This is a genomic window from Paracoccus sp. J56 (genome assembly GCF_019633685.1).
GTDB lineage: Bacteria > Pseudomonadota > Alphaproteobacteria > Rhodobacterales > Rhodobacteraceae > Paracoccus > Paracoccus kondratievae.
In genome coordinates this window covers 1-171,584 of record NZ_JAFL01000007.1, presented here as the reverse complement: position 1 = coordinate 171,584, position 171,584 = coordinate 1, and the positions used below count along the sequence as shown (strand labels likewise).

169 protein-coding genes, 1 tRNA gene and 1 pseudogene are annotated in these 171,584 nt (G+C 64.1%); 91 read left to right on the top strand and 80 right to left on the bottom strand.

Annotated elements, in window-relative coordinates:
• Positions 1-209, bottom strand: a 209-nt coding sequence (locus M511_RS07375; protein ID WP_139824551.1) for a helix-turn-helix domain-containing protein, incomplete at its 3' end; no start/stop codon positions are given.
• A gap of 92 nt (positions 210-301) precedes the next feature.
• Here M511_RS07375 and M511_RS07370 point away from each other — a divergent pair.
• Entirely contained in the window at positions 302-640 is a 339-nt protein-coding gene (locus tag M511_RS07370; protein WP_085501805.1) for a hypothetical protein, read from the top strand.
• A gap of 212 nt (positions 641-852) precedes the next feature.
• Here the strand turns inward: M511_RS07370 and M511_RS07365 are convergent.
• From M511_RS07365 to M511_RS07355, 3 genes and pseudogenes are all read right to left on the bottom strand, one after another.
• A pseudogene (locus M511_RS07365) lies at positions 853-1,035 on the bottom strand (integrase core domain-containing protein); the annotation flags it as partial.
• A complete protein-coding gene (locus M511_RS07360) occupies positions 980-1,546 on the bottom strand; it encodes a hypothetical protein (RefSeq protein WP_139824550.1) in 567 nt (188 codons plus the stop codon). The pseudogene M511_RS07365 and the gene M511_RS07360, both read right to left, overlap by 56 nt.
• Positions 1,547-2,304: 758 nt before the next feature.
• Positions 2,305-2,394: transfer RNA gene (locus M511_RS07355), tRNA-Ser, on the bottom strand.
• A 246-nt stretch (positions 2,395-2,640) separates the two neighbouring features.
• Between M511_RS07355 and M511_RS07350 the strand changes: the two genes are divergently transcribed.
• From M511_RS07350 to kynU, 7 genes are all read left to right on the top strand, one after another.
• Positions 2,641-4,215: a DUF294 nucleotidyltransferase-like domain-containing protein gene (locus M511_RS07350; RefSeq protein WP_254901047.1), complete on the top strand. Its 1,575-nt coding sequence runs from the start codon at positions 2,641-2,643 to the stop codon at positions 4,213-4,215.
• Positions 4,212-4,457 (top strand): hypothetical protein, encoded by a 246-nt coding sequence (locus tag M511_RS07345; protein WP_010393469.1) that lies wholly within the window; start codon positions 4,212-4,214, stop codon positions 4,455-4,457. The genes M511_RS07350 and M511_RS07345 overlap by 4 nt, the downstream gene beginning before the upstream one ends.
• Positions 4,454-7,150 carry an ATP-binding protein gene (locus M511_RS07340; protein WP_085501802.1) on the top strand — a complete coding sequence of 899 codons (2,697 nt, stop codon included), beginning with the start codon at positions 4,454-4,456 and terminating at the stop codon, positions 7,148-7,150. Before M511_RS07345 ends, M511_RS07340 begins: the two co-directional genes overlap by 4 nt.
• Complete coding sequence (locus M511_RS07335) at positions 7,150-7,515, top strand: response regulator transcription factor (protein WP_010393471.1); 366 nt, start codon at positions 7,150-7,152, stop codon at positions 7,513-7,515. The genes M511_RS07340 and M511_RS07335 overlap by 1 nt, the downstream gene beginning before the upstream one ends.
• On the top strand, positions 7,512-9,632 hold the full coding sequence (locus tag M511_RS07330) for a 3'-5' exonuclease (RefSeq protein ID WP_085501801.1): 2,121 nt from the start codon (positions 7,512-7,514) through the stop codon (positions 9,630-9,632). The genes M511_RS07335 and M511_RS07330 overlap by 4 nt, the downstream gene beginning before the upstream one ends.
• Positions 9,633-9,729: 97 nt before the next feature.
• Positions 9,730-10,059, top strand: coding sequence for a LacI family DNA-binding transcriptional regulator (locus M511_RS07325; RefSeq protein ID WP_085501800.1), 330 nt, complete (start codon positions 9,730-9,732; stop codon positions 10,057-10,059).
• A gap of 16 nt (positions 10,060-10,075) precedes the next feature.
• Entirely contained in the window at positions 10,076-11,320 is a 1,245-nt protein-coding gene (kynU, locus tag M511_RS07320; RefSeq protein ID WP_085501799.1) for a kynureninase, read from the top strand.
• Positions 11,321-11,324: 4 nt separating this feature from the next.
• On the opposite strand, the gene M511_RS07315 is transcribed toward kynU, so the two are convergent.
• The gene (locus tag M511_RS07315; protein ID WP_010393477.1) at positions 11,325-12,098 is read right to left on the bottom strand and encodes a DeoR/GlpR family DNA-binding transcription regulator; all 774 of its coding nucleotides are present in this window, start codon (positions 12,096-12,098) and stop codon (positions 11,325-11,327) included.
• A 256-nt stretch (positions 12,099-12,354) separates the two neighbouring features.
• On the opposite strand from M511_RS07315, the gene M511_RS07310 reads away from it, so the two are divergent.
• From M511_RS07310 to purU, 3 genes are all read left to right on the top strand, one after another.
• Positions 12,355-13,488, top strand: coding sequence for an iron-containing alcohol dehydrogenase (locus tag M511_RS07310; RefSeq protein WP_029371500.1), 1,134 nt, complete (start codon positions 12,355-12,357; stop codon positions 13,486-13,488).
• A gap of 277 nt (positions 13,489-13,765) precedes the next feature.
• The gene (gene folD, locus M511_RS07305) at positions 13,766-14,656 is read left to right on the top strand and encodes a bifunctional methylenetetrahydrofolate dehydrogenase/methenyltetrahydrofolate cyclohydrolase FolD (RefSeq protein ID WP_085501798.1); all 891 of its coding nucleotides are present in this window, start codon (positions 13,766-13,768) and stop codon (positions 14,654-14,656) included.
• 94 nt (positions 14,657-14,750) lie between these two features.
• Positions 14,751-15,635: a formyltetrahydrofolate deformylase gene (gene purU, locus M511_RS07300; RefSeq protein ID WP_085501797.1), complete on the top strand. Its 885-nt coding sequence runs from the start codon at positions 14,751-14,753 to the stop codon at positions 15,633-15,635.
• A 108-nt stretch (positions 15,636-15,743) separates the two neighbouring features.
• Here the strand turns inward: purU and M511_RS07295 are convergent, their stop codons facing one another.
• The 3 genes from M511_RS07295 to M511_RS07285 form a co-directional block, all read right to left on the bottom strand.
• Positions 15,744-17,411, bottom strand: coding sequence for a SulP family inorganic anion transporter (locus M511_RS07295; protein ID WP_085501796.1), 1,668 nt, complete (start codon positions 17,409-17,411; stop codon positions 15,744-15,746).
• Between the two features lie 67 nt (positions 17,412-17,478).
• The gene (locus M511_RS07290; RefSeq protein ID WP_010393487.1) at positions 17,479-17,736 is read right to left on the bottom strand and encodes a helix-turn-helix domain-containing protein; all 258 of its coding nucleotides are present in this window, start codon (positions 17,734-17,736) and stop codon (positions 17,479-17,481) included.
• A 131-nt stretch (positions 17,737-17,867) separates the two neighbouring features.
• Positions 17,868-19,901, bottom strand: a complete 2,034-nt coding sequence (locus tag M511_RS07285; protein WP_085501795.1) for a TonB-dependent receptor — start codon at positions 19,899-19,901, stop codon at positions 17,868-17,870.
• A gap of 248 nt (positions 19,902-20,149) precedes the next feature.
• On the opposite strand from M511_RS07285, the gene M511_RS07280 reads away from it, so the two are divergent.
• The 8 genes from M511_RS07280 to M511_RS07245 all read left to right on the top strand — a co-directional run bounded on the left by M511_RS07280 (position 20,150) and on the right by M511_RS07245 (position 25,133).
• A complete protein-coding gene (locus M511_RS07280; RefSeq protein WP_085501794.1) occupies positions 20,150-20,764 on the top strand; it encodes a ribonuclease D in 615 nt (204 codons plus the stop codon).
• Positions 20,765-20,774: 10 nt separating this feature from the next.
• Positions 20,775-21,722 (top strand): KpsF/GutQ family sugar-phosphate isomerase, encoded by a 948-nt coding sequence (locus M511_RS07275; protein ID WP_010393501.1) that lies wholly within the window; start codon positions 20,775-20,777, stop codon positions 21,720-21,722.
• On the top strand, positions 21,723-22,304 hold the full coding sequence (locus tag M511_RS07270) for a hypothetical protein (protein ID WP_029371503.1): 582 nt from the start codon (positions 21,723-21,725) through the stop codon (positions 22,302-22,304).
• Positions 22,305-22,356: 52 nt separating this feature from the next.
• Positions 22,357-22,842, top strand: a complete 486-nt coding sequence (gene lptA / locus M511_RS07265) for a lipopolysaccharide transport periplasmic protein LptA (RefSeq protein ID WP_010393505.1) — start codon at positions 22,357-22,359, stop codon at positions 22,840-22,842.
• A gap of 4 nt (positions 22,843-22,846) precedes the next feature.
• On the top strand, positions 22,847-23,581 hold the full coding sequence (gene lptB, locus M511_RS07260; protein WP_010393506.1) for an LPS export ABC transporter ATP-binding protein: 735 nt from the start codon (positions 22,847-22,849) through the stop codon (positions 23,579-23,581).
• 162 nt (positions 23,582-23,743) lie between these two features.
• Positions 23,744-24,319 carry a ribosome hibernation-promoting factor, HPF/YfiA family gene (hpf, locus tag M511_RS07255; RefSeq protein ID WP_010393507.1) on the top strand — a complete coding sequence of 192 codons (576 nt, stop codon included), beginning with the start codon at positions 23,744-23,746 and terminating at the stop codon, positions 24,317-24,319.
• A gap of 82 nt (positions 24,320-24,401) precedes the next feature.
• Entirely contained in the window at positions 24,402-24,866 is a 465-nt protein-coding gene (locus M511_RS07250; protein WP_010393508.1) for a PTS sugar transporter subunit IIA, read from the top strand.
• 75 nt (positions 24,867-24,941) lie between these two features.
• Positions 24,942-25,133: a hypothetical protein gene (locus M511_RS07245; RefSeq protein ID WP_085501793.1), complete on the top strand. Its 192-nt coding sequence runs from the start codon at positions 24,942-24,944 to the stop codon at positions 25,131-25,133.
• 70 nt (positions 25,134-25,203) lie between these two features.
• Here M511_RS07245 and M511_RS07240 read toward each other — a convergent pair whose 3' ends face one another.
• Positions 25,204-26,073: a branched-chain amino acid aminotransferase gene (locus M511_RS07240; protein ID WP_010393514.1), complete on the bottom strand. Its 870-nt coding sequence runs from the start codon at positions 26,071-26,073 to the stop codon at positions 25,204-25,206.
• A 152-nt stretch (positions 26,074-26,225) separates the two neighbouring features.
• Between M511_RS07240 and M511_RS07235 the strand changes: the two genes are divergently transcribed.
• Entirely contained in the window at positions 26,226-26,738 is a 513-nt protein-coding gene (locus M511_RS07235; RefSeq protein WP_010393516.1) for a MarR family winged helix-turn-helix transcriptional regulator, read from the top strand.
• Between the two features lies 1 nt (position 26,739).
• Complete coding sequence (locus tag M511_RS07230) at positions 26,740-27,459, top strand: response regulator (RefSeq protein WP_010393518.1); 720 nt, start codon at positions 26,740-26,742, stop codon at positions 27,457-27,459.
• Positions 27,460-27,511: 52 nt separating this feature from the next.
• Here M511_RS07230 and secA read toward each other — a convergent pair whose 3' ends face one another.
• On the bottom strand, positions 27,512-30,217 hold the full coding sequence (secA, locus tag M511_RS07225; RefSeq protein ID WP_085501792.1) for a preprotein translocase subunit SecA: 2,706 nt from the start codon (positions 30,215-30,217) through the stop codon (positions 27,512-27,514).
• Positions 30,218-30,424: 207 nt separating this feature from the next.
• Here secA and M511_RS07220 point away from each other — a divergent pair, with 207 nt between their 5' ends.
• From M511_RS07220 to M511_RS19420, 4 genes are all read left to right on the top strand, one after another.
• Entirely contained in the window at positions 30,425-31,264 is an 840-nt protein-coding gene (locus tag M511_RS07220; RefSeq protein WP_010393522.1) for a peptidylprolyl isomerase, read from the top strand.
• 3 nt (positions 31,265-31,267) lie between these two features.
• A complete protein-coding gene (gene argJ, locus M511_RS07215; RefSeq protein ID WP_010393525.1) occupies positions 31,268-32,677 on the top strand; it encodes a bifunctional glutamate N-acetyltransferase/amino-acid acetyltransferase ArgJ in 1,410 nt (469 codons plus the stop codon).
• Positions 32,674-33,072, top strand: a complete 399-nt coding sequence (gene mutT / locus M511_RS07210; protein WP_010393526.1) for an 8-oxo-dGTP diphosphatase MutT — start codon at positions 32,674-32,676, stop codon at positions 33,070-33,072. The genes argJ and mutT overlap by 4 nt, the downstream gene beginning before the upstream one ends.
• A 119-nt stretch (positions 33,073-33,191) precedes the next feature.
• The gene (locus M511_RS19420) at positions 33,192-33,320 is read left to right on the top strand and encodes a hypothetical protein (protein ID WP_010393528.1); all 129 of its coding nucleotides are present in this window, start codon (positions 33,192-33,194) and stop codon (positions 33,318-33,320) included.
• A 137-nt stretch (positions 33,321-33,457) separates the two neighbouring features.
• Here M511_RS19420 and infB read toward each other — a convergent pair whose 3' ends face one another.
• The 5 genes from infB to pip form a co-directional block, all read right to left on the bottom strand.
• Positions 33,458-35,998 (bottom strand): translation initiation factor IF-2, encoded by a 2,541-nt coding sequence (infB, locus tag M511_RS07205; RefSeq protein ID WP_010393530.1) that lies wholly within the window; start codon positions 35,996-35,998, stop codon positions 33,458-33,460.
• 7 nt (positions 35,999-36,005) lie between these two features.
• Complete coding sequence (locus M511_RS07200; protein WP_010393531.1) at positions 36,006-36,623, bottom strand: RNA-binding protein; 618 nt, start codon at positions 36,621-36,623, stop codon at positions 36,006-36,008.
• Positions 36,624-36,638: 15 nt separating this feature from the next.
• On the bottom strand, positions 36,639-38,312 hold the full coding sequence (gene nusA / locus M511_RS07195) for a transcription termination factor NusA (protein WP_010393534.1): 1,674 nt from the start codon (positions 38,310-38,312) through the stop codon (positions 36,639-36,641).
• Positions 38,313-38,315: 3 nt separating this feature from the next.
• A complete protein-coding gene (rimP, locus tag M511_RS07190) occupies positions 38,316-38,924 on the bottom strand; it encodes a ribosome maturation factor RimP (RefSeq protein WP_010393537.1) in 609 nt (202 codons plus the stop codon).
• Positions 38,925-39,084: 160 nt separating this feature from the next.
• Positions 39,085-40,071 (bottom strand): prolyl aminopeptidase, encoded by a 987-nt coding sequence (gene pip, locus M511_RS07185; RefSeq protein ID WP_029371505.1) that lies wholly within the window; start codon positions 40,069-40,071, stop codon positions 39,085-39,087.
• A 51-nt stretch (positions 40,072-40,122) separates the two neighbouring features.
• Here pip and ubiG point away from each other — a divergent pair, with 51 nt between their 5' ends.
• Complete coding sequence (ubiG, locus tag M511_RS07180; protein ID WP_010393540.1) at positions 40,123-40,884, top strand: bifunctional 2-polyprenyl-6-hydroxyphenol methylase/3-demethylubiquinol 3-O-methyltransferase UbiG; 762 nt, start codon at positions 40,123-40,125, stop codon at positions 40,882-40,884.
• Positions 40,885-40,898: 14 nt separating this feature from the next.
• Here ubiG and M511_RS07175 read toward each other — a convergent pair whose 3' ends face one another.
• From M511_RS07175 to M511_RS07160, 4 genes are read right to left on the bottom strand one after another with little or no spacing between them, the layout of a single operon-like run.
• Positions 40,899-41,408: a MarR family winged helix-turn-helix transcriptional regulator gene (locus M511_RS07175; RefSeq protein WP_010393541.1), complete on the bottom strand. Its 510-nt coding sequence runs from the start codon at positions 41,406-41,408 to the stop codon at positions 40,899-40,901.
• The gene (locus M511_RS07170) at positions 41,405-42,256 is read right to left on the bottom strand and encodes a carbon-nitrogen hydrolase family protein (RefSeq protein WP_010393542.1); all 852 of its coding nucleotides are present in this window, start codon (positions 42,254-42,256) and stop codon (positions 41,405-41,407) included. The genes M511_RS07175 and M511_RS07170 overlap by 4 nt, the downstream gene beginning before the upstream one ends.
• Positions 42,253-42,516 carry a glutaredoxin 3 gene (grxC, locus tag M511_RS07165; protein ID WP_085501791.1) on the bottom strand — a complete coding sequence of 88 codons (264 nt, stop codon included), beginning with the start codon at positions 42,514-42,516 and terminating at the stop codon, positions 42,253-42,255. The genes M511_RS07170 and grxC overlap by 4 nt, the downstream gene beginning before the upstream one ends.
• A 35-nt stretch (positions 42,517-42,551) precedes the next feature.
• Complete coding sequence (locus M511_RS07160; RefSeq protein WP_085501811.1) at positions 42,552-43,283, bottom strand: double zinc ribbon domain-containing protein; 732 nt, start codon at positions 43,281-43,283, stop codon at positions 42,552-42,554.
• A gap of 31 nt (positions 43,284-43,314) precedes the next feature.
• Here M511_RS07160 and M511_RS07155 point away from each other — a divergent pair, with 31 nt between their 5' ends.
• Together M511_RS07155 and hemH are read left to right on the top strand one after the other, a co-directional pair.
• Positions 43,315-44,154, top strand: a complete 840-nt coding sequence (locus M511_RS07155) for a methyltransferase domain-containing protein (RefSeq protein WP_085501790.1) — start codon at positions 43,315-43,317, stop codon at positions 44,152-44,154.
• Positions 44,151-45,182, top strand: coding sequence for a ferrochelatase (gene hemH / locus M511_RS07150; RefSeq protein ID WP_085501789.1), 1,032 nt, complete (start codon positions 44,151-44,153; stop codon positions 45,180-45,182). Before M511_RS07155 ends, hemH begins: the two co-directional genes overlap by 4 nt.
• A gap of 102 nt (positions 45,183-45,284) precedes the next feature.
• Here the strand turns inward: hemH and M511_RS07145 are convergent, their stop codons facing one another.
• Positions 45,285-45,938: a L,D-transpeptidase gene (locus tag M511_RS07145; protein ID WP_010393551.1), complete on the bottom strand. Its 654-nt coding sequence runs from the start codon at positions 45,936-45,938 to the stop codon at positions 45,285-45,287.
• A 229-nt stretch (positions 45,939-46,167) separates the two neighbouring features.
• Here M511_RS07145 and M511_RS07140 point away from each other — a divergent pair, with 229 nt between their 5' ends.
• Complete coding sequence (locus tag M511_RS07140; RefSeq protein WP_085501788.1) at positions 46,168-46,734, top strand: divisome-associated lipoprotein DalA; 567 nt, start codon at positions 46,168-46,170, stop codon at positions 46,732-46,734.
• Between the two features lie 344 nt (positions 46,735-47,078).
• On the opposite strand, the gene M511_RS07135 is transcribed toward M511_RS07140, so the two are convergent.
• The 6 genes from M511_RS07135 to hslO all read right to left on the bottom strand — a co-directional run bounded on the left by M511_RS07135 (position 47,079) and on the right by hslO (position 53,517).
• A complete protein-coding gene (locus M511_RS07135) occupies positions 47,079-47,594 on the bottom strand; it encodes a L,D-transpeptidase family protein (protein WP_010393556.1) in 516 nt (171 codons plus the stop codon).
• A gap of 65 nt (positions 47,595-47,659) precedes the next feature.
• Positions 47,660-48,880 (bottom strand): class I SAM-dependent RNA methyltransferase, encoded by a 1,221-nt coding sequence (locus M511_RS07130; protein WP_085501787.1) that lies wholly within the window; start codon positions 48,878-48,880, stop codon positions 47,660-47,662.
• A complete protein-coding gene (locus M511_RS07125) occupies positions 48,877-50,733 on the bottom strand; it encodes an ABC transporter ATP-binding protein (RefSeq protein ID WP_010393562.1) in 1,857 nt (618 codons plus the stop codon). Before M511_RS07125 ends, M511_RS07130 begins: the two co-directional genes overlap by 4 nt.
• Entirely contained in the window at positions 50,733-51,899 is a 1,167-nt protein-coding gene (locus tag M511_RS07120; protein ID WP_085501786.1) for a CCA tRNA nucleotidyltransferase, read from the bottom strand. The genes M511_RS07125 and M511_RS07120 overlap by 1 nt, the downstream gene beginning before the upstream one ends.
• On the bottom strand, positions 51,896-52,486 hold the full coding sequence (locus M511_RS07115; protein ID WP_085501785.1) for a CoA pyrophosphatase: 591 nt from the start codon (positions 52,484-52,486) through the stop codon (positions 51,896-51,898). Before M511_RS07115 ends, M511_RS07120 begins: the two co-directional genes overlap by 4 nt.
• A complete protein-coding gene (hslO, locus tag M511_RS07110) occupies positions 52,486-53,517 on the bottom strand; it encodes an Hsp33 family molecular chaperone HslO (protein WP_085501784.1) in 1,032 nt (343 codons plus the stop codon). Before hslO ends, M511_RS07115 begins: the two co-directional genes overlap by 1 nt.
• A 186-nt stretch (positions 53,518-53,703) precedes the next feature.
• Between hslO and rpe the strand changes: the two genes are divergently transcribed.
• Genes rpe through M511_RS07095 form a run of 3 tightly spaced genes read left to right on the top strand, consistent with a single transcriptional unit; the run spans position 53,704 to position 56,053 of the window.
• Positions 53,704-54,396: a ribulose-phosphate 3-epimerase gene (rpe, locus tag M511_RS07105; RefSeq protein ID WP_010393570.1), complete on the top strand. Its 693-nt coding sequence runs from the start codon at positions 53,704-53,706 to the stop codon at positions 54,394-54,396.
• The gene (locus M511_RS07100; protein WP_085501783.1) at positions 54,393-55,592 is read left to right on the top strand and encodes a 3-deoxy-D-manno-octulosonic acid transferase; all 1,200 of its coding nucleotides are present in this window, start codon (positions 54,393-54,395) and stop codon (positions 55,590-55,592) included. The genes rpe and M511_RS07100 overlap by 4 nt, the downstream gene beginning before the upstream one ends.
• A gap of 41 nt (positions 55,593-55,633) precedes the next feature.
• Positions 55,634-56,053, top strand: a complete 420-nt coding sequence (locus M511_RS07095) for a DUF1178 family protein (protein ID WP_010393573.1) — start codon at positions 55,634-55,636, stop codon at positions 56,051-56,053.
• Between the two features lie 10 nt (positions 56,054-56,063).
• Here the strand turns inward: M511_RS07095 and M511_RS07090 are convergent, their stop codons facing one another.
• From M511_RS07090 to M511_RS07075, 4 genes are all read right to left on the bottom strand, one after another.
• On the bottom strand, positions 56,064-56,840 hold the full coding sequence (locus M511_RS07090) for an ABC transporter ATP-binding protein (RefSeq protein ID WP_085501782.1): 777 nt from the start codon (positions 56,838-56,840) through the stop codon (positions 56,064-56,066).
• On the bottom strand, positions 56,840-57,874 hold the full coding sequence (locus M511_RS07085) for a FecCD family ABC transporter permease (protein ID WP_085501781.1): 1,035 nt from the start codon (positions 57,872-57,874) through the stop codon (positions 56,840-56,842). The genes M511_RS07090 and M511_RS07085 overlap by 1 nt, the downstream gene beginning before the upstream one ends.
• Positions 57,871-58,968: an ABC transporter substrate-binding protein gene (locus M511_RS07080; protein ID WP_040601707.1), complete on the bottom strand. Its 1,098-nt coding sequence runs from the start codon at positions 58,966-58,968 to the stop codon at positions 57,871-57,873. Before M511_RS07080 ends, M511_RS07085 begins: the two co-directional genes overlap by 4 nt.
• Positions 58,969-59,038: 70 nt before the next feature.
• Positions 59,039-60,445, bottom strand: a complete 1,407-nt coding sequence (locus tag M511_RS07075; RefSeq protein WP_085501780.1) for a Vgb family protein — start codon at positions 60,443-60,445, stop codon at positions 59,039-59,041.
• Positions 60,446-60,585: 140 nt separating this feature from the next.
• Between M511_RS07075 and M511_RS07070 the strand changes: the two genes are divergently transcribed.
• On the top strand, positions 60,586-61,419 hold the full coding sequence (locus tag M511_RS07070) for an alpha/beta hydrolase (protein ID WP_085501779.1): 834 nt from the start codon (positions 60,586-60,588) through the stop codon (positions 61,417-61,419).
• A 262-nt stretch (positions 61,420-61,681) separates the two neighbouring features.
• On the opposite strand, the gene M511_RS07065 is transcribed toward M511_RS07070, so the two are convergent.
• On the bottom strand, positions 61,682-65,542 hold the full coding sequence (locus tag M511_RS07065; RefSeq protein WP_085501778.1) for a non-ribosomal peptide synthetase: 3,861 nt from the start codon (positions 65,540-65,542) through the stop codon (positions 61,682-61,684).
• 223 nt (positions 65,543-65,765) lie between these two features.
• Here M511_RS07065 and M511_RS07060 point away from each other — a divergent pair, with 223 nt between their 5' ends.
• A complete protein-coding gene (locus M511_RS07060) occupies positions 65,766-66,284 on the top strand; it encodes a cytochrome b (RefSeq protein WP_085501810.1) in 519 nt (172 codons plus the stop codon).
• Positions 66,285-66,375: 91 nt separating this feature from the next.
• Positions 66,376-66,708 carry a DUF2794 domain-containing protein gene (locus M511_RS07055; RefSeq protein WP_029371513.1) on the top strand — a complete coding sequence of 111 codons (333 nt, stop codon included), beginning with the start codon at positions 66,376-66,378 and terminating at the stop codon, positions 66,706-66,708.
• 12 nt (positions 66,709-66,720) lie between these two features.
• Here the strand turns inward: M511_RS07055 and M511_RS07050 are convergent, their stop codons facing one another.
• The 5 genes from M511_RS07050 to cobA form a co-directional block, all read right to left on the bottom strand.
• Positions 66,721-67,530 (bottom strand): crotonase/enoyl-CoA hydratase family protein, encoded by an 810-nt coding sequence (locus M511_RS07050; RefSeq protein WP_085501777.1) that lies wholly within the window; start codon positions 67,528-67,530, stop codon positions 66,721-66,723.
• Between the two features lie 3 nt (positions 67,531-67,533).
• Positions 67,534-68,463, bottom strand: a complete 930-nt coding sequence (locus tag M511_RS07045; protein ID WP_085501776.1) for an AEC family transporter — start codon at positions 68,461-68,463, stop codon at positions 67,534-67,536.
• Entirely contained in the window at positions 68,463-68,711 is a 249-nt protein-coding gene (locus M511_RS07040) for a sulfurtransferase TusA family protein (protein WP_010393600.1), read from the bottom strand. The genes M511_RS07045 and M511_RS07040 overlap by 1 nt, the downstream gene beginning before the upstream one ends.
• Positions 68,708-69,223 carry a DUF2478 domain-containing protein gene (locus tag M511_RS07035; protein ID WP_010393602.1) on the bottom strand — a complete coding sequence of 172 codons (516 nt, stop codon included), beginning with the start codon at positions 69,221-69,223 and terminating at the stop codon, positions 68,708-68,710. Before M511_RS07035 ends, M511_RS07040 begins: the two co-directional genes overlap by 4 nt.
• A 75-nt stretch (positions 69,224-69,298) precedes the next feature.
• Complete coding sequence (gene cobA, locus M511_RS07030; RefSeq protein ID WP_010393604.1) at positions 69,299-70,030, bottom strand: uroporphyrinogen-III C-methyltransferase; 732 nt, start codon at positions 70,028-70,030, stop codon at positions 69,299-69,301.
• A gap of 107 nt (positions 70,031-70,137) precedes the next feature.
• Between cobA and M511_RS07025 the strand changes: the two genes are divergently transcribed.
• The 3 genes from M511_RS07025 to plsY are packed head-to-tail and all read left to right on the top strand — an operon-like array spanning position 70,138 to position 72,946.
• On the top strand, positions 70,138-71,097 hold the full coding sequence (locus tag M511_RS07025; protein ID WP_029371515.1) for an aspartate carbamoyltransferase catalytic subunit: 960 nt from the start codon (positions 70,138-70,140) through the stop codon (positions 71,095-71,097).
• A complete protein-coding gene (gene pyrC / locus M511_RS07020; RefSeq protein WP_010393609.1) occupies positions 71,094-72,365 on the top strand; it encodes a dihydroorotase in 1,272 nt (423 codons plus the stop codon). The genes M511_RS07025 and pyrC overlap by 4 nt, the downstream gene beginning before the upstream one ends.
• On the top strand, positions 72,362-72,946 hold the full coding sequence (gene plsY, locus M511_RS07015; RefSeq protein WP_010393610.1) for a glycerol-3-phosphate 1-O-acyltransferase PlsY: 585 nt from the start codon (positions 72,362-72,364) through the stop codon (positions 72,944-72,946). The genes pyrC and plsY overlap by 4 nt, the downstream gene beginning before the upstream one ends.
• 82 nt (positions 72,947-73,028) lie before the next feature.
• Here the strand turns inward: plsY and M511_RS07010 are convergent, their stop codons facing one another.
• The gene (locus M511_RS07010; protein WP_010393613.1) at positions 73,029-74,012 is read right to left on the bottom strand and encodes a P1 family peptidase; all 984 of its coding nucleotides are present in this window, start codon (positions 74,010-74,012) and stop codon (positions 73,029-73,031) included.
• Positions 74,013-74,151: 139 nt separating this feature from the next.
• On the opposite strand from M511_RS07010, the gene msrA reads away from it, so the two are divergent.
• On the top strand, positions 74,152-74,736 hold the full coding sequence (msrA, locus tag M511_RS07005; protein WP_050804157.1) for a peptide-methionine (S)-S-oxide reductase MsrA: 585 nt from the start codon (positions 74,152-74,154) through the stop codon (positions 74,734-74,736).
• Positions 74,737-75,606, top strand: coding sequence for a 50S ribosomal protein L11 methyltransferase (locus tag M511_RS07000; RefSeq protein WP_085501775.1), 870 nt, complete (start codon positions 74,737-74,739; stop codon positions 75,604-75,606). It begins immediately after the preceding gene.
• 149 nt (positions 75,607-75,755) lie between these two features.
• Here the strand turns inward: M511_RS07000 and M511_RS06995 are convergent, their stop codons facing one another.
• On the bottom strand, positions 75,756-75,950 hold the full coding sequence (locus tag M511_RS06995) for a DUF1127 domain-containing protein (RefSeq protein ID WP_010393621.1): 195 nt from the start codon (positions 75,948-75,950) through the stop codon (positions 75,756-75,758).
• Between the two features lie 238 nt (positions 75,951-76,188).
• On the bottom strand, positions 76,189-76,908 hold the full coding sequence (locus M511_RS06990; protein WP_085501774.1) for a 16S rRNA (uracil(1498)-N(3))-methyltransferase: 720 nt from the start codon (positions 76,906-76,908) through the stop codon (positions 76,189-76,191).
• Positions 76,909-76,924: 16 nt separating this feature from the next.
• Here M511_RS06990 and ubiA point away from each other — a divergent pair, with 16 nt between their 5' ends.
• The 3 genes from ubiA to M511_RS06975 all read left to right on the top strand — a co-directional run bounded on the left by ubiA (position 76,925) and on the right by M511_RS06975 (position 80,596).
• Positions 76,925-77,881, top strand: a complete 957-nt coding sequence (ubiA, locus tag M511_RS06985) for a 4-hydroxybenzoate octaprenyltransferase (protein WP_085501773.1) — start codon at positions 76,925-76,927, stop codon at positions 77,879-77,881.
• Positions 77,882-77,994: 113 nt separating this feature from the next.
• Positions 77,995-80,226, top strand: a complete 2,232-nt coding sequence (locus M511_RS06980) for an OmpA family protein (protein ID WP_254901046.1) — start codon at positions 77,995-77,997, stop codon at positions 80,224-80,226.
• 37 nt (positions 80,227-80,263) lie between these two features.
• On the top strand, positions 80,264-80,596 hold the full coding sequence (locus M511_RS06975; protein ID WP_010393630.1) for a hypothetical protein: 333 nt from the start codon (positions 80,264-80,266) through the stop codon (positions 80,594-80,596).
• A gap of 72 nt (positions 80,597-80,668) precedes the next feature.
• Here M511_RS06975 and M511_RS06970 read toward each other — a convergent pair whose 3' ends face one another.
• From M511_RS06970 to M511_RS06955, 4 genes are all read right to left on the bottom strand, one after another.
• Complete coding sequence (locus M511_RS06970) at positions 80,669-81,853, bottom strand: amino acid aminotransferase (RefSeq protein ID WP_010393633.1); 1,185 nt, start codon at positions 81,851-81,853, stop codon at positions 80,669-80,671.
• Positions 81,853-82,713, bottom strand: a complete 861-nt coding sequence (gene sseA / locus M511_RS06965) for a 3-mercaptopyruvate sulfurtransferase (RefSeq protein ID WP_085501771.1) — start codon at positions 82,711-82,713, stop codon at positions 81,853-81,855. Before sseA ends, M511_RS06970 begins: the two co-directional genes overlap by 1 nt.
• Positions 82,714-82,778: 65 nt before the next feature.
• On the bottom strand, positions 82,779-83,249 hold the full coding sequence (gene smpB / locus M511_RS06960; RefSeq protein WP_010393636.1) for an SsrA-binding protein SmpB: 471 nt from the start codon (positions 83,247-83,249) through the stop codon (positions 82,779-82,781).
• A gap of 47 nt (positions 83,250-83,296) precedes the next feature.
• Entirely contained in the window at positions 83,297-83,767 is a 471-nt protein-coding gene (locus M511_RS06955; RefSeq protein WP_010393638.1) for a low molecular weight protein-tyrosine-phosphatase, read from the bottom strand.
• Positions 83,768-83,859: 92 nt separating this feature from the next.
• On the opposite strand from M511_RS06955, the gene M511_RS06950 reads away from it, so the two are divergent.
• Positions 83,860-85,521, top strand: coding sequence for a thiamine pyrophosphate-binding protein (locus M511_RS06950; RefSeq protein ID WP_085501770.1), 1,662 nt, complete (start codon positions 83,860-83,862; stop codon positions 85,519-85,521).
• A gap of 9 nt (positions 85,522-85,530) precedes the next feature.
• Here the strand turns inward: M511_RS06950 and M511_RS06945 are convergent, their stop codons facing one another.
• The 6 genes from M511_RS06945 to M511_RS06920 all read right to left on the bottom strand — a co-directional run bounded on the left by M511_RS06945 (position 85,531) and on the right by M511_RS06920 (position 92,841).
• Positions 85,531-86,955, bottom strand: coding sequence for an inorganic phosphate transporter (locus M511_RS06945; RefSeq protein WP_085501769.1), 1,425 nt, complete (start codon positions 86,953-86,955; stop codon positions 85,531-85,533).
• Complete coding sequence (locus M511_RS06940) at positions 86,952-87,419, bottom strand: NUDIX hydrolase (RefSeq protein ID WP_085501768.1); 468 nt, start codon at positions 87,417-87,419, stop codon at positions 86,952-86,954. Before M511_RS06940 ends, M511_RS06945 begins: the two co-directional genes overlap by 4 nt.
• Complete coding sequence (gene arfB, locus M511_RS06935; protein ID WP_010393648.1) at positions 87,416-87,847, bottom strand: alternative ribosome rescue aminoacyl-tRNA hydrolase ArfB; 432 nt, start codon at positions 87,845-87,847, stop codon at positions 87,416-87,418. Before arfB ends, M511_RS06940 begins: the two co-directional genes overlap by 4 nt.
• Before the next feature lie 66 nt (positions 87,848-87,913).
• Positions 87,914-89,965, bottom strand: a complete 2,052-nt coding sequence (pbpC, locus tag M511_RS06930) for a penicillin-binding protein 1C (protein ID WP_010393649.1) — start codon at positions 89,963-89,965, stop codon at positions 87,914-87,916.
• Between the two features lie 374 nt (positions 89,966-90,339).
• Positions 90,340-91,464 (bottom strand): YcjF family protein, encoded by a 1,125-nt coding sequence (locus tag M511_RS06925; protein WP_010393651.1) that lies wholly within the window; start codon positions 91,462-91,464, stop codon positions 90,340-90,342.
• A gap of 9 nt (positions 91,465-91,473) precedes the next feature.
• Positions 91,474-92,841: a YcjX family GTP-binding protein gene (locus M511_RS06920; RefSeq protein ID WP_010393653.1), complete on the bottom strand. Its 1,368-nt coding sequence runs from the start codon at positions 92,839-92,841 to the stop codon at positions 91,474-91,476.
• Positions 92,842-92,952: 111 nt separating this feature from the next.
• Between M511_RS06920 and hrpB the strand changes: the two genes are divergently transcribed.
• The gene (hrpB, locus tag M511_RS06915) at positions 92,953-95,370 is read left to right on the top strand and encodes an ATP-dependent helicase HrpB (RefSeq protein WP_085501767.1); all 2,418 of its coding nucleotides are present in this window, start codon (positions 92,953-92,955) and stop codon (positions 95,368-95,370) included.
• A 3-nt stretch (positions 95,371-95,373) separates the two neighbouring features.
• On the opposite strand, the gene M511_RS06910 is transcribed toward hrpB, so the two are convergent.
• From M511_RS06910 to def (M511_RS06880), 8 genes are all read right to left on the bottom strand, one after another.
• Entirely contained in the window at positions 95,374-95,763 is a 390-nt protein-coding gene (locus M511_RS06910) for an HdeD family acid-resistance protein (protein ID WP_240547558.1), read from the bottom strand.
• Entirely contained in the window at positions 95,670-95,900 is a 231-nt protein-coding gene (locus M511_RS19575) for a DUF308 domain-containing protein (protein ID WP_336245882.1), read from the bottom strand. The genes M511_RS06910 and M511_RS19575 overlap by 94 nt, the downstream gene beginning before the upstream one ends.
• 160 nt (positions 95,901-96,060) lie before the next feature.
• Complete coding sequence (gene fmt, locus M511_RS06905; RefSeq protein WP_085501766.1) at positions 96,061-96,954, bottom strand: methionyl-tRNA formyltransferase; 894 nt, start codon at positions 96,952-96,954, stop codon at positions 96,061-96,063.
• Between the two features lie 26 nt (positions 96,955-96,980).
• Positions 96,981-97,856: a dienelactone hydrolase family protein gene (locus M511_RS06900; protein ID WP_085501765.1), complete on the bottom strand. Its 876-nt coding sequence runs from the start codon at positions 97,854-97,856 to the stop codon at positions 96,981-96,983.
• A complete protein-coding gene (locus tag M511_RS06895) occupies positions 97,841-99,478 on the bottom strand; it encodes an alpha/beta hydrolase (RefSeq protein WP_029371523.1) in 1,638 nt (545 codons plus the stop codon). Before M511_RS06895 ends, M511_RS06900 begins: the two co-directional genes overlap by 16 nt.
• 62 nt (positions 99,479-99,540) lie before the next feature.
• A complete protein-coding gene (gene def, locus M511_RS06890; protein WP_010393666.1) occupies positions 99,541-100,041 on the bottom strand; it encodes a peptide deformylase in 501 nt (166 codons plus the stop codon).
• A gap of 57 nt (positions 100,042-100,098) precedes the next feature.
• Entirely contained in the window at positions 100,099-100,614 is a 516-nt protein-coding gene (locus tag M511_RS06885; protein ID WP_254901045.1) for a peptide deformylase, read from the bottom strand.
• Positions 100,607-101,128 (bottom strand): peptide deformylase, encoded by a 522-nt coding sequence (gene def, locus M511_RS06880; protein ID WP_010393670.1) that lies wholly within the window; start codon positions 101,126-101,128, stop codon positions 100,607-100,609. The genes M511_RS06885 and def (M511_RS06880) overlap by 8 nt, the downstream gene beginning before the upstream one ends.
• Positions 101,129-101,206: 78 nt before the next feature.
• Between def (M511_RS06880) and M511_RS06875 the strand changes: the two genes are divergently transcribed.
• The 5 genes from M511_RS06875 (at position 101,207) to M511_RS06855 (ending at position 105,941) form a co-directional block, all read left to right on the top strand.
• Positions 101,207-102,391, top strand: coding sequence for a MalY/PatB family protein (locus M511_RS06875; RefSeq protein WP_085501764.1), 1,185 nt, complete (start codon positions 101,207-101,209; stop codon positions 102,389-102,391).
• The gene (locus tag M511_RS06870) at positions 102,388-103,032 is read left to right on the top strand and encodes a L,D-transpeptidase family protein (RefSeq protein ID WP_010393674.1); all 645 of its coding nucleotides are present in this window, start codon (positions 102,388-102,390) and stop codon (positions 103,030-103,032) included. The genes M511_RS06875 and M511_RS06870 overlap by 4 nt, the downstream gene beginning before the upstream one ends.
• 56 nt (positions 103,033-103,088) lie before the next feature.
• On the top strand, positions 103,089-104,465 hold the full coding sequence (locus M511_RS06865; RefSeq protein ID WP_085501763.1) for an MATE family efflux transporter: 1,377 nt from the start codon (positions 103,089-103,091) through the stop codon (positions 104,463-104,465).
• A gap of 31 nt (positions 104,466-104,496) precedes the next feature.
• Positions 104,497-104,733 carry an Lrp/AsnC ligand binding domain-containing protein gene (locus tag M511_RS06860; protein WP_010393678.1) on the top strand — a complete coding sequence of 79 codons (237 nt, stop codon included), beginning with the start codon at positions 104,497-104,499 and terminating at the stop codon, positions 104,731-104,733.
• A gap of 104 nt (positions 104,734-104,837) precedes the next feature.
• Entirely contained in the window at positions 104,838-105,941 is a 1,104-nt protein-coding gene (locus M511_RS06855) for a pyridoxal phosphate-dependent aminotransferase (RefSeq protein WP_029371528.1), read from the top strand.
• Here the strand turns inward: M511_RS06855 and M511_RS06850 are convergent.
• The gene (locus M511_RS06850) at positions 105,933-106,415 is read right to left on the bottom strand and encodes an Lrp/AsnC family transcriptional regulator (protein ID WP_010393682.1); all 483 of its coding nucleotides are present in this window, start codon (positions 106,413-106,415) and stop codon (positions 105,933-105,935) included. The genes M511_RS06855 and M511_RS06850 overlap by 9 nt on opposite strands.
• A 123-nt stretch (positions 106,416-106,538) precedes the next feature.
• On the opposite strand from M511_RS06850, the gene M511_RS06845 reads away from it, so the two are divergent.
• The 7 genes from M511_RS06845 (at position 106,539) to ggt (ending at position 115,068) form a co-directional block, all read left to right on the top strand.
• Positions 106,539-106,883, top strand: a complete 345-nt coding sequence (locus M511_RS06845; protein WP_010393684.1) for a DUF2849 domain-containing protein — start codon at positions 106,539-106,541, stop codon at positions 106,881-106,883.
• Positions 106,876-108,531 (top strand): nitrite/sulfite reductase, encoded by a 1,656-nt coding sequence (locus tag M511_RS06840; RefSeq protein WP_085501762.1) that lies wholly within the window; start codon positions 106,876-106,878, stop codon positions 108,529-108,531. Before M511_RS06845 ends, M511_RS06840 begins: the two co-directional genes overlap by 8 nt.
• Complete coding sequence (locus M511_RS06835) at positions 108,524-109,255, top strand: phosphoadenylyl-sulfate reductase (RefSeq protein ID WP_085501761.1); 732 nt, start codon at positions 108,524-108,526, stop codon at positions 109,253-109,255. Before M511_RS06840 ends, M511_RS06835 begins: the two co-directional genes overlap by 8 nt.
• Complete coding sequence (locus M511_RS06830) at positions 109,252-109,623, top strand: DUF934 domain-containing protein (protein WP_010393693.1); 372 nt, start codon at positions 109,252-109,254, stop codon at positions 109,621-109,623. The genes M511_RS06835 and M511_RS06830 overlap by 4 nt, the downstream gene beginning before the upstream one ends.
• A 52-nt stretch (positions 109,624-109,675) precedes the next feature.
• The gene (locus M511_RS06825) at positions 109,676-110,512 is read left to right on the top strand and encodes a ferredoxin--NADP reductase (protein WP_010393694.1); all 837 of its coding nucleotides are present in this window, start codon (positions 109,676-109,678) and stop codon (positions 110,510-110,512) included.
• 118 nt (positions 110,513-110,630) lie between these two features.
• On the top strand, positions 110,631-113,186 hold the full coding sequence (gene topA / locus M511_RS06820; RefSeq protein ID WP_085501760.1) for a type I DNA topoisomerase: 2,556 nt from the start codon (positions 110,631-110,633) through the stop codon (positions 113,184-113,186).
• 142 nt (positions 113,187-113,328) lie between these two features.
• Positions 113,329-115,068 carry a gamma-glutamyltransferase gene (ggt, locus tag M511_RS06815; protein ID WP_085501759.1) on the top strand — a complete coding sequence of 580 codons (1,740 nt, stop codon included), beginning with the start codon at positions 113,329-113,331 and terminating at the stop codon, positions 115,066-115,068.
• On the opposite strand, the gene M511_RS06810 is transcribed toward ggt, so the two are convergent.
• Positions 115,062-115,409 carry a DUF488 domain-containing protein gene (locus tag M511_RS06810; RefSeq protein ID WP_010393699.1) on the bottom strand — a complete coding sequence of 116 codons (348 nt, stop codon included), beginning with the start codon at positions 115,407-115,409 and terminating at the stop codon, positions 115,062-115,064. The two genes, ggt and M511_RS06810, sit on opposite strands and share 7 nt — an antisense overlap.
• Before the next feature lie 237 nt (positions 115,410-115,646).
• Between M511_RS06810 and M511_RS06805 the strand changes: the two genes are divergently transcribed.
• Entirely contained in the window at positions 115,647-116,225 is a 579-nt protein-coding gene (locus M511_RS06805) for a hypothetical protein (protein ID WP_085501758.1), read from the top strand.
• Here the strand turns inward: M511_RS06805 and M511_RS06800 are convergent.
• On the bottom strand, positions 116,222-116,656 hold the full coding sequence (locus tag M511_RS06800) for a YbgC/FadM family acyl-CoA thioesterase (RefSeq protein WP_010393703.1): 435 nt from the start codon (positions 116,654-116,656) through the stop codon (positions 116,222-116,224). The genes M511_RS06805 and M511_RS06800 overlap by 4 nt on opposite strands.
• Before the next feature lie 271 nt (positions 116,657-116,927).
• On the opposite strand from M511_RS06800, the gene tolQ reads away from it, so the two are divergent.
• The 9 genes from tolQ (at position 116,928) to M511_RS06755 (ending at position 126,087) form a co-directional block, all read left to right on the top strand.
• Positions 116,928-117,623: a protein TolQ gene (gene tolQ / locus M511_RS06795; RefSeq protein ID WP_010393705.1), complete on the top strand. Its 696-nt coding sequence runs from the start codon at positions 116,928-116,930 to the stop codon at positions 117,621-117,623.
• 1 nt (position 117,624) lies between these two features.
• Positions 117,625-118,095 (top strand): ExbD/TolR family protein, encoded by a 471-nt coding sequence (locus M511_RS06790; RefSeq protein WP_010393708.1) that lies wholly within the window; start codon positions 117,625-117,627, stop codon positions 118,093-118,095.
• 4 nt (positions 118,096-118,099) lie between these two features.
• On the top strand, positions 118,100-119,596 hold the full coding sequence (locus tag M511_RS06785) for a protein TolA (RefSeq protein ID WP_085501757.1): 1,497 nt from the start codon (positions 118,100-118,102) through the stop codon (positions 119,594-119,596).
• A gap of 76 nt (positions 119,597-119,672) precedes the next feature.
• Positions 119,673-120,983 (top strand): Tol-Pal system beta propeller repeat protein TolB, encoded by a 1,311-nt coding sequence (gene tolB / locus M511_RS06780; protein WP_369750405.1) that lies wholly within the window; start codon positions 119,673-119,675, stop codon positions 120,981-120,983.
• Between the two features lie 22 nt (positions 120,984-121,005).
• Positions 121,006-121,515 (top strand): peptidoglycan-associated lipoprotein Pal, encoded by a 510-nt coding sequence (gene pal / locus M511_RS06775; RefSeq protein WP_010393715.1) that lies wholly within the window; start codon positions 121,006-121,008, stop codon positions 121,513-121,515.
• Entirely contained in the window at positions 121,515-122,435 is a 921-nt protein-coding gene (locus M511_RS06770; protein ID WP_227493375.1) for a tetratricopeptide repeat protein, read from the top strand. The genes pal and M511_RS06770 overlap by 1 nt, the downstream gene beginning before the upstream one ends.
• Entirely contained in the window at positions 122,425-123,660 is a 1,236-nt protein-coding gene (gene tilS, locus M511_RS06765) for a tRNA lysidine(34) synthetase TilS (protein WP_010393718.1), read from the top strand. Before M511_RS06770 ends, tilS begins: the two co-directional genes overlap by 11 nt.
• A 60-nt stretch (positions 123,661-123,720) precedes the next feature.
• Entirely contained in the window at positions 123,721-125,619 is a 1,899-nt protein-coding gene (gene ftsH, locus M511_RS06760) for an ATP-dependent zinc metalloprotease FtsH (RefSeq protein WP_085501808.1), read from the top strand.
• A 153-nt stretch (positions 125,620-125,772) separates the two neighbouring features.
• The gene (locus tag M511_RS06755; RefSeq protein ID WP_040601711.1) at positions 125,773-126,087 is read left to right on the top strand and encodes a chorismate mutase; all 315 of its coding nucleotides are present in this window, start codon (positions 125,773-125,775) and stop codon (positions 126,085-126,087) included.
• Positions 126,088-126,216: 129 nt separating this feature from the next.
• Here M511_RS06755 and M511_RS06750 read toward each other — a convergent pair whose 3' ends face one another.
• From M511_RS06750 to ruvC, 5 genes are read right to left on the bottom strand one after another with little or no spacing between them, the layout of a single operon-like run.
• Positions 126,217-126,627, bottom strand: coding sequence for a PaaI family thioesterase (locus M511_RS06750; protein WP_010393726.1), 411 nt, complete (start codon positions 126,625-126,627; stop codon positions 126,217-126,219).
• Positions 126,620-127,645 carry a Holliday junction branch migration DNA helicase RuvB gene (ruvB, locus tag M511_RS06745; protein WP_010393728.1) on the bottom strand — a complete coding sequence of 342 codons (1,026 nt, stop codon included), beginning with the start codon at positions 127,643-127,645 and terminating at the stop codon, positions 126,620-126,622. Before ruvB ends, M511_RS06750 begins: the two co-directional genes overlap by 8 nt.
• On the bottom strand, positions 127,642-128,517 hold the full coding sequence (gene htpX, locus M511_RS06740; protein ID WP_085501755.1) for a zinc metalloprotease HtpX: 876 nt from the start codon (positions 128,515-128,517) through the stop codon (positions 127,642-127,644). The genes ruvB and htpX overlap by 4 nt, the downstream gene beginning before the upstream one ends.
• Positions 128,518-128,521: 4 nt before the next feature.
• Positions 128,522-129,196 (bottom strand): Holliday junction branch migration protein RuvA, encoded by a 675-nt coding sequence (ruvA, locus tag M511_RS06735; RefSeq protein ID WP_010393732.1) that lies wholly within the window; start codon positions 129,194-129,196, stop codon positions 128,522-128,524.
• A 10-nt stretch (positions 129,197-129,206) separates the two neighbouring features.
• Positions 129,207-129,701 carry a crossover junction endodeoxyribonuclease RuvC gene (gene ruvC, locus M511_RS06730; RefSeq protein ID WP_010393734.1) on the bottom strand — a complete coding sequence of 165 codons (495 nt, stop codon included), beginning with the start codon at positions 129,699-129,701 and terminating at the stop codon, positions 129,207-129,209.
• Positions 129,702-129,823: 122 nt separating this feature from the next.
• Here ruvC and M511_RS06725 point away from each other — a divergent pair, with 122 nt between their 5' ends.
• The 6 genes from M511_RS06725 to M511_RS06700 are packed head-to-tail and all read left to right on the top strand — an operon-like array spanning position 129,824 to position 135,774.
• Entirely contained in the window at positions 129,824-132,664 is a 2,841-nt protein-coding gene (locus tag M511_RS06725; protein ID WP_010393736.1) for a monovalent cation/H+ antiporter subunit A, read from the top strand.
• On the top strand, positions 132,664-133,032 hold the full coding sequence (locus tag M511_RS06720) for a Na+/H+ antiporter subunit C (protein WP_085501754.1): 369 nt from the start codon (positions 132,664-132,666) through the stop codon (positions 133,030-133,032). Before M511_RS06725 ends, M511_RS06720 begins: the two co-directional genes overlap by 1 nt.
• Entirely contained in the window at positions 133,029-134,603 is a 1,575-nt protein-coding gene (locus M511_RS06715) for a monovalent cation/H+ antiporter subunit D (RefSeq protein WP_085501753.1), read from the top strand. The genes M511_RS06720 and M511_RS06715 overlap by 4 nt, the downstream gene beginning before the upstream one ends.
• The gene (locus M511_RS06710) at positions 134,600-135,091 is read left to right on the top strand and encodes a Na+/H+ antiporter subunit E (RefSeq protein WP_010393741.1); all 492 of its coding nucleotides are present in this window, start codon (positions 134,600-134,602) and stop codon (positions 135,089-135,091) included. The genes M511_RS06715 and M511_RS06710 overlap by 4 nt, the downstream gene beginning before the upstream one ends.
• Positions 135,088-135,357, top strand: coding sequence for a K+/H+ antiporter subunit F (locus M511_RS06705; RefSeq protein WP_010393744.1), 270 nt, complete (start codon positions 135,088-135,090; stop codon positions 135,355-135,357). Before M511_RS06710 ends, M511_RS06705 begins: the two co-directional genes overlap by 4 nt.
• A 9-nt stretch (positions 135,358-135,366) precedes the next feature.
• The gene (locus M511_RS06700; RefSeq protein ID WP_010393745.1) at positions 135,367-135,774 is read left to right on the top strand and encodes a Na+/H+ antiporter subunit G; all 408 of its coding nucleotides are present in this window, start codon (positions 135,367-135,369) and stop codon (positions 135,772-135,774) included.
• Positions 135,775-135,833: 59 nt separating this feature from the next.
• Here M511_RS06700 and dapA read toward each other — a convergent pair whose 3' ends face one another.
• Complete coding sequence (dapA, locus tag M511_RS06695) at positions 135,834-136,709, bottom strand: 4-hydroxy-tetrahydrodipicolinate synthase (protein ID WP_010393747.1); 876 nt, start codon at positions 136,707-136,709, stop codon at positions 135,834-135,836.
• A 103-nt stretch (positions 136,710-136,812) separates the two neighbouring features.
• Between dapA and M511_RS06690 the strand changes: the two genes are divergently transcribed.
• A complete protein-coding gene (locus M511_RS06690; RefSeq protein WP_029371537.1) occupies positions 136,813-138,972 on the top strand; it encodes a lytic transglycosylase domain-containing protein in 2,160 nt (719 codons plus the stop codon).
• Here the strand turns inward: M511_RS06690 and M511_RS06685 are convergent.
• The 4 genes from M511_RS06685 to M511_RS06670 form a co-directional block, all read right to left on the bottom strand.
• Positions 138,926-139,885, bottom strand: a complete 960-nt coding sequence (locus tag M511_RS06685) for a DMT family transporter (RefSeq protein ID WP_085501752.1) — start codon at positions 139,883-139,885, stop codon at positions 138,926-138,928. The genes M511_RS06690 and M511_RS06685 overlap by 47 nt on opposite strands.
• 62 nt (positions 139,886-139,947) lie before the next feature.
• On the bottom strand, positions 139,948-140,736 hold the full coding sequence (locus tag M511_RS06680) for an inositol monophosphatase family protein (RefSeq protein WP_085501751.1): 789 nt from the start codon (positions 140,734-140,736) through the stop codon (positions 139,948-139,950).
• Positions 140,737-140,805: 69 nt separating this feature from the next.
• On the bottom strand, positions 140,806-141,507 hold the full coding sequence (locus M511_RS06675) for a GntR family transcriptional regulator (protein WP_010393755.1): 702 nt from the start codon (positions 141,505-141,507) through the stop codon (positions 140,806-140,808).
• Positions 141,504-142,865 carry a formimidoylglutamate deiminase gene (locus tag M511_RS06670; RefSeq protein WP_085501750.1) on the bottom strand — a complete coding sequence of 454 codons (1,362 nt, stop codon included), beginning with the start codon at positions 142,863-142,865 and terminating at the stop codon, positions 141,504-141,506. The genes M511_RS06675 and M511_RS06670 overlap by 4 nt, the downstream gene beginning before the upstream one ends.
• Before the next feature lie 96 nt (positions 142,866-142,961).
• Between M511_RS06670 and hutI the strand changes: the two genes are divergently transcribed.
• The 11 genes from hutI (at position 142,962) to M511_RS06615 (ending at position 154,709) form a co-directional block, all read left to right on the top strand.
• On the top strand, positions 142,962-144,164 hold the full coding sequence (hutI, locus tag M511_RS06665; protein WP_085501749.1) for an imidazolonepropionase: 1,203 nt from the start codon (positions 142,962-142,964) through the stop codon (positions 144,162-144,164).
• Positions 144,157-145,698, top strand: a complete 1,542-nt coding sequence (gene hutH, locus M511_RS06660) for a histidine ammonia-lyase (RefSeq protein ID WP_085501807.1) — start codon at positions 144,157-144,159, stop codon at positions 145,696-145,698. Before hutI ends, hutH begins: the two co-directional genes overlap by 8 nt.
• Positions 145,695-146,486 carry an N-formylglutamate deformylase gene (gene hutG, locus M511_RS06655; protein WP_085501748.1) on the top strand — a complete coding sequence of 264 codons (792 nt, stop codon included), beginning with the start codon at positions 145,695-145,697 and terminating at the stop codon, positions 146,484-146,486. Before hutH ends, hutG begins: the two co-directional genes overlap by 4 nt.
• Positions 146,483-147,631 (top strand): CaiB/BaiF CoA transferase family protein, encoded by a 1,149-nt coding sequence (locus tag M511_RS06650; protein ID WP_085501747.1) that lies wholly within the window; start codon positions 146,483-146,485, stop codon positions 147,629-147,631. Before hutG ends, M511_RS06650 begins: the two co-directional genes overlap by 4 nt.
• Positions 147,628-148,782 carry an acyl-CoA dehydrogenase family protein gene (locus M511_RS06645; RefSeq protein WP_085501746.1) on the top strand — a complete coding sequence of 385 codons (1,155 nt, stop codon included), beginning with the start codon at positions 147,628-147,630 and terminating at the stop codon, positions 148,780-148,782. Before M511_RS06650 ends, M511_RS06645 begins: the two co-directional genes overlap by 4 nt.
• Positions 148,783-148,794: 12 nt before the next feature.
• Positions 148,795-150,459, top strand: coding sequence for a urocanate hydratase (hutU, locus tag M511_RS06640; protein WP_010393771.1), 1,665 nt, complete (start codon positions 148,795-148,797; stop codon positions 150,457-150,459).
• 67 nt (positions 150,460-150,526) lie between these two features.
• Complete coding sequence (locus M511_RS06635) at positions 150,527-151,345, top strand: transporter substrate-binding domain-containing protein (protein ID WP_010393773.1); 819 nt, start codon at positions 150,527-150,529, stop codon at positions 151,343-151,345.
• A gap of 55 nt (positions 151,346-151,400) precedes the next feature.
• Positions 151,401-152,048, top strand: a complete 648-nt coding sequence (locus M511_RS06630) for an amino acid ABC transporter permease (RefSeq protein ID WP_010393775.1) — start codon at positions 151,401-151,403, stop codon at positions 152,046-152,048.
• Complete coding sequence (locus tag M511_RS06625) at positions 152,048-152,710, top strand: amino acid ABC transporter permease (RefSeq protein ID WP_010393777.1); 663 nt, start codon at positions 152,048-152,050, stop codon at positions 152,708-152,710. The genes M511_RS06630 and M511_RS06625 overlap by 1 nt, the downstream gene beginning before the upstream one ends.
• Before the next feature lie 4 nt (positions 152,711-152,714).
• A complete protein-coding gene (locus M511_RS06620) occupies positions 152,715-153,485 on the top strand; it encodes an amino acid ABC transporter ATP-binding protein (RefSeq protein ID WP_085501745.1) in 771 nt (256 codons plus the stop codon).
• Positions 153,486-153,602: 117 nt separating this feature from the next.
• Positions 153,603-154,709 carry an NADH:flavin oxidoreductase/NADH oxidase gene (locus M511_RS06615; RefSeq protein ID WP_085501744.1) on the top strand — a complete coding sequence of 369 codons (1,107 nt, stop codon included), beginning with the start codon at positions 153,603-153,605 and terminating at the stop codon, positions 154,707-154,709.
• 76 nt (positions 154,710-154,785) lie between these two features.
• Here the strand turns inward: M511_RS06615 and M511_RS06610 are convergent, their stop codons facing one another.
• Positions 154,786-155,940 carry a patatin-like phospholipase family protein gene (locus M511_RS06610; RefSeq protein WP_085501743.1) on the bottom strand — a complete coding sequence of 385 codons (1,155 nt, stop codon included), beginning with the start codon at positions 155,938-155,940 and terminating at the stop codon, positions 154,786-154,788.
• A 303-nt stretch (positions 155,941-156,243) separates the two neighbouring features.
• Here M511_RS06610 and M511_RS06605 point away from each other — a divergent pair, with 303 nt between their 5' ends.
• A complete protein-coding gene (locus M511_RS06605; RefSeq protein WP_010393787.1) occupies positions 156,244-157,521 on the top strand; it encodes a hemolysin family protein in 1,278 nt (425 codons plus the stop codon).
• Between the two features lie 55 nt (positions 157,522-157,576).
• Complete coding sequence (locus M511_RS06600) at positions 157,577-158,548, top strand: hydrogen peroxide-inducible genes activator (RefSeq protein WP_010393789.1); 972 nt, start codon at positions 157,577-157,579, stop codon at positions 158,546-158,548.
• Here M511_RS06600 and M511_RS06595 read toward each other — a convergent pair.
• The 8 genes from M511_RS06595 to M511_RS06560 all read right to left on the bottom strand — a co-directional run bounded on the left by M511_RS06595 (position 158,529) and on the right by M511_RS06560 (position 165,587).
• A complete protein-coding gene (locus M511_RS06595; RefSeq protein WP_085501742.1) occupies positions 158,529-159,392 on the bottom strand; it encodes an energy transducer TonB family protein in 864 nt (287 codons plus the stop codon). The genes M511_RS06600 and M511_RS06595 overlap by 20 nt on opposite strands.
• A complete protein-coding gene (exbD, locus tag M511_RS06590) occupies positions 159,389-159,901 on the bottom strand; it encodes a TonB system transport protein ExbD (RefSeq protein ID WP_010393793.1) in 513 nt (170 codons plus the stop codon). Before exbD ends, M511_RS06595 begins: the two co-directional genes overlap by 4 nt.
• Before the next feature lie 3 nt (positions 159,902-159,904).
• Positions 159,905-161,092: a tonB-system energizer ExbB gene (gene exbB, locus M511_RS06585; RefSeq protein ID WP_085501741.1), complete on the bottom strand. Its 1,188-nt coding sequence runs from the start codon at positions 161,090-161,092 to the stop codon at positions 159,905-159,907.
• A 156-nt stretch (positions 161,093-161,248) separates the two neighbouring features.
• Positions 161,249-162,280, bottom strand: a complete 1,032-nt coding sequence (locus M511_RS06580; RefSeq protein WP_085501740.1) for a siderophore-interacting protein — start codon at positions 162,278-162,280, stop codon at positions 161,249-161,251.
• A gap of 90 nt (positions 162,281-162,370) precedes the next feature.
• A complete protein-coding gene (locus tag M511_RS06575; RefSeq protein ID WP_010393801.1) occupies positions 162,371-163,183 on the bottom strand; it encodes an aminoglycoside phosphotransferase family protein in 813 nt (270 codons plus the stop codon).
• An 88-nt stretch (positions 163,184-163,271) separates the two neighbouring features.
• On the bottom strand, positions 163,272-163,640 hold the full coding sequence (locus M511_RS06570; protein ID WP_085501739.1) for an NIPSNAP family protein: 369 nt from the start codon (positions 163,638-163,640) through the stop codon (positions 163,272-163,274).
• Between the two features lie 120 nt (positions 163,641-163,760).
• Positions 163,761-164,273: a GNAT family N-acetyltransferase gene (locus M511_RS06565; protein ID WP_010393806.1), complete on the bottom strand. Its 513-nt coding sequence runs from the start codon at positions 164,271-164,273 to the stop codon at positions 163,761-163,763.
• A 141-nt stretch (positions 164,274-164,414) separates the two neighbouring features.
• Complete coding sequence (locus M511_RS06560; RefSeq protein WP_085501738.1) at positions 164,415-165,587, bottom strand: pyridoxal-phosphate-dependent aminotransferase family protein; 1,173 nt, start codon at positions 165,585-165,587, stop codon at positions 164,415-164,417.
• Between the two features lie 137 nt (positions 165,588-165,724).
• On the opposite strand from M511_RS06560, the gene M511_RS06555 reads away from it, so the two are divergent.
• Genes M511_RS06555 through dinB form a run of 3 tightly spaced genes read left to right on the top strand, consistent with a single transcriptional unit; the run spans position 165,725 to position 169,283 of the window.
• On the top strand, positions 165,725-167,464 hold the full coding sequence (locus tag M511_RS06555) for an ABC transporter ATP-binding protein (protein WP_085501737.1): 1,740 nt from the start codon (positions 165,725-165,727) through the stop codon (positions 167,462-167,464).
• Positions 167,464-168,195, top strand: a complete 732-nt coding sequence (gene ygfZ / locus M511_RS06550; protein ID WP_085501806.1) for a CAF17-like 4Fe-4S cluster assembly/insertion protein YgfZ — start codon at positions 167,464-167,466, stop codon at positions 168,193-168,195. Before M511_RS06555 ends, ygfZ begins: the two co-directional genes overlap by 1 nt.
• Positions 168,192-169,283 (top strand): DNA polymerase IV, encoded by a 1,092-nt coding sequence (dinB, locus tag M511_RS06545; protein WP_085501736.1) that lies wholly within the window; start codon positions 168,192-168,194, stop codon positions 169,281-169,283. The genes ygfZ and dinB overlap by 4 nt, the downstream gene beginning before the upstream one ends.
• On the opposite strand, the gene M511_RS06540 is transcribed toward dinB, so the two are convergent.
• A complete protein-coding gene (locus tag M511_RS06540; protein ID WP_085501735.1) occupies positions 169,274-170,197 on the bottom strand; it encodes a DUF533 domain-containing protein in 924 nt (307 codons plus the stop codon). The genes dinB and M511_RS06540 overlap by 10 nt on opposite strands.
• A 209-nt stretch (positions 170,198-170,406) precedes the next feature.
• Between M511_RS06540 and tuf the strand changes: the two genes are divergently transcribed.
• Positions 170,407-171,582 (top strand): elongation factor Tu, encoded by a 1,176-nt coding sequence (tuf, locus tag M511_RS06535; RefSeq protein WP_010401000.1) that lies wholly within the window; start codon positions 170,407-170,409, stop codon positions 171,580-171,582.
• The last annotated feature ends 2 nt before the right edge of the window (positions 171,583-171,584 follow it).

Here is a 171,584-nt window from a genome sequence, read left to right as displayed (position 1 = left end):
GAACGGTCCGCCTCCAGCCAGCCCTCGATGATCGGGATGAAAGGATCAAGCTTTGGCCGCCTGACCTCGGCCGTCCGTCGGTAGCCCGGTGGCACCGAGAAGGTCATCATCTTCGCAACCGTGTCACGCGAGATGTTGAACACCCGCGCCGCTTCCCGCTGGCTCATGCCTTCCGCGCAAGCCTGGCGAACTCTCAGATATAGGTCCACGCTGTAAATCCTCACGCCCTCCCTGCCGCCGCAGAAAGGGAATAGGTGGACGACTTTTACGCCGCCCGCAGCAGCACCAAGCCACCGCTACCGTGGACGAATTTCCCACCGCCGTTCTCAATCTGTGTGCCCAGCCGAAGATCGGACGTTTCTACATGCAGCTTTCCCCTGCCCTTAGCCCGAAGCTGGAGGCGGTGATAGGCCGCGGATCGTCGGCTTTCCGTGCCATGATAAGCGAGGATCTGGTCGCTTCCGGGTTCGAGGAAGCGGAGGCCCGTGTGCGGGCGATAGCACTGACGGGTGCCATCCGCGAAACGGCGGTCGCAGTCGCGAAAGAGCCGGAATACCGTGACAGGCTGCTGGAAATTGTTGGTCAGATCGCCCGTTCGATGTTCGGACTGCAGCGTGTGGAACCGCATCACGACGTTTGACTTCACGATCAGCGTCGTCCATTCCCTTCCGAAAGAAAGGGTGAGGCGAGGCCAGCCAGCACATCGACATGTCGGACCGGATCAGAACAAACGTTGAAGATCAGGATGCGGCCCATGAAAGGCAAATCTTTCTGACAGAAAAGGCAAGCCCGCATTCGCATGGGGGATTTGCCGCACTGTAATCAGCCCCACTTGATTGGTTCCGTTTGAAGTTAGTGCATGACCGTGCTTTGGTCCATCGGGACGCTGGCTTCCGGAGCCGGTGGACTATGGCCCAATGCGCTGTCTGGCCGTTTGGTGTTGTAGTGTTTTCTGCATTGCTCGATCAGGATCTGTGCCTCACGGAGGCTGTAGAAGACTTCCCCGTTCAGCAGCTCGTCGCGGAAGCGGGCGTTTCCGAATTTTGCTCTGACAATGCTCGTCCCAGTTGTCGATAATGAATTTGCGAAGATCCTCCGGCTTGTCCAGCAGGTCCTGAAACGGTGAAGTTACGCCTTTGTACGTGACGAAGTGGTATTCTTCCGGAAAGGTGTAATCACCACGGTGGCTGTAAAACAGCACCTTGCCGATTTCCGTTGCCGCCGTGCTGGTCCCTGGCGCTGAGGCATAATGCTTGCACTGATAGAGCGTCCATTTGCGGACTGGCACGGTGTTTGGATCATGCCAGGCGAGGACATTGCGGCCCTTGTCGCCCGCGCCACCGCGCTGTTGGACCTCGACGATTTCCGGCCTTTTCATGGCCAGATATTCGGATGCCCACTCCAGAGTAAAGCGTTCCGAACTCTGCAGCGCTAAAATTTGCGAGACGATCGAGAAGCCGAGATTGGCAATCCGACGCCCAGACCGAGCAAGCGTACGTTTGCACCCGGGCACGGCGTGGGCGGTTTCAACTCTTCTGCTTGACACGCTATCTGGTCTTTTTTGCTTTTCGTCACGTGCCCGCTGACGAAACACTGCCTTTGTTAGCCACTTTTAGCCAGAGGTTTGGCGAGTAATACTTGCGGTCGACGCTGTGTATCCACCCGAAGGAGCCAGATGAGGCCTCCCCAGTGGAAGAGTGAAATGCGCTGATGACGATCCGGTGCGGCGAAGCACCTTCGCGCATCAGAGAAAAATATCTGGAAGCGAGGGGAATGGCGACTGAACGAACGTCCGCTGTCGCGGCGTCAAAAACACTCCGCGCACGGCGACTATTCGGTGGGAAACGGACCCGTCTAGGAACGGGGTGCCAGAGACCGCGTCCACCCTTCTATAGCCATCGCTGCGCTGATCCAGGGTGCAACATCACCGATAGGCCCGCTGCAATACCACAAGAGGGAGTCGGCTTCTTCTCGCACCCAGGCCACCAGTTCCGCAGCCTGGCGTGAAGTATAGGACACGATTGCCCCACTTGCCGCGTGCCAATGAATCCCGGCGATCGCTGATCAAAGCTCAACGCCGCATGCACCATCCGCTCTCACCTCTTCGCCAGTGAAGCGATCGATAGTGGCTTCGAATTCCTTTATCGGTCGCAGCAATCGCTGGCTGTGCACAGCCGCGAAATCAGCTTTATCGAAAAAGGGGAAAATGAATCTCCCGAGGCTCCGCTCTATTTGATCGGGCGCTTATATTGTGTGGGAAACGGCGGTATTTGGCGTTCTTAAATTGGGCCGAAACAGGAAGTGTGGCGGAGACGAAGGGATTCGAACCCTCGAGACGGTTTCCCGTCTGCACCCTTAGCAGGGGTGTGCCTTCGACCACTCGGCCACGTCTCCGCTGCCCCGTATATGGGGCGAGCGGCGGGGAAACAAGGGCTTTTTGACCGACCGGCGCAGTTGCAAAGCCCGGCCTGTATGCCGTCGTTTTCAGAGTATTTCGACCAGAACACTGCACGGTTTGGCGCAAGCCGCGCGGGAGACCACCGGCCTGTCGGCCTGACACGCCGCAGCTGTCCGGCCAAAGCTGTTGTGAACAGGCCACAGTTAGGCTTATCAATGGATTGCGGGCAGGAGGAACGCTTGGTGGGCGTCCCGCAGAACGCATCTTGCGGGGCGCGTCAAAAGGGCAGGGAGGGGCAAGAGGGCCATGCGTGCTTCCTCGGAGGCTATGGGTTTGCCTGTGTCCGCCGCATGCAAGAGGTGCGGGCGGTGACGGGGGCGGATCGCAGCACGCGCCACGAACAGCGCGAGATGGTGACACTGGTCACGGCGCGGGTGCGCGATGCCGCCCTGCGCAAGCCATATGTGGTCGATGCCGGGACCGATCTTGCAACGTTGTGTCGCGAACTCGCGGCCCGTGCCCTGACCGATGCGCTGGTGCGGGACGGAAAGCGGCTTGGCATCTTTACCGCCACCCAGCTGGTCCGGGCGATCCTGCGCGATGAGCCGCCACAGGCGCTGGCGGTGCGCGATTTCACCAGCTTTACCCCTTGGTCCGTGGCGGTGGACGACGATCTGTACGATGCGATGATGCTGATGCTGCGCCACCGTATTCATCGCGTTCTGGTGTGCGATGGCGATGAAGTGGTGGGCATTCTCAGCCAGTTCGATCTGATGAGCTTTCTGGCCAGTCACTCGCATCTGATCGCGGCCGAAATCTCGCGCGCCCGTAGTCCGGGTGAGCTGGCCGAAGCCGCTGCCGGGGTTGAGCCGCTGATCCGCGCCCTGCATGCCGATGGCGTACGAAGCGAGATCATCGCCGAGCTCGTCGGCCGTCTGAACCGCCAGATATTTCGTCGGCTGTGGCAGATGCTGGCCCCCCTGCCTTTGCAGGAAAACAGTTGCCTGATCGTCATGGGCAGCGAGGGCCGGTCCGAGCAGATCATCCGCACCGATCAGGACAATGCGCTGATCCTGCGCGACGGATTCCGCTTTGACGGGCTGGAGCGGGTGACGCAGGCCTTTACCGATACGCTGATCTCGTTCGGCTATCCCCCCTGTCCCGGGGGCATCATGCTAAGCCGTCCGTTGTGGTGCCAAAGCGTACAGGACTTTGGTGACAGTATCCGCGACTGGGTCCATGGCTCGGACCCCGAGGGGCCGATGCATCTGGCAATCTTTCTTGACGCCGCCGCGGTTGCCGGGGACGAGGGGCTGCTTGCCGCCCTGCGCGACCGGCTGCGGCGGGTCCTGACCGGGGGCGACAGCTTTTATGCCCGTTTTGCCTTGGCGATCCGGCAGTTTGACGGCGGTGCAGAGGGCGGCTGGTGGCGGCGTCTGCCCGGTCTGCGCGGACCCGAGGCGGCCGAGATCGACCTGAAAAAGCTGGGGATATTTCCGTTGGTCCATGGCACGCGCGCATTGGCGCTGGAACACGGGATCACATTGCCGGGCACTCAGGCCCGTCTGGCGGCGCTGGCCGGGGCCGGGCGGATCGATGCAGGGCTTGCCCGCGACGTTGCTGACGCCCTGCATTGCATGATGGGGCTAAAGCTTGACAGCAACCTCGCGCAGATTGCCCGTGGCCAGGCCCCTGACAACAGCATCCGCCCGTCCGAACTGGGCCGGCTCGAGCGCCAGGCCTTGCGCGATTCGCTGAACATCGTGCGCGAATACAAGCAATGGCTTGGCCAGCATTACCGGTTGGATCTGCTATGAGACGGCGCGACGGACCCCGGCCCGAGGTGCTGTTGGCGCTGTGCGGCGCGGGCTTTTTGCTGTTCAACTTTCCGCTGCTGCTGATCTGGGACCAGCCTTTGACTATCCTTGGGCTTCCACTTTTGCCGGTGGTGCTGTTCGTGGTCTGGGGCGGGCTGATTGCGGCGCTGGCATGGGTCAGTGCCCGCAGCGCCCGACCGCCCCGCAGCGACCGGGCCGGGAACCGGAGGAAGGGCGAATGATCCAGCCCGGTTTCGTTCTGGCAGCCTCTTTTGGGTATCTGGTCCTGCTGGTGGCGGTCGCAGCACATGGAGATCGCCGCGCAGGGCAGGGCCGGTCGCTGATCGACAGCAGCCTGGTCTATGCGCTGTCCTGGGGGGTCTATTGTTCGGCCTGGACCTATTTCGGCAGCATTGGCCGCGCGGCTTTGGGTGGGGTCTGGTTCTTGCCGATCTATCTGGGGCCGATGCTGGCCATGCTGCTTGCATGGCTGGTGCTGCGCAAAATGGTGCGGATCGCGCGCAGCTATCGCATCACCTCGATCGCGGATTTCATTGCCAGCCGCTACGGGAAAAGCCCGCTCCTTGCCGCGCTGGTGACACTGATCACCGTGGTCGGCATCCTGCCTTATATCGCCTTGCAGCTGAAAGCCGTCTCGGCCGGTTACGAGGCATTGACCGGGGGGCAGGGCCAGTCTGACATGGCCTGGTGGCGCGACGGCACGCTTTACATGGCGTTGTCGCTTGCGGGCTTCGCGGTGGTCTTTGGCACCCGCCACCTTGACCTGTCCGAGCGGCATGAAGGCATGGTCGCCGCCATCGCCTTTGAATCGGCGGTCAAGCTTGCGGCTTTTCTGGCGGTGGGGGTCTTTGTCACCTACGGGCTTTTCGCAGGCATGGGCGATATCTGGGCACGGGCGCAGGCACAGCCTGATATTGCCAATCTGCTGCGCCTTGATGGGCTGGGATTCGAGGGATTTCAGGGTGCGCAATGGTTCGCGCTGACTCTGCTGTCGATGCTTTCGGTGCTGATGCTGCCGCGCCAATTCCAGATGATGGTGGTGGAATGTGTCGATGAAAGGCACATCCTGCGCGCAGCCTGGCTGTTTCCGGCTTATCTGCTGCTCATCAACATCTTTGTCCTGCCCATCGCCATCGGCGGCATGTTGATGATGGGCGACGCGGGGGCGGGGGCGGAAAGCTATGTGCTGACCTTGCCCCTGTCACAGGGGGCGGCGTGGCTGGCACTGCTGGCCTATATCGGCGGGCTTTCGGCAGCGACGGGTATGATCATCGTTGAGACGGTCGCGGTCTCAACCATGGTCTGCAACGATCTGGTGATGCCCGCGCTGCTGCGCAGTGGGCGCTTTGCCCAGGCCGGGGGCGACCTGACGCGGCTGCTCTTGAATATTCGCCGGGCCGCGATCCTTTTGGTGCTGCTGCTGGGCTATCTGTATTTCCGCGTCGCGGGTGAGGCTTATGCGCTGGTCTCGATCGGGTTGATCAGCTTTGCCGCCGTCGCGCAATTCGCCCCGGCGCTTTTGGGTGGCATGTATTGGCGCGGCGCGACGCGGGCGGGGGCGCTGGGCGGGCTGATCGGTGGGTCTTTGGTCTGGGCCTATACGCTGATGCTGCCTTCGGTCGCCCGGTCGGGCTGGATCGGGGCAGATTTCCTTGATGGCCCATTCGGTCTGACCTTTCTGGCACCGCAACGGCTTTTCGGCCTTTCCGGTTTCGACGAACTGACCCATTCGCTGTTCTGGAGCCTGCTCGTCAACATTGCGCTTTATGTTGGCCTGTCGCTGATCGGCCGCGCCTCGGCGCGCGAGGCAAGCCAGGCGCTTTTATTCGTCGATGTGTTCGAGCGTGGGCAGGCCCAGCCGGTGTTCTGGCGCGGTCGGGCGCGGCCCGAGGATCTGCGCCGCCTTGCCGGGCGTTTTCTGGGGGCGGCCCGGGCCGAGGCGCTGTTTCGTGACCATGCGCGCGAAACGGGAACGGCGCTGGACAGTCTGACCGCCGATGCACGGCTGGTGGATCGGGTGGAACGTCAGATTGCCGGGGCTATTGGCACGGCCTCGGCCCGGGTAATGGTCGAATCGGTTTCGCAGGAGGAACCGCTAAGCCTTGATGATGTGCTTGAGATCATCGACGAGGCCTCGCAGGTGCGCGTCTATGCCCGCGAACTGGAAGAGGCGACCATCGAGCTGCGCGCTGCCAACGAAAAGCTGAAAAGCCTCGACCAGCTCAAGGATGATTTCATGTCCTCGGTCACGCATGAATTGCGCACGCCCCTGACCTCGATCCGGGCGCTGACTGAGCTGATGCTGGACACGCCCGATATCGAGTCCGCTCAGCGTGATGAGTTTCTGGGGATCATCCTGTCGGAAAGCGAAAGGCTAAGCCGGCTGGTCAATCAGGTGCTGGATCTGGCCAAGATCGAGGCGGGCGTGGCAGAATGGCATACGACCCGCGTGGACATGAAGGCGCTGATCGCCGCTGCCCTGCGCGCCACGGCCGAGCTGTTTCGTGAACACGGGACCGAGGTGGCGCTGGACCTGCCCGAGCGGGTGCCCATGGTGCTGGCTGATCCCGACCGGCTGACACAGGTGCTGGTGAACCTGCTGTCGAATGCGGCCAAGTTCGTCCCAAAAGGGCGAGGCCGGGTTCAGATCGTGCTGCTGCGGCAGGGGGATGAGCTGGTCGTCAAGGTGCGCGACAACGGCCCCGGTGTTGCGCCCGGGGATCAGGCGACGGTGTTTGAAAAGTTCCGGCAGGGCGGCGATGCGTGCAACCGTCCCCCCGGTACCGGGCTTGGTCTTCCGATCAGCCGGCAGATCGTTGTTAATTTGGGGGGCAGGATGTGGCTGGAATCCCGGCCGGGGCAGGGCGCATGTTTCGCCTTCAGCCTGCCGTTACAGAGTCAGGGGAGGAGCTGATGACGGACAAGGTACTGATCGCGGATGATGAGCCGAATATCGTCGTGTCGCTGTCCTTCATGCTCAAACGCGAGGGGTATGAGGTCCTTGTCGCGCCGGACGGGTTGCAGGCGCTTGATATGATCCGCAGCGACCCGCCCCGGCTGGTGCTGCTTGACGCGGCCATGCCGGGGATGAACGGCTTTGACGTTTGCGAGGCGGTGCGCGCCGATCCCGGCCTTTCGGGGGTCCGCATCCTGATGCTGACCGCCAAGGGGCGCGAGACGGACATCGCCCGCGGCATGGGGGCGGGGGCCGACGCCTATGTGACCAAGCCCTTCTCGACGCGCGAACTGATCGTTCGTATCCGCGAGCTGCTGGCATGAGATCCGCCACCCGCCTCCTGTTGCCTGTCGTCCTACCGGGTCTGGCGGTGGCGCTATGGGTGCTGGGTGGCGTGGCGCTGTTTTATGCCGCCCTGTCGCCCGAGCGGCGCGAGGGGGTGTCCGCCGGGCTTGCGCCGGCGCTGGCCGAAGGCGGCGCGCTGATCTTTGGCTGGTGGCTTGCTGGGGCGGTGCTGGCTGGCTGGCTTGCCGCGCGTCTTTACGCCCGCCATGTTGCAGCCCCGGCGCGGCTGGCTGATGCGGCGCGGCTGCTTGCCGGGAATGCCGATGCGCCCCGCGCGCAGGCTGCTGGCCCCGAGGCGCTGTCCGGGCTGGCCGAGGCGCTGAACCGTCTTGCCGACGAACGTCGGACCTTGCAGACCGACATGGCGCGTCTGGTGGCCGAGGCCCAGCACAAGGTCGCGCAAGAGCGTGACCAGCTTGGTGCGCTGATGGCTGAGCTGCGCCAAAGCGTGATCGTCTGCAACCTTGATGGTCGCATCCTGCTTTACAATGACCATGCCCGCAGCATGTTCCGCCGGGTCTCGGGCGGGGGGGATGTGATCGGGCTTGGCCGCTCGATCCATACTGTTATCGAGCGGGCTCTGATCGACCATGCGCGCGATACTGTGGACCGCCATATCGCACGGGGAGAGGCGCCCGTTTCGGCGCAATTCGTTACCACCACGCCAGCGGGCAGTCTGCTGCATGTCGTGCTGGCCCCGGTTCGCCCGCAGGCCGGGGAACCCGATCAGATCAGTGGTTATGTGCTGCTGGTTGATGACATTACCGGCGATTATGCCGCCCAGTCCCGTCGCGACCGTCGCCTGATCGAGCTGACCGAGGCCAGTCGCGCCTCGCTGGCCAATATGCAGGCGGCGCTGGACATGCTGGATTATCCCGACCTGCAACCGGCCGAGCGGGACGGCTTTCACGCCATCGTCCGCGATGAGGTAACGGCGATGGGCCAGCGGCTAAAGGCGATGACGGCGGATGCCTCGCAAGAGATCCTGACCCGCTGGCCGCTGCAAGAGATGCTGGGCGACGACCTGCTTGCCGCCGCTTCGCGGCATGTCCAGGCACAGACCGGGGCCGAGGTTGCGGTCGGGAATGCCGATGACGGGCTGTGGCTGCGCGTTGACAGCTTTTCCCTGATTCAGGCGCTTGGTGCACTGGCGGTGCAGGTCGCGGGGGCGCAGTCATCCCTGACGCTAAGACTTGCCCCCGCAGCAACGCCGGGCTGGGCGCATCTGGATCTGGTCTGGCCGCTTGAGGTCGGGACGGGGCCGGGCACTGCCGGGGCCGTCGCTGGTCAGGCCGAGGTGGACCGTGCCCGTGACATCGCGGAACGTCACGGCGGTGAATTGTGGCTGGAACAGGACCGTCCGGCGGGGCAGTCATTCTTTCGCTTTCTGCTGCCGACCGCCCTGTCCGGACCCGAGATCGCCTGGCCCGAGTCCCGGCCCGAGTTCTATGATTTTGACCTGTTTGCGGCCAGCGATTCCAGCCGCTCTTTGGACGATCAGCCGCTGGATCAGCTGACCTATACCGTCTTTGATACCGAGACGACGGGTCTGAATCCGGCCGAGGGCGATGAAATCATCCAGATCGGCGCGGTGCGTATCCTGAACGGCAAGCTGTTGCTGGGCGAGCGGTTTGACCAGATTGTCGATCCGGGCCGCGAGATCCCCGAGGCCTCGATCCCCTATCACGGCATCCACCCCGAGATGGTGCGGGGTCAGCCGCGTATCGCCGAAGTGCTGCCCGTTTTTCACGCCTATGCCGCCGATACGGTGCTGGTCGGGCATAACGTTGCCTTTGACATGCGGTTTTTGCAGATGAAAGAGGGGGTGACAGGCCTGCGCTTTGACCAGCCGGTTCTGGATACGCTGCTGTTGGCCAGTATCGCCCAGCCCCATGAACCTTCGCATTCGCTTGAGGCGATTGCAGAGCGGTTGGGGATCGAGGTCGCCAATCGCCACAATGCCGCCGGCGATGCGCTGGTGACGGCGCAGGTGTTCTTGCGGCTTTGGCCGCTGTTGCAGGCGCGGGGCATTGCGACGCTGGGTCAGGCACGTGCGGCGGCCGAGAACTCGTATTATGCGCGGCTGCGCTACTAGCGTCGGGGGCGGCTATGGACCAGCTGCAAGGGATGTTCCAGAAATCCAGAAGGGGGAGTATGCGGCGGCCCAGAGCATTTCCGAAGGAGCTGTGACATTGGCCACGCTGAAGGATGTCGCGCGTGCGGTGGGCCTGTCGATCACACAGGCCAGCCGGGCATTGAACGATCATTCCGATGTCAGCGAGATGACGCGCAAACGGGTCAAGGCCGCAGTGTGTTCGCTGAATTATCAGGCGAATATCTCGGCGCGCAAGCTGGTGACGGGCCGCTCGGGTAGCGTTACCAAGGCACCGCGGCGTGACAGCCGGGAGCTGCCGGCAGATTGCCTTGCCGGTCTGCTGGAGGGGCGGCCGCTTAAGGAATTGCAGCGCGTCGGCCCGCATGAACTGATCATCCGTAATTCGACCGGCCCTGCGCCGGAGTGACCTGACGAGGACCGACATGACCTTTCCCGACCGTGCCGCAATCGAGACCATGGATGCCCAGGACCCGCTGGGCCATCTGCGAGATGCCTTTCTTTTATCCCCGGACGAGGTCTATCTGGACGGCAACTCTTTGGGTGTCCCGACCCGTGCCGCTCAGGATGAACTGATGCGCGCTGCCCGTGACGAATGGGCGGGACAGCTGATCCGCAGCTGGAACAGCGCCGGTTGGTTCGACCTGCCCGTCGAACTGGGCGATCGTATTGGCGGGCTGATCGGCGCGGCTGCGGGACAGGTGGTGGTGGCCGATACCACCTCGATCAACGTCTATAAGGCGCTGCATGCCGCCATGAGATTGCGCCCGGGGCGCAAGGCAATCATTGCGGAAAGCAGCAGCTTCCCGACCGATCTGTACATCGCTGAGGGGGTCGTTTCGACCCTGCCCGGGGCGCGGCTGCGGCTTGAGGGCGTGGATGGCGCGACGATCGAGGAGATGCTTGATGGCGATGTCGCCGCGGTGCTTGTCAATCATGTGGACTATCGCACCGGAGCGTTGCGCGACATGGCGGCGCTGACGGCGCGCATCCATGCGGCGGGCGCCGTCGCTGTCTGGGACCTGTGCCATTCTGCCGGTGCGCTGCCGGTCGGGCTGGATGCGGCGGGTGCGGATTTCGCCGTGGGCTGCACCTATAAATACCTCAACGGTGGGCCGGGCTCGCCCGCCTTTATCTATGTCGCACAGCGGCATCAGGGGCAGGTGTCGCAACCCCTCAGTGGTTGGTGGGGACACGCCCGGCCTTTTGCCTTTGAGACGGGGTATGAGGGTGATACCGGCATCCGCCGTTTCCAATGCGGCACCCAGCCCATCCTGTCGATGCGGGCGCTAAAGGGCGCGTTGCAGATCTGGGATGGGGTGGACCTGCACCAGCTTCGCGCCAAGAGCATTGCCCTGACCGATCTTTTTATCCGGCTGGTCGAAGGGCGATGCGCCGGGCTGGGACTGACGCTTGAGACCCCGCGCGAGGGCGCCCGGCGCGGCAGTCAGGTTGCATTGCATCACGATCACGCCTGGCCGGTGATGCAGGCACTGATCGCGCGCGGTGTAATCGGCGATTTCCGCGCACCCTCGACCCTTCGCTTTGGCTTTACGCCGCTTTACCTGCGCTATGCTGATGTGCTGCGTGCGGTCGATGTGCTGGAGGATATCTTGCGCAGCGAAAGCTGGCGCGATCCGCGCTTTGCCGTAAAGGCCGCCGTGACCTGAGGAGTTATTCGTCCGACGGGGGACAGACCCGGACCTTGGTCCCCCATTCTGCGCAGCGTCGCGTCAGGTCCTCGGGCAATGGCTGGTCGATAAAGACCGCATCCAGTTCGGACAGGCTGGCAATGCGGGCGGGTGCGGGGCGGCCAAGCTTGGAATGGTCGGTGACCAGAAAGGCCTGACGCGACTGGCGCAGGATGGCGCGGCTGACCCGCACCTCGGCCAGATCGAAATCCAGCAGATCGCCGTCATGATCCAGCGCCGAGGTGCCGATGACCGCGTAATCGACCTTGAATTGTTCAAAGAACTGGGTGGTCAGTTCTCCGACCAGCCCACCGTCCGAGCGCCGCAACGCGCCACCCGCCACCATGATTTCGCAGCCCGGATTGGCCAGCAGGATATTGGCGACATTCATGTTGTTGGTGACAACGGTGATATTCGAATGATGGATCAGCGCACGGGCTACCGCCTCGGTCGTGGTGCCAAGGTTCAGGATCAGGCTGCAATTGTCGGGGATTGCCGCTGCGCAAGCCTTGCCGATGGCGGTCTTGGCCTCGGCATTCATACGCCGCCGCGCCTCATAGCCCAGATTGACGGCCCCGGCGCGCGGCACCGCCCCGCCATGCACGCGGTCCAGCAAGCCTGCTCCCGCCATTTCGCCCAGATCACGGCGGATCGTCTGTAAGGTGACGTCGAAACGTTGTGCCAGATCCTCGACCAGAACCCGGCCTTCGGCGCGGGCAAGCTCAAGGATCTCACTTTGGCGAATGCTGAGGGCCAAGGGCGCTCTCCATCGGCTGAACCGTGGTCAATGTAAGCGATCCGGAAGGGTGCGCAAGTGTTCCTTGCATAGGGAAAGAGCCGGCGCTGATGTTCGCATTGCTGCTGCTTTGGCCTGAAACGAAAGCTTCTTGACCGTCCGGGGCCTGCGGTGCAGCCTGCGCCCGACCTTGAAAACAGCAGGCCGCCATGTCCCACACGTTTCGATTGACCAGCGCATTGCGCGTGCCACTCTGCCCGAAATGCGCGGGGGCGGCATGAACGGGTTTTCCTTTGCCCTGCCGGGGCGTGTGATCTTTGGTCGGGGCGAGGCGGAACAGGCTGCGCCCCTGATCCGCACATACGGTCCGCGCGGTGTGCTTGTACATGGTGCGAACCCGGCCCGCGCGGCATGGCTGCTTGACGCCCTGCACAGTCAGGGGGCTGAGGTCATGGCTCTGGCCTGCGGGTCTGAGCCAAGCTTGCCGATGCTGGAACAGGCACTTGGCCAGGCCAAAGAGTTTGGCGCTGACTGGGTTGCGGCACTGGGCGGAGGCGCGGCGCTGGATCTGGGCAAGGCGCTGGCGGGGCTGATCCCTGCTCCGGGCGGGGTCATGGATCATCTTGAGGTGGTGGGCCGTGGCCTGCCGCTGGCCGCGCCGCCCTTGCCCTATATCGCCTTGCCGACCACAGCCGGGACCGGGGCCGAGGCGACCCGCAATGCCGTGATCGGCCTGCCCGATCATGGCCGCAAGGTTTCGATCCGGGACGAGCGTATGCTGCCCCGGCTGGCCATCGTCGATCCGGCGCTGACCGATCATTGCCCGCGCGCGGTGACGCTGGCTTCGGGGCTTGATGCATTGGCGCAGGTGATCGAACCGTGGATCTCGTGCAAGGCGACGCCGTTTACCGACGCGTTGGTGCGGCCGGTCATCCGCCCCGGCTTGCAGGCGCTGAAACGGTTGACAGAGGCCGAGGACAGCGCCGCCCGTGACACCATGGCCTGGGTCAGCCTGTGTGGGGGCATGGCGCTGGCCAACGGAGGGCTGGGCGCGGTGCACGGCCTTGCAGGGGTGATCGGGGGCGTGACGCCCGCCGCGCATGGCGCGATCTGTGGGGCGTTGCTTGGCCCTGTGCTGGCCCTGAATCGCACCCATTCCCCTGATTCCGCCCGTATCCGAGAGGTCTGTTGCGAGATAGCCGGGGTGCTGGACTGCACCACCGCCGAGGCTCCGCAAGCGCTGACTGCCTGGGCGCGCGGTGCCGGGTTGCCTGGGCTGATCGCGCAAGGTCTTGACCCGGCGCGGCATCAGGTGGTGGCCGAAGCGTCGCTTTCCAGCTCTTCGATGAAGGGCAATCCCTTTGCCCCGACGGTTCCGCAGCTTTGCGATGTGCTGCGCGAGGCGAGCTGACCGCCGGATGCGTCGAAGGCTTGTCGCAAATCATCTGCTCGGCTGACGTAGCCTGTTTTGACCCAAGTCGCAAAACGACACTGTCCTGTCGCAATAGGGTCTGACCTTTGCGACGGCCAGTTGGAAAAAGGCGTCAACGGGGATAGAGGCGAACCGGGACGGTCAGGTCCGCCATGGGGCGGGTTTGCACATGCCGGCGCCTGCGCTATCCGCGAGCGGGGGCGGTCGGCTATTGCCGCCCGCGACACGGGTGCGGAATGCGAAGGAGGTTAGGCCGATGGGGGCAAGGATCATCGACGGCAAGGGGTTTGCGGCCGGGGTTCGCGGCCGTGTGGCAGAGGCTGTGGCAAGTCTTAAGTCCCGGCACGGGATTACGCCGGGCTTGGCGGTAGTTCTGGTGGGCGAAGACCCGGCCAGCCAGGTCTATGTCCGCAACAAGGGCGTCCAGACCCGCGAGGCCGGAATGGTCAGCTATGAACACAAGCTGCCGGTCGAGACGCTGCAGGATGAGTTGCTGGCACTGATCGACAGGCTGAACACCGATCCGAACGTTCACGGCATCCTGGTGCAGTTGCCGCTGCCCGACCATATGGACGCCGCGGCAGTGATCAACGCCATCGACCCCAAGAAGGACGTGGACGGGTTCCATGTCATCAATGTCGGCCTGCTTGGCACCGGGCAAAAGGCGATGGTGCCTTGCACCCCTCTGGGCTGTCTGATGCTCTTGCGAGATCTGCACGGCGATCTGACGGGGCTGAATGCTGTGGTGGTCGGGCGCTCGAACATCGTCGGCAAGCCGATGGCGCAGTTGCTGTTGAATGCAAGCTGCACCGTGACCGTCGCCCATAGCCGTACAAAGGATATCGAAGAGCTGTGCCGCTCGGCCGATATTCTGGTCGCGGCGGTGGGCCGGCCGCGCATGATCCACGGCGATTGGATCAAGCCTGGTGCCACGGTGATCGATGTCGGCATCAACCGGATCGAAGAGGATGGCCGGGCGCGGCTGGTTGGCGATGTCGACTTTGACAGTGCCGTACAGGTAGCGGGGGCTATTACTCCGGTGCCGGGTGGGGTTGGGCCGATGACCATCGCCTGTCTTTTGGCGAATACGCTGACAGCCTGCTGCCGGGTGCACGGCCTGCCTGAGCCGGAGGAGCTTACCGCCTGAGCGCGCTGCCCGGCCGGGGGCGCTGCCCCCGGACCCCCGGGATATTTGCACACAAAAGAAATCAGGGGCCTTGCGCCCTTTAGTGGAGAGCCAGATGAAGAAATATGTCCTGACCGTCGCTTGCCCCTCGACGCGCGGCATCGTTGCCACCGTGGCCGGCTTTCTGGCCGAGAATGGTTGCAACATCACCGATTCAAGCCAGTTCGACGATCCGCAGACCGGCAAGTTCTTCATGCGGGTGAGCTTTGTTTCGGAACAGGGCGTCGGGGTGAAGGAGCTGCGTGCGGGTCTGACAGAGCCGGCAAAGCCCTTCTCGATGGATTACGCGATCCATGACGAAGCCGATAAGATGAAGGTCGTGATTATGGTCAGCCGCTTTGGCCATTGTCTTAACGATCTGCTTTACCGTTGGCGGATCGGGGCGTTGCCGATTGATATCGTGGCGGTAATCTCGAACCACATGGACTATCAAAAGGTAGTGGTGAACCACGACATACCTTTCCACTACATTAAGGTGACCAAAGAGAACAAACCCCAGGCCGAGGCGCATCTGGTGCAGGTGGTTGAGGAATCCGGGGCCGAACTGGTGGTGCTGGCGCGCTATATGCAGGTGCTCTCGGATGAGCTGTGCCGCAAGATGTCGGGGCGGATCATCAACATCCATCACTCGTTCCTGCCCAGCTTCAAGGGTGCGAATCCCTACAAGCAGGCCTTTGAACGCGGCGTGAAGCTGATCGGCGCCACCAGCCACTATGTCACTGCCGACCTTGATGAGGGGCCGATCATTGAGCAGGATATCATCCGTGTCACCCATGCCCAAAGCCCCGAGGATTATGTGAGCCTTGGCCGTGACGTAGAAAGCCAGGTTCTCGCCCGCGCCATCCATGCCCATATCCACCGCCGCGTGTTCCTGAACGGTAACAAGACGGTGGTCTTCCCAGCCTCGCCCGGCAGCTTTGCGTCTGAGCGCATGGGCTGAAACAGCAAAGGGCGGCCATCGAGCCGCCCTTTTCACACCTGTCATCTTCCGTGGAAAAATATCCCCGCCGGAGGCAAGAACTTCAAGACGAGAAGCCGATGCGGCGTGTCAGGGGCGGTTATGCCGCCGCAGCGCTTCTTCGACGGACGGGGCATAATGGGCGAGCGGGCGACGCAGACCATGCCGCAGCAGAACGCGGCGAATGTCTCGGCTCGCCCCTGTCAGCCACAGGTCGATGCCACGCCGTTGCGCCTTATGTGCCAAGCCTTCGATCATATTCGCGCCGGTCGAATCGAGAAAGGGTACGGCGCTGAAATCCACCACCAGTACCTGCAACCCATCCTGAATGCGGTCCAGAACCGATCCGATCGAGGCTGTGGCACCAAAGAACAGTGCTCCTGAGATGCGATAGACCATCACATCGCGCACCTGCGGCTGATCCGCGCGCGGCTGATCGCTGTCGGCAAGATCTGCCCCGACCAGCGCCTCGACCCCGACGGCCTGGCTCATCCGCTGGATGAACAGCACCGAACCCAATGCCAGACCGACCACGATGGCCTCGGTCAGGTCGCGGAAGATCGTCAACAGGAAGGTGACTGCCAGCACCGCTGTTTCGCCCCAGCCCGAGCGCAGAAGGATGGCGATGGCGGGTTTCTCGATCATGTTCCAGGCTACGACCGCCAGCACTCCGGCCAGAGCTGCCAGCGGGATGTAAGAGGCAAGCGGCGCTGCGACCAGCATGAAGCCCAAGAGGAACACCGAATGCAGCATCCCCGCGACAGGCCCGTGCGCGCCCGAGCGCACGTTGGTCGCGGTACGGGCGATGGTGCCAGTCACGCAGATGCCGCCGAATAGCGCAGAGCCCATATTCGCGACGCCTTGCGCGACAAGCTCGCAGTTAGAGCGATGCCGACGGCCGGTCATTCCATCTGCCACCACTGCCGAGAGCAGCGATTCGATGGCCCCGAGCAGCGTCAGTGACATGGCACCGGGCAACAGCGCCTTTACCTTGTCTGGCGAAAATTCGGGCAGGGCCGGAGCCGGCAGGGTCGAGGGGATGCCTCCGAACTGGCTGCCGATGGTCGCGACATTCGCGCCAGTGACGGCGATGAAAATCGCCGCCAATGCTACGGCGATCAGCATGCCGGGCCAGTGCGGACGCAGGCGTTTCAGCCCGACGATAACTGCGATGGTGCCAAGCGCCACCCCCATTGCTGCGGGTGTCACAGTGTCCCGGACTTGCCAGAGAGCAGGGATCTTTTCGATCAACGCGCCGGGTTCATTCTCAAGCGCCAGGCCAAAGATCTCTTTCAACTGGCTGGTAAAGATGATCACGGCAATACCGGCGGTAAAGCCGACCGTCACCGGGAAAGGGATGAACTTGATGAAGGTGCCAAGGCGTAGCAGCCCGATGGCAAGCAGCATCATTCCCGACATGAAGGTGGCAAGGATCAGCCCCGACATACCGTGTTGCGCGGCGATCCCGGCGATCAGCACGATAAAAGCCCCCGCAGGCCCGCCGACCTGATAGCGTGAGCCGCCGAGCAACGACACCAGAAAGCCGCCGACGATGGCAGTATAAAGCCCCTGTGCCGGAGTTCCGCCCGAGGCAATGGCGATCGCCATCGACAGGGGCAGGGCCACGATGGCGACAGTCAGTCCGGCCACAGCATCGGCGCGCAGCTGGGCCGCGCCATAGCCTTCGCGCAGAACGGTGATCAATTTCGGGGTAAACAGCTGCGCGAATCCCGGCGCTGCGTTGACCTTCTGGTTCATTTGGAGCCGCACCTTCATGAAAAAAGGCGGCGGGGTCGTCGGCGTTTGCCGGCGGTCTCCGTCGCGATTACGTCTGCGGACCGGATTTCAGCCGCACGCCACGCCCGCCCGAGGCGCTTGCCGCGCCCTCGCCGATCAGTTCGATCCCGGCGGTCTCCAGCGCCTCGACCACGCGGGTCAGGCTTTCAACCACGCCGCGCACATTGCCATCGCTGGCCTCCATGCGCTGGATGGTGGGGACCGACAGGCCCGAAAGTTCGGCCAGCCGCTTTTGGTCTATGCCAAGCAGGGCACGTGCTGCACGCATCTGGGCCGAGGTTATCATCAGCTGATTTCCAATCCTTGATTATGCATATGTAGCATAAGACAATTGATATTTCAAATATCAATACTGGCGGCTCAGCTATGAAAAAGGCCCCTGTGAAAGGGGCCTTACCGTTCCGTCTGGCGGATGGATCAGAAATCCATCTTCAGGCCCAGTGTGACCGTACGGCCGGGGGCGTAGAGCGGCTTCACGCCGCGCGGATCGAGCTGAACATAGCTCGAACGCTCATAATAGTTTTCATCGAACAGGTTATCGACGTTCAGGTGAACAGCGACGTTTTCATAGCTCTCCGGTCGCCATTCGCCGTAAACGTTGACCACAGCATAGGAATCGTGGTCCGAAAACCCTGCCGCGCGCATCTCGGCAGTCGAAAGCTTGCCTGCCCATTCGATAGTGCCCCCGACTTTCAAGTTATACTGTGGGATCTCTTGATCAATGAACAGCGTGGCCAGCTTGCCAACCGGAACCACGGCCCCACCCTGCGGCAACGCGCCGTCGCCGTCATAGGTAACATCCGCCTTGGTGAAGCTGCCGCCAACCTGGCCCGTCCCCCAAGTATAGGCACCTTGCAAGGTAAAGCCCTTGCTCCGGTATTCTTCGGCATTGGTCAGGAAGGGTGCGGTTGCCGGATCATCATCATACTGCCCGTCGGTGTTGTATTCACCGAGGTTTTTCAGGCGAGTGTCAAAGAAGGTTAGGTTACCGGTCCAGTTCCCTTGGTTGGCGTTCAGTCCCAATTTGATATTGCGGGCAGTCGCTGGCTCAAAGCTGCTGTCGACATAAAGATTCTTGGTGCGGGCGTGCAGCAGCGCGTATTCGCCAAAGTTATAACCCTGCCAAGTATGCGAGGCGCCAGCGAATATCTCATACCCTTCAGAAAATTCATAAGAAAGTGTGCCGTTTACGCTTGCACCGGTATCGTTGTGTTTGCCGCCGTTCCAGTCCGTGAAGCGGTGGTGATCCAGCCGCAAGCCGGTGGAAAGGTCGATGCCGTTGTCGAACTCGAAACGGCCCTGGACATAAGCTCCGATCTGCATCGTCTCCATCGACCAGTAGCGACGGTCAGTGTCGCCGTAATTGTCGACGTTGTAATCGTCATAGCCCCAATCGACACCGGCGGTGAGCTTGCCCTGACCAAGCGTAAAGGTGTTCTGCAGCTTGCCGCCGATGGTCTGGTTTTCCAGATTCATGTCGCCGTTGGTGCGGTCCATGACATAGTTCGGGCGTTCGTATTTGTTGTTGCTGACGAAGATCATTGCCTGAGGATCCCAGGTATCCGTCGGAGCGGTCGAGCTGTATTTCAGCGTTAGCGTATTGCGGGTGATTTTCAACGGATAGACGCCGCGATCAACTGGCCTTTCGGGGTTGGTCGGATACAGGTCCATGTTCATCTTGATGGTTCGGTCGGCGTCGTCTTGGCTGTAGTCGTAGCCCAGTTCGATGCGATGGGTGTCGAACTCGTAACCCAGCTTGACGAGGGCGCCCTGTGCACCGGGATCGGTTCCATCCATCTTCAGGCCATTGCCGCTTTCGTAATCCTCGCCATGGGTGGCGTGGATCATGGCGAACCAGTCAAAACCCTCATAGACGCCATAGCCGGCGAGCGAGCCGGCCCAGCCCCGACCGTTCGAGCCATAGGACAGGCCGACGCGGCCGCCTTGGGTCTTGCCATCGGTCAGCAGGTCCCTGGCGCCGACGGTTTCATAGCGCACCGCACCGGCCGCCGCGCCAAAGCCTGCGTCTGCGGCAGCCGCGCCAGCCTCGACCTCGACCGATTTCAGGAAGGCCGGGTCAACCACGTTCGAGCCGGTATGATGCCAGCTCGTCGGCCCTTGCGGCACGCCGTCCACGGTAACGGCGAGGTTCGACTGTTCGAGGCCAAAGACGTGAATCCGTTTTGACGGGCCCGCGCCGCCCGAGACGGTGACCGCGGAATCGCGGGCAAAAAGCTCGGACACATCGGCCGGCTGCATTGCCTCGATGTCTTCGGACGAGACGACCACACCACCGGTTGCCTCAACGTTTTCCTGACCATCTGCGACCAGCGTGATCGGGCTAAGCACGACGGTATCGGTTTGCGGCTTTTGGTTGTCCTGCGCGTAAAGCGCAGAGGCCAGGGCAAGCGAGGACACCCCCGCCAGCGGGATGATGCGGCGCAATTTCATGGTCAAAGCCTTGTTTTGACAGGTTCTCGCGCGGCTTATAGAGGCGCGGAACCAGATTCAAGTATTTTACTCAGGAATACGTGCAAAAATTTTACTGTTTTGGTATGGATTGTTGCACATCTGCGCCACTATCGGCGACGGGCCGCCGCGGCGGGGTATCTGGCGGCCTTGCTTGCGGACACCGGGGCTGGCGCTAACGGGGGCAAAGGGGTTACAGCAACTCAAACCCGCAGCCCGAGAAGCTCGACATGACCATTACCCTTCATCGCAATGACCTGCCCGACGATCTGGATCTTGGCCCGGTCGTCGCCATCGACACCGAGACGATGGGTCTTGACCCGCGCCGTGACCGGCTGTGCCTTGTCCAGCTGTCCTCGGGCGATGGAAATGCGCATCTGGTCCAGATCACCAAAGACCAGCGTGAGGCACCGAACCTCGTGCGGATGCTGGCCAATCCCGATGTGGTAAAGCTGTTCCACTTTGGCCGGTTCGACATCGCTGCGCTGGAAAACACCTTTGGCGTGGTGACCAGGCCGGTCTGGTGCACCAAGATCGCCTCGAAACTGGTGCGCACCTATACCGACCGTCACGGACTGAAATATCTGCTTTCGGAACTGGTCGGGGTCGATATCTCGAAGCAGCAGCAGACCAGCGACTGGGGCGCGTCCGATCTGTCCGAGGCGCAGCTGGAATATGCTGCATCGGACGTTCTGTACCTGCATGCGCTGAAAACCGAGCTGGAAAGGCGGCTGGCCCGCGAAGGCCGGCTGGAGCTTGCGCAGTCCTGTTTTGATTTCCTTCCTGTCCGGGCCCATATGGATCTGTTGGGCTGGGGGGATGAAAACGACATCTTTCATCACTAGATAGCCGGCCATGAGCGCATATCTTGACACCGCCCACCGGGTGATCCGAACCGAGGCCGAGGGGCTGGCGCTGCTGGCCGAAGGTCTTGGCGACAGTTTCGACCGCGCGGTCGAGGCCATTCTGGCTGCCCGTGGCCGGGTGGTGGTTTCGGGCATGGGCAAATCCGGCCATGTCGGGCGCAAGATCGCGGCGACGCTGGCTTCGACCGGTACTCCGGCGCAATTCGTCCACCCTGCCGAGGCAAGCCACGGCGATCTGGGCATGGTGACCGAGGCGGATGTGGCGCTGGTCTTGTCAAACTCGGGTGAGACGCCCGAGCTTGCGGACCTGATCGCCCATACCCGGCGCTTTCAGATCCCGCTGATCGGCGTTGCCAGCCGGCCGCAATCGACCCTGCTGCGTCAGGCTGATGTCGCGCTGGTGCTGCCTGCGGCACCCGAGGCCTGCGGCACCGGCATCGTGCCCACTACCTCGACCACCATGACCATGGCACTGGGGGATGCGCTGGCCGTGGCGCTGATGGAACATCGCAAGTTCACACCCGAGCATTTTCGCACCTTCCATCCTGGCGGCAAGCTGGGGGCGAAACTGTCGCGCGTCGCCGATCTGATGCACAAGGACATGCCGCTGGTTTCCGAAGGCGCGCCTATGGCTGATGCGCTGCTGACCATCAGCCAGAAAAGCTTTGGCGTGACTGGCGTGACCGACGAACTGGGCCGCCTGACCGGTATCATCACCGACGGCGACCTGCGGCGGCATATGCAGGGCCTGCTGGATCATACTGCGGCCGAGGTAATGACCCGCAATCCGCGCACCATTGCCCCCGAGGCGCTGGCCGAATCCGCGCTGGCCGAAATGCAGTCCCGCCGCATCACCTGCCTGTTCGTGGTGACGCCCGACGGTGCGCCCGCCGGATTGATCCATATCCATGATTTTCTGCGCACGGGGTTTTTGTAGGTGAGCACCCGGTCCTGCATCGTCGCATGGTTGAGGGTGCTGTTGCCGCTGTCGGCGCTGGCGCTTTTATCGGTGCTGTTTCTGCTGGGCCGCAACCCCGACCCCGATGCGAGCATCCCCTACGCCGATGTCGACCCGCGCGAGCTGGCCGAACGTCAGGCAGTGACCAGCCCGACCTATGCCGGGGTGACGGATGACGGGGCGCAGCTCAGTATCACGGCCGCCGAGGCGCGGCCCGATGGCGGGCAGGGCGAGGGACAGGCGCAGACGGTGCACATGACCTTGCGCGCCCGTGATGGCAGGGCGGCGGATGTCAGCGCCGGCTCGGCCGCGCTTGAGGGCGAACAGGTCCTGCTGGGCGATGGCGTGCGCATGACCACAGCCGATGGCTGGGTGGTGACCGCGCCCCAGTTCCTGGCCTCGACCATCGCAGGCACGGTCGTCTCGGACCGCGAGGTGAATGTCCTTGCCCCCTTCGGCGAACTGACGGCCGGGCAGATGGAATTGCGCCCTTCAGGACAGGGCAGCGGCGATCATGTGCTTGATTTAAGCGGCGGAGTCCGCTTGATATACCGCCCATGACCCGGTGCCGCCGCCACAGAGGGGCCGTCACAGGCGCCAGAAAGGAAATCCGATGATCCGGCCCGGACCGCTTTTGCCCGTGATCCTGTCGCTTGTGCTGGCAGCAGGATCGGTGCAGGCGCAGACTACAGGGTTCGGCAGGGCGCAGGACATCAAGGCGCCGGTCGAAGTTACTGCTGATTCGCTGAGCGTCGATCAAAAGACCGGGAAGGCCACATTTTCGGGTCATGTGCTGATCGGGCAGGGCGCGATGCGGCTGTCAGCCGACAGCGTGACCGTGACCTATGCCCAGGGAGACCAGCGCCGCATCAGCGCCCTGCATGCAGAAGGGAACGTCACCCTGGTCAGCGGACAGGACGCGGCCGAGGCCCGCGCCGCTGACTACAATGTCGAAAGCGGCACCGTCGTACTGACTGGCGACGTGTTGCTGACCCAGGGCAGCAATGTGCTGGCCGGTGAGCGGGTCACGGTAAATCTGGAAAGCGGCACGGCCAATGCTTCGGGCCGGGTCCGCAGCGTATTGCAGCCGGAGAATTGACGCTATGGCCGGGGAACTGGGGCTGCGCGTCCGCGGGCTGCGCAAATCCTATCGCAAGCGCCCGGTTATCCGGGACGTGGCACTGGATCTGGACCGGGGCGAGGTGGTGGCGCTGCTTGGGCCGAACGGCTCGGGCAAGACGACCTGCTTTTACTGTGTGGCAGGCCTTGTCGCCCCCGATTCGGGTCAGGTGCTGATCGACGGACAGGATGTGACTGTTCTGCCCATGTATCAGCGCGCCCGTATGGGGATCGGCTATCTGCCGCAGGAAATGTCGATTTTTCGCGGCCTGACGGTCGAGCAGAACATCATGGCTGTCCTTGAACTGGTCGAGCCGCATGTCCATCAGCGCCGCGAACGGCTTGAAGAGCTGTTGGGCGATTTCTCGATCGGCCATTTGCGCGGCGCCTCGGCCATGGCGCTGTCGGGGGGGGAGCGGCGGCGGGTCGAGATCGCGCGCTGCCTTGCAGCCGATCCGGCCTATCTGCTGCTGGATGAACCCTTTGCCGGTGTCGATCCGATTGCCGTGGGCGAGATTCGCTCACTGGTCCATGACCTGAAAAGCCGCGGCATCGGTGTTCTGATCACCGATCACAACGTGCGCGAGACGCTGGAGATCGTCGACCGTGCCTATATTCTGCATGACGGACATGTACTGAAATCCGGCTCTACCGCAGAAATCGTCGCCGATCCTCAGGTCCGTCGCGTCTATCTGGGCGAAACCTTCCGCATGAACTGAACGCAGGGACGTGCCGATCCTCTGCGCAGCCGTTGACACAAGGCCGCGGCTGTCACCAAATGAGGATATGACCGGGCACGAAAGCACGGTCGGAAAACCCCGGACGCCAGGCTCCTCGCAAGGGCCGCAACCACAGCCCGGGCAACCGAAAGGACGAAGACCATGCGCTACCAGATCAGCGGAAAACAGATCGACGTAGGTGAGGCGCTTTCGACTCATGTCAAGACCGAGCTTGGCGTGACCATCGAAAAGTATTCGCAACGCCCTACGGATGCGACGGTCATCTTTTCCCGTAACGCGCATGAATTCATATGCGACGCCGTGGTGCATCTCTCAACCGGGCTGACTGTTCAGGCCAAGGGCAGCGCCACGGATATCTATGCGGCTTTCGAGCAATGCCGCGAGCGGATGGACAAGCAGCTGCGCCGCTACAAGCGCCGTCTTAAGGACCATTACAAGGATCGGACCCAGCCGGTTGAATTCGAACAGGCGGGGATGTATGTGCTTGCCGCCGATGAGGACGAATGGGAAACGCAGGAAAACGGCCTGCAGCCCATGATCATCGCCGAGATGGAGACCCGCGTGCCCACCCTGTCGGTTGGCGAGGCGGTGATGCAGATGGAACTGGCCGGCAGCCCGCTGCTGGTCTTTCGGAACGAGAAACATGGGGGCGTGAACGTGGTTCATCGTCGCGATGACGGTAACGTAGGCTGGATCGACCCCCGCAACTTGAGCTAGACTGGTACCAGACGGGCAGTCTTGTTGAACCAATCGTCCCGGTCGCGCAGCCCGCGGCCGGGACCTGACAATTTCGGGCGACATGCAGATCAGCGACATTCTCTCCCCTGCCGCAGTGCGGACGATGAGCCAGACCACCAGCAAGAAGCGGTTGTTTCAGGAAATCGCCGAACAGGCGCGGGCGGTCTATGGTGTGGACGCGGCGCAGACGCTGGACGCGCTGCAGGAACGCGAAAGCCTGGGGCCGACCGGCGTCGGGCATGGCGTGGCGTTGCCGCACGCGCGGCTGCACGGGCTGGATCGCGTGGTCGGGCTGTTCCTGCGGCTGGAAAAGCCGCTGGATTTCGACGCGGTGGATCGCCAGCCGGTGGATCTGATCTTTGCGTTGCTGGCGCCCAAGAACTCGGGCGTTGATCACCTCAAGGCGCTGGCGCTGGTCTCACGCACGTTGCGTGATCAGGACCTGCGCGCCAAGCTGCGTGCCAATGAGGACCCGGTGGCGCTGCATGCCATGCTGGCCGCTGCGCCGGGCATCAAGGCGGCCTGAGGTCAGCTGTCGCGGGCCAAGGGGTGAAATTCCCGCGCATTCGCGCTATACTCTGTTGCAGGAGGAAGACCGAACATGACCAGACATATCGCTGACCGAAGTCAGGAAAGCAGTTTCGGCCGCACGCAATATTTCACGCGGCAGGAACGTGAATCCGGCCTTCACCCGTCCATTATCACGCTGCGCACGCGGCCCCGTGCCCGTGACGAGGCGGCGAATCGCCGTGCTGCGGAATTCGCCCGGATCGAGCGGGGTCATCGGGTCTGATCCCGTAACCCGCAAATGAAAACCGGCCGGGCGTCAGGGCCCGGCCGGTTTTTTGTCCTGCGATCTGCGATCAGGCGCGGACCAGCTGTTCATATTCTTCGGCGATCTTGCGGGTGGTGTCGCCGACCTGGAAATGCCAGTCGCCGATCTGCCCGACCGGGGTCACCTCGGCCGCGGTGCCGGTCAGGAAGCATTCCTGAAAATCTGCCAGCTCTTCAGGGCGGATGCGGCGTTCATGCACGGCGATGCCCTTGTCATTGAGCATCTGGACGACGGTCTGGCGCGTGATGCCGTTCAGGAAGCGGTCGGCCAGCGGCGTATGCACCTCGCCATCCTTGACGAAGAAGATGTTGGCGCCGGTGGCCTCGGCGACATAGCCCTCCCAGTCCATGAACAGCGCATCCGAGCAGCCTTTCGCCTCGGCGGCGTGTTTGGACATGGTGCAGATCATGTAAAGCCCGGCGGCCTTGGCGGCGGTGGGGATCGTCTCGGGGCTGGGGCGTTTCCACTTGGCGATGTCGAGTTTGGCGCCCTGCCATTTCGCATCGCCGTAATAGCTGCCCCATTCCCAGGCGGCGACAGCCATGCGCACCGGGTTGCGGCGGGCCGAAACCCCCATATCCTCGCCCGAGCCACGCCACATAACCGCACGGACATAGGCGTCCTTGAACCCGTTTGCGGCCAGAACCTCATCCTTGGCGCGGTCGATCTCTTCAGCGGTATAGGGCGAGGTCATGTCCAGCAGCCGGGCCGATTCGATCAGACGCAGCGAATGTTCGTGCCCCCTGAAGATCTTGCCGTTGTAGCAACGCTCGCCTTCAAAGACCGAGCTTGCATAATGCAGGGCGTGGGTCAGGATGTGCACCTGGGCATCCCGCCAATCGACCAGCTTGCCATCCATCCAGATCTTGCCGTCACGATCATCATATGCGCCCGCCATTTTTCCCTCCGGCCGGTTATGTGTTCGGAATGTTGCGTTTCATTACCCTGTCTGGCAAAGAAAGTTGCGCAACTTGACGTCCGGGCTATCCATTCATGGTTGGAAAGTCAACAAGTCTGACGTAATACAAGGTAATGGTTTACGGAGAAGTCATGCAGGACAAGGTGGGCGCTGCGCCGGCGGGGGGCGAAAACCTGCTGTTTCTGACCGACGACCAGCTTCGTCGCGGCATCGAGGCGATGTTTTTCGCCTATCGGGCCTTTACCGCCGATCCCGACATGATTCTGACCGAGCTTGATTATGGCCGCGCCCATCACCGCGCGATCCATTTCATCAATCGCGAGCCAGGTCTGACGGTGACGGCGCTGCTGGATGTGCTGGGTGTGACCAAGCAGTCGCTGAACCGTGTGCTGCGTACCTTGATCGAGGACGGGCTGGTTGAAAGCCGTATTGGTCGCCGTGACCGGCGCGAGCGGCAGCTTTACCTGACCGAAAAGGGCGCGCTGCTTGAACGCCGGCTGTCCGAGGCGCAGCGTGCCCGTATGCGCGCCGCCTATCGTGCCGCCGGACCGCAGGCGGTGGCTGGCTTTCGCCAGGTGCTTGAGGCGATGATGGACCAGGAAACCCTGCGCCAGTATCACGCGCTAAGGGAAATGCCCGAGTGACATGACCAATCCCGACTCGCAGCCCGCGCCCCATATTCTGGTCGTCGATGATGACGAGCGTATCCGCAGCCTCTTGCGCCGCTTTTTGCTGCGCAACGATTTTCTGGTCACTACCGCGCGTGACGCCGCCCATGCACGGCGCCTGCTTGGTGGTCTGGATTTCGACCTGATCGTGCTTGACGTGATGATGCCGGGCGAGGACGGGTTTGCGCTGACCCGCGACCTGCGCAAGCGTATGAACACGCCGATCCTGTTGCTTACCGCCAAGGGCGAGACCGAGGACCGGATCGAAGGGCTTGAAAGCGGCGCGGACGACTATCTGCCCAAGCCCTTTGAGCCGCGCGAACTGCTGCTGCGCATTGCTGCCATCCTGCGCCGCATGCCTGCGGCCGAGACAAAGGGGCCAAAGTTCCTGTCCCTTGGTCCGCTGCGCTATGACGCCGACAAGGGCGAGCTGTGGCAGGGTGAGACCCCCTTGCGCCTGACCGGGACCGAGCAGGCGCTGTTGAAGCGACTGGCCGATACGCCGCGCCAGCCGGTCAGCCGCACCGAATTGATCGAGGATCTGGGCCGCAGCCCGGCCGAGGATGCGGGTGAGAATTCCGAACGCGCCATCGACGTGCAGATCACTCGTCTGCGCCGCAAGATCGAGCCTGATCCCAAAGAGCCGCGCTATCTGCAGACCGTGCGTGGCACGGGGTATATGCTGGTACCCGACTAGGCGGCCGCCAGCACCGTAACGATATGAAAAAGGGGCCCGGGGGCCCCTTAATTCATGCCAGCGCGCCGTGGCAGTGTTTGAACTTTTTACCCGAGCCGCAGGGGCAGGGATCGTTGCGCGACGGATTACCCCATGTGGTGGGGTCGGTCTCGTCAAAGCCCGCCACTCGGCCCGAGACTTCGCCGCCCTCGGCCTCTTCATGCTCAGGGTGCATCTGCTCTTGCACCGCTGCCTGCTGCTGCTGGTATTCGCGCAGCATCTGTTCGCGTTCGGCATCGGTCAGCGGACGGATACGGGCCAGCTGCTGCGTCACATCAATGCGCAGACCGTCAAGCATGGATTCAAACAGCTGGAACGCTTCGGTCTTGTATTCCGACAGCGGATCGCGCTGCGCATAGCCGCGGAAGCCCACGACCGAGCGCAGATGCTCTAGCGTGATCAGGTGCTCGCGCCATTTGCTGTCGATCTGTTGCAGCAGAACCTGCTTTTCGATCTGGCGCATGTTTTCCGGGCCGAACTGCTCGGCCTTTTGCGCCATATAGGAATCGGTGTGCTGCTGGATACGCTCGTGGATCGTGTCCTGATCGACACCATCCTCGGCCGCCCAATCGGCGATGGGCAGATCCATGTTCAGCTTGTCGATCACCGCGTCATGCAGACCCTTGACGTCCCATTGCTCGGCATAGGCGCGGGGCGGCAGATATTCATCAATCAGATCGTCAATCACCTGCGAGCGCATATCCGCTGCGATATCGCCGACCTCTTCGGTATGCATGATTTCCAGACGCTGGCTGAAGATCGCCTTGCGCTGGTCGTTCATCACATCGTCGAATTTCAGCAGCTGCTTGCGGATGTCAAAGTTGCGGCCCTCGACCTTGGCCTGTGCGCGTTCCAGAGATTTGTTGACCCAGGGGTGAACGATCGCCTCGCCCTCTTTCATGCCCAAGGTGGACAGAACCTTGTCCAGCCGTTCAGAGCCAAAGATGCGCATCAGGTCATCTTCCAGCGACAGGAAGAACAGCGAACGGCCGGGGTCGCCCTGACGGCCCGAACGGCCGCGCAGCTGGTTGTCGATGCGGCGGCTTTCGTGGCGTTCGGTTGCCAGAACGAACAGGCCACCGGCCTCTAGTACCGCCTGCTTTTCGGCGGCATGTTCGGCCTCGATCCGGGCGCGGATCTCGTCGGGGTTGGCCTCGGGGTCTTCGGCCAGCGCCTCAAGCACTTTCATCTCGACGTTGCCGCCCAGCTGGATGTCGGTCCCGCGGCCGGCCATGTTGGTGGCGATGGTCACCGCGCCCAGCTTGCCGGCATCGGCGACGATCTTGGCCTCTTGCTCGTGCTGGCGGGCGTTCAGAACGTTGTGAGGGATGCCAACCTTGTTCAGCATCTGCGACAGCATCTCGGATTTTTCGATGCTGGTCGTGCCGACAAGGATCGGCTGACCTTTGGCATGTGCCTCTTTGATCGTTTCGATCACGGCGGCATATTTCTCGGCCGCGGTGCGATAGACGCGGTCATGTTCGTCGATACGCTGCACGGGGCGGTTGGTCGGAACCTCGACCACGCCAAGCTTATAGATCTCGGCGAATTCCTCGGCCTCGGTGGCGGCAGTGCCGGTCATGCCCGACAGCTTGTCATAAAGCCGGAAGTAGTTCTGGAAGGTAACCGAGGCCAGCGTGACGTTTTCGGGCTGGATGGCGACGCCTTCCTTGGCCTCGATGGCCTGATGCAGCCCGTCCGAAAGGCGGCGGCCCTTCATCATCCGGCCGGTAAACTCGTCGATCAGTACGACCTCATCGTCGCGGACGATGTAATGCTGGTCGCGCTGGAACAGTTTATGCGCCCGCAGGGCCTGATTGACGTGGTGGACGATGGTGGTCGATTCGGGGTCGTAAAGCGTCTGCCCCTCGGGCAGCACGCCCGCCGCCTGCAACCGCTTTTCCAGATATTCGTTGCCTTCCTCGCTAAAGGTGGCGTTGCGGGACTTTTCGTCCAGCTTGTAATGCTCGGGCGTCAGTTCAGGGATGAACTTGTCGAGCGTTTTGTAAAGCTCGCTGCGGTCCTGGCTTGGCCCCGAGATGATCAGCGGCGTCCGAGCCTCGTCGATCAGGATCGAGTCAACCTCGTCCACGATGGCATAGAAATGCCCGCGCTGGACCATCTGATCAATCGAGCCCTTCATATTGTCGCGCAGGTAGTCAAAGCCCAGCTCGTTGTTCGTGGCATAGGTCACGTCGGCCTGATAGGCGGCGCGCTTTTCCTCGTCGGGCTGGAAAGGGTAGACGACGCCGGTGGTCATGCCCAGCTGGGCAAAGACCTTGCCCATCCAATGTGCGTCCCGCTTGGCCAGATAGTCGTTGACGGTGACGACATGCACACCCTTGCCCGCCAGCGCGTTCAGATAGGCCGGGAAGGTCGCGACCAGCGTCTTGCCCTCGCCCGTCTTCATCTCGGCGATATTGCCCTGATGCAGAAAGATCCCGCCCATCAGCTGGGTGTCAAAGGCGCGCAGGCCAAGTGCCCGGCGCGCTGCCTCGCGGCAGTTGGCAAAGGCTTCGGGCAGAAGCTTGTCCAGATCCTCACCCGATTGCGCCCGGCCCTGCAATTCGCGGGTCTTGCCGATCAGTTCGGCATCGGAGAGCGCACGGAACTCCTCTTCCAGCGCGTTGATCTGGGCCACGAGGGGGCGGACTGATTTCACCTTGCGGTCGTTGGGTGTTCCAAAGACCAGTTTCGCCAAGTTTCCGATGCCGAGCATATGAACCTTCAAAATCGCGTATCTGGGGCTGCGCCGGACGTTCCGCCCACTTGCCGGCACCATTCGCCTTGCCCTATCACGGGGCCGGAAAAACGGCGACGGGCGCGCATTTTCGGTTGAGCCGGATGTATGCCCCGGTTGCCCCACTGTCAACGCTTGCGCCCGTTCACCTGTACGTGGACGCGCCGTCCCATGAAAGGGAAGACCATGCTGAAACCGCTTCTCGCTGCCTCGGTGCTGATGTCGGGGGTCCTGTCGGGTCTGCCCGTCTGGGCGCAGGACGCTGATACCGTTGTCGCCACCGTCAATGGCGAGACGATCACCCTTGGCCAGATGATTGCCATGCGCGACGGGTTGGACCCTCAGGCCACGCAGGGCCTGCCCGATACGGCGCTGTGGGATCTGATGCTGGACCAGATGATCCGCCAGACCGCCGTTGCCCAGGGGGCCGAGCCGCTGAGCAAGCGCGATACCGTGGCGCTTGAGATCGAAAAGCGCGCCTATCTGGCCGGTTCGGTGCTGGAAAAGGTCGCCGCTGCCGAGCCGACCGAGGCTGAGCTGAAAACCGCCTATGATCAGGCAATTGGTGCAGATGCCGGCCCGCGCATGGAATATAGCGCCGCCCATATCCTGGTGAAAACCAAGGAAGAGGCCGACGCCATCGCCAGGGAACTGGCTGAGGGCGCCGATTTCGGCAAGCTCGCCGAAGAGAAATCGACCGACACCTCGGGTCCTAACAAAGGCGATCTGGGCTGGTTCCAGCCCGAGCAGATGGTGGAGCCCTTTGCCGAAGCGGTGAAGAAACTGGAAAAGGGTCAGGTCTCTGAGCCGGTCGAGACCCAGTTCGGCTGGCATGTTATCAAGCTGAACGACACCCGCGAGGTCACTCCGCCCGCCTTTGAAGAGGTCAAAGAACAACTTGCCGTGCAGGTCCGTCGCGACCGTGTGCAGGCCGAGATCGAAAAACGCGTGGGCGAGGCCAAGATCGAAAAGACCGAAGGCCTGACCCCCGATCTGCTGAACAAGACCGACATCCTTGGAGAGTGAGCCATGGCCAAGACCGATGACAAGAAGTCCGGCCTTTCCGATGCTGAAAAGCTGAAGACGCTAAAGAAAAAGTTGAAAAAGCTGAAATCTGCGCTGAAAGAGGCCGCAGCCGGCATCGAGGCCCGGGCTGGTGCGGCCGCAGGTGCCGCGATCGGGGCGGTGGCCAAGCCCGGGAACCCGGTCTCTCCGCTGGCGCCGGCCAGGTTTCCCGATCTGCCGGTGGTCGAGGGGGTGGAATTCGCCGCCGGTGCCGCAGGGGTCAAATACAAGGGCCGTACCGATGTCATGCTGGTCCGGCTGGCGCCGGGTACGGCTATCGCGGGCGCGTTCACCAAATCCTCGACCCGTGCGGCCTGCGTTCTGGACTGTCAGGCCAAGCTGGCGCTGAAACAGGACACGGCCAAAGGCGCGGCGATCATCGTGAACTCGGGAAATGCCAATGCCTTTACCGGCCGGCTGGGCCAGGAGGCGGTCGATACTGTCACCGGTGGCGTCGCCAAGACGCTGGGCGTGCCGCGTGAGCGGGTGTTCTCATCCTCGACCGGGGTGATCGGCGAGCCGCTGCCGGCCGAGCGCATCACCGCCGTTATCGGCGATCTGGCGGCCAGTCTGGACGTCTCGGGTGCGGCGGATGCGGCGCGTGCCATCATGACCACCGACACTTTCCCGAAAGGTGCTTCGGCGACCATTCAGGGTGAGGGCGGGCCGATCAACATCGTTGGCATCGCCAAAGGTTCGGGCATGATTGCGCCGGATATGGCGACGATGCTGGTCTATATCTTTACCGATGCGCAGATCGCGCCGGCGATGTTGCAACGGATGCTGTCGTCGCGCCTGGATCAGACCTTTAACGCGATCACCGTGGACAGCGACACCTCGACCTCGGACGCGCTGATCCTTGCCGCGACCGGCAAGTCCAGGGCTGCGCCGATCACCGATCTGCGTTCGGCCCCGGCGCGGGCCTTTGGCAAGGCGCTGTCGCAGGTGATGCTGGATCTTGCCCAGCAGGTGGTCCGTGACGGCGAAGGTGCGACAAAATTCGTCGAAGTGCAGGTCACCGGTGCGGCTAATGATGCCGATGCGCATCGCGTGGCCATGGCTATCGCCAATTCGCCGCTGGTGAAAACCGCCATCGCCGGTGAGGATGCTAACTGGGGCCGCGTGGTCATGGCCGTCGGTAAGTCCGGTGCCAAGGCTGACCGCGACCGGCTGTGCATCCGCTTTGGCGACATGGTCCTGGCCGAAAAAGGCTGGCGCGCGCCCAGCTATGACGAGGCCGCCGCCAGCGCCTATATGAAGCGCGACCACCTGATCATCGGCGTCGACCTGGGGCTGGGCAAGGGGCAGCGCACGGTCTGGACCTGCGACCTGACGCATCGCTACATTGATATCAACGCCGATTACCGCTCATGAAAATGGTGCTTGTTGCGGCCGTCGCTCTGATCGACACCGACGGTCGCGTCCTGCTGGCACAGCGCCCCGAGGGCAAGTCCCTCGCAGGCCTGTGGGAGTTTCCGGGCGGCAAGGTCGAGCCGGGTGAGACCCCCGAAGCCGCGCTGATCCGCGAACTGCACGAAGAGCTGGGGATCGAGACATGGCAATCCTGTCTTGCGCCTCTGACCTTTGCCAGCCACGCCTATGAAGATTTCCATCTGCTGATGCCGCTTTATGCCTGCCGGCGCTGGCAGGGCGTGCCAATGCCTCGTGAAGGGCAAAAACTGTCCTGGGCGCGTGCCTCGGAATTGAACAAATACCCGATGCCACCCGCTGATTTGCCGCTAATTCCCATCCTGCGCGACTGGATATGAGACATATCGGTCACGCGAGCGGGGATCATATCAACAACTTGCAGTATATTTGCACATTCCCGATTAACATTTAACGAATTTGTGACAATCCTGAAATCCTCAAGAGGAGGAGATTGGACATGATTCGCACGATCACGATCGGTAGCTGCATTTCTGTTCAAGGTGTTTTTGAGCGGCAGCAGGCGAATGGGAACATTGTCGTCCGGGTAGGCACCAAGACCTATGAGGGCAAACCCGTCTTGTCCTGAGGCAAGCGAACTATCTGGAATGCCGAAACGGGGCCCCTGTCGGGCCCCGTTTTTTTGCGCCAATGCCCGCGCAAGGGGCGGCGGATATGAAAAGGGCGGACCCGCAGGCCCGCCCTTTTGTCTCATTCTGCGCAGTATCACAGCTGACGCTGTACCTCCTCGCGCTCAAAGATCTCGATGATGTCGCCTTTGCGGATGTCGTCGTAGTTTTCAAAGGCCATACCGCATTCCTGACCGGACTGGACCTCTTTGACCTCATCCTTGAAGCGCTTGAGCGTCTTCAGCGTGCCTTCGTGGATCACCACGTTGTCGCGCAGCAGACGCACGCCGGCAGAGCGTCGCGCCACACCTTCGGTGACCAGACAGCCGGCGACGTTGCCGACGCCCGAGACGCGGAACACTTCCTTGATCTCGGCGTAACCGATGAAGGTTTCGCGCACCTCGGCCGACAGCAGACCCGAAGCCGCCGCTTTGATATCATCAACCAGATCGTAGATGATCGAGTAATAGCGGATCTCGACCCCTTTCTGGTTGGCAGCATTGCGGGCCGGGGCATTGGCGCGGACGTTGAAGCCGATGACCGGAGCGCGGCTGGCCTCGGCCAGACCGACATCCGATTCGGTGATCGCGCCGACGCCGTAATGCAGCACGCGGATGCGTACTTCGTCGTTGCCGATCTTTTCCAGCGCCTGGACGATCGCCTCGGCCGAACCCTGCACGTCGGCCTTGATGACCACGGGCAGTTCGGCGACGTTTTCATCCGCCTTGGCCTTGGCCAGCATCTGGTCAAGGGTGATCGCGGCACCGGCAGCGGCGCGTTTGTCCTTGGCCGCCTGAATACGGTAATCGGCGATCTCGCGCGCCTGGGCTTCGGTTTCGACCACGTTCAGCACGTCGCCCGCTTCGGGCGTGCCGTTCAGGCCCAGAACCTCAACCGGAACCGAGGGGCCTGCTTCGTCGATACGGTCGCCCTTGTCGTTGATCAGCGCGCGCACCTTGCCCCACTGTTCGCCGACGACAAAGATATCGCCGCGCTTCAGCGTGCCGTGCTGGACCAGAACCGTGGCAACCGGGCCCCGGCCAACATCCAGCTTGGCCTCAATGACCGCGCCCTGAGCGGGACGGTCCGGATTGGCCTTAAGCTCAAGGATCTCGGCTTGCAGCGCGATGGCCTCCAGAAGCGTTTCCAGACCTTTGCCGGTCTTGGCCGAAACCTCGACATCCTGCACGTCGCCCGACATCGCCTCGACCACGACCTCATGCTGCAAGAGGTCGGTGCGGACCTTTTGCGCGTTGGCCTCGGGCTTGTCGATCTTGTTGATCGCGACGATCATCGGCACTTTGGCGGCCTTGGCGTGGTTGATCGCCTCGACCGTCTGCGGCATCACTGCGTCATCGGCGGCAACCACCAGAACGACGATATCCGTCACCTGCGCACCACGGGCGCGCATCGAGGTGAACGCCGCGTGGCCGGGCGTGTCGAGGAAGGTCAGCGTCGCACCCGATTCGGTCTTAACCTGATAGGCGCCGATATGCTGGGTGATGCCACCGGCCTCACCCGTGACGACGCTGGTCTTCCGGATCGCATCCAGAAGCGAGGTCTTGCCGTGGTCGACGTGGCCCATGATGGTGACCACGGGGGGACGCGGCTTCAGATCCTCGGGCTGGTCCTCGACCTGATCAATCACCTGTTCGACGTCGGAATCTGAAACACGGATAGCGCGATGGCCGAATTCGTCGATCACCAGCTCGGCGGTGTCGGCGTCGATGGTCTGGTTTGCCGTGACCATCATGCCCATTTTCATCAGGACCTTGACGACGTCAGCCGCGCGTTCGGCCATGCGGTTGGCCAGTTCCGAGACCACGATGGTTTCGGGCAACTGGACATCGCGGACCTGCTTTTCGGCGCGCTGGTTGCCGCCCATGGCTTTCTGCCGGGCTTTTTCCTGCTTGCGCTTCATCGCGGCAAGGCTGCGCTGGCGGCCGCCTTCACCATCCAGTGCCTGGCTCAGCGACAGCTTGCCGGTGCGGCGGCTGTCCTCGCGGCCCTTGCCACGGCTGTCGCGGTCGTCCGCCCCGCCGCGGGGGTCGCGGTCGCGGTCGGTCTTGCGTGGGCCAGCGGCGCTGACGCCCTTGGTTTCGGCGCGGACGGCTGCGGCCTCGGCAGCGGCACGGTCGGCGGGGGCCGCCGGGCGCGGCGCTGCCTTGGGCTTGGCAAGCTCGGCCTTTTTCTTTTCACGCAGCTCGGCCTCGCGGGCACGGCGCTCATCCTCTTCGGCTTTCAGCCGCAGGGCTTCTTCACGCTCACGCTCTTCACGCTCTTTGGCCTCGGCTTCCAGCCGGCGGCGTTCGCGCTCTTCCTCGCGGGCCTTTTCCTCGGCAGCACGCTGCGCAGCCTCTTCGACCTCGCGGGCCTTGGCGGCCTTGAGAGCAGCCAGACGGCGCTCCATCTCGGCATCCGAGATCCCGGCCGGGCGCTTCGACGGGTCGCCCGACACGGCCGAGGGCGAACCTGCGCGTGCGCCGCCAGCCGCTCCGGTCTTGCCGGGTACGACCACGCGCTTGCGTTTGGTCTCGACGACCACGTTATGGGTCCGACCGTGGCTGAAGCTTTGCTTCACATGGCCCGAACGGCCGCCGCCAAGACCCAGGGGTTTCTTTCCGTCACTATCGCTCATCCGATCTTCATTCCTTCCCGGCGGGTGCACCGCCGTCATGCCCGCGCAGACCAGTCAGTCTGCTCGCGTCCCTGATCAATCTTTCGGTCAGGCCCCCCGGCGCAAGCGCGCTGTGTATGACATGATCGCGCCCAAAGGACAAACCCAATTCTGAGGCGGTCATGCAGCCGAACCACCGGCCTCCCGGCGGCGTCCACAGTTTACCCTTGCCCCGCTCGGATCCGTCGCTGGCCTGAAGCAGTACCTTGACCTTGCCCGAGGCCAGCCAGTCCTTGACCTTTTCAAATCCTGCAACCGCCAGTCCCGCCTTGCGGGCCAGCGAAAGCGTGTCGGTCACCCGCCGCGCCAGCCCCGCCTCGATCATCTCAAGAAGATCGGACGGAGCGGTGACGCGGGCTTTGGCACCGCGTGAAAACAGTCCCTTCGCCGCCGCCCTGTCCAAGGCAGCGCGATCAGCCACCACCCAGAACCCGCGTCCGGGCAGCTTTTCAGCCAGATCAGGCACGACCTCGCCATCGGGGTCCGCGACAAAGCGGATCAGACCCGCCTTAGGCTGGGTCTCGCCCGTGACGATGCAGCGCCGTTCGGGCGTCTCGCGGTCCTTGATACGGCCCCCGCGCGTCATCTATCTCCCGGGGCGTTACACCCCGGCCTCCTGTCCGTCGGCTTCATCGGCTTCTGCCGATTCCAGCTCGGTCGGGTCAACCCAGCCCAGCATGACACGGGCGGTCATGACGAGGTTCTGGGCCTCTTCAAGGCTGATATCGAAGGGCTCAAGGATGCCATCATCCTTGACGCGCTGACCGTTCTGCGTGGTCCAGCCGCCCGCCAGTTCCCAGTCGGCGCAGGTGGCAAAATCTTCAAGCGTCTTGACGCCTTCCTTGGCCAGCGCCTCGACCATCTGCGGGGTCAGGCCCCCGAATTCGATCAGGCTGTCCTCGACGCCAAGGGCGCGGGCATTCTCAAGCGCGGCCTTGTTCGCGGCCTCCAGATGCTCGCGGGCGCGGGTCTGCAGCTCCTCAGCGGTCGCTTCGTCCACGCCTTCGATCGCCAGCAGCTCGTCTACATCGACATAGGCCACCTCTTCGAGATCGGTGAAGCCTTCGGCAACCAGAAGCTGGGCAAAGAATTCGTCCAGATCCAGCGTGTCCATGAACAGCTTGGTGCGGGCGTTGAATTCGGCCTGCCGGCGCTTGGACTCTTCTTCCTCGGTGAGGATGTCGATGTCGAGCCCGGTCAGCTGGCTTGCCAGCCGCACGTTCTGGCCGCGGCGACCGATAGCCAGCGAAAGCTGCTCGTCGGGGACCACCACCTCGATTCGGGTCGCATCCTCGTCAAAGACGACCTTGGCGACCTCGGCCGGTTGCAGGGCGTTCACAAGGAAGGTCGCCTGATCGTCGGACCACGGGATGATGTCGATCTTTTCGCCCTGCAGCTCGCCCACCACGGCCTGAACGCGGCTGCCGCGCATGCCGACGCAGGCGCCGACCGGGTCGATCGAGTTGTCATAGCTGATCACGGCGATCTTGGCGCGCGAGCCGGGGTCACGGGCCACGGCCTTGATCTCGATGACGCCGTCATAGATTTCCGGCACTTCCATCTTGAACAGTTCGGCCATGAACTGCGGGTCGGTGCGCGACAGGAATATCTGCGGACCGCGGGCCTCGCGGCGCACGTCCTTGACATAGGCGCGGATGCGGTCGTTCGGGCGATAGCTTTCGCGGCCGATCTTTTCGTTGCGGCGCAGGATCGCTTCGCCACGGCCGACATCGACGATGATGTTGCCGTATTCCTCGCGTTTGACGACACCGTTGATGATGGTGCCGATGCGGTCCTTGAATTCCTCGTACTGGCGGTCACGCTCGGCCTCACGGACCTTTTGCAGGATCACCTGCTTGGCCGATTGCGCGGCGATGCGGCCCAGCTCGACCGGAGGAACGCGTTCCTCGAACACATCGCCGGGCTGAGGCCTGCCTGAGAAATCCTCAAGCTTCTGGCCCTCGCGCAGCCAGCCCGACTGGCCGTCCCTGGAGGGTTCGAAATAGGGCAGGGCCTGCGCGGCGGTGAACTGGGCCTGATAGTTCTCGACCGCGTCATCCTCGACCACGGTGCGGGCGCGGGTGAAGGTGGCATTGCCGGTCTTGCGGTCGATATGGACGCGGATGTCCATTTCCGAGCCGTAGCGCGACTTGGCGGCACGGGCGAGGCTGTCCTCCATCGCCTCGATCACCAGATCGGGGTCGATCATCTTTTCCCGCGCAACGGCCTCGGCAGTTTGCAGCAGTTCAAGCTGGTTGGCAGAGGTGATGGCCATTCCTCACTCCTTCGCGGCGGCGTTGTCTTCGCCGGCTTCCGTTTCGATCTCGTCAAAGGCGGATTCGTCCAGATTGTCGATCTGTACGCCCGCGTCCTTTTTCTGCCGTAGCATTTCGGCAATCAGTTCGTCGGTCAGGACCAGCTTTGCATCTGAAAGCCAGTCGAAATTCAGCCCGATGGTGTGGGTCTCATCACCTTCGGAGATATTAAGCAGCACCTCGTCACCCTCGACGCCCGCGAGCACGCCCTTGAAGCGCTTGCGCCCGTCGATGGGCTGGTTGGTTTCCAACCTTGCCTCATAACCTTCAAAGGTGGCGAAATCTTTAACCCGGGTCAGAGGGCGGTCGATGCCGGGGCTTGAAACCTCAAGATGATAAGCGTCCTCAAGCGGATCCTCGACATCCAGCACCGCGCTGACCGCGGTCGAAATATCGGCGCAGTCGTCGACGTTGATGCCGCCTTCCGGCCGGTCGGCCATGATCTGCAAGGTGGCGGTCTTACCGCCTTGCAGGCGGATGCGCACCAGTTCGAAACCCAGATCCTCGATGACCGGGGCGATGATCTCGGCCAGACGCCGGTCGATGGCGGTCTTGGCGATGAGGTCGGTCATTCAGTTTCCCCAAATACAAAAAACGGGCCGTGGCGGCCCGTGCGTCTTACCGGTGGGCAGGGTGTGGACGCCTGCGCCGCTGTTGAGCCGCATATAGGCCGCCCGGCACCAAATTGCAAGGGAAACCGCCGCAGGGACGGGAAACCCCGCAAAGGGCGTGTCAGCTCTGGCGCGTTCCATCGCGCAACCCGTCCATGACCCGCACCAGTTCAGCGGCGATTCGCGGCTCGCTCAGCGCATGACCCGAGGCCGGTACCAGCCGCAATTCGGCCTTGTCCCAGCCCTCGGCCAGCTCCCACGCGGTGCTGGGGGGGCAGACCATGTCATAGCGTCCCTGCACGATCACGGCGGGGATATGTTCAATCCGGTGGCGGTTATGCAAAAGCTGCCCCTCTTCGAGAAAGCAGCCATTTGCGAAATAGTGATTCTCGAGCCGGGCAAAGGTGCGGGCGTAATCGGGGGGAGCATGGCCGGCGCCGATGATTTCAAGCCCTGCCAGAGTGTTTTCCCAGACCAGCCAGGGCATGGCAAAGCGCGTTTCCTGCCCCCGGTCGCCGCTGAACAACCGCCGGTGATAGGCGGCGATCATGTCGCCCCGCTCGGCTTCGGGGATCGGGGCCTGAAACTCGGCCCAACGGTCGGGGAAAAAGCGCGCGGCACCGCCACCGTAGAACCAGTTCAGTTCGGACCGGCGGCCAAGGAAAACGCCGCGCAGCACCATGGCCCCGACCCGGTCGGGATGGGCTTCGGCATAGGCGACGGCCAGCGTTGCGCCCCAACTGCCGCCGAACAGGGTTGCCCGTTCGATCCCAAGGGTGCTGCGGATGATCTCGATATCGGCGATCAGGTGCCGGGTCGTGTTGGCCTCGACCGAGGCATGGGGTTGCGAGCGTCCGCAGCCGCGCTGGTCAAACAGCACGACCCGGTAATACGACGGATCAAAGAAGCGCCGCATATACGGGCTGCACCCTCCGCCCGGCCCGCCATGCAGGACGATCACCGGCACCCCGTCGGGATTGCCGCTTTGTTCGACATGCAGCTGATGTCCGTCGCCAACATCCAGCACACGGCGGTCGAAGGGTTCGACCATCGCGTGCAGTCTGCCATGCGACGACATGCCGCCGATTTGCCCTGCCAATCTGTCCATGGCACCACTATATAGCGCCTCGCACGCGCCCGCCACATCAAGGACGGCCAGATGACCGAAAGACCAGATACCGCCGCCCCAAGCAGCATCGACCCCGCCGAGGTCGCCAAGTTTCAGGCCATGGCGCGGGAATGGTGGGACCCTCAGGGCAAGTTCAAGCCGTTGCATATGCTGAACCCGACCCGGCTGGAATATGTCACGACGCAAATCGCCGCCCAATTCGGCCGTGACCTGACCGGGGCCATGCCTTTTCGCGATCTGGCGATTCTTGACATCGGCTGCGGCGGCGGGCTGATGGCCGAACCTATGGCGCGGCTAGGGGCCTTGGTGACGGGGGCCGACGCGGCCGAGGGCAACATCGCCATTGCAAGCCTTCATGCCGAAGAGCAGGGGCTGCCTATCGACTATCGCGCCACTACCGCCGAGGCGCTGGCTGCCGAAGGGCTGCGTTTTGACGTGGTGATGGCGCTGGAGATCGTCGAGCATGTCGCCGACCCGGCCCAGTTCATCGCCACCTGTCGCGATCTGGTGGCGCCGGGCGGGATGCTGATCGTCTCAACCCTGAACCGCACGGCGCGCAGCTTTGCCGCCGCAATCGTCGGGGCCGAGTGGATCATGCGCTGGCTGCCCAAGGGCACGCATGACTGGCGGCGTTTTATCACCCCCGGTGAACTTGCGCAGATGACCGAGATCACAGGCCTTAGCGTTGTTGATCGCTGCGGGATGGTCTTTAACCCTCTGGGCTGGAGCTGGTCGCTGTCGCATCGCGACCTGTCGGTGAACTATGTCCTGACCGCTCTGCGCGAAGGGTGACGGGGCAAAGCGGGTCAGCGCCCTGCCGGTCCGCGATGTTCCTGTCCCAAGGTTTCCTCCAGCTGTTTGCGCAGCATGCGCAGCACCGGCAGCGCTGCGCGCACCCGGTCGGCGCCGACATCGCGCACCACATCGGCAATGCGCGGCATAAAGGCAGCCAGTGCCGCGTCCCGCGCCGCACGACCCGCCGGGCTGATGGCGATCAGCTTGCGCCGCGCATCGTCCCAATCGGGGCGAATATGAATATGCCCGGCCCATTCCAGCCGTGACAATGTATTGGTCATGGCGCCGCGCGTGACGTGAAAGGCTTCGGCCAGTTCGGCAGGCGTGCGCTCGACATTCAGATGGGCCAGCAGATTCAGCACCGAGAAATGCGAAATCTGCATGCCCTTGGGCAGTGCCTTGCCAATCAGATCGCGCGCCAGCTGGTCGGCGATAAACACTTCGGAAAACAGGCTGGCGGCCAGGGCCTCGGCCGAGCCGTCGGCATGCCCTTGCGGGCTGTCTTGGGTCTTATGGATCATGGGCCCGTGAAATTCCGGTCATGCGTCAGTGATGGGATGCGAGACCGTGCATCGACAACCGCCGCCGGGTCAAGCGTCACGAGAGTCACCCCCGGTTCGGTCCCGCCATCGGCGAGGACCTCGCCCCACGGGCTGACCGCCAGCGAATGGCCATAACTGCGACGGGTTGGGCGGTCCGGTTCGGCATGGGTGGCATGGGTGCCGCATTGCGCCGGTGCCAACACAAAGCTGCCTGTTTCAATGGCGCGGGCGCGCAAGAGCACCTCCCAATGCGCGGCGCCAGTCGTGTCGTTGAAGGCCGCCGGAACTGTCAGGACCGTCGCCCCCGCCTTGGCGAGCGCGCGGTAAAGGTAGGGAAAGCGCAGATCGTAACAAACCGTCATGCCGACCGGCAAAGGACCCTCTGCCAGAACTGCGCGATCTCCGGGCCGGAAAGCTGCGGATTCGCGGTAGGATTCGCGTTCTGAAACGGTCACATCGAACATGTGCAGCTTGTCATAACGGGCGCGGATGCTGCCGTCCGGTGCGATCAGAAAGCTGCGATTGGCAAAGCGCGTCTCGCCCGGCTCACCGGTCCTAAGTGACAGAGAGCCGATCAACAGCCAGATGCGCAGATCCCGCGCCTCATGACGCAGGGCGGCCAGTGTTTGGTCCTCAGCCTCGGGGCGCAGAATCATCTCTTGCCGCTCGCGACTCGCGCCAAGCAGGTTCGTCGCCTCGGGCGTCAGGACCCAGGTCGCGCCTTGTCGCGCGGCCTCGCGGATCAGGGTCCGCGTTTCGGGAAGGTTGCGCTCGGGGTCGTCCGAGACGTTCAGCTGTACGAGCCCGGCAGTGACGCCTTTGCTCATGCGGTCAGGCCCAGCAGTCCGTCCAGCCGGCCCTGACGGTCAAGCGCATGCAGATCGTCCGAGCCGCCGATATGCTGACCGTCGATAAATATCTGCGGCACCGTCCGGCGGCCCCCGGCGCGCTGGGTCATGGCCTCGCGCAGTTTGGGATCACGGCTTACATCGGTCTCTTCATAGGCGATGCCCTTGCGTTGCAGCAGCGACTTTGCCGCGTGGCAATAAGGGCAGGTGGGCGTGGTATAGATTTCGACCTTGGCCATGGATGCATCCCGATGTTCATTGTCCGGCCCCCTATCTAGGCATCCTTGACCGCCCGCGCCAGCACCAGGATGGAAAGAGGTCCCGCCCCCGCTGCGTTAAGTGCTGTCGCAGCAGCACAAAGCGTCGCACCCGAGGCCATTACGTCATCAACAAGCAGCACCGGCCGCCCCTGCAATCGTTGCGCTATCCGCGTGGGCGCAGTAATGGTGTCCTTTTGGTTGGCATAACGGTCGGTGACGCTGCGATGATCCTGCATCGGCGTATGACGCAGCCGCCGCAGCGCGCCGGGCAGAAAGTCCAGCCCATAGGCCCGGGCGACGGGCCGGGCCAGTATCTCGGCCTGATTGTATTTGCGCCTGAGCAGCCTGCGCAGCGGCACCGGAACCGGCACCACCACCGTTCCCGGCTGCACCAGCGGTTCCGCCGTCCGTGCAAGCCACCCCCCAAGTGCCGGTGCCAGATCCAGCCGGTCGCCATGTTTCAGCATCAAGGCCAGCTTGCGCCCGGTACCGCGATAGACCAGTGCCGCCCGTCCGCTCTGCCATGGGCGCGGGGTGATCAGACATTCGTCGCAAGACAGCAGATCGCCAGCCTCTGTGTCCGCATCGCCAGAGTCGGGCAGGGGTGCTCCGCAGCATGTGCAGCAAGTGCCGTGAATGAAATCAGCTTCGCGCCAGCAGAGCGCACATAGCCCGCCTTCTTCGGTAACAGGAGTACCGCAGCTAAGGCATTGCGGTGGGAAAACCAGCCGCAATGCGCCTTTCATCAGGCGGCGAAGCCCCCTATGTTGCACCCCCATGATGCCTGATCGCCCCCCTTCTGTTCCCAGTCTGACCGACCGCCCGGCACTTATGCGGAACCGAATCCGCGCCCTGCGCCAGGGGCCGGCCGACTTCCTGCACCGAATCGTCGCCGACGAGATTCAGGATAGGCTTGCAGAGGTTAACAGACGGTTTAACGACATCGCTGTCGTTACCGGCTGGCCGGATTTTTGGCGGGCCGTTCTGCCCGGGGCGCGTATTGTCAGCGACGATCCCGTTCTTGATCTGCCCGAAGGTGCGCATGATCTCGTCATCCATGCCATGGCGCTGCACTGGGCCGAGGACCCCGTGGGTCAGATCGCGCAATGCGCCCGTGCCCTGCACCCGGACGGGCTGTTTATCGCTACCTGTCCGGGGGGACGCACACTGCACGAACTACGCGATTCGCTGACCCGGGCCGAGGTCGAGGTCGCAGGGGGCCTGTCGCCGCGCGTGCTGCCCATGGGCGAGATCCGCGATCTGGGCGCGCTTTTACCACGTGCCGGGCTTGCTCTGCCGGTGGCTGACCAGATCGCGCAGACGGTAAGCTATCGCAATCTGTTTCACTTGGCCCGCGACCTGCGCGCCATGGGCGAAGGCAATGCCCTGGCGCAGCGGTTGCGGCGCCCGACGCGACGAGATGTCCTGTTGCGGGCCGCCGCGCTTTATGCCGAAAACCATCCCGACCCACAGGATGGAACGCGCATCCGGGCAACCTTTGATCTGGTCTTTCTGACCGGATGGGCGCCCGACGCCAGCCAGCCAAAACCGCTTCGTCCCGGCTCGGCCAGAATGCCGCTGGCCGAAGCCCTTGCCCGCGTGAGAAAGCCCGAATGATCCCTGCCGAGCACGCCCCCGCCAGCCACCCGCAGCTTCCTTCCCGCAAGATCGGCGTGCTGATCGCCAATCTGGGCACCCCCGATTCGCCTGATTACTGGTCGATGCGGCGCTATCTGAACGAGTTCCTTTCGGACAGGCGGGTGATCGATTATCCGGCGTGGAAATGGCAGCCGCTTTTGCAGGCCATCATCCTGACCAAGCGGCCTTTCACCTCTGGCGCGAACTACCGTCAGATCTGGAATTACGAAAAGAACGAAAGCCCGCTGATGACCATCACCAAAGATCAGGTCGAGGCGCTGCGCCAGCGGACAACGGCGCTGTGGGGCGACCGGGTGATGGTTGATTTTTGCATGCGCTATGGCAACCCTTCGACCTTTGATGTGGTGGATCGGATGGTCAAGGCAGGGTGCGACCGCATCCTGTTTTTCCCCCTTTACCCGCAATATGCCGGTGCGACGACCGCAACCGCGAACGACCAGTTCTTTCGCGCACTTATGCAGCAGAAGTGGCAGCCCGCTGCGCGGACCGTGCCGGCCTATTTCGACCGTCCCGACTATATCGCGGCGCTGGCCGCGTCGGTCGAGCGGACGCTGGGCGGGACCCGGCCCGGCAAGCTGGTCGCCAGCTATCACGGTATGCCGCGGCGCTATCTGCTTGAAGGCGATCCCTATCATTGCCAGTGCCAAAAGACGACGCGTCTGCTGCGTGAACATCTGGGCTGGCCCGAGGACGCCATCGACACGACCTTCCAATCGGTCTTTGGCCGCGAGGAATGGCTGCGCCCCTATACGGTCGAGCATGTGGCCGAGCTGGCAAAGCAGGGGATTACCAGGATTGCGGTGATCTCTCCGGCCTTTTCTGCCGATTGCATCGAAACGCTTGAGGAAATTCAGGGCGAGATCCGCGAAGCCTTCATCCATGCCGGGGGCGAGGAGTTCACTTATATTCCCTGCCTCAACGCCGAGCCTGACCATATCGAGGTGCTGACCACGGTGATCGGGGAAAACCTCGCGGGCTGGGTTTGACAGGGGCTGGCACCAGACGCGGTCCTGTGCGCCGCAGCGTATGAATATGCACGAAAAAGGGGCCGAAAGGCCCCTTTTGCATTCACAGTCTTTGCTGGCCGGTCAGATCAGCAGCACCTGCGTGCCGATCGTGGTCAGATCGTAAAGCTGGGAGATGTGCTCGTTGTAAAGCCCGATGCAGCCGTTCGAGGATTTGCGGCCGATCTTGCGCGTGTCATGGGTGCCGTGGATGCGGTAATATTGCCAGCTGAGCCACAGCGCATGGGTGCCAAGCGGGTTATCGGGGCCCGGCGGCACGAAATCCGGCCATTCGGGGTTGCGCTTTTTCATCTCGGGGGTCGGAGCCCAGCTCGGCCCTTTGACCTTCTTGATGATCTCGGTCCGGCCGGTGCGGGTCAGGTCGGGGCTGACCGGGACCGAGGTCGGGAACAGTTTGTAGACCGACTGATCCTCGGACCAGTAATGCAGCGCGCGTGAGGTCAGATCGACAAGGATCGCGCCATTGGTCAGATCCTTGAAGTAGGGCTGCCAGTCCTGCATGCGGAAACTGGAGATATTGCGGCGCGAATCCTGATTCGGATCATATTGCACCATGCCCGCGTCAGGCGTGGCGCCGCCGCCCGTACCTTGCAGCGGCAGCCCGGTATAGGGGTCGATGGCCTGTGCGATGGCGGGGGCTGCCAGCCCCGTAGCGCCGAGAGCCACCGAGGCGGTCAGGAATTTCCGGCGCGAAACCGGATTTTTCGGCGTGATCATGTGTCGCTCCTGATAGTGACGGGCCGCTTGGCGCGGCCTTCTTTGCCCGAATGTGTGAATAGGTCTTGCTGGAGTCGCGATTTACGCCTGCGCCTGACGCCTTGCAATTCAAACTGGCGTCATTGTCGCAACAGAGTCGCAGCCTGTGGCTATCACGCAATCTTGGGTTTGAAGCAGCTCGCGCGCTTTTGTATGGCTGACGCAAAACCTCCTTTGGGGACAGGACATCATGTTGAAATTCGCTACCTTGGCTCTTGTGTCGGTGCTGGCCCTTTCGGCCTGCCAAAGGCCGGCCCAGCAACTGGGCCCCGACGGGCAGCCGCTGCCGGTCGCATACAAGATTACCCCGCGTGAGGCAGCGCAGATCCCCGGCCGCGTTCTGGGCCAGGTCAACTTGCTGCGCGCCAATGTCGCTGCGCCCGCGATGATCCAGAACCCGATGCTGGACGCGGCTGCCCAGGCCCATGCCCGTGACATGGCGGCACAGAACCGCGCCTGGCACTTTGGCTCGGACGGTTCGTCGCCGCTCGACCGTGTGCGGCGTCAGGGCTATTCGGGCCACCTGATCGGCGAAAACATCTCGGAGACCTATGAGAACGAGATCACCACGCTGAACGCATGGATGCAGAACCGCGACACCCGTGACGTGATCATGGACCCGCGTGCGACCGAGCTGGGCATGGGCTGGTATCAGGAACCGTCGGGCAAGATCTGGTGGGTGCTGATCACCGGCGGTGCGGGCGGCGCGTCGAATATGGTAGCCGGCAGCTTTGCTGCGCCCGGCGCCGGTATCTGATTTTCCGGGTCACCGAATCGCAAAGGGGCGGTATTGGCTGCCCCTTTTTCATGTCTCGTCGTTTGCCGATCCGCGGGGCTAGTGGATAGTGGAATACGGCTGCGTCATGTGCAGGTGACCTCCTTATCCCGACCTTGCTCATCCCCAGCGGCCTTTTTCGACCGGTGTCGACGGGACCCATCCGGCGGATCGCGCCAGGTACTTGTGGTCCGGATACATCCCGCTGCGGATCGCGCAAATAAACAGGCCCCGGATTTCCGGGGCCTTTCGCATGTCATCGTTCTTGTTTCCCGTGGGCTAGTCGGGGCTAAGGCGAGTTTTCTCCTATGCCCGGCAAGCCGCCGTTACGGGTAGAGAAAGACCGGAACGCCGGGCCTTAGCATGGTAAAGATCTCTTCGATCTCTTCATCGGTGACAGCGATACAGCCAGCGGTCCAATCCGGGCGGTTCAGTGCCCGTCCTTCGGGGCCCAGGCCGTGGATGAAGATGTCCCCGCCGGGCCTGAGTCCCATGGTAGCTGCACGTGCTACGTCCTGAGCCGAGGGGTAAGAGATGCCCACCGACAGGTGATAGCGGCTACGCGGGTTGAACCGGTCGATGAAATACATGCCCTCGGGCGTGCGCCCGTCGCCCTCGTACTGCTTGGGGCCGACCGGCTGGTTGCCAAGGTTGATCTTGTAGCTTTTGATCACTTCCTTGCCGCTGACCATATACATCTTGCGCTCACCCTTTTTCACCACAACCTGGGTGATGGGTGGCCCCTGATAGGTCTTGCTGGGTTGCAGACTGTCTCCACCGCCGCAACTGGCCACAACGGCCACTGCGACAACCGCGAAGAATGCGCGAATTGCCCGAATCATCACTGCCCTCTAAGTGCGCTATGCGCTTCGTTTTATTATGAAATACCACAAAGATTAAAAATTCGCTAGCGGCGACGAAATTCGGCGACGGTCTCGACATGCGGCGACCAGCGGAACTGATCAACGACAAAGAGCCGCGTCAAAATATAGCTGCTCTCGGCAAGAATTCGCGCATCCCTTGCGAAAGTGACGGGGTCGCAACTGACCCAAGCGAGCCGTGGAACCACGGCTCGGGCAATCTCGCGGGCCTGCGTTTCTGCACCGGCACGGGGTGGGTCGATCACGATTGCGTCATAATCCAGCTCATCAGGCAAGAGCGGACGGCGGGCCAGATCCCGAATCTCGGTCGTGATTCGGCGCAGGCCGGGGGCGCGGCGTGCGGCGGCATCCAGTGCCTTCAATGGCGCTGCCAACCCCTCGACCGCGTGCAGCATCGCTGTTTCGGCCAGGGGCAGGGTAAAGGTGCCGCAGCCCGAGAACAGGTCGAGCACCCGGTCCGCATCCCCAACCATGTCGCGCACGGCGGCAAGCAGCGCGGCCTCGCCCTCGGCCGTGGCCTGCAGAAACCCGCCCGGAGGCGGCACGACCAGCGCCCGGCCCATGGGCAATGCAGGCGGGCGGCGGGTGATGCCTTGACCGTCCCAGCTTAGCCGCGCCAGATCGCCCTGATCGGCCAGCGCTGAAAGGCTTTGGAACAGACCGGGCGTCATCGGCTTGCCGCCGGTGACCGCGATATCCAGCCCCGCCGGTGTCTCGGTCACTGCCAGAGAAACCTCGCCCGAGCGTGAGGCACCTGCCGTCACAAGCTGGCGCAGAAAGGGCAGGGCGGATTGGATGGCTGGGCGCAGCACATGACAATCTGCGATATCGACGATCACATCAGAGGCACGGGCGTGAAAGCCAAGCAGAGCGCCCTTTTTCGTCCTGCGCCCCGACAATACCGCACGGCGACGCGAGCGTGGCGGCGAAACATGAACCCCCGCAACCGGCGCAGACAGCCCCTGCGCGCGCAGCGCCTCGGTCACTACGCCGACTTTCCACGCCTTTACGAAGTTTTCCGAGCCGTGCATCAGCGAGCAGCCGCCACAGGCGCGGTAATGCGGGCAGGGCGGTCGTACCCGATCGGCCGAGGGCGTCACGATGCGCGGCGCGGCAATGCGGCCCTCGGCAGGGTCACCCTCAATCTCTTCTCCGGGCAGGGTCAGCGCGACAAGGGCTCGCTGATCGCCGCTGACGGCCACGCCATCGCCCTTGCGGCCCAGACGTTCAACTGTCCAGATTGTCACTCGGCTGCCTCGGCGGTCTCGTCATCATCCTCGGTGCCAAGGAAACCGCCCGACTGGCGATTCCAGTAGCGCGCATAGGTGCCGTTCAGTGCCAGCAGTTCGGCATGGGTGCCCTGTTCGACAATGCGGCCTGCCTCCAGCACCACAATGCGGTCAAGCTCGGCAATGGTCGAAAGCCTGTGCGCAATCGCCAGCACCGTCTTGCCCTGCATGGCGCGGTGCAGCGCGTCCTGAACCTGCGCCTCGACCTCGCTGTCAAGCGCGCTCGTTGCCTCGTCCAGCACAAGGATCGGGGCGTTCTTGAGCAAGGCACGGGCAAGGGCGATACGCTGGCGCTGGCCACCGGACAGTTTCACGCCCCGCTCGCCCAGATGGGCGTCATAGCCGGTGCGTCCCATATGGTCGCGCAGCGTCAGGATAAAGTCATGCGCCTCGGCGGCCTGGGCCGCAGCGACGATATCTTCTTCGCTGGCGTCAGGGCGACCGTAGAGGATGTTCTCGCGCGCCGAGCGGTTGAACATCGCGGTTTCCTGCGTGACCATGGCGATGTTGCGGCGCAGGCTTTCCTGGGTCACGGCACGCACGTCATGGCCATCCACCCGGATCGCGCCGCGATCGACGTCGTAAAGCCGCAAGAGCAGCGACACCATGGTCGATTTCCCCGCCCCCGAGGCCCCGACGATCCCCAGCTTTTCGCCCGGGGCGATATGCAGATCAAGATCGCGGATGCCCCCCTTGTCGCGACCATAGGCGAAATCGACATGGTCAAAGTCGATGCCGCCCCGGACTCGGCCCAGAGAGATGGCATCGGAAGCATCCGTCAGGGCATGGGGCGGCGCAAGGGTCTGCATCCCGTCCTCGACCTCACCGATGCTGCCCCAGACGCCCATCAGGGCCATGCTGACCCAGCCGGTCATCTGCGCCAGCCGCATGGCGATGGCGCCGGCGGCGGTGATGTCGCCTGCCGTTGCAAGCCCCTGTCGCCACAAAAGGATGCTGCCCCCGACGAGGATCACCGGCAGCGCACCCGCGATGGTCATCAGCGACAGCCGGAACCAGGTCGAGACGCGGCCGAAATCCAGTGCCCGTTCGCGGAAACCGGCCATGGCGCCAAGCGCGGCGCGGTCCTCGTGTTCGGCATGGGCGAAAAGCTTGACGGTCTTGATATTGGTGATCGTATCCACGACCTGCCCCGTGACCATGGCACGGGCCGAGGCACGGCTGGCCGAGCGTGAGCGGATGCGCGGCAGGAAAAAGCGGATCAGCAGCAGATAAGAGCCCAGCCAGACAATCAGCGCCAGTGCCCCCCATCCGTCGACCGAGACCAGAAACGCGGCCGAGCCGATCACCGAGGCCAGCGCAAAAGCGACCACGTTCACGAATTCGGTTGCGACATCGGTCACTGCGCGCGCGGTTTGCATCTGCTTTTGTGCAATGCGCCCGGCAAAGTCGTTGTCAAAAAAGGTGACCGCGTGGCCCATCGTCCAGCGATGCAACCGCGACAACACCAGCGGCAGGATGTTCGGGCCAATGATGACGCTGGAGCTGGCGGTCGAAAGGCCAAAGATCGCCGGACGAATCAGCAGGAAAAAGGCGACAAAGCCAAGGATCAGCCCGCCCTGATCGGCCCAGATCCGGTCCACGGGGGTCGAGATGACTGCATCGACCACCCAGCCCAGCATCACCGCCGAGACGACATCGGCAATCCCGCCAAGCGCCGAGGCAATCGCCGCGACCGTCAGCCCCGGCCAAGCCCCCGAGAGGCACCAGCGGAAAAAGGCCAGCAGGCTGCGCGGCGGCGGACCTTCGGCGGGGCGGAAAGCATCAATCATGCGGGCAAAAAATTCGTGCATCAGCTTCCGGCCTCTGGTTGCAGTGCGATTTGCAACAGCGCCTCGCGCGGCAGGGTGAAATCGCTGTCGATGTAGGCGGCCTCGGCGCGACGCAGCGCCTGACCCAATGCGGGGCCTGAAAGCTGGGGCATCAGGTCGCGGGCGGTCAGTGGGAATTTTGCCTCGGCCCCGCGCGCAAGCCGATGGCACCAGCCAAAGGGCGGAGTTTCACCCCGGGCCGCCCGGATCAGCACCGATTGCGCGGCGACGGCGCGGCCAAAATGATAGGCGGCGACCGGGGCGGGCATGGTCAGGGCCTGTGCGATCTGGTCTTGCGTCCGCGTCTCGTCCCGCGACAGGCGCAGCGCCTCGGCCGCGTCCGGGGGGGCAAGCAACGCCAGGCGGCGCGGCCAGGCGGTCAGCGCGCCGGTGCCGTATTCATGCTCGGCCTCGACCAACTCGGGCAGGTCGCTGGCATCGGCACCGGGCAGGACCTGTGTCAGCACCCCGGTTTCCGTCATCAGCGCCACAGAGGGCGAAGGGTCGGGCGCGTTCAGCAGCCGGCGGATTTCATACCCGATCCGCTCACGCGAGATGCGGGCCAGCCCTGCACGCAGCTCACCGCAGGCGGCGACCGCCTGCAGCTCGGCCTCGCGACCATACCAGGCAAGAAAGCGAAAAAAGCGCAGGATACGCAGGTAATCTTCGGAAATCCGGTCATGGGGGTCGCCGACAAAGCGCAGCCGGCGTCTGACCAGATCCTCAAGCCCGCCGACCGGGTCCAGCACCTCGCCTGTCGAGGTGGCGTAGATCGCGTTCATGGTAAAGTCGCGACGCTGCGCGTCCTCTTCGATCCGGTCGGAATAGGCGACGACGGCGCGGCGGCCAAAAGTCTCGACATCGCGGCGAAAGCTTGTCACCTCAAAGCCGCGCCCTCCGGCGATGACGGTGATGGTGCCGTGGTCGATCCCGGTCGGGACGGTGCGCAGCCCGGCGGTTTCGGCAAGGCGAAGAGTTTCCCCGGGCCGGGCCGAGGTTGCAATATCCACATCTGCTACCGGTTCGCCCAAAAGGGCGTTACGGACCGCGCCGCCGACGATCAGCGCCTGTGCACCCTCGGCCGACAGCGCGGCCAGCACCTGTTTCAGGGCCGGATCGTCTAGAAAGGGCGCGGTCAGACGGGTCATACAGAAAGCCTTGTCGCAAGGGAATGCAGTACGCGGGCGGTGGCGCCCCAGATATAATAGGGGCCCCAGGGAGCGACGTAATAATCGCGCCGCGCCCCGCGCCAGTGCCTGCCCTCGATACGGTAATTCGCGGGGTTGGTGATATGGGCAAAGGGGACGGTAAAGACCTCTTCGACCTCGTTCGCCTCGGGGGAGAGGGTAAAAGGGCCATGGACCAGCGCCAGCACCGGGGTCATCGCAAAGCCGGTGACGGTGCGATGCGGCGGCATGGTGCCCAGCACCTCGACCTGTGCGGGGTCAAGGCCGACTTCCTCCTGTGCCTCGCGCAGCGCGGCGGCGACCTCATCCCGGTCGTCGGGGTCGACCTTGCCGCCCGGCAGCGCGATTTGCCCGGGGTGGTGGCGCAGGCTTGAGGCCCGCTTGGTCAGGATCAACCGCCCGTTGCTGGCGTCAAACCCGGCAAGCACGCCTGCCGGGCGCAGCGCGGTTTCGGCAGCGGGGGGCGGCGCACTGGCGAAATCGTAATCTGACGAAGGCCCCGTCTGTACCGACAGCGCCTGCATCAGCTTTTCGCGCAGCGTCGCCATCAAAGCCCGGCCCGGCTTTCCCGGGCGTCGCTGTGGGGCAGAGGCTTGCCTTTGGCGTCGACCGTCGCGTCAAACCCAAGGCTTTGGGGGTCGAACTCGTAATGAGCGCCGCAGAACTGGCAATCGGCGGTCACGATCCCATCGGCATTAGTCATATGGGCGATGTCCTTGGCCGAATAGATCGACAGCGTGCCGCGCACCCGGTCGGCGCTGCACGAACAGCCAAAGACCAGATTTTGCCGGTCAAAACTGGTCGGCTCATCCTCGTGAAAGAGGCGATAGACCAGATTGGGCAGCGGCAGGGTGGGATCGACCAGCTCGATATCCTCGACCGTCGACATCAGCGTGGTGGCGCGGTTCCAGTCCTCGGACTGCGCGCCTTGCAGGATGTCGGCGGATTTGAGGTTTTCCTCCTCGGGATCAGCAGAGGCGTGGCTGGAGGCGGGCAGGGTCTGCAGCATCACGCCACCGGCGCGCCAATGCTCATCATGATGGCCGGGCAGGCGCGAGCGGCCCACCGTCAGTTCAAACTGGGTGGGCAGCTGTTCGGACTGCTCGAAATAGGTCTGCGCACAGGCGGCAAGCGACCCGCCGGCCAAAGGAGTCAGCCCCTGATAGGGTGTCGTCCCCTGACCCTGATCGATCAGCACAGCGAAATACCCCTGACCGATCTGGTCAAAGCCGGGCTGGTCAAGCTGCAGGCGATCGGCATCAAAGCTGGCCCAGGCACGCATGCGGGCGGGACCGCCCTCGGTTTCGGGGGCGTAGTAATCGGTTGCGATGGTGCGGACGGCACCATTGCCGCGCACCTGCAGCGACAGTTTCCAGCGCAGCTTGATAGTCTGGCCGATCAGCGCGGTCAGCGTGGTCAGTTCAGCCAGCACGGCGCTGACGGGCACCGGATAGTCGTGGCGAGACAGGATATGTTCAAGAACCGGCCCAAGACGCGCGATGCGGCCGCGGATGTCCGAGCGTTCAAGCTGGAAAGGCAGCACGCTGTCGTCCCAGGAAAGTTCCTTCGTTTCGGTCATTGCAAGTCCTTCGGAATGCGGAATGCGCGGGGCCGTCAGCGGCCTTGCGCCTTGGCTTCCAATATAGGCGCTGCGTGGAAAAGCCCAAGGGGCCGCGTTCCGCCTGTGGGCTTGCGACTTTCATGTGTGTTGACGGCCGGCGGGCTGGGGCGATAACCCGGACCGGCGCAATGCAGGGAGCCAGCCATGACCTTTGATCGCCGCATCAAGATCGCGCCTTCGATTCTTTCCGCGGATTTCGCCAATTTCGGCCAAGAGTGCCGCGCGGTCGAGGACCAGGGTGCCGACTGGGTCCATGTCGATGTGATGGACGGCCATTTCGTACCGAACCTGACCTTTGGTCCTGCGATGTGCAAGGCGATCCGTCCGCATATCCGCGGCGTCATGGATGTGCATCTGATGATCGCGCCGGTCGATCCCTATATCCAGGCCTTTGCCGAGGCGGGCAGCGATTTCATCACCGCCCATGTCGAGGCCGGGCCGCATATTCACCGCACGCTTCAGGCCATTCGCGGAGCGGGTGCCAGGGCGGGTCTGGCGCTGAATCCCGGCACCCCGGCCGAGGCGGCGCGGCCACTGCTTGATGATGTCGACCTGATCTGTGTGATGACCGTGAACCCCGGCTTTGGTGGGCAAAAGTTCATCCACAGCCAGATCGGAAAGGTGCGTGAACTGCGTGCCATGATCGGAGACCGCCCCGTGCATATCGAAATCGACGGTGGCGTCGATCCGACCACCGCGCCGCTGGTTGCGGCAGCGGGGGCCGATGTGCTGGTCGCGGGTTCGGCAGTGTTCCGGGGCGGCTCGGTTTCAAACGCCGCGCCCTATGGCGAGAACATCCGTGCCATCCGTGAAGCAGCCGAGGCCGCGCTGCGTTGATCTGGCGCGGCGCTACGGCGCTTGCCGGCGCGGCGCTGGGGCTGGCCGCGCCCCTTGCCGGTGCCGACTGGCGCGAACGGCTGGCCCTGTCCGGGCCAGAGGTCACGCCCGGCGGCATCTGGCTGCATGCGGCAAGTGTGGGTGAATTCAACTCGGTCCGCCTGCTGGCCGAAGAGCTTGCGCGTGACTTTCCCCTGATGGTGACCACGAACAGCCTTACTGGCCGCGAGTTGGTGCGGGGGCTTGGCCATGCGGCTGCCCTTGCGCCACTGGACGTGCCGCAGGCTGTGGGGCGCTTTCTGGACCGGATACGGCCACGCGTTCTGGTCACGGTCGAGAATGAGCTTTGGCCCAACCGCTCGGCCATCGCGGCGGCGCGGGGGGTGGCGCAGGTGGTGGTGGGCGCGCGCATGTCGCAACGCTCGGCGCTGCGCTGGGGCAGGTTGCCGGGGCTGATCGGGCCGATGCTGCGCCGCATCGACGCGCTTTCTGCCCAAGATGCGGGTAGCGAGGCGCGGCTTCTTAAGCTTGGGCTGCCCGAGGCGGCGCTGACCCCACGCCTGAACCTCAAGCTTTTGGGTCCGGCGCGGGTCGAGCCGGGTCAGGACGGGCCAGTGCGCTGGTGTACCGTGCTGGCTGCCTCGACCCACGAGGGCGAGGAGGCGCCGATCCTTGATGCATGGCTTGCCGCGCGCGAGGCGGTGCCACAGCTGCGGCTGATCCTTGCCCCGCGCCACCCGCGGCGCGGCGATGCTGTGGCGGCCCTGATCGCGGCGCGGGGGCTGGAGTTTTCCCGGCGCAGTCAGGGTGCAACCGAAAGCGCGCCGGTGCTGCTGGCCGACACGCTGGGCGAGATGGAGCACTGGTATCACGCCGCCGGGATCTGCGTCACCGGCGGCTCTTTCGTCGAGGTGGGCGGTCATACACCATGGGAACCGGCGGCATGGCGCTGTGCCATCCTGCACGGGCCGCATGTCGAAAACCACGCTGGCGATTACGCCGATCTTGATGCAGCGGGGGCGGCAACAGGCTGTGCATCCGCCGATCTGCCACAGCGGCTGGTCCGGTTGGTGCAGGATGCCGAGGGGCAGCGCCACATGGGCGTGGCAGCGCGGGCGCTGCTGCTTGAAAGGGCTGGCAATCCCGCCACGCTTGTTACGCGGATTCGGGATCTGGCGCAGCGCGACCTTGTATAAGCCCTTTCATCCCCCGATATCTGAAGGGGAAAGGAGTCAAGATGATCCGCTACGCCCTGCGCTGTGACAAAGGCCATGATTTCGACGGCTGGTTCCGGTCCTCGGACGGGTTTGAAAGCTTGCGTTCGGCGGGTCAGATCTCTTGTACGCATTGCGGTTCGGCCAAGGTGGAAAAGGCGCTGATGGCCCCGCGTGTCGCGCAATCGCGCGACGAGGCTGCCGATCTGCACACCCCGCGCAATGAATATGAGGCCACGGTCGAAAAGCTGCGCCAGCATATCGAGAATAACTCGGATTACGTGGGCATGTCCTTTGCCTCTGAGGCCCGCGCCATGTTCGAGGGGCAGGTCCCCGAACGCGCGATCCATGGCGAGGCGCGGCTTGAGGACGCCAAAAAGCTGCTTGAGGACGGCATCCCGGTGACCCCCTTGCCCTTCCGTTCGCGCCAGAGGGCGAACTGAACCCAGCGGCTCAGGCGGGGGCGTGCTCGCCGTCGATCATTACCATGATGCGCCCGCGCGAACAGCGTTCAACTCTGGCCTCGACGCCATAGACCTCTGCCAGCAGCTCGGGGGTCAGAACCTCTTCGGGGCGTCCTTCGGCACGGGTATGGCCGCCGTGGATCAATACGATGCGGTCGGCCCATTGCGCCGCCAGCGCCAGATCATGCAGCACTGCGACAACGATCCGGCCCTCGCCTGCCAGCCGACGCAGTTCTGATAACAGACGGACCTGCCGCGCCAGATCCAGCGCGCTGGTCGGTTCGTCCAGCAGCAACAGGCGTGGGTCGCGCACGATGGCTTGCGCCAGGCTGACCATCTGGCGCTGCCCGCCTGACAGCGATGACAGGGGCTCAAGCGCCAGCGCCTCGATCCCCAGCTTGTTCAGGACTGCCATGGCCGTGGCATCGGCCTGTCGCGCGCTGACGGTGTCCCCCGAACGCAGCGCCGCGATCACGCTTTCCAGCGCCACAAGAGAAGAGCTGGCCGGCAGGCTTTGCGGCATGAAGCCGACCAGCCGGGCGCGGTCGCGCATCGGAACATGCGCAAGGTCGCTGCCGTCAAGGACTACCTTGCCACCATAGGGTTGCAGCTGGGCGATGGCGCGCAGCAGCGTGGACTTTCCTGCGGCGTTCGGTCCAGCCAGCACAGTGACTTCGCCCGGGCGCAACAGTGGCAGATCCAGCCCCGACAGCACATTGCGTGCACCGTAGCGGACCGAGATATTCTGTGCGAGCAACCCCTCCATCAACGCCGCCTTCCCCGCAGGATCAGCGCGAAAAAGATCGGCAACCCGATCAGAGAGGTGACCAGCCCGACCGGCAGCAGCACACCCGGCACCAGCGTCTTGCTAAGCGTCGAGGCCAGCGACATCACCAGCGCCCCGGTCAGGATGCTGGCGGGCAGAAAGACGCGGTGGTTTTCGCCGACCAGCATGCGGGCGATATGTGGCCCGGCCAGACCGACAAAACCGATCACCCCCACCATCGACACGGCCGAGGCGGCCAGCAGGCTGACCCTGAGCAGTGTCCAGCGCCTTAGCCCGGAGACATCGACGCCAAAGCTGCGGGCCTGCGCCTCGCCCAGCCGCAGTGCGGTCAGCCTCCATGCGGCGCGGAAGGAAAAAGGTACCGTAATGGCCAGCACCAGCGCCAGCATCAGCACCCCCTGCCATTGCGCCGAGGCCAGGCTGCCCATGGTCCAGAACACCAGCTGTTGCAGCGCATCGGCCGAGGCGACAAATTGCAGCAGCGACAGCAGTGCGGCCGAGGTAAAATTCAGAGCCACCCCGAAAAGGATCAGGACCTCCGGCCCGCCGCCGCGCAACCGGCCAAGCAATTGCAGCAGGGCAAGCGCGCCAACCGCAAAGACAAAGGCGTTGACGGAAACGCTCCAGACGGCGGGCAGGCCGGGCAGGGTCAGGCCCAGCACGATCGCCACCGCTGCGCCAAGCGCGGCCGAAGACGAAACGCCCAAGGTAAAGGATTCGGCCAGCGGGTTTTCCAGCACGGTCTGCATCTCGGCCCCGGCAAGCGCCAGCGCCGCCCCGACGAGCAAGGCCATACAGGCGACCGGCAGCCGCACATCCCAGACGATCACCTGCGTGCCGCGCCCGACCTCACCTCCGGTCAGCGCGCGCAGCGTTTCTGCCAGCGGCAGACCGGCCGGGCCGGTGACCAGATCCAACAGCAGCGCCGCCAGCGCCGCCACACCCAGAACGCCCACGAGCAGGGCGTTGCGCCGGCCTTGCCGGTGGTAAAGTTGCAGGATCGCGTCGCTCATTTTTTGGGGGCCACCCACCATGTACCCGGCACAGTGACGGGCGAGAAACGGGCGTTGATCTCGGCCAGGGTGGCGGCGGGATCGACGTCCTCGAAAAGGTCGGGATGGAAGGTTTTCGCCAGATATTCGATCAGCGCGATATGCACGGGCGAATCGTTGAAAAGATGCCAGACCCCGGCGACGCGGCCGTCCTCCACCGCCCGCAGCGAGGAAAAGCCGGGGGCCGAGATCAGCCGGTCAAAGCTGGCCTGCGCGGTCCTGGCATCGACGCCCGAGCCAAGCACAAGCCCGCCACGCGCCGCCATATGCGTGCCGCCTGTGGCGATATAGATATCGGGATCGGCCCCGATCAGATATTCCAGACTGACATTGCCAAGCACGCCTTTCACGCTGTCGTTGCCGATATTCTGGCCGCCAGCAGTGGTGATAAAGTCGTTAAACACCCCGGTTCCGACCGTTGAACAGCAGTTCACCGGCGCGGCATGGACGTGAAAGAACACGCGTGGCCGCCTGATATCCGGCGCGGCCAGCCGGTCGCGGATACGCGTCAGGCGGCTTTCGTAGAAGGTCGCGAATTCCTCGGCCCGTTCCTCGGCGCCGGTCAGTTTGCCAAGAACGCGCAGGCTGGGGATCGAATTTTCCTGGGGGTGGGAAAAGAAATCCACATAGGCAACCGGGATACCTGCGGCCTCGATTTGCTGGCGGGCGACTTCGGTGCCGGGGTCGTTGCGGTCGATCAGTGTCAGGACCACCAGATCGGGATGCAGGGCAATGATCGCCTCGGCCGAGATATCGCGGTTGCCCGAGCCGACGGGACGGATCTCGTCAATGGCGGGGAATTTCTCGCGATAGGCCTGCATTGTCGGCTCATCCAGCGCCTTGTCCAGCCGCCAGCCCGCGACCAGCGCCACCGGATCGTCATGGATCAGCCCAAGGACGGCCAGATGACGGCCTTCGCCCAGAACGATATGCTTTGCAGGCTGGGGCAGGGTGACCTGACGCCCAATGATATCCGTGACGGTCACCTCAGCCCGGGCCGCAGCCAGCGAAGTGACCAGGGCAAGGGCGGCAAGCAGGGCGCGGGTCAGGGTCATGGGCGCATCCATTCGCAAATACCCGTGGCGCGCTGGGATTTGCTCGCCACGGGCCGGGTCAGAGGCTGTCTTAGCCTGCGGCGGGGGTGATGCGCCAGATACGGTCGCCGGCCTCGTCCCCTTCGCCTTTCGACTTGTTCACCGCCCAGATGTTGCCTTTGCCATCGGCGCGCAACTGGTTCGGCAGGCTGCCGGCGTCGATGTTGGCGACGATTTCGCCTTCGGGGCTGACGACGGCGATGGTACCGGCGCCGCGCGTGGCGACATAGGCCAGCCGCGAGACCGGCTCGAATGCGACGTTCAGCGCCCCGGCCCCCACGGCGACGTCATGCAGGACTTCGCCGGTTTCGGCCTTGATGATCAGCAGGTTGTCGGTGGCCTGCGAGGCGACAAAGATCAGCCCCTCTTTCGGGTCATAGGCCACGCCCGAGGCGGCCTTGGCGCCGGGCAGCGCGATCACCCGGACTTCGCCCGATTTCAGATCGACGATTGCTGCTTCCGGGGTGGACAGGCTGACGGTGACAAGCGTGCCGCCCTTTTCGTCGATATCCAGCGCCATGGTCGAGAACTGCTCGCCCCGGATCTGCGATTTGATGACGATAGGCTCCAGCGGCTCAAGGGTCTTGGTGTCAAAGACCTTGATCTCGGATGAGCCGGTCGAGCTGGCATAGGCGCGGCTGTTGGCCTCATCCACGATGATATCGCGGGCATGAGGAACGGCCCCCGGCTCGAATTGCTTGACCAGCGACAGGTCCGATTGCCTGTAGACTGCGGCGGTGTTCTGACGGGTATTCGTCACCCAGACATTGCCGTTTGCCTCATCGACGTCGACGCCATAGACGGCGAAAACCCCTGCGTCGCTGCCGTCTCCGCCAGCCGGAGCGGCGGCGGGCGTAACCTCGGCCTCGATCTTCAGCGTCTCGGGGTTGATCTTGACAAGTTTGGATTCCTTGACCGGGGGACGGCCGACCGCGCTGGTCACAAAGGCGGCGTTCGCGGCCTCGCTGAACTTGACCTGATAAAGGCCGCGCACCACCGGTTCGCTGGCGACCGAGAACTTGTCCGTGCCCGAGACCGGTACCTCGGGCGAGATCTTCAACTCGACCACCTTGGCCGAGGCGGGGTTTTCGGTGATGACGACGATCGGTTGCAGGCCCAGTTCGGCCTCGGCATCAATGTCCAGCGCAAAGCTGAACTTGCCCTCGGCATCGACGGTGATCGGTTCAGCGTTCAGGGTGGTCGTGCCGCGCATCAGCGTGACGGTCTGGCCGGGGATAAGGTCCTCGCCCTCGATCACCGCCTTGCCGCCTTTATAAACAGGGGCGCGGTCCACGCCGCCTGCTCCGACATAACCGGCGAAATCAACCAGCGGTTTGGTAAAGATGGTGTCGGCCAGCACCGGGCCGGACAGGACCGACAGTGCCAGCGCCGAGGCGCCCAGCATCGCGCGCAATGAGAGGCAGGAACGAATGGCCATGGGGGGAACTCCTGAAAGGGATCGGGTTAGCTGACCGCTATGGCTGGCTGGTTTCGCGGGGCACCCTATATTCCTGACGGTCCTTGTCAACTAACCCAAACCACGGCACAGAGCTTTGTGAACGGAAGGATTGTCGCACCATGTCGCAGCTAGGCAAAGTCGGGCCCGAACACGCAAGAAAGCAGGCAGAGCTGCGCATATTTCAGACCGGCGCGCCAACACATGAACTTTCGCAGCGCACGGTGGCCGTTGGTCCGGGCTACCGGTTGTTTCTTGCCTTACCCAGGGGGCCAGCGCCTGTGCAGGGTTGGCCGATCCTCTACATGCTGGATGGCAATGCTGTTTTCGACTTTCTGACGGCCGAGCATTTGGCCCAGGCGCCGGGGCTGGTGATCGTCGGTGTCGGCTATGACACTGACCGGCAATTCGCGCGTGAACTGCGGACGCAGGATTTTACCGCCCCCGACGGTCCCGGAGACGGGCTGCGCCCCGATCACGTTCATCCCGGCCGGACGGCTGGAGGTGCGGCGATCTTTCACGATCTGCTGACCGGACCGCTGCGTGCTGCGGCCGAGGATGGCCTTGCTGTCGACCCCGCCCGCCGCACGCTCTGGGGGCACAGTTTTGGCGGGCTTTTTGCGCTTTATGCGCTGTTGGCGCGGCCCGGGGGGTTTGCGCGTTACGCCTCGATCAGCCCGTCAATCTGGTGGGATGAGGCACTGATCCGCCGTGTTGCCGCTGCTGCCGCCCCGGCCTCGCTGCCGCTGCTGGTGGCATTGGGGGATCGCGAAAAACGCTCGGGCAGTGACGGCCCGCCGCCCGATGGTCCTGCGCCTGCGACCATGCAGTTCGTTGCCGATCTTGCACAACATCCCGGGCATCGCGCGCAACTTCATGTGCTGCGCGAACATGTCCATATCCAGACCCTCGCCGGCTCGTTCCCGCTGGTTTTTCAATTCGCCGAGGCGGATTAACCGGATCTTTGGACTTTCGCGCGAATGATGGTGCGAAACGATGAGGTGATTCGGATGGGCTTGGCCGGATATCTGTTAATCGGGCTGCTTTGCGGCCTTGGCATGGTCGGAATATGGCCGCGCATCGCGTCCCGCGGGGGCGGGGAGCTGCCTGAATGCGCGAGGACTGGGCGTTCTGCCATGGCTGAGTTGAGGCAAGGGTCTGCCCCAAACCTGCCCCTTGCCTTACCGTTGTTGCTGCTGCGCCCGCCGGATACGGTGGTCAGCCGCGGCGCAGCCTTTGGTTAATCGCGGGTCCAATCAGGGCGGTGGCCTCGGTCGAGGTCATCTCGGCGTGTAAAAAGGGCAGGTCGATGACCTCTAGCCAGCCGACATAGGGGCCCCACATTTCCGGTGTCAGATCCCGGTCCTTGTGATCGCGGGCGGCGCGGAAATGCGTGATCTTGCCGTCGTAGCGGCGGTGGTGATGGTTGCGGATCAGCCGGTTCGTGCCGGTGACTGTGCGGATCACCCCGTCAAGCACCTGCGCGGGCAATGCCCCCAGCGCGCTGTCACCCTGACGCAGAAAGGCGACGACCGCCTCGCGGGTGTCCAGATCGCGATGCGCCTCGGGATCATAGCCGGCAATGGCCAGCAGTGCGCGCAGCGCGGCGACCGGGTCAGGTTCGGGCTCATCACGCCAGGCGTCGCAGGGATAGCTGTCCAGCATGGCGACAAGGCCGGGCTCACGGCCCATGCCGGACAGGATCGCCGCGATTTCCTGGGCCAGGATGCCGCCGACCGACCAGCCGACCAGATGGATCGGTCCCTGTGGTGCCAGTTCAGCCGCCTTTTGCGCATAGTCCTGCGCCAGCGCGGCAAGGCTGTCCGGCATGGGCACGGATGGATCAAGCCCCGGGTGCTGCAACCCCCAGACCCGCCGGGTGGGGGCGATGCGCCGGGCAAGACCGCGATAGCCCCAGGACAGCCCGCCAGCCGGGTGGATAAGGAAAAGTGGCTCGGTATTGGCATCGCCTTCGGCCAGCAGGATCACCGGGCCAAGCCCGTCGTCCTGCGGCGCCTGACCGTCCAGTGCTGCGGCCAGTACCGCCAGCACGGGATGTTCAAAAATCGTGCCAAGGCCGGGGTCGCGGCCGATTTCGGCCTCAAGCGCCTGGGCCAGCCGCACAGCGGATAGCGAATCCCCGCCAAGCGCAAAGAAATCCGCTTCGGCTGGGGCGGGTTCAGACAGGTGCAGGATCTCGGCGTAAAGCCGGGCCAGCAGTTGTTCGGTCGGGGTTTCGGCGGCCCGGCCGGCCACGGCGAATTCCGGCGCGGGCAGCGCCTTGCGATCAAGCTTGCCGTTCGAGGTTACGGGCAGCGCCTCCAGCGCCACCTCGGCCGAGGGGACCATATAGGCAGGCAGGCAGGCCGCCAGCCGCTCGGCCAACAGGCCCGGCCGCCAGTCGACGGTCGGCACCAGATAGGCGACGAGACGCTTTTCGCCGGCATGATCTTCGCGCGCGATGACCACACATTCGCGGGCAAGGCCGGAGGCCATGATCGCGGCCTCGATCTCGCCCAGCTCGACCCGCAGTCCGCGGATCTTGACCTGATGGTCCGAGCGGCCAAGATAGACCACCGCCCCATCCGGCCGAAGCCGCGCCAGATCGCCGGTGGCGTAAAGCCGTCCCGCAGGCCCGTTGATAAACCGCTCGGCCGTCAGATCGGGGCGACCCAGATAGCCGCGCGCCAGTTGCACCCCGCCCAGATACAGATGCCCGGCCAGTCCCGGCGGCACGGGGCGCATCCGGTCGTCCAGCACCTCCAGCGCCGTATTCCATACCGGCCAGCCAATCGGGATGGGGTTTGAGCGGTCTTCGGGCGTAGCGGGCCAATAGCTGACATCCACTGCCGCTTCGGTCGGGCCATAGAGGTTATGCAACCCGGCCTTGATCCGGGCGTGGAAACGGTCGCGCTGATCCGCTGTCAGCTCTTCTCCCGAGCAAAAGACCCGCCGCAGTTGCAGTCCCTGCGAGGCCGGCGAGGCCAGAAACGCCGAAAGCATCGACGGGACGAAATGGCAGGTAGTGATGGCACGTTCGCGGATCAGGCGCGCGATGGCCGCGGGGTCACGATGTGCGCCGGGGGGTGCCATCACCAGCTCGGCCCCCGTGATCATGGGCAGGAAGAACTCCCACACTGAAACGTCGAAGGTAGCGGGGGTCTTTTGCAGGATGCGGTCCTGCGACCCGACGCCGTAATGCGCCTGCATCCACAACAGGCGGTTGACGATGGCGCGATGTTCGACCGCGACGCCCTTGGGCTCGCCGGTCGAGCCCGAGGTAAAGATCACATAGGCCAGATCGCCGGGCCGAGGCCCGTCCTTTGGTTGGCCTTCAGCAGGCCAGTTTTCGGGCAGCAGAATCCGGGTTTCGGGTGGGAACAGCCCGGTCAGATCGGCCGAGGTCAGTGCCGCGACCGGTTGTGCCTGCGCCATGATGCGGGCGATGCGTTCGGGCGGATGCGCAGGGTCAAGCGGCAGATACGCCGCCCCGGCGCGCAGGATCGCCAGCAATGCGACGGGCAGTTCCAGCGACCGCTCAAGCGCCACCGCCACGATACGGTCGGGACCTGCGCCAAGCTGTTGCAGTTGCGCGGCAAGGGCGGCGCTGCGGCGATCGAGTTCCGCAAAACTGAGGGTCTGTGCGCCAAGGCTGACGGCCGGGTCCTTGGGTGTTGCGGTCAGCCGGGTCTCGATCAGCGCAGTCAGGGTAGTGTCGGGCAGGGGGTGGCGCGTGGCCTCGGCCCGTGCGCGCGAGGCTGCGATTTCTTCGGGGCTGGCGGTCGGGACACTGGCAAGGCTTTCTGCGCTGAGCGCGGCGGTCAGAAAGGCCACCAGCCGGTCGCCATGGGCGCGTACCTCTTCGGTTGAGTAGAGGGCGGGGTTTGCATCCACCTCAAAGATCATGCCCGAGGCGGGATCGCCGCGAAAAGTCAGGGTCAGGTCATCGACTGCGCCAGCGCCAAGGATATGTAAACGACAATCAAGGCCCGGAAACTCAGGCGCTTTGTCAAAAGGTTGCACGTTTACCAGCGGGCCATAAAGGCGCCGTGTGCCACCCACGAGCCCCAGCTCGCGCCGCAAAAGCTCGCTGCGGTAAAGGCCACGGCGACGGGCCTGCGCCATACGCCGGGACTGCGCTGCCAGCCATTCGGGCAGGGGCGCGTCCTCGTCCAGTTGCAGCCGGTGCGGCAGCACGTTCATCGCCATACAGGGCACCTGGGCAATCGTGCGCCCCATGCGGGCCATGAAGGGCAGGCCGATCACCGCCTCTCCGCCCGTCCAGCGCGCAAGATAGGCCCCGGTCAGCGCATTCAGCACATCGGGCCAGCCCAGCCGGTGCGTGGTGCTGTAATCGGCCAACCTGTCCAGCAGCGGCTGGGGCAGCAGGCGCGAATCGCGCAGGAAATCATGGCCGCTGACCGCGCGACCCTGAGCCAGCCCGCTGACTTCGGGCATTTCGGCCAGTTCGGCGTGCCACCAGTCACGGTCGGCAAGGCGGCGGGGCGAGGCGCGCCAGGCTGTATCCTCTTCGAACGCCAGCGACAGAGGGCCAAAGGGTTGGGGTACGGGGGCTCCGGCAACCAGCGCCGCGTAATGCGCGGCGATACGGTTTGTCACCAGCACCATGCCATAGCCGTCGATGGCCAGGTGATGGATGCGCTCGTAAAGCAGATGGTGCCGGGGGCCGAGTACGAAAAGCGTCAGCGCCCCCGCAGGTTCATTTTCCAGATCCAGCGGGCGCTGGCTGTCGGCCTGCATCCGGGCCAGAGCCTGCGCCTTGGCGTCGGGTTGGGCGGACAGATCGGCAAAACCCAGCATCGGGGGCTGCCCCACCCATTGCCGCGGTCCCTCTGGCCCGGTGGCAAAGCGCAGCGCCAGGGCCGGGGTCTCGGCGACGGTGCGGGTCACGGCCTGAACCAGCGCATCCCGGTCCAGAGGGCCGGTCAGCTCAAGATACTGCCCGGTATTCAGAATCGGGTTTTCGGGGTCCAGCGCCTGAACATACCACAACCCCTCTTGTGCCTCGGTCAACGGGTGGTTGTCTGCGCTTTGCGCCTGATGACGAAAGACATCCATGTCACGCCCGCCCTTTTCGGGATGGGAAAAACTGCAAGGGAAAGAAAGCGTTGACAATCATGTGACCCCGGATGCCGGCTTGCGGGACTTGCCCGTATGGGGTCATGGCCATACTGTCACCAACAAATCTAGTCAACTTTACCCATTTCAAGTGACCGTGCCAAAAGAGACAAATCTTTGCAATTCCCTAACGTGGCGGGATACCGCGCTGCGCTATGGCAGGATGACGCGGTTATTGCATTGGAGCATCGCCGTCCTGATGCTTTGGCAGTTTACCGGCATGGGGCTGAGGCTCGTGTTGGGGCGCACGCCGCTGGTGGGGTTCTTTGTCGGCTGGCATCAACCGGTTGGAACGGTGCTGTTCCTGCTGATCGTGATCAGGGTGATCTGGGCGCTGGTCAACCGCCGGCACCGGCCTGACCATGGGGCCGGGTTCTGGGGCATTGCCGCACGGCTTGGCCATCTGGCGCTTTATCTCGTGATGGTGATCGTGCCGGTGTCGGCGCTGCTGCGTGCCTATGGTGGTGAGCGGGTGTTTGCGCCCTTTGGTTTTGAGGTTTTTCCCGCGCAGCAGCCGCCCATCGACTGGATGGTCACCATAGGTGAGGCGCTGCACGGTGAGCTGGCCTGGCTGCTGCTGGCACTGATCGCGGGCCATGTCATCATGGTTGGCGTGCACGAAGGCATGTGGCGCGACGGTACCCTGGCCCGAATGGCGGGTCGTCGACGGGCGGGCCTTTAAGGCCACAGATGCGCGCGGGCTGCCGGGGCGCAAGGCGCCACCCCTGTTTTCCATTGATTGTGCGCCGGGCCGGTGTCACCATTTCGTCATGATGAATATGCCCTTCGGTTTCCCGTCCGAGCATGATCGCGTGGCCTTTGACCGGGCCGAGCTGGGCGTCATTCTTTCTCTTTACGGGCGCATGGTGGCGGCGGGCGAATGGCGCGACTATGCCATGTCTTTTCTGCGCGACATGGCGGTATTTTCGGTGTTTCGCCGTGCGACCGAGCATCCGCTTTACCGCATTGAAAAGCGTCCGCGGTTACGCAATGCCCAGGGGCAATATGCGGTGATCGGGATGGATGGCCGCATCCTTAAACGCGGCCATGATCTGCCGGCCGTCCTGCGGGTGCTTGAGAAAAAGCTGATCCGCCCGGTGAACTAGGCGTGGGCGGGGCTAGGCCCCTGCACCCTGAGGTTTGATCTTTTGCGCGGTGCCGCGGGAAAAGCTGTCAAGCCGGTCCTTGGCGGCCTCTTGCGTGTTGACGATGCCTGCGACCATCGCCTCGGCATAGGCGGCGTCCAGCCCCGACATGTTCTGCATATGCGAGATTGCCGAGCAGATGGCGAAATTCGACAGGGGCGTATTCTGCGCGACGCGCAAGGCGATTTCGCGGGCCTTGGCCCAGCTGTCCTTGACGCGATATTGCGCCAACCCGACCTGCACGGCCTCATCGCCGGCATACAGCCGACCGGTCAGCATCATATCGACCATGCGCGCCTGACCGATCAGACGCGGTACGCGGATGGTGGCGCCGCCGCCGGTGAAAAGGCCGCGCTGGCCTTCGGGCAGGCCGAAATAGGTGGTCTCGTCCATGACGCGGATATGGACGGACGAGGCAAGCTCCAGCCCGCCGCCGACCACCGCACCCTTAAGGGCCGCGATGACCGGGACGCCGCCATATTCGATCTTGTTAAAGGCCTCGTGCCAGCGCAGGCAGATGCGCATGAATTCGGCGGGGCTGCGTTGTTCCTGCCCATGCTCGACCAGATCCAGCCCGGCGCAGAAATGCGGCCCTTCGGCACGCAGAATGGCTGCGCGCGCTCCGGCGGCGGGCAGGGCGGAAAAGACGCTGATCAGCTCTTCGATTGTTTCGGCGTTCAGGGCGTTGCGCTTGGCCGCGCGGTTCAGCGTGACGGCCGCGATCCCGTCGTCATCCATGTCCAGAATCAGGTTTTGCAGCCGCAGTTCGGAAATGCCGGGCATGGTCTAGCCTTTCGTGATCAGGTGAATGACGACAGGGACCGTGGCGATGCTTACCGCGGTCGAGATCAGGATCGCAGCCGAAACGCGCTGGACGGCGGTGCCGAAATATTGCGCAAGAATATAGACATTGCCTGCGACCGGCAGAGCCGCAGCCGCAATCATTACCCCTGCCGCCTCGGGGTTCACGCCAAAGATTGCAAGCGCCGCCACACCGACCGCGACAGGGTGCAGGATCAGTTTCGCAAGGCTTAGCCAGATTGCCGGGCCCAGCCGTTCGGCCGCGCGTCCGGCAAGGCTTGCCCCGATGGCAAACAGTGCCCCCGGCGTGGCCGATGCCCCGAGAAGCGCCAGAAATTCATCCAGGGGGCCGGGCATCGGCAGGTGCAGCCCGGACCATGCCAGCCCCGCCAGCATCGAGACGATCATCGGGTTCGAGACAATCCCGCGCAGCAGGGGCAACAGCGTTGCAAGCCGCACCCGCCCCTGTCTTGCGGCGGTAACGATCAGCGTGATCAGGGTCGAAAAGACGATCATGTCGATGGTCAGCACCATCAGTACCGGGCCGATGGCGCGTTCACCCAGCAGCACCACCAGCATCGGCACGCCCAGAAAGCCGGTGTTGCCGGTCATGGCGGTATGGGCCTCCATTGCGGCGGTGGCGAGTGGCTGTTTGCGCCAGCGCGCCACCCCAAAGGCCAGCGCCCATACAGCAGCCGAGCCAGTCAGATAGGCAAGCACGAAGGCGGGATCGAAAAGCTGCGCCACATCCAGCGTCGCGGCAAAGCGAAACAGCATTGCTGAAAGCGCAAAGTAAAAGACGAATTTCGTCAGCCAGCCGGTCGCCTCGGCCGGGAAAAAACGCAGCCGCCCGGCCAGCCACCCCGTGGCGATGACCAGAAAGAAGGGCAGGGTTTTCAGAAAGATTGCCAGCATCAGCCCGCCGCGACAGGGCAGGCCGGGCCGCGCTCGACGATATATTCGGTCTCACCGGGGGCGATCTGCCGGCTGGTGATCAGGCGATGGCCCGCCTCGGCGCAGAAATGGGGTACGTCGATCACGGCGGCGGGGTCGGTGGCCAGCAACATGACCCGGCTGCCCTGTGGTAAATCAAGCAGCCGTTTGCGCAGTCGCAGTACCGGCAGAGGGCACAACAGGCCGCGGGCGTCGATCAGCGTACTCATGCGGCGGGGCGTGCCAGCCGGGTGCGGCACCAGTCGTCAATGTTTTCAGGCGCAAGCGGCTCGGCCAGATCACCGGCGAACAGGCGGAACCCGGACAGCTGTTCGGGTGGTACGTGGACCAGCACCGGGATGCCCGCAGCCAGGGCCCGGCCGATGGTATCGCGAAAGCCCCGGCCAAAGCATTCCTGCTTGCCGAATTTGTTCACGATCAGCAGATCGGCTCCGCGCTCAAGCACTGATTCGGTGCGGGCGACGGCCTGGGCCAGCGCCGCGCTGTCCAGCCGGCAGGCCTGTGAGCCGGGGCCAAGCGATTGGGTGATGCGCACAAGGGGGCCGTCATCGCCAAGGATCATCAGATCCATGTCGCAATCGCCGTCAGGGATGATTTCGGTATTGATCTGTACCGCCCCGGCCAGCCGCAGACTGCTATCAGCCAGCCGCCGGGCAAGCGCGGTCAGCAGCCGGTCGCCTTCGCCCGGCGTATGGTCGTGGATGGTGATGTAACCCAGCATGTTGACCCTCTCCTGCCGGTCAGCATAGCTGTTGCTGGCGCGCGTGCAATATTGCCCGTGGCGGGGACAAACGGGTTAATCCCCCAGCGCCAGAGGGCCGTAAAGAATCAGCGCCGGATGCGGGCTTGGTCCCTCGGTTGTCAGTTGCCGGGCAAGCTCGGCTACCGTCGAACGGATCAGGCGTTGATGGGGATGGCCCACCGCTTCGGCCAGCAGGGCTGGGGTGTCGGCGGGCAGGCCGTTCTGGATCAGCAGAGCTGCCATCTGGGGAAAGGTGCGCTGTCCCATAAAGACCACGGTGGTCGCATGTGGATCGGCCAGCGCCGCCCAGTTCTGATCCTCGGGCAGACCTCCGGTCACATCGGCGCCGGTGACGAATTGCAGCCGCCGTGCGGTCTGGCGCCGGGTCAGCGGCAACCCCGCCATCGCGGCGGCCGCCATAGCCGAGGGCACGCCGGGCACGATCTCAAAGGGGATGTCATGGTCGCGCAGCGCGGTCAGCTCTTCCTCCAGTCTGCCAAAGACGCCTGAATCGCCTGACTTTAGCCGCACGACATGTTTGCCCGCCTGCGCATGTTCGACCAGCAGGGCGTTCACATGCTCTTGCTTGGCCGAGGGGCGGCCAGCGCGTTTGCCGACCGGAATGCGCTCGGCCTGCGGGCCGACCTGCTCCAGCACCGGCCCCGAGGCGAGGTCGTCATACAGCACCACGTCGCAGCTTTGCAGCAGGCGGATGGCGCGCAAGGTCAGCAGTTCCGGATCCCCCGGTCCTGACGAGACAAAGCTGACGTGGCCCTTACTGCTCATGTTTTCGCGATGCGGCAAAAACCGTTCCGATGCAAGAGGTCGCGCCGCTTGCCGGGCCGGGCCGCATTTGTCATAGAGGGCGCGACCGCGACCTTGGGGACCAAGCCATGTTCCGTGCCCGCCATCTTTTGGGGATCGAGCCGCTCGCCCCCCCCGAGATCACCACGCTTCTTGATCTTGCCGAAACCTATGTCGATCTGAACCGCCGCACGGTGAAACATTCCGATGCACTGGCCGGGATGACCCAGATCAACATGTTCTTTGAGAACTCGACCCGCACCCAGTCCAGTTTCGAACTGGCGGGCAAGCGGTTGGGTGCTGATGTGATGAACATCTCGATGCAGACCTCAAGCGTCAAAAAGGGCGAGACACTGATCGACACCGCCCTGACGCTGAATGCCATGCATCCCGACCTGTTGGTCGTGCGCCATCCTCAGTCAGGGGCGGTGGACCTCCTGGCCCAAAAGGTGAATTGCGCGGTGCTGAACGCAGGTGACGGCCGGCATGAACATCCGACGCAGGCGCTGCTTGATGCGCTGACCATCCGCCGCGCCAAAGGCAGGTTGCACCGGCTGACCGTAGCGATTTGCGGCGATATTGCCCACAGCCGGGTTGCGCGCTCAAACCTGATCCTGCTTGGCAAGATGGAGAACCGCCTGCGCCTTGTCGGTCCGGCGACGCTGATGCCCTCGGGTGCCCGCGACTGGGGTTGCGAGGTCCACGAGGACATGCGCGAAGGGCTGAAAGGTGCGGATGTGGTGATGATGCTGCGCCTTCAGAAAGAGCGGATGGACGGCGGTTTCATCCCCTCTGAGCGGGAATATTACCACCGCTGGGGGCTTGATGCGGAAAAGCTGGCACTGGCCGCGCCCGATGCGATCGTCATGCATCCCGGTCCAATGAACCGCGGGGTCGAGATCGACGGCACCATCGCCGATGACATCAACCGTTCAGTCATTCAGGATCAGGTCGAGATGGGCGTCGCGGTCCGTATGGCGGCGATGGACCTTCTGGCGCGCAACCTGCGGGCCGAGCGTGGCGCCAGGGCGGCGGAGATGATGGCATGATCCTGCATTTTCACAACGCCCGCCTTATCGATCCCGAAGCGCAGACCGTGGCCGGGGGCACGCTGACCGTCCGCGACGGCCTGATCGAGGCAGTTGGGGCGGAGGCCCCGCAAGGCGCCGAGCTGATCGACTGCGGCGGCAAGCACCTTGCGCCCGGGCTGATCGACTGGGGCGTCAAAATCGGTGAACCGGGTGAACGCCACAAGGAAAGTTTCCGCAGTGCCGGGCTTGCCGCAGCGGCGGGCGGGGTGACGACCGTGATCGCACGGCCCGACACATTGCCGCCGATCGACACGCCAGAGGCGCTGGAGTTCGCCACCCGCCGCGCGGCGGATGCGCCGGTCAACATCCGGCATATGGCGGCGCTGACCCGTGCCCGCGAAGGCCGCGAGATGGTCGAGATGGGCTTTCTGCAGGACGCTGGGGCCGTTGCCTTTACCGATGGCGTGCGGGTCGTTCCGGACACCCGGCTTTTATCCCGCTGCATGACCTATGCGCGTGGGTTGGACGCGCTGATCGTCGGTCACCCGCAGGACCCCGGCCTGTCGAAGGGTGCGGCGGCGACCTCGGGCAAGTTCGCTTCGCTCTACGGCCTGCCCTCTGTCTCGCCCATGGCCGAGGTGATGGGGCTTGATCGCGATCTTGCGCTGGTGGCGATGACTGGCGCGCGCTACCACGCCGACCAGATCACGGTGGCAGCCAGCCTCCCCGCGCTGCGCCGCGCGCGTGAGGCCGGGCTGGATGTCACTGCTGGCATTTCGATCCATCATCTGACGCTGAATGAATATGATGTGGGCGGCTATCGGACCTTCTTCCGCTTCACGCCGCCCCTGCGGGCCGAAGAGGACCGGCTGGCCATGGTCGAGGCGCTGGCCGAGGGCCTGATCGACGTGATCGCCAGCTTTCACACCCCGCAGGACGAAGAAAGCAAGCGTTTGCCCTTTGCCGAGGCGGCCCCGGGTGCCGTCGGGTTGCAGACCCTCCTGCCGGCGGCGATGCGGCTTTACCATCAGGGAGGGCTTAGCCTGCCGCAACTGTGGCGTGCGATGTCGCTTAACCCCGCGCGGCGTCTTGGCCTGCCCGCCGGGCGGCTGTCAGCCGGAGCGCCCGCAGATCTGGTGCTCTTTGATCCCGATGCGCCCTTTGTGCTTGATCGTTTCACCCTGCTATCGAAGTCTAAGAACACCCCCTTCGACGGCGCGCGGCTCGAAGGCAGGGTGCTTGGCACCTGGGTTGCCGGTCGCCGCGTCTTCGGAGCGCAAGCATGACCCTGATCCTCTGGGCCGCCATCGGCTATCTGCTGGGTACGATCCCTTTTGGCATCGTCATCACCCGTGCGCTGGGGCTGGGTGATTTACGCCAGATCGGCTCGGGCAATATTGGCGCAACCAATGTGCTGCGTACCGGAAACCGCCCCGCAGCCCTCGCCACCCTGCTGCTTGACAGCGGCAAGGGCGCGATTGCGGTGCTGCTTGCCCGCGCGCTTGCTGACCCCCATGCGGCGCTGATCGCGGGTGCTGCTGCATTCCTTGGCCACCTTTTTCCCGTCTGGCTCGGTTTTCGGGGCGGAAAAGGTGTTGCGACCTTCCTCGGCACGCTCCTCGCGCTTGACTGGCGGCTGGGCCTTGTCGCCTGCGGGTTGTGGCTGCTGACTGCGCTGATCTTGCGGATCTCGTCTCTCTCGGCGCTGGTCGCAGCGGCGCTGACCCCTTTTATCGCCCTATGGCTTGACGGAAAGGCGATGGCAGCCGTTACGGCCTTTATGACCGTGCTGATCTTCATCCGTCACGACGCCAATATCCGCCGCATCCTTGCTGGTAGTGAGCCGCGCATCGGCAAGAAATCCTGACGCTTCTTTCGTGGTGAAATATCCCGGGGGAGTGCCTTTCCGGCCCCATTGAGGGGCAGGAAAGGCATGGGGGCAGAGCCCCCTAACCCTCGCGCCAGCAGGGTTGCAGATCCCCCGGCCGGGGACTTGCCGCATAAACCCCACGCGCGATCGCGCGCGCCAGCGTGCACGCGGCGGCGTGACCCAGTTGAAAGGGCGTCAGCGCCGGATCGGGCAGTGGCTTCATCCCGGACGAGACGGCAAAGACCAGATCGCCATCAAAGGGGGTGTGGCTGGGTACGATAGCGCGGGCCATCCCGTCCTGTGCCGCCGTCGCCAGCCGCGTCAGCCCTGCCTTGTCCAGCCGCGCATCCGTGGCGATGATGGCAATGGTCGTCGCCTCGCCCAGCCGTTTGGACGGGCTTGGCTCATGCGCGGCGGGATAGGGGCCGGAAAGCCCAAGGCCACCGAACTCACCCTCTGTCTCCCAAGGGGCTGCCCAGAATTGCCGCGTTTCGCCCGCGGTCACCGATCCCAGCGCATTGACGACCACCAGCGCCCCCAGCGTGATCCCGCAATCAAGCACTGCCGAGGCTGAGCCGAGCCCTCCCTTCCAGCGATGGGTCATCGCCCCGGTTCCGGCACCCTCGCTGCCTAGTAAGAAATCGGGGCTGGCGGTTTCTAACGCCGCGCGGCCAAGGGCGGGATAGGGGTTTCCCTGCCAGTCCTTGTTACCGCCGTTCAGCAGGTCAAAGACGATGGCGCCGGGGACGATTGGCACGCGCACCGGGCCGACCTCGAATCCCCGGCCCATGGCGCGCAACCCCTCGGATACCCCGTCGCAGGCTGCCAGTCCAAAGGCCGAGCCGCCCGACAGCACCAGAGCATCCACCCCCGGCACCAGTTTGTCGGGGGCCAGAAGCTCGGTTTCGCGCGTGCCGGGGGCGCCGCCCATGACGTTGAACCCGCAGGCCAGCGGTGCATCGCCCAACAGAACCGTACTGCCCGAGCGTAAAACGTCGTCGCGGGCATTGCCGACCCGCAGGCCGTCGACATCGGTGATCAGGTTTCGGGGTCCGGGGCGCATTGGGGCCTCGCGCAGCTCAATTTGCGTGCAACTTGGCAGAACCGGTTGCCCGCCCGCAAGCCGGTTTCGGTATTCCGCCGTTGCGCGGGCGGTCCGGCAGCCCTACCTAATGCGGCAGGACATGCGAAAGGACGCAACCATGACTGCCCCCCTTCACCGGATCTTTGGCCGGCCGCTGGATGCTGAAATGCCAAAAGGTTTTGACCAGGCGATTTTTGGCATGGGCTGTTACTGGGGTGTCGAACGGCTGTTCTGGCAGCAAGAGGGAGTCTGGCTGACTGAGGTCGGCTTTGCCGGAGGCCATGCCGAAGATCCCAGCTACAAACAGGTTTGTACCGGCACGACTGGTCATGCCGAGGTGGTGCGCGTTGTCTACGACAGCTCGCGCATCAGCTATGAACGACTTTTGCAGATATTCTGGGAAAACCACGATCCGACCCAGGGCAACCGCCAGGGCAATGACGTGGGCTCTCAATACCGCTCGTTGATCATGTATTTCAATGACAGCCAGAAGGCAGCGGCGGAACTGTCCAGGGCCGATTACAGCAACCGGCTGGCGGTTCAGGGCTATCCCGATATCACCACCCAGATTATCCCTGCCGGTCCCTTCTGGCGGGCCGAGGACGATCACCAGCAATATCTGGATCGTTATCCCGATGGCTATTGCGGGTTGCGTGGTACGGGTGTCAAAGCCCCTTTGACCGATATAGCCGAGGAGCATTGAATGCCGACCTGGACCGCGCTGACCCACACCAATGGCCGTGACGCGGCCGAGGCGCTTGCCGAGGCGGGCGAGGACCTGAACCCCGAACCCGTCGGCACCGGCGTTTTCGAGATCGAGGATGGCTCAGGCCGCTGGGAGGTGGGGTTGTATTTCACCGAATCCCCGGACGAGGTCGGGTTGGCGTTGCTGGCTGCCGCCTGGCAGGCAGAGCCTTTCGTCATCTCGGAACTGCCCGAGGTGGATTGGGTCGCCCATGTCCGGCGTGAACTCTCGCCGGTCGAGGCCGGGCGCTTTTTCGTCCATGGCAGCCATGATGCCGACAAGGTCCCCGAAAGTGCCGAGGCACTGCTGATCGAGGCCGCCATGGCCTTTGGCACCGGCCATCACGGCACGACCAAAGGCTGTCTTCTGGCTTTGGACCGGCTGATCAACGAAGGCTTTGCACCGCAGCGCATCGTCGATGTCGGCTGCGGGACCGCTGTGCTTGCCATGGCTGCGGCGCGTTCGTTCCCGGTGATCGTGCTTGCCGGTGATATCGACCCGCAGGCAGTGGATGTGGCGCGTGCCAATGTGATTGCCAACGGGCTGGATGGACGTGTCGAATGTGTCGAGGCAGCGGGCTTTGATCATCCGCTGATCGAGAATGCCGCGCCCTTTGATCTGGTTTTCGCCAATATCCTGAAACAGCCGCTGATAGACCTCGTACCCGATATGGCGAAAAATATCGCACCGGGCGGCAAGGCGATTTTGTCGGGCATTCTGGTTACCCAGGCCGATGAGGTCATCGCGGCCTATACGGCTGGCGGTTTGCAGCTTGAGCGGCGCGATGATCTGGGCGAATGGTCGACGCTGGTCGTAAGGCGGGATTGATCGCGGGAATGCCGGGGAAATCCCCGGCAAAAACCATCCACAGAAAATACTGAAGGCGGCCTTTGGGGCCGCCTGTTCGTTTTGCCCATTCGGGCCGAAAAAGGCTTGCGGATTATCCGTATAGCCGATCTCGCGTCTTCAACCGCTGATCAGCGGGCGCGCGCAATACGTTCGATATCGCCGCGGCACAGACCGATGTCGTCCAGCTCGCGGTCGGAAAGACGGCTCAGCGCATTTTTCGTAACGCGCGCATCGTTCCAAGCGGTCACAGCCGCCCAGATTTTCGAGCCAATACCGAAAGAGCCCGCCCCGCCATGGATGCGGTTCGTGTCAATCGCCGACATAGTTTCCACCTTGAGATCATTGCCCGATTATCGGGCGCTTCGTTCATGCATCAGCATATAGGCCGGGCAGTCTGATAAAACCACGGCCAAACGGGCATCTCTGCCATGCAGCTTGTGCATAAGAGACCGAATTCCCTTAGTTTTTGCGGCAAGAGGGAAATACCGATGCTGCGCCGCAATATTTTCCCGCCAGTGGCCCGGTTTTCGGATGAAAGTTGCGCCCCCAAGGCCCGGGCGGTCAGCTCCAGTCGCCCAGACTTGCCTGCCACAGGGCCAGTGACGCAACGGCAGCGGTGTCCGCGCGCAGGATTCTTGGCCCCAAAGAGATGCGCGTGACGCAATCCATCGCCGAAAGACGCCGTCGTTCCGATTCGGACCAGCCGCCCTCAGGGCCGATAAGAATCGCCCAAGGGCCGTGCGGCAGACCAGCCAGCGTCTGTGCTGGTCCCGCCAGCGCCTCATCCGCCCAAAGGATGCGCCGCCCGGTATCCCAGCCGTCCAGCAGGCGGGACAGCGGCACCAGTTCACCGACCTCGGGGACGAAGGTGCCGCCACACTGCTCGGCTGCCTCGATGGCATGGGCTTGCAGCCGGTCCTGACGGATCCGTTCAGAGTTCGTGTGATCGGTCTGCACTGGCAGGATGCGGGCCGCGCCCATCTCGGCCGCTTTTTCGACGATGAAATCGGTGCGCGCCTTTTTGATCGGGGCAAAGATCAGCCACAGGTCGGGCGGGTTCATCTGCGGCGCGCTCTGTCGTTCGGCGATCAGCGTGCCGTTGCGTCTGGCAATGCGCTCGATTCGCGCCAGCCATTCGCCGTCGCGGCCGTTAAAGACCAGAATTTCGTCGCCCGCCGACTGCCGCATGACCGAAGAAAGGTAATGCGCCTGATCGGTATTCAGCTCGATACCTTGTCCCTTGGCCAGCGGGTGATCTATGAACAGTCTGATTTTCGCCATGATGGGGCGCAGCGTAATGCAGATCGACCGTCCGATGCCAGAGGGCCACAGCACCGTCGCCGATGCGCCGCCGGATAACTGGGTGGATCGTTACGCGCCTGTGGGCTGGAGACCGTGGCTGCGGCTTTCCCGCGCTGACAGGCCAATCGGCACCTGGCTTTTGCTTTTGCCCTGCTGGTGGGGGGTCGGGTTGGCGATGATCGCAGGCAATCCCGGCTGGCGCGATATATGGATTGCGCTTGCCTGTGGGATCGGCGCTGTGCTGATGCGCGGTGCGGGCTGCACCTGGAACGACATCACCGACCGCGACATCGACGACAAAGTGGCGCGCACCCGTTCGCGCCCGATTCCCTCGGGGCAGGTGACGGTCAGGGGGGCGCTTATCTGGCTGGCCGCGCAGTCGCTGGCCGGTTTTGCCATTCTGCTGACGCTTGGCAGTGCGGCGATTGCGCTGGGGATCGCATCGCTGGCGCTGGTGGCGATCTATCCCTTTGCCAAACGCTTTACCTGGTGGCCGCAGGTATTTCTGGGCCTTGCTTTCAACTGGGGCGCGCTGCTGGGTTGGGCGGCGCATACGGGCAACCTCGCCCCGGCGCCGGTGCTGGCCTATCTGGGCGGCATCGCATGGACGGTCTTTTACGACACCATCTATGCCCATCAGGATGCCGAGGATGACGCCCTGATTGGTGTCAAGTCCACTGCCCGGCTGTTTGGTCGCGATACGGCGCGCTGGCTGGCGGGCTTTGGCATCGCCTCGGTCCTGCTGCTGGTGCTTGCGGTGCTGGCGACGGGCGCGCAGGGGCTTGCGCTGGTGCTGGCTCTGCTGGGTGTGGCTGGTTTTGCCGCGCATCTGGCCTGGCAGCTCTTGCGCTTTGATATGACCGACAGCGCCGGTTGCCTGCGCCTGTTTCGCAGTAACCGCGATGCGGGCCTGCTGATTGCGCTGTTTCTTGCTTTGGCGGGGCTGGTCTGATTGCGAAACCCGCCCGCAGGGATTACATGCGGCAGGTCGGAAACAGCCCGAAGGTCTCCCTGATGGCCAATTCCCAGCAATCCGCAGGTCGTCCCCCGCGCCGGGGCCCCGCGGTGGCTGTAAGCCTTATCGCCCTTGCTGCAGCGGCGGGCCTGTCCTTTTTGGCTGCCCGCGCGGCGGCCGATTTCATCGAAACCCGCTCGGCGACGGATCTGCGCGCGGCGCTGGCCGGTTTCGACTGGGTGACGGTGACGACCGACGGGCTGCAAGTCCGGCTTGAGGGCATCGCCCCTGACGAGGTGCAGCGTTTCCGCGCCCGGGCCCGGGCCGAGACGGTCGTTGATGCCGGGCGGGTGACCGATGCCATGCAGGTCACTGCCAGCGCCGAACTGGCAACCCCCGCTTTCGAGGTCGAGCTTTTGCGCAATGACGAGGGCATTTCGATCATCGGGCTTGTCCCTGCCGATCTGGACCGCGCCGGGCTGATCGGTCAGTTGAAACGCCAGACAGGGGCAACCCGCATCTCGGACCTGATGGAGACCGCCGATTATGCCGTCCCCGAAGGTTGGGAGGACGCCTTTGCCTTTGGCATCAAGGCAGCCGAGCTGGCCAGACGGGCCAAAGTCTCGATCGCGGCGGGTGAGGTCTCGATCCGTGCGATCACTGACAGCCCGCGCGAAAAGGCGGCGCTCGAGGCAGCTTTGAACCGGGCCAAACCCGCGTCGGTTCGCCTGACGGCTGAAATTACCGCACCACGGCCGCTGATCGCCCCCTTTACCCTGCGCTTTGTCAAGGATGCGGCAGGCGCGCGGTTTGATGCCTGCTCGGCCAATGATGAGGCCGCCCGTGACCGTATCCTTGCCGCAGGACGCGAGGCCGGGGTGCCAGAGGCGGCGCAATGCACCCTTGGCCTTGGCGCGCCCTCGGCTCGCTGGGGCGATGCGGCGGTTGCGGCGGTTGCGGCGGTCAATGATCTTGGCGCGGGCTCGGTGACGATCTCGGACACCGATGTCGCGCTGTTCGCCCCCGCCGATGTCGAGGCTGCCAGCTTTGACGAGGTGGCCGGCCGGCTAGAGGCGGCGTTGCCCGATGTCTTTACCCTTAGCGCCGAGCATGAAGAGGCGACCAAGGGCGAGGCGGGCCCTGCCGAGTTCTCGGCAGTTGCAGACAGCAGCGGTGTCGCCCTGCGTGGCCGCATCACGGATGAACGGATGCGCGAGGCGGTGGAAAGCCTTGCGCGCGCCCGTTTTGGCCGGGTGGACAGCGCGCTGCGCAGCGACGCTTCGGTGCCCGATGGCTGGACCCTGCGCGCCATCGCCGCGCTTGAGGCGCTGAATGCGCTGGATCGTGGCAACGCGACGGTGACACGCGATCTGGTGCGGGTCAGCGGCGTGTCGGGCAGCCAGACCGCCTCGGATGCGGTGGCGGCGCGGCTGGCACAGAGACTGGGCGCAGGGGCGCGTTATGAGCTGGCAATCCGCTATGACCGGCGGCTGGACCCGCTGCTGGGTCTGCCGTCGGGTATCGAATGCGTGGACCGGCTGAATGCAGCGATGCAGGAATCCGAAATTGGGTTCGAGCCGAACAAATCGGTTATCGCAGGCGACCCGGGTCCGACGCTTGAGCATCTGGCCGAGACGATGGCGCTATGTTCTGATTTCCGCATCGAGATCGGCGGCCACACCGATTCGCAGGGTTCCGAAGGGTTCAACGCCGAACTCTCGCGTTCGCGGGCGCAGGCGGTTCTGGCGGCGATGACCGAGGCGGGGATCAACACTTCGAATATGACCGCCAAGGGTTATGGCGAAAGCCGCCCCATCGCCGATAACGACACCGAGGCCGGGCGTGAGGCGAACCGGCGCATCGAATTCACCCTGCTTGGCGAAGAGCCGGTGCAGACCGAGGCCCTGGCGCCGGCTGAACTGGTCAAGGGTGTCACCGACAGTCCCGAAGAGGTCGCCGCGCGGGCTGCCGGGGCAGCATTGCGCGCCGTGACCGCCGCTGTTGGTCCGGTGCTTGGCGTGCCGACTGATCCCGAAGCCGCAGCATTTGCCGCGACCGAGCCGGTGCGCCTGCTTGTCTCGGGCGTCGATCCGGGGCGCATTGCCAGCCAGCCTGCGCAAGAGGCGGGGTTGCCTGAACTGCCGCTGTTGCAGGCCGCGACCCTGCCAGCCGCGCAGCTTTTGCCTGATCCTGACACGCTGGTTGCCCCGGCCGAGGCTGCGACTGCCCCTGCGCAAAAGGCTTTGCGCGGCGCGGCGGTCGAGGCGGGGACTATTCCTGCGCAAGAGGCCTTGCATGTGAACCGCCCCCTACCGCGGCCTGAAGAGCCCCGAAAGCCATGACCAGATCCGCCCTGTCCCTTTTATCAAAGCCGCGCGCATGAATCGTAACGAACTCATCCTGGCTACCGCGATCCTTCTTTTTGCTGCCTTCCTTTTGGGATGGTTCGCAAGCTGGCTGGTCCATCGCCTGTCCCGCGCCACCCGCGCCGAGATGGGCGAGCTGGAGACGATGGCCCAGCAGTTGCACGAGGCAGAAGAGGCGCGCGAGCGTGCCGTCAGCGCCCTTGAGATGCGCGAGGCCGATCTGATCGCCCGGCTTTCGACCGCCGAGGCCGAGCTGCGCGCGGCGCAGGGCGAATTGCAGGAAAGCCAGACCGAGATCGAAGAGCTGCGGGAATATATCGACCGCAAGCTGGGCCGCAAAACCTGATGACCGGCGGATAAAAGAAAAAGCCGCCGGGCAGGGCCGGCGGCTTTTGCATGTGACTGGCGGTGCTCTGGCTTAGACGCCGGCTTCGATGATGGCGCGGGCCAGAACCGGGATGCTGTTTTCGTTCAGTCCGGCGATGTTGATCCGCGAATCCCCCACCATATAGACGGCGAATTCGTCCTTGATTTTTTGCACCTGCTCGGGCGTGGCGCCCAGACGCGAGAACATGCCGCGATGGCGGGCGACAAAATCGAAACGGTCCGAACCCGACAGGTCGCGCAGTTCGCTTGCCAGTTGTTCGCGCAGCTTGAGCATACCGTTACGCACCGCCTCCAGTTCGGCCATCCAGTCGGCGCGCAGCTCGGGCGTGTTCAGCACGGTCGAGACGATCTTTGCGCCGTGGAAAGGCGGGAAGGAATAGGTCTGGCGGTTCAGGAAGGCCATGGCACCCTGCGCAAGCTCGCGCGTGCCCGCATCGGTGCACAGCGCCAGCAAGCAGCCTGTGCGTTCGCGGTAGATGCCAAAGTTCTTGCTGCACGAGGCGGCGATCAGCACCTCGGGGATGCGCGAGGCGATCAGCCGGGTGCCGGCCGCGTCCTCTTCCAGCCCGTCGCCAAAGCCCTGATAGGCAAGGTCGATCAGCGGCATTGCGCCGGTTTTTTCAAGGACCGAGGCGACCTCGGCCCATTGCTCCAACGTCAGGTTGGCGCCGGTCGGGTTGTGGCAGCAGCCGTGCAGCAGCACCACATCGCCTTTTTTCGCCTGGGCGATATCGGCCTTCATCGCCTCGAAATCGACGCCGCGGGTGGCACTGTCGAAATAGCGGTAGGTCTGGACCGGAACGCCCATGAAATTCATGATCGAGATATGGTTCGGCCAGGTCGGGTCCGACACAAAGACCCGCAGATCAGGGTTCGCCATCCGTGCCAGTTCCAGCGCCTGACGGATCGCGCCCGTGCCGCCGACGGTGGCCAGCGTCGCCGTCGTTTCAGGCTTGAGGCCCTGACCAAGGATCAGGTCGCCCATCGCCTTCTGAAAATCGGGCTCGCCCGAAAGGCTGGCATAGGTCTTGGTGGTCTCGGTCTCAAGCATCCGCTGTTCGGCGGCGTGGACGGCGCGCATGATCGGCGTATGGCCGGTGGCATCCTTATAGACCCCGACGCCCAGATCGACCTTGCCCTGACGGGGGTCGGCCTTGAATTCGCCCATCAAGGCCAGAATCTTGTCGGGGGCCTGCGGTTTCAGATTGCCCAGCATCACGCTTCTCCGGTTGCGATTTTGAGGTCGGGGAAGCTGCCCCATTCGGCCCAGCTTCCGTCATAAAGCGAATGGTCCCGGTGCCCGATCCGTTCAAGCGCCAGGAACAGTGAAGCCGCCGTTACCCCCGACCCGCAGGTGGTGATGACGGGTTTCGTCAGATCTACGCCGGCCGCCTCAAACTCGGCGCGCAGCGCGTCGGGGGATTTCAGCGTGCCGTCGGCATTGTAGAGCCGGCCAAAGGGCAGGTTCTTTGAGCCGGGGATGTGACCCGAGCGCAGGCCGGGCCGCGGTTCAGAGGCCTCGCCGCGGAAACGCTCGGCCGAGCGGGCATCGACAATCTCGTGATCGGCAAGCTTGCTGGCGGCGGCAACCTGCGTCACGTCGCGCACCAGCGCCGCCTGACGCTGCACGGTAATGTGGCGGTCACGCAAAACCGGGGGCATGTCCTCGATCGGGCGGTCCTCGGCCCGCCATTTGGCAAAGCCTCCGTCCAGAACGGCCACGTCCTGTTTGCCCATCAGCTTGAAGGTCCACCAGACCCGCGCTGCCGAACGGACCGGGGAATTGTCATAGACCACGACCTGATGGCCGTCGCCGATCCCCATGGCGCGCATACGGCTGATGAACATTTCGGGCTGCGGCGCCATATGAGGCAATTCGCTGCGCTTGTCCGATATCTCGTCGATGTCGAAAAAGCGCGCGCCCGGGATATGTGCGGCCATGTATTCGGCACGCGCGTCGCGACCGGGTTCAAGAAGCCACGTGGCGTCGATGATACGCAGGTCGGGATCGTTCAGATGGGCCGCCAGCCAGCCGGTCGAGACCAGCACTTTCGGATCGTCGGAATCGATGGACATCGGCCTTTCCCCCCCGCGCGCAGAAACGACACCGATGTAACCGCAGCCGCGCGGGGCGGCAAGGCTTAACCCTGCTTCAGCAAACGCTGTTTCTGCCGGTTCCAGTCACGTTTGGCGGCGGTCTCGCGCTTGTCGGCGACCTTCTTGCCCTTGGCGATGCCCAGTTTCAGCTTAACCCGGCCGCGATGGTTGAAATACATCACCAGCGGCACCAGCGTCATGCCCTCGCGCCCGACCGCCTGCCACAGCCGGCTGAGTTCGCGTTTCGACACCAGCAGCTTGCGTCGGCGCCGTTCCTCATGCCCGAATACGCCGGCCTGCTTATAGGCCGCGATATAAGAGTTGATCAGCCATAGCTCACCCTCTTCGACCGAGGCATAGCTTTCGGCGATGTTCGACTGGCCGGTGCGCAGGCTTTTCACCTCGGACCCGGTCAGTACGATGCCAACCTCGAGATCGCTTTCGATAAAGTAATCGAAGCGCGCCCGGCGGTTCTCGGCGATGATCTTGTAGTTCGGGTCGGATTTCGTGGCCATGGTCGGGCAGAGATAGGGCCGGGCGTGGCGGCTGTAAAGGCCGGGCCTTATTCTTGTCCAATGATGCGTTGCAACAACGCGTGTGCCCCGGCAGTCACGTCGCGCCAGGTGATGTCAAAGCCCCCGGCCTCGCCGAAATAGGGGTCGGCAACCGATTGCCCTTCGCGCCCGGGCACGTGATCCAGCAGCAGCGACAGCCGAGCGCGCCCGTCCGCAGGCGCGATGCGGCGCAGATCCGCCAGGTTCTGCCCGTCCATGGCAATGATAAAGTCAAAGCGGTGAAAATCCTCGACCGCGACCTGTCGGGCGCGAAGTTGCGAAATATCGATCCCCGCCCGCGCTGCCGTTGCCTGCGCCCGGCGATCCGGGGCATGGCCGATGTGCCAGTCGCCGGTTCCTGCCGAATCAATCAGCACCTGCACTCCGGCACGCCCCGCCGCGTCGCGCAAGGCAGCCTCGGCCAGAGGCGAGCGGCAGATATTGCCCAGACAGACGAAAAGAACCGACGGCATCGACATGACGAACCTCACTTGACCGGCTGTATCTTGCCAGTTCCGCCCAAGCTGGCCCAGACTGGCGGGAAAGAAAAGCACAGGGGGAGAAGGCAGAGATGCGGCACGGCGGACAAATCCTTGTCGATGCGCTGAAGGTGAACGGGGTCGGGCGGGTCTTTTCGGTCCCCGGCGAAAGCTTTCTTGCGGTGCTGGACGGGCTGCATGCCTCGGGTATTCAGAACATTGTTTGCAGGCATGAAGGCGGTGCCGCGATGATGGCTGAGGCGCATGGCAAGCTGACCGGCCGTCCGGGGGTGGCTTTTGTCACTCGGGGGCCCGGCGCGACCAATGCCAGTGCTGGGGTGCATGTGGCGCGGCAGGATTCGACGCCGATGATCCTGTTCGTCGGCCAGATCGCCCGCGCCGACCGTGACCGGGGAGCCTTTCAAGAGGTCGATTACCGCGCCATGTTCGGCCCGCTGGCGAAATGGGTTGCCGAAATCGACCAGACCGAACGCATCCCTGAATATGTCTCGCGCGCCTTTCATCTTGCCATGTCTGGTCGACCCGGTCCGGTGGTGCTGGCGCTGCCCGAGGATATGTTGTCCTCACGCGCCGAGGTGCCGGACCTTGCCCCGGCGGCACAGCCGCTTTCCGCCATTGCCGCCGAATCTGTCGCGGCGATCGCGCAGGCGCTTGCGGGGGCCGAGCGGCCTTTGGTTATCCCGGGCGGGACGCTTTGGTCGCAAGCGGCTGCCGATGCGCTGGCTCGCTTTGCCAAGGGCTGGGGCCTGCCGGTGGCTGTGCCCTTCCGCCGTCAGGGGCATATGGACAACGCCCATCCGAACTATGTCGGAGACCTTGGCGTTGGCATGAACCCGGCTCTGGGGCAGGCGCTGGCGCAGTCGGATTGCCTGTTGTCGCTGGGCTCGCGGCTGGGTGACACGCTGACACGTGGCTATGAGCTGATGGACCCGACGCGACCCCATGCCCGGGTGATCCATGTCCATCCCTCGCCTGATGAGCTGGGGCATCTGTGGAGGCCTGACCCCGGGCTGGTCGCCGATCCGCGCGTGGTGGTTTCCGCTCTGGCAGATTTGCCCGCGCCCCGGCGATGGGATGGCTGGACCCGGGACCTGCGCACTGCCTATGAAGCATGGCAGGATCCGCGCCCCACCCCCGGTGCAGTCCGGATGGAAGAGGTCGTGCGCTGGCTTTCGGACCAGTTGCCCCAGGATGCGATTATCACCAATGGCGCGGGCAATTACGCAGCTTTTCTGCATCGCTATTACCGCTTTCGCCGCTTTGGCACCCAGCTTGCGCCGACGTCGGGTTCGATGGGCTATGGTTTGCCCGCAGCCATTGCGGCCAAGCTGGAACATCCTGACCGCACTGTCATCTGCATGGCCGGGGATGGCTGCCTGCAAATGACGGTGAATGAGCTTTCGACCGCTGCTCAGCACGGCGCGGCGATCATCGTCATCGTCGCCAATAACGGCCAATACGGTACAATCCGGATGCATCAGGAGCGCAGCTACCCCGGTCGCGTTTCGGGCACGGCGCTGGCCAACCCGGATTTCGCCGCACTTGCCTGCGCCTACGGCGGCCATGGTGAGCGGATCGGGCGGCAGGAGGATTTCGCCGATGCGTTCCAGCGCGCCCATGCCTCGGGCCGGCTGGCGGTGCTTGAGCTGGTGCTTGACCCCGAGGCGCTTAGCACCGGGGCGACGCTTTCAGAAACCCGCACGGCAGGAGAGGCTGCCCTGCGTCGCGCGTAAGAGCCGGGCCTAGAACCCGCCGATCCAGACCAGCAGCGCGGCAAGAAGCGCGGCGGCGGGTACCGTCACCAGCCATGCGCCCAGAATCATGCGCATGTACGAGCGGCGTACCAGATGGCGGCGGCGGCGCTCTTCGGCGGGCAAAGGGGCGGGGTTCGCGGTCAGCCTGCGGTCGCGCAATTCGCGGTAGAAACCGACCCCGAATACGCCCCCGACCGCCACATGCGTGGTCGAGACCGGCAGCCCCATCAGTGAGGCACCCAGCACCGTCGCCGCCGTCGCCAGCGAGACGCAAAGCGCCCGAGACGCGTTCAGCCTTGTGATGCGGCTGCCGACCATATGCACCAGCCTGCGACCGAAAAGCAGAATGCCAAGTGCAATCCCCAGCCCGCCCAAAAGCAGCACCAGCCGACCGCGCAGGCCGTCATCGCCCCCTGCCGACAGGCTGTCGAGGATGATGGTCAGCGGTGCCGCAACGTTCGAGGTGTCATTCGCGCCATGGGCAAAGCCCAGCACCAGCGCAGCCGCTGCCAGCGGCACGGCCAGCAGTTGCTTCATCGCCAGCCGCCCGGTCGGCTCGCCCTGCGACAGGCGCTTGAGTTGCCGGCGGGTGAACAGCCAGCCAAGCAGGCCGCAAAGCAGTGCCAGGGCCATATTCAGCACTGGGCGTGATCCCTGGACGGCGGCCTCGGCCACTCCGGCCAGCATGGCCGAGGTCAGCCCGACGATAACCGGCATCCAGTGATGTGCGGCGGCGACGCGGTCATCCCGATCCAGCACCAGCCCGCGCAAAAGCGCCATCAAACCCGCCGCGACGACGCCAGCCACCACGGGCGAGATGATCCAGCCAAAGGCAATCATCGCCATGGCGGGCCAGTTCACTGCGTCGATGCCAAAGGTCGCCAGGCCCGCACCAGCAATAGCGCCGACCACCGAATGGGTGGTGCTGACCGGGGCATCAAGCCATGTCGCAAGGCTGATCCAGCTGCCTGCCGCCAGCAACGCGGCCAGCATCATGCGCGCTGTCGCCTCGCCCTCGCCAAGGGTGCGCCCGACCAGCCCCTCGGTCAGGGTGGCGGTGACGGCGCTACCGGCAAGGACCGCGCCCAGAACCTCCATCACCGCGACGAGGATCAGGCCGGTGGTCATGCCGATCGCACCTGCGCCGACTGCCGGGCCAAGCGCGTTTGCGACGTCGTTGCCGCCAATCGACAGCGCCAGATAGGCTGCGACGGCCATGCTGGCGGCAAGGATCCCGATCGCCGGCTGGCCCGAGAAAAAGCCCGTGCCGATATAGCTGGCAGCGGCGATAAAGATCAGGGCCAAGCCCAGCCGCAATAGCGAACGCGCCGAATGCAGGACCGCGCGCTCGGTATTCGTTACCCGGCGCAGGTCTTTGTCGAGGGTGCGGTATTCGCGGGGTTCGCGCCTCATTTCGGGGGCGACTGTCGTTTAAAGGGCAGGTCGTGCAGGATCTGCTGCAACCCCGTTTCGGCTACCAGCCGGGCGGCGTCCTCGGGCGGGAACCAGCGGCGCGTGCGCTCATGCGCTTCGGGAAAATTCCGTTCGAGCTTGTCAACATAAAGTGGAAAGACCCGAACCTCGACCGGGATGGCAAAGCCGCGATCCTGATCCTTGTCATAGCGATAGCGGCCGATCTCTGTCTGATCGACACGGCCTTTGACGCCGGCTTCCTCCCACGCCTCTTGTCGGGCGGCATCGGCAAGGCTGCGGCCCGGCATCGGCCAGCCTTTGGGCACAATCCAGCGCCTGGTGCCGCGGCTGGTGACCAGCAGCACCTCGCCCGTTGATTCATTCAGGCACAGTGCCGCGACCTGCATATCAGGGGGACGACGACCGATCAGCCGCGCCAGCTTTTCGCGAAAGGCGACGATCATGCCGGGTCCTCCCCGTCGCGGATACGGCCCCGCATCGCCTTGACCTCGCCACGCTGGTTCTTGGCCGCCAGGCGGCGGCGCTGGCTGCCCAGCGTTGGCCGGGTCGGGATGCGCTTGCGCGGCGCGATCAGCGCCTGCCGGATCAGTTCGGCCAGCCGCTCGCGCGCCATCTCGCGGTTGCGGGCCTGACTGCGGGTTTCCTCAGCCCGGATCAGTACCGCACCGTCCTGTGTCCAGCGCCGCCCCGCCAGCCGTTTCAGCCGTGCCTTGACCGGAGGCGTCAGATGTGGCGAACGCTCGGCCTCAAAACGCAGCTCGACGGCGGTTTCGACCTTGTTCACGTTCTGCCCGCCCGGTCCCTGAGACCGGGAAAACTGTTCGGACAGCTCCCATTCCTGGATCGTGATCTGGTCGTTGATGCGCAGCATAGTGCGAATATGTCGCAAAACGCGCGTAAGAAAAGGCCAAGCGAATCACGAATCGCGCAATTTGTGTCAGTGCAGCCGGATTGCCGCACTTGCCGAGGCGCCATCTGCATCCACAACCGTAAGCTGAGCAAAGCCGGGCCCGGGGTTGGGCAGGTTTGCCGTCGGCTGCGCCTGTGCGATGGCAGCGGGCGCCCCGTTCAGCAGAAAGGTCCATGGGCCGCGTCCGCCCCGCGCCTTGGCGATCAGGGGGCCGTCGGTGTCGATCTCGGCCCCGTCTGGCGGATAAGTCAGGCGCAGGGCGTCCGGACCGGCGGGGCGGGCTGCCATTGCGCTGGCTTCACCTGCCGGGGCAAAGCGGCGCAGGGGCAACGGCAGGGCGCTGTTTGGCAGGGTCAGCGTCTGCGGCGGGGGCGGTGGCAGTGCCACCGCCGGCAGGGCGTCGAACAGGTCAAACAGCACCGGCGCGGCCAGATCGCCGCCAAAGGCGCCGGGCACGGGCGTCCCGTCCGGCCGGCCAAGCCAGACCGCACCGACCCGTGCCCCGTCATAGCCCACCGCCAGCGCGTCACGGTGGCCGTAAGATGTTCCGGTCTTATAGGCCAAAGGCCGCAGCCGCGTGCCATGCGGCGCGGGGTTCTGGCTAAGGATATGCCCGACCTGCCATGCCGCGACAGGGCCGAACATTGGTGTGCGGCGTTCCTCGCCCCCGCCCGGCAGTGGCGACAGGGTGATTGCCCGCCCGCCCCGCGCCAGCGCGGCATAACCCTCGGCCAGACCTTCAAGCGTAACCCCCGCACCACCAAGCACGATTGCCAGGCCCGGTGCATCCCCGGTCAGGCGCAGCTCAATCCCGCCGCGGCGCAGCGCCTGGGCGATGCGGTTCGGGCCGACCGCTTCGGCCAGTTTGACCACCGGAATATTCAGCGACCAGATCAGCGCGTTTTTAAGGCTGACTGTGCCACGAAAATGGTGGTCAAAGTTCTGTGGCTGCCAGCGGCCAAAGGCGGTGGGGCGGTCCTCGATCAGCGTTTCCGGATGGGCAAGCCCGTCGTCAAAGGCCAGCCCATAGACAAAGGGCTTCAGCGTCGAGCCGGGGCTGCGCCAGGCTCGCGCCATGTCCACGAAACCCGCCGAGGCGTTGTCGGTCCAGTCGGCGGCGCCGACCTCGGCAAGGATTTCGCCCGTGCGGTGATCGGCCAGAACGATTGCCGCCGAAAGCCTGCGCCCGGCCCCGACCACGGCACGCGAGGCCAGCTCTTCGGCCCGGCGTTGCAGGCGGGCGTCGATGGTGGTTTCGATCCGGGACGCGCCGGGGTTTTCGCGTACCAGTCGCGCAGCCAGCAGCGGCGCAAGCGCCGGAAAGGCGCGGCGCTGGTTCGGCACAGGCTCGGCCATCGCGGCCTTGGCGTCCGAAACCGAAATCAGCCCTGCATCGGCCGCCCGCGCCAGCACCCGGTCCCGCGCCGCCTTGGCTGCGCTGGGAGAACGGTCGGGGCGGCGCGCCTCGGGCGATTGTGGCAGGGCGACCAACAGGGCTGCCTGAGCAGGGGTCAGGCGGCGGGGCTCCTTGCCAAACCATTGCAAGCTGGCAGCACGGATGCCCTCGACATTCGCCCCATAGGGAGCAAGCCGCAGATAAAGTTCAAGGATCTGGTGTTTTTCAAGCCGCCGTTCCAGCGCCAGCGCAAGGCGCATCTGCCGGGCCTTACCTGCCCATTGGCCGGTCGGCCCTTCTTCAAGCAATCGCGCGACCTGCATGGTCAGGGTCGAGCCGCCCGAGACCACGCGCCCATAACGCAGCGCCTGCCAGCCCGCGCGGATGATTGCGCGTGGGTCGATACCGGCGTGATCGGGAAACCGGCGGTCCTCCCATAGCAAAAGCATGTCGATCAGCAGCGGATCGACCGGCCCGGCGTCCAGCCGCCAGCGCCCGTCCGCGACCTGAAAGGCGCGCAAAAGCGTGCCGTCCCGTGCCACCACCTCGGCCCCGACCTGCACATCAAGCCGGGGGATCCTGGTCGCTGCGACCCAGTCGTCAAACCGGTCCCGCGCGCCGGCTCCAAGGCCAAGCAGCAAGACAGTCGCAAACAGTACAAGGGCAACGCGGCGCGGACTCATGCCTGATCCATACGCCAGTTGGCAGGAAGAGAGAAACGGCTGTTTGTACGATGGGGATGTCTCTGATATGCTGGTTCAGGCCAGTATCCTGGAGCGGTTAGCCTGGGCCCACTTTACCTGCACCCAAGGGCGCTGGGGGCTTATCCCCGCGCGTGCGGGGAACATGCCCTTACAATCTGCTTGATTTGCTGCCGGAATGGCCCATCGCCGCGCCCTCGGGGAACATAAGGGCGCCAACATGCCCGACAATATGTCGTCTGGTTCATCCCTGCACGGCACACGCGGGGCACACCCTATCCTGACGGTGATGCCGCCTGATCGTCCGGAGCCTCTCGGTCGATTCGGCGAACGTAAGATCATCGTGCCGGGGGCGGCTACTTCTCGGTGTCCTCGCCGAAAAGCCCCTTCAGGCCGCGTGCGATCAGATTGCCGACCCGGGGGCGGGGCTGGTGGATGAAGGGCAGCGGACGGCAGACCTCCATCGCTGCGATGCCGACCCGGGCGGTCAGAGCCCCGTTGACCACCCCTTCGCCAAAGCGTTTCGAGACCTTGGCGAGCAGTCCCCCTCCGGCGACGGTGTGGATCAGGTCGTCGCCGGCCGCGACCGCCCCGGTGGCGATCAGATGGGTCATCACGGTGCGCGCCAGCCGCCAGCCGCCCACTGCGCCCGCCCGACCGCCATAGATTTCGGCCATGCGGCGGATCATGCGCAGGTTTGCGGCCAGCGCGGCAATGATATCTGCCAGCGCCAGCGGGATCAGCGCCGTGGCGGCGGCGACGGTGCGGGCGGCTGCCTCGATCTCGCGCCGGGCCTCGATGTCGAGGGGCGCGAGCAATTCGGTCTCGGCCAGCGCGATCAGGGTTTCGGCATCATAGGTATCGCCCTTGCGTTCGCGCAGGCGCGTCAGGCCCCATTCAAGCTCGGGCCGGGCGCGATACAGGCTTTCCATCCGGTCCACCACATGCCGCGCCGACCTCAAGTCGTTTGCAGCCAGTGCCGCCCCGGCCTCGCGGTTAATGCCGTCGATGGCGGCAAAGCGCGACCAGGCACGGAATTCGCGAAACGCCATCGCCAGCGCGGCAAGGCAGAACAGGACCATCAGGCCGATGCCGATCCAGCCCAGCAGCGGGTAGCTGTTCAAGAGGTCGGTCAGATAGCGCAGCGCGGCGACCGACAGCAGAAAGGTGAACAGCGCGACCCCGGTATTGATAAAGAACCGTGTCAGCCGTGACGGGCCACGCCCGACCAGCCGCGCCACAAGCTGCATGGTGCGCGGCTGTGGCAGGGGGGCCAGGCCGTCGTCAATCATCGGCGCATCCGCGGGCGAGGGTGCGGCGTCGCCTTCGCGCAGCTCGGTCCGGGGTGGCTTGCGGTCGCGCTGATCGGGGCGGGGATCGAACTGGGCGCCGGGTTGTGGCGGTTCAGTCCGGGACAGCTCGGGCTGGACATCGTCCAACTCCAGCAGAACCGGTCCGCGCCGTTTCGGAGGTTCAGCCATTGCGCTCTCCTATAGCCTGTCGCCGATCAGGAATTCGGCCGCGCGGTCCAGACGAATATGCGGAGGTCCATCGCCCGGCCGCATCGTGTTCGGTGCCGGGGCAAAGTTCATGATCGCGTAATCTCCGTCCAGCCAGCGCGTCGCGCCCTGACTGGCGGGAACCAGCAGTTCCGATGGGTTGGCCGGCAACTCTCCGGGGTAGAATGCCGCCTGCCGCCCATCCATCAATGTGCCGCGCACGGCGGGCAGGTCCTCGCCGTCCTGCCGGATCATCTCTTCGGTGGTGGTGCGCAGCGAGGCGATGGACATGGCCTCGGTCCGCGCACCCGAGAAATCGGCGCGGTCGCGGGCCTCGCGCAGCATGGCGGTGGTGATGCCGGTCAGGCGCGGGTGCTGGATATGGTGCAGATGGTCGGCCTTGGTCGCGGCAAAGAGGATGCGTCCCACGCGCCGCGCACCCAATAGCTGGGCAAGCCAGCCCGCGCGTCCGGGTCGGAATGCGCCAAGGATATCGGCCATGGCGCGGCGCATATCCTCGACCGCCTGCGGCCCTGCATGGATCGCGCCCAGCACATCCATCAGCACGACCTGCCGGTCGATGCGGGCGAAATGGTCGCGAAAGAAGGGCCGGACCACCTGTGCCTTATAGGCCCCAAAACGGCGGGCGAATTCGCGGCCCAGAGGCGTTGACCGCATCTCATGCGGCAGAGGGGTAAAGGTCAGCGCCGGAGAGCCGTCAAGCTCCCCCGGCATCAGGAAACGGCCGGGGGTGCAGTCCGACCAGCCCGCTTCGCGCGCCAGATGCAGGTGACGGGTATAGGCAGAGGCCAGCGCCTGCGCTGCCGTTTCGTCAAAGCGGGCGGTGTCGGTGCCGGCAAGTGCGGCGCGGAACTCCAGCACGCCGGGGCGCCGCTCCATCCTGTCCAGGACCTCTTGCGACCATTGATCAAAATCCTTGTCCATCAGCCGCAGGTCCAGCAGCCACTCGCCCGGGTAATCGACGATATCAAGATGCAGGACCTGCTGGCCGCGCCAGCCTGCGATCAGCCCGCGCGGCTGGACCCGCAACGACAGGCGCAACTGGCTGACGTGGCGTGTGCCCTCGGGCCAATGCGGATCGGGGCCGGTCATTGCCGCGAGATGCCGCTCATAATCAAAGCGCGGCACGGTATCGTCGGGCTGCGGCTGCAACCATGCTGCCTTGAGCGAGCCATCCGCCGCTGCGCGCAGCGCCGCCATCCGCCCCCGGTCGAGCAGGTTCGCAACCAACGAAGTGATGAACACGGTTTTGCCTGCCCGCGACAGGCCCGTCACCCCAAGGCGCAGCACCGGGTCGGAAATGCCCAGGCCCTGCATCAGATCGTCGGCTATCCCCATTCGGTCCCTCGCATTGGCCCCAGCATCGGCGGGATCAAAGATAGGCAGGCCGGGGCCGGATGTGTAGAGGTCCCTCTTTTCGCTCCGGCGGTGCTTTGCCATAACGCGGGGATGGATCTGCCCATCGACGCCGTATTGCCCGAGTTGACTGCCGCGCTGACCGCCCATGGCCGCGCGGTTCTGATGGCACCGCCGGGTGCGGGCAAGACGACGCGCGTGCCTTTGGCGCTGTTGCCGGTCGTCGCGGGCCGGATCGTCATGCTCGAGCCGCGCCGCCTTGCCGCCCGTGCCGCGGCCGAGCGTATGGCCGAAACGCTGGGCGAGCCTTTGGGTCGCACAGTCGGCTATCGCATCCGCGGCGAGGCGGTGCCGGGCGCGCGTATCGAGGTGGTGACCGAGGGCATCCTGACCCGGATGATCCAGTCCGACCCCGGGCTTTCCGGCATCGGTTGCGTGATCTTTGACGAATTTCACGAACGCAGCCTGAACGCCGATCTTGGCCTTGCCCTGACGTGGGAGGCGCGCCAGGCCCTGCGTCCAGACCTTGCGTTGCTGGTCATGTCAGCGACGCTTGATGCCGAGCCGGTGGCGGCGCTGCTTGAGGATGCGCCTGTCATCCGCTCTGAAGGCCGCGCCTTTCCGGTCGAAATCCGCTGGCTGGGCCGTCCCCTGCCCGCAGGGGCCCGGCTGGTGCCCGAGGCGGCGCGGCTGATCGCCGAGGCCGAGTCGACGACCCGTGACACTGGCGGCACCATCCTGGCCTTTCTGCCGGGCGAGGGAGAGATTCGCCGCGTCGGGGCAATGCTTGATACCGATGCCGAAGTGCTGCCTCTTTTCGGCAACATGGACTTCAGGGCCCAGCGCGCTGTTTTGCATCCGACGGGTGGCGGGCGGCGGCGGATCGTGCTGGCAACCTCGATCGCCGAGACCTCGCTGACCATTCCAGATGTGCGGGTGGTCGTGGATGCGGGCCGGGCGCGGCGCGCGCGCTTTGATCCCGGTTCGGGCATGTCGCGGCTGGTGACCGAGCGGGTCAGCCGGGCCGAGGCCGAACAGCGCCGGGGCCGTGCCGGACGAGTCGCGCCCGGCATCTGCTACCGGCTATGGGCGCGGGCCGAAGAAGGGGCCCTGCCAGCCTTTGCCCCACCCGAAATTGCGGTGGCCGATCTGACCGGATTGGTGCTGGAACTGGCGATCTGGGGTTCGGATGGGCGAGACCTTGCCTTTCTGACCCCGCCGCCCGAGGCAGCTTTGGCCGAGGCGCGGGCGCTGCTGCGCGATCTTGGCGCGTTGGATTCATCTGATCGTATTACCGATCATGGGCGGCGGCTGGCACCTTTGCCGCTGCATCCGCGGTTGGCGCATATGCTGGTCACTGCGGGGCGCGAGGCAGCCGATCTGGCTGCGCTGATGGCCGAGCGTGACCCGCTGACAGGCGCGCCTGCTGATCTGACCCTGCGGCTTGCCGCAATCCGTGACCAGCGCGCCTATCAGGACCGTCACCCCTGGCCTGTAAACCCCGGTCCGTTGCACCGCATTCGTGATGAGGCCAAGCGCCTGCGTCGCATGGCGGGGGATGGAGCTGCGGCGGGGCTGTCGCCCGGCGCGATGGCGGCGCTAGCCTATCCCGACCGCATCGGATTGCGCCGCAAGGGCGATCAGCTGCGTTATGTCCTGTCAGGCGGCAAGGGTGCGGTTCTGCCCGAGGGCGATGCTTTGGCCGGCGATCGCCTGATCGTCGCCACCGATCTGGACGGAGACACCCGTGAGGCGCGGATCCGCATGGCCGCCCCCATCAGCGAGGAAGAGCTTCGCGCCCTGTTTCCCGATCGTATCGAAAGCGTCGAACTGGTCGAATGGTCGCGCCGCGACAACCGCGTCATCGCTCGTCGGCAGGAACGGCTGGGTGCGTTGGTGCTGGCTGATCGTGCGATGGACGACGCCGACCCTGCGGCCCTTGCGCGCGCCGCCTTTGAGGGGCTGCGCGCCAATGGCCTGAGCTGGACCCCCGCGGCGGCGAGGCTGCGGGCGCGGATCGCTCTGATCCCTGAGCTGGGTGCGGTGGATGATGCAAGCCTGCTTGCTGAACCTGACTGGCTGCTGCCCTGGCTCGGCAGGGTGCGGACACTTTCAGATCTGCGCGGACTCGATCTGACCGAGGCGCTTAAGGCCCGTATCGGCTGGGATGGGCAGCGTCGGCTGGACAAAGAGGCTCCGGCATATTTCCTGACACCTTTAGGCCGCAAACTGCCCATTGATTATGATCACGAGACCCCTTCGATCGAGCTGAGGCTGCAAGAGCTTTTCGGTGTCGCGCGGCATCCGCGCGCAGGTGGCAGGCCCCTACGCATCACCATGCTGTCACCCGGGGGCAAGCCCGTCGCGGTGACGACGGACCTGCCGGGTTTCTGGGCGGGCGGCTATGCTGATGTCCGCAAGGATATGCGTGGTCGCTATCCACGCCACCCCTGGCCAGAGAACCCGCTGGAGGCCGACCCGACCACCCGCGCCAAACCGCGCGGGACCTGATGGTCAGGCGCTTCTTAGCCGCCGCAGCCGGAAGGCCAGCGCGATCATCACCACGCCGATCAGCAGCGCAAAGGTTCCGATCAGCCATGCGATGCTGAGCAGGCCCGCCGCCGGCAGCAGCGCCATCAGCACACCCCAGGTGATAAGCAGCAGCCCGCTGAGTCCCAGCGCCCATTCACCCTCGATCTCGTGCCGCAGGCGGATGGCGGCGACGATGCGGAAGACACCGGCGACCACACCCCAGGCGGCCATCCAGATGATGAAGGCCAGCGCCGTCGCCTCGGGCCAGAACAGGGCCATCAGGCCGATGACAATGGACAGCAACCCGTCCAGCGCCCAGGCCCACCAGCCATCGTCCGAAGACTTGCGACGGAAGGCAATGACGATCGCCATGACCCCGTCAAAATTGCATAGGCACCAAAGACCAGCAGCAGCATATAGACCGTCAGGCCCGGCCAGACCAACGCCATCAGGCCGAAAAGGATGGCCGCGATGCCGCGCAAAAGCGGCACCCACCAATGGTCGGCCATCACACGGATCAGATTTTCCATGATCGTCATCCCCCTTTCCAGGATTACCGGACCAAATCATATTGTTCCGGTGTGACAGGGAAATATTAACATGGTGTTAAGCGGAACGGCCTGCAAGCGCGAGTTCATCCATAGGTTGTAACGAAATCGCTACAGCGCCTCAGCCAAGCCGTGGGGGCAGGGTCAGGCCGCGCAGGATTTCGATTGCGGGCATGGGGCGTTTGCCTTCGCGCTGGGCCTCAAGCACCTCGACCGCGCCTTCGCCGCAGGCGATGGTAAAGCCCGACAGAACTTGCCCCGGCGCACCTGAACCGGGGGCAAGGCGCGAGCGCAAAAGCTTCACCCTTTCGTCCCCGATCAGACACCACGCGCCGGGAAAGGGCGACAGGCCGCGGATCTGGCGGTCGATCTGGGCGGCAGGCTGGCTCCAGTCTATCCGCGCCTCGCCCTTGTCGATCTTTTGGGCGTAGGTCACGCCTTCGGCCGGTTGTGGGCGGGCAGGTTGCGGCAGACGCTCCAGCTGTTCGACGATCAGCGCGGCGCCCATCTCGGCCAGCCGGTTGTGCAGATCGGCGGTGGTGTCCTCGGGACCGATGGGGGTGCGGGCCTCGGCCAGTACCGGGCCAGTGTCCAGCCCCGCCTCCATCTGCATGATGGCGACGCCGGTTTCGGCGTCCCCGGCCATGATGGCGCGGTGGATGGGCGCCGCGCCACGCCAGCGCGGCAGCAGTGAGGCGTGGATATTCAGGCAGCCAAAGCGCGGCGCGGCCAGCACCGCAGGTGGCAGGATCAAGCCATAGGCGGCGACGACCGCCACATCGGCACCAAGATCGGCGAATTCCGCCTGATCTTGCACGGATTTCAGCCGCTCGGGCGTACGGACGGGCAGGCCCAGTTCCGCGGCAGCGCGCTGCACCGGCGAGGGGCGCGGCTTTTGCCCGCGTCCCGCCGCGCGGGGCGGTTGGGAGTAGACCGCGACGACCTCATGCTGCGTGGCGATGGCCCGCAGCGCCGGGACCGAGAAGTCGGGTGTGCCCATGAAGATGACGCGCATTGCTGCCCTCCGTTACTGTGGCGACCTCATATCCCGGCTTCGGCGGCGGCAAAACCCATGAAGGCGCGGATATGGCGGGTCGCCTGTGCCCGGGCTGGTGCATTGAACTCCAGCGGTGAGAGTATGGAACGCTCACTTTGGTCAAAGCCGTGGTTGATGCCGGGATAGGTGATGACGTCGAGATGCGTACCTGTGGCGGCAAGATCCGCCGCCATCTGTTGGCAATCGGCGGAATCGGTGATCGAATCCTCGGCCGCCAGCAGCATCAGCATTCGCACCCGACCCGGCCACGGCCCCTTGGCCGCACCACTTAGCAGGCCGCAATAGGGGTAAAGCACCACCGCTGGCCCAAGCTGGGCGGTCAGGCTGTCGGGCGGCACGGGCCATTCCGAAAGGCCGGGAGGGGGCGTGTCAGAGGACAGCTCGCGCATCAGCTCCATCACCGTCCAGCCCCCATGCGACGCCCCGAGCAGCGCCACATCCGAGGCATTGATCCCCGGCATGTCGCGCAGCGCCGCGAGTGCCACGGCCAGATCGGCGGCCCGCTCGGCCCCTGGCAGGACCTGCCCCGCGCAAAGCGCCCGCCACGCCTGTGCCCTGTCCAGCGATCTTGGCGCGTGGCTGTCAAGGATCAGCGCCGCCCGGCCCATGGCAACGTATTGTTGCGCCCAATAATCCATATTGTCATGCACCCCGTCGCAGCCCGACAGCAGGATTGCGGCGGGATGCGGGCCTGGCCCTTCGGGGCGCAAAATGCGCCAGTAGGGTTCAAGCCGCGCCAGCCGTTCGGCGGGGGGTTCGGTCGCGGGCTGCCAGCCGGCATAGTTGCGCGCCGTGTTCAGCACGAGCACAAGCAGCACCAGCCCGGGCAGCACCAGCGCCAGGATCAGCCCTTTGCGCATCCCAGCCTTCCGTTCTGACCGCAGATGGCCTTGAGCCGCTGTGTGTCGGCGGCGCTCCAGCCCTCGGGGGCGGTCACGGATACCCAGCCATCAATATAGTCATGCGCGTGATAGGTATGGCCAAATCCGGGCGGGGCCGAGGTCGAAACCAGCAAGTCCACCGCCAGCTGCAACTGTGTCACCACCGGGGTAAAGCGCAACCGGGGCGAAACATCGGGGGCCAGCGGCTCGCGCATCCATTGCGGTTCGCGCCACAGCGAGACGGGATCATAGAAGACGATCGGATCGCTGGCATATTGCAGGAACAGGATGCGCAGCCGGCCCCATGGGCGACCCGAGCGGTCGGGCGATGCGAACTGGCTTGCATAGCGGATCACCTCGCCGTCATCGACATCGGGCAGGACAAGGCGGCTGCCGGGTTCGCGTGCGTCATTGGCCTGACGCCACAGGGTCGACGGAAAGGGCGGCCCGGCCCAGAACGCGCCCGAGACCGGTTCGTTCATCATCTGGAACGGGTTGAAGGCATACATCGACGACCAGGCCCCAAGCGAGATGCCGTGCAGATAAAGGCGTGGTCTTTGGTCCTGCGGCAGCTGGCGCCAGTGGTCATAAATGACGCGCATCAGCGCCGTGGTCTGGTCAAGGCCGGATTCGGTCTCAAAGATCAGGGCCAGAGGGCTTTGCAGATAGGAATATTGCACCCCTACCGTCGCCACGTCTCCGCCATGCATATATTCCAGCGCATCGTAACTTGCCGGGTCCATCCAGCCGGTGCCGGTCGGGCTGGCCAGCACCAGCACCTTGCGGTCAAAGGCGCCGACGCGCAGCATTTCGTCCAGTGCCACCTTGGCGCGGACCTCGGGGTCCTTGTCCTGCGCAAGGCCGACATAGATGCGCAAAGGCTCTTTGGCCGGACGGCCGGTAAAGGCCGAGATATCGCTGGCGCGCGGCCCGCTTAGCACAAAGTCGCGGCCAGGCTTGCCCATCAGCCCCCAATCGACCCCCGAGGCGGCCGAGCCTGACTGCCATGGCTCGGATGGTGGGCCAAGGTTGGGATCGGTCAGGTGCTGGGCGGCGGCGTAAGAGCGGTCGGCAATGCGCATCGCCCAGTTCACCACCCCGTCGCGGGTCAGGGTGACGACGATCATCGCGGCGAGCAAAAGCCCCAGCACGTTGGCGCTGCGCGAGGGGATATGGCGCGCAAGCCGCAGGCGCAGAAGGTCAAACAGCGCTTGCAGCCCCCGACCGAACAGAAACAGAGCCAGAAACACCACCAGTGCCAGTCCCAGCATCTTGGCGGTGTTATTGGCCTCAAGATCCGGCATGCCCATGCGGACACGGATGCTGTTTTGCCACTCGACAGACAGGATGAGGGCGCGTGCGAGCAGGATCAGCACCGGCACCGCCAGGACCGCATGGGCGATACGGGCGGCGCGGTCTTTCAGTCCCGGCAGCTCAAGCGTGCGCCAGATCGCCAGCAGGAACTGGGTCAGCACATAGCCCGCCGCCATGGACATGCCTGCCAGCACCCCCTGCATCATCCAGTCGCGTGGAATGAGCGAAGGGGTCAGTGACGCTGAAAATAACAGCAATCCGGCCAGAAGAGGGAGGAGGGAGAACATGTGCTGGGTCCAGGCGCTGGTTGCGACCCAAGCCTAACCCCCCGCATTGCGAAAGAAAACCGTCAGCGGCGGGTCAGCTTGGCCGATTTGGCCACCATCATCTTGCGACGCAGGGGGCTGAGGTGATCGACGTAAAGCCGGCCGTTCAGGTGGTCGATCTGATGCTGTACCGAGGTCGCCCACAGGCCGACGAAATCCCGGTCCTCGATTTCACCGTCGGCGTTCAGAAAGCGCACGGTGACAGCGCGGGGCCGCTCGATCCGGGCCGAGACGCCGGGCAGGTTGGGGCTTGCCTCTTCATGGGGGCGCAGTTGCACGCTGGCATGCAGCACCTCGGGATTGGCCATGCGCACCGCCTGACCACGCTTTTCCGATGCGTCGACCACCGCCAGCCGCATCATGATCCCGATCTGGGGTGCGGCAAGGCCGACGCCCGGCATTGCCTCCATCGTGTCGATCATGTCGTCCCAGATCATCCGCACGGTTTCGGTGATCTCGGCGACCGGCTCGGCCGGAGTGTGCAACCGGCGGTCGGCATAGGGCAGGAAAGGGCGGATGGTCATCGAAAGGGCCTTGTCAGCAGAGAAAGCCCGGCTAGCACGGCGGCAGACGAAGGTAAATCATTCCCCTGTGTCCTGCGGTCCCGTGCCAAAATCAAGGATCAGGCGACCGTCGAGATGGTCTGCCTCATGCTGGGCGATACGTGCCTCGATCCCTGTCAGGGTCAGGCTTTGCGGCTGGCCTGCAAGATCAAGGCAGCGCAGCCGCACCGTGACTGGTCGAGTTACCGCCACCGGATGATCGAGGATTGAAAGGCAGGCTTCCTCCATCGTGCCCACCTCGCTGCCGAGGGGCTCGATCTCGGGGTCGATCACAATGCGCGGACTGGGTGCACCCTCTTTCCAGCCGTGATCCATGACAAAGATGCGCCAGGGCTTGCCGATCTGCGGTGCGGCAAGGCCACGCCCACCCGCGTCATACATGGTTGCCAGCAGATCGGCGGCAAGTTCATTGATCCGGTCGCGGGACAGCGCCGCTGCCGGATCGCAGCGGTGACGCAATGCGGGATGGGGATGGATCAGGACGGGCCGGACGCGGCCCTGTCTTGCAGGCGCAGGGGGTGCGGGCTTAGCCACGACCCCGCTCACGCTTGAGCTTGACCATCTTGCGGGTGATCATCTGGCGCTTGATCGGGCCGAGATAGTCGATGAACAGCTTGCCATCGAGGTGGTCGATCTCGTGCTGGGCGCAGGTGGCCCACAGCCCTTCAAAATCGCGCTCATGGGTTTTGCCGTCGAGGCCCAGCCAGCGGACCTTGACCTGGGCGGGCCGGGTCACATCGGCATATTGGTCGGGGATCGAGAGGCAGCCTTCCTCATAGGTGTTCAGCTCGTCGGAACGCCAGGTGATCTCGGGGTTGACCATGACCACGGGGTTGCGCGGGGCCTCGGGGTCCTTTTCGCAGTCCATGACGTAAAGCCGTGACAGGACGCCAACCTGCGGCGCGGCCAGGCCAACGCCCGGCGCGTCATACATCGTGGCCAGCATGTCGGCGGCCAGCGTTTCGATCTCGGGGGTGATGCGGGCCACAGGCTCGCAGATCTTTTTCAGCCGCGGATCGGGGTGGAGGATGATGCTGCGCAATGTCATGCCCGTGATCTAGGGCAAGCCTTGGCCTTGCGCAACAAGCCGCTATGGTGTCAGCGAATGGAAACCGAGGTATGACCCATGACGCTGCCTGACTTTGACGAGTTGATCGACCGCACCGGAACCACCTGCTCCAAATGGGATGACATGCAGGCGACCTATGGCGTCTCGCCTCGTGACGGGATCGCGATGTGGGTGGCGGATATGGATTTTCGCCCGCCCGCTTCGGTGCAGCAGGCGGTCGAGCGTCTGGCCGCGCATGGCGTCTATGGCTATCCCGGCGCGAACCCGGCTTATATCGAATCGATCCGCTGGTGGATGGCAAACCGCCACGGCTGGCAGGTTGAGCCTGAATGGATCCTGTCTGCGCATGGGCTGGTGAACGGAACCTCGATCTGTGTCGATACCTTCACCCAGCCGGGCGACCGCGTCATCCTGATGACCCCGGTCTATCACGCCTTTGCCCGGGTCGTCCGCGCCTCTGGCCGCGAGGTGGCCGAGTTTCCGCTGGTCATTGAGGACGGTCAGTACCGTCTGGACTGGGAGGGCTGGCAAAGCCTGCTGACCGGACGCGAACGGATGCTGATCCTTTGTTCGCCCCATAACCCCGGTGGCCGGGTCTGGAGCACCGAGGAACTGCGCCAGATCGCCGATTTCTGTGCAGCCCATGACCTGATTCTGGTCTCGGACGAGATCCATCACGATCTGGTCATGCCGGGCAGCCCGCGGCATACGGTTTTGGCCAATGCTGCGCCCGAGGCTGCGGCGCGGCTGATCACGCTGACCGCCGCGACCAAGACCTTTAACATTGCGGGCGCACATATCGGCAATCTGATCGTGGCCGATGAGGGGCTGCGCAAGCGGCTGCAGGACCGGATGATGGCCGGGGGCATCTCGCCCGGGCTTTTCGGGCCGGCCATGGTCGCCGCCGCCTATTCGCCCGAAGGGGCCGCCTGGGTCGATGCGCTGGCCGATTACCTTGACGGCAACCGCCGCATCTTTGACGACGGGGTGGGCGCGATCCCCGGCCTTGGCTCAATGCCCTTGCAGGCGACCTATCTGGCGTGGGTCGATTTCTCGGGCACCGGGATGGAGCGGGCCGAGTTTACCCGCCGGGTCGAGCAAGGTGCCCGAATCGCCGCCAACCACGGCGGCACCTTTGGCACCGGAGGCGAAAACTTCCTGCGGTTTAATATCGCCACCCAGCGCGCCCGTGTCATCGAGGCGGTGGGACGGCTGCAAGAGGCATTCCGCGACCTGCAATGAAGCGGCTTGGCGCGATCTTTTCGGTGCTTTGCCTTGCGGCGTTGCTGTGGGGGCTGTGGCTGATCTGGGCCCCTCAGCCCGCCACCTTGCCGCCGCCGGGCAGTACGCAGCCGCCAGCTTCGGGCTGGCACTGGCCGCGGCTGCCCGAATTCCGGCTGCCCCATATCGCGCTGCCGCCGATCTTTCAGCGCCCGCCAGCGCGGCCCGAGGCGCCCATTGCCTCGTCCGTACAGCGCATTCTGGTCGAAAAAGCTGCCCGCCGGATGACCGTCTATCAGGAAAGCGGACCGCCCAGGACCTTTCGCATCGCGCTTGGCTTTGCGCCAGATGGTGACAAAAGCCGTGAAGGCGACGGCCGCACCCCCGAAGGCATTTTTCGCATCGACCGGCTGAACCGCAACAGCGCCTATCACCTGTCGCTTGGCATCGACTATCCCCAGCCTCATCACCGCGAGGCGGCCCGGCGCATGGGTGTCAGCCCGGGCGGAGACATCATGATTCACGGCCAGCCGAACCAGATCCCCGACGGCTATCGCGTCAAGGGTGACTGGACTGCCGGCTGCATCGCCGTCACCAATGACGAGATCGAAGAGATCTTTGCCCATGCCCGTGTCGGCACCGAGGTCGAGATCCTGCCCTGAGGTTCGCCCTTGCGTGCCATCTTGCCGCAGCCTCTGCCCAAGGATAAGGCAGACACATGAATTTTGTCCGCTATATCCCCCATCTGCGCGCAACACTGGCGCTGGGTCTGCCGCTTGTCGGCAGCCACCTTGCGCGCATGGCCATTCATGTCGCCGATACGGTGATGATGGGGTGGTATGGCGTGACCGAGCTGGCCGCTTTGGTCATTGCGGTGTCGTTCTTTAACATCCTGTTCTTTCTGGGTATGGGGTTCGGCATCGGGGTCATGGGCCTGATCGCCACCGCCATTGCGCGGGGGGATGAGGTCGAGGTCCGCCGTTCGGCCCGCATGGCGCTGTGGCTGTCGGTGATCTATGCCGTGCTGGTGTTGCCGGCGATGTGGTATTCTGGCCCGATCCTGCTGGCTGTCGGGCAAAAACCCGATGTCGCCCAGCTGGCCCAGGACTATCTGCGCATCGAGGGTGTCGGCCTGATCGCCGTTCTGTGCCAGCTGACGCTGAACAGCTATCTGGCGGCGATGGAGCGTACGCAGGTCGTGCTGTGGATCACGCTTGCCGGGTTGCCGGTGGTGATTTTCCTGAACTGGGTGCTGATCTTTGGCAATATGGGCATGCCGGAAATGGGCGTGCGTGGGGCGGCGATTGCGGCGGTCGTTGTGCAATATGTGGGGCTGCTCGCGATCGCGGCCTATGCCGCATGGCTGCCGGTGGCACGCAAATACCGGCTGTTCCAGCGCTTTTGGCGCCCGGACCGGACCGAGATGCGCGCGGTCTTTTTGCTGGGTCTGCCCATCGGTCTGACCATGGTGGCCGAGGGTGGGCTATTTGTCGGCTCGAACGTGATGATGGGCTGGATCGGCACGCGAGAGCTTGCGGCGCATGGAATTGCGCTGCAGCTGGCCTCGCTGACCTTTATGCTGCATCTGGGCATGTCGAACGCAGCCACCGTGCGCGTCGGGCAGGCCAAAGGCCGCGGCGATGCGCTGGGGATGCGTGATGCGGGAATTACGGTGACCGTGGTTTCGGCCGTGATCGCGGTACTTGCCGTTGCAGCATTCGAGCTGTTTCCGCGCCAATTGGTCGGGCTGTATCTCGACGCGACCCATGCTGAAACCCCGGCTATCATCGAGATTGCGGCGGCGCTGCTGTTTTACGCAGGTCTGTTCCAGCTGACCGATGCCATGCAGGTGATCGGGCTGGGGCTTTTGCGCGGGGTGCAGGACACCCGGGTTCCCATGGTCATTGCAGCAGTCAGCTATTGGCTGGTCGGCATCCCGGTTGCCTATGGCCTGGCCTTCATTGCGGGGATCGGTCCGGCCGGATTGTGGCTGGGGCTGGTGGCGGGGCTGACCTGTGCTGCGGTCCTGCTGATGCGCCGCTTCTGGCGCGGACTTGCGCGGGGGGACTGGACCCGCGCCGCGCCGACGGTCTAGTCTGTCGCCGTCTGAGATCAAGAGGATCGCCATGCGCCCGGTTTTTGTCCAGTTCCGCTGCTCGCCCGGCAAGACCTATGAGGTCGCTGATGCGATCTATGACCGCGAGGTCGTGAGCGAGCTTTACTCGACCTCGGGTGATTATGATCTGCTGGCCAAGATCTATGTGCCCGAGGATCAGGATGTCGGGCGTTTTCTGTCGGAAAACCTGTTCGACATTCCCGGCATTGTCCGGACGCTGACGACGATCACCTTCAAGGCGTTCTAGGTCCGGCTTTCCGGGGGCTTTGTCCCATGGATATTTAGACACGAAAGAAGCGGAGGCGAGGGGCACCCTTGCGCGCGGATCGCGATTGGGTTTTCTGTTGCGGCATGACACGTTTTCGTTTCGCCCCTATTCCCGCCGGACTGCCTGCGACGGTCCCCTTTACCGGTCCCGAGACGCTGGAGCGTCGGCGCGGTGCGCCCTTTCGCGCCCGGCTGGGGGCGAATGAGAACGGCTTTGGCCCCTCTCCCAAGGCGGTCGAGGCGATGGCGCGCGCGGCGGCCGAGGTCTGGAAATACGGCGATCCTGACAGCCATGATCTGCGCCATGCTTTGGCGGCGCATCATGGTGTTGCTCCTGAGAACATCATGCTGGGCGAGGGGGTTGACGGGCTTTTGGGTCTGCTCGTGCGGCTGATGGTGGCCCCGGGCGAAGCGGTGGTGACTTCTGAGGGGGCCTATCCGACCTTCAATTATCACGTTGCCGGTTTTGGTGGACGGCTGAGCAAAGTTTCCTATCGTGACGATGCCGAGGACCCCGATGCCCTGATTGCGGCAACGCGTGAGACCGGGGCGCGGCTTGTCTATCTGGCCAATCCCGACAACCCGATGGGCAGCTGGCACGAGGGGGCGCGGATCGAGGCGATGCTGGATGATCTGCCCGAAGGCAGCCTGCTGGTTCTGGATGAGGCGTATGCTGAATTCGCCCCTGTTTTGGCCATTCCCCGGATTGACCCGGAAGATGCGCGGGTGATCCGGTTCCGGACCTTTTCCAAGGCCTATGCCATGGCCGGGATGCGCATCGGCTATGCCATCGGTCCGGCCGAGCTGATCGCCGGGTTCGACCGCATCCGCAACCATTTCGGCATCAGCCGAACCGCCCAGATTGGTGCTCTTGCCGCGCTGGAGGATCAGGACTGGCTGGGCCATGTGCAGGCCCAGACCGCCGCGGCCCGTGCCCGGATCGCCGGGATTGCAGCTGACAACGGGTTGAGCGCCCTGCCTTCGGCCACGAATTTCGTCACCATCGACTGCGGCCGCGATGGCGCCTTTGCCCGCGCCCTGCTTGAGGCGCTGGCGAGCGAGGGCATCTTTGTACGCATGCCCGGCGTTGCACCGCTTGACCGCTGTATCCGCGTCTCATGCGGGCCTGAGGCAGAGCTTTCTGCTTTTGCCGAGGCGCTGCCGCGCGCGCTGGCCGCCCTAGCTTAGAGGCAGGGCGGTCGTCGCCTTGAGCTCTTCCATCGACAAAAGCGCGGTGACGTTGTGGATCCTGACCTCTGAGATCAGCGCCTGATAAAAGCGGTCATAGGCGCGCGCGTTGCGGACCCGGACCTTAAGGATGTAGTCGATGTCGCCGGCCAGGCGGTGCGCCTCGATCACCTCGGGGCGCGAGCGGACGGCGGACAGAAAGCGTCGCGCCCATTCGGGGTCATGCTCGCTGGTGCGGATCAGCACGAAGAAACAGGCGTCGAGCCCAAGGGAATCGGGGTCAAGCAGCGCGACCTGGGCGCGGATCACTCCGGCCTCGCGCAGCTTGCGAATCCGGTTCCAGACCGGGGTCTTGGACGCCCCCACACGGGCCGCAATATCGTCCAGCGACAGGGTCGCGTCCTCTTGCAGCAGGGACAGGATTTTGCGGTCAGTGTCGTCCAGCCGGATGGGTGTTTGTCGCTCGTCGCTCATTGTGAAATTGCGTCCTGACTATTTGCGCCATTACGGGACATGTTTCTTATTTTTCTGGCCCACTCGTCAATATGGGGGATTTTTTTCTATATAGACAGGACAGGAAACGAAAGGCAAAGGGCCATGTCCAAAGGCTTTACCCCATCCCCCGCGACCCCCGCCGTCATTACCGCCAATGATCTGCGTCAGGGCCATTGCGTGTGGATGCGCGACGGGGGCTGGACCGCTGACCCGCGTGAGGCCGATCTGTTCGAGGATGAGGCCATCGCCGATCTGGCGCTGCTCGACGCTTTGTCGCAGGGCAATATCGTCGTCGGCCCCTACCTGGCCGAGGCCCGCCGCGGTCCCGATGGCCGCCCCGAGCCCACGCATTTCCGCGAAGCGTTCCGCCGCCGCGGTCCGTCCAATTATTTCCACGGCAAGCAAGCCGAGTTCGCCCAGTCCGAAGTCGAGGCCAGCAATGTTTGACGCGCGTCCCCAGCACAACGAATACCTGCGCCACCGCGCCCAGCAATTCCGCCAGCAGGTCGAGCGGCGCTTGAACGGCAGCCTGACCGAGGATGAGTTTCGCCCTCTGCGGCTGATGAATGGTGTCTACCTGCAGCTGCATGCCTATATGCTGCGGGTGGCCATTCCCTATGGCACGATCAGCCCCGACCAGATGCGCACGCTGGCGCTGCTGGCCAAGAAATGGGACAAGGGTTACGGTCACTGGACTACCCGCCAGAATATCCAGTTCAACTGGCCGAAGCTGGTTGATATCCCGGATATGCTGGACGCTTTGGCCGATGTCGGGCTGCATGCCATCCAGACCTCGGGCAACACGATCCGAAATGTGACGACTGATGCCTTTGCCGGCGCGGCTGCTGACGAGGTTGCCGATCCGCGCCCCTATGCCGAGCTGCTGCGGCAATGGTCCACCGACCATGGCGAATTCCAGTTCCTGCCGCGCAAGTTCAAGATCGCCGTCTCGGGCGGCAAGAGGGACCGCGCGGTCATCGCCGCCCATGACATCGGCCTGCGCCTTAAGCGTAACGAGCAGGGTGAACTGGGCTATCAGGTCTGGATCGGCGGCGGGCTGGGCCGTACGCCCTTGCTGGGGCAGGTGGTGCGTGAGTTCCTGCCCGAAGGCGATCTGCTGCCCTATGTCGAGGCGATCATCGCGACCTACAACCTCTCGGGCCGGCGCGACAACAAATACAAGGCGCGCATCAAGATCACCGTGGCCGAGCGCGGCCTTGACGTGATGCGCGAAGAGATCGAGGCCGAGTTTGAGCGTCGCCGCAAGGTCTTTACCGGCGTCGATCAGGACCTGCTGGCCGCGCTGAAAAGCCTTTACGCCCCACCAGCCTTCCGTAACGAGCCCGAAGGTGATTACGAACAGCACCGCGCGGCAAATCCGGCCTTCCGCAGCTGGACCGACACCAACCTGTCGGCCCATAAGGTCGATGGCTATGCCAGCGTCACCGTCACCTTTAAGGCACCGGGCGCGACGCCGGGCGATGCTTCGGCTGAACAGATGCGCCTGCTGGCCGATCTGGCCGAGCGTTACGGCCATCACGATCTGCGCATCAGCCATGAACAGAACGTGGTCCTGCCGCATGTTCACAAATCGGACCTGTTCGCGGTCTATCAAGAGCTGAAGGCAGCCGGTCTGGCCACCGCCAATGCCGGGCTGATCAGTGATATCGTTGCCTGCCCGGGCATGGATTACTGCACGCTGGCGACTGCCCGCTCGATTCCGATCGCACAGGACATCGCCGAGCATTTCCGCGCCCGTGGTCTTGAAGAAGAGATCGGCCAGTTCAACATCCGCATCTCGGGTTGCATCAACGCCTGCGGCCATCATCACCTGGGCCATATCGGTATTCTGGGCCTCGATCGTGCCGGGGTCGAGAACTATCAGATCACGCTGGGTGGTGACGGTTATGACATTCCGGCCATTGGCCAGCGCGCCGGCGCTGGCTTCCCGGCCGAAGAGGTGGTGCCGGCCATCGACCGCGTCATCAACGCCTATCTGGAACTGCGCGAATCGCCCGAAGAGCGCTTTATTGACACCTATCGCCGTGTAGGGGTGGCTCCGTTCAAGGCGGCGCTGTATCCGGCCGATGCTTGATCAGACGCTGGATGCCCGCGCCGCGCGGCTGAACGACCGCTATCGTCACCATGCCGCGACCGAGGTGTTGCGGCGTGCCCTGCGCGACCCCGATCTGGGCGAGACGGCGCTGGTTTCCAGCTTCGGTTCGGAATCGGTGGTGCTGCTGCATATGGTCTCGGTGGTGGCGCCGGGGACTCCGGTGTTGTTCATCGACACGATGATGCTGTTCCAGGAGACGCTGGATTATCAGCTTGAGGTCACCGAAAAGCTGAAGCTGACCGATGTGCGGGTGGTCCGCGCGACCGAGCGTGAGGTGGCGTTGAACGACCCCGACGGCACGCTGCACCAGTTCAACGCTGATGCTTGCTGCGATCTGCGCAAGACCGTACCGCTTGAACGTGAGCTGTCCAGGTTCGACGCCTGGATCACGGGACGCAAACGCTTTCAGGGCGGTGCCCGCAAAGAGCTTGAGTTCTTTGAGGCCGAGCCTCCGGCGCGGCTGCGCATCAACCCTCTGGCGCATTGGCGGCCGCAGGACGTTCAGGACTACATGGCCGAAAACAACCTGCCGCGCCATCCTCTGGTCGCCAAGGGTTACGCCTCGATCGGCTGCGCACCCTGCACCTCGCCCGTCAGACCAGGCGAAGACCCGCGCGCAGGGCGCTGGCGGGGCAGCGCCAAGACCGAATGCGGCATCCATTTCATCGGCGGGCGCATGGTCCGCACAGGAGCAAAGGCATGAGCGAATTCTTTCTGGTCCGCGATGACGGTTTCCACCCCCATGACGGGGCCGAGCCGGTTGTCCTGGCGCCGGATACCGATCCGGACAGCCTTGACGGCTATCTTGGTCATGAGCTGATCGCCATCGACTTTCCGGCCATGACCGACGGACGCGGCTTTTCGCTGGCCCGCATTCTGCGCGAAAAGGGCTATCAGGGCCGGCTGCGCGCGGTTGGCGGGCTGATTGCCGATCAATATGCCATGGCGCGTCGCGTGGGCTTTGACGAGGTGCAGATCCCGGCTGCGCTGGCCGAGCGCCAGCCGCAAGAGCAGTGGCTGTATCGTGCCGATTGGCAGGTCTGGGACCATCGGTCGCGGCTTGCTGGCTGAACCCGGGGTTTCACCCCGCCCCCTCATGCATTAGATAAACCGGGACCCCGATATGACGTTGGATCTTTCCGTGGATATTGCCGCCAAACCCGCCAAGACCCTGCCCGATGCCCAGACCGTGACCTCGGTCCGGCACTGGACGGATCGCCTGTTCTCGTTCCGGGTGACGCGACCGGCGTCCCTGCGCTTTCGTTCGGGCGAGTTCGTGATGATCGGCCTGCCCGATGACAATGGCAAGCCGATCCTGCGCGCCTATTCCATTGCCTCTCCGGCATGGGATGATGAGCTTGAGTTCTACTCGATCAAGGTGCCGGACGGGCCGCTGACCTCGCGGCTGCAGAACATTCAGCCGGGCGACCAGATCATCCTGCGTCCCAAGCCCGTCGGCACGCTGGTTCTGGACGCGCTTCTGCCCGGCAAGCGGCTGTGGTTCCTGGCGACCGGCACAGGCATTGCGCCCTTTGCCTCGCTGATGCGCGACCCCGAAACCTATGAGCGGTACGAGCAGGTGATCATGATGCACACCTGCCGCACCGCGGATGAGCTGACCTATGGTCGCGAGCTGGTCGAGAACCTGCGCCACGACCCGCTTTTGGGTGAGCTTTACGGTGAAGAGTTCTTTAACCGGCTGCTTTATTACCCGACGACCACGCGGGAAGAGTCGCCCTTTATGGGCCGGATTACCGATAACCTGACCTCGGGCAAGGTCTTTGCCGACCTGAACTTGCCGCCGATGGATGCAGCGAATGACCGCGCCATGATCTGCGGCAGCCTTGCCTTTAACACCGACGTCAAAGCGGTGCTTGAGGGCTTTGGCCTGCGCGAAGGCGCCAACAGCGAACCGCGCGAATTTGTGGTCGAAAAGGCCTTCGTGGGCGACGGGATCTGATTTGGCCCAGCCCGAAACCCTGAATTTTCAGGGATATTCGGGCGGGACGGCAGGCCGGCGTTGACAGTTCGTCGGCTGCCCCCCATGTTCCGGCGCCGAATCAAGCGAAGGAATCTTCATGCCTGTCGTCGTCGTTGAATCTCCGGCCAAGGCCAAAACGATCAACAAATATCTGGGCGACGACTATACCGTTCTGGCCTCGTTCGGTCATGTGCGCGACCTGCCGCCCAAGGATGGCAGCGTCGATCCCGAGGCGGATTTCGCCATGAAATGGGAGGTCGCGGCCGAATCGAGAAAGCACGTCAAGGCGATCAAGGACGCGCTGGCTTCGGACCCGACCCTGATCCTTGCCACCGACCCTGACCGCGAAGGCGAGGCGATTTCCTGGCACCTGCTTGAAACCCTTGCCCCGGCGCTGAAGAAAGGGGCCGAGGTCAGCCGTGTCACCTTTAACGCGATCACCAAATCCGCAGTGACCGAGGCCATGGCGAACCCCCGCCAGATCGACCAGCCGCTGGTCGATGCCTATCTGGCGCGGCGGGCGCTGGATTACCTTGTCGGTTTCAACCTGTCTCCGGTCCTGTGGCGCAAGCTGCCGGGTGCGAAATCGGCAGGCCGGGTGCAATCGGTCGCCCTGCGCATCATCGTTGACCGCGAGATGGAGATCGAGGCCTTCAAGGCCCGGGAATACTGGACCGTCCACGCCCGGCTTGCGACGCCGCGTGGCGATGAGTTCGATGCCAACCTGACAGTTTTTGGCGGCAGGAAGCTTGAGCGTTTCGACCTGGCGACCGAAGAGCAGGCGAAATTGGCTGTCACTGCCATCACCTCGCGCGATCTCAAGGTGCTCAGCGTTGCGGCCAAGCCTGCCAGCCGCAATCCGTGGCCGCCCTTCATGACCTCGACCCTGCAGCAAGAGGCCAGCCGCAAGCTGGGTCTTGGCGCGCGGGCTTGCATGTCCGCGGCGCAGCGCCTCTATGAGGCGGGCTATATCACCTATATGCGAACCGACGGCATCGACATGGCGCCCGAGGCGGTGATGGCGGCGCGTGATGCGATCAGGGCGCGGTTCGGCGCCGAGTACCTGCCGAAATCGCCGCGCATGTACAAGAACAAGGCCAAGAACGCGCAAGAGGCGCATGAATGTATCCGTCCGACCGACATGATGCTGTCGCCGGACCGGTTGCCGGTTTCGGACAAGGATCAAAAGGCGCTTTACGACCTGATCTGGAAGCGGACGCTGGCCAGCCAGATGGAATCGGCGCGGATGGAGCGTACCACGGTCGAGATCGGCTCGGCCGATGGACAGGTCGGTCTGCGGGCCACTGGTCAGGTGATGCTGTTTGACGGCTTTCTCAAGATCTATGATCAGGGCCGCGACGACGAAGAGGATGAGGACGGCCGCCGCCTGCCGCTGATCCACGAGGGCGAGGCCCCCGAAAAGCGTTCGGTCACGCCCGAACAGCATTTCACCCAGCCCCCGCCGCGCTATACCGAGGCAACGCTGGTCAAACGCATGGAAGAGCTGGGGATCGGCCGGCCTTCGACTTATGCCTCGATCATCGGCACGATCCAGGAACGCGACTATGTCCGCAAGGAACAGAACCGCCTGATCCCCGAGGATAAGGGCCGCCTGGTCACGATCTTTTTGCAAAAATACTTTCCGCGCTATGTCAGCTATGACTTCACCGCCAATCTGGAAGGTGAGCTGGACGATATCTCGTCGGGCGAGCGGGCCTATCGTGAAGTGCTGCGCCGCTTTTGGCGCGATTTCACCGCGGCGCTGGAAAGCACGGCGGATCTGCGTATCGGCGAAGTGCTTGAGGCGATTGACGACGCGCTGGCCCCGCATCTTTACCCGCCGCGTCCCGATGGTTCGGACCCCCGCGAATGCCCGCTGTGCCACAAGGGGCGGCTGCATCTGAAAACCGCGCGTTCAGGTGGGGCGTTCATCGGGTGTTCAAACTATCCCGAATGCCGCTTTACCCGGCCGATCAGCTCGCCCGAGGGCGAGGTCATGGGCGACACCGTCCTGGGCGTCGACAATGGTGATGAGATCAGTCTGAAGAACGGCCGATTTGGCCCCTATGTCCAGCGCGGCGAGGCGACGGCCGAGAATCCCAAGCCGCCGCGCGCCTCGATCCCCAAGGGTTGGGATACCGGGTCGGTCGATCTTGAGCGGGCGCTGGCGCTGCTGGCCCTGCCGCGCGAAATCGGCCCCCATCCCGAGGACGGCGTGCTGGTCGAGGCCGGGATCGGCCGCTATGGCCCCTATGTCAAACATGGCGCGACCTATGCCAACCTGCCCGATGTGGACGAGGTGTTTACCATCGGCATGAATCGCGCGGTCGAGGTCCTGGCCTCGAAACGGGGTCGTGGCCGGGCGGCGCCCGCTGCACCTTTGGCCGAACTGGGCGAGCATCCCCAGGGCGGGCCGGTGCAGGTGCTTGATGGGCGTTATGGGCCCTATGTCAAATGGGGCAAGGTCAACGCCACGCTGCCCAGGGATCTTGCCCCCGGCGATGTCACGCTTGAGCGCGCGCTTGAGCTGATTTCGGAGAAAGCGGCGAAATCGGGCAAGAAGCCGGCCAGGAAAGCTGCGGCGAAAAAGCCGGCAGCCGCCAAAAAGCCTGCTGCCAAGAAGACGGCCTCAAAGGCGAAAAAAGCCGAGTAACGGCGTTCCCCCGGTGGTGGGGACGCTGACCGGGACCGGATGCGGCGATCCTTTGCCGCATCGCAGGCTTGCGGCATATCGCTTTTGACCTTCGCCATTCTGCTGCTAGGCTCGCCCCTGCGCGGGTCAAGCAGAGGGCGTGATGAACAAACGAATTTTCAAAACCGGCAGCATTGCAGCATTCGCCTTGGCAGTCGGCATCAGCCAGCCTGTCATGGCGCAAGAGTCGGCGTTCTTTGATCCGATGGATCGCATCCATCCGGTCTGGGCTGAAAATGGCATGGTATCGGCCCAGGAGCGGCTGGCGGCCGAGATCGGCCGCGACATTCTGGCCAAGGGCGGCAATGCGGTCGACGCCGGTGTGGCGGTGGCCTTTGCGCTGGCGGTGACGCTGCCACGGGCAGGCAACATCGGCGGTGGTGGTTTTATGCTGATCCATGACGCCAATACCGGCCAGACCCACGCCATCGACTATCGTGAGATGGCGCCGCAGGGTGCCTCGCGCGATATGTTCCTGAATGCGGCGGGTGATGCCGACAGCGACAGGTCGCTTTACAGCGGCGCGGCATCAGGGGTGCCGGGGACGGTCGCGGGGATGAAACTCGCGCTTGAGAACTATGGCAGTATGGAATGGACCGAGGTCATCGCCCCGGCGATCCGGCTGGCCGAAGAGGGGATCACCGTCACGCCCGAGCTTGCCGACAGTATCGAGGCCGAGCGTGAGCATCTGGAGAAATTCCCCTCGACCGCCGCGGTCTTTTTCAAAGAGGGCGGGGAAGCCTATCGCCCCGGCGACCGGCTGGTGCAGGCCGATCTGGCCAAAACGCTGAAAAAGATCGCTGCCGAAGGGCCGGACGGTTTCTACAAGGGCGAGGTGGCCGAGGCTATCGCCAAGGCCGTGCAAGAGGCGGGGGGCGTGATCACGCCCGAAGATATGGCCGCCTATAAGCCCATCCTGCGCGAACCCGTGCGCGGAACCTACCGCGGCTATGAGGTGGTCTCGATGCCGCCGCCGTCTTCGGGTGGGGTACACCTGATCCAGATCCTGAACGCGCTTGAGGGCTATCCGATCGGGGCGCTGGGGCAGAACTCGGGTGAGACGATCCACCTGATGGCCGAGGCGATGAAGCTTGCCTATGCCGACCGTTCGGAATATCTGGGCGACCCGGATTTCGTCGATGTGCCGGTAGAGGCACTGACCAGCAAGGATTACGCGGCCGAGATGCGCCGCAAGATCAGTGCTGATTTCGCCACGCCCTCGGTGATGATCAAACCGGCCGGTTTGGCCCCCTATGAATCCGACCAGACCACGCATTTCTCGGTAGTGGACAAGGACGGCAATGCGGTCTCGAACACCTATACCATCAACCTGAATTATGGTTCGGGGCTGGTGGCGGCGGGCACCGGCGTGCTGATGAACAATGAGATGGACGATTTTTCGGCCAAGCCTGGGGTGCCGAATGCCTTTGGCCTTGTCGGGGGCGACGCCAATGCCATCGCGCCGGGCAAGCGGCCGCTGTCGTCCATGACGCCGACCATGGTGCTTAAGGATGGCAAGGTCTGGCTGGTCACCGGCTCGCCCGGCGGGGCACGGATCATCACCACGGTTCTGCAGGTGATCATGAACATGATCGACCACGGCATGAACGTGGCCGAGGCCTCGACTGCGCCGCGCGTCCATCACCAATGGCTGCCTGATGAACTGCGGGTCGAAGAGGGGATCAGCATTGACACCGTCCGCGTCCTGCAGGCCAAGGGTCATGCCGTGGCGCTGAAAGAGGCGATGGGTTCGACCCAGTCGATCATGCGCGACCCCGAGACGGGTTCGGTCTATGGCGCCTCGGACCCGCGCCGGCCGGATGCGGCGACGGTGGGTTACTGAGCCAGATAATCGCGCAGGGCGACGGCGTTGTTATGTTCGCCGTCCCTTGCACCATAAAGCAGCGTCACCGGCCCTGCGTCGATCAGGTCGCGCAATTGCTGCAAGGGGCCGGGGTTCGCATCAAGTTCGGCGGCGTAGCGGCGGCGGAACTCGTCCCACTTTGCCGGGTCATGGCCGAACCAGCGGCAAAGTCCGGCCGAGGGCGCGATTTCTTTCAGCCACAGATCCGCAGCCAGAGCCTCGCGCCGGATACCACGCGGCCAAAAGCGATCGACAAGCACGCGTCTGCCCTCATGTGGCTCGGGTTTGTCATAGGCGCGACGCAAAATGATTTCGTTCATGGCGCACCTCTTTACAGCGTAGCCGGTTATGGTTTGGCAGGTTTTCGCTGCGTTGACTAGCTGTGCGAAACTGGCCAAAACGGCCCCGGTCAGCGTGGGAAAGGCGCATGAGCATGATCATCTCTGGTGCAATGAGAGGCATCGCCAACCGCGCAACCTGCGACACGACAAGGGCGGGCATCGCCTGCTGAAGGCACCCGGCGCCAAGGTATTCACCGGTCAAGGAAAGGCGACATCATGCTCGATGCCGAAGGGATCGCAGCGCTCTTCACGCGCGAGGGGCAATATCTCTGCGCGCGCTGGGGGCGGCCGGTTGCGCCGGTGATCTTTGGCCTGACCGATGAAAGTCTGGCGGTCTTTCGTGACGCCACCCGGGCCGTTCTGGCCCATGCCCGCCACCCGATTGCCGATACCGATCCCGAGATGGGCGCGAACATGCTGACCTTTTTCGTGCGCGACTGGGATGAGTTGCAGGGTATACCCGATCTGGACCGGCTTACCGGCCAAAGCGGACTGCCCGAGCGGTTAAAGGCCAGCGCCGCTGATCAATACCGGCTGTTCCGCTTTGATGCCGACGGGGCGATCCGGGCCTGTATGGCCTTTGTCAATATGGGCGGCGCGCTGGCTGACGCCCATCCGGGCCAACTGGCCGAGACGCTGGCGGTGCGCGCGATGCTGTCCTTTACCCGCGATGTGGTACCGACGCCGGAACTCGCCAGCCTGATCCGCGCGGCCTATGACCCGGTCATGCCCGCCGTGGCGACCGATCCATCACATGCGCTGCGGCTGGCGGCGCGAATGGATCGTGAAGGCTAGAGGGGACTGTCTGCCAGATAAGGCGACAGTTTTTCGATCAGGGCTGCTGGTATCCGTGCCGCGCGCATCTGGGCGTTGATATGGGCCAGCTCAATCTCGATCTGCACCAGCATTTCCTTATCGCGGTAGAATGCGTGGCGAATGCGCAGGCTCGCGCCCCGGATGGCGATGACCGAGGATTCGCAGCGGATCAGATCGTCAAGCCGCGCCGGCCGCTGCCATGAGATCGAGGCGTTGCGCGCGACGAATTGCCCGCCCTCGGCGCTGACCAGCGGATAGCCGACATGGCGCAGCAGCTCCGAGCGGCTGCGCTCGGCGAACTCCATGTATTTTGAATGGTAGACGATCCCGCCCGCGTCGGTTTCGGCGTAATAGACCCGGTAGGTCTGGACAAAGACGTTTTCGGCCTGCACGGGGGATGTAGACGGCATGTTCCGGGTTTCCTTGTTCTTTGGGGACAGGGCCCAAGGACATGAAATCAGCGTCCGCAGGTGCGGGGCGGCTCATGCCCTGCTAGCCAGATTGCACCTTTGGGTCAATGCGGGCGCCCCCTTGGACCGATGTGGCGGGATCGCCGCGGATGGCTGTTCTCGCGGTCAATTGACGCAGATTTGACGCAAGCCGGCTTTGCCCCGTTCGGCGGTTCTGTTAACTGCCCATGCAGAAGCCGCACGTCAGCGGCCCAAGGACAGGCCGAATTCCATGGAACAACTCGCCGGAGCCGGACAGCCGGTCGATTTCTCGCTTATCGCGCTTTTCGCACGCGCCTCGCTGACCGTTCAGATCGTCATGGTGATCCTGATCCTCGCCTCGTTCTGGGGCTGGGCGATCATCATTCAGAAGTTCATCACCTTCAACGCCGCCCGGCGCGAGGCGGATCGCTTTGACCGCGCCTTCTGGTCGGGTCAGCCGCTGGATGATCTTTACGACCGGATTGGCGAAAATCCCTCGGGTCCTGCCGAACGCATCTTTTCCTCGGGCATGGCCGAATGGCGCCGCAGTTTGCGCGACGACGGCAATCTGATCGCCGGTGTAACCGCGCGTATCGACCGGGCCATGAATGTCGCCATCAACCGCGAAAATGATCGCCTGACCCGTGGCCTGCCCTTCCTTGCCACGGTCGGTTCGACCGCGCCCTTCATCGGGCTGTTCGGCACCGTCTGGGGCATCAAGACCGCGTTTGAAGAAATTGCTATCTCGCAAAACACGTCGCTTGCCGTGGTTGCGCCGGGCATTGCCGAGGCGCTGGTTGCGACCGCGCTGGGTCTGCTTGCGGCTATTCCGGCGGTGATCTTCTACAACAAGCTCAGCTCGGATGCCGACCGTATCACCGGTGGCTATGAGTCCTTCGCCGACGAATTCTCGACCATACTTTCACGCCAGCTGGACGACGAATAAGATGGGTGCCGGGGTCGTCAAACGCAGCCGCAACGGCAGGGGCAGGGCGCGCGGGCGCAGCCAGCCGATGGCTGAAATCAACGTCACGCCCTTTGTGGACGTGATGCTGGTGCTGCTGATCATCTTTATGGTGGCGGCACCGCTCCTGACCGTGGGCGTGCCCCTGGAGCTGCCCAAGACCGCCGCCCAGGCCGTGCCGGCCGAGCCGGAGGAACCGCTGAGCGTCTCGGTCACGCCCGAGGGGCCGATCCTTGTCATGACCACCGAAGTCCCCGAGGATGAACTGGTCAGCCGTCTGCGCGCTGTCGCCACCGAACGGCAGAGCGACAAGATCTATCTGCGCGCCGACGGCTCGATCCCCTATGCGCGGGTGATGGAGGTGATGGGCGCGCTGAACGCGGCGGGCTTTAACAACATCGTTCTGGTGACCGATGCCGGCGGGCCGCGCATGGATGCGGGTGGGGAAGGCTAGGACGATGGACCGCGCTGAACGCATCGGCTTCTGGGTCTCGGGCGTCGCCCATGCCGGACTGCTGGGCGCGGCGCTGGTGGGCGGCGCGCTGTTCCGGCCCCAGCCGCTGGAGGCCGTGCGCATGGCCGAGGTCGCAACCATGACCGAGGCCGAATTTCAGTCCCTTGCCGCCGCAGCCGCCGGGCGCGGGCCGGTGTCGGACGAGGCTGCGACTACGCCCGCGCAACCGCGCCCGCCCGCCGATGAGAACCGGCTGGGCGAGATCGAGGCGACGAGTCCGCCTGATCCCGATGCGACGGCGGCTGAGCTGTCGCGCCCCTCGGACCGGCCCGAGGCGCGTCCGGACCTGTCAGATTTCGAAAACGCCAGCCGCCCGGTCGAGGTGGCGACCGACACGCCGCGTCCGACCGAGCCTGACAATGCCGTCGAGCTTGCGGCGCTACCGCAAAGTCAGGATCGGCCCGACCCGGCCCGCAACCCGGCACAGCCGCAATCTCCGGCCCCGATTCCGCAGCGTTCGGCGCTGGCTCCGGTTGACTCGGTGCGCCCGCGTGGCCGTCCCGAGGGGCTGGCCGAGGCCGTTCAGGCCCGCCGCGCCGCTGCCGAGGCTGCCCGTGAGCGTGAGCAGCTTTTGGCCCGCGAAGAGGCCGAGGCTGCTGCTGAACGTGCCGCCGCGGCCAAGACTGAGGAAGCCGCCGCCAAACGCGCCGCCGATGAGCGCGCCAAGGAAGAGCGGCGCGAGACAGAACGTAAGCAGGCCGAAGCAGAAGCCGCCCGTAAGGCCGAAGCTGCCGCCGAGCGTGCGCGCCGTCTGGCAGCAGCCGAAGCGGCCGAGAAAGCCGAGGCTGACAAGGCGGCTGCCGAAAAACGCGCCGCTGAGCGTAAGGCAGAGGCCGAGCGCCGCGCAAAAGCCGAAAAGGCCGCCGCCGAGAAAGCTGCTGCTGAAAAAGCAGAGGCAGAGCGCAAGGCCGCTGAGGCCAGGGCCCGCAAGGAGGCTGAGGAAAAGGCGGCCGCTAAGAAAGCTGCCGAGAAGGCCGCAGCCGAAGCCAGGGCCCGGGAAAAGGCCGAGGCCGAGCGCAAGGCAGCCGAGGCCGCCAAACAGGCCGCGCTGGCCGAGGCGATGAAGGATCAGGGCTCGGCCGGTTCGGGTGGTGGCGGGGCAGCCGCGAGCGGTCCTCCGCTGAGCCAGGGCGAAAAGGATGGCTTCCGCGTCGCGGTCGAGGCTTGCTGGAACCGCGGCTCTCTTTCGACCGAGGCCAGCCGTACCACGGTTTCGGTTCGCTTCTCGATGGCCCCGGATGGCACGGTCGAAAAGGGTTCGTTACGCATGATCGGCCATGATGGCGGATCGGACGCGGCGGCGAAACAGGCTTATGAGGCCGCGCGCCGGGCGATCCTGATGTGCGAGCGTGGCGGCTACAATCTGCCGCCCGAGAAATACAACCGCTGGAAGGATGTCATCATCGACTTCAATGCCAGCGGCGGCGCGCGGGTAAAGTGACATGGTATCTCGCCGCGCGACACTTTATCCTGCAACCAAGACCTCCAGAGGGCGATTCATGTTGCGAAAACTTTTTCTGACTTCTGTCATGGCCCTTGCGGGGCTGGGGCTTGCTGCGCCGGTGTTTGCGCAGGACGGGCCGTTGCGAATCGAGATCACCGATGGCGTGATTGAGCCGATGCCCTTTGCTATCGCCCAGTTCCATGATGAGGGCGGGGCAGGCGAATACCTGCAACAGGTGCAAAGCCTGATCGCCGCCGACCTGACCGGGACGGGCCTTTTCCGCGAAATCCCCGCCAGCGCCCATATCGCGCGGCCTGAAAGCTTTGACGCACCGGTTTCCTACGAGGACTGGAAAGCGATCAACGCGCAGGCGCTGATCACTGGCGCCGTGCGGGTCGAAGGTGGCAAGGTCATCGTCAAGTTTCGCCTGTTTGACGTTTTTGCCGGTCAGCCTTTGGGCGATGGCATGCAGTTCGACGCGGCCACGGGCAACTGGCGCCGCGCTGCGCATAAGGCCGCCGATCAGGTCTATTCGCGCCTGACGGGCGAGGGGCCTTATTTCGACAGCCGTGTGGCCTTTGTGCAGGAAAGCGGTCCCAAGGACGCGCGCCGCAAGCGTATCGGCATCATGGATTATGACGGCGCCAATGTGAAATGGCTGACCGACGATTCAACTCTGGTGCTGAAGCCGCGTTTTTCGCCTGACGGGTCGCGGCTGCTTTACACCAGCTATGCCACGGGGTTCCCGCAGGCGATGGTCATGGACGTGAACACGCTGGCCACCCGCTCGCTGGGCTCGGCCCAGCAGGGCACGATGAGCTTTTCACCGCGCTTTTCGCCCGACGGGCGCTGGATCGTCTATTCGCTGGAAAAGAACGGCAATACCGATATCTATCAGATGGATGCCGCGACCGGTGCGCAGCGGGCGCTGACGAATGCCCCGTCGATCGAAACTTCACCCAGCTACAGCCCCGATGGCCGCCAGATCGTGTTTGAAAGCGACCGTTCGGGCACGCCGCAGCTTTACATCATGGGTGCGAATGGCGGAGAGCCCAAGCGGATCAGCTTTGGCGAGGGGCGCTATGGGACCCCGGTCTGGTCGCCGCGTGGTGACATGATCGCCTTTACCCGGCAGGTCAGCGGCAAATTCCACATCGGGGTCATGCGCACCGATGGTTCAGAAGAGAAAATGCTGACGGAATCGTTTCTTGACGAGGGGCCGACTTGGGCCCCCAATGGGCGCGTGGTGATGTTCACGCGGGTGACACCGGGCGGCGACGGCGAGCCGCGCTTGCATTCGGTGGATATCACAGGGCGCAATATGCGTCCGGTCAAGATCAACGGTGCGGCCTCGGACCCCGATTGGGGACCGTTGCTGCCCTGAGGCGCGTGAAATGGACAGAGTTATGAAAACTTTCATTAAAATTGCCGCAGTCGGCGCCGTTTTCGCGCTGGCGGCCTGCGCCCGGCCTATGCCGGATGCGCAGGTTCAGGATCCCTATGCCGGGGCAGGCGGTGCTGGCGGCGTCGGGTCAACGGCGCTGCCGGGCACGGCTGAATATTTCAAGACCGCCGTTGGGGACACGGTTCTTTTCGCCGTTGACCAGTCGACGCTTTCGCCCGAGGGCCGGGTTATTCTGGCCAATCAGGCTGGCTGGCTGAACCAGAACCAGGGTTTCTCGGCGGTGATCGAGGGGCATGCGGACGAACAGGGCACCCGCGAATACAACCTTGCCCTGGGCGCGCGCCGGGCCAACTCGGTTCAGGAGTACCTGATTTCTCAGGGCGTGCCGCCGGGCCGTCTGCGCACGGTCAGCTATGGCAAGGAACGTCCGCTGGCGATCTGTTCGACTGAGGAATGCTATTCCAAAAACCGTCGGGCTGTGACTGTGGTCAGCCCCGGGGCAGGTATGTGATGACCGTCCGGGGCCTCAGGGGATTGATGCTTGCAGCCGGGCTTGCGCTGGCTGCGCTGCCGGCGATGGGGCAGGATGCGGGCACCCTGGCCGACATCCGGGCCGAGCTGAACCAGCTGTCGGCTGATCTGCAGTCGCTGCGGGCGCAGCTGGTTGCCTCGGGACCGGCCGGTTTCGCGGCGGCCGGAGGCGACAGCGCCATTGACCGCATGAACTCGATGGAGATGCGTCTGCAGCAGCTGACCGGCCAGACCGAGCAGTTGCAGAACCGCATCGACCGCATCGTCAGGGATGGTACCACCCGTATCGGCGATATCGAGTTTCGCCTGTGCGAGATGGAAGAGGGCTGCGATCTTGGCAGCCTGACCACGCCTCCGCTGGGCGAACAGGGCGGGACAGGTGCGCTGCCCTCCTCGGACCAGCAAGGTGCCTTGACGCAACCCAGGACCCCTGCGGCTGGGGTCGCCGTGACCGCGGCGGAAAAAGCCGATTTCGACCGGGCCCGGGAGGTGCTCGGTCAAGGTGACTTTCGTCGTGCTGCGGAGCTCTTTGCGGCCATCGCCGAAACCCATACTGGCGGTCCACTGACCGCCGAGGCGCTGTTCCTGCGAGGGGCGGCGCTTGACTCTGCCGGTGATCTTTCAGGCGCGGGGATCGCCTGGCTTGAAAGCTTTGCCGCCAATCCCAACGGACCACAGGCGCCCGATGCCCTTCTGGGCCTGTCCCGGGCCATGTCTGCCAAGGCCGGCCCGCAAGAGGGCTGCTATTACCTTCAGGAAATCCTTGCCCGTTTCCCTGATGCGCCACAGGCCACCGAGGCCGAAAAGCGCATCGCAAGCGCCGGCTGCGACGCCCCGGCCGAGGGCGAGACCGGGGAGATGGACCCCGAGGCTGCAGCGGATCTTGTTGATGGCGGCTGAGCCCGCAACAGTCGAACCCCTTGTCCATACCGTGCTGGACCGCCTTGCCGGTGAACACCAGGCCATCGGCATCGCCCTGTCAGGAGGCGGAGACTCGATGGCCCTGATGCACCTTGCCCATGGCTGGGGGCGCAGACCACTGTTTGCCGCGACAGTCGATCACGGTTTACGCGCGGCCTCGGCTGATGAGGCACAGCAGGCCGGTCTGGCGGCAGCCTCACTTGGTATTTCCCACGAAACTCTGCACTGGACCTATGGCGGCGACGGCAATCTGATGGCGGCCGCGCGCGAAGGACGCCTGCGCCTGCTTTCCGACTGGGCGCGGCGGCGCGGGCTGTCAGCCGTACTTCTGGGCCACACGCTGAATGATCAGGCCGAGACGCTGTTGATGCGGCTTAATCGTGGAGCGGGGGTGGACGGGTTGTCAGCCATGGCCCCCGCGCGTGAGGCTATGGGCGTCACCTGGCTGCGCCCCTTGCTGGAGGTTTCGCGCGCCGATCTGCGGCAATGGTTACGTGGGCGCGGCATTTCCTGGGCTGATGACCCCTCGAACGAGAATGAGGATTATGAGCGTGTGCGTGTCCGCAAGGCCATTGCCGCGCTGGACCTGCCCATACGCCAGATCGCGCGTTCGGCGGCCAATCTTTCGATGGCGCGTGAGGCGCTGTGCGATTTTGCAGCGCGGTTGTCCGAGGGGGCATTCAGTCGCGCGGGGTCTCTGGCACTGCCATTGGATGCCTTTCGCGGTGCCCCGGTCGAGATCAGGCGGCGACTTCTTGTCGCAGGGCTGCGCTTTGTCAGTGGCGCGGCCTACCCCCCCCGGGGGGAGCCGGTGCTGCACGCGCTTGAGGCGCTGGCGGACGGTGCGCGTCTGACACTTGACGGGGTGATCCTGCAACCGCGCGATGGGTTTTTGCTGATGATCCGCGAACCCGCTGCTGCGCGGCGCAGCCCTCCGGTCGAGGGGGAGGGGGCGATTTGGGACCGCCGCTGGCAGATCAAAGGGCTAGAGCCGGGCCAGCAGGTCCGGGCGCTTGGCCACGAACCGCTGCCCGATCTGGAATGGCGCGCCTTGGGCCTGACCCGGGATGAGGCTGCAGCAACGCCGGGTATCTGGGCGGGCAGGAATCTGGCTGCTGCGCCAGCCCTGCAACCGGACATAAAGCTTACCGCGCAACCGCTGCGCGGGCTGGGCGAATTCCGCGCGTTGCTCTATACGCATTGAACCTGACGCCGGAATCCCTATTTTCAAGCGGAAGCCTGTTTACCCGCGGAGGACATGCCTTTGGGCAATGCGCGCAATATCGCCTTCTGGGTGGTTCTGTTTTTGATGATCCTGGCGCTGTTCAATCTGTTCAGCGACGGATCGGCTCAGATGAACAGCCGCCAGATCAGCTATTCCGATTTCATCCAGCGGGTGGAAAAGGACCAGGTCGCCGCCGTCACTATTGATGGCGAGAATGTCGGCATTACCGGCAAAGACGGCCAGCAATACTCGACCGTCCGTCCGCAGGGCGAAGAGCTGGCAAGCCGCCTGGTCGACCGTGGCGTCGATGTCCGGGTCGAGCGTCAGCAGCAATCCGGCTTCATGTCGCTTCTTGGCGTCTGGCTGCCCTTCATTCTGCTGATCGGCGTGTGGATCTTTTTCATGAACCGCATGCAGGGCGGCGGCAAAGGCGGGGCGATGGGCTTTGGCAAATCGCGCGCCAAGCTGCTGACCGAAAAGCACGGCCGCGTGACTTTTGACGATGTCGCCGGTATCGACGAAGCCAAAGAAGAGCTGGAAGAAATCGTCGAATTCCTGCGCAATCCACAGAAATTCAGCCGTCTGGGCGGCAAGATTCCAAAGGGTGCGCTGCTGGTCGGCCCTCCCGGCACCGGTAAGACGCTGCTTGCGCGTGCCATCGCGGGCGAGGCCGGCGTGCCCTTCTTTACCATCTCGGGCTCGGATTTCGTCGAAATGTTCGTCGGCGTCGGTGCGAGCCGCGTCCGCGACATGTTCGAGCAAGCCAAGAAATCCGCCCCCTGCATCGTCTTTATCGACGAGATCGACGCCGTCGGCCGCGCCCGTGGTGTCGGCATCGGTGGCGGCAACGACGAACGCGAGCAGACGCTGAACCAGCTGCTGGTCGAGATGGACGGCTTTGACGCTAATGAGGGCGTCATCATCATCGCGGCCACCAACCGCAAGGACGTGCTTGATCCTGCGCTGCTGCGTCCGGGCCGCTTCGACCGTCAGATCTATGTACCCAATCCCGATATCAAGGGCCGCGAAAAGATCCTTGCCGTCCATTCACGCAAGGTCCCCGTCGGCCCTGATGTGGACCTGCGCATCATCGCGCGTGGGACCCCGGGCTTTTCGGGCGCCGATCTGATGAACCTTGTGAACGAGGCTGCGCTGATGGCTGCCCGTATCGGTCGCCGCTTTGTCACCATGGAGGATTTTGAGAACGCCAAGGACAAGGTCATGCTGGGGGTTGAACGTCGCAGTATGGTGCTGACGCCCGAGCAAAAGGAAAAGACTGCCTATCACGAGGCCGGGCATGCCATCGTCGGGCTTAGCCTGCCGAAATGTGACCCGGTCTATAAGGCGACGATCATTCCGCGCGGCGGTGCCTTGGGCATGGTGGTTTCACTGCCGGAAATGGACCGGTTGAACTACCATAAGGACGAGGCCAAGGAAAAAATCGCCATGACGATGGCCGGCAAAGCAGCCGAGATCATCAAATATGGCGAAGAAGGCGTCTCGAACGGTCCGGCGGGCGACATCCAACAGGCCAGCCAGCTGGCCCGGGCCATGGTGATGCGCTGGGGCATGTCCGACAAGGTCGGCAACATCGACTATGCCGAGGCACATGAGGGCTATTCCGGCAATACCGGTGGCTTCTCGGTCTCGGCCGCGACCAAAGAGCTGATCGAGCAAGAGGTTCGCGACCTGATCGAGGAAGGCTACCAGACCGCATATCGCATCCTCACCGAGAAAAGCGAGGAATTCGAGCGTCTGGCCAAGGGCCTGCTGGAATATGAAACCCTGACGGGTGAGGATATCGGTCGCGTGATCCGGGGCGAGCCTCTGGGCGGTGACGATGATACGCCCGGCTCCTCGATCCCCTCGGTCAGCGCCATCCCGCGGGCCGGCGTGGCCACCCCGCCCTCGGATGCCGCGCCTCAACCCCAGGGCTGAGCCTGCGCGCTGATGAAATAGCCCCCGGTCACCAGGCCGGGGGCTTTTTGTTGTCTTCCAGCGTGGTGACTGGCGGAAATTTGTCCTGTGCTGGGGGTCAGTCAGGGGCTGGCGGGGCTTGCACTGCCAGCCGGCGCAAGGCATGGGACAGACATGAACCGTCGCTACCCTGAACTGTCGCCGAACTCTGCCATGCCTGAACTGCGCGCGCGCATCGACGCGCTGGACGCGCAGCTGGTGGCGCTGCTTGCCGAACGTTCGGCGCTGATTGACGAGGCGGCAAGGATCAAGCTGCGCGAGAAACTGCCCGCCCGTATCGACAGTCGTGTCGAAGAGGTTGCTGCGAATGCCCGCCGCCTTGCCGGCAAGCATGGACTTGACCCCGATCTGGCTGAACGGCTGTGGCGGCTGATGATGGAGCATTTTATCGCGCAAGAGGATCGCGTCCTCTCCGCCCGTCCCGAGTGAAAGCCTCAGACGCTCCGACCGTCACTTACTGAACCGCACATGCAGCCTCTGGCCCGGCCCATGCATTCTTCCGTGATTAAATATCCATTTCGGAGGCCGCGATTGCGGATCTTGCACATAGCGAGCCGGTCAGACCGGGATCATCGTGCCCTGCAACATGGCGACCTGTTTGCGCCCGCCCTCGGCTTCGGCCCAGACATCGGCGGCGACCACGGTGATACGACGGCCCGAGCGGACGACCCGCCCTTCGGCCACCAGCCTGTCCCCGATGGCGGGCGAGAGCAGGTTGATCTTCATCTCGACCGTCATCACCTCGGCACCCTCGGGCATCAGTGTCAGCGCCGCATATCCTGCTGCCGAATCGCCGATCGAAAACGCCAGTCCGGCATGACCCGCACCATGCTGCTGCAACACGGTCGGCAGGATTGGGGCGGTGATGACGACCTTGCCCCGCGCGACCCGGTCAATGCACGCGCCCAGCGTGTGCATCATGCTCTGGCGGTCGAAACTGCTGCGGATGCGGCTTTCCAGGTCACTCATCGAACAGGCTTTCCTGTGCACGTGGCGCATCAAGACCCAGATGCCGCCAGCCCAGTCGCGCCAACATGCGACCGCGTGGCGTGCGGCTGACCAGTCCCTGCTGCATCAGATAGGGCTCGATCACCTCCTCGATGGCGTCGCGGCTTTCCGACAAAGCGGCAGAGAGGGTTTCCACCCCGACAGGCCCGCCGCCGTAATGTTCAGCGATCAGCGTCAGATAACGCCGGTCGGCACCATCAAGGCCCAGATGATCCACCCCCAGCCGGGTCAGCGCCGAATCGGCGATCTGGCGCGTCAGTCGGCCGTCGCCCTCGACCAGAGCAAAGTCGATCACCCGGCGCAGCAGCCTGCCGGCGATACGCGGGGTGCCCCGGGCGCGGCGGGCGATCTCGCGCGTGCCGTCAGGCTCGCTCGGGATGCCCATCAGCCGCGCGCCCCGGCTGACGATCAGGTCGAGTTCTTCAATCGTATAGAATTGCAGCCGTGTCGGGATGCCGAAGCGATCACGCAGCGGCGTGGTCAGCAGGCCAAGACGCGTAGTCGCGCCGACAAGGGTAAAGGGTTGCAGCTCGATCCGCACCGTGCGGGCGGCGGGACCCTCGCCAATGACCAGATCCAGCTCGAAATCCTCCATCGCCGGATAAAGGACCTCTTCGACTGCCGGGTTCATGCGGTGGATCTCGTCGATGAACAGGACGTCGCGTGCTTCAAGATTGGTCAGAATTGCGGCCAGATCGCCCGCACGTGCCAGAACCGGTCCCGAGGTCATCTTGAAGTTCACGCCCAGCTCGCGCGCCATGATCTGCGCCAGCGTCGTCTTGCCAAGACCGGGTGGTCCATGAAACAGCGTGTGGTCCATGGCTTTGCCACGCATCCGCGCGCTTTCGATAAATACGCGCAGGTTGGCCCTTGCCTCGGCCTGACCGACGAAATCTTCCAGCCGCTGCGGGCGCAGGGCGCGGTCTTCGCCATCGCTTTCCAGCGGCTCGGGCCGCAGCAGGGGGTCGGGCTGGCTCATCTTGCGCCCCATGGGCCAGCGCCAGCGCCGGTCGTCATGGCCTGCAGGCGGGCGATGCGCTCTTCGGTGGGGGGATGGGTGGCAAACAGCCGGTCCATGCGCAGGGCGTGCAGCGGGTTGATGATAAACATGCTGGCCGAGGCCGGGTTCTGTTCGGCTGGCAGGTTCACCACCTGCGACGCTGCGCGCGAAATCCGCGCCAGCGCCGAGGCCAGGGCCAGGGGCTGGCCGCAGATTTCGGCCCCGATACGGTCAGCCTCATACTCCCGGGTGCGTGAGATCGCCATCTGCACCAGACCTGCCGCCAGAGGCGCAAAGATCATTGCCAGAATCGCAGCAAGCCCACCGCCGCGGTTTTCATCGCGGCCGCCGAACATCGACGAAAACATCAGCATATTGCCCAGCATGGCAATGGCCCCGGCCATGGTGGCGGTGACGGTCATGGTCAGCGTGTCGCGATGCTTGATATGCGCCAGCTCATGCGCGATCACCCCGGCCAGCTCGTCCCGGTTCAGCACGCGCATGATCCCTTGTGTTACCGCGACGGCGGCGTTTTCGGGGTTGCGGCCGGTGGCAAAGGCGTTCGGCTGTTCGGTTTCCAGAACATAAACCTTGGGCATCGGAAGATTGGCGCGCTGTGCCAGCGCCGCCACCATATCCACCAGCTCTGGCGCCTGTTCGCGGGTAACAAGATGCGCGCCCTGCTGGCGCAGCACCATCTTGTCGCTGTTCCACCACGCGAAAAGATTGCCTGCCCCGGCGAGGATCAGCGCGATCTCTGCGCCGCCCTTACCGCCGATCAGCCCCCCCATGCCCATGACCAGCGCGGTCAGGGCGGCCATCAGGATGAAGGTGCGGATATTTCCGGTCATCGTCTCACTCCTTGGGCGCCAAAAGCCGCAGCGCCGCGCGGATCAACGCCGCCGTCTGGGCCTCGGGTTCCCGGGCGGCCGCCTCGGCCACCGCCGAAGCGGCCTCAGAGGGCGCATAGCCCAGGTTGCCAAGCGCCGAGAGTGCATCCGCCGTTGTCTGCGCCGAAGAGGGCGCGGCGGGTTTTTTTGTGTTGGGGGCCGGGGCAGTAGGCGCGGCGGGCTCGGGCTCGGCCAGAACACCGGGATCGACGGTCAGCGCACCGCCAAGTGCCATCACCGCCGGAGCCTTGTCCTTAAGCTCCATCGCCACCCGCTGGGCGAGTTTGGGCCCGACACCCGGAGCCTTGCGCAGCGCGGACCAGTCGCCAAGCGCCAGCGCCCGTGACAACCCTTCGGGTCCCAAAGTGCCAAGGATCGCCAGTGCCACCTTGGCCCCAACCCCCTGAACCGAGATCAGCAGCCGGTGCCATTCCTTTTCCAGCAGGGTGGTAAAGCCGAAAAGCTGCAACAGATCCTCGCGAACCAGCAGCTCTGTATATAGCGCGGTGGCCTGCCCTGCGGGGGGCAGGCTGGCGGCTGTGCGTTCGCTGACATGGACGATATAGCCCACGCCGCGCACGTCGATCAGAACATGGTCCTGAGCGCGATGCAGGATGATCCCCGCGATACGTCCGATCATGGTTTGACCCTCATGCGCTTGCCTTGATGCGCAGGGCGCGGCCCTGCTGGTGATGGGCATGGCAAATTGCCACTGCCAGCGCGTCAGCGGCGTCGGGGCCGGCGAATTCGACCCCCGGCAGCATAAAGCGGACCATATGCTGGATCTGCTCTTTGCCGGCATGGCCGACGCCGACGACGGTTTTCTTGACCGCGTTCGGGGCATATTCGCCGATCTCAAGCCCCGCCTCGGCCGGGGCGAGCAGGGCGATGCCGCGTGCCTGCCCCAGTTTCAGCGTGCCCACTGCGTCCTTGTTGACAAAGGTCTGCTCGACCGCGGCGCTGTCAGGGGCATGGCGGGCGATCACCGCGCAAAGCCCGCGATAAAGCGCGGCCAACCGCGGCCCCAGATCGCCCGCGTCGGAATGGACGATGCCGTTTTCCAGATGCCGCAGGCGCGGTCCGTCCACCGCGATCACGCCCCAGCCCATATTCCGCAGGCCGGGGTCTATGCCGATGATCTTCATGCCTGTTCCCTTTTTCCTCAGCGTTAGCACGAAAGGCGAACATCGCCTAGCGGCTTTCGTGAATTGCTTGACATCTCTGGCCCTCGCCGCGAACAGAGGGGCACGAAAAGGAACGAGGGACAATGTCGCCAGCACTGATCGCCGCGCTTCCGTTCATCGGGGCGCTATTGCCCGGTCTTCTGATCCGCTCGGGGCGCAATGTCGCGGCGATTTCTTGCGCGACGGCAAGTTTTATCGCGCTGCTTGGGCTTTGTCTGCATATCCCGGCCATCATGGCGGGTGAGGTGGTGACGGCGCGCCTTGAATGGCTGCCTTCGCTGGGGCTGAACGCGAATTTCCGTATTGATGGGCTTGGGCTTTTGTTCGGGATCCTGATCCTTGGGATCGGGCTGCTGATCATCGTCTATGCGCGCCATTACCTGTCGCGCGAAGATCCGGTCGGGGTGTTTTACACCTATCTGATGCTGTTTCAGGGCGCGATGCTTGGGATCGTGCTGTCGGATAATATCCTGCTGCTTTTGATCTTTTGGGAACTGACCTCGCTGTCTTCGTTCCTGTTGATCGGCTACTGGAAGCATCTGCCCGAGGGCAGGCAGGGCGCGCGCATGGCCCTGACCGTGACCGGCATGGGCGGGCTGGCGATGATTGCTGGTATGCTGATCCTTGGCCAGATCGCCGGCAGCTATGACATCGGTGATATCCTGCAAGCGCGCGAGGCGGTGCAGGCCAGCCCCTATTACCTTCCGGCACTGCTGCTGATTCTGCTGGGCGCCTTTACCAAATCGGCGCAGTTTCCGTTCCACTTCTGGCTGCCCCATGCGATGGCGGCGCCCACCCCGGTTTCGGCCTATCTGCATTCGGCCACCATGGTCAAAGCAGGGCTGTTCCTGATGGCGAGGCTGTGGCCGGTGCTGTCGGGCACGCCCGAGTGGTTCTATATCGTGGCGACCACCGGCCTTGTGACCATGGTGCTGGGCGCGTGGATCGCCATGTTCCGCGATGATCTGAAATCGCTGCTGGCTTTCTCGACCGTCTCGCATCTGGGGCTTATCACCATGCTTCTGGGCTTTGGCACCGAGGCGGCGGCGGTGGCGGCGGTCTTTCACATCATCAACCACGCCACATTCAAGGCGGCGCTGTTCATGACCGCCGGTATCGTCGATCACGAGGCCGGGACCCGCTCGATCGCGGGTCTGGGCGGGCTGCGGCGGCTGATGCCGGTGACTTTTGTGATCGGCACGGTTGCGGCGCTGTCCATGGCCGGCATCCCGCCGCTGAACGGCTTCCTGTCCAAAGAGATGATGCTTGAGCAGGCAGGCCATGCCGTCTGGCAGGGCCACCCCAGCCTGATCGCGGCGTTCGCGACGGCGGGCGCGCTGTTTTCGGTCTGCTATTCGCTGCGGTTTGTCTGGCAGGTGTTCTTTGGCGCGCCACGCAACGATTATCCTCATCACCCCCATGATCCGGGCTTTGGCCTGTGGTCAGCCCCGGCGGTGCTTGTGGTGCTTGTGGTGCTGATCGGGCTGTTCCCCGCCGTTATGGCTGGCTGGCTGGTCGATGCGGCTGCCAGTGCTGTCACCGGGACGGCCCAGCATCCGCATCTGGCGCTGTGGCATGGCGTGACCCCGGCGCTGATGATGTCGCTGACTGCGCTTGTCGGCGGGGTGCTGCTGCTGGTGCTGAACCGCAGGATGCTGGCCATCCGGGCGGCTATGGCCTGGCCTGATGCCAAGGCGATCTTTGATGCCGTCACCCGCGCCGTGACCTGCGCGGCGGTCGCGCTGACCGACCGGCTGACCAATGGTTCGATGTCACGGGCCTTTGCGGCCTTTTCGCTGACGGTGATGCTTTGCGGTTTCTGGGCCTTTTCGACCGGAGGCTGGCAGGGCGCGACACGTCCCATGCTGCCTATCCAGCCCGTGCCGCTGATCGGCTGGGCGGCGCTGATGGTCGCATGCGGCTGCATGGTCGCCTTTCATCGCAAACGCATCCTTGCGCTGGTGCTGGTGGGGATCATCGGACTGATGGTCTCGGTCAGCTTTATCTACCTGTCCGCCCCTGACCTTGCGCTGACCCAGATCTCGGTCGAGGTGGTCACGGTGGTTTTGCTGCTGCTGGCGCTGAACTTTCTGCCCAAGTTCACCGTCCTTGACAGCCGTGACCGCAAGCGGGCGATGGATGCCTTTATCGCCACGCTGACAGGCCTGGGCTTTGGCGCGCTGGCCTATGTCATCATGCGCAGCGATTTCGCCTTTTCCCCGATCTCGCAATATATGCTTGCCAATAGCCACAAGCTGGGCGGAGGCGACAATGTCGTCAACGTCATCCTCGTAGACTTCCGCGGCTATGATACCTTTGGCGAGATTACCGTTCTGGGTATCGCGGCGCTGACCATCTATGCCCTGACCGAGACATTGCTTGCCGGTGCAAGCGGTCGCCGGCTGCGCAACTGGGTTCATGACACCGCCCGTGCAGGGGATCGTCATCCGCTGATGCTGGTGGTCGTGACGCGGCTGGTGCTGCCGATTGCACTGGTGGTCGGGCTTTATATCTTCCTGCGCGGCCACAACGTGCCGGGCGGCGGGTTCATCGCCGGGCTGGTGGTCTCGGTGGCGCTGGTATCGCAATACATGGCTTCGGGGTTTGCCTGGGCGCAAGAGCGGCAAAAGATCAACTACCACGCCCTGATCGGCGCCGGGGTTATCGCCGCCGGCATCACTGGCATAGGGGCCTGGTTCGCCGGACAGCCGTTCCTGACCTCGACCTACGGCTATGTGAAGCTGCCCGGGCTTGAAGAGTTCGAGCTGGCCTCGGCCATGGGCTTTGACCTTGGCGTGTTCCTGTGCGTGCTGGGGGCCGTGATGCTGGCGCTGAACTCGCTGTCGCGGATTGCGCGGCAGGCGGGAGGCACGGTCAACCTGGACCCGATGGACATCGACCCCAGCAAGGAGGCGCGGCGCTGATGGAGCTTCTGTTGTCAGGCGCGATCGGGATGCTGACGGCGGCGGGGGTCTATCTGATCCTGCGTCTGCGGACCTTTGCCGTCGTGCTGGGCATGACGATGCTCAGCTATGCGATCAACCTTTTTCTGTTTGCGACCGGCAGGCTGGTGGTGAACGCGCCGCCGATCCTGAATGAGGCAGGCGGCCCCTATACCGATCCGCTGCCGCAGGCGCTGGTGCTGACCGCAATCGTGATTTCGTTCGGCATGACGGCGGTGGTGGTGATGATGGCGCTTGGCGCCTTTCTGGAAGGCGGGGACGACCGGGTGGATATGCCGCGCGCCGACCGCCTGCCTCCGGCACCGCAATCGCAGGACAGTGACGTATGAGCCATCTTATCATTGCCCCCGTTATCCTGCCCGCTGTCATCGGGCCGCTGATCATCCTGTGGATGCGCAACGACCTGATGTTGCAGCGCGTCTTTTCGATTGCGGGAACGGCGCTGCTCGCCGGGGTGGCGATCTATCTCAATGCCCTTGCCATGGGGGGCGACGTCCATGTCTATCGCCTGGGCAACTGGGCCGCGCCTTTTGGCATCGTGCTGATGCTCGACCGGCTGTCGGCGCTGATGCTTTTGCTGACGGCGGTGCTGGCGCTGGCGGTGCAGCTTTACGCCGTGGGGTCTGGCTGGGACCGCAAGGGGCGGCATTTCCACGCGCTATGGCAATTTCAGCTTATGGGGATCTGCGGCGCTTTTCTGACCGGGGACGCCTTTAACCTTTTCGTCTTTTTCGAGGTGCTGCTGATCGCCAGCTATGGGCTGATGATCCATGGCGGGGGCGGGATGCGCCTGCGCGCCGGTGTCCAGTACATCGCCTATAACCTTGCCGGCTCGACGCTGTTTCTGGCGGCGCTGGGGGTGCTTTATTCGGTCACCGGCACGCTGAACATGGCCGATATGGCGCTGCGCGTCGCGGCAATGCCGGCCGAGGATACCGCGCTGCTGCGGACCGGGGCGGTGCTGTTGATGCTGGTCTTTGCCGTCAAGGCGGCGCTGGTGCCGCTGCATTTCTGGCTGCCTTCGACCTATGCCAATGCTCCGGGGCCGGTGGCGGCGCTGTTTGCCATCATGACCAAGGTCGGGGTCTATGGCATCATCCGTTTCTTTACGCTGGTATTTCCGCAAGATGCGGTGATCGAGGGCGTGGTCGCCGATCTGCTTTTGCCAGCGGCGCTGTTCACGCTGGCCATCGGCCAGATTGGCATTCTTGGCACCCGCCATCTGGGACGGCTTGCCGCCTTTGCGGCCATCGGCTCGATCGGTACGCTGATGATCGCGGTGGCGCAGTTCAACCCGCAAGGGACTGCGGCTGCGGTCTATTACATGATCCATTCGACGCTGGCCGCCGGTGCGCTGTTTCTGATCATGGACATGATCGGCGCGCGGCGTGGTGACCTGTGGCTGCGGCTTGAACAGGTGATGCCCGGTAACGGGCTGGTCGCGGCGTTGTATTTCATTGCCGCAATTGCGGTCGCCGGAATGCCGCCGCTGTCGGGTTTTATCGGCAAGCTGCTGGTGATGCAGGCCACCCGCCCGGCCCCCGGGATGGTGTGGATCTGGGCGACGATCCTGATCACCTCGCTGATCGCGATCTATGCGCTGGCCCGCGCTGGCTCGATCGTGTTTTGGAAAAGCTACGAACTGGGCCCGGCCCCGGTTCCCGCACCACCAGCCGCCACTGGCCCCAAACTTGAACCGGACGAACCAATTCAGGATCTGGGCGATGCGCCGGCGAACTGGCTGGCGGTGGCCTCGGTCCTGCTGCTGTTGTCCGGGATTGTCGCCCTGACGGCACTTGCCGGTCCGGCCCTGCGGCTGGCCGAGGCGACTGCCGCGCAGCTGCATAACCCCGATGCCTATGTCTCGTCAGTGCTGGAAGCGCAGGAGGGCACGAAATGATCCGTCGCCTGCTTCCCCATCCCTGGCTGTCGGTTACGCTGGTGCTGGTGTGGATGGCGCTTGTCAACCGCTGGGCCGTCGGCTCGCTGGTCTTTGCGGTGATCATCGGCATCGTCGTCCCGCTGATGACCGCGCCCTATTGGCCCGGCGCGCAGGGCTATGGCAAGCCGCACAAGATCCCCGCCTATCTGGCCATCGTGCTGTGGGACATCATCAAGGCCAATTTCGCCGTGGCGCGCATCGTGCTGTTCACGCCGCGCCGGGCGCTGCGTCCGGCGTGGATATCGGTACCTCTGGATCTGCGCCGCCCCGAGGCGATCACCGCCCTTGCCGCAACCATCACCCTGACCCCCGGTACAGTCAGCTGCGACCTGTCCGAGGACGGTCGCGCCCTGCTGGTCCATGCCATGCACGCCCCCGATCCGCAGGGCATCCTTGATGAGATCAAGACCCGCTACGAGGCCCGGCTGAAGGAGATCTTTGAATGATCGCTTACGCGCTGATCTTCGCCTATGGCTGCTTTGGCATGGCGCTGCTTTTCTGTCTTTACCGGGTGGTCTTTGCGCCGGGGTTGTCGGATCGGGTGCTGGCGCTCGATACCATGTCGATCAATGTCATCGCGCTTTTGACGCTGTTTGGCATAGACAAGGGCACGACGATGTATTTCGAGGCCTCGCTGTTGTTTGCCATGGTTGGTTTCATTTCGACCGTGGCCTATGCGAAATTCGTCCTTCGCGGCGATATCATCGAATAGGGGGCGGGAATGATCGCGGAAATCATCGTCTCGGTTCTGTTGGTGGCGGGCGGGTTCTTTGGTCTCGTCGGCTCTTACGGGCTGGTCAAACTGCCCGATCCGATGACGCGCCTGCACGCGCCGACGAAATCGGCAACGCTGGGGGTCGGGGCGGTGCTTGTCGCCTCACTGATCTGGTTTCCGGCGCGCTATGGCGTGCTGACCTGGCACGAGCTGCTGATCACCCTGTTTTTGCTGCTGACCGCCCCTGTCACCGGCTATTTCATTGCCAAGGCCCATATGCATATGGGCTGGAGCCGCGATGAATTGCCGTGTCCCGCACCCGGCAAGGATTGGGCGACCTTTGCCGATCCGGACGAGGAAAGCTTTGTTGATCGCAAGCGCCGGGATCAGCAGGGCAGCCAGCCCCGCATATGAAAATGGGGCGGAAATCCCGCCCCGTTCTTTTTTGATCTGATTGTTCCGGCGTCCCGCGCCTAGATCAGCCCGGCGTGAGACATTGCCGCATCAATGCGGGCCTTGGTCGCGTCGCTGAGGCCGACCAGCGGCAGCCGCACGCGGTCGCTGATCAGGCCAAGCCGCGACATGGCGTATTTCGCCCCGGCGACCCCCGGCTCAAGAAAGATCGCCACATGAAGCGGCATCAGCCGGTCCTGATATTCCAGCGCCTTGGCGTAATCGCCAGCCAGAGTTGCCTCTTGGAATTCGGCGCACAGCTTTGGTGCGACGTTCGCCGTGACCGAGATGCAGCCCACGCCGCCATGAGCGTTAAAGCCAAGCGCGGTCGCGTCCTCGCCCGACAGCTGGATAAAATCCTTGCCGCAGGCGATACGCTGCTGGCTTACCCGCTCAAGCTTGCCGGTGGCGTCCTTGACGCCGACGATACGCGGCAGTTTCGCCAGTTCGCCCATCGTTTCGGGCGTCATGTCGATGACCGAGCGGCCGGGGATGTTGTAGATGATGATCGGCAGCTCGCTTGCGTCATGCAACGCGGTGTAATGCGCAATCAGCCCGTCCTGCGTCGGTTTGTTGTAATAGGGCGTCACCACCAGTGCCGCATTGGCCCCTGCGGCCTGAGCGTGCTGGACCAGCCCGATTCCCTCGCGCGTCGAGTTTGAGCCAGCCCCGGCGATAACCGGGATGCGGCCGGCGGACATGCGCACGACCTCTTCGATGACCAGACGGTGCTCCTCGTGGCTCAGGGTCGGGCTTTCGCCGGTGGTGCCGACGGGCACCAGACCATGGCTGCCCTGCTCGACATGCCACTCGACGAGCTTCTCCAGCGCTGGGAGATCCAGCTCCCCATCGGGGGTGAATGGCGTGACCAGCGCGGGCAGCGAGCCTCTGAACATGTGGGTATCCTGAATTTGCTTCTGTTGCGGGCTTACATCCGGGCGCGCGAATTGCCAAGGATTTGAGTTGCGCCCCCTGCAGGAAGCCCGCAGAAATGAAGCCATGATGTATCCTTTCCGTGACAGGCTTGTCGGGTTTGCTCTGGCCTTTGCCCTTAGTCTGGCCTTGCCGGCCCGGGCCGAGGATGCCCAGCGTTTGTCCCGGGCGTTGGGCGCTGCTGCGATGCGTGACTGGTCCGCTGCCACGGCCGAGGCCGAGGCCTCGGGTCCTGTCGCCCGCGACCTGATCCTGTGGCAGCGGCTGCGGGCAGGGCAGGGGACTTGGGCGGAATACCGCGACTTTGCTGCCCGTAATCGCGACTGGCCCGGCATGGCGCTGTTCTGGAAGCGCGGGGATGCACTGTTGCGGGCCGACCTGCCGCCGGATGAGGTGATCGGCTGGTTCGGCACGCGCCACCCCGACACGCTGAACGGTGCGATGGCGCTGATCGCGGCGCTAAAGAAAACCGATCCGCAGGCCGCCCGCGACGAGATTGCCCGTTTCTGGTCCGAACAGGCGCTAAGCAAGGCCGAGGCCGATGTTTTCCTGGCTGCCCATGGCGAAACGGTCGCGGGTCTGCACGATACGCGGCTGATGCGGCTTTTGGATCAGGGCGAATGGCAGGCCGCGCAGGTTGCCTTGCCGCTTGCCTCGGCTCCGGCGCAGGCCTTGGGCCGGGCGCGGCTGGCGCTGCAAGCTGGACAGACCGGCGTGGATGCGCTGATCCTTGCGCTGCCCGCCGGACAAAGAGATGACGCCGGGCTTGCGCTTGACCGCTTTCGCTGGCGGGTATGGGCCAAGATGCCGGATCTGGCACGCGATCTGATGCTGGAGCGTTCGACCAGTGCCGAGGCCTTGCGCGACCCTGCCGCCTGGGCTGGCAAGCGGGCCGATTACGCCAGGCTCGCGCTGCGGCAGGGCAACTGGGCGCTGGCTGAAAAGCTGGCCGCCGGGCATTTCCTGTCTGCGGGCGGCGATGATTATTCCGATCTGGAATGGCTTGCCGGTTATGCGGCCTTGCGAGGCGGCGCGCCGGACCGGGCGCTGGCGCATTTCCAGACGCTGGAAAAGGCGGTGGCAAGCCCGATCTCGCTATCGCGCGCCCATTACTGGCAGGGCCGGGCATACGAGGCCGCAGGAAAAACCGCCGACGCCAGTGCCGCCTATACCCGCGCCGCTGGCTACCAATCGGCATGGTATGGCCAGCTTGCCGCTGAAAAGCTGGGCCTGCCCATGCAGCCGGAGCTGGCGATTGCCGGGCGCAGCACCGAGACCTTGCCCGACTGGCGCGGCAGTGATTTGCGCGAAAACCGGATCTGGCAGGCGGGCGTCTGGCTGATCGCGGCAGGTGAGCCTGATCAGGCGGCCCGCTTTTTTCTGCATCTGGCCGAGACAGCCGCGCCCGAAGATATCGGTCGCATGGCCCGGCTGATGATGGAAATGCGCCTGCCTTGGCACGCGCTGCGCTTGGCCAAGGCAGCGGCGGCCAAGGGCGTCGTCTATCCTGCGGCCTATTACCCTCTGACCGGGCTTGAGACCCGTCCGCTGGGCCTGCCGCCCGAACTGGTCATGGCGATTGCGCGGCGGGAAAGCGAGTTCAACCATACCGTTTCATCGCATGCCGGGGCGCTGGGGCTGATGCAGGTGATGCCCGACACCGCGCGTTCGATGGCGCGGCGGCTGGGTGAGCCCTTTGATCAGGCGAGGCTGACCCGTGACGCCGCTTATAATGCCCGGCTGGGCGCAGCCTATCTGGCCGGGCTGCGCGACCGCTTCGGCCCCTCGATCGCGCTGGTCGCGTCGGGGTACAACGCCGGGCCGGGTCGTTCGGCCCGCTGGCTGGGCGAATTCGGAGACCTGCGCGGCGGGGTCGATCCGGTCGATTGGGTCGAGATGATCCCCTTTGACGAGACGCGCAACTACGTCATGCGCGTGGCCGAGGCGCTGCCAATCTATCGCGCCCGCATCAAAGGCACGCCGGTGCCTCTGGTCCCGACATGGGATCTGACCGGGGGCGGGATGAAACCTGCGCCCGCGCCTCCGCCGATCCGGCTGGTGCGTTCTGCCCGGCCCCTGATGACCACGCGGTCGCTGACCGGCTATGCGGCGGGTGGCGCGCTGGCCGAGGTATTGGGGCAGGCGGCGTTCTCGGTCGAAGAGGCGAATGCCGCCCCGCTCAGTTCAGTCCGGCCCGCTCGCGCTGGCGTGCGCGCCACCAGGTAAACAGGCCCGCGCCGACGACGATCAGCCCGCCGATGGCGACATTCGGTGCCAGCGTTTCACCAAAGATCGTCACGCCAAAGATGCTGACCCAGACAAGCTGAGTGTATGAAAAGGGCTGCAAGGTCGAAGCTTCGGCCAGTTCATAGGCCTTGATCAGCATGTAATGCGCGACCACCGCCGTCAGGCACAGCAGCAAAAGCCAGGGAATGTCGCGTCCTGCGATCGGTTCCCAATGCCAGACGCCGACAAGGGTGATGGCGATGGCTCCGACGATGCCGGTCCAGAAAAAGCTGACCATGGCCGGATCGTCGCGCCCGACCAGCCGGGTCAGCAGGCCATAAACCGCAAACATCGCCGCGCCGGCAAAAGGCAGGATCGCGTCAGAGCTGAAGACCCCGCTGCCCGGTTTCAGCACGATCAGGATGCCGACGAAACCAACCGCGACGGCTGCCCAGCGTCTCCAGCCGACCTTTTCGCCCAGGAACGGTCCCGACAGCGCCGATATCAGCAGCGGATAGCAGGAAAAGATCGCATGGGTGTTGATCAGGCCCAGACGCACAAATGCCTCGACCGTGACCACCACTTCGGCCACCAGAAGGACGCCGCGAAAGGCTTGTGTCCATGGCCGTTTTGACCGCACTGCCCGCGCCAGCCCGCCCGACGAGCGGGCGCAGAGCAGGATGACGAATGCCGCGAAGAACCAGAACCGCAGCATGATGACAAAGATCGGGGAATAGGTGGCGCCCAGATAGCGCGAGATACCGTCCTGGGCTGCAAAGATCAGCGCCGATCCACAGATCAACAGGATGGCCGTGCCCTGACGCTCTGTCCGTGGGGCGGCAAGCGGTGGTGGAACGGCAGGCGGGCGGGCTGCCGGGGCCATCAGCGGCCCCGTCTGGCTGTCATTTGGCATCGGCGCATTTCCAGACTTGAAATCCGCCCATGCCTTTCCCGGCAGGAAAGGTCAAGCCGGGCTCAGTCGCGCTGACGCACTATTCCTGCCAATTCGTCGAAAAGCTGGGGGGTGGCGGCGACGATCGAGCCTGATTCCACCGGGCTTTGGCCGGGATGGATCGAATCGACCCGACCGCCAGCCTCTTTCACCAGCAGAACGCCAGCGGCCACGTCCCAGGATTTGATCCCGCGTTCCCAGTACCCTTCGTAGCGGCCCGCGGCGACATAGGCGAGATCCAGCGAGGCCGCGCCCCAGCGGCGCACGCCTGCGGTCAGCGGCATCAGCCGGCCAAGATCACGCAGCGTTGCAGGCAGGGGACCGCGCCCCGCGAAGGGAACGCCGGTGGCAAAGATCGACTCGATCATCTGCCGACGGCCCGAAACGCGGATACGGCGGTCGTTGAGAAATGCGCCGTCGCCCTTTTCAGCGGTAAACAACTCGTCCTTGGCGGCGTCAAAGACCACCGAGGCGACAATCTCGCCCTTGTGCTCAAGCGCGATGCTGACCGCCCAATGGGGCAGGCCGTGCAGAAAGTTGGTGGTGCCGTCCAGAGGATCGACAATCCAGCGCCGGGTCGGGTCCTCGCCGTCCTCTTCGCCGGTTTCCTCGCCGATCCAGCCATAGTTCGGCCGCGCGTTGCGCAGCTCTTCCTTGATGATGCGCTCGGCCTCGCGGTCGGCGCGGCTGACGAAATCGCCCGCGCCCTTGACCGAGACCTGAAGGTTTTCGACCTCGCGGAAGTCTTTGACGAGGCTGCGGCCCGCCTTGCGCGCGGCCCTGATCATGATGTTGAGATTGGCGCTGGCCATGGCTTTTCCTTTTTGGGATTGGCCGATGTCTTAGGCGAAGGCCGTGGCAAAGTGAAGCGGGCGCGCCCCTCAGTGCGTTGCAATCATGGTGTGGCCGGGATGAAAGGCCACACGGACGGTCGTGATCGCGCCCAGATCGTTGAAGGTCGTGCGCTGCAGGATCAATAGCGCACTGCCTTGCCGCGTCTCTAGCAGGCGGGCATCGCGGGCATTGGCGTTCTCGGCTGAAAAGGCGATCTCGGCGCGCAGCCATGGCGCGTTGCGCACCAGCCATTCATTGGCGTTGACACGGTGAAAGTCGATCCCATCAACGCCCGGGGCAGCAGCCGGGTTGATCCAGCGATCCTCGGCCTGAAACGGCTTGCCGTCGCCGTAATGGACCGTGCGCAGATGGATCAGCATCTGACCCTCTGGCAGTTCCATCCGTTCGGCAATGGCGGCGGGGATCGGGCTTTTCTTTTGTGCAACGACGCGGTGGCTGTATTCCATTCCCGCCTGCTCGATCTGTTCGCGCACGATGGGAATGGTCAGTGTCGCCTTGCGCGTCGGGTTCACCGTCACATGTGTTCCGGCGCGGCGTTTGCGGTCCAGAAGCCCCTCTTTGGCCAGCAGTTGCAGGGCCTTGTTCACAGTGGCCCTGGCAACGCCGAATTCGACGGCCAGCTCTGCTTCGTCCGGGATGCGGTCGCCCTGCCGCCATTCGCGGTCAGCGATACGGCGACGCACCTCGGTAACGATGGCCTGTGCCTTGGATGAGCTTTTTTCGGTCACATGTGGTCCTGAAGCCGTGAGATAGTCGTCAGATAATCCGCGATAATGCGATCGCGTTCCATATGCCGACCTTCGCTGACGACATGGCGGCCCGCCGACCAGACGTCCCGTACCAGCCCGTCGTGCCCGGCAAAGATCAGACTGTCGAGCATCTGATCGCCCTTGCGTCCCGCCATTACCGGATTTTCAAGGTCTACCGCGACCAGATCAGCCCACAGACCCTTGCGGATCGCCCCGGTCTCGCGCCCTGCGGCGGTCGCACCACCGTCAAGCCCGGCTTCATAAAGCACCCGTCCGGTCGAGCGTTCCTGCTCGGCCAGGATCGCCCGGCCCCGATCACGCAGGCGCTGGCTGTATTCCAGTGTGCGCAATTCTTCGACCAGCGAGATGCGGATGTTGCTGTCCGAGCCAAAGCCGACCCGGCCCTTTGCCGCTGCCCAGATCGTGCCGTTGAAGATGCCGTCGCCAAGGGATGATTCGGTGATCGGGCACAGCCCGGCGACTGCGCCGGTGGCGGCAAGGCGGCGGGTCTCATCCTTGGTCATGTGGGTCAGGTGGATCAGCGTCCAGCGCCGGTCGGGCTGGTGGTTGTCGAGCAGCCATTCGACCGGGCGGCGGCCATAGGCGGTGCTGATTTCCTCGATCTCGGGGACCTGCTCGGCCAGATGCATGTGCAACGGCCGGCCGGGCCGCAGATCGACGCAGGCCGCCAACCCCTCGGGCGAGACGGCGCGCAGCGAATGGGGCGCAACGCCGATACCGGCATCGGCGGGCAGGCCGCCAAGCGCCGCCTCCGAGGCGTCAAGCAGGCGCTGAAACTCTTCGGGCGTCGTGCCAAAGCGGTTCTGGCCGGGGGCAAGCGCGCGCTGGTCTACGCCGCCAAACTGGTAATGCACCGGCAAAAGCGTCAGGCCGATGCCCGTCCGGCTGGCTGCTGCTGCGATGCGCTCGGCCATCTCGGCGATATTGTCATAGGGCGCGCCGCCGGGGCCGTGGTGCAGATAATGGAACTCGACATTGGTGGCGTAACCGGCCTCCAGCATCTCCATCTGCACAAGGGCGGCGATGGCCTCGACATCATCTGGGCCGAGGTGGTCAAGAAAGCGGTACATGATTTGCCGCCAGGTCCAGAAGGTATCGCGTGGCTCGGGGCCCTTTGCCTCGGACAAGCCGGCCATGGCGCGCTGAAAGGCATGGCTGTGCAGGTTTGCCATCGCCGGCAGCAACAGTCCCGCCTGATGGCCGCGCCGCGCCGCGCCCTTTTCGACCTTGGCGATTCGGCCCTGATTGATCGTCACCCGGACATTTTCTGCCCATCCTTCGGGCAACAAGGCCCGTTTCGCCCAGATAACCGTCATCTCGTCACTCTTCCTTGCGTCAAAATAAGTTTAGACATAGAGGTTAATTAAGTTTAGACATAGAACAACCTGGAAATCAATCGGGGATGCGAGCCGATGAAGCTTCTTCACCACGCACATCTTGTAACAATGGACGAAAAGTCAGGCGGTTATGGCCTGATTGAGCAAGGCGCGGCGGTGATCGGAGACGACCGAATCATCTGGGTTGGGGCTGAAGCGGATCTGCCTGCCGAATATAGCGGTGCGACGCGCGAGGATCTGGGCGGGCGGCTGGTGACCCCCGGGCTGATCGACTGTCACACCCATATCGTCTTTGGCGGCGACCGCGCGCGCGAGTTCGAGATGCGGCTGGAAGGCGCCTCTTACGAAGAGATCGCCCGCGCCGGCGGCGGCATCCTGTCCAGCGTTCGCGCCACGCGCGAAGCGGACGAAGAGGCGTTGCTGGCCTCGGCCCTGCCGCGTGTCGATACTTTGCTGGCCGAAGGGGTCACGACGCTTGAGATCAAGTCGGGCTATGGGCTCGATGTTGATAGCGAGCTCAAGATGCTGCGCGTTGCCCGTCGCATCGGCCGGCTGCGCAAGGTAACGGTGCGCACCACCTGGCTTGCCGCCCATGCCCTGCCGCCGGAATACAAGGATGACCGTCAGGGTTATATCCGCGATGTCGTCATTGCCGGGATGGAGCGCGGCCATGCCGAAGGGCTGATCGACGCCGTTGACGGATTCTGCGAAGGCATCGCGTTTTCGCGCGAGGAAATGGCGGGGATCTTTGATCACGCCGTCCGGCTTGGCCTGCCGGTCAAGCTGCATGCCGAGCAGCTGTCCGATCTGGGCGGTGCGGCTATGGCTGCGCAGCATGGCGCGCTGTCGGCCGATCACCTTGAATATCTGGGCCAGGACGGGATCAAGGCGATGGCGGCCTCGGGCACCGTCGCGGTACTGCTGCCCGGTGCATTCTATACGCTGCGCGAGACCCAATATCCGCCGATGCAGGGGCTGCGTGATGCTGGCGTGCCGATTGCGCTGGCGACGGATTGCAACCCCGGCACCTCGCCGCTGACCTCTCTGCTTTTGACCATGAACATGGGCGCCACACTGTTTCGCATGACCCCGGCCGAATGTCTGGCGGGCGTTACGCGCCATGCTGCGCAGGCGCTGGGTCTTGAGGATCGCGGCCGGCTTGCTGCCGGGATGCGCGCCGATCTGGCCGTCTGGGACATCCGGCATCCGGCCGAGCTGACCTATCGCATCGGTTTTAATCCCCTTCATGCCCGCATCGTCGGAGGCGAACTTGTCTGAACTGATCCTTATTCCCGGTGAAACGACACTCGCGCAGCTGGAGCGTATCTGGCGCGAGGGGCTGGCCGCGCGGCTGGACGACTCGGCCCGTGCGGGCATTGCCGAATCTGCCGCCCGGATCAATGCCGCCGCCAATGGCGAGGTTCCGGTCTATGGCGTGAACACCGGCTTTGGCAAACTGGCCTCGATCAAGATCGCGGCGCAGGACACCGCGACGTTGCAGCGCAACCTGATCCTGTCGCATTGCTGCGGCGTGGGCGAACCGGTCGAGCCCGAGACCGTGCGCCTGATCATGGTGCTGAAACTTTTGTCGCTGGGCCGTGGCGCTTCGGGTGTGCGTCCCGAGGTAATCCGGCTGATCGAGGACATGCTTGCCCGTGGCGTGCTGCCGGTGATCCCGTCGCAAGGTTCAGTCGGCGCTTCGGGCGATCTGGCGCCGCTGGCCCATATGGCTGCTGCCATGCTGGGCGAAGGCCGCGCAATGTTCGAAGGCCGCGAAATGCCCTCGGCCGAGGCGCTGGCGGCCGCGGGTCTCAAGCCCGTGGTGCTTGCTGCCAAAGAGGGGCTGGCGCTTATCAACGGCACGCAGGTTTCGACCGCATTCGCGCTTGCCGGGCTGTTTGACGCCTTTGCCGCCGCACGGGCTGCGCTGGTCACCTCGTCGCTGTCGACCGATGCGATCATGGGGTCGACCGCGCCTTTCCTTGACGAAATTCACACTTTGCGCGGTCATCGCGGCCAGATCGTCGCGGCGCGCACCATCCGCGCGCTGATGGACGGGTCAGAGATCCGCGAAAGCCACCGCGAAGGCGACAGCCGCGTGCAGGACCCTTATTGCATCCGCTGTCAGCCTCAGGTCACCGGCGCCTGTATTGATCTGCTGTGGCAGGCTGCCCGCACCCTTGAGATCGAGGCGAATGCCGCAACCGACAACCCGCTGGTGCTGGTCGGCGCTGACCTTATCGTCTCGGGCGGGAACTTCCATGCCGAGCCGGTGGCCTTTGCCGCTGACCAGATCGCGCTGGCAATTGCCGAGATAGGGGCCATTTCGCAGCGCCGCATCGCGCTGATGGTCGATCCGGCGCTGAGCCATGATCTGCCGCCCTTCCTGACCCCCGATCCGGGTCTGAACTCTGGCCTGATGATCGCCGAGGTGACCTCGGCCGCGCTGATGAGCGAGAACAAGCATCTGGCCACGCCATGCAGCACCGATTCCACGCCTACCTCGGCCAACCAGGAAGACCACGTGTCGATGGCGGCCCATGGTGCGCGGCGGCTTAAGCGGATGAATGCGAACCTTGCGCAGATCCTTGGTATCGAGGCGCTTTGCGCCAGCGCCGGGGTCGAGTTCCGCGCCCCGCTGCGGACCTCGGGCCCGCTGCAGGCGGTGCTGACGGCGCTGCGCCAGACGGTGCCCGCGCTGGAACAGGACCGTTATCTGGCCCCCGACCTGGCCGAATCCGCCCGGCTGGTGCGCGAAGGCGTGTTGGCTGGTGCCGTTCCCGGCCACCTGCTGGATGAGGTGCGGCCGTGAATCCCGTCGAGGTCATCCAAGGCGACAGCCCGGTCATTCTGGGCCTGCCCCATACCGGGACCTGGCTGCCGGACGACATTCGTGCCCGGCTGAACCCGCGCGGACAGGTGCTGGCCGATACCGACTGGCATATCGAGCGGCTTTATGACGGGCTGCTGCCCGGCGCGACAACGGTGCGCGCGACCTTTCATCGCTATGTCATCGACGCCAATCGCGGGCCGGATGATGCAAGCCTTTATCCCGGCCAGAACACCACCGGCCTTGTGCCGCTGACCGATTTCGACGGCGAAGCGATCTGGCTGACCGAACCGGATGCCGAGGAAATCGCCGACCGCAAAGCCCGCTTTCACACCCCCTATCATCAGGCGCTTGCCGCCGAGATCGAGCGGGTGCGGGCGCGCCATGGCGTGGCAATACTTTACGACTGCCACTCGATCCGCTCGGTGATCCCCTTTCTGTTCGAAGGCGTACTGCCGGATTTCAATATCGGCACCAACAGCGGCGCGTCCTGCGACAAGCGCATCGAAGCAGCCACGGCCGAGCTTTGCGCCGCCACTGGTCGCAGCAATGTGGTGAACGGCCGCTTTAAGGGCGGCTGGACAACCCGGCACTATGGCCAGCCGCAGCAGGGCGTTCACGCCATCCAGATGGAGCTGGCGCAATCGACACATCTGGCGACCGAGACCCCGCCCTTTGCCTATGACGAGTCCAAGGCCGAGACATTGCGGGTAACGCTGCGGGCGATCCTTGAACGTCTTGCGGCACTGGCACCGGAGCTGCGCGCATGAAGCCGTTGCAGGGCATCAGGGTACTTGATCTGTCCCGCGTGCTGGCGGGGCCATATTGCACCGCGCTTCTGGCCGATCTGGGGGCCGAGGTCATCAAGCTGGAGCCTCCGGCCGGTGACGATTACCGCCATATCGGCCCGTTCAAGGACGGGGAAAGCGCGCTTTTCACGTTGAACAACCGGGGCAAGCAAAGCCTTGTCCTGGACCTCAAGGCGCCCGAAGATCTGGCGCTGGCCCGCGACATTGCCGCCCGCGTCGATGTGGTGGTCGAGAATTTCCGTCCGGGCGTCGCTGCGCGGCTGGGCCTTGGGCCCGAGGCGCTGCGCGAGGCAAATCCGCGGCTGGTCTATTGCTCGATCTCGGGCTTTGGCCAGAATGGGCCGTTCCGTGACTTGCCGGCCTATGATCTGGTCGTGCAGGCCATGTCGGGCCTGATGGCCGGCACAGGCGAAGAGGGCGGTGCGCCGCTAAAGACCGGCGAAAGCATGGCCGACCTGATCGCGGGGCTGTTTGCAAGCTGGGCGATCATGGCCGCGCTTGTGAACCGCAACACCACGGGGCAGGGCGCGACGCTGGACGTTGCCATGTATGACGCGCTGTTCTCGATGCTGACGACCAGCCATGCGCTGCATTTCTATGCCGGGCAGGTGCCGCAGCGGGTGGGCAACCGTCACCCCCTTTCCACCCCGTTTGGCTGCTTTGCGACCCGCGACGGGCAGGTGGTGATTGCGGTTCTGAACGGTAAGCAGTTCACCACGCTTGCAACGCTGATCGGTGCGCCCGAGGCCGCGCAGGATCCGCGCTTTGCCAGCGACGAAAGCCGCACCGCGCATGAGCCCGAGGTGAAGCGCCTGATCGAAAACTGGTCGCGCGAGCTGACGACAGAGGAGGCTGTCGCAGCCCTTGCCGGGGTGGGCCTGCCCGCTGCGCCGATCTGGGACATTGCCCAGGCGGCGGACAACGAACATGCCCGGACCCGCGAACTGGTCAGCCAGTTGCCGCATCCGGTGCTGGGACTTGCGCCGACCATTGGCCAGCCGGTGCGCTTTGACGCAGCAAAGCCTGTGGCCACGACATCGGCCCCGCGCCTTGGCGGAGATCGCGCCGCCATCCTGCGCGAATTCGGATTGGAGGAGACCGCATGAGCGATGACTGGCACATGCTGAACGAGGAAGAGCGGCTGTTCTGCGACGTGCTGGAACGCATCTGCGCCGAGCAGATCGCGCCGAAGGCTGCCGGGACTGATGAAACTTCGGCTTTTGTCCACGACCAGCTTGCCGTTCTGGGCGAGGTCGGGATGATGGGCGCCAACCTGCCCGAGGAATATGGCGGCAGCGGTATTTCCGCCCCGGCGCTGTTGCGTGCGGTGGCGATCGTTGCAGGGGCCTGTGGCTCGACCGCTTCGGCGCTGACGGCGCATTACCTTGCGACCGATTCTATCCTGCTGGGCGGGACCGAGGCGCAGAAACAGCAGTGGCTGCCGAAAGCCGCATCGGGCGAAGCTCTGGGCGCTTTTGCCCTGACCGAGCCGACCGCCGGGTCCGACCCCGCCGATATGAAGACCCGCGCCCGCCGGACCGAGAATGGCTGGCATCTGAAGGGCACGAAATGCTTTATTTCGAACGGCGGCGTTGCGGATTTCCTCGTCGTCTATGCGGTGACCGACGCTGAAAAGGCGCATCGCGGCATCTCGGCCTTTATCCTGCCCAAGGGCACGCCGGGGCTTGAGCCGGGTGCCCCTGAAAAGACCATGGGGCTGAAGGGCGGGCATGTGTTCACCCTGAGCCTTGATTGCCATCTGCCCCATGACGCCCTGCTGGGCGAAGAGGGCCGGGGTTTCCGCACCGCGATGCAGGTGCTGGACAACGGCCGCATCGAGGTCGCCGCGCAATGCCTGGGTCTGGCCGAGGCGGCGATGAAGGCCTCGATTGCCTATGCCAAGGATCGTGTGATCGGTGGCCAGCCGCTCAGCGAACGGCAGGGCATCCGCTGGATGATCGCCGATATGGGCGTCGCCTATCGGCAGGCGCTTTTGCTGTCGCAGGATGCGGCACGGCAGCGGCAGGCGGCGCATCATGGCGGTGGGCGCTTTTCGCTTGCCTCCAGCATGGCCAAGCTTGCGGCCAGTGAGGCGGCTGGCCGCATCGCTGACACCGCGCTGCAACTGCACGGCGGCTATGGCTACACCCGCGACTTCCCCATCGAGAGGATCGCCCGCGATCTGCGCATCATGCGGATCTACGAGGGCTCCTCGGAAATCCAACGCATCATCATTTCCGGCCATCTGCTGGCTTGAACGGAGAGAGACATGGACAACCCCCGTCAAAACACCCGCGACATCTTCCCGCCCACCGGCACCGAGATCACCGCGAAAAGCTGGCTGACCGAAGCGCCGATGCGGATGCTGATGAACAACCTGCACCCCGATGTGGCCGAGAATCCGCATGAGCTGGTCGTCTATGGCGGCATCGGCCGCGCCGCCCGCACCTGGCAGGACTTCGACCTGATCGTCGACAGTCTGCAAAAGCTTGAGACCGACGAAACCCTGCTGGTGCAGTCGGGCAAGCCCGTGGGTGTCTTCAAGACCCACAAGGACGCCCCGCGCGTGCTGATCGCCAACTCGAACCTTGTTCCCCATTGGGCGAATTGGGATCATTTCAATGAACTCGACCGCAAGGGGCTGGCCATGTACGGTCAGATGACCGCCGGGTCGTGGATCTATATCGGCTCGCAGGGGATCGTTCAGGGCACCTATGAAACCTTCGTCGAGGCGGGCCGTCAGCATTATGACGGCAATCTTAAAGGTAAATGGATCCTGACCGGCGGCCTTGGCGGCATGGGCGGTGCCCAGCCTCTGGCGGCTGTCATGGCTGGTGCCTGCTGCCTTGCGGTCGAATGCGACGAGACCCGCGCCGATTTCCGTCTGCGCACCCGCTATGTCGATGAAAAGACCCATTCGCTGGACGAAGCACTTGAGATGATCGACCGCTGGACCAAGGCGGGTGAGGCGAAGTCGGTGGCGCTGATCGGTAACGCTGCCGAAGTTTTCCCCGAGCTTGTCCGTCGCGGCGTGCGCCCCGATATCGTGACTGACCAGACCTCGGCCCATGACCCGGTCCATGGCTACCTGCCGGAAGGCTGGACCGTCGCGGAATGGCGCTCGCGTCAGGAGACCGACCCCAAGGCGGTCGAGCGTGCGGCCCGCATCAGCATGCGCAAACAGGTCGAGGCGATGGTCGCATTCGCCGATATGGGTATTCCGACCGTCGATTACGGCAACAACATCCGTCAGATGGCGCTGGAAGAGGGCTTTGAGCGCGCCTTTGCCTTCCCCGGCTTTGTGCCGGCCTATATCCGGCCGCTGTTCTGCCGGGGCATCGGGCCGTTCCGCTGGGCGGCGCTTTCGGGCGACCCCGAGGACATCTACAGGACCGACCAGAAGGTCAAGGAACTGGTCGACGACCCCCATCTGCATAACTGGCTGGACATGGCGCGTGAGCGGATCAGTTTCCAGGGTCTGCCGGCGCGTATCTGCTGGGTCGGCCTTGGCCTGCGTCACAAGCTGGGCCTTGCCTTCAACGAGATGGTGCGCAACGGCGAGCTGAAGGCCCCGATCGTGATCGGCCGCGACCATCTCGACTCGGGCTCGGTCGCCAGCCCCAACCGCGAGACCGAGGCGATGCAGGACGGTTCGGACGCCGTGTCCGACTGGCCGCTGCTGAACGCGCTGCTGAACACCGCTTCGGGCGCGACCTGGGTGTCCCTGCATCATGGTGGCGGGGTCGGCATGGGCTTTTCGCAGCACTCGGGCATGGTCATCTGCTGCGACGGGACCGAGGACGCCGATGCGCGTCTGGCCCGGGTGCTGTGGAACGATCCGGCAACCGGCGTGATGCGTCACGCGGACGCGGGATACAAGATCGCGCTGGACTGTGCGCGGGAGCACGGCTTGAATCTTCCTGCCATTCTCTGATCCATAGGCGCGGCGTCGCAACGCACCGGTGCCGCGCCTCATTTCCGTCCAACCAGGAGAGACTGACATGACCTTCCACACCAGCATCAAGGCTGCCCTGTTCGGCCTGACCGCGCTTGCGCTCGGCACTGCCGCGCAAGCCGACCAGCTTGCCGACATCAAGGCAGCCGGCAAGATCGTCACTGCGACCGACATGCACTACGCCCCCTTCGACATGCTGAACAACGGCAAGTATGAGGGCCTGACCAAGGATCTGTTTGACGAAGTCGCCAAAGAGCTGGGCGTCGAGCCGGTCTATCAGGACATCCCCTGGACCGCCGAGCTGCCGGGGCTTGAGGTCGGCAAGTTCGATATCATTATCGCCCCTGTGACCATCACGCCCGACCGGGTCGAGCGTTATACCTTTACCCTGCCGATCGCGGATGCCAGCGTCGCGCTGATCAAGGCAGCCGGCAACACCGAGCTGACCAAGCCCGAGGACATCAAGGGCAAGACCGTCGGTGTCCAGCAGGGTACCGCTCAGGCCCGCATCCTGCAGACCTTTGGTGAAAGCCTTGGCGGCGTGAACGTCAAGGAATACGGCACCACGGACGAGGCCTATGCCGACCTTGCCGCCGGTCGCCTGGACGCGGTGACAGGTTCGCTGCCGAACCTGACCTATCTGGTCAGCAACCGCCCCGAGACCTTTGCCCTGTTCGATCCGCCCCAGTATGGCGAGCCGAGCTATTTCGCCTGGGTGCTGCGCAAGGGCGATGACAGCGCAAGCTTTGCCAAGGCTATCAACGACGCGCTGCTGAAAATGACGGACGACGGTCGCGTCAAGGCGATCCAGGAAAAATGGCTGGGCAGCTATACCGAACTGCCCCGCGAAGTCCCGACCAACTGATCGCTGACGGGCGGGGCTGGCCCCGCCCGTTCCCAAGGGCCAAGGCGAGGCGCGCATGTTCTCCATTCCGGTCTTTCTTGATAGTTTCGAACCACTGATCTGGGCGGCGCGGTACACGCTGTTGATTTCGGTCCTTGGCATCGTGCTGGGGCTGGTGATCGGCACGCTGATCTGCGCGGCGCGGCTTTCATCCAACATGGTCTTGCGCAAACTTGCGGCGCTCTGGGTCAGCTTTTTCCGTGGAGTGCCGCTGCTGGTGCAGCTGCTGGTGTTCTACTATTCGCTTGCGGTGATCGGCATCGACGTGCCCGCCACTTTTGCGGCGGTCTTTACCGTCGGGATATGCGCCAGCGCCTATATCTCGGAAATCTGGCGGGGCGCCATCGCAGCTTTGCCCAAAGGGCAGGCCGAGGCCGCCGTTGCCATTGGCATGAAGCCGAGCGATGTCTGGACCCGGATCATCCTGCCTCAGGCCGTGACCATCTCGCTGCCGGCGCTGATCAATGAACTGATCCTGCTGGTCAAGGCCAGCTCGCTGGTCTCGGTTGTCGGCATCATGGAAATCACCCGCGCCAGTCAGGCGCAGGCCGCCACCACCTTTCGCCCGCTTGAGGTCTATATCGCGGCCGCCTGCATCTATCTGATCATCAACCTGTGCCTTTCGGCGCTGGGACGCTATCTCGAACACAGGACAGCCATCTGATGGAATGGAGCATCCTTGAACAATACGGCCCGTCCCTGCTCAGGGGCTTTGGCGTCACCGTGCTGTGCTGGATTCTGGGCACCATCTTTGGCATGGCGCTGGGGCTCGTCATCGCGCTGGTCCAGCGTTACGCACCGCGCTTTGTCGGCTGGATCGTCCAGGCCTATATCGAGGTCATTCGCGGCACGCCCTTTCTTGTCCAGCTGTTCGTGCTTTACTATGGCGGACCGCTGATCGGACTGCGGCTGGACGCGATCCCGGCGGGCCTTCTGGGCCTTACGCTCTATGGCAGCCCCTATTTCGCAGAGATCTTCCGCGCAGGCTTCCGGGCGGTGCCGCATGGCCAGATCGAGGCCGCGCGCGCCATTGGCATGGCCGAGCCGACCATCGTGCGCCGCATCCTCCTGCCTTTGGGGCTGGTGTCGTCGCTGCCGGCGCTGGTCAATTTCTCGATCATCCTGACCAAGGAGACGGTGATCCTGTCGATCATCACCGTGCCCGAACTGATGTATCAGGTCGGCCGCATGTCCGCCGAGACCTACCGTTACCTCGAGGCGAATCTGGTGCTGGCACTGTTCTTCTGGGTGCTGGTCGAAGCTATCTCGCGCGTTGGCCGCAGGGTTGAGACGCGTATCACCAAACATCTGATCGAAAGGACCTGAGCCGATGCAGGCATCCGCCGTCGAGATCCGCAAGGTCAACAAATATTACGGGCCGTTCCACGCGCTGAAGGACGTTGATCTGTCCATCCCGCCGGGCAAAGTGACTTGCCTGATCGGGCCCTCGGGTTCGGGCAAGTCCACGCTTTTGCGCTGCATCAACTTTCTCGAGGAATACGACTCGGGCGAGATCCGCATAGACGGCCAGCTGATCGGCTATGAAACCCCGGGCCGCAAGATGTCGGGACGCAAGCTGCGCGAGATGCGCCGTTCGATCGGTATGGTGTTCCAGCAGTTCAACCTTTGGCCACATATGACCGCGAAAGAGAATGTGGCCGAGGGGCTGATCCGCGTGCGCGGCCTTTCAAAGGCCGAGGCCGAGACCCGCGCGGCCGAGGCGCTGACCAAGGTGGGTCTTGCCGACAAGATGGAAAACCACCCCTCGCGCATGTCCGGCGGTCAGCAGCAACGCGTCGCCATCGCCCGCGCTATCGCTATGGAGCCGCGGCTGATGCTTTTTGACGAGCCGACTTCGGCGCTGGACCCCGAACTGGTGGGCGAGGTGCTGAACGTCATGAAGACGCTGGCGTCCGAGGGCATGACCATGGTGGTCGTCACCCATGAGATGGGTTTTGCCGCCCATGTCGCCGATCAGGTCGCGTTCATGGAAAAAGGCGAGCTGGTCGCCGTGGACAGCCCTCAGGGCATCTTCCACGCGCCGAAGGACCAGCGCATATGGAACTTCCTGCGCACCTACCACGAGCGCAACAGCTTCTGAACAAACAAGGGGGCGTTTTGCCCCCCGAAACGCCCTTGCCGGCAGGAACCGCGCGGGCAGGGCTTGTGGCAAGGGATCGGCGGCCTATGTGAAAGGGACAACCGCAAGGACCTTTTCATGCCCAGATCCCAGCTATTTCAGCCGATTGCCATTGGCGGCAAGACCCTTTCCAACAGGATCGTCATTGCTCCGATGTGCACCTATTCCGCCGAGAATGGGCGGATGACCGACTGGCACCTGATCCATCTTGGCGCCCTGTCGCATTCCGGCGCTGCCATTCTGACCATCGAAGCCACCGCCGTCCTGCCCGAGGGCCGCATCTCTTATGGTGATGTCGGGCTGTGGGATGACGAAACCGAAGCGGCGATGGACCGTGTTCTGAAAGGTGTCCGGGCCTGGTCCGACATGCCCATCGCGATCCAGCTTGCCCATGCCGGGCGTAAGGCCTCGACCGCGAAGCCATGGGAAGGCGGGGCCCAGATCGCGCCTGATGCCGCGAATGGCTGGCAGACGGTCTCGGCCTCGGATCTGCCCTTTGCGGAAAGTGACCATCCTCCGGTGACGCTGGACCGGGCAGGGCTTACACGTGTACGTGACGCCTTTGCCGCAGCGGCGCGTCGGGCGGTGCGGCTGGGGATCGACGCGATCCAGATCCACGCCGCGCATGGTTATCTGTTGCATCAGTTCCTGTCGCCACTGTCGAACCGGCGCGAAGATGAATATGGTGGCAGCCTTGAAAACCGCATGCGTTTCCCGCTGGAGGTTTTTGAGGCGGTGCGAGACGCCGTGCCAGAGGGCTATCCGGTGACGGCCCGCATTTCGGGCACTGATTGGGTCGAAAACGGTTGGGACATCGAAGGCAGCATCGCCCTTTCGCAGGCGCTGGAGGCGCGGGGATGTGCCGCCATTCATATCAGCAGCGCCGGGCTGGACCCGCGTCAAAAGATCCCGGTCGGGCCGAATTATCAGGTGCCGCTGGCGCGCGCCGTCAGGCAGGCGGCAGGTATCCCGGTCATTGCCGTTGGTCTGATTACCGAGCCTGAGCAGGCCGAGGCTATCGTCGCCACGGGTGACGCAGACATGATCGCACTGGCTAGAACCGTGCTTTACGATCCCCGCTGGCCCTGGCACGCGGCGGCCAAACTTGGTGCCAGCGTCAAAGCCCCACCGCAATTCTGGCGCAGTCAGCCTTCGACACTAAAGAGCCTGTTCCAGACTGACTGATCCCCCAACGCTGATATTGCCCTGCTGTCATGTCACACCGCCCGCAACCAGCCGGGCGGTGTGTCCATGTGATGGTTCAGCTGGCGGCCGCTTCTTGGTGATGCGGGTCGCTGATGTCAAAAATCATCAGCCCATCCTGCGGTACCTGCCGGTTGATCCAGCGCGGATCGCGCAACGAGCGTTCTGCATCCCGCCGCCCGTCGTGCCAGTGATCCAGCATCGAAAGGCGCGAGAATTCGTAATCCTTGGATGCGCCTTCATAGCTTGCATGGCGATAGATCAAATGCATCAGGCTGACCGGATGGGCAGGGCCTGCCTCGATCAGCCGGGTCAGATCCGGGTCGTCACGGAATTCGCGGGGCAGGCGGGCGCGCAATCGGCGCGCTGCGCTGGCCAGCGCATGACGGTTGCGGAATTCATCGGTGTTCAGCCGTGTACGGCTGGAAAAGCGGATCTCGCGTTCGCGTTGTTCAACCTCGGCCATGGAGCGGGGCAGGCTGTCCCGCGACGGGTAAAGGTCCACCTGATAGATGGACAGTGGCCGGGTGCTGGGTGTTTCCAAGACGAATTGCAGTGGTGAGTTCGACACCAGCCCGCCGTCCCAATAGTGTCGCCCCTCGATCTCGACCGCAGGAAAACCCGGCGGCAGCGCACCCGAGGCCATGATATGATCAACGGTGATCGTGGTCTCGCGGCTGTCGAAACAGGTGAAATTGCCCGTCTCGACATCCACGGCGCCGATAGACAGCCGGGGTCCATAGCGGTTCAGGTGGTCAAAGTCGATCAGCTCTAGCAGCGTATCGCGCAGGGGCCCGGTGTCATACCAGCTGGTCTGGCGCATCAGGCCGGGCAGAAACGAAAAGAGGTCCGGCAGACGCGGGCGGAAAAAGCCTGGCGCACCCAGCAGCGCAGTCATGGCGGCGCTGCCTTCGTTGCAGGCCGCACGCATCTGTTCATGCAGCGGCCCCTTGCCAAGGCAGGGGGCCATGAGCCAGGGCGCCCTCGTCACCCGATCCCAGAACTGACGCAGCGCTGGCAAGCGTTCACCCGGAGGGTTTCCCGCAATAAGCGCCGCATTGATCGAGCCGATCGAGATTCCGGCCAGCCATTCTGGTTCCTGCCCTGCGTCGCATAGTGCCTCGTAAGCGCCGGCCTGAAACGCCCCCAGCGCGCCGCCCCCTTGCAGAACCAGCACAATTTTTTCGGGGGTTTCCCGATTTTTGTCCCTCATTCCGGCTCCAGATCTTCTGGTATGATTCCCTGCACGCTATGTCTCAGGAATGAAGAATTCCATAACGCGGAAAACCGCGGATGAAAAATTGTTAAAAATCAAATTTATAACTGACATATGTCACAGTGACGGCAAGGAAATCGGTCGGAACGATTGCCACGGCGCTGTCAACGGATATATTGAAGGGCGACACAGCCGGAGCCAACCGCCGACAAGCGCATGATCGACGACCCTTCCGACAGGTGCAGCATGCTGCATCCGACCAGCCTTCCGGCTTTGCCCCTCCCCCAGCGAGCTCCCTAGATGTGGATCGAAATCCTAGTCGTTCTTGTCCTGACCCTGCTTAACGGGTTGCTGGCCATGTCCGAGCTGGCGATTGTCTCTGCCCGCCCTGCGCGGCTGAAGGTCTTGGCCGAGCGTGGCGACCGGGGGGCGGGCACCGCGCTTGCATTGGCCGAGGAACCGGGTCGTTTTCTGTCCTCGGTCCAGATCGGCATCACGCTGGTTGGTGTGTTGTCGGGGGCCTTTTCCGGCGCGACCCTGGGTGCGCGGCTTGCCGCGGCGCTGCCGGGTCTGGGGGTGCCTCCTTCGCTGGCACAGCCTTTGGGCATGGGCGGTGTGGTCGTGGCGATCACCTATCTGTCGCTGATTGTCGGCGAGCTGGTGCCAAAACAATTGGCGCTGAAATCGCCCGAACGGGTCGCGGCGCGGGTGGCTCCGTTGATGCAGGCGATCTCACGCGGGGCGGCGCCGCTTGTCTGGCTGCTTGATCGTTCGGGCAAGCTGCTGCTTGCGGCACTGGGGCAGTCGAGTGAGGACCGCCAGACCATCAGCGACGAAGAGATCAAGCTGGTCATCTCGGAGGCCGAGACGGCGGGCGTCATCCACCGGGCCGAAACCGAGATGATTGCGGGCGTCATGCGTATTGCCGACCGCAGCGCGCGCGGGCTGATGACCCCCCGGCGCGAGATCGAGGCGATCGACCTTTCAGACAGCTGGGAAGAAATGGCGCGCAAGTTCCGCGACAGCCGCCGTACCCGTCTGCCGGTCAGCGACGGCGACCCGAACAACCTGATCGGTGTCATCGCCAGCGTCGACCTGATGTCGCAGAGCCGGGCCGAGGCGGTTGATCTGCGCGAGGTGATGCAGCCTGCTCCGATTATCCCGGAAACGATGGATGCCCCCGAGGTTATCGCCCGGCTGCGCGCCGCACCGGGTCAGATGCTGCTGGTCTATGATGAATACGGCCATTTCGAAGGCGTCGTCGCGCCGATGGACGTGCTTGAGGCGATTACCGGTGAGTTCGCGGGCTTTTCGGATGATGAGCCAAAACTGGTCGAGCGGGATGACGGTAGTTTGCTGGTCGCGGGCTGGATGCCGGTCGATGAATTCGCGGATCGTCTGTCGGTGCCTCTGGATGAGGATCACGATTATTCGACCGTGGCTGGTCTGGTTCTGGATCTGGCGGGCCGCCTGCCGCAAGCCGGGGACCGCGTGATCTGGCAGGGTTGGCAGATCGAGGTCGTCGATATGGACGGCCGGCGCATCGACAAGCTGCTGGTTCACCGGCTGCCTGCCTGAGCGGACCAGCTGCACGGCGCCTTGTGACTTTCGCTGGGGCGGGTAACCTTGGGCCATGAATTTTACCCTGCGCCAGATCACCTATTTCCTCGCGGTTGCCCGGCTGGGCAATTTCGGTCGCGCCGCCGAAACCGTCCATGTTTCGCAGCCGGGCCTGTCAAGCCAGATCGCCCAGCTTGAATCGCGTCTGGGCGGTACGCTGTTTGAGCGTGGGGCAGGGGCGGGGCCCGTTCGGCTGACGGCCTTGGGTGAGCGGCTTTTGCCCGTGGCCGAAGAGTTGATCGACACTGCCAGACGGCTGGATGCGCTGGCGCGAACCGGGCCTTCGCCCCTGTCTGGCCGGCTGCGGCTCGCGATCATTCCGACGGTTGCGCCCTATCTGATCCCGCATCTGATTCCGGCCTTGCGGATCAGTCACCCCGGTCTGGATCTGGAGCTGCATGAGGTTGTGACCGACGATCTGATCTCGGGCGTGCAGAGGCGGCGCTTTGATGCGGGGATCATGGCCCTGCCGGTCAGTGAGGCGGGGATCGAGGCCGAGGCGGTCTTGCGCGACGCCTTTCTGATTGCGCTGTCGGGCAATGATACCACCATCCTGTCGGGTCCGGCCCGTCCTGACAATATCGAAGCCGAGCGGCTGCTATTGCTGGCCGATGGCCATTGCCTGCGCGATCAGGCGCTGGAGGTTTGCGGGTTGCGCAGTCCGCGCCGCAAGCTGAATCTTGAGGCGGCCTCGATGGCGACGCTGATGCGGATGGTGGCAAGCGGCATGGGTATGACGCTGATCCCGCGTCTGGCGCTAAAGGATGAGAACCGCGATGGCGGGCTGCGCATCGTGCCTTTTGCCGAGCCTGCCCCCTCACGTGATCTGGCTGTGGTCTGGCGGCATAACGCCGAGACAGAAACCGATGCCCGCGCCCTTGCCGCAGCAGTGCGCGGCATTGCGCCGGTGCTGGGGGTCGAGCCCATCGGGCCGCCCGGAGCGGCTGCCGGTGATCAGATCAGGATCAGCGCAGAACGATCTTGACCGGCAGCACCAGCGAGGTGGTCTTGCCCGAAGGCGGCGCGGGCAGGCGCGGCATACGTGAAGCCTGACGGTTCAGCGCCGAATCGATTCCCGCATCTCCGGTCGAGCTTGCCAGTGCCGCCCCGGCCACCCGACCGCTGGGGTCGACGGTAAAGCGAACGGTGATGGTGATGCTGCCCCGGCCGCGGCTGGAAAAGTCGGTACGCTGCATGTGACGGGCGACGGCGGTCTGAACCTTGGACTGCCAGCTTGCGACCTGCTTTGCGCTGGGGGCGCTTGCCCCGGCTTGCGGGGCGGCGGTGCGCTGGCCCTGCGGTGCCCGCACCTGTGTCGCAGCCGTGCGGGCCTGTTGCGGCTCGGGGGCTTTTTCCTTGGGGTCGCGCTTTCTTTGCTCGGGTTCGCGCTTGACGACCTTGGGCTCGGGTTCGGGCTCCGGCTTTTCACGCTCGGGCCGTTCGGGCGGACGGGGGGATTTCTGCAGCACGACCGCATCCGGCGGCGGCGGAAACAGCGAGTTCATGTCTGCCATCGGCTCAAGCTGCTGCATGGGCAGCATGGGCATTTCCGGTTCCGGTTCCGGTTCCGGTTCTGGCTCGGGTTCCGGCTCGGGTTCCGGTTCTGCTTCGGCGGTTTCGGTTATCTCGGCTTCGTCCGGGGGGGCGGCCGCTTCGGGCATCGGGGCCAGGTCGACAAACACCGGTTCGGGCAGGCCGGGTGGGGTGGCCGCCTCGGCGCGGTGCAGGATCCATAGCGCGCCGCCCAGATGGGCAGCCAGCACCATCACCGCGGCGCTGCCCCAAAGCACGCCTTCGCGCATCATCAGGGATGAGGGTTTCAGGCTCATGGCTGGCTCGTTCCACTGGCCGCGGTTGCTGGGGCAGGGGCAGCCGCTGGCGCGCCCGCTGGGGCATCGGCAGCGGCCTCAACGGCAACTGGTGCCGCCTCAAGCCCGACCAATGCGATTTTCAGATAGCCCGTCTCGCGCAGGGTATTCATCACCCCCATCAGGTCCCCGTAAGAGACGTCCCTGTCCGCGCGCAGAAAGATGCGTTCTTCCCGGTTGTTCTTGGTCGCCTCGGCCAGCGCGGCGGCCAGTCCTCCGGCCGGGACATCATCGTTGCCGATCGACAGCGTCAGGTCGGGTTTGACGGTGACATAGACCGGCAGGTCCGGGCGCTGCGCCGGGGTCGCGTTCGAAACCGGCAGATCCACGTTCACATCAACCGTGGCCAAGGGGGCTGCCACCATGAAGATGATCAGCAGCACCAGCATCACGTCGATGAAGGGCGTAACGTTGATCTCGTGATTTTCGACCAGGTCGTCGCCTTGAGATTCGCGGATGCCGCCGGCCATGGCTCAGACCTCCGTGCGTGAGGTGGTGCCGCGAAAATCAAGATCGCGGCTGAGAAGGCGCCGGACACCAGCGCCGGCATTGCCAAGCCGCAGGCGATAACCGGTGATGGCGCGGGCAAAGACGTTATAGATCACCACTGCTGGAATTGCCGCGACAAGGCCGATGGCTGTTGCCAGCAGCGCCTCGGCGATACCGGGGGCGACGACGGCAAGGTTGGTGGTCTGTGCCCTCGAAATGCCGATAAAGCTGTTCATGATGCCCCAGACGGTCCCGAACAGCCCGACGAAGGGCGCAGTCGAGCCAATGGTCGCCAAAACACCAGTGCCCCGGCTCATGCGACGGCTGGCGATGGCCTCGATCCGTTCAAGGTAGGAATCGACGCGTTCTTTCAGGCCGGTGTCGCCCGCCTGATCCAGTGCAGCGGCAGAGCGGTCGTATTCCACCGCAGCCGCGCGGATCATCTGCGACACCGGATCGCGGCGGTTACCAACGGCGGATTGTGCCGCCGTAAGGCTGGCCGCACCCTCGATGCGGCGGATGCCGGATTGGGCCCGGCGCATTGCGCCCAAAAGCTCCAGCATCTTGGCGACCAGCACGGTCCAGGTCACGACCGAGGCGAAAGCCAGACCAATCATCACGCCCTTCACCACCCAATCGGCGGCAAGGAACATGCCCATGGGCGAAAGGTCGTGGGGCAGGTTCGGGTCGCGGGCGGGCGGGTTCAGGACCGGAGCCAGCGCGTCCTGAACCGATTGCGGCAGGATGCCGGAACCTGCGGGCGCAGCCGTTTCGGGTGCGGTGGCGGATTCGGCCACCGGAGTCACCGCAGTTGCGGCTGGTTCGGTGGGCTGTGTTTCAGCCGGGACAGTGGCCGCCGGCGCGTTTTCGGCCGGGGCCGGGGCAATGGCTGCCGGTGCGGTCTGTTGTGGCGCAGCGGCGGGTGCCTCGGTGGTTGTCGCAGCGGTGGCGGGCTGTGACGCGCTGTCCTGTTGCGCGGCTGTCTGCGCCGGAGCGGTTTCCGATGCGGCATTCTGCGGCGCAGGTGCTGCCGTTTCCGGCTGGGCGGCGGGTTCAGGTGCAGGTTGGGCGCCGGAGGGGCTTTCCTGTGCCGAAAGGGGGGCAGCCATCAACAGGCAGGTCAGCGCGAGGGCGGTCCCCGCTCGGAGGCGCGGCAGCGGAAGATGAGTCATGGCGATCCTTAGTCGTTCCGGCATTTGATCCGTCCGCATCTGGCTGGGGCGAGGCAGGCACCAAGAGCTGTGCCATCAGGCCCATTGGCCGCGGTCCGGGGACCGTATCAATCACCAAGGTAAAATTGTCAACTATTCCGGGCGACCTGTCACCGGTCAGGCGGACCAATAGGCGGCAAGGCGGGTAAGGCCCTTGTCATGGCCCAATTCTTCATGCAGCAGGGTGCGGATGGCGGTGACGCCCGATTTCTCGGCGGCCATCCACGCATAGCTGTCAGGCGCGGGCGGGCTCTTTCTTAGCTGTGCGCAAAGCCCCGCAGCACCTTCCGGCAGATGGATGAGGTCAAAGCCCCGGGGTCTGGGCAGGGGATAATCGGCGCATTTCCCAAGCAGCCAGACCTGCCCCTTTGCATGGTTCGCCTGCGATTCAAGGATGCGGGCAAGGGCGGGATAGGCGGTTTCATCCCCGGCAAGAAGCAGGTGCCGCTGCTTGGGGATACCACCGCCGCTTGGGCCAAGCAGGCCGATGTGCTGACCGGGCAGGGCGTGGCGCGCCCATTCGGCCGTGCGTCCGCCAGTGTGGTCAAAGATATCGAGGTCGAGCCAGCCAGCATCGGGGTCGATATGGCGCACTGTATAAACCGGACGGTGAAGCGCCTTGCTGCCCTTGGGCCAGATAATCTGACCGTTCGCGCCGATTCGGGGCCATTCCGGGGACAGGTCCCCGGCCGGGGGCAGTACCAGCCGGAAATGGATCGAATCGGTTCCGGCGAGGCGATGCAGATCCGGGGCCGTCAGCCGCACACGCAGGAAATCGGGGCATAAAGGCGTAATTGCGCTGACCTCGGTAAGGCTGAAGTTGCCCGGAAATGTGCCAATATCCTTGTCCGAGGGCCAGCGCAGGGCCGCCCTGGGCAGGTGACTGGCAAGATACTCTGAGATTTCTCGCTGCATCGCGCCCAGCCACTCGGCCCGATGGGCGCGGGCAAAGACCAGAACGCCGTCGCCGCGCTTTTTTGCGCCGAACTCTCCCTCATCGACCTGGCACCAGATCGAGCGGCCATGCCCGATGTGCAGATCCAGCCCCTGCGCCCGCGCCTTGTCGCGGATCAGTTGCTCAACCGGCGCGAAGTCCTGACCGGGCAGCAGCGCTTCGGACTGGAATTCGGGCAGAGGAGTAATGCGCATGTCTCGTCGTCGCCTGTCACGGATTTCCGACCCAAACGGCCTTTAGATTATCGGCGCTGCGGGTTCACAACAGCCATTCCTCGTCCAAACTTACCGGGCAAGTTCGGATGCTGCCATCGCCGCAATCGTCAGATCCACCTTTGCCAGCGGATCTTTATCTTGCAGGAACCAGGCCGCCGACAGCCCCGTCCATGCGAGAATCCATTGCAACAAGCGGCGGCGTTCCAGGCCCGATGCCTCGACCACCACGCTAAGCCTTTGCTGAAAGCGCCCCGGCTGGGTCGCAACCGGGTGCGTTGGGTCGCTTAGATCGGGATTGGTGAAAATATTGGCATAGTCAAAGCCACGCTCACCGATAAGCCCATGCGGATCTGTCGCGCGCCAGCCGCGTTCACCGAAGTCTAGGACGTTATCGTGGTGAAGATCACCGTGCAGGACGGTCTGCTCTCTTTGGTCGGCAAGCAGGTCCCGCGCTGTCTGCAGGCTTTGGACCAGAATGCCCCCATGGTTTACAGCACCTGCTTCAAGGTCATGGAACCAGCGGTCCAGAGGGACCAGATCGGGTAACTTGCCGGAACGCTGACGATGCAGCCGCTTAGCCGTCGCACAAAGAATGCGGCAGGCGCTATCGTCCCCGCCCGTGCGCGCCATATCGGCCAATGACCGTGTGCCGGTCGCCCGCTCCATCAGTATGGCGTGATCATCCCGGGCCAGGACCTTGGCCGCGCCGTCGCCTGCCCACCAATCCATCAGGGCCGCTCCGCGCTGCTGATCCGGCTGCGAAGAGAGTTTCAGCATCGCAGGCATTTCCTGCCGCAAAACCGGAAGCAGACGGGCGGTCGCCGTGATGACCGGCTCACCATCGGCTAGCAGACCCCAGCGATGTAAGTAAGGCCTGAACATGGCGTTCTTTATAAGCCGATGTGGGGGCGGAGGCTATGTGAACAACGGCAGAGGGGTGAGCTGTAACGCAATAATTCTTTCCTGACGTTCAGAACCCATGGCGGGCGGCTGTGACGGCGTGGTATCCTTGTTCACGCAGTCCCCTCACAGCATCGGCATTCATCGGAATAATGATCTTTGTCGCTGTTTCGATGCGAGAGATGATCGCCTCGCGCGGACCTGTTTTCCACGCGTCACCGGCATAAAATGCCGACTGCGCCTCATCCAGTTCCGCCATATCTGCAAAGCCCCGGATCAATCCATATCCGTCGGGATCATGCATGGATTGCCCGTGCCAGATCACATCAATCCCATTCTGCCGGTGAAGCGGGACACTGATGTTATGCATGATATCAAAGAATTCACCCCCTGTGCCGGGCTTAAGCTTGTAAAGCAATATTTCGATAAGGCGGGGCATGGCGTTCTCCTTTTGTCCCGGCAGTTATCCGAAAACGCACCATCTGCGCAATGACTGCCTTCTTTCACCCAGAGACCTGCCATCGCTGATGCAAGGCGCTCATTGCGGGTGGTCGTGCATCTATGCAGAGACCATGCGTGTGAATACATCGTTCAGATATGCTTGCTCTCGGATGCGGAAATGCGTGGTGCCGATTTTTTCAAAGCCGTGCTTCAAATAAAAAGCTATCGCCGGGGCGTTTTCGGAATTAGCGGTCAGCCACACTGACGGGCTGCCTAGACTGCCCGCGCAGATCAGCCCTTGTTCAAGCAGAGCGTTCCCGATGCCTCTGCCATGGTGGCGCGGCTGCACGTAGAGGGTCGATATCTCTGTGTTTGAACAGGCTGAAAAAGGCACGTTCTCACGTTGAGTGAGGCGGATGAAGCCATCAATGCCGTCTTCATTTTCCGAAACGATCACATGCTCGCCGGAGTTGCCGAGCAAGGCTGCAAACTTGGCTGTTGTGAACTCGTTCAGCGCATATTCAGCAAAGAATGCGCTTACACCTTTCCGGAGATAGGTCCCCACCCAAACCTCGATAGAAATGGCGGCAAGGGCCGGCGCGTCAGTTGGTTGCGCTGTGCGGAGCTTCATTTGTCAATTTCCAACGTTGTGTGACGCGGGGCGTGATTGCGAACAAACGGTAACTGGGGCTACGCCCCTTACCAGATGTCCGCCGTCAGCCATGCGCCACTGAGGCGATAAGGTGTCGGCCGCCGTCCGGCCCCCAAACATTCATGCGAGGCGGGCGACCTCGGCTGTGGCGGCGTCAAGCGCGCCAGACCCATGAGGGATGTTCAGCGCGGTCATTCCGGCCTCGATTACTGCCAGAACGCCCAGAAGCTGATGGGCATTGGCGTGACCCATATGGGCGATGCGCAGCGCGTGACCGGGGTCGGGCGCACCAAGGCCGACACCCAGCGTCACCCCTGCCTTGCCAGCCGTCCAGTCGCGCAGGGCGCTGGCCTGTGTCACCCGCGCGGCAGTGACCGAGCGGGCGCGGCCGGCTGGATCAGAGATCATTGCCCCGATCCCCGGATTGTCCGCGCCCCAGCGGTCCAGTGCCGCCCAGCAGGCCCGGGCCAACCCTTCATGCCGGGCCCATGCGGCGGGCAGGGTTTCTTCGTCAAGCAGGATGCGCAGCGCCTCGTTCAGACCAAAGACCAGCTGTACGGGCGGGGTGCCACCCCAGAATTGCCACAGTTCTTCTGCCTCGGCGCGGGGGGTCCAGTTCCAATAGGGGGTGGCAAGGCTGCTGGGTTTGCGCGCCCTGAGCCGTTCCGAGAACCAAACGAAGGTCAGGCCCGGCGGCACCATCAGCCCTTTTTGGCTGGCCGATACCAGCAAATCCACGCCCCATTCGTCCATCAGCATCGGCTCGCAGCCGAGTGAGGCGATGGCGTCGACAGCCAGAAAGGCAGGGTGGTCGCCCATTGCGGCGCGCAGGGCAGGGATATCGGCGCGGGCCGAACTGGCGGTATCGACCTGACAGACCAGAACCGCACGGATCTGCCCCTCACGGTCCTGCGCCAGCCGCTCGGCCAGCCGCTGGGGATCGGGGGGCGCAAGGCCGAAATCAAGCTCTTCGACCTCGATCCCCATTGCGCGGGCCGAGGCTGCCCAGCTGCGTCCGAAATGGCCCGAGATCAGTGCCAGCGCCCGCTCGCCCCTGTCGAGCATGTTGACATTCGCGGCCTCCCACCCGGCATGGCCGTTGCCGATATAGGGCGCGACATGGGCCGAGGTCCCGGCCAGCCGTTTCAGCCCCGCGATCAGGGTGCGGTTCTCGGCCGCGAGGTCCGGGCCATAGATATCGGGCGAGGGGCGGTGCATGGCCCGCAGCACGCGATCCGGGACAGGAGAGGGGCCGGGAATAGCAAGGACGGCGCGGCCCTGGGCAAAGCTCATGGGAATGCCTTTCGTATGACATGCAATCGGTAGGCCGGCCCCTGCGCAAGGTCAACGGGGCGCGTCTGACCCGAGCGCCTTGCCCCCGGACGTCTTGCGGCTTATCCCTTGGGGTCGAACCGAATTCCGGGGATGCGATGGCGGACAGACTTAACAGAACGGCCAATCTGTTCGCCCGTATGTGGCGCGACTATCTGCACCCCTATTGGGCGCGCATCCTGCTGGCGCTGGTTTTTCTGATTGTCGAGGGCTCGACGCTGGGCCTGCTTAGCTGGATGCTGAAGCCGCTGTTCGACCGGGTTTTTGTCGGTGGCGACACCGATGCGATCTGGTGGGTCGGGGGCGTGATCTTTTCGCTGTTCCTGATCCGCGCCTCGACCTTTGTCATCAACCGTAGCCTGATGACGTCGGTCTCGCTGGCGGTTTCGACCAGTATGCAGACGGATTTGCTGCGCCATATCATGACGTTGGACAGCAGCTTTTTCCAGGAGAACCCGCCCGGCGCGCTGATCGAGCGGGTGCAGGGCGATTCCATCGCCGTGCAGGGTGTGTGGTCCACATTCATCTCGGGCGCGGGGAGGGACATGGTCTCGCTGTTGTCGCTGTTCGGGGTTGCGGTGGCGGTCGATCCCTGGTGGACCATGGCGGCGCTGGTCGGTGCGCCGCTGCTGATCCTGCCCACCGTGCTGGTCCAGCGATATATCCGCCGCAAGATGCGGCAAAACCGCGTTAATGCCAGCCAGCGCGCCACCCGGCTTGATGAGGTCTTGCACGGTATCAACGCCGTCAAACTGAACCGGATGGAGGATTATCAGGCCGACCGATTCAGCCAGATCGTCAGCCGCATCCGCAAGGCCGAGATCAAGATGTCAGGTATCGGCGCCACTGTGCCGGCGCTGGTCGATGTCGTCACCGGGCTGGGCTTTATCGGCGTCCTTGCCCTGGGCGGGGCCGAGGTGACGCGGGGCGAACGCACGGTCGGGGACTTCATGTCCTTTTTCACCGCCATGGCGCTGGCCTTTCAGCCTCTGCGGCGTCTGGGCAACCTGACCGGCACATGGCAGATCGCAGCCGCAAGTCTTGAGCGCATCTATTCCGTGCTTGATATGCAGCCCGGGATTGCTTGCGGACCGCGCTGCGAGCCGCCACCCGACACCACCATCCGCTTTCATGATGTGCGGCTGGCTTACTCCGGCCATCCGGTCCTGAACGGGCTGAGTTTTACCGCCGAGGCTGGTCAGACGACGGCGCTGGTGGGGCCTTCGGGCGCTGGAAAATCCACGGTCTTCAACCTGCTGACCCGGTTGATTGATCCCGAAGCGGGCGAGATCACCCTGGGTGGGGTGCCTTTGCGCGAATTCGATCTGGGCGTGCTGCGCGATCAGTTCTCGACCGTCAGCCAAGAGGCCGCGCTGTTTGACGAGACGCTGCGCGAAAACATCCTGCTTGGCCATCCGCAGGATGACAAGGCGCTGCGCCGGGCGACTGTCGCTGCCCATGTTGCGGATTTCACCGATAACCTGCCCCTTGGGCTCGACACGCCGGCGGGGCCGCGTGGCTCGGCCCTGTCGGGGGGGCAGCGCCAGCGCGTGGCGATTGCGCGTGCCGTTCTGCGCGATGCGCCGATCCTGCTGCTTGACGAGGCGACCTCGGCGCTTGATGCGCAAAGCGAGCGGCTGGTCCAGCAGGCGCTGGACGAGCTTTCGGCCGGGCGCACCACCTTGGTCATCGCGCACAGGCTTTCGACCGTGCGCCAGGCCGACAAGATCGTGGTGATCGAGGCAGGCCGGGTTGTCGAAGAGGGCAACCATGACCAGCTAATGGCAAAGGGCGGTGCCTATGCTGCCCTGGTCAGGTTGCAATTCGGAGATCAATGATGCGGCGCATTCTGGCGGTTTCGGGCGAGGATCGGGTCGAGTTCCTGCAAGGCCTTGTGACCAACAAGGTCGGGGACGTGCCTTGCTGGGCGGCGCTGCTGACGCCGCAGGGCAAGTATCTGGCCGATTTTCTGATCGTCCCGGATGGCGCGCAGCTGCTGATTGATGTCGACGCGCGGCTGGCTGATGATCTGATCCGGCGGCTGTCGCTGTACAAGCTGCGTTCACGTGTCACGGTTGAGCCGACCGAACTGACCGTCACGCGCGGTATCGGCGATATGCCTGACGCTGCCATAGCCGATCCGCGGCATGAGGCGCTGGGCTGGCGTCTTTACGGCGGCTCGGGCGGTGAGCGGGCGGCTGACGACGGGTTTGATTGGGATGCGATCCGGGTCGGACATTGCATCCCCGAAAGCCTGATCGAGCTGATCCCGAACGAGACCTTTATCCTTGAAGCCGGGTTCGAGCGCCTGCATGGCGTCGATTTCCGCAAAGGCTGCTATGTCGGGCAAGAGGTCACGGCGCGGATGAAGCACAAGACCGAGCTGCGCAAGGGGCTTGTCACCGTCGGCATCGAGGGCGCGGCCCCTGTCGGGACGCCCATCCTGATGGCGGACGGGCGCGAGGCGGGCACGCTTTACACCCAATCCGGCAACCGGGCTATCGCCTATATGCGCTTTGACCGCATGGGCGAGGGGTTGACGGCGGGGGCCGCCCGCATACTGCCATGACCGCCCCGACCGAGGAGCGTGTGCGCCGCATCGTCCATGTGGATATGGATGCGTTTTACGCCTCGGTCGAACAGCGCGACAATTCCGAGCTGCGCGGGCGCCCGGTCGCCGTTGGCGGCATCCGCCGTGGCGTGGTGGCGGCGGCGAGCTATGAGGCGCGCCGCTTTGGCGTGCGCTCGGCCATGCCCTCGATGCGGGCGATGCGGCTGTGTCCCGACCTGGTCTTTGTAAAGCCGCGCTTTGACGTCTATCGCGCGGTCAGCCAGCAGGTGCGCGACATCTTTTTCGAATACACGCCGCTCGTCGAGCCCTTGTCGCTGGATGAGGCTTATCTGGATCTCACCGATTATCTGCACGGCCGCACCGCGACGCGCATCGCGCAAGAGATCCGCGCACGTATCCGCGAGGCGACAGGGCTGACCGCCTCGGCCGGGGTCAGCTATAACAAGTTTCTCGCCAAGCTGGCCTCGGACCAGCGCAAACCGGACGGGCTGTTCGTAATCCCGCCTGAGGCTGGACCCGAGTTTGTCCATGGCCTGCCCATCGGTCGCTTTCACGGCATCGGTCCGGCGACAGCGGCGCGGATGGAGTCGCATGGTATTCTGACCGGCGCCGATCTGGCACGGCAGACCCTTGAGTTCCTGACGGCGCGTTTTGGCAAATCGGGCACCTATTACTGGAATATTGCCCGTGGCATAGACACGCGCGAGGTCAAGCCGAACCGTATCCGCAAAAGCATCGGGGCCGAGAACACCTATTTCGAAGATCTGCGCGACCTTCCGGCAGCCCATGAGGCGCTGGAGGTGCTGGCCGACAAGGTCTGGAGGCATGCCACGAATGCCGGGCGCGTGGGGCGGACGGTGACGCTGAAGGTGAAATACGGCGATTTCCGCCAGATCACCCGTGCGCGTTCGCTGCCGCGTCCGGTAGAAAGCCGGGATGAGATGCTGGGCATGGCCCGCGACCTGCTGGGGCCGGTTTTTGCCGACCCGCACGGGGTCAGGCTGTTGGGGATCACCCTGTCCGGACTCGATGAGGCGCGGCAGGATGAGCCGCCGCGCCAGCTTGGTCTTTTTGATCAGGCGTAAAGACTGGTCACGCCGACCTTTTGATGGATGCCGTTCACCGTTTCCTTGTCTAGCCCAAGGTTCTGGGCAAGCTCGTGCAGGTATTCGGCCTCTTTCCGATTGTCGAATTCGATCGCCATCAGTGACATCAGATAGATTTGGGGGCCAAAGCCCTCGGGCACTTCGCGGGCCAGCGCCGCCGCATTGACGGGGGCTGCCATCTGTTCGCGGATAAAGGCGCGTTCTTCGTCGTCCAGCTCGCCGAATTCCGACATCAGCTTGGCTTTTTCCTGCTCGTCGATCTCTCCGTCCGATTTCGCCGCCTGGATCATCGCCCTGAGCATCAGGCCGGCCAAAGCGTTCTGTTCGGGCGTGGGCGCGGTCGAGGGCTCATCACCGGTCGCAAGCGCCTCGTTGAAGAGCTCGCCAAAGCTGGCATCGTTCTGGGGTTGTGCACCCTTTTGCGCCAGCCCGCCGGTGCTGCCCTCCGGGGCCTGAGCCTGCGCGCCACCGCGACCGCCCAGAAGATCACCCAGAATACCGCCAAGGCCGCCAGCAGCCGCGCCGCCAAGGACGCCGCCCAGGCCGCCAGAGCCGCCCGAACGGCCACGCGGCCCGGCCAGCTGGTCAAGCAGGCCACCCAGCCCGCCCTGTGCCGTCCCGGCCGAGCGGGGGGAATTTGGGCCACCATAGGCCGAGCCGCTGCCTGTACGACCGCCCAGCACCTGACCCAGCATATCGCCAAGCCCGCCCGAGCCGGTGCTGCGGCTGCCCGCCCCACCGGTGTTGTTGCCAAAAAGCTCGTCCAGCAGGCCGCCCGAGCTACGCCCGCCGCCGCTTTGAGGCCGGTTCTGGGCGTTCTTCATCATGGTTCCGATCCCTTTGGCCAGCATGACGCCAGCCGCGACGCGGGCGAGGGATTTCATCAGGCTCATAGCATTCCTCCGAAAGCGTTGCGCGGCCGCCGGGCCGGGCAGCCTTGTCTGCCGGATTCCAACGTCTTTGCCGGGCAGAGGTTCCCGCGTTTCATGCTTATGTCGCCGGGTCGGGCGCCCTTGATTTTTCCCCGGCCGGATTATAAGTCGCGGCGGATGTTTCACGACGGGGGCTGTCGCGCGGGTGGCCCCCCCGATAGGAGGCCAGGATGGCAAAGGCAAAGTTTGAACGTACGAAACCGCACGTCAACATTGGTACGATTGGTCACGTTGACCACGGCAAGACGACTCTGACGGCAGCGATCACCAAGTACTACGGTGAATTCAAGGCCTACGATCAGATTGACGGGGCCCCTGAAGAGCGTGCTCGGGGTATCACGATCTCGACGGCGCACGTTGAGTACGAGTCCGATACGCGCCACTATGCGCACGTCGACTGCCCCGGCCACGCTGACTATGTCAAGAACATGATCACGGGCGCTGCGCAGATGGACGGCGCGATCCTGGTTGTGAACGCTGCTGACGGCCCGATGCCTCAGACACGTGAACACATCCTGCTGGGCCGTCAGGTTGGCATCCCCTACATGGTCGTTTACCTGAACAAGGTTGATCAGGTTGACGATCCCGAGCTGCTGGAACTGGTCGAGATGGAGGTTCGTGAGCTTCTGTCGTCCTACGACTACCCCGGCGACGACATTCCGATCATCAAGGGCTCGGCCCTGGCTGCTCTGGAAGGCCGCGACGCCGAGATCGGCGAGAACTCGATCCGGGAACTGATCAAGGCCGTTGACGAGTACATCCCGACGCCCGAGCGTGCGGTTGACCTGCCGTTCCTGATGCCGATCGAAGACGTGTTCTCGATCTCGGGCCGTGGTACGGTTGTGACCGGCCGTGTTGAGCGTGGCGCGGTGAACGTCGGCGACGAGCTTGAGATCATCGGGATCCGTCCGACCAAGAAGACGACCTGCACCGGCGTCGAGATGTTCCGCAAGCTTCTGGATCGCGGTGAGGCTGGCGACAACATCGGCGCTCTGCTGCGCGGTGTTGAGCGTGACGGCGTTGAGCGTGGTCAGGTTCTGGCGAAACCGGGTTCGGTTACCCCGCACACCGAGTTTGAAGCCGAGGCCTACATCCTGACCAAGGAAGAGGGCGGTCGTCACACTCCGTTCTTTGCGAACTACCGTCCGCAGTTCTACTTCCGGACCACTGACGTGACCGGTACGGTGAAGCTGCCGGAAGGCACCGAGATGGTTATGCCTGGCGACAACCTGAAGTTCACGGTTGAACTGATCGCTCCGATCGCGATGGAAGAGAAGCTGCGCTTCGCCATCCGTGAAGGTGGCCGCACCGTCGGCGCAGGCGTCGTCTCCAAAATCATTAAATAAGC

Coding starts and splice junctions, on each gene's coding strand:
- M511_RS07345 (WP_010393469.1), top strand. CDS start 4,212: ATGAGACGGCGCGACGGACCCCGGCCCGAGGTGCTGTTGGCGCTGTGC.
- M511_RS07340 (WP_085501802.1), top strand. CDS start 4,454: ATGATCCAGCCCGGTTTCGTTCTGGCAGCCTCTTTTGGGTATCTGGTC.
- M511_RS07335 (WP_010393471.1), top strand. CDS start 7,150: ATGACGGACAAGGTACTGATCGCGGATGATGAGCCGAATATCGTCGTG.
- M511_RS07330 (WP_085501801.1), top strand. CDS start 7,512: ATGAGATCCGCCACCCGCCTCCTGTTGCCTGTCGTCCTACCGGGTCTG.
- kynU (WP_085501799.1), top strand. CDS start 10,076: ATGACCTTTCCCGACCGTGCCGCAATCGAGACCATGGATGCCCAGGAC.
- M511_RS07310 (WP_029371500.1), top strand. CDS start 12,355: ATGAACGGGTTTTCCTTTGCCCTGCCGGGGCGTGTGATCTTTGGTCGG.
- folD (WP_085501798.1), top strand. CDS start 13,766: ATGGGGGCAAGGATCATCGACGGCAAGGGGTTTGCGGCCGGGGTTCGC.
- purU (WP_085501797.1), top strand. CDS start 14,751: ATGAAGAAATATGTCCTGACCGTCGCTTGCCCCTCGACGCGCGGCATC.
- M511_RS07295 (WP_085501796.1), bottom strand. CDS start 17,411: ATGAACCAGAAGGTCAACGCAGCGCCGGGATTCGCGCAGCTGTTTACC.
- M511_RS07290 (WP_010393487.1), bottom strand. CDS start 17,736: ATGATAACCTCGGCCCAGATGCGTGCAGCACGTGCCCTGCTTGGCATA.
- M511_RS07285 (WP_085501795.1), bottom strand. CDS start 19,901: ATGAAATTGCGCCGCATCATCCCGCTGGCGGGGGTGTCCTCGCTTGCC.
- M511_RS07280 (WP_085501794.1), top strand. CDS start 20,150: ATGACCATTACCCTTCATCGCAATGACCTGCCCGACGATCTGGATCTT.
- M511_RS07275 (WP_010393501.1), top strand. CDS start 20,775: ATGAGCGCATATCTTGACACCGCCCACCGGGTGATCCGAACCGAGGCC.
- lptA (WP_010393505.1), top strand. CDS start 22,357: ATGATCCGGCCCGGACCGCTTTTGCCCGTGATCCTGTCGCTTGTGCTG.
- lptB (WP_010393506.1), top strand. CDS start 22,847: ATGGCCGGGGAACTGGGGCTGCGCGTCCGCGGGCTGCGCAAATCCTAT.
- hpf (WP_010393507.1), top strand. CDS start 23,744: ATGCGCTACCAGATCAGCGGAAAACAGATCGACGTAGGTGAGGCGCTT.
- M511_RS07250 (WP_010393508.1), top strand. CDS start 24,402: ATGCAGATCAGCGACATTCTCTCCCCTGCCGCAGTGCGGACGATGAGC.
- M511_RS07245 (WP_085501793.1), top strand. CDS start 24,942: ATGACCAGACATATCGCTGACCGAAGTCAGGAAAGCAGTTTCGGCCGC.
- M511_RS07240 (WP_010393514.1), bottom strand. CDS start 26,073: ATGGCGGGCGCATATGATGATCGTGACGGCAAGATCTGGATGGATGGC.
- M511_RS07235 (WP_010393516.1), top strand. CDS start 26,226: ATGCAGGACAAGGTGGGCGCTGCGCCGGCGGGGGGCGAAAACCTGCTG.
- M511_RS07230 (WP_010393518.1), top strand. CDS start 26,740: ATGACCAATCCCGACTCGCAGCCCGCGCCCCATATTCTGGTCGTCGAT.
- secA (WP_085501792.1), bottom strand. CDS start 30,217: ATGCTCGGCATCGGAAACTTGGCGAAACTGGTCTTTGGAACACCCAAC.
- M511_RS07220 (WP_010393522.1), top strand. CDS start 30,425: ATGCTGAAACCGCTTCTCGCTGCCTCGGTGCTGATGTCGGGGGTCCTG.
- argJ (WP_010393525.1), top strand. CDS start 31,268: ATGGCCAAGACCGATGACAAGAAGTCCGGCCTTTCCGATGCTGAAAAG.
- mutT (WP_010393526.1), top strand. CDS start 32,674: ATGAAAATGGTGCTTGTTGCGGCCGTCGCTCTGATCGACACCGACGGT.
- M511_RS19420 (WP_010393528.1), top strand. CDS start 33,192: ATGATTCGCACGATCACGATCGGTAGCTGCATTTCTGTTCAAGGTGTT.
- infB (WP_010393530.1), bottom strand. CDS start 35,998: ATGAGCGATAGTGACGGAAAGAAACCCCTGGGTCTTGGCGGCGGCCGT.
- M511_RS07200 (WP_010393531.1), bottom strand. CDS start 36,623: ATGACGCGCGGGGGCCGTATCAAGGACCGCGAGACGCCCGAACGGCGC.
- nusA (WP_010393534.1), bottom strand. CDS start 38,312: ATGGCCATCACCTCTGCCAACCAGCTTGAACTGCTGCAAACTGCCGAG.
- rimP (WP_010393537.1), bottom strand. CDS start 38,924: ATGACCGACCTCATCGCCAAGACCGCCATCGACCGGCGTCTGGCCGAG.
- pip (WP_029371505.1), bottom strand. CDS start 40,071: ATGGACAGATTGGCAGGGCAAATCGGCGGCATGTCGTCGCATGGCAGA.
- ubiG (WP_010393540.1), top strand. CDS start 40,123: ATGACCGAAAGACCAGATACCGCCGCCCCAAGCAGCATCGACCCCGCC.
- M511_RS07175 (WP_010393541.1), bottom strand. CDS start 41,408: ATGATCCATAAGACCCAAGACAGCCCGCAAGGGCATGCCGACGGCTCG.
- M511_RS07170 (WP_010393542.1), bottom strand. CDS start 42,256: ATGAGCAAAGGCGTCACTGCCGGGCTCGTACAGCTGAACGTCTCGGAC.
- grxC (WP_085501791.1), bottom strand. CDS start 42,516: ATGGCCAAGGTCGAAATCTATACCACGCCCACCTGCCCTTATTGCCAC.
- M511_RS07160 (WP_085501811.1), bottom strand. CDS start 43,283: ATGAAAGGCGCATTGCGGCTGGTTTTCCCACCGCAATGCCTTAGCTGC.
- M511_RS07155 (WP_085501790.1), top strand. CDS start 43,315: ATGATGCCTGATCGCCCCCCTTCTGTTCCCAGTCTGACCGACCGCCCG.
- hemH (WP_085501789.1), top strand. CDS start 44,151: ATGATCCCTGCCGAGCACGCCCCCGCCAGCCACCCGCAGCTTCCTTCC.
- M511_RS07145 (WP_010393551.1), bottom strand. CDS start 45,938: ATGATCACGCCGAAAAATCCGGTTTCGCGCCGGAAATTCCTGACCGCC.
- M511_RS07140 (WP_085501788.1), top strand. CDS start 46,168: ATGTTGAAATTCGCTACCTTGGCTCTTGTGTCGGTGCTGGCCCTTTCG.
- M511_RS07135 (WP_010393556.1), bottom strand. CDS start 47,594: ATGATTCGGGCAATTCGCGCATTCTTCGCGGTTGTCGCAGTGGCCGTT.
- M511_RS07125 (WP_010393562.1), bottom strand. CDS start 50,733: ATGCACGAATTTTTTGCCCGCATGATTGATGCTTTCCGCCCCGCCGAA.
- M511_RS07120 (WP_085501786.1), bottom strand. CDS start 51,899: ATGACCCGTCTGACCGCGCCCTTTCTAGACGATCCGGCCCTGAAACAG.
- M511_RS07115 (WP_085501785.1), bottom strand. CDS start 52,486: ATGGCGACGCTGCGCGAAAAGCTGATGCAGGCGCTGTCGGTACAGACG.
- hslO (WP_085501784.1), bottom strand. CDS start 53,517: ATGACCGAAACGAAGGAACTTTCCTGGGACGACAGCGTGCTGCCTTTC.
- rpe (WP_010393570.1), top strand. CDS start 53,704: ATGACCTTTGATCGCCGCATCAAGATCGCGCCTTCGATTCTTTCCGCG.
- M511_RS07095 (WP_010393573.1), top strand. CDS start 55,634: ATGATCCGCTACGCCCTGCGCTGTGACAAAGGCCATGATTTCGACGGC.
- M511_RS07090 (WP_085501782.1), bottom strand. CDS start 56,840: ATGGAGGGGTTGCTCGCACAGAATATCTCGGTCCGCTACGGTGCACGC.
- M511_RS07085 (WP_085501781.1), bottom strand. CDS start 57,874: ATGAGCGACGCGATCCTGCAACTTTACCACCGGCAAGGCCGGCGCAAC.
- M511_RS07080 (WP_040601707.1), bottom strand. CDS start 58,968: ATGACCCTGACCCGCGCCCTGCTTGCCGCCCTTGCCCTGGTCACTTCG.
- M511_RS07075 (WP_085501780.1), bottom strand. CDS start 60,445: ATGGCCATTCGTTCCTGCCTCTCATTGCGCGCGATGCTGGGCGCCTCG.
- M511_RS07070 (WP_085501779.1), top strand. CDS start 60,586: ATGTCGCAGCTAGGCAAAGTCGGGCCCGAACACGCAAGAAAGCAGGCA.
- M511_RS07065 (WP_085501778.1), bottom strand. CDS start 65,542: ATGGATGTCTTTCGTCATCAGGCGCAAAGCGCAGACAACCACCCGTTG.
- M511_RS07060 (WP_085501810.1), top strand. CDS start 65,766: ATGACGCGGTTATTGCATTGGAGCATCGCCGTCCTGATGCTTTGGCAG.
- M511_RS07055 (WP_029371513.1), top strand. CDS start 66,376: ATGAATATGCCCTTCGGTTTCCCGTCCGAGCATGATCGCGTGGCCTTT.
- M511_RS07050 (WP_085501777.1), bottom strand. CDS start 67,530: ATGCCCGGCATTTCCGAACTGCGGCTGCAAAACCTGATTCTGGACATG.
- M511_RS07045 (WP_085501776.1), bottom strand. CDS start 68,463: ATGCTGGCAATCTTTCTGAAAACCCTGCCCTTCTTTCTGGTCATCGCC.
- M511_RS07040 (WP_010393600.1), bottom strand. CDS start 68,711: ATGAGTACGCTGATCGACGCCCGCGGCCTGTTGTGCCCTCTGCCGGTA.
- M511_RS07035 (WP_010393602.1), bottom strand. CDS start 69,223: ATGCTGGGTTACATCACCATCCACGACCATACGCCGGGCGAAGGCGAC.
- cobA (WP_010393604.1), bottom strand. CDS start 70,030: ATGAGCAGTAAGGGCCACGTCAGCTTTGTCTCGTCAGGACCGGGGGAT.
- M511_RS07025 (WP_029371515.1), top strand. CDS start 70,138: ATGTTCCGTGCCCGCCATCTTTTGGGGATCGAGCCGCTCGCCCCCCCC.
- pyrC (WP_010393609.1), top strand. CDS start 71,094: ATGATCCTGCATTTTCACAACGCCCGCCTTATCGATCCCGAAGCGCAG.
- plsY (WP_010393610.1), top strand. CDS start 72,362: ATGACCCTGATCCTCTGGGCCGCCATCGGCTATCTGCTGGGTACGATC.
- M511_RS07010 (WP_010393613.1), bottom strand. CDS start 74,012: ATGCGCCCCGGACCCCGAAACCTGATCACCGATGTCGACGGCCTGCGG.
- msrA (WP_050804157.1), top strand. CDS start 74,152: ATGACTGCCCCCCTTCACCGGATCTTTGGCCGGCCGCTGGATGCTGAA.
- M511_RS07000 (WP_085501775.1), top strand. CDS start 74,737: ATGCCGACCTGGACCGCGCTGACCCACACCAATGGCCGTGACGCGGCC.
- M511_RS06995 (WP_010393621.1), bottom strand. CDS start 75,950: ATGTCGGCGATTGACACGAACCGCATCCATGGCGGGGCGGGCTCTTTC.
- M511_RS06990 (WP_085501774.1), bottom strand. CDS start 76,908: ATGGCGAAAATCAGACTGTTCATAGATCACCCGCTGGCCAAGGGACAA.
- ubiA (WP_085501773.1), top strand. CDS start 76,925: ATGCAGATCGACCGTCCGATGCCAGAGGGCCACAGCACCGTCGCCGAT.
- M511_RS06975 (WP_010393630.1), top strand. CDS start 80,264: ATGAATCGTAACGAACTCATCCTGGCTACCGCGATCCTTCTTTTTGCT.
- M511_RS06970 (WP_010393633.1), bottom strand. CDS start 81,853: ATGCTGGGCAATCTGAAACCGCAGGCCCCCGACAAGATTCTGGCCTTG.
- sseA (WP_085501771.1), bottom strand. CDS start 82,713: ATGTCCATCGATTCCGACGATCCGAAAGTGCTGGTCTCGACCGGCTGG.
- smpB (WP_010393636.1), bottom strand. CDS start 83,249: ATGGCCACGAAATCCGACCCGAACTACAAGATCATCGCCGAGAACCGC.
- M511_RS06955 (WP_010393638.1), bottom strand. CDS start 83,767: ATGTCGATGCCGTCGGTTCTTTTCGTCTGTCTGGGCAATATCTGCCGC.
- M511_RS06950 (WP_085501770.1), top strand. CDS start 83,860: ATGCGGCACGGCGGACAAATCCTTGTCGATGCGCTGAAGGTGAACGGG.
- M511_RS06945 (WP_085501769.1), bottom strand. CDS start 86,955: ATGAGGCGCGAACCCCGCGAATACCGCACCCTCGACAAAGACCTGCGC.
- M511_RS06940 (WP_085501768.1), bottom strand. CDS start 87,419: ATGATCGTCGCCTTTCGCGAAAAGCTGGCGCGGCTGATCGGTCGTCGT.
- arfB (WP_010393648.1), bottom strand. CDS start 87,847: ATGCTGCGCATCAACGACCAGATCACGATCCAGGAATGGGAGCTGTCC.
- pbpC (WP_010393649.1), bottom strand. CDS start 89,965: ATGAGTCCGCGCCGCGTTGCCCTTGTACTGTTTGCGACTGTCTTGCTG.
- M511_RS06925 (WP_010393651.1), bottom strand. CDS start 91,464: ATGGCTGAACCTCCGAAACGGCGCGGACCGGTTCTGCTGGAGTTGGAC.
- M511_RS06920 (WP_010393653.1), bottom strand. CDS start 92,841: ATGGGGATAGCCGACGATCTGATGCAGGGCCTGGGCATTTCCGACCCG.
- hrpB (WP_085501767.1), top strand. CDS start 92,953: ATGGATCTGCCCATCGACGCCGTATTGCCCGAGTTGACTGCCGCGCTG.
- M511_RS06910 (WP_240547558.1), bottom strand. CDS start 95,763: ATGGCGATCGTCATTGCCTTCCGTCGCAAGTCTTCGGACGATGGCTGG.
- M511_RS19575 (WP_336245882.1), bottom strand. CDS start 95,900: ATGGCCGACCATTGGTGGGTGCCGCTTTTGCGCGGCATCGCGGCCATC.
- fmt (WP_085501766.1), bottom strand. CDS start 96,954: ATGCGCGTCATCTTCATGGGCACACCCGACTTCTCGGTCCCGGCGCTG.
- M511_RS06900 (WP_085501765.1), bottom strand. CDS start 97,856: ATGCGCAAAGGGCTGATCCTGGCGCTGGTGCTGCCCGGGCTGGTGCTG.
- M511_RS06895 (WP_029371523.1), bottom strand. CDS start 99,478: ATGTTCTCCCTCCTCCCTCTTCTGGCCGGATTGCTGTTATTTTCAGCG.
- def (WP_010393666.1), bottom strand. CDS start 100,041: ATGACCATCCGCCCTTTCCTGCCCTATGCCGACCGCCGGTTGCACACT.
- def (WP_010393670.1), bottom strand. CDS start 101,128: ATGACATTGCGCAGCATCATCCTCCACCCCGATCCGCGGCTGAAAAAG.
- M511_RS06875 (WP_085501764.1), top strand. CDS start 101,207: ATGACGCTGCCTGACTTTGACGAGTTGATCGACCGCACCGGAACCACC.
- M511_RS06870 (WP_010393674.1), top strand. CDS start 102,388: ATGAAGCGGCTTGGCGCGATCTTTTCGGTGCTTTGCCTTGCGGCGTTG.
- M511_RS06865 (WP_085501763.1), top strand. CDS start 103,089: ATGAATTTTGTCCGCTATATCCCCCATCTGCGCGCAACACTGGCGCTG.
- M511_RS06860 (WP_010393678.1), top strand. CDS start 104,497: ATGCGCCCGGTTTTTGTCCAGTTCCGCTGCTCGCCCGGCAAGACCTAT.
- M511_RS06855 (WP_029371528.1), top strand. CDS start 104,838: ATGACACGTTTTCGTTTCGCCCCTATTCCCGCCGGACTGCCTGCGACG.
- M511_RS06850 (WP_010393682.1), bottom strand. CDS start 106,415: ATGAGCGACGAGCGACAAACACCCATCCGGCTGGACGACACTGACCGC.
- M511_RS06845 (WP_010393684.1), top strand. CDS start 106,539: ATGTCCAAAGGCTTTACCCCATCCCCCGCGACCCCCGCCGTCATTACC.
- M511_RS06840 (WP_085501762.1), top strand. CDS start 106,876: ATGTTTGACGCGCGTCCCCAGCACAACGAATACCTGCGCCACCGCGCC.
- M511_RS06835 (WP_085501761.1), top strand. CDS start 108,524: ATGCTTGATCAGACGCTGGATGCCCGCGCCGCGCGGCTGAACGACCGC.
- M511_RS06830 (WP_010393693.1), top strand. CDS start 109,252: ATGAGCGAATTCTTTCTGGTCCGCGATGACGGTTTCCACCCCCATGAC.
- M511_RS06825 (WP_010393694.1), top strand. CDS start 109,676: ATGACGTTGGATCTTTCCGTGGATATTGCCGCCAAACCCGCCAAGACC.
- topA (WP_085501760.1), top strand. CDS start 110,631: ATGCCTGTCGTCGTCGTTGAATCTCCGGCCAAGGCCAAAACGATCAAC.
- ggt (WP_085501759.1), top strand. CDS start 113,329: ATGAACAAACGAATTTTCAAAACCGGCAGCATTGCAGCATTCGCCTTG.
- M511_RS06810 (WP_010393699.1), bottom strand. CDS start 115,409: ATGAACGAAATCATTTTGCGTCGCGCCTATGACAAACCCGAGCCACAT.
- M511_RS06805 (WP_085501758.1), top strand. CDS start 115,647: ATGCTCGATGCCGAAGGGATCGCAGCGCTCTTCACGCGCGAGGGGCAA.
- M511_RS06800 (WP_010393703.1), bottom strand. CDS start 116,656: ATGCCGTCTACATCCCCCGTGCAGGCCGAAAACGTCTTTGTCCAGACC.
- tolQ (WP_010393705.1), top strand. CDS start 116,928: ATGGAACAACTCGCCGGAGCCGGACAGCCGGTCGATTTCTCGCTTATC.
- M511_RS06790 (WP_010393708.1), top strand. CDS start 117,625: ATGGGTGCCGGGGTCGTCAAACGCAGCCGCAACGGCAGGGGCAGGGCG.
- M511_RS06785 (WP_085501757.1), top strand. CDS start 118,100: ATGGACCGCGCTGAACGCATCGGCTTCTGGGTCTCGGGCGTCGCCCAT.
- pal (WP_010393715.1), top strand. CDS start 121,006: ATGAAAACTTTCATTAAAATTGCCGCAGTCGGCGCCGTTTTCGCGCTG.
- M511_RS06770 (WP_227493375.1), top strand. CDS start 121,515: ATGACCGTCCGGGGCCTCAGGGGATTGATGCTTGCAGCCGGGCTTGCG.
- tilS (WP_010393718.1), top strand. CDS start 122,425: ATGGCGGCTGAGCCCGCAACAGTCGAACCCCTTGTCCATACCGTGCTG.
- M511_RS06755 (WP_040601711.1), top strand. CDS start 125,773: ATGAACCGTCGCTACCCTGAACTGTCGCCGAACTCTGCCATGCCTGAA.
- M511_RS06750 (WP_010393726.1), bottom strand. CDS start 126,627: ATGAGTGACCTGGAAAGCCGCATCCGCAGCAGTTTCGACCGCCAGAGC.
- ruvB (WP_010393728.1), bottom strand. CDS start 127,645: ATGAGCCAGCCCGACCCCCTGCTGCGGCCCGAGCCGCTGGAAAGCGAT.
- htpX (WP_085501755.1), bottom strand. CDS start 128,517: ATGACCGGAAATATCCGCACCTTCATCCTGATGGCCGCCCTGACCGCG.
- ruvA (WP_010393732.1), bottom strand. CDS start 129,196: ATGATCGGACGTATCGCGGGGATCATCCTGCATCGCGCTCAGGACCAT.
- ruvC (WP_010393734.1), bottom strand. CDS start 129,701: ATGAAGATCATCGGCATAGACCCCGGCCTGCGGAATATGGGCTGGGGC.
- M511_RS06725 (WP_010393736.1), top strand. CDS start 129,824: ATGTCGCCAGCACTGATCGCCGCGCTTCCGTTCATCGGGGCGCTATTG.
- M511_RS06720 (WP_085501754.1), top strand. CDS start 132,664: ATGGAGCTTCTGTTGTCAGGCGCGATCGGGATGCTGACGGCGGCGGGG.
- M511_RS06715 (WP_085501753.1), top strand. CDS start 133,029: ATGAGCCATCTTATCATTGCCCCCGTTATCCTGCCCGCTGTCATCGGG.
- M511_RS06710 (WP_010393741.1), top strand. CDS start 134,600: ATGATCCGTCGCCTGCTTCCCCATCCCTGGCTGTCGGTTACGCTGGTG.
- M511_RS06705 (WP_010393744.1), top strand. CDS start 135,088: ATGATCGCTTACGCGCTGATCTTCGCCTATGGCTGCTTTGGCATGGCG.
- M511_RS06700 (WP_010393745.1), top strand. CDS start 135,367: ATGATCGCGGAAATCATCGTCTCGGTTCTGTTGGTGGCGGGCGGGTTC.
- dapA (WP_010393747.1), bottom strand. CDS start 136,709: ATGTTCAGAGGCTCGCTGCCCGCGCTGGTCACGCCATTCACCCCCGAT.
- M511_RS06690 (WP_029371537.1), top strand. CDS start 136,813: ATGATGTATCCTTTCCGTGACAGGCTTGTCGGGTTTGCTCTGGCCTTT.
- M511_RS06685 (WP_085501752.1), bottom strand. CDS start 139,885: ATGCCAAATGACAGCCAGACGGGGCCGCTGATGGCCCCGGCAGCCCGC.
- M511_RS06680 (WP_085501751.1), bottom strand. CDS start 140,736: ATGGCCAGCGCCAATCTCAACATCATGATCAGGGCCGCGCGCAAGGCG.
- M511_RS06670 (WP_085501750.1), bottom strand. CDS start 142,865: ATGACGGTTATCTGGGCGAAACGGGCCTTGTTGCCCGAAGGATGGGCA.
- hutI (WP_085501749.1), top strand. CDS start 142,962: ATGAAGCTTCTTCACCACGCACATCTTGTAACAATGGACGAAAAGTCA.
- M511_RS06650 (WP_085501747.1), top strand. CDS start 146,483: ATGAAGCCGTTGCAGGGCATCAGGGTACTTGATCTGTCCCGCGTGCTG.
- M511_RS06645 (WP_085501746.1), top strand. CDS start 147,628: ATGAGCGATGACTGGCACATGCTGAACGAGGAAGAGCGGCTGTTCTGC.
- hutU (WP_010393771.1), top strand. CDS start 148,795: ATGGACAACCCCCGTCAAAACACCCGCGACATCTTCCCGCCCACCGGC.
- M511_RS06635 (WP_010393773.1), top strand. CDS start 150,527: ATGACCTTCCACACCAGCATCAAGGCTGCCCTGTTCGGCCTGACCGCG.
- M511_RS06630 (WP_010393775.1), top strand. CDS start 151,401: ATGTTCTCCATTCCGGTCTTTCTTGATAGTTTCGAACCACTGATCTGG.
- M511_RS06625 (WP_010393777.1), top strand. CDS start 152,048: ATGGAATGGAGCATCCTTGAACAATACGGCCCGTCCCTGCTCAGGGGC.
- M511_RS06620 (WP_085501745.1), top strand. CDS start 152,715: ATGCAGGCATCCGCCGTCGAGATCCGCAAGGTCAACAAATATTACGGG.
- M511_RS06615 (WP_085501744.1), top strand. CDS start 153,603: ATGCCCAGATCCCAGCTATTTCAGCCGATTGCCATTGGCGGCAAGACC.
- M511_RS06610 (WP_085501743.1), bottom strand. CDS start 155,940: ATGAGGGACAAAAATCGGGAAACCCCCGAAAAAATTGTGCTGGTTCTG.
- M511_RS06605 (WP_010393787.1), top strand. CDS start 156,244: ATGTGGATCGAAATCCTAGTCGTTCTTGTCCTGACCCTGCTTAACGGG.
- M511_RS06600 (WP_010393789.1), top strand. CDS start 157,577: ATGAATTTTACCCTGCGCCAGATCACCTATTTCCTCGCGGTTGCCCGG.
- M511_RS06595 (WP_085501742.1), bottom strand. CDS start 159,392: ATGAGCCTGAAACCCTCATCCCTGATGATGCGCGAAGGCGTGCTTTGG.
- exbD (WP_010393793.1), bottom strand. CDS start 159,901: ATGGCCGGCGGCATCCGCGAATCTCAAGGCGACGACCTGGTCGAAAAT.
- exbB (WP_085501741.1), bottom strand. CDS start 161,092: ATGACTCATCTTCCGCTGCCGCGCCTCCGAGCGGGGACCGCCCTCGCG.
- M511_RS06580 (WP_085501740.1), bottom strand. CDS start 162,280: ATGCGCATTACTCCTCTGCCCGAATTCCAGTCCGAAGCGCTGCTGCCC.
- M511_RS06575 (WP_010393801.1), bottom strand. CDS start 163,183: ATGTTCAGGCCTTACTTACATCGCTGGGGTCTGCTAGCCGATGGTGAG.
- M511_RS06570 (WP_085501739.1), bottom strand. CDS start 163,640: ATGCCCCGCCTTATCGAAATATTGCTTTACAAGCTTAAGCCCGGCACA.
- M511_RS06565 (WP_010393806.1), bottom strand. CDS start 164,273: ATGAAGCTCCGCACAGCGCAACCAACTGACGCGCCGGCCCTTGCCGCC.
- M511_RS06560 (WP_085501738.1), bottom strand. CDS start 165,587: ATGAGCTTTGCCCAGGGCCGCGCCGTCCTTGCTATTCCCGGCCCCTCT.
- M511_RS06555 (WP_085501737.1), top strand. CDS start 165,725: ATGGCGGACAGACTTAACAGAACGGCCAATCTGTTCGCCCGTATGTGG.
- ygfZ (WP_085501806.1), top strand. CDS start 167,464: ATGCGGCGCATTCTGGCGGTTTCGGGCGAGGATCGGGTCGAGTTCCTG.
- dinB (WP_085501736.1), top strand. CDS start 168,192: ATGACCGCCCCGACCGAGGAGCGTGTGCGCCGCATCGTCCATGTGGAT.
- M511_RS06540 (WP_085501735.1), bottom strand. CDS start 170,197: ATGAGCCTGATGAAATCCCTCGCCCGCGTCGCGGCTGGCGTCATGCTG.
- tuf (WP_010401000.1), top strand. CDS start 170,407: ATGGCAAAGGCAAAGTTTGAACGTACGAAACCGCACGTCAACATTGGT.